This is a genomic window from Streptomyces sp. NPDC002564 (assembly GCF_042889645.1).
Taxonomy (GTDB): Bacteria; Actinomycetota; Actinomycetes; order Streptomycetales; family Streptomycetaceae; genus Streptomyces.
Genome location: NZ_JBIARE010000006.1, coordinates 316834 through 543399 on the forward strand (window position 1 = coordinate 316834; position 226566 = coordinate 543399).

A 226566-nucleotide genomic window follows, 5' to 3' on the forward strand; every position below is an offset into this window, starting at 1 on the left:
GGGGCGTGTCGGTTCTCCCTCGCCTCTCCGGTCGAGGGGACTGATGGGCTCACCCCCACCTCTCCGGTCGAGGGGGCGTGTCGGTTCTCCCTCGCCTCTCCGGTCGAGGGGACTGATGGGCTCACCCCCACCTCTCCGGTCGAGGGGGCGTGTCGGTTCTCCCTCGCCCTTTCGGTCGAGGGGGCTTGCGGGCTCACTCCCGCCTCTCCGGTCGAGGGGAACCTACGGACTCACCCTCACCCCTCCGGTCGAGGGGAACCTACGGACTCACCCTCACCCCTCCGGTCGAGGGGACTCACGGAACAAGCCCACCGGGCGGCACCCGCGACCGACGCACCACCGGGCCGCACCCGCCCAACCGGCCGGAGGGGACGTGGGGGTATGTGCGCACGGAGCACCGAGGAAACAATGGCGTCTTTGTTCGTGCAGCGGGGCGCAGGGATAGCGAGTACGCACATACCCCCGCGGCCCCGCCCCACCACGAAACCCGAGGCGCCCCGCCCGCAAAGGCGCCCCGCCAGACCCCTTGTCTGACACCCCGTCAGGTACGACCATAACCCCGTCACCCGAAGTGACGAACCGTCAGGTCTACCGAAGAGGTGGCGATACCCATGCTCGTCTACGGGATGCAGCTCCCGGTCCAGTCCCAGAGCGCCCTCTACGCCGAGCCCTGGGAAGCCGACGCGACCACCGAAGACCTCGCCGAGATCGCCCGCACCGCCGACCGCACCGGATTCTCGTACATCGCGAGCTGCGACCACGTCGCCATCCCCCACCGCCTCGCCGAAGGCATGAGCACCATCTGGTACGACCCCGTCGCCACCCTCTCCTACCTCGCCGCCGTCACCACCCGCGTCCGCCTGCTGAGCCACGTCGCCGTCGTCGGCCTGCGCCACCCCCTCCTCTCCGCCAAGCAGTACGCGACCCTCGACCGCCTCAGCGACGGCCGGCTGATCCTCGGGGTCGGCGCCGGTCACGTACAGGAGGAGTTCGAGGTGCTCGGCGTCGACTTCGACCGCCGCGGCCCCGTACTCGACGAGACGATCGACGCCCTGAAGGCGGCCCTCGGCCCGGACGAGTACCCCGAACACCACGGCGAGTTCTTCGACTTCGCCGGTCTCGGCCAGCGGCCCCGCCCGGTCCAGCAGCCCGTCCCCCTCTGGGTCGGCGGCTCGTCCCCCGCCGCCGTCCGCAGGGCGGCCACCCGCGCCGACGGCTGGCTCCCCCAGGGCGACCCGCGCGACAAGCTCCCCGCCCAGATCGCGAGGCTCAAGCGGCTGCGCGAGGAGGCGGGGATCGAGGCGCCCGTCACCGTGGGCGCGATCACCGAGGCGCTGTACGTGGGAGAGCCCGCCTGGTCCGTGGGCCGGCGCACACTCACCGGCAAGCCGGACGCCCTCGCCGAATCGCTGCGCGCCTACGCGGCGATGGGCGTGGACCAGATCCAGGTCCGCTTCCGCAGCCGCACCCGCACCGAACTCACCGACCAGATGGCCGCGTTCGCCTCGGACGTGGCCCCGCACCTGAACGACTGAAGCCCCGACAGCCGGCCGGGGACGCACCCGACAGGCCGGAGTCACCGACCAGGACCAGGGAGCACCGCATGGGCAAGCTGGACGGCCGCGTCGTCATCGTGACGGGCGCGGCCCGCGGACAGGGCGAACAGGAGGCGCGCCTCTTCGTGGAGGAGGGAGCCCGCGTCGTCCTGGCCGACGTCCTCGACGAACAGGGCGAGGCGCTCGCCAAGGAACTGGGGGAGGAGTCGGCGCGCTACGTCCACCTGGACGTGGGCCGGGAGGACGACTGGCAGGCGGCCGTGGCCACCACCAAGGACGCCTTCGGCAAGGTGGACGGCCTGGTGAACAACGCGGGCATCCTGCGCTTCAACGAACTCGTCAGCACCCCTCTCGCCGAGTTCCAGCAGATCATCCAGGTCAACCAGATCGGCTGCTTCCTGGGGATCCGCACGGCCGCCCCCGAGATCGCCGCCGCGGGCGGCGGCACGATCGTGAACACGGCGTCGTTCACGGCGCTCACGGGCATGGCCTACGTCGGCGCGTACGCGGCGACCAAGCACGCCATCGTGGGCCTGACCCGGGTGGCCGCGCTGGAGCTCGCGGGCCGCGGGATCCGGGTGAACGCGGTGTGCCCCGGGGCGATGGACACGCCCATGACCAACCCCGCGCAGCTCGACCCGGGCGCCGACCAGGAGGCGGTCGCCGAGCTGTACAAGAAACTCGTGCCGCTCGGCAGGATCGGGCAGCCGCGGGAGGTGGCGGCCCTCGCGCTGTTCCTGACCGGCGACGACTCGGCGTACATCACCGGGCAGCCGTTCGTCGTCGACGGCGGCTGGACGGCGGGGGTGAGCATCACATAGCGACCCGGCCCGAAGGCTCCCGTGGCAACCCGGCATAAAGGCGCCCCACCTCGATGGTCTGACGCAGCATCAGCTATTGACGGTCCGGCGGCCCGGTGGAACAGTCGACGCATCACGATCTGACGGTTCGTCAGAAACCGTCGGAACCTCACGAGGACGGTGAACCTCCCTTGGAATTCGGTCTCTTTGTACAGGGATACGTGCCCGCCCAGCGGGCCAAGGTCGACCCCGAAGCGGAGCACAAGGCGCTCATCGAGGAGACCGAGTACGTCATCCAGGCGGACAAGTCGGGCTTCAAGTACGCCTGGGCCTCCGAGCACCACTTCCTGGAGGAGTACTCGCACCTCTCCGCCAACGACGTCTACCTCGGCTACCTCGCCCACGCGACCGACCGCATCCACCTGGGCTCGGGCATCTTCAACCCGCTGGCGCCGGTCAACCACCCGGTGAAGGTCGCGGAGAAGGTCGCCATGCTCGACCATCTCTCCGAGGGGCGCTTCGAGTTCGGCACGGGACGCGGTGCCGGTTCGCACGAGATCCTCGGCTTCATGCCGGGCATCACCGACATGAACCACACCAAGGAGATCTGGGAAGAGACCATCGCCGAGTTCCCCAAGATGTGGCTCCAGGACGAGTACGTCGGCTTCCAGGGCAAGCACTGGTCGCTGCCGCCGCGCAAGATCCTGCCCAAGCCGTACGGGAAGTCGCACCCGGCCATGTGGTACGCCGCCGGGTCGCCCTCCTCGTACGCGATGGCCGGCAAGAAGGGGCTCGGGGTCCTCGGCTTCAGCGTGCAGAAGGTCTCCGACATGGAGTGGGTCGTCGAGTCGTACAAGACGGCCGTCAAGGAGGCGCAGCCGATCGGCGACTTCGTCAACGACAACGTGATGGTGACGTCGACGGCGATCTGCGCGGAGACGCACAAGAAGGCGGTCGAGATCGCGGTCGGCGGCGGGCTCAACTACCTGCAGTCGCTGCTCTTCCGCTACCACGACACGTTCCCGCGGCCCGAGGGCATTCCCCAGTGGCCGGAACTGCTGCCGGAGTACACCGAGGAGATCATCGAGCTGCTCATCGCCGAGGAGCTGATGATCTGCGGTGACCCGGACGAGGTGCTCACGCAGTGCAAGCGGTGGGAGCAGGCGGGGGCGGACCAGCTCAGCTTCGGGCTGCCGATCGGGATCTCGCCCGAGGACACGAAGAACACGATCAAGCTGATCGGTGAGCACGTGATTCCGAAGATCGACACGGATCCGGTGCATCGGACCTCGCGGTTCCGCCAGGCGAAGGCGTGACCCGCCGGGTCTGAACGGTGAAGCTCCCCGGCCTCCTCTCCCGGACGGAGGCCGGGGTCCTGGCGGACGGCTGCGGGGTACGGGGTTGCCGTCGCGGGGGCGCGCCCCCGGGCCCCCGTCGTCGCCCTGCGGGCTCGTCCTCAAACGCCGGACGGGCTGAAATCCCCCCGGGGCGCCCCGCATCCAAAACGCACCCTGTCGTCGCCCCGCGGGCTCGTCCTCAAACGCCGGACGGGCTGAAATACCCCCGGGGCGCCCCGCATCCAAACCGCACCCTGTCGTCGCCCCGCGGGCTCGTCCTCAAACGCCGGACGGGCTGAAGTAGCCCCCCACACCCACACTCAGCGCATCCCGTGATATCTGCCTTCGGAAGGGGACGTCTCCGTCATGCTGGACCACCTCATCAAGGGCGCGACCGTCGTCGACGGGACCGGTGCCGACGCCTTCGTCGCCGATGTCGGGCTGCGGGACGGGCGGATCGCCGTCATCGCGGAGCCGGGCACCGTGTCCGAGGAGGCGCGGACCAGTGAGGACGCCCGGGGGCGAGTCCTCGCGCCCGGGTTCGTCGATCCGCACACGCACTACGACGCCCAGCTGTTCTGGGACCCGTACGCGACGCCGTCGCTGAACCACGGCGTGACCACCGTCGCCGGCGGCAACTGCGGGTTCACGCTGGCGCCGCTGAACCCGGACCGGCCCGGCGACGCCGACTACACGCGGCGGATGATGTCGAAGGTCGAGGGCATGTCGCTGGTCGCCCTGGAGGAGGGCGCGCCCTGGTCGTGGAGCTCGTTCGGGGAGTACCTGGACGCGCTGGAGGGCCGCGTCGCCGTCAACGCGGGGTTCATGGTGGGGCACTGCGCGCTGCGGCGGTACGTGATGGGCGAGGACGCCGTCGGCGGGCAGCCGAGCCCCGAGCAGCTCGACGAGATGCTGCGGCTGTTCCACGACGCGATGGACGCCGGCGCCTGGGGGCTTTCCACCACGCAGTCCTCGACGCACTCGGACGGCGACGGGCAGCCCGTGGCGTCCCGGCACGCCGGGCCCGAGGAGCTGCTCGCGCTCAGCCGGGCCGTCGCCGAGCACGAGGGCACCCAGCTGGAGGCGATCGTCGCGGGCTGCCTCGACCAGTTCAGCGACGACGAGGTCGACCTGTTCGTGGAGATGAGCGCGGCGGCGGGCAGGCCGCTGAACTGGAACGTCCTGACCATCGACGCCGCCGTCCCCGAACGCGTCCCGCGCCAGCTCGTGCCGAGCGAGCGGGCCCGCAGGGCGGGCGGCCGCATCGTCGCCCTGACCATGCCGATCCTGACGCCCATGAACATGTCGCTCGGCACGTTCTGCGCCCTCAACCTCATCCCCGGCTGGGGCGACATCCTGGGCCTGCCGGTGCCCGAGCGGATCGAGCGGCTGCGAGACCCGGACGTGCGCGAGGAGATGCTGCGGCGCGCGGGCAGCAAGGAGGCGGGCGTCTTCCGGCGCCTGGCCCGCTTCGACCGGTACGTCATCGGGGACACGTACTGCGAGGCCAACGACGGGCTGACCGGGCGGGTGGTCGGGGACATCGCGGCCGAGCGAGGACTCGAACCGTTCCACTGCCTGGTGGAGATCTGCGCCAACGACGGGCTGCGGACCGTGCTGTGGCCGATGCCCACCGACAACGACCCGGACTCCTGGGCGCTGCGCGCCGAGACCTGGCGGCACGAGGACGTCATGCTGGGCGGCTCGGACGCGGGCGCGCACCTGGACCGCATGTGCGGGGCCCCGTACACGACGCGGTTCATCGGCGACTGCCTGCGCGGGCGCAAGCTGCTCGGTCTGGAGCAGGCGGTGAAGATGCTCACCGACGACCCGGCCCAGCTCTTCGGGCTGCGCGAGCGCGGCCGGATCACCGAGGGCTTCCACGCGGACCTGGTGCTCTTCGACCCGGAGCGGATCGACGCGGGCAAGGCGACCCTCGTGCACGACCTGCCCGGCGACAGCCCGCGCCTGGACTCCAAGGCGATCGGCGTCGACGCGGTGTGGGTCAACGGCGTCGAGGCGATCCGGGGGGACGTGGTGACCGGCGCGGTGCCGGGCAGGATCCTGCGCTCGGGGCGCGACACGAGGACGGTGAGCACCAAGTGAGCAGGGCGCGCAGGCTGTTCATCGACGGCGAGTGGGTCGAGCCCGACGGCGGGCACTACGAGGTGGTGAACCCGGCCACCGAGGAGGTCGTGGGCCTCGCGCCCGAGGCGAGCGGGGAGCAGGTGCACGCGGCGGCGGCAGCAGCCCGCCGGGCGCTGCCGGGCTGGTCGCGCACCGCGCCCGAGGAGCGGGCGGCGATCCTCGACCGGGCGGCCGCGGTGATCCGGCGCGACTTCGACGCGTACGCGGACCTCGCGCGCGCCGAGAGCGGCGCGACGACCGGCACGGCGCGCGGCATGCAGGTCGCCGTCGCGGTGGCGCGCTTCCAGCGGTACGCGAAGGGGGCGCTGGAACCGGTCGAGCAGGGGCTCGCGCCGCAGATCAACGAGGCGGGGCCGATGGGCAGGGCGGGCGTCATGGGGGCGCTGGCGGTGCGCAGGCCCGTGGGCGTGGTCACCTGCATCACCTCGTACAACAACCCGTGGGCGAACCCCGCGGGCAAGGTGGCGCCCGCGCTGGCGATGGGCAACACGGTCGTCGTGAAGCCCGCCCCGCAGGATCCGCTGTCGGTGTTCGGGATGGCGGCGGCGCTGGCGGAGGCGGGGGTGCCGCCCGGTGTGGTGAACGTGGTCTCCGGCACGGACGTGGCCGTCGGCGAGGCGGCCGTCGCCTCCCGCGACGTCGACATGGTCAGCTTCACCGGCTCGACGGCCGTGGGGCAGCGCATCGGCGAGGTGTGCGGGCGCGACATGAAGCGGCAGCTGATGGAGCTGGGCGGCAAGGGTGCGGCCATCGTCTTCGACGACGCGGACCTGGACGCGGCGGTGGCGGGCATCGGCACGACGTTCTCCTTCTACAGCGGGCAGATCTGCACGGCGCCGACCCGCGTCATCGTGCAACGGGGCGTGTACGAGGCGCTGCTGGAGAAGCTGGCCGCCTACATCGGGTATCTCGGGGTGGGCGATCCGGCCGCGCGGGGCACGGTGGTGGGCCCGGTGATCTCGGCGGCGCACCGGGACCGCGTCGAGGCGTACGTGGAGGAGGGCCGCAAGGAGGGCGCGCGGGTCGTCGCGGGCGGTGAACGGCCGGCCCTGGACAAGGGGTTCTATGTCGCGCCGACGCTCCTCGCGGACTGCACGAGCGACATGCGGGTGGTCCGCGAGGAGATCTTCGGACCGGTGGTGGTCGTCGTCCCCTTCGACGCGGCCGGGCCCGAGGAGGCCGAGGAGACGGCGGTCGCGCTCGCCGACGACAGCGACTACGGCCTCATCGACTACGTGTGGTCGGGCGACGTCGCCCGCGCCTTCCGGGTGGCGCGGCGGCTGCGCGCGGGCGGCGTCGGCGTCAACACGATCGGCCGGAACATGGAGGCGCCGTTCGGCGGCTTCAAGAAGAGCGGGGTGGGCCGCGACGTCGGCTCGTACGCCCTGCATGCCTACAGCGAGCTGCAGTCGATCGTCTGGCCGGGGTGAGGCGGACCGCCGGGCCCGGGCCCGCGTCCCGGCCGCCGGGGCGTCGCGGGCACGGGCCCGGCGTGCGGCTAGCGGCCCAGGAAGACCGGGTTGGTGAACGCGCGCAGCGCCCCGGGCAGTCCGGCCACCGCCGGGTCGTGCCGCACCTCGGCCCGTACGTACGCGGCGTACGCGGCCGTCGTGCGCCACTCGACGGTGCCCGTGCCCGATTCCGGCAGCTTCGTGCCGGTGAACAGGACGCCCTGGTCGGTGACGATGCGCGGTGTGCAGCCGGGGGCGCCCTTGATGTCCAGGCGGACGGTGACCGGGTCGTCGGGGGCGACGTCGAGCCGGCCGCCGATGCCCGCGTGCCGGCCCCGGCCGCCCGCCGCGGAGAAGGCGAGCTCGACGTCCCGGGACTCGGCGACGTAGGAACGGCCCCTGCGCAGGCCCTCCTGGATGGCCTCGCGCGTCAGGTCGTCGGCGAGGACGACGGTCTGCGGGCCGCCGATGCGGTCGGGGTCGCGGTGCGCGTCGCTGTCGCCCATCGCCGGGATCCACGGCCTGCCGCCGCGCACGGACGCCACCAGCATGCTGTCCCAGTCGGCGAGGGAGACCTCGTCGTCGGGGGTGTAGGCGCCGTTCCACACCTCGATGACGTCGGCCTCGCCGAAGCCGAACTTCCAGTTGCAGCCCACGCAGGTGGCGTGCGGGTGGGCGGGGACGACCAGGCCGCCCGCGTCGCGGATCCTGCGCGCGTACCGGCCGAAGCGGTTGTCCCGCGCGCGGTAGCGCCAGTCGACGAACGTGCCGGGGTCCGTGCCGAGGGCGAGGACGTGGCCGTTGCGGGTGGTCACCTCCTCGCCGAGCATGATCAGCAGGTCGTCGCCCGCGTGCTCGGCCCAGTGCGGGTGCGCGGAGTGCGTGTTGTGCTCCGAGCTGTTGATGAAGTCCAGGCCCGCCGCGCGGGCGAGCGCGGCGATCTCGCCGGGGGTGCGCCGCCCGTCGGAGTGCACCGAGTGCAGGTGGCAGTCGCCGCGGTACCAGGCGCGGCCGCGGCCCCTGGCCCGCTCCGGCGGGTGGACGGGCTTCGGGGTGCGGCCCGGCGACCCGTAGGTGAGGGTGATCGTCACCTCGTAGGGCAGGCCGTCGGGGGCGACCGTGTAGGGGCCGAGCGCGATGTGCCAGGTGCCCGCGCGGATCGGGCCCGGGATGTATCCGGGCGTCGCCTCGTCGGCGCGCAGGAAGAACTCGGTGCGGGCGCCGCCGGACCAGCCGCGGAAGCCCTTGCCGCCGAGCTCGGTGCCGCGCTCGTCGAAGATGCCGATGTCCAGCGCGTTGCCCTGGGTGCCGGGCGGCACGGCGGGCTTCTCGTAGCTGTAGACGACGTGCAACTCCCGTACCCCGTGCGGGACGTCGACCGGCAGGTACACGAAGTCGGGGGAGCCGGTGGGCAGCGTGCCGCGCACCGTCCTGGTCTCCTTGCTGCCCGGCGTCCTGTCCCGCCCGGGAGCGCGCCGCTCGGCGCCGCTGGCGAAGCTCACGCCGCCCAACGTAAGCGCGGCGGCGGCTCCCGTCACGAACAGGGCGCGCCGGTTCGGCCCGTTCGGGTGGCGCGTGTCCTGCCCGTGCGCGTCCTGCCCGTGCGCGTCCTGCCCGTGTGCGACCTGCTCGTGTGTGTGCTGCTCGTGTGCGTCGCGCTGGTGTCCGTCCTCGCACATGGTGCGGCTCCCCAGGGTTCGACGGTGACGTGGGTGGTGGGTGCAACCCTGGTATTGAGCCGTGAACTGTGCGGCAAGGGAAGGCCATTGCCGGACTTACGGGCCGTGTCGGTGCGGTGCCCCGGGTTCGTGCGCGCACGGCCATGGACCAACCGGCCGTCCGGGGATAGGAAGAGGTCCCCGCACCGACACTCCCGGAGGGACCGCTGCCCGTGCGCATCTCGGCGACGCTCTACATGACCGACCGGACGATCACCCCGGTACGCCTGGCCGGGGAACTGGAGCGGCGCGGCTTCGCCGGGCTCTACCTCCCCGAGCACACCCACATCCCGGTGCCCCGCGAGACCCCCTATCCGGGCGGTGAACTGCCGCCGGAGTGCGCCCGGATGCTCAGCCCGTTCGTGGCGCTCGCCCAGGCCGCCGCCGTCACCGGCCGCATCACCCTGGGCACGAACATCGTGCTCGTCGCCCAGCACGACCCGATCGACCTCGCCAAGCAGATCGCGACCCTGGACCACCTCAGCGGCGGCCGGGTCACCCTCGGCATCGGCTACGGCTGGAACCGCGAGGAGGCCGAGGACCACGGCGTGGTCTGGCCCCGGCGCCGGGCGGTGGTGCGCGACCGGATGGCGGTCATGCGGGCGCTGTGGGCGGACCATCCCAAGGCGTACGAGGGGGAGTTCGGCGGCGTGCGGGCCAGCGAGGTGCATCCCAAGCCGCGCCGGGCGCCGCGCGAGCGGCCGGCGAAGGGGGCGCTGTTCGGGCCGCGCACGCTGATCGGCGGGGCCGCGGGGCCGGGGCTCTTCGCGCACATCGCGGAATACGCGGACGGCTGGATGCCCGTCGGCGGCAGCGGTCTGCGCGAGGCGCTGCCGGTGCTGCGGCAGGCGTGGGCGGACGCGGGGCGCGCGGCGGCCGACCTGTACGTGGCGGTGACGGCCGTCGCGCCCGAGCCGGGCAAGCTCGCGCACTACGCGGACCTCGGCGTCGACGAGGTGATCGTGCAGCTGCCGCCCGCCGGGGAGAAGGAGGTGTGCGCGGTGCTCGACGGCCTCGGCCGGTACGTGGGGCCGTGAAGCGGTGCGCGGGTCCGCCCAGGTCCGGGCGGGCGGAAGTATCTGTAGGAGGCAGGTGTTCTCGCTCGTATGCTCGGAGACATGACCAACAGCGCGCAGCCCCCGGAGGCCGGACGACCCACCGCGAACGCCATGCGGCGCGCGCTCAAAAGGGCCAGGGACGGTGTCGCGCTCGACGTGACGGAGGCCGCGGTCCTGCTGCGGGCGCGGGGTGCGGACCTCGACGACCTGACGGCGTCCGCGTCCCGGGTGCGCGACGCGGGCCTCGCGGCGGCGGGCCGGCCCGGCGTCATCACGTACTCGAAGAGCGTGTTCATCCCGCTCACCCGGCTCTGCCGTGACAAGTGCCACTACTGCACCTTCGCGACCGTGCCCGGCAAGCTGCGGCGCGCCGGCCACGGCATGTTCATGTCCCCGGACGAGGTCCTCGACATCGCCCGCCGCGGCGCGGCGGCGGGCTGCAAGGAAGCCCTGATCACCCTCGGCGACAAGCCGGAGGACCGCTGGCCCGAGGCGCGCGAGTGGCTGGAGGCCGAGGGGTACGACGACACCCTCGCCTACGTCCGCGCCATCTCCATCCGCATCCTGGAGGAGACGGGCCTGCTCCCGCACCTCAACCCGGGCGTCATGACGTGGACGGACTTCCAGCGGCTCAAGCCGGTCGCGCCCAGCATGGGGATGATGCTGGAGACCACCTCCGAGCGGCTGTGGTCCGAGCCGGGACAGCCGCACCACGGCTCGCCCGACAAGGAACCGGCCGTGCGGCTGCGGGTCCTTCAGGACGCGGGCCGCTCCTCGGTGCCGTTCACCAGCGGGCTGCTCATCGGCATCGGCGAGACGTACGAGGAGCGCGCCGAATCGCTGTTCGCGCTGCGCCGGGTGGCCCGCTCCTACCACGGCATCCAGGAACTGATCATCCAGAACTTCCGCGCCAAGCCGGACACGGCGATGCGCGGCATGCCCGACGCCGAGATCGACGACCTGGTCGCCACCATCGCCGTCGCCCGGCACGTGATGGGCCCGGCGGGCAACCTCCAGGCGCCGCCCAACCTGATCGCCGGGGAGTACGCGCGGCTGATCGGCGCGGGCATCGACGACTGGGGCGGGGTGTCCCCGGTGACCATCGACCACGTCAACCCCGAGAAGCCCTGGCCGCAGCTGGACGAGCTCGCCGCGCGGTCCGCGGAGGCGGGCTTCACGCTCGCCGAACGGCTCTGCGTCTACCCCGAGTTCGTATTGCGCGGCGAGCCCTGGCTCGACCCCCGGCTGCTCCCGCACCTGCGTGCCCTCGCCGACCCGGACACGGGCCTGGCCAGGCCCGACGCGGTGGTCGAAGGCCACCCGTGGCAGGAGCCCGACGAGGGGTACGTCGCCGCGTCGGGCCGCACCGACCTGCACCGCACCATCGACACCACCGGCCGCACCACGGACCGCCGCGACGACTTCGACGAGGTGTACGGCGACTGGGAGGCGCTGCGCGAGCAGGCCGCGCCCGGCATGGTGCCCTCCCGCATCGACGGGGACGTCCGTGCCGCCCTGAAGCAGGCCGCGGACGACCCGACGCGCCTCACCGACGACGAGGCGCTGGCGCTGCTGCACGCCGACGGGCCCGCCCTCGACGCGCTCTGCTCGGTGGCGGACGACATCCGCAAGTCGGTCAACGGCGAGGACGTCACGTACATCGTCACGCGCAACATCAACTTCACCAACGTCTGTTACACCGGCTGCCGCTTCTGCGCCTTCGCGCAGCGCAGGACCGACGCGGACGCCTACACCCTCTCCCTGGACCAGGTCGCCGACCGGGCCGCGCAGGCCTGGGACGTCGGCGCCGTCGAGGTGTGCATGCAGGGCGGCATCCACCCCGACCTGCCGGGCAGCGCCTACTTCGACATCGCGCGGGCGGTGAAGGAGCGGGTGCCGGGCATGCACGTGCACGCCTTCTCGCCGATGGAGGTCGTCAACGGCGCGACCCGCACGGGCCTGTCGATCCGCGAGTGGCTGACCGCCGCCAAGGAGGCCGGGCTCGACTCGATCCCCGGGACGGCCGCCGAGATCCTCGACGACGAGGTGCGCTGGATCCTCACCAAGGGCAAGCTGCCGACCGCCACCTGGATCGAGGTCATCGGCACCGCCCACGAGCTGGGCATCCGTTCCAGCTCCACGATGATGTACGGGCACGTGGACCAGCCCCGGCACTGGCTGGGCCACTTCCGCACGCTTGCCGCGCTGCAGCGGCAGGCCCTGGACAAGGGCGTCGAGGGCTTCACGGAGTTCGTGACGCTGCCGTTCATCCACACCAACGCGCCGGTGTACCTGGCGGGCATCGCCCGCCCCGGTCCCACCACGCGCGACAACCGCGCGGTGACGGCCATGGCCCGCGTGCTGCTGCACCCGCTCATCCCCAACATCCAGACCAGCTGGGTGAAGCTGGGCCAGGAGGGCGCGGCGGAGATGCTCAGGTCCGGGGCGAACGACCTCGGCGGCACCCTGATGGAGGAGACCATCTCCCGTATGGCGGGCTCCAGTTACGGCTCGTACCGCTCGATCGAGGACCTGGTCGCCATCGCGGACGCGGCGGGCCGCCCCGCCAGGCCGCGCACGACGCTCTACGGCGAGGTGCCCGCGGAGCGGCAGCGGGCGGCACGGGAGTCGGACGGCCACCTGCCGGAGCTGCTTCCGGTGCTGGAGCCGTAGCCGGAGGGGCGGCCACCCGTAGCCGGAGGGGCGGCCACCGTGGTGCGGGGTGGCCGCCCCGGAGTCGGCGGGTGTCAGCCGGCCAGGACGTCGCCGAAGCGGACGCCCGCGGTGGCGGGGGCGCCGATGGCGGCCGGGCCGAAGGAGTCGATGCCCGTGGTGGTCAGGCCGCTCGCGGAGCCGCGCAGGTGCCAGACCGCACCGGTGTCGGCGACGTCGCCGTCCTCGTCGGCCGCGGCGACCGTCAGGTCGGCCTTGCCGTCCTTGTTCGGGTCCGAGAGCAGGACCTGGCCGCCGAACTTGTCGCCCTTCTCGGAGACGCCGGGCACGCCGGCCTTGGACTGGTCGAAGGCCTGCGAGCCGGTGCCGGTCAGGCCGGTGCGGGAGCCCTTGAGGAGGACGACGCTGCCGGCGTCGGCGGTCGACTCGATGTCCTCGCCGGGGACGCCGACGGCCACGTCCGCGTAGCCGTCGCCGTTCACGTCGCCCGCGCTGATGGCGGCGCCGAACTCGTCGCCCTCCTCACCGACGCCGGGGACGCCCGCGGTGTCCTGGGTGATCTTCGTGGAGCGGTCCGAGAGGCCGGACGCCGAGCCGTAGCGGACGAGGACCGTGCCCTTCTGGTACGGCATGTCCTCGAAGTTGGTGCCGATGTCGCGGGTGACGAAGTCGCCGTAGCCGTCGCCGTCGATGTCCGCGACCGCGCCGCCGAGGGAGGGCGCGAGCTTCTGCGAGGTGGTGGCCACCCCGTTCTTGCCGCCCTTCCAGAGCTGGCTCTTGTACGCCGTCTCCTCGAAGCCGTGGCTGGTGACGATGTCGTCGGCGCCGTCGCCGGTCACGTCGCCCACGACGAAGTCGCCGGGGCCGAAGGTCTGGCTGGTGGCGATCTGCTGGGTGCTCGCGGCCTTGCCGTCCCGCTTGAACGGCCCGTACGTGAGGGTCATGCCCCGGTCGTCGTTCTCCATCGGGTCCTCGGGCTCGGGGTACTCGGCGGTGACCAGGTCCCGCTTGCCGTCGCCGTTGAAGTCGCCCGCGGTCACCAGCGCGCCGTTCGACTCCAGTTCGGTGCTGCCCGCGCCGGTGAGGCCCTGGGCGGAGCCCCACAGGACGACGGGCTTCTTGCCGCCCGTGACGACGAGGTCGGTGTAGCCGTCGCCGTCGAGGTCGGCGGCGGACGTCCGGCTGCCGAAGTGCCCGCCGTCGGAGGCCGATCCGGGTACGCCGGCCGTGGCGCGGCTGATGGTGACGGCGTGGGCCTTGTCCGGGCCGTTCGCCGAGCCGTAGACGACCGAGACGCTGCCGGGCAGGTCGTTGTCGTAGTGGCCCGGGGCGGAGATGGCGAGGTCCGCGTAACCGTCGTGGTTGAAGTCGGTGACCGGGGCCTTCGGCGGGGTGGGCGCGGCCGCCGCCGAACCTGCGGTGGCCAGGGCGATCGGTGCCGCGAGCGAGGCGACTGCCACGGCGGTGATGAGACTGCGGCGCACTGTTCCTCCAGTGGGGGAATTTGTGTGGTCGTGTAGGAAGACGATCGTTCCGCGGAGAAGGTTGTACACCGCAGAGACTTCTGTGGTGCACACGCACGTATGTCCGAACTCGGTTCCCGTTCACCGGATATCGGCCCCGTGCTGTCTCATTCGGTGCGCCGGGCCCGGGGGTTGCGGGGTGGGGTCCGCGAGGTGTTCGCGAGGTGTCCGCGAGGTGGGGAGGGGCCGCGACCGCACGCGGGGCGGGCCGACGGGAGGGGGATTTCGTAGCAGGTGCGAAGCTCCCGTGAACGTGCGTCCAAAAGCCGCCTCAGGGGCGACTCTTCGCATACCACTTGGCGCCTGAACCGATCGTTCCCGGTCGATTACAGTGCTGCAAAGTCGCAACCGGGCGAGCCAGGACGAGGCACGGAAGGGGGTCCCGGTGGGTACTGCAGCAGCCACCGGTGTCTGGGGCCGCGCCGAGCAGCAGGACTTCCGCAGCCGGGTGCGCGGCACCCTCCTCGGGGCCGCCGTGGGCGATGCCCTGGGGGCGCCCGTCGACGGTCTCGGGCTCGACGGGATCCGTGCGGCGCACGGCGCCGAGGGCCTCACCGAGCCCGCCCCGGCCTACGGCCGCCGCGGCGCCGTCACGTCGGCCACCCAGCTCACCCTCTTCACCGTGGACGGACTGATACGCGCCCAGGTGCGACGGGACACCGGCGCCTGGCACCCGCCCACCGACCTGCACCGCGCCTACCGCCGCTGGGCCGCGACGCAGAGCGACTGGGGCCCCGACGAGCGGCGCAAGGAGGACGGCTGGCTGGCCCGCGAGGAGTGGCTGTACGCGCGGCGCGACCCCGCCCGGGCCTGCCTGCTGGGTCTCGGCAACGACGTCATGGGCACCCTCGACGTGCCGAAGAACCCCGACGAGAAGGGCCCCGGAGCCGCCGTCAGGTCGGCGCCCTTCGGGCTGCTCGTGGGCTGGGAGCCGCAGTTGGTGCTGCAGCTCGCCGTCGAGTGCGCCGTGCAGACGCACGGCCACCCCACCGCCCACCTCGCCGCGGGCGCGCACGCCGTCGTCGTGCACGGCCTGGCCCGCGGGGAGTCCCTGGACGGCGCGCTCCAGCGGTGCCTGGCGCTGCTCGCCGCCCGCCCCGGCCACCAGCCCGTCACGGACGCGCTCAAGCATGCGCTGGGCGCCGTGCGGCAGGGCATGCCCACGCCCGCGCGGGTCGGCGAACTCGCGGGGGACGGGACGGCGGAGGGCGTGCTGGCCGCGGCGGTGTACTGCGCGCTGGTCGGCGAGGACATCCGGCACGGGCTGCGGCTCGCGGTGAACCACGACGGCCCCTCGGCCGCCTGCGGGGCGCTGTGCGGGGCGCTGCTCGGCGCGCTGCACGGGGAGACCGCGCTGCCGCCGGGATGGCTCACCGAGCTGGAGGGGCGGCCGACCGTCCTCGAACTCGCGGACGACTTCGCGATGGAGATGACGCAGGGGCCCGCACTGCACGGCCCGGCGCTCTCGTCGCCGGGGTGGCTGGCCCGCTACCCGCGGGCGTGAGCGCGCGCTAGCCCGCGGCGGCCGCGGGGCCGGTCTCGAAGGTGCGGCTCAGCAGGTCGTGGAGGGTGGCCCGCTCGGCGTCGTCCAGCGCGGCCAGGCCGGCCTGGGTGGCGTGCATGTTGGCGCGGATCGCGTCGACGGCCCGCTCGCCCTCGGGGGTCAGCAGGACGTTCTTGACGCGGCGGTCGGTGGGGCTGGGCTCCCGGTGCACCAGACCGCGCTTCTCCAGGCGGTCGATGATCCCCGTCATGTTCGACGCGTCGCAGGACAGCGTCCTGGCGAGCACCCGCATCGCGGCGGGGCCCCGGCGCAGCACGCTCAGCGTCTTGCCCTGGCTCGCGGTGAGGTTCTCCCGCGCCGCCGCCTCCGTGAAGTCTCCGTAGTACGCACCGAGGGACACCGCGAGCAGCTCCATGAGCCGGTCCGTGTCGACGCGGGGGGTTCCAGACATGTGAGCCACCTTACGCCATGAAACTTGACGTTCTCAAATATTGAGGCTTACCTTCTTGGTCATTGCTTGATGTTCTCAAGTATCGATGTCCTCAAGTAGTTGAGCAGCTGGAGAAGAAGTCACCGTGTCCCACACGCAGCACGCGGCCCCGCCCAGAGCCACCGGACAGACCGCCCTCGTCCTGGTGCTCGGGCTCGCCGCCATGGTCGTCTCGATGATGCAGACCCTGGTCGTCCCGATCCTGTCGATCATCCAGAACGACCTGGACGCCACCACCGCGGGCGTCAGCTGGGTGACCACCGCCACCCTGCTCTCCGCCGCCGTCTTCACCCCGCTGCTCGGCCGCTTCGGCGACCAGCACGGCAAGAAGCCCACCCTGATCGGGGTGCTCCTGGTGATGATCGCGGGCTCCGTGCTCGCCGCCACCACGTCCTCCCTGACCTTGCTGATCGTCGGCCGGATCATGCAGGGCGCGGCCACCGCGATCTTCCCGCTCGCGCTCTCCGTGCTCCGCGAGGAGATCAGGCCCGCCAAGCTGCACGGCGCCATGGCGCTGGTCAGCGGCACGCTGGCGTTCGGCAGCGGCCTCGCCCTGGTGGGCGCCGGCCTGCTGACCCGGGGTGCCGACCCCGACTACCACCGGGTGTTCTGGCTCGCGGTCGTGCTCGCCGTCCTCGCCCTGGTGGGCGTCGTCCTCGCCGTCCCCGCCTCCCGCTCGAAGACCGGCGGCCGCACCGACTGGCTGGGCGCGGGCACGCTGGCGCTGCTGCTCGTCCTGCTGCTCCTGCCGATCTCGCAGGGCCACGCGTGGGGCTGGACCTCGGGCCGCACCCTCGGCTCCTTCGCGGGCGCCGTCGTCATGGCGGTCGTGTGGGTCCTGACCGAGCTCCGGGTCGAGGAGCCGATGGTGGACATGAAGATGTTCGCCCACCGCCCGGTGCTCTTCACCAACCTGGCCGGACTCCTGCTCGGCTTCGCGATGTTCGCCCAGTTCATCGGCGTCTCGTACCTGGTGCAGATGCCCGAGGACGTCGCCGGGTACGGCTTCGGCGCCTCGGTGCTCGGCGCCTCCGTCGTCTACCTCCTGCCGACCACGATCGTCTCGCTGCTCGGCGCGCAGTTCGGCGGCGTCCTGGTCCGCCGGATCGGCGCCCGCGGCACGCTGGCCGCCGGTGCCTCCTTCGGTGTCGTCGGCTTCGCCTGGCTGACCCTGGCGCACGGCACCAGCGCCTCCGTCATCGGCGCGGGCATGGTCATCGGCCTCGCGATCAGCTTCGGCTACGCCTCGATGCCCGCGCTCATCGTCGCCAGCGTCCCGGCCCACCAGACCGGCATCGCCAACGGCATCAACTCGATCTCCCGCTCGGTCGGCAGTGCCGTGGCCAGCGCGATGATCACCTCACTGCTCGCGTCGAAGACCATCCCGCTGCCCGCCGGCCTGCCCGCGCTGCCGCAGGAGAGCCAGTTCACGCTGAGCTTCGCCATCGCCGGCGCGGCGTTCGTCCTGGTCGTGGCGGTCGCCCTGGTCGGCCTCACGGCCCGGCACGCCCCGCGCAGCACGCCGCGGCAGGTCCCGGTGACCCCGGCCGCACCGGAGCGCGCCGGCGTCTGACCGGGCCCGGTGCCCCTAGGAGGCGCCGCCCCCGTCCTGCGACGGCGAGGACACCGCACCGTCCCGCGGCCGCGACGGCGGGGGCACGACGGCCCCGGCGGAGCCGTCGTCGTCCGTGTTGATCTTCTCGATGAGCGCGTCCCGCTCCGGGGTGTCCTCCGGCTTCACGAAGCCGATGGTGATGTAGAGGACCAGCGAGACGGCGAGCGGGATCGACACCTGGTACTGCAGCGCGACACCGCCCTCGATCGCGTCGTCGATCGGGTAGTTGACGAGGTAGAAGGCGAAGAGCCCGGCCGCCCAGCTGGTCAGCGCCGCGGTCGGCCCGGACTTGCGGAAGGTGCGCAGCAGACCCAGCATCATCGGGATCGCGATCGGGCCCATCAGTCCGGCGACCCACTTGATGACGACGGTGATGATGTCCTTGAACGTGGGCGAGTTCACCTGGGTGGCGACGGCCATGGACAGGCCGAGGAAGACCACCGTGGTCAGCCGGGCCGCGATCAGCCCCTTGCGCTCGCTCCAGGCGCGGGCCCGGGCGGAGAAGGCGGGCGCCACGTCCCGGGTGAAGACGGCGGCGATGGCGTTGGCGTCGGAGGAGCACATCGCCATGGTGTGCGAGAAGAAGCCGACGATGACCAGGCCCAGCAGGCCGTGCGGCAGCAGCTGTTCGGTCATCAGGGCGTACGCGTCCGAACCGTCCGGCTTCCTAGCGTCGACCAGCAGCGGCGACATCCACATGGGGAAGAAGAGGACGACCGGCCAGACCAGCCACAGGATCGCGGAGAGCTTCGCGGAGCGCGCGGCCTCCTTGGCGTTGGCGGTCGCCATGTAGCGCTGCGCCTGGTTGAGCATGCCGCCGTTGTACTCGAAGAGCTTGATGAAGAGGAACGCGAGGAGGAAGACCGTGCCGTAGGGGCCGACCAGCGGCTTGCCGTGGCCCGCGAGCTCCGGCTCGTCCCAGACGCCGAAGAAGCCGCCGTGCGGGCCGAGCTTGGCGACGACCGCCACGAACATGGCGACGCCGGCGAGCAGCTGGATGATGAACTGGCCGAGCTCGGTGAGCGCGTCGGCCCACAGTCCGCCGATGGTGCAGTAGATCGCCGTGATCACGCCGGTGATGAGGATGCCCTGGTTGAGGGAGACCCCGGTGAACACGGACAACAGGGTGGCGATCGCCGCCCACTTGGCGCCCACGTCCACGATCTTGAGCAGCATGCCGGACCAGGCGAGCGCCTGCTGGGTGGGCAGGTTGTAGCGGTTCTTCAGGTATTCGAGGGGCGAGGCCACGTGCAGCCGGGAGCGCAGCCGGTTGATGCGCGGGGCGAACAGGCGGGCGCCGATGGCGATGCCGAGCGCGATGGGGAAGGACCAGGTGACGAAGGACGTCACGCCGTAGGTGTACGCGATGCCGGCGTAGCCGGTGAACATCACCGCGCTGTAGCCGGACATGTGGTGCGAGATGCCCGACAGCCACCAGGGCATCTTTCCGCCGGCCGTGAAGAAGTCGCTGACGTTGTCGACCCGCTTGTGGGACCACACGCCGATCGCGACCATCACGCCGAAGTAGCCGATGAGCACGGCCCAGTCGAGACTGTTCATATGGCCCTCCAGGGGTCCGCCTGGTGAACTGCGCATAACTGGCTCGCACTTCGCCAGTACCGGCCGACGGGCCCGAGAGGGCCCGGAAGTGCCCGCTCATCGTGGGTTCGCGCGCGCACCCCGGACAACCGCCCGTGAGGTCAAGAGCAAGTAAAATCGTTCTGTTTGCTGACCTGTGTTCACGTATCTGATTAACGAAGGGTGGTTCCCGGGCACGCAAAAGCCGCACGGGAGTCGATTCCCGTGCGGCTCGGCGGGGTGTCCCGCGCGGCTTCCTGGTGTGCGGGTCCGGGGTGCGTCAGCGCATGATCTCCCCCGCGTTGACCAGCAGGGACTGCCCGGTGATGGCGCGGGCCCGGTCCGAGGCGAGGAAGGCGGCCGCGTCCGCCACGTCGCCGTCCGTGGCCAGGTCGGGCAGCGCCATCCGGGACGCGAGACGCTCGCGCACCTCCGCCTCCGGCACGCCCTCGGTGTGCGCGGTGAACTGGACGTACGCCTCGACCGGCGGGCCCCACATCCAGCCCGGCAGCACCGTGTTGACCCGGATCCGGTCCGGGCCGAGCTCGTGCGCCAGCGCGTACATGGCCGACGTCAGCGCGCCCTTGGACGCCGCGTACGCCGCCTGGCGCACCTGCGACGGCGAGGCGATCGCCGACTGGGTGCCGATGAAGACCACCGAGCCGCCCCGCCGCTCCCTGAGCGCGGGCAGGCAGGCGCGCGTCATGCGCAGCGTGCCGAGCAGATTGACGTCGATGACCTGCTGCCAGGTGTCGAAGTCGGCGTCCTCGACCCCGCCGAAGTAGCTGTCCCAGGCGGCGACGTGGACCACCGCGTCGATGCCGCCGAACCGCTCGCGCGCCAGCTCGGCCAGCGCCCGGCACTGCCGCTCGTCGGTGATGTCGGTGGCCAGGTGGGCGGTGCGGGTGCCCTCGGGGTCGATCTCGGCGGCCGACTTGGCGAGGTTCGCCGCCGTGCGCGCCCCGAGCACGGCGCGGCCCCCGTCGCGCACGACGGCCGCGGCGACCTGGTGGCCGAGCCCGGCGCCGACGCCCGAGACGACGACGGTCTTTCCCTCGAGGAGCGACGACGGCATGGAGCGCCTCCCGGCTCTGGCAGTTTTGCTGACGGGGCGTCAGAGTATGGGCGTCCACCGGAGGAAGGAAGAGGGAGGCAGGGGAGAAGCATGAGCGAGGACACCCGCAGCGACGTCTACGCCGAGCTGGCCGCCGTCGGGCCCTACGGCGTCCACCCGGGGCACGCCCTGATCACCATGGTCGAGCCGCACCCGGGGCACGAGTACGCGTACAACCGCTGGTACGAGGACGACCACTACTACGCGGGCGCGATGGCCATGCCCTGGATGTACGCGGGGCGCCGCTGGGTGGCCCCGCGCGAGCTCCAACTGCTGCGCTACCCCGACAAGTCCGCGATCGCCGAGCCGGTCACCGCCGGGTGCTACCTGTCCACGTACTGGGTGACGGAAGGGCGCTACGACGACCACATGAAGTGGACCGTCGGCATCAACAAGCGGCTCAACCGCGACGCCCGCGTCTACCAGGACCGCACGCACGTCTTCACCTCCTTCCAGGACCACGAGGCGACCGTCTACCGGGACGGCGCGGCCGGCCCGCGCGACTTCCACGCCCTCGACCACCCCTACCGGGGCCTGGTCCTCGAAGTCGTCGACGCCGAAGGTTCCGAGCAGCGCGCCGAGTTGCTGGAGTGGCTGCGCGCCCGGCACCTGCCGAGGGCGCTGGCCGGCTCGCCCGCCGCGATGGTCACGCTGTTCCGCCCGACACCGCTGCCGGGGGACCGGATGACGTACGTGAAGCAGGTCGAGGGCGTGGACACCCGGCTGACGCTGCTGTGGTTCCTCCAGGAGGACCCGCGCGCCTGCTGGGAGGCGCACTTCACCGGGCGGGACGAGGCGGTCGCGGAGTCGGGCCTCGGACGGGTGGAGCTGGTGGCGCCGTTCGTCCCGACGGTGCCGGGCACGGACACGTACGTCGACGCGCTGCGCTGAGCGGGGCCCGGCGGGCCGGGAGGGGCGGGGAGGCGCCCGTGGGACAGGACCGAGCCCCCTCGGCCGGGACGGCGGGCCAGTCGAGAGGGCTCATGCGGTGGTGCTGTGCGGTTGTCGCTCGGCGGTGTCGTGACGTCCTGTCAGTCTCACGCGAGAGTCTCACGCGAGATCGGCAGCCCCCCGGCTCACCTCGCCGACGAAGGCGTTCCACGATGCGGCGGGGAAGGCGAGGACCGGACCCTCGGCGACCTTCGAGTCACGGACGGAGATCCCGTGCCGCACCGGCGACTTGACCTCCACGCACGCGCCGTTCCCGGTGGAATAGGAGGACTTGACCCACGTGTGCGAGGCACCCTGCTGAATTGCCATGTTTTGCTCCGGTCTTTCCAGTCGTCGAGTAACGGTGACCGCACAGGTGCGGCCCGCGCCAACGCTCGTGCTCGATGGCGTGAATGACGCTACTCGCCAACATCGTGGCGTGAAGGGATCGTTCACTCGACCGGATGGCATATTCCAGTGGGGACTTCCGCGCCGACGCGGCGAGGGTGTACCGTGCGGCGCTTTCGCGCGGCAGGGCACGCGCGGTCCGGCGGATCAGCGGGCGTAGTCCTTCGCGATGTCCGCGATGAGCTGCCGTGACTGCTCGACGTTCAACGCCTGGGCGCGCAGGTGCTCGTACATGACGCTGTACTGCTGGACGTCGTTCGCCTTCTCCAGGTACAGGTCGCTCGTGACGCCCTCGATGTAGACCACGCTGGAGTCGGCCGCGTCGGGGAACTCCAGGATCGCGTACTGCCCGTTGAGGCCCGGGTGCGCGCCCATCTCGAAGGGGATCACCTGGACGGTCACGTGCGGCAGCTGGGACTGCTCGACGAGGTGCTCCAGCTGGTCGCGCATCAGGTGCCGGGAGCCGACGACACGGCGCAGCGCCGACTCGTCGAGCACGGTCCACAGGCGCAGCGGGTTCTCCGGCGCCGAGATGCGCTCCTGCCGGCGCATGCGCACCTGGACGCGCTTCTCGATGTCGGTCGGCGGGGTCTCCGGGAGCGCGCCGGTGATCAGCGCCTCCGCGTACGCGCGGGTCTGCAGCAGGCCGGGGACGACCTGCGGGTCGTACACGCGCAGGGACGCCGCGTCCGTCTCCAGACCGATGTACACGCTGTAGGGGATGTCGCCGAAGGAGTGCCACCAGCCCTGCTGGCGCGAGTCCTTGGCCATCTGCATGAGCGAGTCGACGACCCGGTGGTCCTCGACCTCGTACACACCGCACAGGTCACGGACGTCGCGCTGGCTGATCGACCGGCGCCCGTTCTCCAGGCGGCTGATCTTCGACTGCGAGACGAGCAGGCGCTCGGCGACCTCCTCGGCCGTCATGCCCTTGAGCTCGCGGAGCCTGCGGAGCTCCTGGCCCAACCGGCGCCGCCTGACGGTGGGATTGACATTGGACGCCACGGGACGTGCACCTCCGGCTTGCATGCCTCTACTTTGCGTATCTACTGCTCAGCAGAGTGCCACCAACGAGGTCGGCACCGCTGGGAAACAGCGGATATGCGGACGTGAGAGCGGGTGCGCGGGGTGCGCGGCCCCGCCCTGCGGCGACCGGAGGCTGTCGCGGCCGCGCGGGGCGGTGGCACCGGGATGTCGTCGTCCGGACGGTCCGGTGCCCCGCCCCGCGCGGCCCAGCGGCTCCCGAACCGGGTCTGGGGGACTGCGGCGCGGCGCTGTGCAGTGGTGCGTGGTGCGGGTGGTGCTGAGCGGTTACGTGGTGCTGTCGCGCGGTGCCGCGGCTCCGCCGCGTGCCGGCGCGATGGCGTCGGCCGCGCTCAGTGAGCGACGGCGCGTGCCATGGAGCCGCGCCGCGGCTGCATCGGCACTCCGCCGGGGTCCGCCGCCGTCCTGGCCGGCTGCCGTCCGCCCGGTCCCGCGGGACCCGTCGGTGCGGCGCTGCGACGCGGCTGGGCCGCGACGCCGTTCTGGACGTCCATCACGGCGTGTGCCACGAGGCCGCCCATGGGGTCGTGCCTGATCAGATCCCGGAGCCTGGAGCGCGATGAACGCCCCTCGTTCCCGGGGTAGAGATGCTTGCCGAGGCCGACCGCGTGGGCCAGTGCGGCGAGCGCGGCGGTCCGCGGGTCCGGCGGTACGCCGGTACGGATCGCCGAGTCCAGTCGGGACCTGATGTCCCGGCTGATTGCCGTGTCCGTCGCCTGGTAGCGAGTCGTCGGCAGCACTCCGCACATCTGGCCCGCCACGGCATGAACCATGCCGCACCGCTCCAGGTGCGCGAGGTAAATCTGGCGCAGCCCCAGTCGGGGCCCGCCGATCCAGTGGACCGCCCGGACCGGGCTGCCGCGCCTGCGCAGCAGTTCCAGTGCGGAGTCCAGAGTCGGATCTCCGGTCGGCCGTGGCATCACCACGGCGATACGATCCCCGTCAGGGGCTATCCGTCCGGCCAGCGCCAGCTCTACTAGCTGTGCTCCGGCCAGACCGAGGTCGAGCGACTGCGGCTGCGCAGTGGTACCCGTGGCCGGGTCCAAAGCGAGCAGCAGAAGCTCCTCCGGAATTGTTCTGCGGCTCCTGCCCATCCATGCCTCCCCGCGTGGATGAATGACAGGGTGACCCCTCTCACATTCATCTGTCGAGAGCGCCTGACCGGTAAGTACGGGAACCAGTAGGTATGTCGTTCTCGTCTACCACGGGGGTTAAGCCCTCACACAGGACACTGGTACACGGTTCGGACAGTGAGGTCCGGCCCGATTTGGCGCACGGTCGGCACTCGGCAAGCATTCAGCATCGGCATACGGCATGGCGTACGAGGAGGCATCGGTGGCGGGCGAGACCCCCGACAGGTCGAAGCAGCGGAAGTCGTCGGGGAACCCGACTGCGGCGGAGTCTTCCGATCCGGCGCCGGAGGAACGTGATCCGCGTCTCGCGATGACCCGCGAGACGCCGCAGGCGAGCGAGGACAGGGCGACCGCCGTCTTCTCGACGAAGGACGTCGTCGAGCGGGCGGCCGGTTCCGACGCGTCCGCGCGCGGCGCCGCCGCCTCCGGGGAGGCGGGCCCGGACGATTCGACCGAGCCCGAGCCCGACACCGAGCCCGGCGCCGAGTCCGATGCCGAGCCGGACGCCGAGCACGAGGCCGCCCCGAAGCCGGCGGCGAACGGCGACGCGCGGCTGCGGGACGCGGTGGCGGCCTGGGTCGCGACCACGGACGACGAGCCGGGCGCGGGCGACGCGGCGAAGGCGAAGGGGGCCGCGGGCGAGGGTGCCCGCGGTGACGCTCCCGCGGAGGGTGACGGCTCGTCTGCGGAGCCGGAGCCGGAGCCGGAGCCGAAGCCGGGGTCGGAGTCGGGGTCGGAGTCGGGGAAGTCGGACTCGGTCGCGGGGCCGGACTCCGAGGCGAAGACGGACGCGAAGACGGATGCGAAGACGGATGCGAAGAAGTCCGCCCCCGCCGAGTCCGCCCCCGCCGAGTCCGGGACCGGCGCGGTCCCGGCCGGGAGTGGAGCCACGGACACGGCGGACACCGCCGACGCCGCGGACACCGCCCACGCCGCGGACACCGGGGCCGACGACGAGCCCGTCGACGAAGCCCCCAAGTCCACCGGCGTCGACCAGGCGACCGCCGTCTTCAAGGCGCTCCCCCCGGAGGCGGCCGACAAGAAGCCCGGTGACAAGCCCGGTGACAAGCCCGCCGAGAAGTCCGCCGAGAAGCCCGCTGCGGAGACGGCCGCCGACAAGAAGCCCGGCAAGGCCACCGGCAAGCCCGTCGACCAGCCCACCACCATGCTCAAGCTGGGCGACCGCACCGCCCCGAAGGCCGCCCCGAAGGACCCGGACGCGCCCAAGGCGGACACCGGAGCAAAGGGCACTGCAAAGCCCGAGGGCGACGCCGAGCGGACCAGCAAGTTCGTCGCGCTGAAGCCCCTCGACGAGCCGTCCGGCAAGACGGCCCCGAAGGCATCCCCCAAGGCGTCTCCCAAGGCATCCCCGAAGGCCGCCCCCGAGCCCGGCGCCACCCCGGCCGCCAAGCCGGGCGCCAAGGCCGGACCCAAGGCGGGCGCAGCCGCCGCCGCTGCCTCCGCTGCCGCACCGGCCGGCCCCGAGGTGCCGCCGCCGGTGGAGCGCACCACCCAGCAGCCGCTGCCGCCCAAGCCGCCCATCGACCTGCTCGCCGAGCTGACCAACACCCCGCCGCCGCCGGAGACTCCGGTCCGCACCGCCGTGCGCCGGGTCAAGATCTGGACGCCGCTGGTCCTGCTCCTGGTGGTCGTCTTTGCAGTCGTGCAGGCCGTGCGGCCGCTGCCGACGCCGACCCTGCAGCTCACCGCCGAGGAGTCCGTCTCCTTCGACGGCGGCAAGCCGTCCGTGCCGTGGCCCGGCGACGGCCAGGCCGCGATGGACGTCAACGGCATCGGCACGTTCGGCACGTCCGGCGAGCAGAAGCCCGTGCCGATCGCGAGCATCGCCAAGGTCATGACGGTCTACCTGATCCTGCGCGACCACCCGCTGAAGAAGGGCGAGGACGGCCCGAAGATCACCGTCGACGCCGCCGCCCAGAAGCACTACGAGACCGGCAAGCCGGCGAACGAGTCGGTCGTCAAGGTCACCGAGGGCCAGAAGCTCCCCCAGTACGAGGCGCTGCAGGCCGTCATGCTGCCCTCGGCGAACAACGTCGCCAAGCTGCTGGCCCGTTGGGACACCAAGAGCAACTCCGAGGACGAGTTCGTCGCCAAGATGAACAAGACGGCCAAGGAGCTGGGCATGAAGAACACCCACTACACGGACCCCAGCGGCCTGGACAAGACGACCGTCTCGACCGCCGAGGACCTCGTGAAGCTCGGCCGCGCGGCGATGGAGAACCCGGTCTTCAACGAGATCTCCCGCCAGCCCAGCTACAAGGACCTCAACGGCGACAAGCAGAACAACTTCTTCGGCCTCGTGCCGACCGTCGCCATCGGCATCAAGACGGGCACGACCACCGCGGCCGGCGGCAACATCCTCTTCGCCGCGGAGAAGAAGGTCGACGGCAAGACGCAGACGATCATCGGCGCGGCCCTCGGGCAGTACGGCAAGAACGGCGTCGCCAACATCGACGCCGTCACCGACGCGACGAAGAAGCTCATCGTGGCCGGGCAGGACGCGCTCACGTCGAAGACCATCGTCAAGAAGGGCGACGTCGTCGGGCGGGTCGACGACGGTCTGGGCGGCACGACCCCGGTCGTCGCCACCAAGGACGTCTCCGCGGTGGGCTGGTCCGGCCTCACGGTCGAGCTGCACCTGACCGACCGGAAGGGCAAGACCGTCCCGCACACGGCGAAGGCGGGCACCCAGGTCGGCGTGCTGAGCGTCGGCGACGGCAAGCACGACGCCGTCGAGGTGCCGGTCGCGCTCCAGAAGGACCTGAGCGAGCCGGGCCTCGGCGCCAAGCTGACCCGCGTCGGCTGACGCACCCCGCGGACCGCAGTACTCCGCAGGACCCCGCAGGACCCTGCGAGGGGAGGCCCCGCCCCCGGGCCTCCCCTCGCGTCTGCGTGCTAGCGTCTCAAACTCGGGGGGTAGTACGCCGGGGCGGAGGACGAGAGGTTCCGGGACGGACCCTCGTCGACTCGAACCGGCGTACCGGAACACGGACAACACGGGGAGAGCCTCCAGTGGCCACAGCGGAGCCGACGCGCGCCGACGACGACGCCGCCGCGCCTGAGACGGGCGACGGCCGTCGCACCGCTGCGCGAATAAAGCTGCCGGCCCAGCGCCGCACGCCCGGGCCGGGGCCCCTCGCGCCGTGGCCGAAGCGCTTCCTGCGCCACCCGGTGACGATCACCACCGCGGTCGCCGCGGTGCTGCACGTCATCTGGTTCTTCATCTTCGCCAACAGCGGCGGCGACCTCGCCGCGCAGGACGCCTGGGCCGAGTTCGTCGGACGGCACCCCGCCTCCGCGTACAACCTCGCCTGGTACGGCGGCATGCACCCGGTGTCGTACAGCGTCATCTCGCCGTACCTGATGTCGGTGCTCGGCGTGCGCACCACGATGATGATCGCGGGCACCGTCTCCGCCGCTCTGCTCATGCTGATCGTGCTGCGCAGCCGCGCGGTGAAGAACCCGCTGTGGCCCGTCGCCATCGGTGTCTTCGCGCTGTTCTCCAACGCCGTCTCGGGCCGCGTCACCTACGGCCTCGGCCAGATGTTCGCGCTGTCGGCGGTCGCCGCGGTCTTCTGCTGGCCGTACCGCTGGCGCTACAAGCGGTGGGCGAAGGCGCTGGTCGCCGCGCCGTTCGCGGCGCTCGCCACGATGGGCAGCCCGGTGGCCGGGCTCTTCGTCGGGTTCGTCGCCGTCGCGCTGTTCCTGAGCAAGCGCTACCCCGGCGCGTACGCGCTCGGCATCGCGCCCTCCATCGTGGTGGGCCTGTCCGCCTGGCTGTTCCCGTTCTCCGGCACGCAGCCGATGGGCATCGGCTCGGCGTCGCTGCCGCTGATCTACTCGGCGTTCGTCTTCTTCCTGGTGCCCAAGCAGTGGAAGACCGTGCGGATCACCACCGTCGTGTACGCGGCGTTCGTGCTCGGCGTCTGGATCGTCAACTCGCAGATCGGCTCCAACATCACGCGCCTGGCGATGTCCTTCGCGGGCGTCGTGCTGGTCGCCGCGCTGCCGTACGCGGTGCCGAAGACCCGCAGGTGGTACGCGCTGGTCGTGGCGATCGTCGGCTTCGTCGGCTGGGTCGGCTACAAGGGCGTGGACGACGCGATCCACACCACGCCCAACGCCTCCTGGTCGCGTGAGCTGGCCCCGCTGCTCAACGAACTGCAGGAGGTCGGCGCGGCGAAGGGCCGCGTCGAGGTGGTCCCGGCGCGCAGCCACCGGGAGGCGTCCGCGCTGCCGCAGAACGTCCAGCTGGCCCGCGGCTGGAACCGCCAGGCCGACATGGAGCGCAATCCGCTCTTCTACGACGACACGCTCAACTCGGCGAACTACCACGAGTGGCTGCAGCGCTGGTCCGTGCATTACGTCGTGCTGCCCAAGGGCGAGCCCGACGGCGACGGCGGCAAGCGCGAGGCCCAGCTCATCGAGAAGGGCCTGCCCTACCTGAAGCAGGTCTGGGTCGACGAGAACTGGCAGCTGTACGAGGTCACCGACCCCAACCCGCTCGCCGGGCCGCACGCCGTCGTGCAGAGCGCCGAGCAGGGCGAGATGAAGCTCCGCGTGGACAAGCCGGGCCGCGTCCTGATCCGCATCCCGTACTCGCCGTGGCTGGGGGTCGTCGACGCCGAGGGCAAGGGCCTGGAGCGGCCGAAGGAGACCGAGGAGTCCAAGCGGATGCGCGAGACGGACGACAAGCGGCCCCGCGAGTACACCAACGTCAACGGCTGCCTGCTGGAGGCCGCGGAGAACCAGGACGGCGACAAGTGGGTCGAGCTGCTCGCCCCGCGGGCCGGCACCTACCGGCTCGGCTCGCCCTACCAGTTCCCGCGCGGCACCCCCTGCCCGGAGGAAATGCGCCGCTGACCCGTCCCACCGCCGGACGCCCCGCTCCCGTGCCCCGGGGCGCCGGCCGGCCCGTGTGCGGCGGTCAACGGCCCGTGTACTGGCGCCAGATCCGCGGCGGCAGTTCGTTTCCGCGCCGGGACGCGGGGCCGCCCACGCCCGACATCGGCAGCAGCCGCGGCTCGCCGGGTCGCACCCGGAACAGCGTCACCGCCGTCGACAGGTCCTTCGTGAAGCCCGCGAACCACGCCGACCTGAGGCGGTCCTGGTCGCCCGTGCGGCCCGCCGCGACGTCCGTGCCCTGCCGTCTGCCGCCCGCCCGCAGCGCGTCGGCGACCTCGCGCGCCACCTGGGGGTCCAGGGCGCGCTGGGCGACGGGCCTGGTGAGCCCCGGCAGCCGCTCGCCGTCCTTGATCACCTCGGTCACCGAGTACGGGTCGTGCCGCACGCCGTCGCTCGCGAACGTGGCGTACGCGGTGGCCATCCGGATCGCGCTGGGCGTCGACGTGCCGATGGAGAACGTCGGCTCCAGGCGGGCCATGCTCTGGCGCAGCAGTCCGGCGGCGACGGCGGTGCGGCGCACGGTGTCCCGGCCGACGTCCTTGCCCAGGCGCACATAGGTGGCGTTGCCGCCGGACAGCAGGGCCTCGCCGAGCGTGGGGTGGTCGGGGTCGGGTCCGCCCGGCAGCACGCCGAGGAAGCCGCCGGAGGTGTACGCGCTGTCGGCGGTGATCGCGAGATGCAGGTCGGGCACGGCCCCGAAGCCCGGGTCGGGGGCCGCCCCGGCGCGGTGGGGCACGCCGTGCTGGAGCGCGGCCGCCAGCACGAACGGCTTGAACGCGGATCCGGCGGGGACGCCCGAGGTGTCGGCGTTGTTGGTGAAGTGCTCGGTGGCGTCGGGCCCGCCGTACAGCGCGACGATCGCCCCGTCGGACGGCCGCACGGACGCGGCGCCGGCCTGCAGGTGGCGGTCGGCCGCGCGTCTCTTCGGATCGGTGTCCCCGTCCAGGACGTGCCGCACGGCCCGCTCCAGACGGTTCACCTTGTCCTTCTCGAAGGTGGTGTGGATCCGGTGGCCGCCGCGGGCGAGCGTCTCGTCGGTGAGGTCGGTGTGCTGCTTCAGGTACCGGTTCGCGATGTCGACGAGGTAGCCGGTCTGGCCGCCGAGGCTGGTGGAGCGCGACTGGCTGCGCGGCTCGGGGAAGGTGCGGTACCGGGCCCGTTCCTTCTTCGTCATCAGGCCCACCCGCACCTGCCGGTCCAGGATCCACGCCCAGCGCTGCCGGGCCCGCTCGTGGTTGCCGGGGCTGATCGACGGGTCGTACTGCTCGGCGCCCTTCAGCGTGGCCGCGAGCAGCGCGCCCTGGCCGGCGTCCAGCTTCTTGGCGGGGATGCCGTAGTAGGCGTGGGCGGCGGCCTCGATGCCGTTGGCGCCGCGCCCGAACCAGCTGGTGTTGAGGTATCCCTTGAGGATCTCGGCCTTGCTCTTCTTGCGGTCCAGTTTCAGCGCGATGACGAACTCCTTGACCTTCCGGGTGACCGTCTGGTCCTGGGAGAGGTAGGTGTTCTTCACGTACTGCTGGGTGATGGTCGAGCCGCCCTGCGTCTCCTGGCCGCGGACCATGTTCACGGCCGCGCGGGCCAGGCCCTTGGGGGAGACCCCGGAGTCCTCGTAGAAGGTCTCGTTCTCGGCGGCGATCACCGCGTTCACCGCGGCCGGGGCGATCTGGTCCAGCTCGACGTTCTGCCGGTCGACCTCGCCGGTGCTGACCATCTGGCTGCCGTCCGCCCAGTAGTAGACGTTCGCCTCGCGGCGGGCCGCCTCGTTCTCGTCGGGGATGTCCACGGCGACGTACACGCAGACGAAGAGCACGGCGACGGCGGTGGCCGACAGGCCGCAGGCGCCGAGGAGTTGGCGCCACGAGGGGAGCCAGCGCCGGAGTCCGCCCCGCCCGGCCCGCGGATAGTCCACCAGCCGTCGCCGGCCGCGCCGGCGCGACCTCTTCCCCTGAGTGTGAGTACCCATGTCGGAGGAGAGCGCGCCGTACGCGGCCGGGTTGGCCGGGAGGCTGTTTGCGGTACGTAACAGTCCGCGCGCAGCCGTGCCGAGGGGTCAGCGGACCTTCGTCAGCGCACCCTTGTCCTGCAGCGCGGAGATCCCGGCGGCCCACAGGCTGTTGACCCGCGACCGCTCCTGCGCGTTCGGGTAGGCGTTGGTGCAGGACGTGCCGGGGCCGCCGCCGGACATCAGCTCGCTGCACGGGCCCGAGTAGTGGTCGGGCAGACCGAGCACGTGACCCGTCTCGTGGGCCGTCACCCGCGTGGAGTTGTACTGCTGGTTCTGCCGGTAGTCCAGGAAGATGTAGCCGTGGCCGCGCCCGTCGGTCGAGGCGTACGAGCCGCGCGAGTCGTTGCCCTCGCGGTACTCGAAGTCGGCGGTGGAGCTGGTCTCCTGGAGCTTGACGTTGGCGACCGAGGAGTTCCAGATCTGCGTGCTCTGCGCTATCTGGCTGCGGAAGCTCGGCGCCCGGGACGTGCGGTAGCGGACGGTGACGGCCTGGATGCCCGGCTTCGCCGCCTGCTTCTTCAGCGCCGACTTCATGACGGCGTCGAAGAACTGGCGGTTCGCGGCCTCCTCCGCGGCGGAGCCCGTGTACGACGACGTGGTGTACGTCGACGCGGGCTTGACCGTGTCGGGCGCGGGCGCCGCGAATGCCGTGGGGGCGGCGGCGAGCGAGCCGACGAGGGCGGCGGCGCCCAGGGTGGCGAGGAGGCTGGTGCGGGATCTGTTCATGGGGGTGTGGGTCCCTTCCGGATGGCCGGTGGCCGGTTGGCCGGTGGCCTGGATGGCCGGGGCGGCCGGGAGGTCCGGGGCACGGGGGTGCCCGGATTCCCGGGACCGGGGGCCTGCGGGTGCGGCCTCCGGTCGGGACGAGTATCGGGAGGGCGGGGCTCGTTCGTACCGATGCCATTCGGCGATAGCGGCAGAGCATCAACGAGTTTGCGCGGTAAGGAACGTGAGGTGTCGGATGCCCGGTTCTGCGCCCAGTTCTGCGGCTATCGGAGAGGGGTGCGGGGGGCGCCCGCCGGGGGTGTCCGGGGCAGGCGCCGGATCCGGTGGATGTCGCGCACGCAGAGGTTCAGCAGCGTGGCGGCGACGATGATCCCGGTGCAGACCAGGAGCACGGACCGGGCGGCGAACACCGGCGAGACGAGCGCGACGACGAGGTACGACAGCGGGATCGCGAGCCGCTCCCCGACCTGGTTGAAGGAGCTCATGCGGCCCAACTCCGCGTCGGGCACCTGCTGTTGGAAGGCCGTCACCCAGGTGACGCCCGCGATGTCGAGGGTGATGCCCGCGAGGACCGCGCCGAGCAGCAGCCAGGGCAGCGGCAGCGCGCACGCGAGGGCCGCCAGCGGCAGCGCGAGCCCCGAGCTCGCGACGACGGCGACGACGAGCAGCCGCTGAGGTTTCCACCGCAGGCACACGACGGTCCCCGCGAGCAGCCCCAGCGCGAACGCTCCCTGCACGAGCCCCCAGGTGCGGGCGCCCGCGTACTCCCGCTCGGCGACGATCGGCCCGAGCAACTGGTAGCCCGCGAGCCAGGCGGCGACGAGGACGGTGCCCGCCGCGGTGTACGTCCACAGCCAGGTCCGCGCCCGGAACCCCGACCAGCCCGCCCGCAGGTCGGCCAGGGCGCCGCCCCTGCCGACCGGGGCGCCCAGCCGCAGGCCGAGCAGCAGCAGGGCCGCCGCGGCGAAGGTGACCGCGTCCAGGCCGAGCGCCCACGCGGGCCCGGCGAACGCGACGATCAGCCCGCCGACGACCGGCCCGACGACCTTGACGGCGTTGGTCGGCAACCGCAGGAGGGCGTTGGCCTGTTGCAGCCGGTCCGGCTCGACGAGCCGGGCGAGGACGCCCTGCGCGGCGGGCGTGGTGAAGGCGACCGCGACGCCCGAGACGAAGCCGCAGCCGGCGATCGCGCCGGTGCTCGCGGCGCCCGTCCCCACCACCAGGGCCAGGGCGCCCTGCGCGGCCGCCGCGAGCAGATTGCCGAGGAAGAGCAGCCTGCTGCGCGAGACGCGGTCCGCGAGGACGCCGCCGACCAGCAGGAAGAGCACGGTCGGCACGGTGCTGGTGGCGAGCACCAGACCGAGCGCCCCGGCCCCGCCGCCCGCACCGATCACCGCGTACGCGAGGGCGAGCGGCGCCATGGCCGAGCCGATGGCCGAAATGAGCTGCGCGAGAAGGAAGCGACGGAAGGCGGGGACGCGGAGGGGGGAGCGGGGCGGGGCGGGGGAGCGGGGGTTTCCGGGGCCGGGTCCCGTGGGGGCGGGGGCCGGGGCTGTGGTGCCGTCGGTCGTCCCGTTCTCGCTGGTGCTCATGATCCCCCTGCTGTCGGCCCGGCCCGGAAGCATAGGTGGCCGCGCGGGGCGGGAATTCCTCGGGGGCGCGGGGGATTGCTGAGGGTGCGGCACTTGTGCCCGGCCCGACCGAACTTCCGTACGTACGCCCGTAGGAGGCCCGTCCATGAGCGAGACCGACACCGGAACCGAGTCCGCGAACCCCGCCGCCCCGGCGTACGATCCGCGCGCGCTGCTCGCGAAGGCCCGGCTCGGCGTCCTCGCCACGATCAAGGCGGACGGCCGCCCGCAGCTCTCGCCCGTCATGCCGTACTACGACCGGGAGGCGGGCGTCCTGCACGTCTCGATGACCGAGGGCCGGGCCAAGACGGCGAATCTGCGCCGGGATCCGCGGGCCACGCTGGAGGTCACCGGCCCCGACGGCCGCTCCTGGGCCACCGCGGAGGGCACGGCGACCCTGACGGGGCCGGGCACCGACCCGCACGGCCCCGAGGTGGAGGCCCTCGTGCGCTACTACCGCACGGCGGCCGGGGAGCACCCGGACTGGGACGAGTACCGCGCGGTGATGGTCGCCGACCGCCGCGTGCTGATGACGATGACGGTCGACCGCGTGTACGGCGAGCGGGTGGGCTGAGCCCGCCCGCGCTAGCCCCGGCCCGCCTCCCGGGGTTCGGCGACCACGCGGATGTCGTCGGCCGCCCGCAGCACGAACCGTTCGACGGTCGTGACCTCGTGCCCCGGCACCGGCCGGAACCGGAACCGTTTGAGCAGGACGGCCAGGACGAGCTGGGCCTCGACCACGGCGAGCGCGGCCCCTTCGCAGCTGCGCGGCCCGATCCCGAAGGGGATGTGGGCCAGCCGGGCCCGCCCGGCCACGGCCCGCGGGGTGAACCGCTCGGGGTCGAACCGCTCCGGCTCCGGCCAGTGCGCGGGGTTCATGTGCACGGCCCAGAAGGGGTAGAAGACGGTCGAGCCGGCCGGGATCTCGTACGGGCCGAGGGTGATCGCCTCGTCGGTCCTGCGCGCCCCGTAGGGCCCGGGCGGGTAGAGGCGCATGGCCTCCTTGAGGACCATGTCGAGGTACGTGAGGCGGCGCAGGTCGGCGTGGTCGGGGGCGGCGCGTTCCCCGAGGACCGCGTCCAGCTCCGCGGCCACGCGGTCGGCGGCGCCGGGGTGCCGGGACAGCAGGTGCAGGGTCCAGGAGACCGCGACCCCGGTGGTGTGGTGGGCGGCCAGCAGCGTGACCATGACGGTGTCGCGGATCCGGGCGGGCGTCATGCCGGCGTCGTGGAGGGCGCCGACGAGGTCGCTCCGGTCGCCGCGCGCCCGGCTGCCCCGGCGGGCGTCGAGCACGCGGTCGACGGTGCCGCGCAGGTACCGCAGCGCGTCCTCGACCCGCCGGGCACGGGCCTCCTCGTCGGCGCCGGGCGGCCGGTACATCTGCCCGATGGACTCGGTGAGGACGACCTCGAAGGCGTGCACGACCCGGCCGGTGTCGACCAGCGCGGGGTCCGTCCCGCCCAGCGCGTACGCGCAGATCATGCGCAGGGAGAGGGCGGTCAGGTCCTCCTGGAGGGCGACGCCCCGTGCGCCGTCGTCGGCGGCCCAGCGGTCCGCGAGGTCGTGGGCCAGGGCGACGAACTCCCCGAAGTGCCGTTCGTGCGAGGGCCGTCCGGCGAGCACGTCGAGCAGCACCCGGCGCCAGGGCGTGTGTTCCTCGGCGCCGATGACCTGGAGGTTCCCCGCCTCGCACAGGGGGGACAGGAACGCGAAGAGCGCCTCGGGCCGTTCGTCGAGCCGGGCGGTGCGCTCCAGCAGGACGGGGTCGGCGACGGACACGGCCGTCCCCACCCCCGGCAACGGGAACTGCACGACGTCCCCGTACCGGTCGTGCAGTTGGCGCTGGTAGAGGTGCAGCCCGCCGGCCGCGCCGATCGCCGCCGCTCCGTCGTCGTCCCGCGTCGCGGGCCCGGGAATGCGCACACCGACTCCTTCCGCCGGAGGTCCACCGGGTCGCGTCGGCCCCGTGGTCCCGCCTCGATCGTCCGCCCGGCTCCTACCCGCTCCGCGCGCCTCTTTTCGGCCAGTAAACTGCGCGCACTCGACAGCGACGCGAGAGGGCGAGGAGCACCGTGGCACACGGGGGACACCAGGGCTGGGGACCGGCCAACAGCCCACCGCAGGGCGGCGGCCCGCATCCGAACGTCCCGCCGCAGGGCCCGGGGCCCTACGTCCCGCCCCCGGGCGGACCCGTGCCGCAGCCCGCTCCGTACCCGCCGCGGCCGGTGCGCAGGCGGCGCACGGGCTGGGGCTTCCTGTTCGTCTCGCCGCTGGTCCCGGTGGTCCGGTCCGCCCGCCGCCGCGCCGAGGCGATCTTCAACCGGCCGGGCGGCGGCCGCATCGTGGACCCGCTGGTGAGCCGGGTGCAGGCGTGGCGCGCGGCCGTCGGCGCATGCGCCAGCTTCTTCCTGGTCTACACGTACGGCGCGGACGACGGCTGGAGCGGCGTGGCCAACGACGGCGTCGTGAAGATGCTGTTCGCGCCGGTGCTGCTCATCCTCACCGGGCCGCTGGTCGTGCTGGCGTTCATCCGCTGCGCGCCGGCCGGCCGACGGAGCCTGCTGCGCTCCCGGTTGCGGCAGCCGCTGAAGACGATCGCCTGGTGGGTCGGCATCCTGGCCGGCGTGGTGCTCGTGCTGGCGGGCAGCGCGCTGATCCTGAAGCAGGACCACGGGACGCTCGTGAACGGCCTGATCGCGCTGGCCCTGCTCATCGGCCTGATCTGGCTGCTGCCCTTCCTGCTCTTCTCCTGCGCCTACGCGGCCCGTTACGCCTTCAACACGTCGTCGGTGCACGCGGCGCTCCCGGCCGCGCTGACCGTCGTCCTCGTGTGGGAACTGACGCTGTTCAGCGTCGCCCTGGACGGCGGCCTGCCGCACGGGCCGCCGGCCGCGCAGTGGAGCGCGGTGCTCGGCGGGCCGGTGTCGGTGACCCTGGTCGCGCTCTGGGAGCTGCGCCGGATGCGCACGCGGCACGGCGTACGCATCCGGCACTGAGGCGGGGGCCGGGGCGCCGGTCCTGGTGGACGACGGTGTGTTGGGGGCGCCGGTCCTGGTGGACGACGGTGTGTCCGGGGCGTCAGTCCTGGTGGACGATGTTGTGTCCGGGGCCGCCGGAGAGGGTGTCCGTGCCGGTCCCGCCCCACAGCACGTCGTCGCCGCTGTTGCCGTAGACCGTGTCGTCGCCCGCCTCCCCGTACAGGGTGTCGTCGCCCTTCCCGCCGTAGAGGAAGTCGTTGCCGGTGCCGCCGTGGACCTTGTCGTCGCCGTCGCCGCCGGACAGGTTCTGGCGTCCGGCGCCGCCGCGGATCACGTCGTCGCCCGCGCCGCCGTCGACGGCGGCCTCGGCGCCCTTGGAGGAGATCGTGTCGTTGCCGTCGTTGCCCTGCGCGATGCTGCCCGCGGCGGCGTGGAGGGTGTCCTTGCCGGTGCCGCCGCTGACGACGGCGCCCTCGCCGACGGTCAGGTCGTCGTCACCGGCGCCGCCCCGGACGCTGTTGCCGTCGGTGCTCCCGCTGTGCGTCGTCCTGTCCTTGCCGTCGCCCAGGTCGATCGAGGCGAAGTAGTACGCGTCCCCGGTGGAGTTGCGGTAGGCGACGGAGTCGTCGCCGTCACCGAGGCCGAGCCGCAGGGTGGCGTACGGGTCCTGGCTGTCCAGCGTGGCCACCTTGCAGGAGACCTTGGTGCGGTCCGCGCCGTCCGGGTAGGAGCAGCCCTCGCCCGCGGTGAGCTTCACGACGTCGTCGATGACGTACGTGAGGGTGTCCAGGGACCCGTCGGTCTTCGACGCGGTGACGGTCAGCTTGTTGGCCTGCCCGGGGGCGGCCGCGTAGACGATGGAGTGACCGCTGTCGTCGGCCCCGACGGTGGCGGTGGCGGTGGCGGAGGCGGCGACGGCCCCGGCGGACCCGGCGAGCACGAGCGGCCCGACGACCCCCGCCCCGACGGCGAGCACGACCGCGGAGGCGGCCCGCGCACGGGTCCGCGCATTCAGGCGGCTGACGAGGTCAAAGGAAATCGGCATTTCGTGTCCTTCGCGAGACGGGTGGCGTGCTTTCGCATCTGTGTGACGCCGGGGAATTGGCGTTGGTTGCATTTGATTCCGCGCCGTCCCGGTGCGTGAAAATAAACGAAGGCCGCACGTGATGGCCGCGCTGAGCTGCGGTGTTGGGCAGTGAATTGCCGGGCCGACCATGCGCCGCCATTCCGAATTCAGCGTGGATTCACAAAGGCGGAAGGGTAATTCTTGATGCCCGAAGTGCTGCCCTCGGGGCCCTGTCCGGAGTCGCGAACGCACCCCGTGTGAACGGAGTGCATGCGTGAGGCGCCTGCACACGCTCCCGTTCCCGTGCCGTGTGGAGTGAGATGACACGCACCCCACACCGGTGCGGAGTCAGCCCCCGCACCCACCGATCCCGCCGCCGCCCCCGACCGCCTCCCGGGAGCGACGGCGGGCTTCCCTTTCCTCGGGGGTCGACGAGCTGTCCGGAATGCATCGGTCCGCTCGGGCGCCAAACCGCGCCGAAGTCCCCTTTATCGGTCATCAGGCCCAAGTTCCACCCGTACGATTCCAGCCAACACGGTGTTTCCCCCGGGCAGTTCCGCGGAAGCCGCCCCCGTCGTCGCGGAACGTCGATCATCAGCGGGAAAGGACGGCCGGGGCCCGCATATTCCGCTGGTATGTCCAGAAAGATCAACTGGAAAGGATCAAGCCAGGTTCCTCGACGGATCACCCATAGATGCGGGTGGAACATACATTTCCCTCGGCGCTGATCAGCCAGGAGCCACCTGGCCGAGCGCCGTCCATCTGTCGGGAAACACCTCACCTGAGGAGGCACCATGCCGACCAACCAGATCATCGAGCAGGACGCCGAGACCGTCGTCGAGCTGCCTGAGCTGGAGGACAGCCAGCTCGTGTTCGAGCACAGCACCCAGGCGTCGCCGGCCGTCTGCACCTCCGCGGGCGACCGCGCCAGCTGACGGTCTTTCCTCACGGAGTAATTGAGGGGCCCGGCCTCCGGGCCCCTTTCTCTGTCCTCGCTCAGGAGGTTGTGTCATGAGTTCGGGAATCGCGGGGCAACCCATACCCCTGACGCCGGCCCCGAAGGTGTCGGCCTGGCGCCCGTACAGCAATCCCAAGAACATCGTGCGGCTGGAGTCCCGCCCCGAGGGCCGGGCCGCCTTCATCATCGATCCCTGGACCCAGCGGTGGGCCATCCTCGGTGCGGGGAGCGAGATGGTCCTTGCGATGGCGGACGGCACCCGCACGCGGGAGGAGATCGTCGAGAAGGTCGTGGCCACGGCCGCCAACGACCATCTGCGCAGCCCGCGTACGGTCAACGCCCTGCTCGACGAGCTGCGCGCCGCCGGACTGCTGTTCGTCTCGAAGACACAGCACCAGAGCCTCGGCCTGCCGCCGGTCGTCGCGACGGAGCCGCTGGGCCTGCATCTGGAGATCACCAATGCCTGCAACCTCAGTTGCGCCCACTGCTACGTCTCGTCGGGGGAGAAGCTCCCGGACGAACTGACCGACGCCGAACTCCGTGCGGTCGTCGACCAGCTCCCGCCCTTCAGCGACAAACTGGTGGCCATCACCGGCGGCGAGGCGGCCGTGCGCCGCAACGCACTCGACCTCGTCGAGTACTGCTCGGTGGAACGCGGCCACAAGGTCGACCTGTACACGAACGCGTACAAGTTCCCGCGCAAGTTCGCCGAACGGGTCCTCGAGATCAACGCCATCGGTGCCGGGCGGGTCAATCTCCAGGTGAGCCTCGAAGGGGCGACGGCCGCCACCAACGACGCCGTGCGCGGCAAGGGCGTCTTCGACCAAGTCCTCCGGTCGCTCGCCATGTTCCAGGAACTGGGGCTCAACCGCAGCACCCAGCTGTTCATCTGCATCACCAAGAACAACATCCATGAGCTCGACGCGATGATCGAGATCGCCGAACGCTTCGACCTGGCCAAGCTCGCCTTCTCCCAGTGGGAGGCCCAGGGGAACGCGGCCGACACCCCTTGGGAGTCGATCGCGCCCTCCCTGGAGGAGTGGACCGGGGCCGGCGAGAAGATCCTGGCCTACGAGAACCCGCGGCTGCAGCTCCTCGGGAACTTCTTCGGGGACCTCAACAACACCAAGGGCGGGCGCTACACGCTGGAGCGCAGCCTGTTCCCCAAGCACCTGTTCGGCTACAACGTCTTTCCCCGGGTCTCCCCGGACGGCTGGATCTTCGCGAGCCAGTTGTGGGTCGACCAGGAATGGGCTCTCGGCAACGTGCGGGACATGACGCTGGACGAGGCCTTCGCGGGCGAGAAGTTCCAGGAACACCTGCGGCTGTTCCGCCGGCGCGCCGAGGTCGTGGAGGAGTGCCGGTCGTGCCAGTGGGTCGATCTGTGCGGCGGCGGCCACCCCGGCCACACGCTCTCCGAGTACGGGCAGCTCGACCACAAGGATGCCTTCTGCGACACCCGTAAGTTCTGGTTCGAACGCTACGTGGACCGTCACCTGGAAGGCGCCCTGAGCCGTGGCTGAACGGAACGACTCCGCAGGGCCCGACTGGGGCGACGTCTTCCCGAGCGTCGTCGACGGCTGGCTCTTCTCCGACGTGCCGCACCAACTGCCCCCGACCGCCGTCCTCCCCCTGGAGAATCCCGACCTGTACGACAGTGCGGTGTGGGAGGAGAAGACCGAGGTCGAGGAGCGGTACCGGTCCGCCACCATCGTCCGGTACCGCGGCACGCGCCTGTGCGTGCTCAGTCCGAAGCTCGGCGCGCCCGCCGCCGCCATGGCCCTGGAGGCGGCGGCGGCGCGCGGCGTGCGCACCGTGCTGGGCCTCGGCTACTGCGGCGCCATCAGCCCCGAGCTGACCTGCGGCGATCTGCTGGTGCCCACCGGCGCCGTGTCCCGGGACGGCACGACGGCGGCGTACTGCCCGGACGGGTACCCCGCGGTCGCCGACCACGGGCTCGTCACCGCCTTGCACCGTGCCGCCACCGACCCGCTGCACGACGGCCTGGTCTGCTCCGTGGACGCCGTCTACACGCAGGACTCGGCACTGGTCGAGCAGTGCCGCCGACGCCGGGTCGCGGGGCTGGACATGGAGACCTCCGCGGTGCTGACGGTGGCCCGCCTGCGCGGGGTACGGGCCGCCACCGTCCTGGTGGCCAGCGACCACCCGGGCAGCGGGGCACTGACCGAGGGCGCCGCGCTGGCCCGCGGGACCCGGCGCGCGCTGGACCTGGCGCTCGAGGTGGTGACCGGCGATCTTTCGTAACTGGACCGAGCTGAACCGCGACACGCGGTTCTTCCTCGGCGCGTCCGCCGTATCGTTCGTCGGCGACGGTGTGCGCTACGCCGCGCTTCCGCTCCTGGCCGCGCAGGCCGGCGCGGGAGCGGTGGGGCTCGGCGTCCTCCTCGGCTTCGCCACGCTCCCCTTCCTGGTCCTCGGGATCTTCGGTGGAGTGCTCGCGGACCGCATGCGCCGCCGCTCGCTGCTCATCGCGTGCGACGCCCTGCGATTCGGGATCACGGCGTCCTTCACCGTCCTGGTCCTGCTCGACGTGACCCACCTGCCGGTGCTGTGCGCCGTGGCCTTCCTCATGGGGCTCCTCGAATCCGTCGCCACGTCGGCCACCTTCGCCTTCCTGCCCTCCCTGGTCCGGGACAAGCACCTGGAACGGACCAACGGCATGTCCTCCACCGCCCTCATGGTCGGCCGCCAGTTCCTCGGCCCCCTGCTCGGAGCGGCCCTCGTCGGCATCGCCCCGGCGGCCCCGTTCCTGGTGGACGCGGCGACCTTCCTGATCTCGCTGCTCCTGGTCCGGGCCGTCCCGGCGTCGGTCGAAGCGGGCCCCGAAGCCGTGGAGCACCGGCGGGGGCCCCGCGCCGTGCTGGCCGACGTGCGCGTCAGCACCCGGTGGATGCGCAGGACACCGCACGTGCTCACCATCGCCTGCACCGCCGGTGCGATCAACCTCTTCAACATGGGCGCCCTGGCCATCCAGCCGCTGTTCGCCACGGAGGTACTCGGCGGCCCCGCCATCGTCTACGGCCTCATGATGGCGGCCGCCGCTCTGGGCGGGGTGGCCGGCGCCCAGGCCGCGGGGCGCCTGGCCCAGAGTCTCACCAGCAGCCGCATGGTGTGCCTGGCCCTGCTCTGCATCGGCGTGGGCTCCCTGGTGGTATCGGCCGCACCGCACCAGGCAGTTGCCTACGTCGGCCTGATGCTGAGCGGTTTCGGCTTCTCCACGTGGGGCGTCGCCACGACCTCCTGGCGCCAGCGCCTGACCCCCGACAACCTGCGCGGCCGGGCCGACGCCCTGCACCGCATGATCGCCTGGGGCGTCAATCCCGCGGGCAGCGCACTCGGAGGACTCCTGGCCTCCGGCGGCGGCGCACGCCTGCCCTACTTGCTGGTCGGCATCGCCCCCTTGCTGCTCCTCCCGCTCTACGCCCGCCGGAACGACACGGCCACGGCCGCCGGCCCCGAGGACGCCGACCACACGACTCAGCAGGACGAGCCACTGGAGGAGGCCGAGCGGCCGGGGGCGTGAGGGGGGCCGGGGCACGGGCTCCGGGGCGGGCGGGAACCCATCGCTGAGGGGTGTCTCGTCAGACCTTCTCTACGCGCACGGAGTGTCCCGCGAGGAGTTGGTTCATGCCGTCGGTGTCGCAGGTGAAGACGGTCGCCTCGGCTCCCTGCGCGGCTTCCCGCCCGGCCACGGCCGCCAGAACCGCGTCGATGGCGTACTTGTGCCCGTGCAGGCCCGCTGTCTTCAGCATGTCGCGTGCCAGGGCGATCACCTGGTCGTCCGTGTGCACGACGCGGATCCGGGACAACGTCCAGTTCCACAGTGCCTGCCTCGACGTATCGCGGGGGTCCCATGCTTCCAGGGTCGTGAGCGCCGAGGTGACGATCGGGATGTCGAGCCGCGGCGTCGCCTTGATCAGCGCAGTCACCTCCCGATCGCCCTGGACAGCCTTGGAGAGAGCCTCGGAGTCGAATACGAAGACGCGCTGTCGCGGGCGGTGCAGCTTCGCCCGGGGGGTGCGGCTCACGCGGCCTCGTCCGAAGGCGGACGCTGCTCGTCATGCCAGCCGTCAATGGCGGCGATGCGGTCCAGTGCTGCCTGCTGCTCGTCGTCCGTCACGGCGCCGTGTTCTTCCTCGAGTCGCCCGGCCAGTTCGCGCAGTCGGTCCATGGCGTCCTGATGAGCGGCAGCGGCCGCGATGTAGCCGGACACGCCGCGGGAGTCGACACGCTCCTTGATCGATTCCACCAGCTCTTCCGGCACGGTGATGGTGATCTTCCGGGTTGCCATACATCAAGTATGTCACGCCGGGCGGGTCTGGGGTCCGCGCACGCACGACGGCCGTGCTCGACGCTGTTGTCCGGCGCTGTTTTCCCTGGTCAGTGTCATAGCTGCCGAGTGCTCGATCCTGCTCGTGGCGGCCCGTTGGGCGGGGTGGTTCCTGAGCCCGATCCGGCGTGACGCACATCTGATCGACCGCTGAACTTCGAGTCTGGGCGCTGCTGCCTTCGGGGGGCCTTTCGTCATGCCCGGGCGTCGGGCAGAGCGGCGAGCGCCCGGCGCCACGGGAAACTCTGCGGGTCCCCGTTCTTCGGCGGATGTGACTCGTAGCCGTCCGCCCCATCCAGGTACCGGACGCCCTGCTCGCGCAGAGCTTCGATGCTTCGCCTCACCGCGGGCTGGGCACCTTGCGCCTGGTTGAAGTAGGGCATCACCACCACGGGGACACCCATGTTCACGCACTCCGAGACGAGCCCGATGGCCAGGGTGTCCCCGATTCCGGCGCCCCACTTGTTCAGACTCGTGCTGGTGATCGGCGCCACGAGCATCGCGTCGGCCTTCGGCAGGGCATCGGTCTCGCCGGGGAGCTTGTACTCCGAGCGCACGGGATGCCCCGTCAGCTGCTCCAGATCCGGAAGACGCCTCGCCCACCAGCGGGCAGCGGATGGAGTCAGGATCAAGCAGGTGTCCCAGCCCTCAGCCTGCGCCTCTCGGATGCCGTGGTCGATGTACTGGGTCGGGCCTGCTGCACAGGCAATCAGGTACAGAACTCCTCGGGTCATGCGGGGAGTCCACACCGCCGCGCCAGAGCACGCAACCGCCCGCTCGGCACGGGCGTCGCTCCGAGTAGATCTTGCACAAGGCTGATGACGCTCTGGCGCCCGCGGACCTCCTCCTCGGCGAGTCGCTCTGCCTCGATGAGCTCGCGCTCGGCATCTTCCTTGCGGCGAGTCAAGAGCGCGGCGCGTGCCTTCGTGATGTGGTGCTGTGCGCGCCGTTCCTTCGTCATCTCGCTGAGCTCCGCAGGCCCGACGCTGCTCGCGGTCTCCAGCGCTGACCAGCCGTCCTCGAAGCGTACGAGGACGTCAACGCGGTACAGGGAGACGTTGGTTGGCCCGAACATCGTCCAGTCCTCGTTCAGGTCGCGGCCCTGCTGATCTGCTACGTCACCGGCTTCATCGACGTAGCCGGTGGCGGTGTTCACCGCGGCGCTTGATCGCGGCTGCGACGAGGCGGCCACGGCCGCGTTGAGATAGAGCATGCCCAGGGTCGACAGTCCGAGCGGCCCCGAGGCAGTGAGATCTTGGGCCAGGCGTCGTGCAGCCGACGCCGCGAAGTCGACGGCCGCCTGTGGCCGGCCCTGGTAGATGAGGCTCTTGGACACCCTGCGGGCCGCGGCGCCGATCTGCACGGGGTCGCCTGATCTCTCGGCGGCGGTGAGCGCACGGTCTGCGACGACGGCGGCTTGCACGGCGGCGTCCTCGCCGTACTTGTGGAGGAACGAGGCGGTGAGCTGGAAGACGCGTGAGAGCAGGGCGTGTGCCTCGCACTCGCGGTCTGCTGTCGCGCTGGCTGCGGCTCGCTGCGTGTGCACGATCAGGTCCGGGAGCTGCTTCCCCAGGGCTCCGTAGTGGCAGGCCTGGAACGCTTCGCAGCAGTAGGTGAGACGTTGCTGGAGTTGCTCTGCTGGCGGGGGGTCTCCCTCGGGCGCCGTGATGCCTGCGAGGGCGTCGTGTTGGTACATGGCGTCGATGACGGCGAGGACTTCGACTGGTGCGTCCCTGCCCACGGGGGCATCTGGTGGGCCGATGGTCAAGAGCTGCTCCAGGGAGATGTGCAACGCGGAAGCCGCTCTCATCAGGACCGATAGCTGAGGGTCTGCTTGGCGCTTGCCACCTTCGAAGTCCTGCACCCAGCGCCTCGATTGCCCCATGAGTCGGCCGAGGTCCGCTTGGGTGTAGCCGCGCCGTTCCCGCCAGTAGGCGACGTGTCGGCCGATGGGTCCAGTCTCCATGGCGTGCTCCTGGAACAGGGCACGCACTTTGCGTGCCCACCTCTGTTCTACCTCGCCCTACGGTGCGTTCACCGGTGATCACCGATTCCCGCGGAGGCATTCGGATGAACGAGGCAGCAGGCAAAGTCGCAGCGACAGCTGCATTCGACTGGCTGGCCCGCGCGCAGGCAGCACCGCAGCAGGCCCACCGGGAGTGGGCGGAGGCCGGGTTCGCGCTGTTGCCGCTCGGCTCGCGCTTCAACTGCGTACTCCTGCCGGGACGGCTGGTCCGCGAGGCCGCCGGGACGACAGACCACGAGGCCGTGACCGCGATGCTCGCCGAGCTCCTCGACGGACCGGTGATCTACAACTCCGCGCAGCACGCCTACTACGCGCTCGTCGAGCCCGTGGACCGGTGGGAGTACCGAAGCGTCGCCGCGATGCTCGGGGACGGCGCTTACCTGACCGTGCCCGCGAGCGACATGCGTGGCCCCGTCGGCCTGCACTGGGCGGTGCCACCTCGCGAGCCCGGCGATCTGTGTGGGATCGAGGGCGTGGCCGCGCTGCTGGAGTCCGCGCGGCGGCCGGGGCGGCTGCGGTGAGCGTCGGGGAGATGACCGAGCAGGAGCGGCGAGCGCAGGAGGCGTACGTCCTGCAGTTGAACCACATCGACGCCTGCCCTCCCTGCCAGGCGCTGGAGGACTGCCCGGAGGGGGCCCGGGTCCGGCGGGCGCTACGGGCCGCCCGCCTCGCCACCCGGCCAGGAGTACAGGCCGGGACCGGAAGTGCTCCATGACGGACAAGGCGGTCGATCAGCCACACGAGTGCGGCACGATGCCGCTGACTGTCGACCAGGGGCGCTCGACCGTGGCCCAGGGTCGGCTGTTTCTGCGCGTGCGCCTGTCGAAAGCCGCCGCCCGAGAGTAGTGAGGAGTTGCGGGCGCGCACGCCGCAGGCACGGTCGTGTGGCGGGATCACCGAAGGCGCCGCGCTTCTGTCGGTGCCCGCTCATAGACTTGCCGGGCCGCCACGAGAGGATTGATCACATATGCGCCCCGCCGCTTTTCAGGACTATGCCGTCGACTTGTTCAAGAACGCCGCCGACGTGCAGCGCGTGCAGACACTCGCCGAGGCGGGCGACACCCAGCACCCTTACGGCCTGGCGCTGACCGTGGCGGGCCGCGACACCCGGTGGCAGGTCATCGGCCAGCTCGCCGAGGGCGCCAAGCACGATGCGGTCACCGCACCGGTCGAGGGCACGCCCGCGTCCTTCGAGGCGGCCCCGGTGACCGGGGCGCCGGATGCGTGGCTGGCAAGCGTGATCGGTGCCGCGGAGTCCCCCGAGATCGCCTCGCTCGACGTCTGGTCGGCGCGCGAGGGCAGCGACGGGCACGGCGTCACCATCGGATGGCACAACGGCGAGAGGACGTTCGTCCGCAAGATCTGACCCTCCCCGCAGGCCCTCGGTCGAGCGGCGGAGTGCACCACGGCAGTCAGTACCAACCCACCGTGCAAGGGAGAACTGCTCATGTGTGATCACGGCCACCGATTCGACCCGGGCCAGTGCTCGGGCGTCTGCCAGCACTGCGGCGCCTACTCCGGGGTCGAGCCCGGCGAAGCGATGCCTCCTCACCAGCCGAACGGGGGCGGCCGCGAGATGTGTCCGGGCTCAGGCACCCCTGCCGGATGACGACCAGGGCCCGGCTCCCGAGCCGGGTCCACCTGTCACACCAGGTCGCACAGGGGAACGCGCCGAGCGCGGCGGCTATGTGGCATCGATGTGGCATCCAGACATGACGAAGGCCCCTCGTTCAGACGAACGAGGGGCCTTCGCGACGCTCTGACCTGTTGTGAAAGGTGTGCCCCCGGCAGGATTCGAACCTGCGACACCCGCTTTAGGAGAGCGGTGCTCTATCCCCTGAGCTACGAAGGCGTGGTGGCGGCCGTCGGGTGGACGGTGTCACCGCCGTCAGTGTAGCGGGTGGTCAATTCGGGGGTGGGGGGTTGGGGGCCGGGGCCGGGCGGGGGTCCGGGGTGGCCGTGGTTACTCGATGACCAGGTCCACCGGGATGTTGCCGCGGGTCGCCTTGGAGTAGGGGCAGAACGCGTGCGTCTTCTTCAGGAGTTCCTCGCCCGCGGGGCCCTGGAGGTGGTCCGGGAGCTCGGCCCGCATGACCACGGACAGGCCGAAGCCGCCGTCCGTGTCCTTGCCGATGCTGACCTCGGCCGTGACCGAGACCTCCGACACGTCGATCTTCTCCTGGCGCGCGATGTTGCCCATCGCGCTGGCGAAGCACGCGGCGTAGCCGGCGGCGAAGAGCTGCTCGGGGTTGGTGCCCTTGCCGTTGCCGCCGAGGGCCTCGGGGAAGCCCAGCTGCAGGTCGATCTGGCCGTCGGAGCTGACGGCACGGCCCTCGCGGCCGTTGGCGGTGGCTACGGCGGTGTACAGCGCGTCCATGGTGAGCCTCGATCCTCGTCCTCGGTTTCAGGTGCAACAAGAGTGAAGCACACGATTAAGTTGTGCACAACTTAATCGTGTATGGGGAGTGGCGTTGTAGCCTTGCGGCATGGAGATGGAGACGGAGGCGCAGATGGGGGCGGACTCGGTGCTGGGGGATCGGGGGGATCAAGAGGCAGAGGACTATCTCCGGCTCGACGATCAGATCTGCTTCTCGCTGCACGCCGCCGCCCGCGCCTTCAACGGCGTCTACCGCACCGCCCTGAAGGACCTGGGGCTCACCTATCCCCAGTACCTCGTGATGCTCGTGCTCTGGGAGCACGACGAGCTGCCCGTCAAGAAGATCGGCGCGCGCCTTCGGTTGGAGTCCGGCACGCTGTCCCCGCTGCTCAAGCGGCTGGAGGCGGCCGGGCACGTCGAGCGGCGGCGCAGCGTCGAGGACGAGCGGTCCGTCGCCGTCCGGCTCACCGGACAGGGCCGCGCGCTGCGCGAGCGGGCCCGGGCCGTGCCCCGCGCCATCGCCGAGTCCACCGGCCTCTCGCTCGACGAGGTGCGCGACCTGCGGGCCCGGCTCGACCGCCTCACCGCCTCCCTGGACGGCGCGGGCGGCCGGGGCGAGGGGCCCGTGGCGGGCGGCGACTGCGCGAGGTGAGGGAGGCGGGCCCCGGCGTGGGGCCCGCACGACTCACTTCTCCCCGAACACCGCCTCCGCCGTCGTGACCACCGCGCACTTGCCCGCCGCCCAGCGCAGCGCCATCGCGTGGTCGTCGGCCGAGAAGTCCGCCACCGCGTCGGCCACCAGGAACGCCCGGATGTCCTGCATCCACGCGTCGCACGCCGTCATCAGCACGCCGATGTGGGCGTAGATGCCGGTGATCACCAGCTGGTCGCGGCCCTGTTCGCGCATCCGCTCCAGGAGGTCGGTGCGCACGAAGCCGCTGTACTTCCACTTGGTGAGGACCGTCTCGGCGGGTGCCGGGCCGATCTCCGCGGCGATCGCCGCCGCGTGTGCGTCGTCCGGCAGGCCGGGCCCCCAGAAGTCCTGCTGGAGGCCCCGCTCGGCGGGCGTCTGGCCGCCGGGCTGGGCGGTGTGCACGACGGGGACGCCCAGGCGGTCCGCCGTGCGCTTCAACTCCGCGACGTTGGCGAGGAGTTCGGGAACCGGCGGTGCCGTGCGGTCGTACGCCGACAGGAAGTAGTTCTGCAGATCGTGGACGAGGAGTACGGCGCGGGACGGGTCGACCTTCCAGTCGACGCGGTTGGCCGGCAGCTCGGCCGCCGTCGGCATGGGATAGGGGGTGATGGCGGGGAGGGCCATGGTGGTGGGGACTTCCGTTCCGGGAGGTGCGGGAGGTGCGGGAGGTGCGGGAGGTGCGGGAGGTGCGGGAGGTGCGGGAGGTGCGGGAGGTGCGGGAGGTGCGGGAGGTGCGGGAGGTGCGGGGGTGCGGAGGGCGCGGGGAGCGCGGGGAGGAGTGGAGAAGGGGCGGAAGGGGAGTGGCGCGGGTCAGGGGGCCGGGGGCGTGGGCGGGGTGGTCGGTTCGGATGCCGTCGACGCCGCCCGCAGGTCCTTCTTCGAGATCTTGCCGACCCCCGTCTGCGGGAACACCTCCACGAACTCGACCCGGTCCGGCACCTTGTACGCCGCGAGCCCCCGCTGCCGTACGAACTTCTTGACGGCCAGCGGCTTCAGCGGCTCCGCGCCCGCGCGCAGGATCACGTACGCGCAGGTCCGTTCGCCCAGGTACGGGTCGGGCTCGGCGACCACGTTCGCGTCGTGCACGGCGGGGTGCGCGAGGATGTGGTTCTCCACCTCCTCCGCCGCGATCTTCTCGCCGCCCCGGTTGATCTGGTCCTTGGCCCGGCCCTCGACGACGATGTGGCCGCTCCCGGTCACCCGCACCACGTCGCCCGTGCGGTAGAAGCCGTCCTCGGTGAAGGAACGCGCGTTGTGCTCGGGCGCCTTCCAGTAGCCGCGGATCGTGTACGGGCCGCGCGTCAGCAGGTGGCCCGTCGCGCCGGCCGGCAGGTCGTTGTCCTCGTCGTCGACCACCCGGATCTCGTCGTCCGGCGAGATCGGGCGGCCCTGCGTGGTGACGATCGTCTCCGTGTCGTCGTCCAGGCGCGTGTAGTTGACCAGCCCCTCCGCCATGCCGAAGACCTGCTGCAGCGTGCAGTCCAGCGCCGGCCGCACCCGCCGGGCCGCCTCCTCGCTGAACTTCGCGCCGCCCACCAGGAGCACCTCCAGGCTGCTCAGGTCGTACGGGGACGCCGGCGCCGCCTCCGTCCAGAGCAGGGCGAGCGGCGGGACCAGGCCCGTGAGGGTGACGCCCTCCGCCTCGATGAGCGGGAAGGCGGCCTCGGGGCCCGGCTGCGGGCAGAGCACCACCCGGGCGCCCGCGTACAGCGCGCCGAGCGAACCCGGCGACGACAGCGGGAAGTTGTGCGCGGCGGGCAGCGCCACGAGGTAGACGCTGTCCTCGTCGACCGCGCAGATCTCGTTCGAGCCGCGCAGCGAGTAGATGTAGTCGTCGTGAGTGCGCGGGATCAGCTTCGGCACGCCCGTGCTGCCGCCGGAGAGCTGCAGGAACGCCAGGTCGGCGGGGCCGGGCGGGGCCGGGATCGCGGTCGGCTCGGCGGGCACGGCCGACAGCGCCTCGAAGGGCCCCGGGTCGCCGCCCGCCACGAACACGTGCCGCAGCGTGGGGACGTCCTCGACGACCTTCGCCGCGAGCCCGCGGAAGTCGAAGCCGCCCAGCTCGGCCGGGATGACGTACGCGGCGGCCCCGGTGAACTCGCAGAAGTAGCGGATCTCCGTCAGGCGGTGCGCGGGCAGCGCGAAGACCGGCAGCGCGCCGATGCGGAACAGCGCGAAGACCGTCTCGAAGAACTCGGCGACGTTCGGCAGCTGCACGACCACCTTGTCGCCCTTGCCGATGCCGCGGGCGAGCAGCCCCGCGGCCAAGTGGTCGGCGCGGCGGTCCAGTTCGCCGTACGTCCAGCGGCGGCCCGGGCTCGAACCCGGGTCCACGATCGCCACCCGGTCAGGGTGCGCGGCCGCCCGCTCGCGGAGCATCTGCCCGAACGTCTCGCCCCGCCACCAGCCCGCGGCGCGGTATCGGGCCGCGAACTCCTTCGGCCAGGTGGGGTGTTCGGCCGTGGGGGTCGTCGTGTTCACAGCTGTGCTCCCACCGCGTTCAGGAACGTACGGAACTTCGCGCCGGTCTCCGCGGTCTCCGCCGCCGGGTCGGACGCGGCGACCACGCCGGCGCCCGCGTACAGCCGCAACGTGCGCTCCTCGGCCTCGGCGCAGCGGATCGTCACGACCCACTCGCCGTCGCCGTTCGCGTCGCCCCAGCCGACCACGCCGGTGAAGAAGCCCCGGTCGAAGGGTTCCGTCTCGCGGATCACCTCGCGCGCGGTCGCCGTCGGCGTGCCGCACACCGCCGGGGTGGGGTGCAGCGCGACGGCCAGTTCGAGGGCGGACGCGTCCGGGTCGGTGAGCGTGCCGGTCACCGTGGTGGACAGGTGCCACATCGTCGCGGTGCGCACCAGGGTGGGGCGGGCCGGGACGGTCAGGCCGGTGCAGAACGAGGCGAGCGCTTGGTGCACGCCGTCCACCACGACGGAGTGCTCGTGCAGGTCCTTGGCGGACTCCAGGAGGGTGGCGGCGCGGCGCACGTCCTCGGCGAGGTCGTCGCTGCGGGGCGTCGAGCCCGCGAGGGGGTTCGCGACGACCTGGTCGCCCCGGCGCGACACCAGCAGTTCGGGGCTCGCGCCGATGAGGGTGCGGCCCGGCGCGGTCGGCAGCGCGAACGTGTAGCCGGAGGGGTCGCGGCGGGCCAGGCGCTGGAGCATCACGGGGAGGTCCAGCGGTCCCGGCGCGGTGAGTTCGAGGGTGCGGGCCAGGACGACCTTGCTGAAGTCGCCGCGCCACATGCGGTCCACGGCGGCGGCCACGCCCGCGCCGTACTCCTCGGGGGCGGGCACCGGGCGGATCCGCCAGCCGGTGGCGTCCGGCGTCTCCACGGGCAGCGCGATCAGCGGGTCCGCGGCCAGCGGGGGAGCGGTGCGCAGGGCTGCGGGGACGGTGAGGGCTGCCGGTGCGGTGCGGTCGAAGGGGACCGCGCCGATCACGTGCGGCTCGGACACGCCCGCGCGGCGGGCGGCGGCCAGGGCGGCGGCCACGCGCTGCGGCAACGGTCTGTCGTCGTGCGGTACTTCGGCGTGCGCGCCGTCGGTGAGCAGGGTGCGGGTCGGTGTCGCCAGGAAGCGCTCGCCCGGGGTGTAGGCGGCGAGGAGCGCGGTGGCCGCTCCTACGACGGGATGGGCCTGCTCGGCCGTCGTGACGTGCGGGGCGACCTCGGGTGCCGTCGACACAGGAGCTCCAATTCTTGGGTGGGGCGCTGGTGTGGGTGCGTGTGTGGGTGTGGGTGCGTGTGTGGGTGCGGTTGCGGGTGCGTGTGCGGTTGCGGCTCGGGCTCGGGTTTCGGGCTCGGGCTCGGTGGTGCTGTGGTGCGGTGGTGTCGTGGTGCTGGGGTGGGCTGTCGTGCGCCTCGGGGTTCGTCGGGGGGCGGGGCCGCGGGGGTATGTGCGTACTCGCTATCCCTGCGCCCCGCTGCACGAACAAAGACGGCATTGTGGGCTCGGTGCTCCGTGCGCACATACCCCCACGTCCCCTCCGGCCGGTTCGCGGGTGCGGGCCGGTGGGGCGTCCGTCGCGGGTGCCGCCCGGTGCGCTCAGCGCAGAGTCGCGCCGCCGTCTACGTACAGCTCCTGGAGCGTGATGTGGCGGGCGCGGTCCGAGGCGAGGAAGACGACCGCTTCGGCGATGTCCCCGGGGGTCGCGATGCGGCCCAGGGGGATGCCCGTGCGGTACGTCTCCAGGTTGCCGTCGAGGACCCCGGCGGGGGCCTCGGGGGCGGCGTCGTCCGGCCACAGGGCGCGCTGCATCGCGGTGTCCGTGGTGCCGGGCGCCACGACGTTGCAGCGCACGCCGCTGCGCGCGATCTCCAGGCCGAGGCATTTGGTGAAGGCGGCGGCGGCCGCTTTGGACGCGGCGTACGCGGCCATGCCGGTGCGCGGGATGCCCGCGGCGTTGGAGCCGACGGTCACGATGCAGCCGGCGCCCCGCGCCGTCATGTGGGAGGCGGCGGCACGGGAGGTGTGCAGGACGCCCGTGGCGTTCACCGCGAACGTCTCGGCCCAGTCGGCGTCGGTGAGTTCGGCCACGGAGGAGGAGCGCAGGATGCCCGCCACGTTCACGAGGAGGTCCAGGGCGCCGTGGTCCCGGACGATGCCGGTGATCACCGAGGCCACCGCGGCGGCGTCGGTGACGTCCATGACGCGGGGCGTGACCGTGCCGCTCGCGCCTCTCGACGCGGCGGCCAGTTCGTCGATGCCGTGGGCGTCGCGGTCCGTGGCGACCACGTGCGCGCCCCGGGCGGCGAGCGCGGTGGCCACGGCCGCGCCGATGCCCTGGCCGGCGCCGGTCACCAGAGCCGTACGCCCGGCGAACTCGCCGTCGGCCTCCGACTCGTTCCGTATGTGCTCTGGCATGCGTGAGCGACCTCCCCCAGTTCGTTAGGTAAGGCTAACCTAACGTATGGCGGGAGGGTGAGGCTTGCTGGGGGCGAGGGGGGTGAGTGGGGGGGGATGGGGGTGGGCCTGTCTTGTGCCGGGGGGGGCAATGGGTCTTCCCCGTCGGTGTGTTGGGGGGTGGGGGACTTTCGGCCCGTGGCGTTCGGTGGGGTGTGTGCTACCTTGCAAGCAGTACGAGTGTTCGCCCTCCTCTCGTGGGGGTGCGCCCCTTCTTCTCGTGGGGCGGCTGAACGCCCCCTTGGTCGGGGCGCCCGTACTGCCACTCCTTCTTCCCGGTTCTCCGGGTTCCGCAGGCCGTTCCGGCCTTCTTGTCGCTGCTCGTCAGCGTTCCGCCCGGGGGCGTGTCATGTCCGCCCCGCCGGGCCTCTCCCGCGTACATCGCGAAAGGACCCACTGCCATGACTGCCACACTCACCGAAACCCCTGTGACCTCATCCACTTCCCGTACCGGCTCAACGGCCCACGCGTGCGCCGGAGTTCTCGACATCGGCCGCGACGGCCGCGGGTTCCTGCGCGGGCCCGGGTGCCTGCCGGCCTCCCACGACGTGCAGGTGCCCGCCGCCGTCGTCCGCCAACTCGGCCTGCGCTCCGGCGACTTCGTCGAGGGCGTCTGCGGCAGGCCCCGCGTGCTCGCCGGGGCCGAGCGGGTCAACGGCCACGCCGTCGGCACCCTGCGCGGCCGGCCGCGGTTCGCCGACCTCACCCCGCTGCACCCCCGCGAGCGGCTCCGCCTGGAGACCGAGGGCGGGCCCCTCTCCGGGCGCCTCGTCGACCTCGTCGCCCCCGTCGGCAAGGGGCAGCGCGGCCTGATCGTCGCGCCGCCGCGCACCGGCAAGACCGTGCTGCTCCAGCAGATCGCCGCGGCGGTCGCCCGCAACCACCCCGAGTGCCACCTCATGGTCGTCCTGCTCGACGAACGGCCCGAGGAGGTCACCGACATGCGGCGCTCGGTCCACGGCGAGGTGCTCGCCTCGACCTTCGACCGGCCCGCCAAGGACCACATCGCCCTGGCCGAACTGGCCGTCGAGCGCGCCAAGCGCATGGTCGAGCAGGGGCGTGACGTCGTCATGCTCTTCGACTCGCTGACGCGGCTGTGCCGGGCGTACAACAATGCCGCGACCGGCAGCGGGCGCACGCTCAGCGGCGGGGTCGACGCGGCCGCCGTGCAGGGGCCCAAGCGGCTCTTCGGGGCCGCGCGCCTGGCCGAGGAGGGCGGCTCCCTGACCATGCTCTCCACCGTGCTCGTGGAGACGGGATCGCGCGCCGACGACTACTACTTCGAGGAGCTCAAGAGCACCGGCAACATGGAGCTGCGGCTCGACCGCACCCTCGCCGACCGGCGCGTCTTCCCCGCCGTCGACATCACGCCCTCCGGCACCCGCCGCGAGGAACTGCTCGTCGGCGAGGGCGAGTTGACCGCCGTGCGCGGGCTGCGGCGCGCGCTGGGCGGCCGGGACGGGCAGAGCTCCCTGGAGGCGCTGCTCGACCGGCTGAAGAAGACCCCGGACAACGCCGCGTTCCTGCGGCAGGTGCGCCGGACCGTGCCCGGCGCGGCTACGGCCGCGTGACGTGCACGCGGTAGTCGCCCTGGTCGGTCACTCCCGCCACCGTCACCCGGACCCCCGTCTTGCGGTCGGTGAAGGTCTCGCCCACGCCGTAGGGCGCGTCGGAGAGTTCCGCGTGCACATTGGGGCGGCGGGTGCAGCCCCCGCTGTCGGGCGACGCGTCGGAGACCGTGACCGGGCCGTGGCCGGTGTCGATGTCCGCGTCCACCCGGTAGACCAGGACACCCGGCTTGCACACCGCCTCGTCGTTGCCGCCCGCGGTGCGCACCTCCACCGCGTACCCCGTCTTCTCGGTCAGCGGGGCGAAGGCCAGCTTGGTGCCGCCGGTGCGGGACAGCGGCGACAGGACGTGCTCGCTGGTGCCGGAGCCCGACGCGCAGCTGATCTGGTCGTCGTCGAGCCAGCCCAGCTTCCACTTGTGCCAGGCCAGCAGGTCGTTGTTGGCGCCCCAGTCCTCGCTCATGATGTCCCAGTGGCCCACCGCGCCGCCGCCGTCCTGCGTGTACAGGTCGGGCAGGCCGAAGACGTGGCCGTTCTCGTGCGGGAGCACCCGGTAGCCCGTCTCGCGGTAGCTGCCGGAGCCGTCGTCCTGACGGCTGTAGACGAACGAGGCGTTGGAGACCGGGACGCCGTCCGCGACCGGCGCCTCGTGGTTGCCGGCGAAGGTCACCGACAGGACGGTGTCCAGGGCGGAGGGGCCCGCGTTCGGGGTGATCAGGATGTTCACGAGGTCGTACGTACGGAAGTCCACGTCGGGGTCGGCGGCCGCCACGATGTCCTCGACCAGCTCGCGATAGCCGGGGTCGAACGGCGCGCCGCGCTCTATCCCGTACGCGGCGAAGGGCTTGGGCATCCGCAGCCAGTCCGGCACCGGTGACTCGGGGCGGTAGTCCAGGCGCCCGTAGGAACTGGTGCGGAACCACTGCGAGGTCTGCGGGAAGAACTCCGCGAGCCGGTCCATCGCGCTGCCCTGCCCGGGGGCGTCGGAGAAGTCGACCATCAGGTTCAGGGCCCGGACGGTGCCGGTGGAGCGTGCGTAGCCGGGCGGTGTGGGCACGCCCTCCGACATCTGGACGCCCATCGTGCCGCTGATCATGCAGGGGCCGAGCGCGGTGCTGCGGGCCACGGACACCGGGCCGGCGGTGGCCGGCGACTCCTCCATCAGCCGTCCGGTGCTCGCCGACGTGGTGACGGCGAGCGCGAGCGCGGTGACGGAGGCCAGGGCGACACCGCGACGTGCTGGGCGTATCTGCCGCCAGATCGGCTGCTGCATGCATGGCCCTCCGGTCCGCGGCAGCCGCCCGTCCCGGCTGCACCCTGTCCGATCACCCTGTGCCGGGGGGTGCGCGGGCGCTCGCTGGGTGGACCGATCGTGGGTTTCTCGCCCGGCGGCCTGTGACTCAGGTCACAGGAATGAGATGCGGGAGCGGGAAATATCCGGGGACTGTCTCCCCGTTTAGACCTGTGTCCGCGCGAAACGGGGAGTGGCTCCCCGCATCGCCCGTCCCACGCACCGAGGAGCAGCCGTGGACACCGCCACCGCCCCGCAGCGCCGCGCACCCCGCCCGCGGGCCGACGCCCAGCGCAACAGGGAGCGGATCGTCGTCGCCGCACGCGAGATGTTCGTGGAGTACGGCTCGGACGTACCCCTCGACGAGGTCGCGCGCCGGGCCGGCGTCGGCAACGCCACGGTCTACCGGCACTTCGCCGACCGGGCCGAGCTGGTGCGCCAGGTCGTCCTGCACGTCACCGACCGCGTCGCGGACCTCGCCGAGCGGGGCATCGCGACGGCGGACGCCGACGAGGGCGCCGCGTTCACGGCGCTGCGCACCTTCGTGCACGCCGCGGTCGACGAGCGGATCGGCGCCATGTGCCCGATGCTCGCGGCCGACTTCGACCCCTTCCACCCCGACCTGCTCGACGCCCGCGAGCGCCTGGAACAGTCCATCGAAGGCCTCATGGAGCGGGCCCGCGCGGCCGGGCAGCTGCGCACCGACATCGCCGTCGGAGACCTGATGGTCGCCCTCTCCCAGCTCACCCGCCCGCTGCCGGGCACGGCCTGCGTGAACATGGACAGTTTCATCCACCGCCATCTGCAGCTGTTCCTCGACGGCCTGATGGCACCCGCCCGGTCCGAGCTCCCGGGGGAGGCGGCGACCTTGGAGGACCTCCGACAGGACTGACCCGCCGCTCCCCGCCGCACCGGCACCCCGCACTGCCGGCGCCCGGACGTCACGTCTGTGCGTGCGTCCCCTTTTTCAGCTTTTTCCGTACGTTTCACCACTCCATACCGCTAGGTGGCCACACCCATGTCCGAAACAGCTCTCAAGCCCGACGCGGGGCCAGACGCCAACCGCTGGAAAGCGCTCGTCTTCATCGCCCTCGCGCAGCTCATGGTCGTGCTCGACGCGACCATCGTGAACATCGCGCTGCCCTCCGCCCAGCAGGACCTCGGCATATCCGACGGCAACCGCCAGTGGGTCATCACGGCCTACGCGCTCGCCTTCGGCGGCCTGCTGCTCTTCGGCGGCCGCATCGCCGACCTGTGGGGCCGCAAGCGCACCTTCGTGACCGGCCTGATCGGCTTCGCCGCGGCCTCCGCGCTCGGCGGCGCCGCGACCGGCGAGGCCATGATGCTGGGCGCCCGCGCCCTGCAGGGCGTCTTCGGCGCGCTGCTCGCGCCCGCCGCCCTGTCGCTGCTCGCGGTGATGTTCACCGACGCCAAGGAGCGCGCCAAGGCCTTCGGCATCTACGGCGCGATCGCCGGTGGCGGCGGCGCCGTCGGCCTGATCCTCGGCGGCTTCCTCACCGAGTACCTGAACTGGCGCTGGACCTTCTTCGTGAACATCCCGTTCGCGGTGATCGCCGCCCTCGGCGCGTACTTCGTCATCCGTGAGCCGGCCGGCGGCCGCAACCGCTCGCCGCTCGACATCCCCGGCGTCGTCCTGTCCACGCTCGGCCTGGTCGCGCTGGTCTACGGCTTCACCCGCGCCGAGTCCGAGGGCTGGTCGGACAGCGTGACCATCACGATGTTCGTCGCGTCCGTCGTGCTGCTCGCCGCGTTCGTCCTCACCGAGGCCAAGGTCAAGTCGCCGCTGCTGCCGCTGCGCGTGCTGACCGAGCGCAACCGCGGCGGTGTCTACCTGTCGCTCGGCCTCGCGGTCATCGCGATGTTCGGCCTGTTCCTGTTCCTCACGTACTACCTGCAGATCGTCAAGGGCTACTCGCCGGTCAAGACCGGCTTCGCCTTCCTGCCGATGATCGTCGGCATGATCACGGGCTCCACGCAGATCGGCGCCCGCCTGATGACCCGCGTCCCGCCGCGGCTGCTGATGGCCCCGGGCTTCCTGCTCGCCGGCCTCGGCATGCTGCTCCTGACGCAGCTGGAGATCGGCACCTCGTACGCCGGTCTGATCCTGCCCGCGCAGCTGATGCTGGGCCTGGGCATGGGTACGGCGTTCATGCCCGCGATGTCGCTGGCCACGCACGGCGTCGAGGCCCGTGACGCGGGTGTCGCCTCCGCGATGGTCAACACCTCGCAGCAGGTCGGCGGCGCCATCGGCACCGCCCTCCTGAACACCATCGCCGCCTCGGCGACCACCGCGTACCTCACGGACCACGCGGCCGGTGCCACCAACCCCAAGCTGCTCCAGGCGCAGGCCATGGTCGAGGGCTACACCAGCGCCATCTGGTGGGCGGTCGGCATCCTGGTGGTCTCCGCGCTGATCGCGGCGACCTTCATCACCACGGGCCACCAGGGCGGCCCGGCGGCCTCCGGCGGCTCGGCGGACGGCGCCGAGGACGAGCTGAAGGTCCCGGTGATGGCCCACTGACCCGGCCACCGACCCGGCCGCGGGCGCGGCCGGGACCACCGGCCGGCCGCACGGCCGCCTAGCGGAGCCAGGGGAGGTCCGCCCCGGCCTCCTTGGGCTGAAGTCCCTCGGCGACGATCGTCATGATCTCGCCGAGGGACTTCTGCTGTTCCGGGGTGAGCCGGTCGAAGAGGGCCTGGCGGACGGCGGTGACGTGGCCGGGCGCGGTCCTGCGCAGCACCTCGAAACCCTCGTCGGTCAGGATCGCCAGCTGGCCGCGCTTGTCGGAGGGGCAGTCCTCGCGGCGCACCCAGCCGCTCTTCTCCAGGCGCGCGACCGCGTGCGAGAGCCGGGACCGGGTGATCTTCATCGTCTTGGCCAGCTCGGTCATCCGCAGGCGTCGCCGGGGGGCGTCGGACAACTGGACCAATATGCCGTAGTACATGTGCGGCATGCCCGCGTCGCGCTGCAGCTGCCGGTCGAGGAAGTCGTCGAGAAGGGTGGTCGCCTGGAGGTAGCTGCGCCAGACGCGCTGCTCGTCGCCGTCCAGCCAGCGCGGCTCGTCGGCCGGGGGAGGGGTCGCTGCCGTATCCATGCACCCCACTCTACGAGGCCCTTCCTTGAATCTTGAACAAACCACGCGTAGGGTTGTCCCATAAAGCTTGAGACTTCAAGCAATACGACCTCCGTGCGACGTCCCGCGCCGCGCGGGGCCGACCGCCCGGAGGTGCGCGATGACCCGCATGCCCGCCCTGTATCTCAGCCACGGCGCCCCGCCGCTCGCCGACGACCCGGTCTGGCCCGGCGAGCTCGCCGCCTGGTCGGCGGACCTGCCGCGCCCCACGGCGATCCTGATGGTCTCCGCCCACTGGGAAGAGGCCCCGCTCGCGCTCTCCGCCACCGGCACGCTGCCGCTCGTGTACGACTTCTGGGGCTTCCCCGAGCACTACTACCAGGTCACCTACGCCGCGCCGGGCGCCCCGGAACTCGCCGCGTCCGTACGGAAGTTGCTGCACGCCCCCGGCACCCCCGTGCAGGACGTGCCGGACCGCGGGCTCGACCACGGCGCGTACGTGCCGCTGGTGGAGATGTACCCGGACGCGGACATCCCCGTCCTGCAGATATCCCTGCCGACCCTCGACCCGCGCCGCCTCATGGACATCGGCCGCAAGCTCGCCCCGCTGCGCGACGAGGGCGTCCTGATCGTCGGCAGCGGCTTCTTCACGCACAACCTGGCGGCGCTGCGCCAGGGCGGCATCCCCTCCTGGTCGGCGGAGTTCGACGCCTGGGGCCACGAGGCCCTGGAGGCGGGCGACGTGGACGCGCTGCTCGACTTCACGCGGAAGTCCCCGGCGGGCACCCTGGCCCACCCCCGCACGGAACACTTCGCCCCCCTCTTCGTCACCCTCGGCGCCTCGGACGCGGCGTCCGACCTGAGCACCCAGCGCACGGTGATCGACGGCTTCTGGATGGGTTTGGCGAAGAGGTCGGTGCAGTTCGGCTGAGGGGGGAGGGGAAAGAGGGGGCAGGCTCGTGGGTGCTGGGCAAGGGGCTAAGGGGTGGCCGCACCCTCAGGCGGCCGGGTCGCTCAGCTCCACCGCCCGCAGCGCGGCTACGAACGCCCGCCCGTCCCCGACGTCCAGCGCCGTGTCCGCGAACTTGGTTGCCGCACCCTCAGGCGGCCGGGTCGCTCAGCTCCACCGCCCGCAGCGCGGCTACGGCCGCCCGCCCGTCCCCGACGTCCAGCGCCGTGTCCGCGAACTTGATGACGTGCTCGTCCCCGTGCGCGAGCGCCCGCTCGAAGACCTCCTCGCGCTCCGGTGCCGGCACCGCCCCCGGTGACGACACCGTCCCGTACGGCACCGCCTCGTCCGGCGCGTACATCGCGGTGACCGCGGCCGACGCGGTCCACGCGGCCCGCAGGCTCGGCACCCACAGCGCCCGCGGCAGCGCGGGCAGCGCCCGCAGCAGGGCGTTCGGCGCGGTCGCCGCGTGCACCAGCATCGTCGGCTCGCCGTGCCCGTGCGTGGCGTACCGGTGCGTGGCCGCCCGCACCAGCTCGGTGAGCCGGCGCCGCGCCTCCTCGGGTCCGGTCACCGACGCGGCCCACACCGGGAGCGCCTCGACCCGCCCGAGCCGCGCGGGGAAGCCGCCCGTCGCCCGGTCCGCGATCGGCGGCACCGCGTCCAGCGCGTCCGCCGCCCCCACCGCCCCGGTCAGCGGCGCGAGACCGGTGACGGGATGGTGCCGGGCGGCCCAGTAGCCGAGGCCGTGCGCGAGCTCGGCGAGGCGCGGCTCGGTCGCACCGCCCGCCGCCAGCGTCCGCACGGCGTGGCCCACCCGGATCACCGGGTGCGTCGAACCGCCGTACAGGCCGGGCAGCAGCCGCGGCCACCACTCGGCGAGGACGTCGCGCCAGGGCCGGGCCTCCCCGGCGGCCCCGGTGATCCGGCGTTCGAAGTAGGTGATCCAGTCCGCCGCCCGGCGATGATCACCGAGGGCCTCGCGCCAGTTGCCGTCGGTCACGGGCTCGACCGGGGAGGGGAACTCCTCCAACTTGGGAGCGTAAAGATCCAGCCACCGGTGGACCGCATCGGGCCGCCCGCGCGCGGCGAGCGCCTCGACGGCCATCGGGGCGTGGTTGGTGAGCCGCCCCAGCCGCTCGGGGCCGGAGGCGTGCAGGCGCTGCAGGGCTTCGTCGAGGGTTCCCGTGGAATCGGACATGCGAGGACGGTAGGCGGCCCGGCTGCCGGTACGGATCGGGCGCGGGCCCTAGGTCGCAGGGCGGGGTCGGGAGCGGGGTCAGGAAGGCGAGAAGGCGAGAGGGCGAGAAGGCAAGAAGTGGGGAAGGGGCGGGAGTAAGCGGGCCGGGGCCGGATAGGCGCTACTGGTAGCGCACCCGCGCAGCCGGCCGGGGGCGCGGGCCGGAATGTGGCGCGCGGGCAACCATCGGGCGACGCGGGCCGTCTTCCGAGTGGGAGGGCGGCCGGGAGTGGCGCCCCTCCGGTCGGAGGGCGGTGGTGTCAAAGGTGACGGCCGTCTCACGTACGAAGCGGTTGCAGGGGTCCGCCAGGGCCGTCGGAGCGGCCTCGATTTCGGGCCTGACCTGCACCTCTGTACGTTCCGACGGCATCCCGCCTCCCCCTGCGCCGCGACAGGGTACTGCACCGTCCGGAAAAAAGATGGGCGGCTTGGGAATTCTGTCCGGATTCCAGTCGTTGTTTCCATCGGATGCAGGGCACCCGAGGGTGTGCCATCCACCACAGAGGCCCCAGAAATGGGCCGACCAGGAACCCCATAGATCGCAAGGGAGCACGCATGGCAACCCGTGCCGTCGCCCGTCGTAAGTCCGCCGCCTCCGGCGAGACCGACGCGGCACGCAGTGTTCGCGCCGTAGGCGGGGAGATCGCCGACCGCGACCTGGTCGGCATGTACCTCGACGAGATCGCCCGCACACCGCTGCTCGACGCCGCCAAGGAAGTGGAGCTCTCGCAGATCATCGAAGCGGGGGTCTACGCCAGGAAGATCCTGGACGGCGAGGTCGAGGACAGCAAGGTCACCGCGGACCGCGACGAGCTCGACGCCCTCGTGGCCGACGGTGAGCGCGCCAAGGACGTCTTCATCCGCTCGAACCTCCGCCTGGTCGTCGCGGTCGCCCGCCGGTACCCGCGCAGCGGCCTCCCCCTCCTCGACCTCATCCAGGAGGGGAACGCGGGCCTGGTGCGCGCCGTCGAGAAGTTCGACTACGCCAAGGGCTTCAAGTTCTCCACGTACGCCACGTGGTGGATCCGCCAGGCCATCACCCGGTCCATAGCCGACCAGTCCCGCACCATCCGCCTCCCCGTCCACCTGGTCGAGGAGCTCGGCCGCATCCGCCGCGTCCAGCGCGAGTTCAACCGGGAGAACGGCCGCGAGCCGGAGCCCGCGGAGATCGCCAAGGAGCTGTCCTCGACGCCCGAGCGCGTCACGGACGTCCTGGACTGGGCCCGCGACCCCGTCTCGCTGAACATGGGCGTGGACGACGACGGCGACACGCAGTTCGGTGACCTCCTGGAGGACACCTCCGCGGTCTCGCCCGAGCAGTCCGTCCTGTCGCTGCTGCGCAGCGAGGAGCTCGACGGCCTGATCGGCCGCCTCGACCAGCGCACGGCGTCCATCATCAAGATGCGGTACGGCATCGAGGACGGCCGGGAGCGGACGCTGACGGAGGTCGGCAAGGAGCACGGGCTGACCCGTGAGCGGATCCGGCAGATCGAGAAGCACGCGCTCCTCGAGCTGAAGAAGCTGGCGCGGGATACGGGGTTCGACGCGGCGGCCTAGGCGGCCGGCCTTGGACGGTCCCCCCTGGCTCGGCGCCCCGGTGTCCCCCCCGCCCGGCACCGGGGTTCCTCTTGCGCGAACGCGACGCGCCCCCCAACACGCGCTTCGCGCGATCCTTTCCCACCCACCCGCCCTTTGTCCCCACGGGCCGACCTCGTTCGGCAGCGCGCCCCGGTGGGGGCGCACCGCTACCGACCGCGGTGGGCGAGCTCTGTCCAGGGGCGCGAGGAACTGCGCGCCCAGCCACACCCAACCCGCACCCAACGACCGGGGCAAGCGAGTCCTTCCCAGGGGCGCGGGGAACTGCGCGAACGGCCACAGCGGACCCGCACTCGACGTCCGGGGCAAGCGGGCTCTTTTCAGGGGCGCGGGGAACTGCGCGATCAGCCACACCCAACCCGCACCCGTCGGCCGGGGGAGGCGAGTCCTTCCCAGGGGCGCGGGGAACTGCGCAGACGGCGCCGGCGGACCCGCGCCCGGGAACCCTCAGGGGCCGGGCGCAGCCCGGGTCAGTCTCTCGCCCAAGTCCCGCACGCACTGGACCAGTTCCTCAGGCCCATGGGCCACGAAATCGCAGTCGAGGACCGCGAGCCGGATCGCCAGCCACTCGACGGAGTCGGACGCCACGCAACGCAGCCGACAGGAGTCCTCGCCCAGAGGCTCCAGCGGCCCCAGCGCCGCAGGCAACCGCGCCGCGACGAACGCCGCGGGTGCCGCGAACGAGACGTCCACGTCGTACGAGGGCCGCCCGCTGTAGACCTTCTCGCGCAGGAACTCCGCCGCGTCCCCCTTCGGCAGCTCCCGCTCCACGAACCGCGCCCCCGTCGCGAACGGCTCGCTCACCCGGTCCACCCGGAACGTGCGCCAGTCCTCACGGTCGATGTCGTACGCCACCAGGTACCAGCGGCGCCCCGTCGAGACCAGGCGGTACGGCTCGGTGAGGCGACGCGTCCGCGTCCCGTCCCCCGCGCGGTAGGCGAACCGCAGGCGCTCGTGCCCCGCCGCGGCCGACGCCATCACCGTCAGCGTCTCCGGCGCGATGCTCGCCCCGTCCCCGCCGGTCAACGGCATCGTGGCGATCTGCAGCGCGGAGACCCGGTGCCGCAGGCGGGCGGGCAGGACCTGTTCCAGCTTGGCGAGCGCCCGTACCGACGCCTCCTCCACGCCCTCCACCGCGTGCCCCGCCCCGGCCCGCAGGCCCACCGCGATGGCCACCGCCTCCTCGTCGTCCAGGACCAGCGGGGGCATCGCCTTGCCCGCGACCAGGCGGTAGCCGCCCGCCGCGCCCTGGCTGGCCCGCACCGGATAGCCCAGGTCCCGCAGCCGGTCGATGTCGCGCCGTACCGTGCGCCTGCTCACGCCGAGCCGCTCGGAGAGCTCGGCGCCCGGCCACTCGCGGGGCGTCTGGAGCAGGGAGAGGAGCTGGAAGAGGCGGGCCGGGGTGTCGGTGCCGGCCGAGGTCGTGCCGTCCGTCGTCATGCCGCACAGGATGCCGGACAACTAGGTCACACCCTGGCCTATATGGCCTCTAGCCTTGCGCCATGACTTCACCCAGCACCACTTCCGCCCCCGGGGCACCGGCGGCCGCCGGTGACCGGCGGCGCTGGTTCGCCCTCGCCATCGTGATGACCGCGGCCTTCATGGACCTCGTCGACGTCACGATCGTCAACATCGCGATCCCGTCCATCCAGCGGGACGAGGGCGCCACGTTCAGCCAGATCCAGTGGATCACCGCGGGGTACGCCCTAGCGTTCGCCGCCGGCCTCATCACCGGCGGGCGCCTCGGCGACATCCACGGGCGCAAGCGGCTGTTCCTCATAGGCATCACCGGATTCACCGTCGCCTCCGCGCTCTGCGGCTTCGCGGTGAACCCGGAGATGCTGGTCGCCTCGCGGATCCTGCAGGGCGCCATGGCCGCGATGATGGTGCCGCAGGTGCTCTCGATCGTGCACGCGACCTTCCCGGCGCACGAGCGCGGCAAGGTCTTCGGCCTGTTCGGCATGGTCGTCGGCCTCGGCGCGGTCTCCGGGCCGCTGCTGGGCGCGCTGCTGACCGAGTGGAACATCTTCGGCCTCGAATGGCGGCCGATCTTCCTCATCAACCTGCCGGTGGGCATCGCGGGCATCATCCTCGGCCGGAAGTTCATCACCGAGTCCAGGGCGCCCCGGGCGCTCAAGCTCGACCTCGTCGGCGTCGTCCTGGTCACGCTCGGCCTGCTGATGATGCTCTACCCGCTCACCCGCGGGCGCGAGCTGCACTGGCCGGTGTGGGGTCACGTCATGATGGCCGGCTCGCTGGTCGTCTTCGCCGCGCTCGTCGCGTACGAGCGGCGCAAGACCGCGAAGGACGGTTCGCCGCTCGTGGAGCTGTCGCTGTTCAAGGTGAAGAGCTTCGCCGCGGGCATCGCGGTGCAGACCGTCTTCGGTGTCGCGCTCGGCATCTTCTTCCTGGTCTGGACGCTGTACATGCAGGTCGGTCTCGGCTGGAGCGCGCTGCGCGCCGGTCTGACCGGGGTGCCGTTCTCCATCGCCGTCTCGGCGGCGGCCGCCGTCTCCGTGCAGCAGCTCGTGCCCCGCTTCGGCCGCAAGGTGCTGCAGACGGGCGCCCTGACGATGGCCGCGGGCGTGCTGATCTACATCTGGGAGGCGGGCCGGTACGGGGCGGGCATCGCCTCGTGGCAGATGGCGCTGCCGCTGGTCGTCATGGGGATCGGCATGGGCCTGATCGTGGCCCCGATCACGGACGCGGTCCTCTCGAACGTGCCGCGGGAGCACGCCGGTTCGGCGTCCGGCCTGATCAACACCGTGCAGCAGATGGGCAACGCGCTCGGCCTCGGCCTGGTGTCGGTGGTCTTCTTCGGGGTGATCGACGAGCAGGTCGCGCCGCAGCGCATCCCGCTGGAGTTCGTGGACGGCTTCCAGAACGCGCTGTGGTGGGTGGCGGGCGTCCTCGGCGTCATCTTCTTCCTGATGTTCGCCCTCCCGTCCAAGCCCCGCCAGAACGTGGAAGCGACCCCCCAGGACCTCCCCACCCAGGAGCCCGCCCTCACCCCTTGACCCGCACCCCCCTGAAGGGGGCCCGCAGACCCCTCAAGGGGGGCCCGCAGGCTCCTTAAGGGGGGCCCGCAGGGCCCTCTCAGGGGCGCGGGGAACTGCGCGCCCAGCCACGAACAAACCCGCACCCGAAGACAGAGCCCCCCCGCCCAACCCAGCGGAGCGCTAAAGCTCGGCCCGCACCGCCACCGCGTCCAGCGACTCCAGCACCGCCTTGGGCCTCGCGCCCTCGGCCACCGCCTCGCCGATGTGCGCCCGCACCGCGCTCCTGACCTTCGGCCACGAGCCGAGGTTCGTCGGCTGGAACTGCGCCACCGGCATCTGGTCGATGAAGTCCCACAGGGGCCGCTGACGGGGGCTCTCGCGCAGCGCCTTGGCCGCCGAGCTCGTCACCGGCAGCGCGGACTGCCCGCCGCCGTACGCCAGCGCGGACTTGCGCCCGTACAGGTAGCCGAGGAACGTGCCGCACTGCTCGCGCCGCCCGTTCTGCCGGAACGCCATCAGCCAGTCGTTGAGCCCCACGGGCGGCGCGGCGCCGCCCAGCTTCTTGGGGAAGGGGGCGTGCGCGTAGGGGAACTCGGCCCGGTCCGCCGCGCCCATCAGGACCGGGTGGGCGATCATCATGCCGATCTTCCCGCGCAGGAACTGCGCGTACGCGTCCGTCCGCGTCAGCGACTTCGGGTCGCGGCCCGCGAGGCCCGGCGTGACGAGGTTGTCGCGCAGCCAGGTCAGGGTGTCGACGTTGCTCGGGTTGGCGAAGTCGTAGCCGGTCAGGCCCGCGTAACCGCCGCCGTCCGCGAGCAGCCAGGCGAGCGCCTCGTCCTCGGCGGCCTCCGGGCCGAGCTGGAGGCCGTAGGGGGTGGGCACGCCGATCCCCTTCAAGGCCTTGGCCGCGTCGCGCAGTTCGGCCCAGGAGCCCGGGGCCCGCACACCGGCCTTCTTGAAGAGCGCCGTGTTGTAGAAGAGGCGCGGGGTGCTGGCCAGGAAGGGCAGCCCGTACTGGACGCGGTCGATCATCCCCGCCTCCGCGTACGAGCGGATGAAGTCGCCCTCGGTGCGGATGTCGAAGATGTCGGAGGCCTTGTAGAGCTTGCCGTCCTGCGCGTACGGCGCGAAGAAGTTGGACTGCGCGATGTCCGGGGCGTGGCCGTCCCGCACGCGCCGGGCCAGGGTCCGGTCGAGCTGGGCGAACGGGACGCGTTCGAGGTCGACCTCGATGTCCGGGTGGGCCTTCCTGAAGGCGCCGATGAGGCTGCCCCACTGGTCGCCGATCGAGGAGCCCACGCTCTTGTCGTAGCTGGCCACGAGGAGCTTGAGCGGGGTGTTCGTGTCCGCGGAGCAGGCGCTGAGGCCGGCCGTGCCGAGCGCGGTGGCGCCGGTGAGACCGGCCGTGTGGAGTAGGAACTGCCGACGACGCACCGCTGTTTGCCACCTCTTGCTCGCACCGGGTGCGCGCTGCGCGCTGCCCGCACCGCGCTCTTTCGGTGGCAGATTCTGCCACACAGGCAGTACGTGCCTTCCGGTCCCGGTCCGGAGGCTGGCATAACCTGCCTGGCATGCACGCAAGTTCGCTGACCGAGCGCCGCAAGCACGAGACCCGCCTGGACATCGCCCGCACCGCGGCGGCGCTCTTCGTCGCGGACGGGCTGCGGGCCACCCGCGCCGAGGACATCGCCCGGGCGGCGGGCGTCGCGCCGCGCACCTTCTACCGCTACTTCGCGACCAAGGAGGAGTCGGTGGCGCCGCTCTTCGCCGCGGGCGCCCAGCAGTGGGCGGAGGCGGTGCGCGCGGCCCCGGCGGACCTCCCGGTCGCGGCCGCGCTGCGGCATGCGGTCACGCATGCGCTCGCGGCGGACGGCCCGGTGGCGGCCGGGTCCCTGGACTGGGTGCGCTCGCTGCTGCGCATGTCCGCGGAGAGCGCGGCGCTGCGCTCGGTGTGGGCGGACGCGTGCCACACCTCGGAGCAGACGCTCCTGACGATCCTCGCCGAGCGCGCGGGACGGGACCCGGCCGCCGAGGGGTGCCCCCTGGAGCTGCGCCTCGCGGCGGGCATCGCCAGTGCGGCCGTGCGGGTCGCGGTGGAGACGTGGGCCGCGGGCCCGGCCCCGGCGGACGGCGCCGCGGGTCCGGCCGCGCTGGCGGAGCGGTGCCTCGACGCGCTGGACGCGTTCCCCTGGCCCTAGGGGGCGTCTCTCCGATCTTCGCGGGTCCGCGACGCCTGGCACGGCACCTCGCCGCACGGCCGGGCCGCCCTCGTACCACCAGTACGAGGGCGGCCCGGCCGCACGGCGATGCACCGCACCAGACGCCGCGGCCTGTTCACGAAGATCGGAGAGACGCCCCCTAGCGGTCCAGCCCGCGCAGGTACGCGCCGAACTTCTCCAGGCCGTCGATGGTGCGCGGCCCGCTGATGCCCTCGTTGTAGTCGAGGACGAAGAAGCGGTTCTTCTTCACGGCGGGCAGCTCCTTCGTGTGCGGCGACTTCTTCAGGAACTCGATCTTCTCGCGCGCGGGCCGGTCCCCGTAGTCGAAGATGATGACCACCTCGGGCTCGGCCTTGGTCACGGCCTCCCAACTGGCCTGGGTCCAGCGCTCGTCGAGCCCGTGGAAGATGTTGCGGCCGCCCGCCGTCTCGATGATGTCGTCGGGCGGGACCTGGCTGCCGGCCGTGAACGGCTGGTCGGTGCCGGAGTCGTAGAGGAAGACCGGCACCCGCTTGCCGCTCCGGGGTGCCCGCTCCGCCACGGCCGCCACCCGCTTCTTCAGGTCGCCGACGACCCGCTCCGCCCGCCGCTCGACGCGGAAGATCCTGCCGAGCCGCTCCAGGTCGCTGTAGAGCGCCTTGAACGGGGTCATCTTCTGCGGAAAGCCCGGGTAGTTGAAGCAGCTCTCGGTGTGCAGGAAGCTCTGGATGCCGAGCTTGTCCAGGATCTTCGGGGTGATTCCGCGCTGGTCGCTGAAGCCGGAGTTCCAGCCCGCCACGACGAAGTCGGACCTGGCCTCGACGACCTGCTCCTTGTTCAGCAGGTCGTCGCCGAGCATCTTCACCTTGGCGTACTCCGATGCCCAGGGCGATTCGCTCACCGGCGGGTTGGCGGGCGGCATGACGTAGCCGTACACGTGGCGGGTCAGGCCGAGGCTGAACAGCTTGTCGGCGCTGCCGCCCTCGTACGCCACCGCGCGCCGCGGGACCTTGTACGGGACGGGCTCACCGCAGCGGTCGACGGTGACCGTGCGCGCGGCCTTGCCGCCGGAGCCGGAGCCGTCGTCGGAGCCGATGTCGGCGCCGCAGCCGGTGAGCAGCGTCAGCGCGAGCGCGGAGCCTGCCGCGAGCCATCTGGTGGGGAGCATGAGGAGTCGTACCTTTCAAAGAGGGCCGGGGAATGCCGAGGGATGCTGAGGACGGCCGAGGGCGGGGGACTGGTGGTGGGGAGGCGGAGGAAAGGGGTTCAGCTCGTGGAGTGGGTCGGGTGGAGGGCGTAGAGCAGTTGCGGGTCGCCCGTCAGCGGGTGCGGGACGACGTGTGCCCGTACGCCGAACACCTCGGCCGCCAGCTCCTCGGTGAGCACGTCCGCGGGCGTCCCCGACGCCACGAGGCGCCCGCGGGACAGCACGCCGATCCGGTCGCAGACGGCCGCCGCGAGGTTGAGGTCGTGCAGCACGACCAGCACGGTGAGCCCGGCGCCGCGCAGGTGCGAGAGGATCTCTATCTGGTGGCGTACGTCGAGGTGGTTGGTCGGCTCGTCGAGGACGAGGACCCGTGGTTCCTGGACAAGGGCGCGCGCGAGGAGCACGCGCTGGCGTTCGCCGCCGGACAGGGTGAGGACACCGCGGGTGGCCAGGTGAGCGATGTCCAGGCGCTCCATCGCCCGTGCGCACAGGGCGCGTTCGCGCCCGTCCAGGGCCTGGTTGCCGCGCAGGTGCGGGGTCCGGCCCAGCGCCACGACCTCCTCGACCGTGAAGTCCAGGCCGATCGTGCCGTCCTGCGTCATCGCGGCGACGAGCTGCGCGCTGCGGCGCACGGTGAGCCCGGCGATGTCGTCGCCGCCGACCCGCACCGTGCCCGTCGTCGGCCGCAGCGCCCGGTACACGCAGCGCAGCGCGGTCGACTTCCCGCTGCCGTTCGGCCCGACCAGGCCCACGACCTGGCCGTCGCCCACGGCGAGCGACAGTTCACGGACCAGGCTCCTGCCGTCGACGACGACACCCAGGTCGTCGAGGTGGAGGTCCATCTCAACGCCCCCCGAACACATGGTTCCTGCGCCGCATCAGCGCGATGAACACCGGCACCCCGACGAGCGCGGTGAGGACGCCCAGCGGGAGTTCGCGCGGCGCGACCACGGTCCGGGACAGCAGGTCGACCCAGACCATGAACACCGCCCCGGCCAGGGGCGCGACGGCCAGCACCCGGGCGTGCGCCGCGCCGACGACCATCCGCACCAGATGCGGCATGACCAGGCCGACGAAGCTGATGGCGCCGCTCACCGCGACCATCACGCCGGTGACCAGCGAGACGAGCACCAGCAGGTTCCTGCGGTGCCGGTCCGGACTCACCCCCAGGCCGGTGGCCGCCTCGTCGCCGAGGGCCAGGACGTCCAGCGCCCTGCCGTGCCGGTGCAGCACGACCAGGCTCGGCAGCACGACCGCGGCGACGACGGGCAGCGCGCCCCAGTCGGCCGCGCCGAAGCTGCCCATGGTCCAGTACAGGACCATGGCGGTCGCCTCGCCGTCCGGCGCGAAGTAGATGATCACGCTCATCACGGCCTGGAAGCCGAGCGACATCGCCACACCCGTCAGGACGAGGCGCAGCGGCGAGAGCGCGCCCCGCTCGCTGGACGCCGCGTAGACGAGGAAGGACGCGACGAGCGCCCCGGCGAACGCGCCCGCCGACACGGCGTACACCCCGAGCGCCGCGAGGCCCCCGGTCACCGTCACGCCGACCGCGCCCACCGACGCGCCCGAGGAGACGCCGAGGACGAAGGGGTCGGCCAGCGCGTTGCGCACCATCGCCTGGACGGCTACACCGACCGCGCTGAGCCCGGCGCCGACCAGCGCGGCGAGCAGCACGCGCGGCGTCCTGATCTGCCAGACGATCTGGTACGTCGTCACCTCGTCGGCGGCGACCCGGCCGCCGGTGAGCGCCGCCCACAGGTGGCGGGCGGTCTCGGCGGGCGGCACGGCGGCCCCGCCGAGCCCGATCGCCACGACGACGGAGGCGGCCAGCAGCAGGAACAGCGCGACGCACGTCAGAGTCAGGGCCGTGGGGGAGGCCAGGCGCTCCCGGACCGGGGCGCGGGGGGTCCGGGCGCCGTCGGGCGGCGCCTGCGCGAGGGCGCTCACGCGGTGTCCGTCCCGGTCGGTGCCCCGGCGGACCGTCCCGCCCGCAGCACCGGCACGGTGGCGCCGAGCGCGACCAGGACCAGGGTGCCGAAGACGACGGCGACGCCGGGGTAGCCGGCCAGGCCGAGACCCGCGCCGCCGAGCGCCGCGCCGGCGAACACGCCGAGGCTCATCCCGGCCGCATTGACGCTCAGCGCCGAGCCGCGCAGGGCGGTCCCGCAGCGCCGTACGAGCAGGCTGACCACGCAGGCGGCGACGATCGCGTGGCTCGCCGCGTGCAGCGCGGTCAGGGCCAGGGCCAGCGGCAGCCAGTGCGTGAAGTAGAAGCCGACGACGGAGACGAGGGCGGCGACGAGTCCGACGGCGAGCATCCGCTCCGTCCCGACGCGCGGCCGGTCGGAGTTGGTGAGCCGCCCGGTGAGGAGGTTGCTGACGAAGAACGACGCGCCGCTCAGCGTCCACACGAACGCGAAGAGCCCGGCGTCGAGGTCGAACCGCTGCTCGTAGAAGGCGGCGAGGTAGGACAGGTACCCCATGAAGACGGCGGTCCGCAGCAGCGCGACGAGCAGCAGCGGCAGCACGCCGCGCACCGCGCCGAGCGCCCGGAAGGAGGCGAGGTAGCCCAGGCGCGGCTCGCGGTCGGCCGCGTCGGCGCCGTCGGGTTCCTGGGCGCGCCGCTTCCTGTGCCGGGCCACGAAGACCGCCGCGAGCAGCAGCGAGACCACGCTCACGCCGAGCAGGTCGCCCTGCCACCCCCAGAACAGCGCGGGCAGGGCGATGACGGGCGCGGCGAGCATGGCGGTCATGGACTGGGTGGCCGTGACCAGCGTCGCCGCGCGCCCGGCCGCCCTGCCGGTGCCGAAGCGGTCGGCGGCCGCCGCGGTCAGCGCCGGGTTCAGGACGGCCGTGCTCGCGCCGATCAGCAGGCAGAACACGGCGAGCAGCGCGAAGTCCCCGGCGGCGCCGAGGGCCGCCGACGCGCCGAGGGCGACGAGTGCCCCGGCCGCCGCCCACTCCTTGGGGACGCGGTCGATGAGCGGGGCGAGCGCGGTGCCGACCAGGAGCGCGGCGAGGCCGCCGAGGCCGCGCAGGCCGCCCATCGCGGCGACGCCGCTGCCCGCCTCGTCGGCGATCGGCACGAGGTACGTGCTGAAGACGGTGAAGGGCAGCAGGCCCACCGCCGAGGCGAGCAGCACGGGCCACAGGGCGCGGGCCATCCGCAGGTCGCCGGGCAGCGCGTCCTGCCCGGCCCTGCCGGTGCCGGTCTCGACGCTCACGCGGCGGCTCCTTCGGTGAGGGTGGCCCGGTAGCGGTACATGGGGGTGGCGTCGGCGCTGAACTGGGAAAAGGTGAACGGCTCCGCGTTCAGGCCGGTGACGCCCGCGCCGAGGAAGGCGCGGGCGACCGCGCTGCCGCTCTGCGCGTACACGACCAGCGGCACGCGGTGCTCGACGCAGTGGCGCAGGATCAGGTCGAAGGTGCCGTTGCTGAGCGTCATGCCGGTGGCGACCACCGCGTCGGCACCGGCGAGGACTTCGGTCATGTCGTCGGTCACGGGATCGCCCCACGCGGTGGTGCGCAGGTTCAGGTCGCAGGGCAGGCAGACGCCGCCCCGCTCCCGTATCGCCGCGACGAGCGGGTTGACCACGCCGATCAGGGCGACGCGGGTGCCGGGCGCGAGGTCGAGGAGGTCGGCGATCGCCGCGTCGCGGGCCTCGGCGCGGACCTCGGGGGTGCCGGTGGGCAGCAGGACGCGCTCGGCGTCGTCGGCGCCGCGGTGCGGGCGCACCCGGGCGAGATACGCGTCGAGGGCGGCGGTGCGCACGGGCGCGGAGGCGTCCCGCAGCAGCTTGTCCAGGGAGTGGCCCGAGGCGTTCTCGCAGAAGCCGGGGGCGAGTTCGCCTGCCTCGAAGGAGCACGCGCCGAAGGAGTCGCCGACGCGCAGCAGCAGGTAGTGGTTGTGGTAGGTGACGTCGCCGCCGGCCAGCCGGGTGGTGTGGTAGAGCCAGAAGGCACTGGTGACGGTGAGGTCGGCCGGGTCGGGGCCGTGCGCGCCCGCGAGGACGGCCTCGGTGAGCTCGGCGACGGTGCGGGGCGGGGTGGGGTGCGGCATGGGGGTCTTCCTGGGTTGCCGGACGGCCGGCGGGTGCCGGAACGGCCGGGGTGAGGGGGCGGGTGGTTCAGCGGCCGGCGGGCGGCCAGGACGTCGTGGACCAGGGGTGCCGGAGCGCGTCGAGCGAGGTGATCTCGTGCGGCTTCAACGTGTCGATGTCGGCGGCCTGTCGATGCCGGGCGTAGGCGCTGTCGACGTAGCGGTGGCCGGTGTCGGCCGCGATGAAGACGGCGGTGCGTGAGGCGTCCCGCAGCCGTTCCCACCGCGCGGCCAGGTGGGCGGCGCCCGCCGAGAGTCCGGCGAAGATGCCGCTGGTGCGCAGCAGGGCGACGGCCCCGGACACGGCACTGTCGAAGTTCACCCAGTGCACGCGGTCGTACAGCTCGTGCCGGACGTTGCGGAAGGCGATGGCGCTGCCGATCCCGGCGATGATCATGTCCGGGTCGGCGACGTGTTCGGAGCCGAAGGTGACGCTGCCGAAGGGCTGCACGCCCACCAGCGACACGTCTCGGCCCGCCGCGCGCAGATAGGTGGCGAGGGCCCCGGTCGAGGCGCCCGACCCGACGCCGCCGACCAGCGTGAGCGGGCCCGCGGGCAGCTCCGCGTCGAGCTCGTCGGCCACCTCGCGGTAGCCGTGGTAGTGGATGTCGTCGTGGTACTGCCGCATCCAGTGGTACGAGGGGTGGGCGGCCAGGATCTCGGCGACGCGCCGCACCCTGGTCTCCTGGTCGAGGCGCAGGTCCCGGGAGGGCGCGACCTGTTCCAGCGTGGCGCCGAGGATCTCCAGCTGCACCCGGGTCGAGCGGTCCACGGTGGTCGAGCCCACGATGTGGCACTTCATCCCGTACCGGTGGCAGGCGAGCGCGAGGGCCTGGGCGTAGATGCCGCTGGAGCTGTCGACGAGGGTGTCGCCGGGCCGGACGGTGCCGGATTCAAGCAGGTGCCGGACGGCCCCGAGGGCCGAGTAGACCTTCATGGTCTCGAACCGGAGGCAGGCCAGATCCGGTGCGAGGGATATGAGGTCGGGTTTCTTCACCGCTTCCGCGATGTGTGCGTGCATGGCTGTGATCCCCCGTGGGGCGGTGCGGGCAGGGCGGGCCCGGGGCGGCTGCGGGCGCTCCCCGGGAACGCCGAGAGCATCACACCAGATGAAAATGATTGTCAAGAGCGGTTAGGCTCGGCGCACTGCTGTCCGCGGGCTGCCGCCGCGTGTGCCGCGTGCCCCGTGCCGCGCACCCGCGGCGGTCGCACCGCGCTGTCGAGAGGAGTCGCGTGAAGCTGATCCAGGAGACCGGGGCCGGGTCCCGCCCGGCGCGTCCGGGGATGCCGCCGGGGGCGGGGGTGGGCACCGCCTTCGGCACCTTCGGCGAGCTGCTCCAGGGCGCGCTGCCGGAGGAGGACGGCGACTTCCTCGTGACGCTGCCCGTCGCCCGCTGGACGATGGCCACCTTCCGGCCCGGCTCGGCGTCGGGCGAGCTGGAGGTCCGGCCCCCGCACAAGACGAAGGCGCTCCGACTGGCCCGGATGATCGCGGACTTGGCGCCCCGGGACGCCGCCGCGCGCGGCGGCGTGCTCACCGTCAGCAGCGTCATTCCCGAGGGCAAGGGGCTCGCCAGCTCGTCCGCCGACCTGGTCGCCACCGCGCGGGCCGTCGGCAGCGCCCTCGGCGTCGCGATGCCGCCCGCCGTGATCGAACACCTGCTGTCCCGCATCGAACCCACCGACGGCGTGCTCTACCCCGCCATCGTCGCCTTCCACCACCGCAGCGTCCGGCTCCGCTCGGTCCTCGGCTCGCTGCCCGCCATGGCGGTCGTCGGCATCGACGAGGGCGGCTCGGTGGACACCGTGGACTTCAACCGCGTCCCGAAACCGTTCACGCCCGCCGACCGGCGCACCTACGCCGACCTGCTCGCCCGCCTCACCCGCGCCGTGCGCCACCGCGACCTCGCGGAGGTCGGCCGGGTCGCCACCCGCAGCGCCCTCATGAACCAACCCCTGCGCCACAAGCGGGCGTTGGAGCCCCTGCGGGCGGTCTGCCGCGAGGTCGGCGGCCTCGGTGTCGCCGTCGGGCACAGCGGGACCACCCTGGGCGTGCTGCTCGACGCCACCGACCCCGCGTACACGCGCCGCGCCACCGACGCGGCGCAGGCGTGCGCGGAGCTCGGGGGCGGGGTCGCGGTGTACCGGACGCTGAGCTTCGGTGCCACCGGGTGTCCGACGGGCGGTCGGCCGCCCTCGGCCGGGGCGCGGGCGCGGTGACTACGGCGGGCCCCCGCCCCGGCCGCCGCTCAGGCCCCCGGCTCAGGCCGCCCGGTGGACGCCGAGGCCGGAGCGGCCGGGCGCGACGTCGGGGCGCAGCACCAACTCCTCGTCGTAGGCGGCGCCCTGCTCGTGGTGGAAGGGCAGCGGCGCCTCGTCGTCCAGGGTGCGCAGCCGCTCCCCGAGCGCCGCCGCGTTCCGCGCGTAGTCCGCGTCCGTGAGGCGGTCCGCGCCGTAGACCACGAACGGCGCGAGCGCGGACATGCCGGTGTACCAGAACGTGCCGTGCAGCAGCGGGAACAGCACCTCGTCCAACTGGCCGTGGATCCCGCGCGGCCCGAAGCCGGACTCGCGCGCGCCGACCGACGTGACGATCAGGGCCCGCTTCCCGGCGAGCCCGCCGTCCCCGTACCGCAGGGTCCGGCCGTCGGGCCCCTTGACGCCGAAACCGAAGCCCTGGACGAGGACACGGTCGAACCAGCCCTTGAGGATCGCGGGCGGCCCGAACCACCACAGGGGGAACTGGAGGACGAGCGTGTCCGCCCAGGCGATCTTCTCCTGCTCACGGCGGATGTCGGGGCTCAACGTCCGCTCCCGGTACGCCCGTTCCTGCTCGGGCCCCACGAAGAGGCGCTCCCGGCCCGGCGCGCCGCCGGTCCCGAAGTCCTCGGCGTCCACCACGGCCTTCCAGCCCATGCGGTACAGGTCCGACGTGCGGTGCTCGTGCCCGTGCGCCGCCAGCGTGCGCAGCCCCTCGGTCATCAGGGAGCCGGCCAGCGAGCGGTGCTCGGGATGTGCGCTGATCCAGAGAATCTTCATGCTCCGATCGTGGGCCGCCGCCCCCGCACGGATCGAGTGGCCAGATGGCCAGGAGGTGCAAGGATCTGGCCACCCGGGAACTCGGTGCCGCCCCGATCCGACTCCTGGAGCGGCGCGGCCCGACCGGTCCGTGCCTCGCACGAGCCGGGAACGGAGCGGTGATGACCGAGGAGACCGGGCACAGGGCCGAGGGCACCGTGCGGAGGTTCGCGCCGCCGCCCGCGCTCTGCGGCTTCCTCCTGCTGCTGGCACTGCTCTTCGCCGTGTCGTACGCCGTGGGCGGCGCCGCGGGGCCGGTCGCCCCCGGCATGCACGAATCGGGGACCGGCCCCGGGCCGGACCCCGGACCCGGCGGCGGGGACGGCGGCGGCATGGGCGGCATGCACGGGAGCGGGCACTGATGGGCACCGGAGCGGCGGACGCCGTCGTCACCACCGACCTCGCCGTCGGCGGCATGACCTGCGCCGCCTGCGTGAACCGGGTCGAGAAGCGGCTCGGCAGGCTCGACGGCGTGAGCGCCACGGTGAACCTCGCGACCGGCCTGGCCCGCGTCAGCCACCCCCCGCACATCACCCCCGACGACCTCGTCGCCTCCGTCGAGCGGGCCGGCTACACGGCCGAACTGCCCGCGCCCCCCGAGGACGAACACCCCGAGGAGGCGACGGAACCGGCGGCGCCCGGCGACCCGGAGGAGCGGCGCCGCGAGTGGCAGCAACTCCTGGTCACCGCGCTGCTCGCGGTGCCCGTCCTGGTCCTGTCCATGGTGCCCGCCCTGCAGTTCCGCAACTGGCAGTGGCTGTGCTTCGCGCTCGCCGCACCGGTCGCCACCTGGGGCTCCTGGCCGTTCCACGTGCGCGCGCTGCGCGGCCTGCGGCACTCCGCGGCGACCATGGACACCCTGGTCTCGCTCGGCGTCGCGGCCTCCTTCGGCTGGTCGGCGTACGCCCTCTTCCTCGGCGGCGCGGGTGTCCCCGGCATGACGATGCCGTTCACCCTGCTGCCCTCCGCGGGCGACGGCACCGCGCACGTCTACCTGGAGGCGGCCGTCGGCGTGCCGCTGTTCGTGCTCACCGGACGGTTCCTGGAGGCGCGCGCCCGGCACGGCACCGGAGCGGCGCTGCGTTCCCTGGCCGGACTCACGGTCAAGGACGTCGCCGTACGCGAGGGCGGCACCGAACGCCTGGTGCCGCTCGGCCGGCTGAGGGCGGATCAGGTCTTCGTCGTGCGGCCCGGCGAACGGGTCGCCACCGACGGCGCCGTGGTGGAGGGCAGCTCCGCCCTGGACCTCTCGCTGGTCACCGGCGAGAGTGAACCCGTCGAGGTCGGGCCGGGCTCCGAGGCCACCGGCGGCGCGGTCAACGCGGGCGGTCTGCTCCTCGTCCGCGCCACCGCCGTCGGCGCGGACACCCGGCTCGCCCGCATCACCCGCATGGTGACGGAGGCCCAGGCGGGCAAGGCGCGGGCCCAGCGGCTCGCCGACGCGGTGGCGGGGGTGTTCGTGCCCGTGGTGCTCTCGCTCGCCGTCACCGTGCTCGGCTTCTGGCTCGGCGCCGGAGCCGACCCGCAGGCCGCCGTCACCGCCTGTGTGGCCGTCCTCGTCGTCGCCTGCCCGTGCGCGCTCGGCCTCGCCACCCCCACGGCCCTGATGGCCGCCACCGGCCGGGGCGCCCAGCTCGGTGTCCTGGTCCGCGGCCCGCAGGCCCTTGAAGCGCTGCGGCACATCGACACCGTCGTCCTGGACAAGACCGGCACCCTCACCACCGGACACATGAGCGTCACCGCGGTCACGGCGGCGCCCGACGGCATCGGCGAGACGGCGGCCCTGCGGCTCGCCGCGGCCGTCGAACGGGGCTCGGAACACCCGCTCGGCCGGGCGATCACCGCGTACGCCCGGCGCACCCGGCCCGGGGAGACGCCCCCGGCCGTACGGGAGTTCCGCGCCCTGCCCGGCCAGGGCGTCCGCGGCGAGGTGGAGGGGCACCTCGTGGAGGTCCGCGAGCCGGGCGACACGCCGACCGGCCCGCTCGGCGACGCCCTCGCGGCGGCCGAGACCGCCGCGCACACCCCCGTCCTGGTCCGGGTCGACGGCGTGCCCCAGGCGGTCATCGCGGTCGGCGACCCGGTGCGGCCCGGCAGCTACCGCGCCGTGGACCGGCTGCGCCGCCTGGGCGTCCGCCCGGTCCTCGCCACCGGAGACCGCACGGCCACCGCCCGCGCCGTCGCCGCGGCCCTCGGCATCGACGACGTGCACGCCCGCTGCACCCCCGAGGACAAGGCCGCGCTGGTCCGGGAGGAGAAGGCGCGCGGCCGCCGGGTCGCGGTCATCGGCGACGGCGTGAACGACGCGGCGGCGCTGGCCGGCGCCGACCTCGGCATCGCCATGGGCGGCGGCACCGACGTGGCGATCGGCGCCGCCGACGTGACGCTGGTGCGCGGTGACATCGAGGCCGTCGCGGACGCGGTCCGCCTGGCCCGGCGCACCCTCGCCACGATCCGCACCAACCTCGCCTGGGCCTTCGGCTACAACGCCGTGACCGTGCCGCTCGCCGCGGTGGGCCTGCTCAATCCGATGGTCGCCGCCGCGGCGATGTCGGCCAGCTCGCTGCTGGTCGTCGGCAACAGCCTGCGGCTGCGCACCTGGCGGCCGGCCCGCGGCCCCGCACCGGGCGGCCCACGGCGCGGCGCGGCGCGCGGCACGCGGGGAGGCACCCGATGACCGACGCCACCGACCGGACGTACGAAGCACACCCCTGGCGCCCCTCCCGGCGCCGGATCCGGGACGCCCTCGACGCCGCCCTCATGCCCGTCGCGGCCTGCGCCGTCGCCCTCGGCGTGCTGACCACGTGGACGGCGTCCGGCGCCGCGGGCAGCCCCGCACGCGTCGAGGTCGTGGGCGGCACGGTCTTCCTGCCGTACGGCGACACCGAGGACACCGCCGCGTTCTTCCGCATCACCAACACCGGAGGCTCCGACGACCGGTTGACCAAGGTGACGTCGCCGGCCTTCGACGACGTGATGCTGGGACGGCACACGACCACCGGCCGCGCGGCCGCCTCGATGCGCATGGTGGACTCCGCCGCGGTCCCGGCGGGCGAGGGCCTCACCATGTCCCCGTACGGCCTGGACGTCATGGCGACCCTGCGCGCGCCGCTGCGCCTGGGCGAGCGGGTCCCGTTCGTCCTGACCTTCCGGCACGGCGGGAGCGTGCGCACCCAGGCGGTCGTGATCCGACCGGCCGTCCCGCCCGGCACGCCCGCCCGCTAGATTCCCGGACCGGCCGGTCGGGATGCTTCCTGGTCGCCTCGTTCATTCGCGCGTAACGTGGCGCGGCATGAAGATCCTCATCAGCGCCGACATGGAGGGCGCGACGGGAGTGACCTGGCCCGCCGACGTGCTGCCCGGGACCGCCCAGTGGGAGCGGTGCCGGGCGATGTTCACCTCGGACGTCAACGCCGCCGTGCGCGGCTTCTTCGACGGCGGCGCCGACGAGGTCCTCATCAACGAGGCGCACTGGACCATGCGCAATCTGCTGCTGGAGCAGCTGGACGAGCGGGCCGAGATGCTCACCGGACGGCACAAGTCCCTCTCCATGGTGGAGGGCGTGCAGCACGGCGACGTGGACGGCATCGCGTTCCTCGGCTACCACGCGGGCGCCGGGATGGAGGGCGTCCTCGCCCACACCTACCTCGCCAACCAGATCACCGGCGTCTGGGTGAACGGCGTACGGGCCAGCGAGGGCCTGCTCAACGCGCACGTCGTCGCCGAGTACGGCGTCCCCGTGGTCCTCGTCACCGGCGACGACCTGGCCTGCGAGGACGCCCTCGGGTACGCGCCGGGCGCGCTGAAGGTCGCGGTCAAGGACCACGTGTCGCGCTACGCGGCGGTCTGCCGCCCCCCGGCCCGCACCGCCTCCGACATCCGGGCCGCCGCCAAGGACGCCGCCGGGCTGGCCGTGCGGCACGCGCCGGTGGACGCCGGTCCGTTCACCGTCGAGGCCGAGTTCGACGCCGCGCACCTGTCGATGGCCGCCACCGTGGTGCCGGGCGTGCGCCGTACGGGGGAGCGGACGGTCGCCTACGACAGCGCGACCATGTACGAGGGGATCCGTACCTTCAAGGCGGTTACGACGATCGCCTCTGCCGCCGTGGAGGAGCAGTATGGCTAGCCAGCAGCAGGAACAGGAGCCCGCGGGCCAGGTGGACGCGCGGGCGCTCGACGAGGTCGTGACGTTCACCTCCGAGCTGATCCGCATCGACACCACCAACCGGGGCGGCGGCGACTGCCGCGAGCGGCCCGCCGCCGAGTACGCCGCCGAACGCCTCGCCGGGGCCGGTCTGGAGCCGACGCTCCTGGAGCGCACCCCGGGCCGCACGAACGTCGTCGCCCGCATCGAGGGCACCGACCCCTCGGCCGACGCCCTGCTGGTCCACGGCCACGTGGACGTCGTGCCCGCCGAGGCCGCCGACTGGAGCGTGCACCCCTTCTCCGGCGAGGTGCGCGACGGCGTCGTGTGGGGCCGCGGCGCCATCGACATGAAGAACATGGACGCGATGATCCTGTCGGTCGTACGCCACTGGGCGCGCACCGGCACGCGTCCCCGGCGCGACCTCGTGATCGCCTTCACCGCCGACGAGGAGGCCAGCGCCGTCGACGGCTCCGGATTCCTCGCCGACCGGCACGCGGCGCTCTTCGAGGGCTGCACGGAAGGCATCAGCGAGTCGGGCGCCTTCACCTTCCACGACGGGCGCGGCAATCAGATCTACCCGATCGCGGCGGGGGAGCGCGGCACCGGCTGGCTCAAGCTGACCGCGCGCGGCAAGGCGGGCCACGGCTCCAAGGTCAACCACGCCAACGCCGTGAGCCGCCTGGCCGGCGCCATCGCCCGCATCGGCGAGCACCGCTGGCCGGTCCGGCTCACCCCGACCGTGCGCGCCTCCCTCGTCGAACTGGCCACGCTCTACGGCCTGGAGACCGATCCGGAGGCCCCCGGGTTCGACGTGGACGCCCTCCTGGAGAAGCTCGGCACGACCGCCGACCTCGTCGCGCCGACCGTCCGCAACAGCGCCAACCCGACGATGCTGCAGTCGGGTTACAAGGTGAACGTGATCCCCGGCGAGGCCGTCGCCTACGTCGACGGACGCTTCCTGCCCGGCGGCGAGGACGAATTCCGTCGCACGCTTGACCGACTCACCGGCCCTGACGTCGACTGGGAGTTCCACCACCGCGAGGTGGCGCTGCAGGCGCCGGTCGGCTCGCCCACCTACCGCCGGATGCGGGCGGCCGTCGAGGAGTTCGCACCGGAGGGACACGTCGTGCCGTACTGCATGTCGGGGGGAACCGACGCCAAGCAGTTCTCGCGGCTCGGCATCACCGGCTACGGCTTCTCGCCGCTGCGGACCCCGGAGGGCTTCGACTACCAGGCGCTCTTCCACGGCGTGGACGAGTGCGTCCCCGTCGACGCGCTGCACTTCGGCGTCCGCGTCCTCGACCGCTTTCTGCGTACGGCCTAGCAAAAATGGGGGAAGAGAAGGACATGATGCAGACCCGGCCCTACGGCTCCTGGCCGTCGCCGATCGACGCCGCACTCGCCGCCGCCCACGACGGCGCCCCGGGGTACGTGGGCTTCGTCGGCGACGAGACCTGGTGGACCGAGCCACGGCCCACCGAGGCGGGCCGGCGCGCGCTGGTCCGGCGGCTGCCCGACGGCACGGAGCACACGGTGCTGCCCGCGCCGTGGAACGCCCGCACCCGCGTCGTGGAGTACGGCGGCCGCCCCTGGGCGGGCACCGCACGCCCCGAGGGCCCGCTGGTGGTCTTCGCCGACTTCGCCGACCAGCGCCTGTACGCCTACGAGCCGGACGCCCCCGACGCCGCGCCGAGACCCCTGACCCCGGTCTCCGGCGTGGGCGGCGGGCTGCGCTGGGCCGACCCGGTGCTGCGCCCGGACCGCGGCGAGGTCTGGTGCGTCCTGGAGGAGTTCACCGGGGACGCGCCCACCGACGTGCGGCGCGTCATCGCCGCGGTGCCGCTCGACGGCTCGGCGGCCGGGGACCGCGGCGCCGTGCGCGAACTGTCCGAGGACCGGCACCGGTTCGTCACCGGCCCGCGCCTGTCGCCCGACGGCACCCGCGCCGCCTGGGTCGCCTGGGACCACCCCCGCATGCCGTGGGACGGCACCGAGCTGATGCTCGCCGACGTGCGCGCGGACGGCACCTTCGGCGCGGCCCGCACCTTCGCGGGCGGCCCCGAGGAGTCGATCGTGCAGGTCGAGTGGGCCCACGACGGACGGCTGCTGTTCTCCAGCGACCGCACCGGCTGGTGGAACCTCTACCGCGCCGACCCGGACGACCCGGCCGGGGTCCGGCCGCTCTGCCCCCGCCAGGAGGAGTTCGCCGGGCCGCTGTGGCAGGTCGGCCTGAACTGGTTCGCGCCGCTGGACAGCGGCCTGGTCGCCGTCGTGCACGGCAAGGGCGCCACCGCGCTCGGGATACTCGACCCCGAGACGGGCGAGGTCGTGGACGCGGCGGGGCCCTGGACGGAGTGGGCCGCCACCGTCGCCGCGCACGGATCGCGCGTGGTCGGCGTCGCCGCGAGCCCGCGCAGTGCCTACGAAGTCGTGGAACTGGACACGTGCACCGGCCGCGCCCGCGTCGTCGGCGCCGCCCACGACGACCCGGTGGACCCCACGTACTACCCGGAACCGCAGATCCGCACCTTCTACGGACCGGCCGGCCGCGAGGTCCACGCGCACATCTACCCGCCGCACCACCCCGACCACATCGCCTCCGACCAGGAGCTCCCGCCGTACGTGGTGTGGGCGCACGGCGGCCCCACCGGCCGCTCGCCGCTCGTCCTGGACCTGGCCATCGCCTACTTCACCTCGCGCGGCATCGGCGTCGCCGAGGTCAACTACGGCGGCTCCACCGGGTACGGACGCGCCTACCGCAACCGGCTGCGCGAACAGTGGGGCATCGGCGACGTCGAGGACTGCGCCGCCGTCGCGCTCGCCCTCGCCGACGAGGGCACCGCGGACCGCGCCCGGCTCGCCGTGCGCGGCGGCAGCGCCGGGGGATGGACCACCGCCGTCTCCCTGACCAGCACCGACGTCTACGCCTGCGGCACGGTCGTCTACCCCGTGCTCGACCTCGCCGCGTTCGCCTCGGGGGAGACCCACGACCTCGAATCGCGCTACCTGGACTCGCTCGTCGGCCCGCTCGACGAGGTCCCCGGGCGGTACGCGGAGCGCTCGCCGGTGCACCACGCCGAGCTGATCACCGTGCCGTTCCTGCTGCTCCAGGGCCTCGACGACGTCGTCTGCCCGCCCGCGCAGGCCGAACGCCTCCTCGCCAGGATGGAGGGCCGCGGCATCCCGCACGCGTACATCGCCTTCGAGGGCGAGGGGCACGGATTCCGCCGCGCCGAGACGATGGTCCGCGCCCTGGAGGCGGAACTGTCCCTGTACGCCCAGGTGTTCCGGATCGACCTCGCCGGCCCCCCGCCGGTCCTGGAGCTCGGCAAGTGAGACCGCTCGTACGGCCCGCGCGCCTGAGACCCGGCGCGCGGGTGGCCGTCGTCGCCCCGAGCGGCCCGGTCCCCGACACCGGCCTGGAGGCGGGCCTCGACGTCCTGCGCGGCTGGGACCTCGACCCTGTCGTCCTGCCCCATGTGCGCGACCGCCACCGGGAGTTCGACTACCTCGCGGGCGCCGACGCCGACCGCGCCCGCGACCTGGAGCAGGCCTGGTGCGACCCGACGGTGGCCGCCGTGTTCTGCGCCCGGGGCGGATACGGCGCCCAGCGGATGGTGGACCTCGTCGACTGGGCGGCCCTGCGGGCGGCCACCCGGGCGCACGGCCCCAAGGTGTTCGTCGGCTACAGCGACATCACCGCACTGCACGAGGCCTTCGCCACCCGCGTGGGCGTCGCCACCCTGCACGGCCCGATGGCGGCCGTGTCCGGTTTCCTGAAGAACGCCCCGGCCCAGGAGCACCTGCGGACCACGCTCTTCACGCCCGAGGACGCCCGGGTGGTGCGGGCCGTGTCCCCGCACGCGGCACCGCTGGTCGGCGGCCGGGCCAGAGGGGTCACGTTCGGCGGCTGCGTGTCGCTGCTCGCCGCGGAGCTCGGCACGCCGGGGGCGCGGGCCTCCGCGCGCGGCGGGCTGCTCTTCGTGGAGGACATCGGCGAGGAGGCGTACCGCCTGGACCGGATCCTCACCCAGCTCCTGCGCGCCGGATGGCTCGACGGCGTCGCGGGGATCGCGCTCGGCTCGTGGGAGGAGTGCGGGACCCGCGAGGAGCTGCGGGCGCTGTTCGCGGACCGGCTGGGCGGTCTCGGTGTGCCCGTCGCCGAGGAGTTCGGGTTCGGGCACTGCGAGGGGGCACTGACGGTGCCGTTCGGCGCGGCGGGCGAACTGGACGCGGACGCCGGGACGTTGACGCTGGACGAGCCCGCGCTCGGCTAGCGCCGTCGGCCGCCCCGGCCGCGTCCGGCCTTCACGGAATCTTCCGGCGGAAACCGCTGTCACGGTCGTTGACCTTCGTATGACACGTGTCACAACATGACCTCGGCCAGTACTTACCGGTCGGTAGTCGCCTGGCGCCCGCACCAGCCGTCGGCAGTCCTCAGCGTGGAGGTCCCCTTGTCCCGTCGCCGTGCCCTGACCCTCGCCACCGCGGCGGCGCTCGCCGCGCCGCTCGCGCTCGCCGCCCCCGCCCCGGCGGGCGCGGCGGCCCCGTACACCGTCACCGCACTGAAGTTCACCGTCCAGGCGGGCGGCAGGAACTGCACCGTCGACGCCGACCTGTACCGGCCCGCCGGGGTCGACGCCGCGCACCCCGCGCCCGCCGTGCTCTCCACCAACGGCTTCGGCGGCAGCAAGTCCGACGGGTCGACCGCCGCGGTCGGCAAGGCGTTCGCCGAGCGCGGCTACGTCTCGCTGGTCTACTCGGGGCTCGGCTTCGGCACGTCGGGCTGCCTGATCTCCCTGGACGACCCGGAGATCGACGGCCGGGCCGCCGGCGGCCTGATCGACTTCCTCGGCGGCAAGCGGGCCGCCGACGACGGCACCCGCGCCGACTACGTCACCGCCGACGCCGAGGGCGACCCGCGCGTCGGGATGATCGGCGGCTCGTACGGCGGGGCCGTCCAGCTGGCGACGGCCGCCGTGGACCACCGCGTCGACGCCCTCGTCCCGATGATCACCTGGAACGACCTGGCGTACTCGCTCGACCCCAACAACGCCGACGACCGCGCCGTCCCCGGCGCCGCCAAATGGCAGTGGATGAACGGTTTCTACCTCATCGGCGAGGGCCAGCCGCTGCTCGTGCCGAGCCTGGACCCCTCGCGCATCAACGCCCTGGGCTGCCTGCACTTCGTCACCCGCGCCTGCGACACCATCCGCACCCTGAACTCGGGGCGCTACCCGGCGGACCGGACCGAGGCCCTGCAGCGGTTCGCGCGCGGCGTGTCCCCGGTCTCCTACCTGAGCAAGGTCAAGGCGCCCACGCTCCTGGTGCAGGGCCAGGCCGACAGCCTCTTCAACCTGAACGAGGCCGAGGCGACCTACCGGACCCTGACCGCGCAGGGCACCACCGCCAGGATGATCTGGCAGTCCTGGGGCCACAGCGGCGGCATGGACGACCCGGCGAGCGGCGAACTGAACCTCGGTGCGGGAAACCTGGAGACGTCGTACGTGGGCCGGCGCATCCTCGCCTGGTTCGACCGCTATCTGCACCACGACGGGAGCGCCGACACCGGACCCGCCTTCGCCTACTACCGCGACTGGATCGGCGACCCGGACGGCACCTACGCCACCGCCGACCGGGTCCCCGCCCCCGACCACAGGCTGTACCTGTCCGGCGACGGCAAACTCGTCGACAACCGCGCCAAGGTGGCGCGCGGCAGCCGTGAGTACCGCAACCTGCTCATCCCCACCAGCCACTCGGAGTCCTCGCTCGCCGGGATGATCGGCCTGCCCGACCCGGCGCCGCACGACACCAAGGGCACCTACCTCGACTGGACGACCGAGCCCCTGGCCGACGCCCTGGACGTCGTCGGCGTGCCCCGCGCCACCCTCAGGGTGGTCTCGCCGCGGACCGAGCGCGTCCAGCACTCCGGCGACGCGGCCGACAAGCTCGTCCTCTTCGCCAAGCTGTACGACGTCGCGCCCGACGGCAAGAAGACGCTCGTGCACCGGCTCGTCGCGCCGGTCCGGGTGCCGGACGTGACCAAGCCCTTCACGCTCTCCCTGCCCGGCATCGTGCACCGCTACGAGAAGGGGCACCGGCTGCGGTTCGTGGTCGCCGCGAGCGACGGCGCGTACGGCGGCAACCGGGGCGTCAAGCCCGTCACGGTGACCAGCGCGCCCGAGGACACCGGCGTCCTCGACCTGCCGGTCGTCCGCCCCTGACCCACGCCCCTGCGTCACCCGTACGGCCCACCGACCCGACCCGGAGGCACCCCTACCGCGCGCGCTCCGCTCCCCGGCTGCCCATGCTGGGGAGCGGGGGGAGGCCGGCATACCACCGACGGAAGGGTCCACAGCATGAGCCCCAACACCTCCACGGGCGGTTCCAGGAGCGGCGGCTCGGGCGGCGGGCTGATGACACCCGGCAGGGTGGCCGTCGCCGCGGTCGTCATCCTCACCCTGGTCTTCATCTTCGAGAACACCCGCAGCACCAAGATCCGACTGCTGATCCCCGAAGTGACCATGCCCCTGTGGATGGCCCTGCTCGGCACGGGAGTGATCGGTGCCCTGTGCGGGGCCTACTTCATGCGGAGGCGCAAGTGAACGAGCGGGCGACGGCACCGGTGAAGGTGCGGCTGGCACGGGTGGGCGTGGTGGTGGGCGGCGCCGCCGCGGCCACCGTCCTGACGGTCACCGCGGCCGCTGCGGCCGGACCCCCGCTGCCGGACTTCCGGGGCAGGGGGCTGATCCACGTCTTCAACACCGTCGACGCCCGCACCCCCGTGCACGTCCAGGACATCGGCGGACGCCGGCACGTCCTGTGGCCCTTCAACTGGAAGGTGTGCACCCAGTCCCCGGCGCCGGGCCAGCAGGTCGCCGGCGGCCCGGTCAGCATCGGGGTGGTCAAGAACGACGAGCGCTGCCCCGCGCGCTGAGGCAGGCCCCGGGAGTGCCGACGGCCTCCGCCGCTTGCGGCGGACCTCGGCGCCCGGCCTCCGCCGCCCGCGGGCGTCCCTGCCACCGCGCGGTGCGGATAGCGTGGGCGGATGCCTGATCACGCCGCCGCACCCGCTCCCCGCGCGGGCATCCGCCCCCTCGCCCTCACCGATGCCGCCGAGTTCACCGCACGCGCGAGGGAGAGCCGGGACCTGCACCACCCCTGGCTCTTCCCGCCCTGCGCGGACGACACCTTCCGCGCGTACGCGGGAGCACTCGTCGAGGACCCGGCCAGGGCCGGATTCCTGGTGTACGAGCGGCACGACGGCGCCGTCGGCGGGTTCATCAACATCAACAACATCGTCCGCGGCGGCTTCCGCTGCGGCGCGCTCGGATACGGCGCCTTCGCGCACGCGGCGGGCACCGGCCTGATGACCGAGGGCCTCCACCTCGTCCTCGACCACGCCTTCGGGCCCATGGGACTGCACCGCCTGGAGGCCAACATCCAGCCGGAGAACGCCGCTTCGATCGCCCTGGTCCGCCGCGCGGGTTTCCGCCACGAGGGCTTCTCGCCGGACTTCCTCTTCATCGACGGGGCCTGGCGCGACCACGAACGCTGGGCGATCACCGCGGACATGGACCGGGCGCCGGGAACAGGCGGGGCGACTTCCGGCCAAGGATGAGCGATCACCGCCCTCTACACCACGGCAGGGCCCGCGCACCCGACATCACCGGGAGTGTTGAAAGGGCCGGTGCGCGTCGCGGAGGATGGGCGGCATGCGGAATATCGTGGTCGTCGACGCCCCTTCCAACCTGGGCCTGCGCCCGCCCGCCCCCGGCACCGTGCCCGGCTGCTACAAGCTCGCCGGAGCGCTGCGGGAGCGGGGCATCCTGCGCCGACTCGGCGCCTTCGAGGGCGGCGTCGTGGTCCCGCCCCGCTACGACCGGGGGGACTGGCAGGAGGGCGACGGCGTCTTCCACGCCGCCGCCATCGCCGACTACACCCGCAAGCTCGCCGACCGCATCGAACACCACGTGCGCTCCGAGGACTTCGTCGTCGTGCTCGGCGGCGACTGCTCCATCCAGCTCGGCGCCGCCCTCGCGCTGCGCCGCGTCGGGCGGTACGGCATCGCGTCCCTGGACGGCTCCGCCGACTTCCGCCACCCCGGCAACTCCGACCGGATCGGCGCCGCGGGCGGCGAGGAACTCGCCCTCGCCACCGGCCGCGGCCAGGAGGACCTCACCGACATCGAAGGACTGCGCCCCTACGTGCGCGACGAGGACGTCTGTCTCTTCGGCCTGCGCGACGGCGACGAGGACCGCGCGGAGTTCACCGCCCTGAAGATCGCCAACGCGACCGTCGGCGAGCTCAGGAAGTGGGGCCCCGAGAACATCGGCCGCGCCGTCGTCCAGACCCTCGAAGTACCCGAACTCGACGGCTTCTGGGTGCACCTGGACGCGGACGTCCTCGACCCGTCGGTGATGCCCGCCGTCGACAGTCCCGACCCCGGCGGCCTGCTCCCCGACGAACTCCTCGACCTGCTGCGGCCGTTCGTCACCTCCCCCCGCTGCGCCGGGCTCAACGTCACCATCTACGACCCCGACCTCGACCCGGACGGCAAGGCGGGCGACGTCTTCACCGACGTGATCGTGGCCGCGCTCGGCGGGTCCTGAGCGCCCTCGGCACGGCCGCCGGGGCCCGCGCACGACGCCTTTGCGCAATCCTGACCTGGGCGGCCCCTGGTCGGCGCCCCGCCGACCGTGTTCCATGGTGATCGTGAAGACCACCGTGCGACGCGACGTACTGACCCTGCCCGCTGCCGAGCCCGGACCCGAGAACCCGCTGCCGCCCCTGCTGCCGCTGCGGAACGTGCACACCCTCGACGAGCGCGCCAAGGAGGGGCTGCCGCGCGACATGGCGCGCCAGCTCGGGTACGCGCCGCTCGGCTCGCCGCTGCCCACCCGGGTCCGCGACGCGTACGGCCGCACGCGCACCGAGACCCGGCTCGACGTGCTCGTCGTCGAGAACGCCCGGCTGCGCGCCACCGTCCTGCCCGGGTACGGCGGCCGCGTCCACTCCCTCCTGCACAAGCCCACCGGACGCGAACTCCTCTACCGCAACCCGGTGCTGCAGCCCGCCGCGTTCGCGCTCAACGGCGCCTGGTTCTCCGGCGGCATCGAGTGGAACATCGGCGCCACCGGACACACCACCCTGTCCTGCGCACCCGTGCACGCCGCCCGGGTGCGGGCGCCCGACGGCGGCGAGATGCTGCGCCTGTGGGAGTGGGAGCGGCTGCGCGACCTGCCCTTCCAGGTCGACCTGTGGCTGCCCGAGGACTCCGACTTCCTGCACGTCGGCGTCCGCGTCCGCAACCCGCACGAGCGGCCCGCGCCCGTCTACTGGTGGTCGAACATCGCCGTGCCCGACGAGCGCAGGGTGCTCGCCCCGGCCGACGAGGCCTGGCACTTCGCGTACACGGGCGCGCTGCGCAAGGTGCCCGTCCCGGACTTCGAGGGCGCCGACCGCACCTACCCGCGGCGCAGCGAGCACCCCGCCGACTACTTCTACGACGTGCCGGACGGCGAGCGGCGCTGGATCGCCGCGCTCGACGAGGACGGGCACGGCCTCGTCCAGACCTCCACGGACCTGCCGCGCGGCCGCAAGCTGTTCCTCTGGGGCACCGGGACCGGCGGGCGGCGCTGGCAGGAGTGGCTCACCGAACCGGGCACCGGGGGCTACGCGGAGATCCAGTCGGGCCTCGCCCGCACCCAGCTCGAACACGTACGCCTGGACGCCGAGGCCGAGTTCAGCTGGCTGGAGTCGTACGGGCCGCTGTCCGCGCCCCCCGAGCGCGTGCACGGAGACTGGGCTCCGGCGCGCGCAGAAGTGGCGGCACGCCTCGCCGACGCGCTGCCGCGGGACGCCGTCGACGCCGCCTACCGGGCGTGGCTGACCCGCGCCGACGACGAGCCCGGCGAGGTTCTCGCCACCGGCTCGGGCTGGGGTGCCCTCGAAGTCCTGCGCGCCGAGTACAAGCTGCCGGGGACGCCCTTCGACCCGTCGACGCTCGGCCCGGAGCAGGAGCCCTGGCTCGAACTGCTGCACTCGGGCGCCGTCCCCGAACCGCGCAAGGTCGCGCCGCCCGGCCCGACGCTGGTCGCCCCGCACTGGCGCGACATGCTGGAGACCGCGCCCGCGCGCCCGCTCGCCGAGTACCACCTGGGCATCGCCCAGTGGCACGCGGGCGATCGGGCGCAGGCCGTCCGCAGTTGGGAGCGCGGCCTGGAACTCGCGCCCTCGCGCTGGCCGTTGCTGCGCTGCCTGGCCGTCGCCGACCAGTCGGAGGGCACCACGGATCGGGCCGCCGACCGGTACGCGGAGGCGTTCGACGACCTCTGCCAGGAGCGGCGCGACGACGGGGCCGTCTGGACGGGGGCTACCGCGGCGCTCGGCCGCGAGACGGTCACCGCGCTGCTCGCCGCGGGGCGCACCGAAGCGGCCCGCGGTGTCTGGGACCGCCTCCACGAAGCCACCCGCGCCGAGGGCCGCTTCCGCCTCCTGGAGGCCCAACTTCTTTATGCGGAGGGGGACATGGCGGCCGTGCGGGCCGTCTTCGACGCCGGCTTCGAGGCGGCCGACCTGCGCGAGGGTGCCGAGACCCTGGGCGAGCTGTGGGCGGCGGCGACGGACGAGGAGATACCGGAGCGGTACGACTTCCGGATGCGGCCCGCGGAGGGCTGAGGGGCGCGGTGCGCGGAGGGGTGGAGGGCGCGGTCCGCGGAGGGGCGGAACGGGAAGGGGTGGGACGCGAAGGGCCGGGGACGGGAAGGGCCGGGGACGGGAAGGGCCGGGGACGGGAAGGGCCGGGGACGGGAAGGGGTGCGGCCCGTGCCGGGCCGCACCCTCTCACCGCACTGTCCGCTCAGACCAGTTCGCCGTCGCGGGCCACCACGCGGCCGCCGTGCACCACCAGGTCCCGCTGGGGCATGTCGACGATGGCCTGCGGCACGCCCTCGCCGCGGACGAGGATGAAGTCGGCCGGGGCGCCCGGGGTGAAGTCCGCGTGGCGCAGACCCATGACGTCCGCGCCGCCGTGCGCGCCGACGCGGTAGCAGTCCGTCAGCTCCTCGTCGAGCCGGACGTCGGTGACCCAGCCCAGGATGTGCGTGCGGTGCAGCATGTCCGCGTTGCCGAACGGGCTCCACGCGTCGCGCACCCCGTCCGAGCCGAGCCCGACGCGCACTCCGTGCTCGTTCAGCTTCGCGATCGGCAGCACCAGCGACTCGTTGGGCGCCACCGTCGTCAGGGAGATGTCCAGCTCGCCGAGGTCGGCCGCCATCGTGTGGAGCGCGCCGTCCGACAGGTGGGGCAGGCAGAAGACGTGACTGACCGTCACCTTGCCGCGCAGGGACAGCGCCCGGGTGCGCTCGATGATGGCGCGCAGCACCTCGGTGCCCTTCTCGTCCCGGTCGTGCAGATGGATGTCGACGCCCACGCCGTGCCGGTCCGCGAGGCCGAAGACCAGGTCGAGCTGCTCGTCCATCGCGTGGTCGAAGCTGATCGGGTCGATGCCGCCGATGAAGTCGGCGAGCCCGGAGCGGGCGGCCTCCTCCAGGAGTTCGGCGGTGCCCGGCGCGCGGACCACGCCGTGCTGGGGGAACGCCACGATCTGCACGTCCAGCGCGTGCCGCAGCCGGTCCCTGGCGTGCGCGACGCCTTCGAGGCCCGCCAGGTCGTAGGCGGGCGCCACGTCCGCGTGGGCCCGCATCGCCCGGGTGCCGCGGGTCACGGCGTGTGCCATCAGGCCGTGGGCGCGCTCGCCGACCGGGCGGGGCTGGCTCTTGAACAGCTCGACGTCCTGGGCGACGTAGTCGGCGATGCCGCTCGCCGGCTTCCGCTTCACCCAGGAGCCGCCCCAGGTCGTCTTGTCGGGGTGGATGTGGGCGTCCACGAGGGAGGGCAGGGCGATCCGGCCACCGCCCTCGACGACCTTGGCGCCCCGGGGCGCGGGCCGGTCCGTGATCCTGCCGTCGACCACGACGAGGTCGACGGACTTCTTCGCGCCGAGGGGGCGCACGTCCCGGAAGACGACGGCCCGGGGGTGGTGGCGGTCGCCGGACGCGCGGGCGTCGGACTCCCGGGCGGTGCCGGGGGCGGCGGACACCGGGGCGCCGGCGGACGCGGCGGCGGTCGGGGCACCGGCCGACAGGGTGGCTCCGGTGCCGGCCAGGGCGGCGGCGCCGGCGATCATGCCGCGGCGGGACAGGGGCGTCATGGGGGTCTCCTTCGGGTCGGGCGGGGCGGAACGGGTCGGCGGGGTGCAGGTATTCACAGCGCGATGCCCGAACGCACCACGCGGACCGGCTTCTTGAGGACGCTCACGTCGGCCAGCGGGTCGCCGTCCAGCAGCACCGCGTCGCCCGCGAAGCCGCGCGCCAGACGGCCCGCGCGGCCCTGCAGCCCCAGCAGGCGCGCGGCCCCCGTGGTGGCCGTGCGGATCGCGTCGAGGGCGGACAGGCCCGCCTCGCGCATCAGCTCCACCTCGCGGCCGATGGGCTTGACCTTGCCGCCGGAGGAGTCGGTGCCCGCGGCCAGCGGCACGCCCAGCTCGTGGGCGGCGAGCACGGCCCGCTTGAGCGCGGGCAGGTACGTGCGGCCGCGCTCGGCGAGCACCGGGTCGGAGGACTCCACGAGTCCGGCGATGGCGGTCAGCGTCGGCGTGAAGTAGGTGCCCCTGCGGCGCATCTCGCGCAGGGTGTGCTCGCCGACGAACGCCCCGTGCTCCAGCGAGCGGATGCCCGCCGTCACCGCGTCGTGACAGCCCTTCTCGCTGTAGCTGTGGCAGAGCACGCCCTTGCCGCCCCGCTTGGCGGCCGCGACGACCTCGGACAGCTGCTCGCGGTCGTAGACCTGGGCCAGCGGGTCCTGTTCGGGCAGCCCGGCGCGCTCGTTGACGCGCGTCTTGATGACGTCGGCGCCCCGGGCGAGGTTGACCTCGACGACGCGGCGCAGCGTCTCGGGGGAGCGCACGCCGTCGCGGAGCCGGGCCAGCGGGGTCAGGTCGGGGTCGGCGAGGACGGTGTCGCCCAGGTCGGGCGTGACGAAGATGCCGGCGGCGCGCAGCCGGGGCGCGAGCCGCGGCGCCTGGCGCGCCAACTCCCGTACGGCGATGTCCTGGTAGAAGTTGGTCGACCCGCTGCGTGCGGAGGTCGCGCCCTGGCGCACGGCGTCGTGGGCCTCGGCGGCGGTGTTGAGGTGGATGTGCGCCTCGACGAGCCCGGGCAGGATCCAGCGGCCGTGTGCGTCGAGCACCTCGGCGCCCTCCGGGACCCGGGTGCGCCCCCGGCGGCCCGCCGCGCGCACGATGCCGTCGGCGATGACGACGACGGCGTCCTCGGTGACCTCGCCGGTCGCGGGGTCGAGCAGGGTGCCGCCCTCGATGACGAGGTCCCCGGTCGTGGCGCTGCCGCTGCCGCTGCCGGTGCGGGTCCGCCGCTGTCCGGCCGCCGCTGCCTGCGGCGCGGCGGCGGAGAGCGCCGCCGTGGTGCCCGCGAGCGCCGCCGCGCCCGCGAGGATGCCGCGTCGGGTGAGCCGGGAGGCGGGCGGCGGGGTGTTCTCAACGCACATCGGGCGACTCCAGAGGGGGGAGTGGGGGAGGGGGCCGTGGGGAGCGGAGGGGACGCGTCCGCCAGTTTGTATACCAACAGTGGATCCCCTGCAAGGGTGGCCGGAGCGGGAGCGACCTATTGCGCGGTAAATGCCGGAAAGGCCGAGGGGGATCAAGGGTCTGGTATACAGAATGCCGCCGTGCTCGGCCCGCACCTCTCGCCGACCGTGCCGCCGCCGCGTGCCCGCGTACCCGCGTCGGGCGTCAGACCCGCCCGCTCTCCTCGAAGAGCGACTTCAGCGCCACCGCCTGGCTGTCGCGGACATGGAGCAGGGTGCTCGCCGCCGCCGTGTCCTCGTCGCCCGCCGCGATCTGCCGGTAGATGAGCCGGTGCTGGGCCCGCATGTGATCCGGCTCGGCGCGCATCCCGAACAGGAGCTGGAGCTGCCAGCTCAGCTGCTCCATCGTGCGGGCCAGCAGCGGATTGCCGGAGAGGGCGACGATGCCCTCGTGGAACGCGGTGTGGGCGGCGACCTCGCGCGCCCCGTCGTCCGCGTCCGAGGCCCGCTCGGCGTGGCCGAGGGTGGCCCGGAGCGCGGCGAGGCCCGGCGGCTCCCCGGGCGCACAGCGCGCCACCCGGCGCGCCGAGAGCCGGGACGCCTGGACGGCGAGGGGCTCCCACACCTCGTACAGGTGCCGTACGTCGTCGCGTTCCAGGCGGCGGACCCGCACGCCGCTGTGCGGCAGGAGTTCCAGCAGGCCCTCGGCGACCAGTGAGCGCAGGGCCTCGCGGACCGGGACGCGGGACATCCGCAGCTCCTCGGCGACCTCCCGCTCCACCAGGCGCGCGCCCAGCGCGTAGCGGCGGTCGACGATGCGCTGCCGGACGGCCTCGCGGGCCTGGGCGCTCAGCGACGTCCGCTCGGCGCCGCCCGTGCCGCCGTTCGCCGCGTCACCCGTCGTCCTGCCCGCCACGTGCACCGTCCTCCGTTCGACAGGCCCTCGTGGCCCGCAGGCCCTGGCCCCGTCGTGGAGGATAGCCGTGGAGGCTGCGGGTCAGCTCTGCGGGACGCGGCGGTCGACGTACTCGAAGACGGAGCCGTCCGGGTGCATCGCGATGAGGTTGCGGCCTGCGGGGGTGGGGACCGGGCCCGCGATGACCCGGGCGCCGGAGGCGTTGAGGACCATGTACGCCTCGTCGACGTCCTTGACCGCGATCGTCGCCGAGACCTTGCGGAGCACCTCCAGCTCCTGCTCGGGGCCGCTCATCAGCAGGAAGCAGCCGATCGCCGCGACGGAGACGCCGCCGCGCTCGAAGCGCATGGCCGTGCCGCCCGCGAGCCGCTCGTAGAACGCGACCGAGGACTCCAGGTCCTCGACGCAGATCCGCAGCGTGGTTCCCAGGATCTCCATGGTTGGAACGCCCTCACCTCTTGGACCGGTCACCGGCCCCGCAACGATTTCATGATTGCCCGCTCGCCCGCCACCGCCTCCGGCGAGAAGATCCGCCAACTCCCTTGCCCCGCACGCACGTCGGAGGGCGGCACCGTCCGGTGCCGCCCTCCGATCCGTCGTGCCCGCCGTCAGGACTGGGGACGGCTGCCGTGGTTCGCGCCGTTCTTGCGGCGGGCCTTCTTCTTGCGGCGTCGCTTCGAGGACATGGATACCTCCGTGGTTCCGATGGTGCTTCCCGGGTGCGAATCCGGGCGATCATGCGCCGCCTACCCGGGGGACAACCCGGTCATGGCGTGGCCTGCGTCACGTACCGGCCAGGTGTGCGGGAGGGCTCCGTTACGCCCCTGGGCCCGCGGGTACCCGGGCGCCATGACTGGCCCAGAGAAGACCCCGACCGGCCTCGACGCAGGCCTGACCGACGAACTGGTCCGGACGCTCCGCGCCGAACTGCGCGAGGAGCTGCGCGAGCAGACCAGGAAGCAGCGGCGCACGGCCACGCTCTACGCCGCGTCCGGGACCGCCGCCCTCTACGCGGGCGCCGCGCTGGCACTCGGCCTCGGCCTCGTCATCGCCCTCGGTCTGCCCGGCTGGGCCGCGGCCCTCATCATGGCCGCCGTGCTCGGCGTGACGGCCTTCCTGCTGCGCAACGCGGCCCGGCCGAAGCCGGCCCGGGACGCCGGGGACACGACCGTGCCCGGAGCCGGCGCCCTGCCGGAGCCCGGCGGCGCCGTCCCCGCGCCTCCCGTCGCACCGCCGGGCGGGCTCGACGCGCCCGCGCCCCCGCCGATGCCGCCCACCGTGCCCGCCCCGAAGTCCCCGCGCGCCGAACGCTGAGGCGTCCCGCGCGGCGCCCGCCGCGGGCGCGCGGCCCCCGGGATCGGGCGACGGGGATCAGGCGACGCGGAACTCCTGCACCTCCTCCGTGCGCAGCCGCAGCCCGTGCCCGATGCCCCCGCCCGGGCGGACCGTGCCGCCGGTCGGGTCGAGCGCGCCGTCGAAGAACATCGACTCGATCCGCACGTGGTCGTGGAACCACTCGACGTGCCGCAGGTTCGGCACGCACGCGGCGACGGCCGCGTGCGCGTGCGGCGCGCGGTGCGCCGAGACCTCCAGGCCGTGCGCCTGCGCGAGCGCCGCCGCGCGCAGCCACTCCGTGAGGCCGCCGCAGCGCGTCGCGTCCACCTGGAGGCAGTCGACGGAGGGGATCATGCGGGCGAAGTACGGCAGGTCGTAGCCGTACGCGCCGGCCGCCACGTCGCACACCACCGCGTCCCTGACCAGCGCGAGCCCCCGCAGGTCGTCCGAGGACACCGGTTCCTGGAACCAGCCCACGCCGTACTCCGCGAGCACCCTGCCCACGCGGACCGCCTGCTTGCGCGTGTAGCCGCCGTTCGCGTCGACGTACAGCTCGGCCTGCGGGCCGATGACGTCGCGCGCGGTGCGGACCCGGGACAGGTCGCGGGCGGCGGCCCGGCCCCAGCCCTCGCCCACCTTGATCTTGACGCGCGGGATCTGCTGCCCGTGCACCCAGCCGTTCAGCTGCGCCGCCAGATGCGTGTCGTGGTACGTGGTGAAACCGCCGCTCCCGTAGACGGGGACGGCGTCCCGGGCCGCCCCGAGCAGCCGCACCAGCGGCAGTTCGAGGAGGCGGGCCTTGAGGTCCCACAGGGCGATGTCGACCGCCGAGATCGCGCACGCGGCGGCGCCCTGGCGGCCGGTGTCGCGGACCGCCTTCGTCATCGCGTCGTGCGCCGCCGGGATGTCCAGGGCGTCACGTCCCCTGATCACGGGGGTGAGCTGCTCGTCGACGAGGGCGGCCACGGCCGCCGGGGCGTAGGTCCAGCCGGTGCCGGTCGCGTCGCCCGCCGTGACCTCCGCGACGACGACCGTCGTGGTGTCCCAGGCGAAGGTGGCGTCGGCCTCGGGCGCGTCCGCGGGCACGGTGTACGCGGAGACGACGGGCCGCTCGATGGGGACTGCGTGCTTCATCGGACGGTCTCCCTCAGCCGGTGCCCTGCGGGGAGGCGGGCGGGGCGCCCTGCACCTGCGGGAGCACCTTCGTGCGGTAGAAGTCGAAGAAGCTCCGCTGGTCGGGCCCGATCTGGCTCACGTACACCCGGTCGAATCCCGCGTCGGTGAACGCCGTGAGCGTCCGCACGTGCTCGTCGACGTCGTCGCCGCACGTGAAGTGTGCGGCGGCCGCCCCGTCGGTGACCAGCGGGTCCAGCTGCTCGAAGTGGCGCGGCGTCGGCAGGATCTGGCCCACCTCGCCCGGCAGCAGCTGGTGGCCCCACAGCGCGCGGGCCCGGCGGGCCGCCGCGTTGCGGTCCGGCCCGTAGGACACCCGGACCCCGCCGCTGACCGGCTTGCCGCCCCCGCCGCCCTTGCGGTAGTGGGAGACCAGCGTCTCGTCGGGCGTCATCGTGGCGAAACCGTCGCCGATGCGCGCCGCGAGCGCCGTCGCCTTGGGCCCGAAGCCCGACACGTCGATGGGCACCGGCTCGTCCGGCACCGTGTAGAGGCGGGCCTTCTCGACGGTGTAGTGCGTGCCCTGGTGGCTGACCTCCGCGCCGGTGAAGAGGTTCCGCATGATCTGCACGGCCTCCTCCAGCATCTCCAGGCGGATGTGCACCGGCGGCCAGGCGCCGCCCAGGATGTGCTCGTTGAGCGCCTCGCCCGTGCCGACGCCGAGGCGGAACCGGCCGCCCGTCAGCACCGCGCTGGTCGCCGCGGCCTGCGCCACGACCGCCGGGTGCATGCGGACGGTGGGACAGGTCACCGCCGTCTGCAGGGGCAGCGACACCGCCTCGGCGAGCGCGCCGATCACCGACCAGACGAACGGGCTCTGTCCCTGCGCCGCGTTCCACGGGTGGTAGTGGTCGGAGATCCACAGCGCCTCGAACCCGGCCTGCTCGGCCATCCGAGCCTGTTCGACGAGCTCGGCGGGCCCGAACTCCTCGGTGGCCAGGAAGTATCCGTACTCGGGCATGGGCGTGCACCTCCGGAAACGGCGGAGCGGGAGTCGGACGGACACGACTGCGGGTAACCCCGGCGGGGCCGGGCAAACGGCGGCCGCACGGGTCCGCCGGACGGTCCTTCCCGGGACCGCTCCGGGCGCCGTCCCCGGGGCGCGGCGGACCGGGGCGCCGCGCCCCCGGACCCGGAGTTTGGTGGCCGCCGGGCAGGGGCACGCGGGGGGTCCCGTCCGCCGGACCCGGGGCCACCGCGCCCGGGGCGCCGCCCCGCGTGGTGCGGCCCGCCGGGCGCGTACCGGCACCCACGCACCCGAGGAGAACCGGAGAACCCACATGACCAGCAGTGACGACCAACTGGGCGCACTCGCCCGGCAGTTGCGCGTCGACTCCGTCCGGGCCGCGGCCGCCGCGGGCTCGGGGCACCCCACCTCGTCGATGTCCGCCGCCGACCTGATGGCGGTGCTCGTCGGCCGCCACCTCCACTACGACTTCGAGCGGCCCGACCACCCCGGCAACGACCGGTTCATCCTCTCCAAGGGGCACGCCTCACCGCTCCTCTACGCCGCGTACAAGGCGGCCGGGGTGCTCACCGACGACGAACTGCTCACCTTCCGCGAGCAGGGCAGCCGCCTCGAAGGCCACCCCACGCCCCGCGCCCTGCCCTGGGTCGAGGTCGCCACCGGCTCGCTCGGGCAGGGGCTGCCCGTGGGCGTCGGCATGGCCCTGTCCGGCAAGCGGCTCGACCGCATCCCGTTCCGCGTCTGGGTGCTGTGCGGCGACAGCGAACTCGCCGAGGGCTCCGTCTGGGAGGCCGCCGAGCACGCCGGGTACGAGCACCTCGACAACCTCACCGCGATCGTCGACGTCAACCGCCTCGGCCAGCGCGGGCCGACCCGCCACGAGTGGCAGCTGAGCGCCTACGCCGACCGGTTCAGGGCGTTCGGCTGGCACGTCGTCGAGACCGACGGGCACGACATCGACGCCGTCGACCGCGCCTGCCGGGAGGCGGGCTCGACCGTCGGGCAGCCCACCGTGATCCTCGCCCGTACCGTCAAGGGCAAGGGCGTCGCCTCCGTGGAGAACCGGGAGGGCCTGCACGGCAAGCCGCTGCCGGACGTCGACGCGGCCGTCGAGGAACTGGGCGGCGTCCACGACGTCCACGTGGAGGTGCGCAGGCCGGCCGCCGCACGGGCCCTGCACGCGGTCCGCAGCGGCCACCTCGAACTGCCCCGCCACGCGCTGGGCGACGCCGTGGCGACCCGTACCGCCTACGGACAGGCGCTCGCCGCGCTCGGCACCGCGCGCGGCGACGTGGTGGCCCTGGACGGCGAGGTCGGCGACTCCACGCGCACGGAGTACTTCGCCAAGGAGCACCCCGACCGGTTCTTCGAGTGCTACATCGCCGAGCAGCAGCTCGTCGCCGCCGCCGTCGGCCTTGCGGCGCGCGGCTGGGTGCCGTACGCCTCCACGTTCGCCGCGTTCCTCACCCGCGCCCACGACTTCGTGCGGATGGCGGCGGTGAGCGGCGCCGACATCAACCTCGTCGGCTCGCACGCGGGCGTCGCCATCGGCCAGGACGGGCCGTCCCAGATGGGCCTGGAGGACCTCGCGCTGTTCCGCGCGGTGCACGGCTCCACGGTCCTGTACCCGTGCGACGCCCACCAGACGGGACACCTCGTCGCGCAGATGGCCGGGCTCGACGGGATCAGCTACCTGCGCACCTCGCGGGGGGACGCGCCCGTCATCTACGGGCCCGACGAGGAGTTCCCGGTCGGCGGCTCCAAGGTGCTGCGCTCCGGCCCGGACGACCGGCTGACCGTGGTGGCCGCCGGGGTGACCGTCCACGAGGCGCTGGCCGCCGCGGACGCGCTCGACCGCGAGGGCATCCAGGTGCGGGTCGTCGACCTGTACTCCGTCAAGCCGGTGGACCGGGAGACGCTGCGCGAGGCGGCCGGGCAGACCGGCTGCCTGCTCACCGTGGAGGACCACCGGGAGCAGGGCGGCCTCGGCGACGCGGTCCTCGACGCCTTCACCGACGGCAGGCCGGTGCCGCGCCTGGTGCGGCTCGCCGTCCGCACCATGCCGGGTTCCGCGTCCCCCGCGGAGCAGCTGCGCGCCGCGGGCATCGACGCGGAGTCGATCGCCGTCGCGGTCCGGCTCCTCGTCGAACAGGGCGTCGTCGGGTGAACGGCACCGGCGGCCGTTCGGATACCGAGCGATCACGTTTGGCCAAGGCTCTGCGTGGTACCCGGTGCGAGAGGTGAACATGGCCAATACGACGCGTAAGACGACAGACAGCAAGACATCCGGCGAAGAGGATGAGAAGCCGGAGGCCGAGGTGTCGGAGACCGAGGCGTCGGGCGGCGGCAAGAGCGCGCTGCCGGGCCCCATGGTGGTCCTTCGGCACGGCCGGGAGCAGCTCGCCGAGCTGACCGGCATGACGCCCGAATCGGTGTCCTCCTTCGAGCGCACCGAGGACGGCTGGCTTCTGCAGATCGAGGTCCTGGAACTGGCCCGGGTCCCCGACACGATGAGCCTCATCGCGAGCTACGAGGTCCAGCTCGACCCGCAGGGCGAGCTCACCGGCTACCGGCGGACGCGGCGCTACGAGCGGGGCCGTTCGGAAGCGCGCGGCTAGCCGTCCCGGTACCCCGGTGCGCGGCCCGTGGAGGAGTGGCCCCGCACCACGAGAAAGAGCCGCCAGGAGCAGCACAGAGCAGACAGACATCTAGGAGGCGCAGACCGCATGACAGTAGTCCCGGCACAACAGTCCGGCGGCGGCGGAGGTGGCACCAGTGGCCTGTACGACGTCGTGGAACTCATCCTCGACCGAGGACTCGTCATCGACGCCTTCGTCCGTGTATCGCTCGTCGGCATCGAGATCCTGAAGATCGACGTCCGTGTCGTCGTCGCGAGCGTCGACACCTACCTGCGGTTCGCCGAGGCGTGCAACCGCCTCGACCTGGAGACCGGCCAGAAGAAGGACCCCGGCCTGCCCGGCCTCGTCGGCCAGATGACGGAGTCCGGCGCCAAGGGCAAGTCCAAGGGAGCGCTGTCCGGCGCGGCCGAGACCATATCGGACGCCTTCAAGCAGTCCCGTGAGGAAGGCCAGCGCCAGAGCGAGGAGCGGCCGCGTGCGCGGCGTTCGACCTCCCGCCGGAAGGAGGAGAGCGAGTGACCACCTACGTCTACGGCATCGCGAGCAGCGACCACCCGGCGCTGCCGGACGGCATGGAGGGCATCGGCCGGCCGGCCTGCCCCGTGCGCATCCTCAAGAGCGGTGAGCTCGCCGCCATCGTGAGCGACGCCCCCGAGGACCTCAAGCCCAAGCGCCGCGACCTGCTCGCGCACCAGAACGTCCTCTCGGAGGCCGGCGCCGCCGGCTCGGTGCTCCCGATGCGCTTCGGCAGCCTCGCGCCGGACGACGAGACCGTCGTCTCCGTCCTCGGCGAGCGCTCCGGCCACTACGAGGAGCGCCTGCGCACCCTCGACGGCAAGGTCGAGTACAACGTGAAGGCCACCCACGACGAGCAGGCCGTGCTGCACCAGATCCTCGCGGAGAACCCGGACCTGCGCTCCATGGTCGAGGCCCAGCAGCAGCAGGGCGGCGGCAGCCACGAGCAGAAGCTGCAGCTCGGCGAGATGATCACCTCTCAGGTGCAGGCTCGTGAGTCGCACGACGCCGTCCAGGTGCGGCGCGCGCTGGAACCGGCCGCCGAGGCGGTCGGCGATGGTCCCGAGAGCAGCGGCTGGCTGGCGAACGTCTCGTTCCTGGTGGACCGCAAGTCCGCCGAGGGCTTCCTCGCCGCCGTCGAGGAGCTGAAGTCCACCCAGCCGCACCTCGACCTGCGCGTGCACGGTCCGCTGCCCCCGTACAGCTTCGTGGACCCGGGGCCTGCCCAACCCGCGCAGTGACCTTAGGGGACTGATCGCATGGGACTGATCGGTGAGCTGCTGCTCCTGCCCCTGGCCCCCGCCCGAGGCTCCCTCTGGGTGCTCCGGCAGGTGGTCGACGAGGCCGAGCGGCAGTACTACGACCCCTCGGCGATCCGCCGTGAACTCTCCCGCCTGGAGGAACTCCTGGAGGCGGGGGAGATCGACGAAGCCGAGTTCGAACGGTGCGAGGACCAGCTCCTCGACCGAATGCAGCACAGCACAGGACAGGACTTCTGAGAATGAACCGACTGGCAGTAGGCCTCGCCGTGGGCGCGGGATACGTCCTCGGCAGGACGAAGAAGGCGAAGTTCGCGTTCGCCGTCGGCTCGATGGTGGCCGGCAAGCGACTCAATCTGAGTCCCAAGGCGCTGGGGGCGATGGTGACCCAGCAGCTGGAGAACAACCCGCAGTTCAAGGAGATAGGCGACCAGCTGCGCCAGGATCTGCGGGGCGTGGGCAAGGCTGCCACCGGCAACCTCCTCAACCGGCAGCTCGAAGGGCTCGCCGACCGCCTGCACGACCGCACGCTCGGCGTGCAGGACCGCATCGCGGGCGTGGCGCCGGACGACGTCAAGAAGACCGTCAAGGGCACCGTCGTGAAGGACGACGACGAGGCCGACGAGGCCGACGAGTACGACGACGTCGAGGCCGAGAAGGCGGACGACGACGCGGAGGACGCCGACGAGGACAGGGGCCGGGACTCCGGCCGGGACGAGGAGTCCGGGCCGCGCAAGAAGGCCCCGTCCAAGCGGACGGCGTCCAAGCCCGCGGCGAAGACCGCCGCCGCCAAGACGGCGAAGAAGGCCCCGGCCAAGAAGACCGCGCAGAAGACGGCCCGCAAGACCGCCCAGAAGAAGTCCACCGCGGCGGCGCGCGGCACCGCCCGCAGGACCTCTTCGGCCCGCACCTCGGGCGGCCGTACGAAGGGAGACAGCGATCATGGCTGACTCGCCCTTGAAGAACATCACGCAGAGCCCGGCCGTGGACCGTCTGAAGGACGAGGCGCAGGCCTACCTCATGGCGCAGGTCGAGCGCGCGCTCGTCGGCGTGGGCCACAAGCTCGGCGGCGCCACCACCAAGCTGAACGACATCGCCGAGGGCAACAGTCCCGGCTTCGGCAAGCTGGCCATGCAGGCCGGCAAGAAGGTCGCCGAGGGAAAGGGCCCGGTGCGCAGCGCGCTGGAGATCGGCGGCACGCACTTGAAGGACAAGGTCAAGGACACCTTCAAGGGGCTGGGCGGCAAGCGGAAGAAGGGTGGGGGTGGGCAGAAGCCCACGGTGATCCTGGAGTCCATCGATGTGGGTGTGCCGTTGCGGGACGCCTATGACCAGTGGACGCAGTACCAGGAGTTCTCGACGTTCGCCAAGGGTGTCAAGAGCGCCTCGGTGGCCAGTGACACGGACTCGGACTGGCAGCTGAAGGTGTTCTGGTCCAGCCGGAGCTGGAAGGCGCACACCACCGAGCAGGTGCCCGACCAGCGGATCACCTGGACCTCGGAGGGCGCCAAGGGCACCACCAAGGGCGTGGTGACCTTCCACGCGCTGGGCGACAACATCACCCGGGTCCTGCTGATCATCGAGTACTACCCCAAGGGACTCTTCGAGAAGACCGGCAACATCTGGCGCGCCCAGGGCCGCCGGGCCCGCCTGGACCTCAAGAACTACGCCCGGCACATCTCGATGCGCGGTGAGGCGAGCGACGGCTGGCGCGGCGAGATCCGCGACGGCGAGGTCGTGCGCACCCACGAGGACGCCGTGGCCGAGGAAGAGGAACAGCGCGAGCAGGACGAACTCGACGGCCAGGACGAACACGAGGACGCCGACGAGGCCACCGCCGAGACGGACGAGGACGCCGAGGAGTACGACGACGCGGAGTCCGAGTACGACGAGGACGGCGAACCGGTCGAGGAGTACGAGGACGAAGAGGAGCCCGAGGAGGAGCCCGAGGCGGAGTACGAGGAGGACCTCGAGGACGAGGACCTGCCCGAGGGCGAGCCCGAGGACGAGTACGAGGACGCCGAGGACGCCGAAGACGCCGAGGACGACAAGCGGCGTGAGTACGCCGAGTCCGGCAGCGGCGGCGGGCGGAGCCGCCGATGACCACGGCTGCGGGCCGACTGCCCGACCCCTACGGACACGACGGGGGCGGTGCCAACCTGGCCGACATCCTCGAACGCGTCCTGGACAAGGGCATCGTCATCGCCGGTGACATCAAGATCAACCTGCTCGACATCGAACTGCTCACCATCAAGCTCCGCCTCATCGTCGCCTCGGTCGACAAGGCCAAGGAGATGGGCATCGACTGGTGGGAGAACGATCCGGCCCTGTCCACGGGTGCGCGCAGCGGTGAACTCGCCAGGGAGAACGAAGAGTTGAAGCAGCGCCTGGCCGAGCTCGAGGACCGGATGGCCCTGGAGCCGGCCGAGAAGAAGAAGGAGACCCGTGAACGCCGTGAACGATGAACGGCAGGGCGACGGGCCGCGCGAGGACGTTCTGACCTACGTCTATGCGGTCTGCCGCCCGCTCACCGCACCGCTCGCCGCCGACCTCACCGGGGTCGGCGGCGTGCCGCCGCACCAGATCGCCCACGCGGGCCTGGTGGCGCTGGTCGGCCCGGTGCCGGAGCGCGACTTCGCGGAGGCGGCGCTGCGCGCGCACCTGGAGGACCTGGACTGGCTCTCCGACACGGCCCGCGCGCACCAGCGGGCGATCGACGCGCTGACCGCCGTCACCTGCCCGCTGCCGCTGCGCCTGGCGACCGTCTTCCGGGACGACGACGGCGTCCGCGCGATGCTGGAGGAGGGCGCGGAGCGCTTCCACCGCGTCCTGGAGCGGATCGACGGCCGGGTGGAGTGGGGCGTCAAGGTCCACATGGACCCGGTGACGTCCGACGAGCCGTCGGCCGCCGCGCCGGCCAAGCCCGCCAGCGGGCGCGACTACCTGCGCAGCCGCCGCACGCAGCGCACGGCCCAGGACGAGCGCTGGCAGGTGGCCGAGGGCTTCGCCCGGCGCCTGCACGACGCGCTGGCGCGCCAGGCCGACGACAGCCGGCTGCACGCGCCGCAGAACCAGTCCCTCTCCCGCGCGCCGGGCCGCAACATCCTCAACGCGGCCTATCTGGTGCCCCGCGCGGACTCGGAGGAATTCGTCGAGCTGGTGGACCGCACCAAGGACGACGAGGACGAGGTGCACGGTCTGCGGGTGGAACTGACGGGCCCGTGGGCGGCGTATTCCTTCACCGGCGACGACGGTGCGGACACGGGGAGCGCCGGGACCGCCGACGGGAAGAGCCGCGCATGACCGTCGTCGAGCGCCGGGAAATCGCCCTGGTCGACCTGCTGGACCGGCTCCTCGCGGGCGGTGTCGTCATCGCGGGCGACGTCACCCTGCGGATCGCGGACGTCGATCTCGTACGCATCGACCTCAAGGCCCTGATCAGCTCGGTGAACGAACAGGTGCCGTCACCGTGGCCGGAGTTGGAGTGACCATGGAGCAGGACCAGCAGGACCAGCAGGACCAGCAGGACCAGCAGGACCAGCAGGACCAGCAGGGCCGGCAGGACGGCCGCAAACGGATGGACCTCGACCCCGACACCGTGGAGCGGGACCTGGTGAAGCTCGTCCTGACGGTCGTCGAACTGCTCCGTCAGCTGATGGAGCGGCAGGCGGTACGCCGCTTCGACACCGGTGAGCTGAGCGAGGACCAGGAGGAGCGGATCGGCCTGACGCTGATGCTCCTGGAGGACCGGATGGCCGAACTCCGCAACCGGTACGGGCTGCGGCCCGAGGACCTGAACCTGGACCTCGGGCCGCTGGGCCCGCTGCTTCCCCGGGAGTGAGACGGGGCGGCGGGAGCCGGCCGGACTACTTCCGGCAGAGGACCTCGCCGTTCAGCACGGCGAACCACGCGTCCTTCCGCGCGCCCCATTCCCGCCACGCCGCCGAGACGGTGCGCAGCCCCGCCGCGTCGGTGTGACCACCGCCCACCGCGCGCCCGGCGTACGCGGAGGCGACCGTGCGGTCCGCCCACAGCTCGCTCCACCAGGCGCGCTCCTCCTCGGTGCTGTAGCACCAGGTGTCCGCGGTCGCGGTGATGTCCGTGAAACCGGCCGCCAGCGCCCAGGACTTCAGGCGCCGCCCCGCATCGGGCTCGCCGCCGTTGGCGCGGGCCACCCGCCGGTACAGGTCCAGCCAGTCGTCCATGGCGGGCACCTCCGGATACCAGGTCATCGCCCGGTAGTCCGCGTCGCGCACCGCGACGAGACCGCCCGGCCTGCAGACCCGCCGCATCTCGCGCAGCGCCTGCACCGGGTCGCCCACGTGCTGCAGCACCTGATGGGCGTGCACGACGTCGAAGCTGTCGTCGGGGAAGTCGAGGTCGTGCACGTCCGCGACGGCGAACCCGACGTTCTCCAGGCCGCGTTCGGCGGCGGTGGCGCGGGCCCGGTCCAGGATGTCGGGGGCCTGGTCCACGCCCGTGACCCGGCCCTCGGGGACCAGCGCCGCCAGGTCGGCGGTGATGGTGCCGGGGCCGCAGCCGATGTCGAGGACCGTCATGTGCGGGCGCAGCGAACCGAGCAGGTACGCGGCCGAGTTGGCGGCGGTGCGCCAGGTGTGGGAACGCAGCACGGACTCGTGGTGCCCGTGCGTGTAGACGGCGGTCTCCTTCGGCATGGCGATGCTCCCCTTCGTGGGCGTGCTGGGAGTGGACGTGGTGGGAGCACCGTACGTCGCCATGCCGAATGGTGAGACCTGCGTATCAGTATGTGGGCACCGGAGTGCTGGTCAGCGGGCAGCCGGGAGCGGACGGTAGACGGTCAGCGCCTCCGGACCCGAGGCGGCCGCGCCGCCGGACGCGGTGCCGGTCCCGGCCGTCTCCCCGGCCGTGAAGTGCCCGGCGTCCACGGTGACCGCGTCCCCCGCCTCCAGCGCGGCGGACAGGTCTCGCGCGTCCTGGACCCCGAGGTCCGCCGTGAGGCCGCCCGCCGTACCGCCGGGCAGCACCGCGAGCGGCACGTCGTGGCGCAGCGCCACCCTGGCCGCCGCGTGCACGGAGCCTTCGCCGCCGCACACGCCGAGGACCCTGGCGCGGGCCGCCGCCTTCTCCAGCTCGGCCCCCACGTCGGCGGGCTCGGCCACCACGACCTCCGCCTCGGGCAGCGCGTCGCTCAGCGCCCGCACGCGCCGCGCGGTACGCGCCCCCGCGTTCGCCACCAGGACCAGGCCCGCGCCGCCCGGCAGCGCGGGCGCCGCCACCGGGCTCCCCGGCGCGGCGGCACGGTCCCCCGTCGGCACCAGGCCGCGCACCGCGAACGCCGCGCCCACCCCGAGGGTCGCGCCCACCAGGACATCGCTCGGGAAGTGCGCCCCGGTGTAGATCCGGGACACCGCGACGGCGGCCGCCAGCGGCGCGACGGCCACGCCCCAGCCCCGCGACTCCAGCGCCACGCCCGTGGCGAACGCGGCGGCGGACGCCGAGTGGCCCGAGGGGAAGGACGTGGTGATCGGCTGCCGCTTCAGCTGCCGGATCAGCGGCACCGTGTCCAGGACCGGCCGCGGGCGGCGCACCGAACGCTTGCCCAGCGTGTTGATGGTCGCCGAGGCCAGCGCCAGCGAGGCCACCCCGCGCACGGCGGCGCGCCGCGCCCGCGGCGAGCCGGTCGCGGCGATCCCCGCGGCCGCCGCGAACCAGAGCACACCGTGGTTGGCGCCACGGCTGAGCCGGGGCAGCACGCGGTCGGCGCCCGGCCAGTGCCGGGTGGCGACCGCGTCGAAGAGCCTGCTGTCGAGGGCGATCAGCCGGGTCATGAAGGGGCGGCGCCCGGCGGCGGGGCGGGACAGGTCGATGCCGGAGACGTCCGGGGAGTCAGCGCACATGGCCCCCGCGTACCCACCGTGCCCCGCTTCAGGCGCCGGACCCGCGACGCCGCGGACCGGCTCCCGGCGGCCCGGGCACGCAAACGGTTTGCCCGCGCACCCCCCGGCCACGGACAATCCCGCTCATGGGACATCTGGAAGCCGCACACCTCGAGTACTACTTGCCGGACGGGCGGGCGCTGCTCGGCGACGTCTCCTTCCGGGTCGGCGAGGGAGCGGTCGTGGCCCTGGTCGGGGCGAACGGCGCGGGCAAGACGACCCTGCTCCGCCTGATCTCCGGCGAGCTCCAGCCGCACGGCGGCACCGTCACCGTGAGCGGCGGCCTCGGCGTGATGCCGCAGTTCGTCGGCTCCGTACGCGACGAGAGCACCGTGCGCGACCTGCTCGTCTCCGTCTCCCAGCCGCGGATCCGGGAGGCCGCCGCGGCCGTGGACGCCGCGGAGCACCTGATCATGACGGTCGACGACGAGGCCGCCCAGATGCGGTACGCGCAGGCCCTCTCCGACTGGGCCGAGGTCCAGGGGTACGAGGCGGAGACGCTCTGGGACATCTGCACCACGGCCGCCCTCGGCGTCCCGTACGACAAGGCGCAGTTCCGCGAGGTCCGCACGCTCTCCGGCGGCGAGCAGAAGCGCCTGGTCCTGGAGGCCCTGCTGCGCGGCACCGACGAGGTGCTGCTGCTCGACGAGCCGGACAACTACCTCGACGTGCCCGGCAAGCGCTGGCTGGAGGGGCAGCTCAAGGAGACCCGCAAGACCGTCCTGTTCGTCTCCCACGACCGGGAGCTGCTCGCCCGCGCCGCCGAGAAGATCGTCAGCGTCGAGCGGAGCCCCGAGGGCGCCGACGCCTGGGTGCACGGCGGCGGCTTCGAGACCTTCCACGAGGCCCGCAAGGAGCGCTTCGCGCGCTTCGAGGAGCTGCGCCGCCGCTGGGACGAGAAGCACGAGCAGCTCAAGAAGCTCGTGCGCACCCTGCGCCAGGCCGCCGACGTCAGCCACGAGATGGCCTCCCGCTACCACGCGGCCCAGACCCGGCTGCGCAAGTTCGAGGAGGCGGGCCCGCCGCCCGAGCCGCCGCGCGAGCAGGACATCACCATGCGCCTGCACGGCGGGCGCACCGGCGTGCGCGCGGTGACCTGCGAGGCGCTCGAACTGACCGGCCTGATGCAGCCCTTCGACCTGGAGGTCTTCTACGGCGAGCGGGTCGCCGTCCTCGGGTCGAACGGCTCGGGCAAGTCGCACTTCCTGCGCCTGCTCGCCGGCGACCCGGACCGGCCGGTCGAGCACACCGGCTTCTGGAAGCTCGGCGCGCGCGTCGTGGCGGGCCACTTCGCGCAGACCCACTCCCACCCGGAGCTGATGGGCCGCCCGCTCCTGGACATCCTGTGGCGCGAGCACGCGCAGGACCGCGGCGCCGCCATGTCCCGGCTGCGGCGCTACGAACTGACCCAGCAGGCCGAGCAGAACTTCGACCGGCTCTCCGGCGGCCAGCAGGCCCGCTTCCAGATCCTGCTGCTCGAACTGCAGGGCTGCACGGCGCTGCTCCTGGACGAGCCCACCGACAACCTCGACCTGGAGTCCGCGGAGGCCCTGCAGGAAGGCCTTGAGGCCTTCCAGGGCACGGTCCTCGCCGTCACCCACGACCGCTGGTTCGCCCGCTCCTTCGACCGCTACCTGGTGTTCGGCAGCGACGGCCGGGTCCGTGAGACGCCGGAGCCGGTGTGGGACGAGCGGCGGGTCGACCGCGTGCGGTAGACCCGCCGCCCCCGCGCCCCGCGCGGGCGTCGGACGGTCAGCCGAAGACCGGGTGCGCCGCCTCGCCGCGCCCGGTTCCCGGGGTCGCCCGGCACGTCACGTCCTTGCCCGGCAGCCGGCCGGTGACCAGGTAGGACGTGGCGGTGTCCTGCGCGCACCGGTTCGCGGGACCCGCCGCCATGCCGTACGCGACGCCGTGCCCCTCGCCCTCGTCGACGGTCACCATCCGGGAGCCCTTGAGGGCGCGGTGCATGCCCCGCGCCGCGGACAGCGGGGTCTGCGAGTCCCACTCGTTCTGCAGGATCAGCGTGCCGACCTCGTTGTCCACCCTGGTCAGGGGCTCGACCGGGGCGTCCCAGAAGGCGCACGGCGTGATGTTCGACGCGAAGTCGCCGAACAGCGGATAGCGGGCGGCGTCGCGGACCGAGTCGCGCAGGTACCTCCCCGGATCGCGCGGCGACGCGGCGTCCCCGCACACCACGGCCCACAGCGCCGACACGCCGTTGTCCGGGATCTCCGGCGGGGTCGGGAACTCGGGCACCGGCTTGCCCGCGGCGGCGTCCCTGAGGACCCCGACGAGCTCGGCGGCCCCGCGGACGGTGAAGAACTCGCGCCGCAGCACGGCGCGCACGTCGGCGCCCGTCAGCTTCGCGTCGCCCACCACGATCGGGTCCCGGTCGGCCCGCTCCACCAGACCCCAGAACGTCGCGCGCACCTCGGCCGGGGTCCTGCCCAGGTCGTACCGCCCGGCATGCGCCGCGGTCCACCGCGCCCACCGCCGGAACGCCGGCTCGACCTCCGGGGCCCACACCCGGAACATGTCGCGCCACATCAGCTTCGGGTCGACGGCGCTGTCCAGGACGAACCGGTCGGCGCGCCCGGGGAACAGCTGGGCGTAGACGGCCCCGAGGGCCGTCCCGTACGAGACGCCGAAGTACGAGATCTTCTTCTCGCCCAGGACGGCCCGCAGGATGTCCATGTCCCGGGCGGTGTTGCGGGTGGTGAGGTGTGCCAGCGTGGCGCCCGCCTTCTCGCGGCACTTGTCCGCCACGGTCCTGGCCCAGGCGACGTTCCGGTCGAACGGCCGGTAGTTGCGCGGCCATTGCCGCTCGGACTCGGTCAGGCCGCAGTTCACGGGGGAGCTCGCGCCGACGCCGCGGGGGTCGAAGCCGATCAGGTCGTAGCGGTCGGTGACCGCCTCGGGCATCTGCTCGGCGAAGTACAGCGGGAGGTCGAGCCCGACGCCGCCCGGCCCGCCCGGGTTGGACAGCAGCACACCGCGCCGCCGCTCCGGGTCGCCCGCCTCGATCCGGGATATCGCGAGGTCGAGGGTGGCGCCGCCGGGGGCGCGGTGGTCGAGGGGCACCTTCAGGGTGGCGCACTGGTAGGCGGCGGGGGTGTCCGCGCCGCATCTGTGCCAGTCCGGCGTCTGCCGGGTGAAGCGGTCCGGCGGGGCCGGGGCGGTCCCGGCGGTCCCCGGCCGGTCCGTGGCCGGGGCGGTGTGCGGCCGGGGTGCGGCCGAGGCCGTGGCGCCGACCAGGCCGGGGGTCAGCGCGACGGTCGCGCCGAGGGCGAGAAGCGGTAGGAGACGGCGTCGCGGTGCGCGGTGAGACACGTGGGCGGGTCCTTCCGTTCGGAATAGCTCTGCCGCATCTGTGGACGCCGGAACAGCGCCCCCTGCCTCCCCTCCAGGACCTGTCGTTTCCGGCCAACCCCGGGCCCGCGCGCCCACGGGTGCGCCCGCGCGGGGCGCGCGCGGACCCAGTGCGGTGCATGCTGGAGAGGACGGGCCGGGCGGCCACCCGGGGCGAGGAGCGACGCGACACGGCGATCGGAGCGGTCCATGGACGGAGTCGATCCGGGCAGGCTGGACGACCAACAGCTCATCAAGGAGCTGGAGACGATCCACCGCACCCGCCACACCACGCTGCTGCACGGCTCGAACGACGCCCTGCGCGCCCACGACGAGCGCATGGCGGCGCTGGAGGGCGAGTACCTGCGGCGCCATCCGCGCAGGTCGGTGGCGAGCGGCCGGACCCGCGCGGGCGCGCGGGAGAGGGGAACCGCGGACTCATGAGCGACGCGAAGGACACCGGGGCAAGCACGAGCGCCGAGGACACCGAGGGGACGGACGGCCGAGGCACCGCGGACGGGGCGGATCGCAGGTCCCTGCTCGCCCGGCACGCCGAGGCGCTCGACCTGTTCACCGACCGGGTGCACGCCGTCGGCGCGGGCCAGTGGGACGACGCCACCCCCTGCACCGACTGGACCGTGCGCGACCTGGTCGCCCACCTCACGTCCGAACAGCTCTGGGTGCCGCCGCTGGTGCGCGACGGCGCCACCACGGAGTCCGTCGGCGACGCCTTCGACGGCGACGTGCTCGGCCCCGACCCGGTCACGTCCTGGGACACCGCGGCCGCCGCCTCCCGTGCCGCCTTCCGCGCGGCGGGCGCCCTGGACCGCACGGTGCGGCTCTCCTTCGGCGAGACCTCCGCCGCCTTCTACTGCGGCCAGATGACCACCGACCTCGTGGTGCACGCCTGGGACCTGTCCCGCGCGATCGGTGCCGACGAGGCGCTGCCCGCCGGTCTCGTGGACTTCGCGCTGGGTGAAGTCAGCCCGTACGCCGCCGAGTTGGAGAAGAGCGGTCTCTTCGCCCCCGCGGTCCAGCCGCCGCCCGACGCGGATGCGCAGACCGAGCTCCTGAACCTCCTGGGGCGCAGGATGTGACACCGGCCTCGCACCGCCCCGGCGCCGGTCCACCTGCCGGTGATCCCTTTTCGCCGCCCGCCGGGCCGCGCGACGAGGGACCCTGGTGCGCATGAGAGTCGGAGTGGTGGATGTGGGCTCGAACACGGTGCGCCTGGTCGTCGCGGATGCCGACGGGCAAGTGCCGCTGCCGGTCCACACGATGAAGAGACGCCTGAGACTGGCCGAACACGTGGACGGCGACGGGCACCTCGCCGAGGAGTCGGTCCGCGCGCTGGCCGCCGCCGTACGGGACGTGCAGGAGGAGGCCCACCGGTGGGGCGTGGCGGAGCCGTTCGCCTTCGCCACCTCGATCGTGCGGGACGCCCCGAACCGGGACGGGGTGCTCGCCGCGGTCGAGGCGGACACCGGGATCCGCCTGCGCACCCTGTCCGGCGAGGCCGAGGCGGAGCTGACGTTCCTGGCCGCCCGGCGCTGGATGGGCTGGCGCGCCGGGCCGCTGGTGCTGTTCGACATCGGGGGCGGCTCCCTCGAAGTGGCCTTCGGCCGCAGCCGGTTGCCGGACTACGCGGCGTCGCTTCCGCTGGGCGCACGACGGCTGACCCGGGAGCTCTTCGACGGCCAGGACCCGCCCCGCGAGGAGCACCTCAAGGCGGTCCGGCGCCAGGTGCGCCACCAACTGCGGGACGTCGCCGCGCGGATCCGCTGGGAGATGCCGCACACCGCCGTCGCCACCTCCCGTACGTTCCAGCAGCTCGCCCGGCTGTGCGGGGCGGCGCCCGGCCGCTACGGGCCTTTCGTGGAAAGGCAGTTGGGCCGGGCCGAGCTGGGCGACGCGCTGCGGGAGCTGGCCCGGCTGCCCGCCGAGGAGCGGGCGCACCTGCCGGGGATCTCGGCGGCCCGCGCCGAGCAGTGCGTGGCCGGTGCCGTCGTCGCCCACACGGCGATGAAGCTGACCGGCATCGAGGCGGTCACCGTCTGCCCCTGGGCGCTGCGCGAGGGGATCCTGCTGCGCTACATCGAGGACGGCGACGCCGACTGGTGGGACCGGGAGCACGTGCACCCCGGCGGCGCCGGCCGGGGCGGCGCGGTCTCCCTGCGCCTGGCCGCCGCCGCCCGCAGGCCCTGACCGGCGCGGGCCGCACCCCGTCGGGCGTTCACCGCACCGCGACGACCAAGGTCAGCGTGAGGGCGGCGAGCCCGGCCGCCAGCCAGCTGATGTAGTCGCCGACCCGCCCCGAGTGCAGGCGCAGCAGCGGGCGGACCAGGCGGTGCGGGACGAGACTGGGGCGGTGGACGGCGGCGAGCGCGAGTGCGCCGGCGAGCGCGGCGGACAGCACCCCGTACAGCAGGCCCTCCTTCGTCCACCCGGTGTGCGGCAAGGCGCCGGCCGGCGGTGCGGGCACGCCCCGTACCGCCGCCACATACCCGGCGCGGTCGGCGAAGAGCCGGGCCCCGTCCGCCAGCGCGTGCGCCACACCCGGCAGCACGCCGACCGCGAGCGCGGCGGCGAGCAGCAGCCGGGGCGCGGCCAGCATCGGGCGCGGCACGCTGCGGGCCGCCGCCCCGGTGACCTCGGGCTCCTCGCGCGCCCCGGTCATCTCCTCGGCGGGCCCCGGCTCCACGCGGACGCCCGTGCCGAAGAAGATCCGCAGTCCGGCGCGCAGCACGGCGGCCCCGGTGACCGCGGAGACCAGCACGAACACGGCGGGCAGCCAGCCGTAACCGCGGGCCGCCGCATGCTCGGTGAGGGACTTGCCGAGCGCCGTGCCGAACGGCGGGAGACCGGCCAGCGCGAGCCCGCCGACGAGGAACAGCGCACCGGTGACGGCCAGTTCGCGCCCCTGGCCGTGCAGCTCGCGCTCGTCCACCGAGCCGTACCGGGCGAGCAGGATCCCGGTGAACGCGAACAGCGCCGCGGTCACCCCGGCGTGCCCCGCGGCGTACACGGCCGTGCCCGCGAGCCCGTCGGCGGCGAGCGGGGCGATGCCGATGAGGAGCAGGCCCGCGTGCGCCACCGTGGTGAAGGCGAGCAGCCGCTTGAGGTTGCGCTGCTGCCAGCACATCACCGCGCCGAGCAGCGCCGTCACCGTTCCCGCGGCGGTCAGCAGCGGTCCGTGCACGGACGCCGGCAGGCCGCCGGGGCCGCCGAAGGTCACCGAGGACACCCGCGCGACGCCGTACACGCCGAGCGGCACCATCACCGCGGCGAGCAGCATGTTCACCGGGGTCGGCGCGACCGTGTGGGCGTCCGCGTGCCAGAAGTGGAAGGGCGCGGCGGCGGACTTGACCAGCAGGCCCGTCAGGACCAGGGCGGCGGCACAGCCCACCAGCGCGTCCGGTGTGCCCGCGGCGAGCCGCGTGCCGATCTGCGCGAAGCCGAGCTCGCCGGTGCGCGCGTACAGCAGACCGATGCCGAGCAGCATGCAGCAGCCCGCGAGGGCGTTGACGATGCCGAACGTCAGGGCGCCCTGGAGCGGCCGGGCGTCCTCGATGCGGTAGCCGGTCAGGGCGACCGCGGCCACCCCCATCAGCTCCACGAAGACGAAGGAGTTGAACAGGTCGCCGGTGAGCGAGAAGCCGCACGCGCCCGCCTCGAAGAGCAGCACCAGCGCCGGGAAGATCCCCGGGTGGCCGCGCGGCAGCTCCTCGAAGTACCGCCAGGAGTAGGCGATCACCGAGAGCACGAGCAGCGCGGCGAGCAGGGCGACGCCCACCCCGATCCGGTCGCCGGCCAGCACGATGCCCACGCCGTGCCCCTCGCGCGGGCGCCAGCCGCCCGCCCACTCCACGACCCGCGTCCCGTGGGTACGCCCCCACAGCACCGTCAGGTCGATGATCACCGCGACCGCGAAGGCGGCGGCGAGGACGTCGGTGGCGAGCCGCGGCAGCCCGCGCCCGGCGAGCACCAGCAGGACCGCGCCGAGCAGCGGCAGCACGACCGCCAGGGGCAGGGCGGCGCCCGCGCTCATCCGCGCAGCTCGCCGAGGTGGTCCGGGTCGATGGTGCCGTGCCGCTTGCGGATCTGCAGGACCAGCGCGAGCAGCAGCGCGGTGACGGTCGCCCCGACGACGACGTCGGTCAGCGCCATCGCCTGCACCACCGGGTCCACCACGGGCGTGTGCACCGGGACGTCGGCGAACACCGGTGCGGAGGCGTCGTCCCGGTAGCCGACGCCGAGCAGCAGCACGTACGTGCTGGCCTGGGTGACCGACAGGCAGCCGACGGTGTGGATCAGGTCGCGGCTGGTCACCAGGCCGTAAAGACCGACCAGGAAGATCCAGCCGGCCACCAGAAAGGGCAGCGTGCTCAACGCGCTTCTCCCGTCTCCTTCTCGTGTGCGTCGTCCGGCGTGCCCGGTGAGGCCTGCCGCGACTCCATCTCGTGCGCCTGCTGCAGGAAGTGCGCGAGGAGCACGACGATCCCCGAGCCCACCTCCACGCCGACGGCGGCGTTCAGGAGGGGCACGAGCCCGCCCGACGCGAGGTCCCCGAAGGTGCCGAGCGGCAGCACGTTCTCCAGGTAGGCGGCGCCCGCGAGGAGGCCGGTGAAGCCGAGCGCCACGAACGCGCCCGCGGCGATCGCGTCGGCGGCGTGCAGCGCGGCGAGCGGCCGCACCCGCTTCAGGACCCGGTAGTCGGCGGCGAGGTAGGCCAGGTGCAGGCCGGTCGCCAGCACGATGCCGCCCTGGAATCCGCCGCCGGGCGTCAGCTGCCCGTGCGCCACCACGTAGCCGCCGGCCAGCAGCGTCACCGGCAGGGACAGCGCGCCGAACAGACCGATGGCGGGCTGCACGTCCACCGGCTCGGGGTCGTGGGTGTGTTCGTCGCGGGCCCGCCGCAGCAGCACCACGGCGCCGAGCACGGCGGCGAAGAGCAGTGCCTCTTCGCCGAGCGTGTCCAGGCCGCGCTGGTCGAAGGTGACCGAGGCGATGACGTTCGCGGTGTGCCGGTCGAGGGAGGCGGCCACCGCCCGGGCGCCGTAGGGGTGCTCGGCGGTGCCGAAGGGTGGCAGCCGCAGGCAGGCCAGGGCGAAGCAGCCGGCGAACACCGCGGCGGAGACGAGGAAGAGCAGGGTTCTGGTCCGGCGGGTCATGCCTCTCCCTCGCCGGACCGGGACGCGTCACCGGGCGCGGAGCCGTCGGGGGAGCCCGCCGGTGCGGGCCGGCCTGCGCCGCGGTCCCGCGCGGGCCCGTCGCCGCGCTTCCCGTCGCGGACGGCCGCCCTGCGCAGCGACCGTGCCGTCAGCAGGATCAGGAGCGGTGTCACGGCCGCGCCCACCGCCAGTTGCGAGAGCGCCACGTCGGGCGCGTGCAGCAGCAGGAACAGCAGGGCGAGCAGCAGCCCCAGCACGGCGAGGACCACGGCCTGACGCACCGGGTCACGGGTCAGCACGGCGACGGTCGCGGCGACCGCCACCAGCAGCAGCGCCGCGACGAGCGGCAGGTCCGACGGGGTCACGGCGCGGCCTCCTCGCGCGGCGGGACGGGCCCGCGCGCCTGGGCCCGGGCCACCGCGATCGTCGTGGCGGGGCCACCGGCCGCGGACACCAGGGCCAGGACGAGCAGCTTGACCGCCGCGCGCCCCGGCCCGGTCTCCACCGCCGCCGCGAGCGCCACGAGCGGCACACCGATCGAGGCCGCGGGCGCCAGCGCGTGCAGCCGCCCGTACGGACGGTCGAGGACGAGCAGCGCGAGGGCCGACAGCAGCAGTACGGCGACTCCGGCCGTCAGCAGCGCCAGCGCACAGACATGCCGCACGGTCAGTCCTCCTCGGGCAGGCAGCGGGCGAACACCAGCACCCCGACGGGGCCCAGCACGACGGCGACCAGGGCGACATCCGCGTACGAGGGGCGGCCGTAGCCCTCGGCCAGGGCGAGGAACACGGCGGGTGCGCAGGTGGAGGCGAAGGCGAGCCCCACCAGGCGCTCGGCCGCCGGGCCCCGGCAGGCGACCCACAGGGCCGGTCCGAGACCGCACACGAGCAGCACGAGAGCCGCGCACAGCCAGCCGTTCACGAGGAACCGCCCGCCGCACGCGGACCGTCGGCGCCGGGTTGCCCGTCGTCGGTTCCTGGCTGCCCGTCGGCGCCGGGTCGCCCATCGTCGGTTCCTGGCCGCTCGTCGGCGCCGGGTTGCCCGCCGTCGGTCCCGGGCGGCCCCTCGGCGCCGGTGCACCCATCGCTCCCGACCCGGTCGCCCGAGGCGTCCCCGCCACCCCCCGTGCGCTCCGTGCCCTCCGCCGGGCACAGCGCCCGCTCCAACCGCGACGTACCGGGCGTCAGCGACCGCAGCGTCAGGTCCCGGTCCGCCGAGTCCACCACGTACGCCCCCGGCGTCGACGACAGCAGTGTGGCCGCCCACGCGGGGCCGACGTCCGGGCGCAGCCGCACCGTCCGCCACCGCCCGTCCGCCGGACGCCCGCGCAGCGCACGGGCCACCGCACCGCAGAGCCCGGCCAGCTCCGTCGCACAGGCGACCGGCCAGACCCGCAGCGCGGCGAGACACCGGCCGAGGCCGCCGACCCGCACGCCGGAGGCCCGCCGCACGGCGCGCCCCGCCAGCGCGCCGAGCACGGCGAGGCCCGCGCCGACGCCGAGTTCGAGCACGGAGAGCGGGCCGACGAACACCACGTACAGGGCGAACAGCAGGACCGTCCAGACCAGTACGTCACGGACGGCCGGCCTGTCACGCCCCTTCATCCGATGGCCTAGGACCACCGCAACAGCGCCCCGAGCCCGCCCTCGGGCGTCCGTTCGGAGCGCACCGCCAGGGCGGCGGCACCGGTCGCGGCCGCCGCGCGCAGCAACGCGTCGTCGGCGCGGGCCGGCGCCGGCTCGGGCTCGCCGAGGAAACGGGTGTCCGTGCGCCGCGTAGCGAGCTGGTCCGGCGCGCGGCCGATCCACACCGTGCGGTGCGCGTCGGGGCCCGCGGGACGCACGAGCAGTTCGGCGATGCGGTGTTCGCGGGCGGCCTCGACCAGCGCGGGGACGCCCTCGGCGGCCCCGGCCCGCTCGCCGTCGGTGGCGCGGGCCGCGGCGAACCGCTCCAGCTCGCCCTCGGTGCGCCCGCGCACGTGCGCCTGCCTGGCCCGCTCCACGTCGTCGTCGAGCAGCCGGGTCGCGGAGCCCGCCGAGCGCCCGCCGTGGCCGGACTCGACGGTGCGGGGGAGCAGGTGCCGGGGCAGCCGGTCGTGCACCGCGCGCCGCACGCGCTCGTCGCCCACGAGGACCACCAGCTCGGCGCCGGACCGCTCCTGACGGGCGGTGACGGCCTCGGCGATCAGCTCGGCGTTCTGCTCCCAGCTGTACTCGGCGGAGACCGGCGCGGGCGGCTCGGAGTCCTCGGACGCGGTGTCCGTGCCGGGCACCGCGGGCTGCCGCGTGGTCACCCGCCCGGCGGGTTCGGTGCCGCGGGAGCCGCGCAGTTCGAGGTCGGCGCCGCGCCGGTCGACGGCGGCGACCAGGCAGACCGGGTCGTCGTCGGCGAGTTCGAGCAGCGGGGCGACGTGGGGGAGCGTCCCCCACAGCGCCCGCGTGCCGCCCGGCGGCACGGTCAGCGGTCGGTCCAGGACGATCTCCCCTTGGGCGGCGAACAGGGCGCGCCCCACCGGCTCCCGGGAGTCGCGCAGCTCCCGCAGCGCGCCGTCCACGGCCCGGACGGTCGGCTCGTCCGCCTCCTGCGCGACGAGACTCTTGAGGACGGCGTCGGCTTCCAGGGACCGCCGGGCGGGCGTCGAACCGGGACGTGACAGGTCGACATAGACCGAGGCCCAGGGGCCCGGGTGCTCGAACAGCGGGTTGAGGAAGGCCAGTTGCATGTTTCCTCCGTGCGACGTTACGGGTGATCTCCGCGCCGGGTACCCGCGCGGAACGGGACGACACGGGAAGATCGCTCCGCACCCGGACCGGGTCCCCGATCCCGCCGGGCGCGGTCGCCGTACGGGCCTCGGGCGGTGCACGGTTGCCTTTCTACGGTCCCCGCGCGCGGGGACCGCGCAACGACACGGCACGCCGGGCACCCCGCGGCTGGGGCGTGTTTCGAAAGTCCCGTCTGCTCGGCGGGCGGACGACGCCACTTCCGAAACACGCCCTAGCGCGGTCCCGGCCCGCCCTCCGGCGCCGCCCTGCTGATGTCGGCCATCGCCGACGACGGGTCCTGCGCCCGCGCGAGGTCGCCGAGGGTCACCATGCCCACGGGCAGGCCGTCCTCGACGACGGGCAGCCTGCGCACCGCGTGGTCGCGCATCAGGCCGTCCGCCCGTGACACCGCGTCGTCCGGCGCCACGACCACCGGGTCGGGCGTGCAGACGGCCTGCGCGCTGACCGTCAGCGGGTCGGCGCCGTCGGCCACCGCGCGCAGCGCGATGTCCCGGTCGGTGAGCACACCGAGCACCCGGCCGTCCAGGGCGACGAGCACCCCGCCGACGTCCTGGGCGCGCATCAGCTGCGCCGCTTCGACGAGCGAGGCCTCGGGGCGTACCGCCACGACGCCCGGCGTCATGACGTCCCTCACCAAAGCGGCCATGGGCGTGCCCTCCCTGCCTGGGTCCGTGGTGCGTACGCGTCCGTGGTGCGTACGAAGCGTGGAATCCGTGGTGCGTACGAAGCGGTGAACCTGACGGCAAGTACCCCTGGACCGCCCGCTCATGCCCGGTCCGTACCCGGCGGTGTTTGTCGCAGGAAGCCCGGGGCAGGCGGAAAGAACAGTGCTTCGGACCGGAGGCACGTCCGTGGGAGCGACCGCGTCGCTCACCCCCCGGGTGTGCTCCGTCGACATCCGACCGCACGCATCTCCCACGGTGACCGCCCACCCAGGCACGCCTCCACAAGGGAGTTGCGACGCACCATGCGATCCCACACCAGCACCATCACGCCCACCCGGACCAAGCGTCACCCGCACGACGACGCCCCCGACACGGCGGACGCCTTCGCCCGCCTCGTCGAGATGCCCGCCGGGCCCGACCGGGACGCGCTGCGCCAGGAGATCGTCCAGGCATGGCTGCCGATGGCCGAGCGGCTCGCGGGGCGGTTCCGCAACCGGGGCGAGTCCCTCGACGACCTGCGCCAGGTCGCGGCCCTCGGCCTGGTGAAGGCCGTCGACCGCTACGACCCGCGGCGCGGCACCGCCTTCGAGAGCTACGCGGTGCCGACCGTCACCGGTGAGATCAAGCGGCACTTCCGCGACCACATGTGGACGCTGCACGTGCCGCGTCGCGTCCAGGACCTGCGCAACCGCGTACGGTTCGCCCGCCAGGACCTCGCCCAGCAGGTCTCGGGCCGCTCGCCCACCCTCGCCGAGATCGCCGCGCACGCGCAGATGAGCGAGGAGGACGCGAAGGCGGGGCTCGAGGCGCTCGACAGTTTCACGGCGCTCTCCCTGGACGCCGAACTCCCGGGCAGCGAGGACGGCTACTCGCTCAGCGACGCCCTGGGCGGCCCCGACCCCGCGCTCGACATCGTCGTCGACCGCGAGGCCGTCAAGCCGCGCATCGCGCAACTGCCCGAGCGCGAGCGGACCATCCTCTACATGCGGTTCTTCGGGGACATGACGCAGAGCCGCATCGCCGACGAGATGGGCATCTCGCAGATGCACGTCTCCCGGCTGATCAGCCGCTGCTGCGACCGCCTGCGCGACCAGGTCCTGCGCGACGCGGCCTGACGCGCCGCCGGCCACCGGCGCGGCCGCCCGCGCTCCCCACCGGGCGGCCACGCCACGCCGGGCGGCGAGCGCCATGTGCCGGGACAGCACGTCGGCCGCCCGCCCCTCGGCCATCGAGAAGACCGGCCGCGCACCGCAGCGGAACAGGGTGAGGACGCCGTCCGCCGGGCCCTCCCGCCCGGTGGCCGGCGGGACGCAGAGCAGTGACATGACCTCGGCGCGACCGGCCACGTGCGCGACCGGCACCACCGCGCCGCGCCGACGGAGCTCGACCACCTCGGCGCGGTCCCTGCGCACGCGGCCCGTCGTGGACCAGGCGTCCGGCATCGTCATGCACGTCCTGGGGTGCGACGCGCGGGCCGCGTTCGGCGTGCCGCGGCCCCTCTCCCAGACCGGCAACCGCAAGCTCGCGGCCGTCGCCGCCGCGCCGGTCGAGACACAGGGGCGCGGCCTCGCCCGCGACCTGGTCCCGCCGCCCCGCTGAGCACCCGGCCCCGCCCCGCCGCACGGCCCGCCCGCCGCCGTACGCCCGCGCGCGATCTCACCCGGGCGGAGGCCAGCGCGGGCGCCGGGCGGTGGCCCGCGTTGTCATGGGACGAAGAGGTACGGCGATGTCCCGGCCCGCCCGGATATGCGACGGCGCTGTGGGGCATGACCAGGACAGAGTGACGCGAGCGCACGGAGGTACGGATGCGGCGGACGGACACGGAGGGCCGCGGACCCGTCCGGTACGGGCCGCCCCCGCCCGAGCCGGGCCTTCCCGTCCTGCCCGAGCTCGCGGCCGCCGCCGCCGCGGCCGCGGGCCGGTCCCCGGGCGAGCCGCCCGGCGCGGGTCCCGCACTTCTGGACGCGGCGAGCGGCTACTGGGACCGCCGCGGCCTGCCCGCCGAGCGCGGCCAGGTCGCCGCCGCCCCCGGCGCCCCGACCCTGCTGCTCGCCCTCACCGCGGCCCTCGGCGGCGACGTCCTGCTGCCCCGCCCCTGCCCGGCCTGGTGGGCGCCCCAGGCGCGGCTCCTCGGCCGCGGCGTCTACCACGTGCCGACGCCCGCCGAGTGCGGTGGCGTCCCCGACCCCTACGCCCTCCTGGAGACCGTCCGCCGGGTCCGCGACGAGGGCGGCAGACCCCGCCTCCTCGTCCTCGGCGTCGCCGACGACCCGACCGCCACCGTGCCGCCCCCGGACGTGCTGCACGCGGCCGTGGAGGCCGCCGCCGACGAGGGCCTGCACGTGGTCAGCGACGAGACCTGGCGCGACACCCTGCACCACCCCCGCGAGACCGTCCTGATCGGCCCCGCCGAGATGGACCACGAGCGGGTCACCGTCCTCAGCGACCTCGCCGGGTCCTTCCTGCCGCCCGCGCTGCCCGCCGCCGTCGCCCGCTTCCCCGCCACCGCCGAGGGCGCGACGCTGCGCGCCCGCACCCTCGACGTCCTCACCGCGCTCGGCGCGACCCTCGCCGCCCCGGCCGCGGCCGCCGCCGCGTACGCGCTCGGGGAACCGGACGAGATCACCGAGCGGCTCACCGCCACGGTCCGGCTGCACGCGCGCGTGGCCGCCGCCGCCCGCACCGCCCTGCTCGCCGCGGGCGCCTTCGCCAGGCCCCCGCAGGCGGGCCGCCACCTCTACGCCGACCTGGACCCCCTGCGCGCCGCGCTCGCCGCCCGCGGCGTCGGCGACGCGCAGGACCTGGAGGACTTCCTCACGGCCCGGCTCGGCATGCCCGCGCCGGGCGGCCACCGCTTCGGCGACGGCATCGACACCCTGCGCGTACGGCTGTCCACCGGACCGCTGCTCGGCACGACCCAGGCCGAACGCCTGGCGTCGCTCGCCGCACCCGACCCGCTGGAACTGCCGCACGTGCACCGGGCGTTGACCGCCTTCGGGGCGGCCTTCGACGACCTCCGCGCAGCGGCCCAGCGAATGGAGCCTCCCCGATGACCCAGCAGGCACGGCCGGCGCAGGACCGGGCGCACGAAAGACCCCGGCGGCCGGGCACCGGGCAGCCCGCGCCGGGACCGCACGTCCTCGCCCCGCCCCGGCCGCCCGGCGGCACCCGGCGGTGGCCGAAGTCCTTCGCCGACCGCCTCACCGCCCCGCTGCCCGGCCTGCGCGGCCTGGCCCGGTTCGCCCGCGAAGGCGCCCTGCGCCCGCGCGCCGAGGGCCGCGCCGACATCCGGCGGCTGCCCTTCGCGCCCGGCCCGCTGCCGGCCGTCGACGCCCGTACCGTCGCCGTCACCTGGGCCGGGCACGCCAGCTGGATCGTCCGCGTCGGCGGCCTCACCGTGCTCACCGACCCCGTCTGGTCCCGCAGGATCCTCGGCACGCCCGCCCGCGTCACCCCCGTCGGCGTCGCCTGGAGCGCGCTGCCGCGCGTCGACGCGGTCGTCATCAGCCACAACCACTACGACCACCTGGACTGGCCGACGCTGCGCCGACTGCCCAGGGACACCCCCGTCTTCGTCCCCGCCGGTCTCGGCCGCTGGTTCACCCGGCGCCGCTTCGCGCGCGTCACCGAACTCGACTGGTGGGAGGGAACCGAACTGGCCGGGGTGCGCCTGGACTTCGTGCCCGCCCACCACTGGTCCAAGCGCGGCCTGCTCGACACCTGCCGCTCGCTGTGGGGCGGCTGGGTGCTCACGGACGCGCGGGGGCAGCGGGTCTACTTCGCCGGCGACACCGGTTACGGCCACTGGTTCGAGCGGATCGGGGCCCGCTACCCCGGCATCGACCTCGCGCTCCTGCCGATCGGCGCGTACGAGCCGCGCTGGTGGCTGCGCGACGTGCACTGCGACCCGGAGGAGGCGGTCCGTGCGGCGGCCGACCTCGGCGCGCGCCGGATGGCGCCCATGCACTGGGGCACCTTCCTGCTCTCCGCCGAACCCGTCCTGGAACCGCTCACCCGGGTGCGGGCCGCCTGGGAGGAGGCGGGCCTGGCCCGCGACGACCTGTGGGACCTGCCGGTGGGCGCGTCGCGCGTCCTGGCCCGGGAAGCCGACGGCGACCCCCGCCCTGCGGGCGGACGACGCCACTCTCGCGACACGCCCTAGGGGGCGTCTCTCCGATCTTCGCGGGTCCGCGACGCCTGGCACGGCACCTCGCCGCACGGCCGGACCGCCCTCGTACCACCAGTACGAGGGCGGCCCGGCCGCACGGCGATGCACCGCACCAGACGCCGCGGCCTGTCCACGAAGATCGGAGAGACGCCCCCTAGGCCACGGCCCGCCTGACCTTGCGCCACACCGCGGGCGCCACGCTGATCAGCACCGTCAGCGCGACCGCCACCGCGACGCCCTCCCACGGCTCCTTGAACAGCGAGCCGCCGAGGATGCCGATGAGCTGGTACGTCACCGCCCAGGCCAGGCACGCCGGGATGTCGCCGCGGGCGAACCGGCGCAGCGGCATCTTCGCCATCAGGCACGCCAGCATCACCGGGATCCGCCCCGCGGGCACGAGACGGGACAGCACGAGCACCATCACGCCGTGGTCCGCCAGCTTCTGCTGCGCCTGCGCGAGCCGCTCCTCCGGCGCCCGGTCCCGGATCGCCTCCAGCCAGCGCGACCCGTTCTTGGAGCGCATGCCGCGCCGCCCGAGCCAGTACAGGGCGACGTCACCGAGGAACGCCGCGAACGACGCGACGAGGAAGACGACGAGCAGCGCGAACGGCGCCGTCTGGTGGAAGGCGACCACCGCCGCCGAACTGACCAGGGCGCCCGTCGGCACCACCGGCACCAGCGCGCCGATCACCACCAGGAGGAACAGCGACGGATAGCCGAGCGCCTGCTGCGTGCCCTCCGGCGGCACCACCTGCACCGCCGCGGCGAGCATCACCTGGCCACCTCCGGCAGCACGCTCTCGCCGTGCGCGAGCCGGTGCACCGTCACGTCGGGGGCGGCCGCGGCGGCCTTGCGGACGAACTCCTGACCCGGCGTGTGGAACTCGTGCGGGCGCACCGCGTCCATGCCGATCGGCCAGTACGTGCCGTAGTGCACCGGGACCGCGCTGCGCGGCGCGATCCGGGCCAGCGCCTCCGCGGCCCGGCCCGCGTCCAGGTGGCCGTGGCCCAGGTAGGGCCCCCAGCCGCCGACCGGCAACAGCGCCACGTCGACCTCGCCGACCTCGTCGGCCATCGTGTCGAAGAGCCCGGTGTCCCCGGCGAAGTACGTCCGCGCCTCACCCGCCACGACGAACCCGAGGGCGGGCGACACCTGCGGGCCGACGGGCAGCCGGCGCCCGTCGTGCAGCGCGGACACCACCCGCACGACGACCTCGCCGATCCGCACCTCGTCGCCCGGCACCACCTCGGTGAAGCGCAGCTGGGGCAGACGGCGGGTCAGACCGGGCACCGACCGCGCGGCCCCGCGCGGGACCAGCGCACGGGTGCCCGGCGTGAGCCGGGCGAGCGACGGCACGTGCAGATGGTCGGCGTGCAGGTGGGAAAGGAGCACGACGTCGGCATGCGCGGCATCCGGTGGCGGCAGCGCGCCCCTGCGCCGCCGCAGATGTGCGAGACGGCGTGCGAACAGGGGATCGGTCAGCACACGGACACCCGAGTCCTCGACCGTGCAAGTGGCATGACCCCACCATGTGACCTCGACGGGCACCCGGTTCCTCCTTCGTGCGACTGTCTGAGAGCCTACGGCCAGGAGTAGGGTCAACGGCTGACGCCGAGGGACGCCGAGGGGCAGGGGGACGCCGTGGGAGATGCCGTGGGCACCGCCGTCGTACGCGTCGCGGCGATCGCCAGCCTGACGCCCCTGGAGGAACTGGACGCCGACCCCTTCCTGGTCGACTCCCGCAGCCAGCACGCGATGTGCGCCCGATGGGCGGCCGAGCGGGGCTACGTGATCACCCGGGAGCTCGTCGTACGAGGACTGCGCGCCGACCACGCGATGCTGTGGGGCGACATCGAGGCGGGCCTGGTCGACCTCTTCGTCGCGCCGAGCCGCCGGGTCCTGGAGCGGGCCCTGCGCTCCGCGGACGAGTTCACCGCGGAATGCGCCCGGCGCGGTGTGCGGATCGAGACGGCGGGCCTGGCCGAACCGGCGTACGACTCGCAGATGAAGGCGCTGGTGCACCGGCGGCTCTCCATGCCGACCGCCGGGTACGACGGCCGCTGACCGCCCCGGCCGCCCCCGCCCCGAGCGCGGCGGCGGCCCCGCGCGGGCGGTGTGGCACATTGGTGTCCCATTCGGGGTGAAACGTGAAGGGGCGAGGCGTGGGGCACGGGCGATGGCGAAGAGTCGGCAGCGCGCTGTGGCGCGTGGTCGCCGTGTGGGCCGTCAGCACGCTGACGATGCTGGTGCTCGCCGGCCTCCTGCCCGACTTCAAGCTGCAGTCCGCCGACGGCGACAGCGCCACCCGGATCGCGAGCACCGCCGCCCTCGGCGCCGGCGCCTTCGGCCTGCTCTCGGCGCTGGTGTGGCCGCTGCTCGTCCGTGCCCTGCTGCTGGTGCCCGCGCTCGTGCTCGGCCTGCTCGCCTTCTTCCTCAACGGCTCGCTGCTGCTGCTCGCCCTGAGCCTGATCCCGGAGGGCCGCGGCGAGGCCGGCGCGGAGACCGCCGTCGTCGTCGCCGCGGTGATGTCCGCCGTCGCCTCGGCCACCGGCGGCGCCCTGGCCGTACGCGATGACGACGCCTACCGGCGCAGGCTGTACCGGCTCGCCGACCGGCGCAGGCGCCGCGGCCCCGACGGCACCCCGGGCCCCACCACGCCCGGCACGGTCTTCATCCAGCTCGACGGCGTCGGCCACGACGTCCTGAACGCCGCCGTGGCCAAGGGCCTCATGCCCACGATCGCCCGCTGGATGGGGGAGCGGGCGACGGCGGACGGGACCCGCGCCGCCGCCACCCACCGCCTCACCCCCTGGCGCACCGACTGGTCCAGCCAGACCGGCGCCAGCCAGCTCGGCATCCTGCACGGCTCCAACCACGACGTGCCCGCCTTCCGCTGGTACGAGAAGGACACCGGCGAGGTCATGGTCAGCAACCGGCCCGCCTCCGCCGTGGAGCTGCAGCGCCGGGCCGTCGCCCACACCGGCGACGGCGGCCTGCTGACCGTCGACGGCGCGAGCCGCGGCAACCTCTTCAGCGGCGGCGCCGAGCAGCTCGCCCTCGTCCTGTCGGTCGCCGCCCGGCGCGGCAAGGACAACCGGTCCAGGGCCGGATACTTCGCGTACTTCTGCGATCCCGCCAACGCCGTGCGCACCGCCCTGTCCTTCGTCGCCGAGGTCTGCCGGGAGGTCGTCGAGTCCACCCGCGCCCGTCTGGAGCGGCGCCGCCCGCGGGTGGGCCGCGGCGGCCTCTACCCCTTCATCCGGGCCTTCGCGACCGTCGTCGAGCGCGACGTCGTGGTCGCCGCCGTCATCGGGGACATGCTCGCCGGGCGCAGCGCGGTCTACGCCGACCTCGTCGCGTACGACGAGGTGGCTCACCACTCCGGGCCGTTCGGCAGGGACGTCGAGAAGGTCCTGCGGCGCCTGGACCGCTCGCTCGCGCTGCTCGACCAGGTCGCCGAGCACGCGCCGCGCGCCTACCGGATCGTGGTGCTCTCCGACCACGGCCAGAGCCCCGGCGAGACGTTCCGCACCCGTTACGGCCTGACCCTCGGCGATCTGGTCCGGGCCGGCTGCGGGCTGCCCGTGCCACGCAAGGCACAGCGCACGCACAGCGGCGCGGAGGCCCGTTCGGCGGTCCGGGCCGCGCTGCGCAGGCCCGTCGAGGAGCGCACCGACGAGCGCAGGCCGCCCCGCGGCGCCGAGCCGATCGTGCTCGCCTCCGGCAACCTCGGCCTGGTCTCGTTCCCCGACGTGCCGCACCGCATGACCCGCGAGGAGATCGACCGCCGCCACCCGGCGCTGCTCGCCACCCTCGCCAACCACCCGGGCATCGGCTTCCTCCTCGTGCGCACCCTGGACCGCGGTCCGCTGGTGCTCGGCGCGCGCGGCGCCGAGGTGTACCTGGACGAGGCGCCGGACGACCTCGGGCCGCTCGCCGACTTCGGGTCCGGGGCCGCGGACGCCGTGCGGCGCACCGACGGCTTCCCGCACACCGCCGACATCATGGTCAACTCCTGGTACGACCCGGCCGAGGGCGAGGTGCTCGCCTTCGAGGAGCAGATCGGCTCGCACGGCGGCCTGGGCGGCGCGCAGTCCCGGCCCTTCCTGCTGTCGCCGCTCGTCCTGCCGGACCCGGCGGCGGACGGCACCGAACTCGTCGGCGCCGAGCGGATCCACCAGATCCTGCGCGGCTGGCTGGGCGCCGACCTGGGCCCGGAGGTCCCGGTGCCCGTCCCGGCGAACGATTCCCCGTTCGGCGCCCCGGACGAGACAGCTTTTGCGGCTCCCGACCGCGCCGCGCCGGACAATACGCGCTGATTTGGCACCAGGTCCGGCGTATCCGACCATGGGCTCCGCCCGGCGATCCCGGGCGCCGGGCACGACGAGAGGCGCACCACCCCATGCACGACACCGGATCCGTGGCAGAGCCGGCTCCGGCGCCCGGCCAGGGAGAACCGGCGCGGGACCCGAGCAGGCACGCCCGGCGCTTCGGACTGCCGATCGCCACCTGCCTGGTGATGGGGAACATCATCGGCGGCGGCATCTTCCTGCTGCCGGCCTCCGTCGCCCCCTTCGGCACCATCAGCCTCGTCGCCTTCGCCGTGCTCACCGCGGGGGCCATCGCCCTCGCGCTCGTCTTCGGGCGCCTGGCCGAACGCGACCCGCGCACCGGTGGCCCCTACGTCTATGCCCGCGCGGCCTTCGGCGACTTCGCGGGCTTCCTCGCGGCCTGGTCGTACTGGATCACCACCTGGGTGTCCAACGCGGCCCTCGCCGTCGCCGCCGTCGGGTACCTCGACGTGCTGATCCCGGTCGGCGACCACCGGTGGACCGCCTGCCTGGCCGCGCTGGTGCTGCAGCTGCTGCCCGCGCTCGCCAACTTCGCGGGCACGCGGTACGTGGGTGCCGTCCAGCTGGTCGCCACCGTCCTGAAGTTCCTGCCGCTGCTGCTCGTCGCGGTCGGCGGCCTCTTCTTCTTCGACAGTGCCAACCTCGGGCCGTTCCGGGCGAGCGACGACAGTCCGCTGGGCGCCGTCACGGCCGCCGCCGCGATCCTGCTCTTCTCCTACCTGGGCGTCGAGTCCGCCGCCGTCAGCGCGGGCGAGGTGCGCGACCCCCGGCGCAACGTCGGGCGCGCGACCATCCTCGGCACCCTCGGCGCCGCCGTCGTCTACCTGCTGGGCACGCTCGCCGTCTTCGGCACGGTCGCGCACGACGACCTGGTCTCCTCCACCGCGCCCTTCTCGGACGCCGTCGACGTGATGTTCGGCGGCTCCTGGGGCGGCACGGCGGTCGCCTGCGCCGCGCTGGTCTCGATGGTCGGCGCCCTCAACGGCTGGACGCTGCTCAGCGCGCAGACGCCGTACGCGGCCGCCAGGGACGGGCTCTTCCCGAGCGCGTTCGGGCGCAAGAAGCGCGGCGTGCCGACCGTCGGCGTCCTGGTCACCGTCGTCCTCGCCTCGCTGCTCACCGTCTACAACTACACGGCGGGCTCCGGCGGCGTCTTCGAGTCCCTCGTCCTGATCACGACGTTCACGGCGACCGTGCCCTACCTCCTGGCCACCGCCGCCCAGATCTACTTCCTGGTCTCCGGGCAGCGCGAGCGCGTGCACCGCGGCCGACTGGTGCGGGACGGGATCCTGGCGGGCACCGCCTTCGCGTTCTCCATGTGGCTGGTCGCCGGGTCCGGGTACGCGGCCGTCTACCAGGGCGTGCTGTTCCTCTTCGTCGGCGTGCTCGTCTACGCGTGGATGGCGGCCCGCAAGCAGCGGGCCGCCACCGTCCGCGACTGACCGGTCCGGTACGGGGCCGGCCGACGCCCGCGGCTACCTCGCCAGGGGCGCGACGACCCAGCGCCGCGTCTTGAACATGCCGTCCTGCGCGCCGATCTCGATCAGCTTGCGGGCCGCGGGGTAGGCCTCGTTCCCCTCCAGTTCATAGCCGACCTCGAAGCTGCCGGGGACATCCCTGACCTCGGGGATCCCGCGGTCTGCCGCGGTCTGCTCCGGCTCGTCCGCGCTCTCCGCGGCGAGGTGCGCGAGCAGCTTCCTCTGCGCCGCGTCGAGCGCCTTGCGCGGGTCCTGCTCCAGCGGCGCCGCCGCCGTCTTGCCGCCCTTGGGCGCCGGCGGGGCGATCTCGGTGCTCGGCTCGCGGGTGGCGCCGGTGGCCTGACGGGTGGCGATCTGCGCCTGCACGGGTGTGCCGTCGTTGTCGAGGCCGACGCGGATCAGGCCGCGGCCCGGCGTGATGACGGGGGCGCCGTCGAAGACCTGCCGGAACGTCACGTGCGTCTGGATCGACACCGGGCGCCCGACCTCCGAGCCGTCCTTCGTCCCGGAGTTCTGCATCAGGTCGTGCACGCCGTCCACGACGAGCTCGGCGCCCTCGGCGTACCGCTCGGCGAACGAGCGGGCCGCCTCGACGGCACGGTCGGTGGGCAGCTGCTGGGTGTTGCGGTGGTTCGGTTCGGCGAGCCTGACCCAGCGCACGCCGTCGGGCGCGGCGGAGACGATGCGGTCGCCGGAGGACGCGTTGAGCACGCCGAGCCGGTCCGCCTGCACCTCCTGCAGCGCCGCCGACGGGAAGTCGGCGAGCCGGCCGAGGGCGCCGAGCTGCGTGCCCGGGTCGTCCGGCGCGAGCTGGATGATCTGCCGGCCGCCGGGGAGCCGGGTGAGCGGCTCGCGGATGCTGTCGCGCGCGTAGTACCAGCGCCAGGCGTACCAGTTGTCCGGCACGTGCTCGCGGTAGAAGTTCCGCTCGGTGTTGAGGCGGTTGGTGGCCTCGGCCTGGGTGGACCCCACGGCGCACACCGAGGGCGCCTGGCCGTGGTAGATGTCCCAGCTGGCGTTGAGCCAGGCGTCGCAGTACGTCTGCCCGGACCGCCACTTCTCCCAGAACTTCTTGCCGTAGTCGCCGCTGTCGATGCTGACGGTCTCGAAGCCGAAGATCATCCGGAAGCCGATGTTGGGCCCGGCCCAGGTGCGGATCGGCGAGTGGCCGCCGGTGACCTTCAGCGAGTCGCAGGTCGACCAGAAGACGTAGTTCGCCCGCTCGTTGCCGAGCGCCATCCGGTTGGAGACGGCGTCGCTGCGGCCGTCCCAGGCCGCGCCGAGTGGCGCGAAGAAGACGCCGTTGCCGTCCATGCCGCCGTGGCCCGAGTGGTAGACGGCGACGACGGCGTCCATGCCGTAGCGGTCCTGCCAGTTGTCGTACGTCTCCTCGTACGCCCACACCTGCGCGCCGCCGTCGGCGAACCAGAAGTTCCGGTCGTAGAACTGCTGGAGGTACGCCAGCCAACCGGTGGCGTCCTCGTGCGTGTGGTACAGCGTCGCCTGGTTGACGAACTTCTGGATGCTGAAGGCACCCCACCAGCCGAAGGTCGAGTCCCGGTCGCCCGCCGCACCGGGCTTCTCCGGTTCGATCGGGGACGGACCGTGGTCCGAGTAGTTGATGCGCATGGCCTTACCCCCTGAGATGATCTCCTCGTTCCGTGCGCGAGGGGGCCTCAAAGTGTCACCGGGAACGGGCCTTGCCCAGTTGCCATTCCGGCCATAGAGACCGTGCCACGGGCCCGTTCCCGCACCTCAGCGGCCTCTGTGGCACGGCGGTGCACACACTGTGTTCGGATCGGGCGACGTGCACCTGCGGGCCCCGCTCGAACACCTCCTGCGGCCCGGTCCGCCCCGCGCGGCCCGTTTTCATCCGGAGTGTGATCGGATGGTGGCGACGCACCTTCCGATCACTCAACCGCACTGAAGGGAACTGCATCGTGGCAACCACGCGCTCCGCGCACACGGTCTGGGAAGGCTCTCTGACGGAGGGCACGGGGACCGTCACCTTCGACTCCTCCGGCATCGGGGAGCAGGCGGTGTCCTGGCCGTCGCGCGCCGAGGAGGCGAACGGCAAGACCAGCCCGGAGGAGCTCATCGCCGCCGCGCACTCCAGCTGCTTCTCGATGGCGCTGTCGCACACCCTGACCGGCGCGGGCACCCCGCCCACCCGTCTGGTGAGCTCCGCCGACGTGACCCTGCAGCCCGGCACCGGCATCACCGGCATCCACCTCACCGTCGAGGGCACCGTGCCCGGCATCGACGAGGCCGCCTTCGTGGAGGCGGCCGAGAGCGCGAAGGCCGGCTGCCCGGTGAGCCAGGCCCTGTCGGGGACCACCATCACCCTTTCGGCCAAGCTGGCCTGACCCGGCGCCTGTTGACGATGCCGCCGCCCCTGTCGGGGTGGCGGCATTGTCACGCGCGGCATTGACAAGAGCCCGCTCAAGTTTTGTGATGGAGAACGGAGTAGACCTGGATACGGGGGACGTGGGCTCGCGGCGGAAGGGACTGGACCATGGCACGTGCGGTCGGGATCGACCTCGGTACGACGAACTCGGTGGTGGCCGTGCTGGAGGGCGGTGAGCCCACCGTCGTCGCCAACGCGGAGGGCGCGCGCACCACGCCCTCGGTCGTCGCCTTCGCGAAGAACGGCGACGTCCTGGTGGGCGAGGTCGCCAAGCGGCAGGCCGTCACCAACGTGGAGCGCACCGCGCGCTCCGTCAAACGGCACATGGGCGAGGGGAGTTGGCGCTTCCCGGAGAGCGGGTCGGTGGACGGCACCCGCTACACCGCGCAGGAGCTGTCCGCCCGCGTCCTGCAGAAGCTCAAGCGCGACGCCGAGTCCTACCTGGGCGAGGACGTCACCGACGCGGTGGTCACCGTGCCCGCGTACTTCGACGACACCCAGCGCCAGGCCACCAAGGAGGCCGGCGAGATCGCCGGCCTGAACGTGCTGCGCATCGTCAACGAACCCACCGCCGCCGCCCTCGCCTACGGTCTCGACAAGGGCGACGACCAGACCGTCCTCGTCTTCGACCTCGGCGGCGGCACCTTCGACGTCTCCCTCCTGGAGATGGGCGAGGGCGTCATCGAGGTGAAGGCCACCAACGGCGACACCCGGCTCGGCGGCGACGACTGGGACCAGCGCGTCGTCGAGCACCTGGTGCGGCAGTTCAAGAACGCCCACGGGGTGGACCTCGGCAAGGACAAGATGGCGCTCCAGCGCCTGCGCGAGGGCGCCGAGAAGGCGAAGATCGAGCTGTCCTCGTCGAGCGAGACGGACATCAACCTCCCGTACATCACCGCGTCCGCGGACGGCCCGCTGCACCTGGCCGAGAAGCTGACCCGCGCCCGGTTCCAGGAGCTGACCGCCGACCTCCTCGACCGCTGCAAGGCGCCCTTCCACCAGGCCGTCAAGGACGCGGGCATCGAACTGTCCGCCGTCGACCACGTGATCCTGGTGGGCGGCTCCACCCGGATGCCCGCGGTGACCGAGCTGGTGCGCGAACTCACCGGCAAGGACCCGCACAAGGGCGTCAACCCCGACGAGGTGGTGGCGCTCGGCGCGGCCCTGCAGGCCGGCGTGATCCGCGGCGACGTCAAGGACGTCCTGCTCCTGGACGTGACCCCGCTCTCCCTCGGCATCGAGACCAAGGGAGGGATCATGACCAAGCTCATCGAGCGCAACACCACGATTCCCACCAAGCGTTCGGAGACGTTCTCCACCGCCGAGGACAACCAGCCCTCCGTCGGCATCCAGGTCTTCCAGGGCGAGCGGGAGATCGCCGCGTACAACAAGAAGCTCGGCGTCTTCGACCTGACCGGGCTGCCGCCCGCCCCGCGCGGCGTCCCCAAGATCGAGGTCACCTTCGACATCGACGCCAACGGCATCATGCACGTCTCGGCGAAGGACGAGGCCACCGGGCGCGAGCAGCGCATGACGGTGACCGGCGGCTCCGCGCTGCCCAAGGACGACATCAGCCGCATGGTGCGCGAGGCCGAGGAGCACGCCGAGGAGGACCGCAGGCGCCGCGAGGCGGCGGAGACCCGCAACCAGGCCGAGCAGCTCGTCTACCAGACCGAGCGGTTCCTGCAGGAGAACGGGGAACGCGTCCCGGCGGACACGAAGGCCGAGGTGGAGACGGCCGCGGCCGAGCTGAAGGACCTCCTCAAGAACCGCGCCGAGGACACGAACGCCCTGCGCACCGGCGCCGAGAAGCTCGCCACGGTGAGCCAGCAGATGGGCCGCGCGATGTACGAGAACTCCGGCGGCGCCACCGCCCAGGAGCAGCCGTCACCGGGCGCGGGACCGGAGGAGGGCGTGGTGGACGCGGAGATCGTGGACGAGGACGACCCGGGCAAGGAGAAGGGCGGGACGGGCGGGCCCGGAGGCGCCGCCTAGCGGGCGCCGCCGCGGCGGGCGGGGCGGCGGGGCATCAGGACCCCGTCCGCTCCCAGCCGCGCCGCTCCGGCCGTGCCCCCACGCGCTTGGGGTCCCGGCCGCGGTAGACGACGTAGGGCCGGAACAGGTACTGCACCGGGGCGCTGAACATGTGGATGAGCCGGGTGAAGGGCACCAGCGCGATCAGCACCATCCCGATCACCGCATGGATCTCGTACAGCACCGGGACGCCCGCCATCCGGTCGATGTCCGGCTGGAGCGTGAAGAGGCTGCGGGCCCACGGGGCGATGGACTCGCGGTAGTTGTAGCCGTCGCCGGAGGCGTGCGTCAGCTTGGCCACCATGCCGAGCACGATCGCGCCGAACAGCACCAGGTACATCAGCTTGTCGTTGGCGGTCGTGGCGCGGAAGACCGGCGTGTTCGTCCGCCGCCGGTAGAGCAGCAGCAGGATGCCGAGGACCAGCAGCACCCCGGCCGCCGTGCCCCCGTACAGCGAGAACAAGTGGTACGTGTGCTCGCTCAGACCCACCTTGTCCGTCCACGACTCCGGCAGGAACAGGCCGACCAGGTGGCCCACGAGCACGAACAGGATGCCGTAGTGGAACATCGGCGAGGCGATGTTCAGGAGCTTGGACTCGTAGACCTGCGAGGAGCGGGTCGTCCAGCCGAACTTGTCGTAGCGGTAGCGCCAGACGATGCCCGCGACCAGCAGCACGAAGGCGACGTAGGGGAGCACGCCCCACAGCAGCGTTTTCATGAGTCCCGCTCCCCGATGAGTGCGAAGGGCTGAAGTCCGACGTCCTCGCGCGGCGGCCCGGACCGGGCCAGGGCCAACGCCTCCGCGCGGTCCTTGGGCGAGGGACCCGGCAGCGTCGAGCACACCGCCTCGATCACCGCCGCGTAGGGCGTGCCGAAGTCGGTGAGGGCGATCCGCAGCAGCTCCAGGCCGCTGCGGTGTTCCGTCAACAGCTCCGGGCCCGCCTGCGCCGAGAACTCCAGGACCGCGGGCAGGAAGTCCGGCAGCTCCTCGCCGGTGAACTCCAGGCCGTGCTCCCGGTAGACCTCCTTGAAGCGCACCAGGGCCATGCCGCGCCGCCGGGTGTCGCCGTCCCGCCACCAGCTCAGGTACAGGCTGTGCCGGTTCTTGAAGTCGAAGACCTGCACGTAGTGCGCGGCCAGCTCGCGCGCGTCGGTCCGCTCGGCGTGGTCGAGGAAGCCGTCGAGACCCGCCGGGGCGGCCGCCCTGATCAGCGGCAGCCGCGCGCGGAACTCGTCGTCCGGATAGGCCAGGCAGAGCGCCGCCGCCTGGTAGAGCACCGCGTGCCGCGTCACTTGTCGTTCTCCCTCGCGTGGGCCTCTTCGGTCGCGCTGGGCTGTTCGTCGGCGGTCTGCCGGGCCCGCAGCGCGTGGAAGTTCTCGATGGTCACCAGCGGCAGCTGCTTGCGTCCCGAGTCCTGGCCGAACGGGCCGTCGCCGCCCATCCCCGGGCCGTCCTCGTAGTCGAGGCTGCACGAGTCGGGCAGCGCCGACTCCTCCAGGCGCTGCGCGTCGGCGACCGCCGCGGTCGGGATGACGTACCGGTCCTCGTACTTCGCGATGGCGAGCAGCCGGTACATCGCCTCGATCTCGGACGCCGCCATGCCGACCGACTCCGCGGCCGAACCGTCCGGCCGGTCGCCGAGGTTGATGGCCCGCATGTGGGCGCGCATCGCGGCGAGCTTCTCCAGGGAGGCGCGCACGGGGCCGACGTCACCGGCCGTGAAGATCTCCGCGAGGTACTCCAGCGGGATCCGGAGCGTGTCGATCGCGCCGAACAGATTGCCCAGGTCCTCGCCGTCGTGGCCGGTCTCCGACAGCGCGTCCACCACCGGGGAGAGCGGCGGGATGTACCAGACCATCGGCATCGTGCGGTACTCCGGGTGCAGCGGCAGCGCCACCTTGTACCGGCTGATCAGCGCGTGCACGGGGGAGCGGCGGGCGGCCTCGATCCAGTCGTGGGAGATGCCGTCCCGCTCCGCCGCGCGCCGCACCTCGGGGTCCTCGGGGTCGAGGAAGACGCCCAACTGCGCCTGGTACAGCTTGTGCTCGTCGGGCTCGGAGGCCGCCTCGGTCACCTTGTCGGCGTCGTACAGGATCACCCCGAGATAGCGCAGCCGTCCCACGCACGTCTCGGAGCACACGGTCGGCAGGCCCACCTCGACGCGCGGGTAGCACATCGTGCACTTCTCGGCCTTGCCGGTGCGGTGGTTGAAGTAGACCTTCTTGTACGGGCAGCCGGTCACGCACTTGCGCCAGCCCCTGCAGTGGTCCTGGTCGACCAGGACGATGCCGTCCTCGGCGCGCTTGTACATCGCGCCGGACGGACAGGACGCCACGCACGCCGGGTTCAGGCAGTGCTCGCAGATGCGCGGCAGATAGAACATGAACGTCTGCTCGAAGGCGAACTTCACCTTGTCCGCGGCCTGTTCGCGGGTCTTGGCGACCATCGGGTCGAGGTCGCCGTACTCGGTGGCGCCGCCCAGGTTGTCGTCCCAGTTCGACGACCACTCGATCTTCATCGGCTTGCCGGAGATCAGCGAGCGGGGCTCGGCCACCGGATAGTCGTCGCCGAGCGGCGCGTCGGTGAGGTTCTTGTACTCGTAGGTCCAGGGCTCGTAGTAGTCCTTGATCTCCGGCAGCTTGGGGTTGGAGAAGATCTCAAGGAGCGACTTGATGCGGCCGCCGTTCTTCAGCTTGAGCGCGCCGCGCTTGTTCAGCTCCCAGCCGCCGCGCCACTTCTCCTGGTCCTCGTAGCGGCGCGGATAGCCCTGTCCGGGGCGGGTCTCGACGTTGTTGAACCAGACGTACTCCATGCCGTCCCGGTTCGTCCACGCCTGCTTGCAAGTGACGGAGCAGGTGTGGCACCCGATGCACTTGTCGAGGTTCATCACCATCGCGATCTGTGCCATGACGCGCATGTCAGTACTCCACCTTCTGCGACCTGCGGCGGATGACCGTCACCTCGTCGCGCTGGTTGCCCGTCGGACCGAGATAGTTGAACGCCCACGACAACTGCGCGTAACCGCCGATGAGATGGGACGGCTTGAGGATCAGCCGGGTCAGCGAGTTGTGGATGCCGCCGCGCCGGCCGGTGGTCTCCGTCTTGGGGACGTTCACCGTGCGTTCCTGCGCGTGGTGCATGAAGACCGTGCCGGCCGGCATGCGGTGCGAGACGATGGCGCGCGCCACCACCACGCCGTTGCGGTTGACCGCCTCGATCCAGTCGTTGTCCCGCACGCCGATGGCCTCCGCGTCCTGCGGCGCCATCCAGATGCACTGACCGCCGCGGGAGAGCGACAGCATGAAGAGGTTGTCCTGGTACTCGGAGTGGATGGACCACTTGTTGTGCGGCGTGAGGTAACGGACCGTCACCTCCCGCTCGCCGTCCGGGCCGAGCCGCGGTTCACCGAAGAGCCGGTTCATGTCGAGCGGCGGCCGGTAGACCGGCATCGCCTCGCCCAGCTCGTGCATCCAGTCGTGGTCGATGAAGAAGTGCTGGCGCCCGGTGAGCGTGTGCCACGGCTTGAGGTGCTCGGTGTTGAGCGTGAACGCCGTGTACCGGCGCCCGCCGGACTCGCTGCCGCTCCACTCCGGCGAGGTGATCACCGGGACGGGCGCGGCCTGCGTGTCCGCGTACGTGATGCGCTTGCCCTCGTGCTCGGCGGCCAGGTGCGCCATCTCCTGGCCGGTGCGGGCCTCCAGGGTGTGGAAGCCCTGGGTGGCCAGGCGCCCGTTCGTCGTGCCGGACAGCGCGAGGATGGTGTTGGCCGCCTTCACCGCGGTGTCCAGGGCCGGGCGGCCGTCCGCGGGCCCGCCCCGCACGACGCCGTTGCGCTCGCGCAGCTCCTCGACCTCCTGGTCGGGGTTGAAGGAGATGCCCTTCACCGGCAGGCCCAGCTTCTCCACCAGCGGGCCCAGCGAGGCGAACTTCGCGCCGATCGCGGTGTAGTCGCGCTCCACCACGGTCAGCCCCGGCATCGTCCTGCCGGGCACCGCCTCGCACTCGCCCTTGCGCCAGTCCAGGACGACGCCGCCGGGCTGCGCGGTCTCGCCCGGGGTGTCGTGCTGCAGCGCGGTGGCCACGACGTCCTTGCGCACGCCCAGGTGGTCCACCGACAGCTCGCTCAGCCGGTCCGCGATCGCGCGGAACGTGTCGAAGTCGGTGCGGGCCTGCCACGGCGGGTCGACGGCCGGGGTGAAGGAGTGCACGTAGGGGTGCATGTCCGTGGTCGACAGGTCGTGCTTCTCGTACCAGGTCGCCGCGGGCAGCACGACGTCGGACAGCAGCGTCGAGGACGTCTGGCGGAAGTCGAGGGAGACGAGCAGGTCGAGCTTGCCCTCCGGGGCCTGCTCCCGCCACGTCACCGTCGTCGGGCGCTCCTCGGGCGTCGCCTCCTCGGCACGCAGCGAGGAGTGCGTGCCCAGCAGGTGCTTGGTGAAGTACTCCGCGCCCTTGGCGGACGAGCCGAGCAGATTGGCCCGCCACAGCGTCAGGACGCGCGGCCAGTTCTCCGGGGCGTCCGGGTCCTCGCAGGCGAACTTGAGCGTGCCCGCCTTGAGTTCGTCGACGACGTTGCCCACCGGGTCGCCCGTGGTCTCGCCCAGGTCCAGGGAGTTGCGGTCGAACGTGGGGTACGACGGCATCCAGCCGGCCCGCGCCGAGAGCGCCAGACAGTCCGCGCCGGTCATGCCCGCGAAGCGGCCCTCGCCCAGCGGTGAGGAGAGCACGTCGGCGGCGAACTTGTCGTAACGCCACTGGTCGGTGTTGAGGAACCAGTACGCGGCACCGATCATCTGGCGCGGCGGCCTGCTCCAGTCGTTGGCGCTCGCGAGCGTCGCCCAGCCGGTCGCCGGGCGGCACTTCTCCTGGCCGACGTAGTGCGCCCAGCCGCCGCCGTTGCGGCCCTGGCAGCCGGTGAGCTGGAGCAGCGCGAGGAAGGAGCGGTAGATCGTCTCGGAGTGGAACCAGTGGTTGGTGCCCGCGCCCATCAGGATCATGCAGCGGCCGCGCGACTTCTCGGCGGTGGCCGCGAACTCCCGGGCGATCTTCACGCACTTGGCGGCGGGCACCGAGGTGTGCGCCTCCTGCCAGGCGGGCGTGCCGGGCGCCCCGGCGTCCTCGTAGGAGGCGGGCCAGGTGCCCGGCAGGCCCGCGCGGCCCACACCGTACTGCGCGAGCAGCAGGTCGAAGACCGTGGTCACCAGCGGCCCGTCCTGGCCGCCGAGCCGGGTGGCGGGCACCCCGCGCCGCACGACCTCGCCGCGGCCCTGACCGTGCGTGCCGCCCTCGGTGTCGAAGCGGGGCAGCAGCACCTCGACGCCCGCGGCGACGTCGGAGCCGTGCAGCGTCAGGGCCGGCTCGATGCCGCCGAGCTCCAGGTTCCACTTGCCCTTGCCGGACTCGGTCCAGCGGAAGCCCAGCGAGCCGTTCGGCACGGCGGGCCGCCCGGTCCGCTCGTCGAGCACCGCCGTCTTCCACTCGCCGCCCTCGCCGTCCTCGCCCAGATCGCTGGCGCGCAGGAACTTCGACGGGACGTACGCGCCGTCGCGCTCGGTCAGCGTCACCAGGAAGGGCAGGTCGGTGAACTTGCGGACGTAGTCGGTGAAGAACTCCGTCCGCCGGTCGACGAAGAACTCCTTGAGGATCACGTGGCCCATCGCGATGGCCAGCGCCCCGTCCGTGCCCGGGTGCGGGTGCAGCCACTCGTCGGCGAACTTCGCGTTGTCCGCGTAGTCGGGCGCCACGACCACGACCTTCTGGCCCCGGTAGCGGGCCTCGGCCATCCAGTGCGCGTCCGGCGTCCGCGTCACCGGCACGTTGGAGCCCCACATCATCAGGTACGCGGCGTCCCACCAGTCGCCCGACTCGGGGACGTCGGTCTGGTCGCCGAAGACCTGCGGAGAGGCCACCGGGAGGTCCGCGTACCAGTCGTAGAAGGAGAGCATCGGCGCGCCGATGAGGCTCATGAAGCGGGCCCCGGCCGCGTGCGACACCATCGACATCGCGGGGATGGGGGAGAAGCCGGCGACGCGGTCGGGACCGTACGTCTTGATGGTGTGGACGTGCGCGGCGGCGATGATCTCGACGGCCTCGTCCCAGGTCGCGCGCACCAACCCGCCCTTGCCGCGCGCCTGTTGGTAGGTCCTGCGCCGCTCCGGATCGCCCTGGATGTCCGCCCAGGCGAGCACCGGGTCCTTCAGCCGCGCCTTCGCCTCCCGGTACATCTCCAGGAGGACGCCCCGCAGGTACGGGTAGCGCACGCGCGTGGGGGAGTACGTGTACCAGGAGAACGCGGCGCCGCGCGGGCACCCGCGCGGCTCGTACTCGGGGCGGTCCGGGCCGACGCTCGGATAGTCCGTCGCCTGCGTCTCCCAGGTGATGATGCCGTCCTTGACGTACACCTTCCAGCGGCACGAGCCGGTGCAGTTCACCCCGTGCGTGGAGTGCACGACCTTGTCGTGGCTCCACCGGTCCCGGTAGAAGGCGTCCGCGTCCCGCCCGCCGGTCAGCCGGACGCTGTGCAGGTCGGGGGCGGCGGTGCCGCGCCGGAAGAACTTCCCCGCCCGCAACAGGGCGGCGGCGGGCTCGGTCGTCTCTGTCACCGTGGAGCTCCCTAGGTCTGCCTCCTTCCGAACCTAGGTGCGGGTGCCCCGGGGCACCTTCCGACAGGGGCCGTACGGGTTGTGGTGGCCGCGTCACCCCGGGGCGAGCGGCCCCTCAGCACTGCGTATCGAGTGACGTCCACGTCTCCGGGTCGACCTGCCGGAACGCGCCGCCGCCGCAGGTGTTGAGCACGCCCCCCACGTATGCGCTCCGATAGCCGGAGACCTCGATGTCCTCGTCCTGACTGACGTGTGCGGAGAGCTGGAAGGGCTTGCCGTCGTCCTTGACGACCTGCGTGACGGTCTCGTCCCCCACGGTCATCCGCAGGACGAGCGTGTAGGCGCAGTAGTGCTTCGCCGTCGCGGCATCGACGAGGATCTTCTGCCGCTCGCCGCGCTCCAGGGAGATCGTGTGCCGGGAGAAATAGCTCGGGGACGAGGTGCCGTCCTTCTCGACGCTCTTTGCGGTGGGCAACTGCTCGTCCAGGTCGAGAGTGAGACGAACGTTGCTGTCCTGGCCCGCGTTCGGGCTCTCGAACAGCGTGCCCGACAGCGGTGCGCGGCACTCCTTGTCCACCTGCAGGTCGTTGATCTCGACCGGCTGCGAGGTGTTGCCCTGGAGCGTGATGAGGTCGAGGCGCCTGTCGACGGGGACGGCACCCCTGCTCGTGAACCACCGGTGCGTCTCGTCCGTGAGGCTGCTCGCATTGACCGACTTCAGTTCGCTCGGGCCGAAGGAGCGGGCGTCCTGGAACGCCCAGCTGTTCGCACCGGTGTCCTGGGGGCTGACCGACACCACCTTGACGGGTGCCGTCGTGGTCGCCTTGACCTCTTCACCGCGGCCCTTGCTCGTGACCCGGTCACCGGCGCCGGGCGGCTCCTCGTCCGTCCAGGGCTGCCACTTCGCCAGCCCGCCGCCGACAGCGGCCAGGACGGCGATGCCCAGGACGACGGCACCGCGTGCCCTGCGCCTTCCCGACCCGGAGGCCGGCGCGGGCGACGACGACTCCGGCTCCACCGCGGCCGTCGTGGCCCGCGAGGGCTCGGCCGGACGACGCGAGGGCGCCTCGCCGGCGGGGGCCGCCCGCTCCCAGAGCCGGTGCAGTTCCGTGATCTCGTCGGCGCCGAGTCGCAGCGCCCTCGCGATCGTGGCGACGGTGTTCCACGAGGGCCGGCCGTTCCCGTCATTGAGGGCGTTGCTGACCGTCGTCCGCCCCAGACCCACCTTCCGGCTCAGCCTGGTCGTCGTCAGCCCTTCCGTGCCCTGGCGTTCGCGCAACCGCCGCCGTAAGCGCGCCAGCGCCTCGGTCGCCTCGGCATCCTCCATGCCTCGCCCCCCAACGGAGTGCTGTTCAGGACTGTTCATCTTCGTACGCCCGTCACCTGCCGCACAGACGAATGGAGAACGTCGCAGCACCGTGTTCGTCCAGGAGCAGAGGAGCCTGCCGTGGTGTCGTCCCAGACCGTTGTTCTCACCGTCCTGGCGGTCGCCGTAGCGGTGACCGTCTCGCTGCTGGCCGCCCTGACGGCGGGGCTGCTCGCCCGCGCCGAAGGGGCCGGCGCGGCGGCGGCCGTGAGCCGCGGCTGCGCGGTCTTCGCGGCCACGCTCACGCTGCTCGCGCTCATGGCCGCCACACTCGGCGATCTCCTCGGCTGACCGGTTGACCGGTTGACCGGTTGACCGCCTGACCGGCTGACCGGCGACGGGTGCGGGACCGGGGCCGGGCGCCTCATTACCCGGCACGTAATCGACCCCGCCCCGCGTCGCCGACACAGTGGTGGCAACGGGTCCGGTCCGGCGCACTCCGGACCGGACCCGGGGACCCACACCACTTCCCGCCTGGAGGCAGCCATGTCCGCGTACCCGCTCACCGCGCTGGCCGGTACCACCGACCCGACCACCATGCTGCGCCGCTTCCTCGGCCTCGACGCCGTCGTGACCGCGGGCAACGGGCTCGCGTACGCCGTCGCGTCGGGGCCCCTGGGCCGCCTCCTGGGGGTCGACGCCGGGCTGCTGCTGGGGCTGGGGGTCGGGCTCGTGCTGTACGGCGCGGGCGTCGGGTTCCTCGCCACGCGCACGAGTCCGCCGGGGCGCGCCGTGCAGGCGGTCGTCGAGGTGAACGCCGTCTGGGCGGGGCTCAGCGTCGTCGCGGTCTTCGTCTGGTTGTCGCCGAGCACCGCCGGGGCGGTGTGGATCCCGCTGCAGGCCGCGGTCGTGGCCGGTTTCGCCGCGCTGCAGTACGCGGCGCTGCGCGCCGGACGCTAGCCAGGTCGCGCCGCACGGTCCGGCTGCCGTGCGGACGACGGGGCCGTGCGGCAGAGCCTTGTGCGGAACAGCCTCAGGACAGCCGCGCCCGCAGGTACGCGGCGGTCGCCGGATCGGCCGGGAGCAGAGTCTCGATGGCCAGCTCGGCGACCGTCACGTCCATCGGCGTGTTGAACGTCGAGATCGAGGAGATGAAGGACAGCAGCCGTCCGTCGTGCTCGATCCGCAGCGGCAGCGCGAAGTAGGGCACGTCCGTCCCCGCCGCGAAGGCGTCGACACCGGGGTCCGCCACCGGATACGCCGCCACCTCCTCGTACACCTCCCGCAGCGCGTCGGACCGCTGCAGCGCGATCTGGCGCTCCATCTGGTGCAGCAGGTGCCCGCGCCACTCCCGCAGGTTGCGGATCCGCGGGGCGAGGCCCTCCGGATGCAGCGTCAGCCGCATCGCGTTGAGCGGCGGGGCGAGCAGGTGCCCGGGGATGCCGTCCAGGATCATCGCGATGCCGCGGTTCGCCGCGACCACGGAGTACGTCGCGTCGACGACCAGCGCCGGATACGGCTCGTACCCGGCCAGGAGCTGTTCCAGCCCCTCGCGCAGCGTGCCCATGGACGGGTCGTCCAGTGGCGTCTCCCGGAACCGGGGCGCGTAACCGGCCGCCAGGAGCAGCGAGTTGCGCTCCCGGACCGGCACGTCGAGGTGGTCGGCGAGGCGCAGCAGGAACTCCTCGCTCGGCCGCGACCGGCCCGTCTCGACGAAACTGATGTGCCGGGCCGAGGAGTCGGCGCGCAGGGCGAGCTCCAACTGGCTCACCCTGCGCCGCTCGCGCCAGCCGCGCAGCAGCGGCCCCGCGCCGGGGGCGTGCGGGGCCGCCTTCTCCTTGGCCTTGCCTCTGACGTTCCCCTGGGCGGGCGCGGCGGTTGTCATACGTAGAAGGTAATCGAAAGGATTTGTGGCAAGGTGAGCCGCAGACCCACGACCCGGAAGGAGCACGGCCCATGCCCCCTGAACCGCTGTCGCAGAAAGAGGTCGAGGACCGTCTCACGGAGCTGCCCGGCTGGTCCGTGGACGACGGCCTGCTCACCCGCTCCTACCGGCTCGCCTCGCACTTCGCGGCGACCGGCCTGGTCGTGCACGTCGCGCAGATCCAGGAGGAGCTCGGCCACCACTCCGACCTGACGCTCGGCTACGACACCGTGACGCTGGCCGTGCGGACGCACAGCGCGGACGGCGCCCTCACCGACCTCGACTTCGAACTGGCCCGCAGGGTCCAGGAGTCGGCGCCCGCGCACGGCGCCGAGTGAGCCGTCGTGCTCGACTACGGGAAGGAAGCCGACCGCTACGACGCCTCGCGCGGCGGTGAGCCCCGCGCCGCCGCCGCGGCCGCCGCGGTGCTCGGCCTGGTGCCCGCCGGGGCCGGCACCCTGCTCGACGTCGCCTGCGGGACCGGCCTCGTCACCCGGCGCCTGGCCGGACGGCCGGGGCTCCGGGTGACCGGGGTCGACGCCGCGTACCGCATGGCCCGGATGGCGGCGGACCGGCTGCCGGGCGCCGTCGTCCTCGGCGACAGCCGCCGACTGCCCTTTCCCGACGGGTCCTTCGACGCGGTGAGCACCGTGTGGCTGCTGCACCTGCTGTCCGGCCCCGAGGAGACCTCCGAGGTCGTCGCCGAGTGCGCGCGGGTGCTGCGGCCCGGCGGGGTCTACGTCACGACCGTGGACAAGGCCGCCGCGCACGACGTGCGCAGCGACATCGACGCCGTGCTCGCACCGCGCCCGGTGGGGCTCGCGGTCGACCGCGCCGAGGCCGTCGACGCGTACGCCGCCGAGCACGGCCTCGCGGCGGCGGGCCGGGCCCGGTTCCGCGGCCACGGCCAGGGCCGTTCGCCCCGCTCGACGGTCGATGACCTGCGGCGCGGCTGGTTCACGCGGATCCCGCCCGAGGGGCCGATGGCGGAGCGCTTCGCGGCCGGGCTCGCGGCCCTGCCGGACCAGGACGTGCCGCGCCCCGATCCGCGGTTCGGCGTCCGCGCGTACCGGAAGCGCCCCTGACTCCGCACTCCGCGCGGGCGTCGGGGCTCCGACCCGCGGCCCAATTTTTTGCGGGACCGGCAATACCGTTGGGCCAGGTCCGGGAACGGGGCGCAGGCTGTCCCTGTCCGCACGCGAGGGTCAGCGGGGTCCGCGCGGCGGCGGAACGGAAGGCGGCACAGGACGATGGGTCACGACCACGGGCACAGCGACGGACACGGGCACACGCAGGGTCACGGCCACGGTCACGGCGACGACATGGACTGGTCCGCGATGGGCGCCATGCTGGAGCGCTACGCGCGCGTCGCCGCGCCCCAGTACGGCGAGGTGACCGAGTGGCTCACCCGCTGGGTCCCGGAACCGGGCGTCGTCGTCGACGTCGGCAGCGGGCCCGGCGCCCTCTCCTTCCTCCTCGCCGACGCCTTCCCCCAGGCGCGGATCGTCGCGGCCGACCCGGAGGAGGCCCTCCTGGAGCGCGCCCGCACGCGCGCGGCCGACGAGGGCCTGAGCGGACGGTTCGGCACGGTGCGCGCGGCGCTGCCCGACGACATCGACGACGTGCCGACGGCCGACCTGCTGTGGCTGTGCAAGTCCCTGCACCACGTCGGTGACCAGGGCGGCGCGCTGAAGGCGCTCGCCGGACACCTCGCCCCCGGCGGCGCCCTCGCCCTCCTGGAAGGCGGGCTGAGCCAGCGTTACCTGCCCCGCGACATCGGGTTCGGCCGTCCCGGACTGCTCTCCCGTCTGGAGGCGGCCGACGAGGAGTGGTTCACCGAGATGCGCGCGGGGCTCACCGGGTCGCAGGGTGCGACCGAGCACTGGCCTGCGCTGCTCGCCGACGCGGGCCTGCGCCACGAGGCGTCCCGCAGCTTCCTGCTCGACCTGCCCGCCCCCCTCTCCGAGGACGCGCGCGCCCACGTGGTCCAGGAGCTCACCCGCCGTCGCGAGATGCACGAGGAGCGACTCGCCCCCGAGGACCTCGCCACGATCGACCGTCTCCTGGACGCGGAGGACCCGCAGGGCCTGCACCGGCGCCCCGACCTGTTCCTGCTGTCGGCCCAGACCGTGCACGTGGCGGTCAAGGAGGCGTAGCGCCGGGGGTCCGTACGTACGACTCCATGCGTACGACTCCGTACCAACGACGTCGGGCCCGTCGGCACGCCCCGCAGGGCGGTGCCGACGGGCCCGACGGGCCGCCGCGCGGGCGGCCCGGGGTCACGCGGGTGTCAGGCGACGTCGAACGTGGCCGGGTCGGGACCGATCCGCCGGTCCTCGTTCAGCGCGGAGATCGCCGCCATGTCCTCGGGGTCGAGCTCGAAGCCGAAGACGTCGATGTTCTCCTTGATCCGCGACGGGGTCACGGACTTGGGGATCACCACGTTGCCCAGCTGGAGGTGCCAGCGCAGCACGACCTGGGCGGGGGAGCGCCCGTGCTTCTGCGCGATGGCGACGATGGCCGGGACCTCCAGGAGGCCCTTGCCCGAGCCGAGCGGCGACCACGCCTCGGTGGTGATGCCCTGCTCGGCGTGGACCTCGCGGGAGGCGCGCTGCTGCAGGTGCGGGTGCAGCTCGATCTGGTTGACGGCGGGGACGACCGACGTCTCGGCGGTCAGCCGCTCCAGGTGCTCGGGCAGGAAGTTCGAGACGCCGATGGCCTTGGCGCGGCCGTCGGCCTGGATCTTCTCGAAGGCCTTGTACGTGTCGACGTACAGGTCCTTGGAGGGCAGCGGCCAGTGGATCAGGTACAGGTCCACGTAGTCCAGGCCGAGCTTGTCCAGCGAGGTGTCGAAGGCGCGGAGCGTCGCGTCGTAGCCCTGATCGCTGTTCCAGAGCTTCGTCGTGACGAACAGGTCGTCGCGGGCCACGCCGGACGCGGCGATCGCCTTGCCGGTGCCTTCCTCGTTGCCGTAGATGGCGGCCGTGTCGATGCTGCGGTACCCGGCCTCCAGGGCCAGCGCGACCGCCTTCTCCGCCTCGTCGTCCGGCACCTGCCAGACGCCGAAGCCGAGCTGGGGCATCTCGACGCCGTTGTTCAGGATGATCGGGGGAACCTTGCTCACGAGCTCTCGATCCTTAAGTCGTCGGGTGTATCTGTCCATGGTCAACGATCAGCGGCCGTGCTGCATTCCTGGCCCCGGATTTCGTACCCGCCGCGGCCCGGGTCCGCACGGAATCGGTCCGGACCATTGACGGTGTCCCGTCATGCCGCGACTCTATTGCACGTCGCTGAACGCGGGACACCCATGTGAACGCATGGGTGCGCTCTCGTCCGCGGGCCGCCGTGCCCTGCGACACGTACCCGTTCCACCTCTTTTTTTGCGCCCCATGACTGTCAGGAAAGTTTCCTGACACCGCAGACGCAGGACCGCAGAGAGGAACCCCCATGCCCTTCCGTGCCTCCCGCAGAGCGACCGCAGCCCTGGCCGCCGCCGGCGCGCTGACCGGCGCCGCCGCCCTGACCCTGGCCACCGAGCCGTCCGCGCAGGCCGCCCCGACGCCCGCCGCGCAGGCGTCCGGCACCCTCCACGCCGCCCCCTACGAGTACCTCGGCTGGGGCAACCCGCAGAAGCCCACCGACGTGATGGCCGCGACCGGCGTCAAGTGGTTCACGCTCGCCTTCATCCTCTCCGACGGCGGCTGCAATCCCGCCTGGGACGGCAACCGGCCCCTCAAGGGCGGCTCCGACGAGGCGGCCATCAAGTCCATCCGGGGCGCGGGCGGCGACATCGTCGTCTCGGTCGGCGGCTGGAGCGGGGCCAAGCTCGGCGAGAAGTGCGGCAGCGCCGCCGCGCTCGCCGGCGCCTACCAGAAGGTCATCGACGCCTACCAGCTCAAGGCCTTCGACATCGACATCGAGAACACCGAGTTCACCAACCCCACGGTGCGCCAGCGGGTCGTCGACGCCCTGAAGATCGTCGAGGCGAAGAACCCGGGCATCGTCACCTACGTGACCCTGGGCACCACCCCGAGCGGCCCCGACGCCACCGGCAAGGACCTGATCAAGCGCGGCGCGGCCGCCGGGCTGGCCGCCGACGCCTGGGTGATCATGCCGTTCGACTTCGGCGGGCACAGCGGCACCATGGGCGACGCCTCCGTCAGCGCCATGGAGGGCCTCAAGAACACGGTCAAGAGCGCCTACGGATACAGCGACGCCGACGCGTACAAGCACTCCGGCATCTCCTCCATGAACGGCAAGACGGACGTGGCGGGCGAGACGGTGACCACGGCCGACTTCCGGAAGATCCTGGCGTACGCGCAGCAGCACCACATCGCCCGCTTCGCCTACTGGGCCGTCAACCGCGACCGCGACTGCGGTTCCGGCGGCAGCGCGGGCGACTCCTGCAGCGGCATCGCGCAGCAGCCGTACGAATTCACCAGGATCGTGGCCCAGTACGGGGGTTAGTCAGACGGCGTCGGCGGTCCCGAGGTAGGCGTCCCGCACCCGCGGGTCCGCCCGGACCTCGGCCGCCGTGCCGTGCGCCAGGACCCGGCCCAGGTCGAGGACGACGACCCGGGCGCAGAGCTCCATCACGAAGGCCACGTTGTGCTCGACGAGCAGCACCGCGCAGCCCTCCTCGTCCGCGAGGTGCCGCACGACCGCCGACAGCTGGGCCCGCTCGTCGGCGGTCATCCCGGAGGCGGGCTCGTCCAGGAGCAGCACCCGGGGCGGGTCCGCGACCGCGCGCGCCAGCTCGACCATGCGGGCCTGCCCGACCGGCAGCGCGCCCGCGTACTGCCCGGCGAGCGCGTCGAGGCCGCAGGCGCGCAGCACCTCGGCCGCCCGCTCGCGCCGCCGGACCGCGGGCCCGCGGCGGGTCGGCGCGGCCAGCAGGTCCGCGGCGAACCCGCCGCCACCGCCCCGCCACTCCTGCGCGACCAGCAGGTTGTCGGCGACCGTCAGCTGCCCGAAGAGCTGCTGGCGCTGGAAGGTCCGGCGCATCCCGTGCCGCGCGCGCCACACGGGGGAGCGCCGCGTGACGTCGCCGCCGTCAAGCAGCACCCGCCCCCGGTCGGGCCTGCGGATGCCGGACAGCACGTCGAACAGCGTGGTCTTTCCGGCGCCGTTGGGGCCGATGAGCCCGCAGACCTCGCCCCGGCGCACGGCGAGCCCCACCCCGTCCAGGGCGCGGACCCCGCCGAAGCGGACCCCCACCCCGGCGGCCTCCAGGACGTGCTCCCGCTCCCTCATGGCCGTGTCACGCCCTTCGTCGCCGGCCGGTTGCCGTCCGCGGCCATGCCGAGGTAGGCCTCCGTGAGCCGGTCCGCGCGCACCTCGGAGCGGGGGCCGCACCAGGAGACGCGGCCCTGCGCCAGGTACGCCACGGTGTCCGCGACCCCGAGGGCCTCCGCGGCCTTCTCCTCCACGAGCAGCAGTCCGGCGCCCGTGTCCCGCACCTCCACCAGCAGCCGGAACACGTCGTCGACCACCCGCGGGGCGAGCCCGAGCGACGGCTCGTCCGCGATCAGCACCTTCGGCGGGCGCTGCAACAGCGGCGCGAGCGCGAGCAGTTGCTGCTCGCCGCCGGACAACGACCCCGCGGGCACCCCGCGCCGGGCGGCGAGCCCCTTGAACCGTTCGTACACGGCGTCCCGTTCGTCCCGGTCCCGCAGGTACAGGGCGAGGTTCTCGTCGATGGTGAGCGAGGGGAAGACGCCGCGGCCCTCGGGGGCGAGGACGACCCCGGCGCGGGAGCGGCGGACGGCGCCGTCGCGGGTGGCGTCGCGCCCGGCGACATGGATCCGCCCCGCGGTGGGCGGGAGCAGGCCCGCGGCGGCGAGGCAGGTGGTGGACTTGCCCGCGCCGTTGGGTCCGAGCAGGGCGACGATCTCACCGGGGCGGACGGTGAGGTCGACGCCGTGCAGCACGGCGGCGCCGTCGTACCCGGCGTGCAGGCCGCGCAGGCACAGGGCGCCGTCCGGCTCCGGGGCGTGTGCCCCGCCGTGGGCGGCGCGGGGGGCCGGAGCCGGGTCGGCGAAGGCGCCGGGCCGGTCCGCAGGCCCACCGGGAGCATCCGCCCCGGCAGCGGCACGTGGTCCGGTCCCCGCGCCTGTCCCGGCTCCCGCCGCCCGTACGCGCCTGCGGTGCATCCGCACCGACACCGCCGCGCAGTACCCGTCCGGGTCGTTCGCCAGCGCGAGGCCCGCCAGGCCGAACAGCACGACCGGCAGGTGCACGGACTCCGTCACGTAGTCCGACACCAGGTGCGGAACGATCGCGAAGACCAGCCCCGCGACCACCGCGAACTGCGGCCTGCGCACCCCCGCCGCGACCGCCACCGCCAGCCAGACCAGCCCGGTCATCGCGGTGAAGTCGGTCGCGGTGATCCGGGTGTTGAAGGACGCGTACATCACGCCCCCGAACCCCGCGAGCCCGGCCGACAGGGTGAACAGGAGCAGCTTGGTGCGCACCACGGACACCCCGGACGCCATCGCCGCGGCGGGCGCGGACCGCACCGCCAGCATCGCCCGCCCCGACGGCGAGTTCCGCAGCGCGCCGAGCGCGGCGACGGCGGCCGTGACGAGGACGACCATGGCGACGCCCATCGCCCGGTCGTCGGACAGGTCGACCGGGCCGAGGACCGGCCGGGGGATCTCCCAGCCGGTGTCGCCGTTGCGCAGCCACCCCAGCTGGAAGAGGACCTGGTCGGCGAGGAAGGCCAGCGCGAGGGTGGCGAGGGCGAGCGAGCGCCCGCCGAGCCGCAGCGCGGGCAGCGCCACGAGCGCGCCGAGCGCCGCCGCCGCGCAGGTGCCGACGAGGGCCGCCGCGAAGAACGGCCAGCCGTGGCTCATCAGCAGCCCGGCGACGAGCGCGGCCCCCGTCACGAAGGTGGCCTGCGCCAGCGACACCATCGCGCCGAGCCCCGTCACCACGGTGAACGAGACGAAGACCAGCGAGATCGCGAGCCCCTGGGCGAGGAGGCCGCTCCAGAAGGGGGTGGTGACGGTGTAGAAGGACAGCGCGAGCAGGCCGGCGGCGACCGCCCACGGCCCCCAGGTGCGGGCCCAGGAGCGGCCCGCGAGGTAGTCGACGGGCGGCGCGTCGACGGCGGCGGTGCCCGCCGTGCGCCGGCGCCGGGTGAGCAGCAGCAGCCCGGCGAAGAGGATGAGGAAGGGTACCGCCGTACGGAATCCGGTGATCCGCTCGGCGAAGTCGGCGTAGCCCGCGACGAGGTTCTGCAGCACCCCGAGCCCGAGCCCGCCCGCGAAGGCGAGCGGGATCGACAGGAAGCGCCCGAGCACGGCGGCCGTCGCGGAGACGAACAGGAACAGGGTGAAGTCGTGCGAGGAGAGGCCGAGCAGCGGTGTCGCGAGCACGCCGGCCAGGCCCGCGAGGCCGGACGACAGCATCCAGGCGAGGGAGGAGAGGCGGTCCGCGCTCGTGCCGCGCAGCTCGACGAGCGGGCGGTTGTCGACGGCGGCGCGCAGCCGCAGGCCCAGCGGGGTGTGGCGCATCAGGATCCACAGGCCGACGGCGACGACGGCCGTCGCCACCCAGGTGATCAGCTGGTCGGAGTCGATGCCGACGCCGTCCGTCAGCTGCCAGCTCGTGGCGGGGCTCGGCCCGACGCCCGGCAGGCCGAACTGGTTCTCGGCCGGTTTGACCGGGGCCCCGGCGTCGGACAGGAGTTCCACAGCCCACAGGCCGAGCGCGGGCAGCGCGACGAGCAGCCCGATCGTCGCGACGATCTGCGCGGTCTCGCCGACCCGCGCCAGCTTGCGGAACATCAGCCGGTCCAGGCCCCAGCCCAGGGCCGGGGCGGCGACGAGGACGAGCAGCAGCGCGGTCGGCACGGCGGGCCAGCCGAAGCCGGAGTGCAGCTCGTGGAAGGCGAGGGCGCAGAGGTAGGCGGTGGCGCCGTGCGCGAAGTTGAAGAGGCCGGACGCCGAGTAGGACAGGACGAGTCCGGTGGCCAGCAGCGCGTACAGGGCGCCCGAGACGAGACCGCTCAGCACGAATCCCAGCAGGTCCGACATGGCGGCCCGCCCCTACTTGAAGGGGATCGGTTCGTAGCACGTGAACGGTGACGACACCCGGTACGTGCCGCCCTTGAGCTGGACGAGGGCGCCGCAGCCGAAGGACTCCTTGTGCCCCTTGGGCAGGCTGCGGTCGCCGACCATGGTGCCGCGGTCGGAGAAGCCGTCGGCCGCCCGCTGGAAGGAGTCGACGGTGAGGTCCTTGCCCGCCTTGCCCGCGACGGCGAGGAACAGGTCGGCGGACATGTAGCCGGTCATCATGTGCATGTTGAGCGGCACACTCTTGCCCGCCGTCTTCCTGATGTCCGCCTTGAACTGCTTCATGTCCGCGCTGTCCTGCTCGAACGGCTGGAAGGAGAGCAGGACGTGCACGCCGTCCAGGGCCTTCTTCGTCGCGCTCTTGGCGAGCAGCCCGGGGTCGTAGTCGGTCGGATCGGTGAGGACGCCCCGGTAGCCGGCCCGCTTGACGGCCGTGAACAGGCCGATGTTGTACGGCGTCTGCATGACGGAGACCACCGCGTCCGGCGCCTTGCCGCCGTCGGAGCGCAGGATCTCCTTCGTGTACGCCGACCAGTCGCTGGGCACGGAGGTGGCGGGGACGGTCGACTTGGCGTAGGTCACCTCGTAACCCGCCGCCGCGAAGCTCTGCTTATAGGTGCGGATGGCGAAGGTGCCCGCGTCGTTGTCGTTGGCGAGGATCGCCACCGAGCGGCCCTTGGCGCCGCCCATGACCTTCTTGAGGCCCTCGGGCCAGCTCTGGGTGATCGTGCCGCCGGGCATCGGCACCATGCAGCCGCCGAAGCCGTACATGTACGTCGGCCCGCAGAACGGCGGGACGGTGCCCCAGCCGAAGGTGGGCACCTTCTGTTCCTGCAGGAAGTCCGCGCCCGAGAAGGTGACCGAACTCATCGGGGAGATCGCGAACACCTTCTCCCGCTGGACGAGCTTGCGGGCCGCCGCGAGGTTCTTGCCGGGGTCCTGCCCGTCGTCCTCCGCGCCCAGGTAGTCGATCTTCCGCCCGTGCACCCCGCCCTCGGCGTTGGCCCGCTCGAAGCGGGCCCGGGCGCCGAGGTCGGTGTCCTTCTTGCTGTAGCCGCTCGCGGTCGTCATGGAGACGATCCCGCCGACCTTGATGGAGTCGGCGCTCACTCCGCGGACGGAACCGCCGCCCTTGCCGTCGCCTCCCGAACCCCCGCTCTCCGAGGCGGAGTTGCAGCCGGTGGCGAGCAGCAGGGCCGCCACGGCGGCGGTGATGGTGCGGATCGATCGCGACACGGTCGAGCCCCCTGAAGTCGAAGTGGGGCTGATTCTGTGCGTGACCTGATGAACCGTCAATAAGCGGCACATCGATATTTGATGCACCGTCAGAAAGGCTGGGACGCAGGCCGTGCGTGCCCCCGCGACCGCCGCCGGCCGCGGTACGGCGCCCCGACTAGCTGCGGTACAGCGCCTCGACCTCCGCCGAGTAGGCCGTCTCGATCGCCTTCCGCTTCAGCTTCAGCGACGGCGTCAGGAGGCCGTGCTCCTCGGAGAACTGGTGCGCCAGTATGCGGAAGGTACGGATCGACTCGGCCTGCGACACGAGCGTGTTCGCGGCGACGACGGCACGCCGCACCTCGGTCTCCAGGTCGGGGTCGCGCACCAGCTCGCCCGCGGCCAGCAGCGGCTTGCGGCGCATCGTCAGCCAGTGCTCGACGGCCTCCGAGTCCAGGGTGACGAGCGCCGCGATGTAGGGGCGGTCGTTGCCGACGACGATGCACTGGGCGACCAGCGGGTGATCGCGCACCCGCTCCTCCAGCTGGGCCGGCGAGACGCTCTTGCCGCCGGACGTCACCAGGATCTCCTTCTTGCGCCCGGTGATCGTCAGATAGCCGTCCTCGTCGAGCGAGCCCAGGTCGCCGGTGGCGAGCCAGCCGTCGTGCAGGGTCGCGTCGGTGGCCTTGGGATCGTTGAGGTAGCCCTGGAAGACGTTGGCGCCGTGCAGCCACACCTCGCCGTCCTCCGCGATGTGCACGGTCATGCCGGGGATGGCCTGCCCCACCGTGCCGTAGCGGGTGCGCTCGGGCGGGTTGGCGGTCGCGGCGGCCGTCGTCTCGGTCAGCCCGTACCCCTCGTACACCGTCACGCCCGCGCCCGCGAAGAACAGGCCGAGGCGGCGGTCCATGCCGGAGCCGCCCGACATCGCGTGCCGCACCCGGCCGCCCATCGCCTCGCGCACCTTGGCGTAGACGAGCTTGTCGAAGAGCTGGTGCTGCATGCGCAGGCCCGCCGAGGGGCCGGGGCCCGTGCCGAACGCCTTGGCCTCCAGCGCGTCCGCGTACCGCACGGCGCACTCGACCGCCTTGTCGAAGGGGCCCGCCTTGCCGTCCTTCTCCGCCTTGCGCCGCGCCGCGTTGAAGACCTTCTCGAAGATGTACGGCACGGCCAGGATGAACGAGGGCCGGAAGGCGGCCAGGTCGGGCAGCAGCGCCGCCGCGTTGAGGTTGGGCTGGTGCCCCATCTTGACCCGGCCGCGCACCGCCGCGACCTGCACCATCCGCCCGAACACATGGGCCAGCGGCAGGAACAGCAGCGTGGTGGCCTCGTCGCCCCGCTTGGAGTGGAAGACCGGCTCCCAGCGCCCGATCATCACGTCCGCCTCGAACATGAAGTTCGCGTGCGAGATCAGGCAGCCCTTGGGGCGGCCCGTGGTGCCCGACGTGTAGATGATCGTGGCGATCGAGTCGGGTGTGACGGCGCGCCGGTGGCGGTGCACGACCTGGTCGTCGATGTCCCGTCCCGCCTCGGTGAGTTCGCCCACCGCGTCGGCGTCCAGCTGCCACAGCCGCCGCAGTTGCGGCAGCCGGTCGATGACCGAGCCGATCGTCATCGCGTGGTCCTCGTGCTCGACCATCGCGGCCGACACCTGCGCGTCGTGCAGCATCCAGAAGACCTGGTCGGCCGAGGACGTCGGGTAGACCGGCACGACCTGGGCGCCGATGGTCCACAGGGCGAAGTCGAAGAGCGTCCACTCGTAGCGGGTGCGGGACATGATGGCGACGCGGTCACCGAACCGCACGCCCTGGGCGATCAGCCCCTTCGCCAGCGCGAGCACCTCGTCGCGGAACGCGCCGGAGGTGACATCGGTCCACCGCCCGTCGGTCTTGCGGCCGAACGCGATGCGCAGCGGGTCCTCGGCGGCATGGTCGAACACGGCGTCGGCAAGGCCGCCCACCAGCGGCGCCGACGCCATCGGAGGATTCGTGAACTCGCGCAATGATGCTCCTTGTGGCGCTCCGCACAGCGCCGTGACGGTACCCCACCCCGCGCGCCTTCGGGAGGGGGTCCAGATCCGGCCGGTACGGACCATCGGCACAGGTCAGCCGGTGGAAATACGGCCACATGGGGAAGGGCCGGACAACTTACTTACGCCCGAGTAAGTTTCGGTGGCGTAATCTCCACGGAATCTGTACGCGGTATACAGACGTGTTCGTCCCCGAATACGTCGCTGACCCGCGTCTGCCCCAAGATCACGGGGGTCTTCCCCGGGGTCCGCGCGTTCGCCGCGCTGGCGGCCCGCCGGGGTCGAGCGTGCCGGGAGTGGGCGTGCCGGGGGCGTGCGGTGACCGGCAGCGGCAACAATCGACGGGGGCGGCAACCGATCTGGCGCGCCCGGCCGACTGATGGGGAGCCGCTCATGACCACCGCACGGGACCTGGCGATCGTCGCCCACGACTTGTCCTCCGAGCGCTCCGTCGAGCAGGGCGACCTCTCGCTCGTCCTCGCGGGGGCCGAGGTGCTCGACCTCGCCGGGGCCGCGGCCCTGTCCCTGGACGGCGACCGGCTGTCGCCCCACCCCCGGGCGTCGACCGGTGACCCCCTCCTGGACGCGGCCGCCGCGGCGCTCGTCCGCCACCAGCCGTACGAGTCGGTCGAGGACTGGCTGTGGCGCCGGGGCCGTGGGCTCTCCGCGGCGTACGTCGACGACCTGGAGCGGGCGGGGCTCACCGCCCCCTCGCGGGGCCGTCGGATCCGGCGGTGGACCGGGCGGGGCGAGCGGCCCGTCGATCCGGCGGTCCGGCGCGGGGCCGAGGAGCGCTGGGCCGCGGGTGAACCCGTGCTCGTCGCCCTGGCGTTCGCGGCCGGGCTGCGCGACGAGCCCGGCGAGGAGGTGCCGGAGCTCGTGGCCGAGCCGGTCGCCGCGGTGCTGGCCGCCGTGGGGGACGCCGTGCAGGAGCTGCGGGCCGTGCGGCAGCGCAAGCTGATCGAAGACGCGGCGTTCGACAACGTGTGGCGCGGTTTCTGAGTCTCTCTCCCCGGGGCCTGTCGCCGCTTGCCGTTCCTGGGGGCGCTGAGCTGCGGTTCCACGGCCCTTCGCCCGTTGTGGCGCCATCGCTTTGCCGGGTGGTGCCATAAATGACTCCACGTGGTGCCACGGATGTGCCATGATGACGTCACGGGGGGCGTACTCCCGGGCCGCACCGGCCCGGGAGCACGCGCCCCACGGGGTGAATCATCAACGGGGGGCGGGAACATGGGGACAGCACAGAGCCAACAGAGACAGCAGAGTCAACAGAGACAGCAGGGGCAGCAGGGGCAACGGCAGGCGGGGCCCGGCGCGTTCGCCGCCTTCGCCCGCTTCGTGCTCTGCGGCGGCGGTGTGGGGGTCGCCTCCAGCTTCGCCGTCGCCGCCCTCGCCACCCGGCTTCCCTGGGCCGTGTCCAATGCCCTGGTGACCGTGGTCTCCACGCTCCTCGCCACCGAGCTGCACGCCCGATTCACCTTCGGCGCGGGCGGCCGCGCGACCTGGCGCCAGCACACCCAGTCCGCCGGGTCGGCGGCAGCGGCGTACGCGGTGACCTGCGCGGCGATGCTCGTCCTGCAGCAACTGGTGGCGGCGCCCGGCGCGATGCTCGAACAGGCCGTCTACCTGTCCGCCTCCGCACTCGCCGGCGTCGCGCGGTTCGCGGTGCTGCGCCTCGTCGTCTTCGCACGGAGCCGCGCGCAGGGGGCGGCCGTCGCGAGGCCCGAGGTGCTCGCGGGGTCGGAGATGCTCGCGGCGCCCGAGGTGCTCGCGGTGCCCGAGGTGCTGCCCTGCCGCCTGGCCCGGGCTCAAGAGGCCGACGGCGGCGGGCCGGTGGGCGAGTCCGTGGCGGCGGCCGGGGCGCGGTGGTCGGCGGCCAGGGCGGCGGGGCCCGTGCCCCTGCCGGGCGAAGGGGTCGCCGCGGCGGTGCTCCGCGCGCGGCGCGCACGGTCCACCGCGGCCGTCCCCCGCCCACGGATGCGGACCGGGCGGGCCTGCACGGCGAGGTCCCGCACGGTCAAGTCCCGCACGGTCAGGCCTCGCACGGTCAGGTCCCGCACCGCCCGCGCCGAGGTCGCGCGGGAGCGCCTGTCGGCGGATCGCACGGACATGTCGGGCCGTCAGGCCGCTGAGCAGCCGGTCCTCCCGCGCCGGTCGCCGGCCCGCGAGGTGAGGACCATGGAGGTCTGTTCCGCATGGGGCCGCACGAGTACAGTCGTAGGACATTCCGTGAAATAAGCGCTCGCCGTCAGCGCGGTGACACCTTTCCGGCGACCACACGGGCCTGGAGCGGGCCCCTCACGCCAGCGGTTGTGTTCAGCGGGACCCTGGGCCCGCCTCACCTGCACCGCCGCGAGCGCATGTGTGCGGTGCCCTGCCCCCAGGACGCCGTGATGCGCGGGTACTTCATCGATGAACTCCTCCTGATCGCTCCGCTGCGCGATGCCGCGGGCGTACGCCTCTTCGGCGAGGTCATGGGCGTGCACAAGGCCCCCCTGGCCGTCGCCGTCACCGAACACGGCAAGGACACCGACGAGGTCACGGTCGACCTCGCCCGGGTCGACTACCTCGCCAACAGCGCGCTGCAGACGCTCGTCGCGCTGGCCCTCAGCCTCAATCCGCCCCAGCGCCTGCGCATCCTGGCGAAGCCCGAGCTCGGCCTGGAGGAGCGGCTCGCCGCCCACGGGTGGGACACGATCGACTCACTGCGCCTGAGCGCGCCTCCGGAGCGGGGGGACGCGAGGCGGAGGGGCGCGGGGCGGGAGGACGCGAGGCGGAGGGGCGCGGGGCGGGAGGACGCGAGGCGGGAGGGCGCGGGCTGATCCGGCGCCCCGGAGGCGTCCGGCGGGCGCCCTGCGGCCGGTTCGCCCAGGAAATCGAACATGTGCTCTACTGGCGGCATGGTGCACGCCGACCCCTCCCACGACCCCGTACAGACCCAGCGCGACTGGAACCGCACCTACCAGGCCCTCGCCCACGCCCCGGCGAGCCGCTGCACCGCCCTGCGGCGGCGGCTGATCGGGCTCTCCCGCCGCCTGGCCCTCGACGTGCCGCGCACCGAGCGGGCCGACCTGCGCAGGCGGGTGCGAGAACCCTCGTGAGCCGCCGTTCCTGGCATGTCACCGACCGCCAGCGCGCGGTCCTCACCTGCATCCGCGATCACATCGCCGAGCACGGCGAGGCGCCGAGCGTCCGCGAGATCGCCGCGGCGGTCGGCCTCTCCAGCCCGTCCTCCGCCCTGTACCAGCTGCGCCGCCTCGAAGAGGCCGGGGCCGTCGCACGCATCCCCGGCGCCGGCCCCCGGAGCTACCGCCCCACCGGCTGAACGAGCGGGACCGAGCTGCCGACCGCCGGTCACCCCGCCAGTACCTACCCCGCGACCAGGCCCCCCGCTCGGCCCGCCGCCTAGGCGCCCCGCTTCTTCGCCGTCGTCTTGCGGGCGGCGGAGGTCTTCTTGGTCGTGGCCTTCTTGGCCGTGGCCCTCTTCGCCGTGGCCCTCTTCGCCGTGGTCTTCTTCGCGGCCGCCTTCTTCGCACCGCGCTTCTTCGGCAGGTCGTGCACGGTCGCGTCCTCGCCGGACCCGCCGCGCGCCGCCTCGGCCTTGCGGACGCTCTGTTCCAGTGCCGACATCAGGTCCACGAGCTTGCCGCCCGACGCCTCCTCGGCCGGTGCCTCAGGGGGTTCCTTGCCCTCCGCCTTCGCGGCGATGAGGTCCTCCAGGGCCGCGGTGTAGCGGTCGGTGGCCCACTCCTGGCCCGCGATGGAGTCCGTCGCCATGGACTCGATGAGGTGGACCGCCTCGTCGATCTCGGAGTCGTCCAGGTCGACCTGCCGGGGTGCCAGGCTCTCGGGGCTGCGGACCTCGTCGTCCCACTTCATGGCGTGCAGCAGGATCACGTCGTCCTGCACGCGGAGCAGGCCGAGCCGCTCCCGCCCGTGCCACGCGAACTTCGCGACGGCGGCCTTCGACGAGCGCTCCAGCGCCTTGCGGAGCAGGACGTAGGGCTTCGCGGCCACCTGCCCGTCGCCCTGGAGGTAGTAGCCCTCGCCGATACGGATGGGGTCGATCGACTCGTAGGGGACGAAGGCCGAGATCTCGATCGCCTTCGCCGTCGGCAGCGGCAGCGCGGCGAGCTCCTGATCGGTGATCTCGACGATCGTGTCCTTGCTGACCTCGTACCCCTTGCCGATCTCCGCATTGGACACCTCACGGTCCTCGATCTCGCACATCTTCTTCGTGCGGACCCGGGCCATGTCCTCCAGGTGGTACTGGTGGAAGCGGATGCTGTGGTTCTCCGTGGCGGGCAGCACCTTGATCGGGATGGTGACCAGGCCGAAGCTGATCGCGCCGGACCAGACGGGGCGGGGCATGGCAGACCTCCGTAGCGGCCCCGAGACCTCTGGATGAGGTCCAGGATTTCGCGGGACGGGCCCGGCCGCAATGCCAGGAGGCCGCCGACACTGCCGGGGTCGCTCAGCGGCGGCGCAGTGTCGGCTCGGAGGCTCGGAGGCGGCTCAGACCGGTTCGGGCTGCGGCTCCGCCTTCAGCGCCGGCGCGGTCTCCGGGTCCCACTGCCGCGTGGTCCGGATGTAGCCCTGGATCACCGAGGCCATGGCCAGCACGAGCAGCGGTCCGAAGGCCCACGGGTAGTCGGCCATCTGCGTCGGCAGATAGCGGTACGACACCAGGAGCGCGGCGAACACCACCGTGCCGTAGGCGACGAACCGGATGCCCGACCGGTCCCAGCCCCGGTCGTAGGCGCGCAGGCCCGCCTCGATGGTGAGGGCGAACACCACGCCGGCGATCAGGTCGGCGCCGTAGTGGTAGCCGAAGCCGAGCGTCGCACCGAGCGTCGCGACCAGCCAGAACGTGCCCGCGAAACGCAGCGCGCGCGGCGCCTTGCGGGAGTGGATGAAGATCGTGGTGGCCCAGGCCGTGTGCAGGCTGGGCATGCAGTTGCGCGGGGTGATCTCGTCGTACGTCATGGCCTGCGGGGAGCCGATCGGCGGCGCGATGTCCGGCCACAGGTCGGCCACCGCCCAGTGCGCGCCGCCGGTCCCGAAGGCGCCCGTGCCGTAGGTGAAGACCGGGCCGACCACCGGGAAGATCATGTAGATGGCGGGGCCGAGCAGTCCGATCACCAGGAAGGTGCGCACCAGGTGGTGCCCGGGGAAGCGGCGCTCGGCCGCCACGTTGCGCAGCTGGTAGAGGGCGACGACGACGGCGGCCACGGCGAGCTGGATGTAGACCCAGTCGAGCAGGTGGGAGCCGACCGGGCCGGTGGCCTCCACGAGCCGGCCCACCACCCACGACGGGTTGCCCAGCGCGTGGTCCGCGGTCGCCACGTACTGGTCGAGGACCGTGGGCCGGGTCTTCGACGTGATCAGCAGCCAGGCGTCGCCGGTCTTGCGTCCCGCCACCAGGAGCAGGCCGAGCCCGACGCCCTTCAGGAGCAGGACGCGGTCCTGGCCGGTACGGCGGGTGAGGGCGATGACCCCGCAGCCGATGATCACCCACAACGCGCCGTTGCCGAACATCATCTCGGCGTCGACGATCCACCGCACCAGGGCGAAGACGATGTCGATGCCGATCGCGACACCGGCCGCGACGAACCGCTCGCGCCAGGTGAGCACCACCATCATCAGCGCCATGCTCGCGTACAGGAGCGGACCCGACTTGGGGGCGAAGATCACTTCCTGCGCCTGGTTGGTGATCGGTCCCGGCAGGCCGTAGTGGCGCGAGGCGATCTCCAGTGCGACGAGGAACCCGAGGGCCACCACGCTCACCGCGACCCACAGCAGCACGCGGGGGCGGCGCAGCGCGGGCGCGATGCGGCTGCTTATTCGCGAGGACGCGGACACGCGCGAGGACTGAGGTATCAACTGTCTGACCGATTTGTTAGGCGTTGGGTAATTACTTCTTGCTCTGTGCCGAAGTGCCCTATTTTCTGGTGAAGTAAGAGTGTTGAGGGCGATCGTCGTGAGTTAGATCATGCTAGCGGAGCGGTTCGCGTGGGTTTTGCCGGTCGTGGAAGAAGCCCCCGGCGCCCAGGGCGCCGGGGGCTTCGCACGGTAGGACGCGGGGGACGCGGCCGGGGTTCTCGCGGGCGGTCAGGATGTGCCGCGCGACGAGTAGGCGCGCACGTCCGCGTCGGTGTCCGTGGCCGCGGCGGCCAGGGCCGCGCGGGCACCCGGGTCCGTGCGGTGGACCAGCAGGGACAGGACGGCGGCCTTGCGGACGTCCGCGTTGGCGTCGGCCGACGCCTCGGCGAGGGCGGGCACGGCGGGACCGGGCGGCGCGGCGCGCAGCGCGGTCGCGGCACCGGCCCTGACCTGCCAGGCCGGGTCGGCGAGCGCGGCCACCGCCCGTCCGGCCTGCGGGGGCGGGCAGCCGGTGGCGGCGAGCGCGGTGAGGGCCGCCGCCCTGACCAGCGGATCGGGATCGCCGAGCAGCGGGTCGAGCGGGGCGGGCGCCGGGTCGCGCACCGCCGCGAGGCCGCGCGCCACCGCGACCCTGACCTCGCGCGCCGGGTCGGCGGCGGCCGCCGCGAGATCGGTGCTCGCGTCCACCGAGACCAGGGCCCGGACGGCCTGGATCCGCACGTCGATGTCGGCGTCGTCGAGCGCGGCGGCGTACACCGGGGCGTCCCCGAGCCGCAGCGCCCGCAGCACCTCCAGCGCGGCGCCCCGCACCGCCGGATCCGCCACACCGAGCCCCGCGCGCAGCCCGGCCCCCAGCTCGTCCTGCGCGGGAAGCACCTCGACGAGTTCCCGCAGCGCGCCCGCCGCGGCCGCCCGGACCTGCGGCGCCGGGTCCCGCAGCGCCCCGGCGAGCGCCGGACCCGCCCCGGCGGGCACCGTCTCCGCGAGGACCGCCACGGCCGCCGCGCGCACCGCCGCGTCGCCGTCCGCCAGGTAGGGCGACAGGGCGTCGAGGCCGGGGGACTCCTCGGCCAGGGCGAGCAACCCGAGCAGGGCCGGGCTCGGCGCCGCAGGACCGAAGGCCGTCGACCGGGCGGCGGACGGCGTGGCCGACGCCGCACGGGCGGCAGGGGCCGCCTCCCGCGGGCCCGCCGTCGCCACCTGCACCAGCGCCGCCTCGCCGAGCACCCGCTCCGCCCCGGCCACCGGATCGAACTCCGGCACCGGCACCACGTACGGCTCGACCGGACGCGCCCTGAACTCCATCGTCCCCGCGGCCGACTTGTACAGGTCGAGGTGGTGCAGCCAGCCCGAGTCGTCCCGCTCGGGGTGGTCGAGCCGCTCGTGGTAGAGGCCCCAGCGCGACTCCGTCCTGGCCAGCGAGGCGCGCGCCGCCATCTCCGCGCAGTCCCGGATGAACGACACCTCCGCGCACCGCATCAGCTCGTGCGCGGTGCGCGCCCCCATCCCCGCGATCTCGCCCCGCATCCGCTCGAACGCCGCCACCGCGAGCGACAGCTTCGCCCCGGTCTTCGGCGGCGCCACGTAGTCGTTCACGAACCGGCGCAGCTTGTACTCGACCTGGGGCTGCGGCGGCCCGTCGGGGTGCCGCAGCGGCCGGTAGATCAACTCGTGCGCGGCCGCCACCTGGTCGCCGGGCAACTCGCCCCCGTAGGCGTGGAAACGGGACGCGTCCGCGCCCGCCAGGTCCCCGAAGACGAACGCGCCGATCATGTAGTTGTGCGGGACGCACGCCAGGTCGCCGGCCGCGTAGAGGCGCGGGACGGTGGTGCGGGCCTGCGCGTCGACGCGGACGCCCGACGCCGAGTGGCCGCCGCACAGGCCGATCTCCGAGATGTGCATCTCGACGTCGTGCGTGCGGTAGTCGTGTCCGCGGCCCTCGTGGAAGGTGGCGCGGGTGGGCCGCTCCGTGGTGTGCAGGATCGACTCGACGGCGCTGATGGTCTCCTCCGGCAGATGGCTGAGCTTCAGGTACACCGGGGCCCGGTCGGAGGCGAGTTCGGCCGCGAACTCGGCCATCATCTGCCCCGACCAGTAGTCCGACTCCACGAACCGCTCGCCGTGCCGGTTCACCTGGTAGCCGCCGAACGGATTCGCGACGTACGCGCACGCCGGGCCGTTGTAGTCCTTGATGAGCGGGTTGATCTGGAAGCACTCGATGCCGGTGAGCGCGGCGCCCGCGTGGTACGCCATCGCATAGCCGTCGCCCGCGTTCGTCGGGTTCTCGTACGTCCCGTACAGATAGCCGGACGCGGGCAGGCCCAGGCGTCCGCAGGCGCCCGTCGCCAGGATCACCGCGCCCGCCCGCACGGTGACGAACCCGCCGGTGCGGGTGTCGAAGCCGACCGCGCCGACGGCCCGTCCGTCCTCGGGGTGGGTGAGGACCCGGACCGGCATCACCCGGTTCTCGATCCGGATCCGCTCGCGCATCTCGCGGCGGCGCAACTGCCGGTAGAGGACCTTCTTGACGTCCTTGCCCTCCGGCATCGGCAGCACGTACGAGCCGGAGCGGTGCACCTGGCGGACCGCGTACTCGCCGTGCTCGTCCTTCTCGAACTTCACGCCGTACGACTCCAGGCGCTGGACCATCGCGAAGCCGCGGGTCGCGGTCTGCCGGACGGTGGACTGGTCGACGACGCCGTCGTTGGCGCGGGTGATCTCCGCGACGTAGTCGTCCGGTTCGGCGCGGCCCGGGATGACCGCGTTGTTGACGCCGTCCATGCCCATGGCGAGCGCACCGGAGTGCCGCACGTGCGCCTTCTCCAGGAGCAGGACGTCGGCGCCGTGCTCGGCGGCGGTCAGGGCGGCCATGGTGCCTGCGGTGCCGCCGCCGACGACGAGGACGTCGCAGGACAGCTCGGTCGCGTCGGACAGGGCGGGAACGGCCAGGGGGGTGTTCACGGGCGGCCTTTCAGCTGTGCGTCCCGGGGGACGCCGGGGTCAGAGCGAAGTGAGGACGCGGCGGCGCAGGGCGGTGGTGGCCGGCGCGTCACGGGCGTCCCGCTGCCGGGGGTGCGGGACGTCGAGGACCTCTCCGCAGGAGAGCAGCGCGATCCGGTCGCCCAGGTACAGCGCCTCGTCCACGTCGTGGGTGACGAAGACGACGGTCGCGCCGGTGCCGCGCAGGATGTCCACGAGCAGGTCCTGCATCCCGGCGCGGGTGTGCGGGTCGAGCGCGCCGAACGGCTCGTCCATGAGGACCGCCCGGGGCCGGCCCGCGAGCGCGCGGGCCAGCTGGACGCGCTGGCGCTGGCCGCCGGAGAGCCGGTGCGGCAGCTTGCGGGCGTGCCCGTCCAGGCCCACCCGGGCCAGCCACGCGTCGGCGGTGCGCCGCCGCTCGGCCCCGGCCGTCCCGCGGATGGCCAGGGGGAGTTCGACGTTGGCACGGACGGTGCGCCAGGGCAGCAGGGCGTCCTCCTGGAAGACCAGCGCCCGGTCGGCGGCCGGTCCGCCGATCGGCTCGCCGTCCTGGGTGACCCGCCCGCCGAGCGGGGGCAGCAGCCCGGCGAGGGTGCGCAGCAGCGTGGACTTGCCGCAGCCGGACGGGCCGAGCACGGCGACGAGTTCGCCGGGCGCGACGCGCAGCCGGACGGTGCCGGGCAGCGCCTGGCCCTCGCGGTGGCCGAGCCGTACGTCGTCCAGGGCGAGTTCGGCGCCCGGCCGCGCCGCGGGGGGACTCCCGGAGGCTCCGGGGGGCGCCGGTGCCGCCGGACCGACGGATTCTGCGGGGCTCATGGCACGGGCTCCTTGTCGGGGGCGGGCGCGGGGGTGGCCGCCGGGGCGGGGGAGACGGCGGCCGGGCGCGCGGTGCGGGCGGCGCGGCGGGCCGCGCGGGACGGGGCCCGCTCGGGCGGCCGGGGCAGCCAGGCGGTGGCGCGCCGGCCGAGGAACTCCACCGCGGTGGAGGTGAGCCAGCCGAGGGCGCCGATGGTGGCCATGCCGACGAAGACTCCCGGGTAGTCGACGACCGTGTAGTCCTGCCAGGTGCGGTAGCCCACCCCGTACTCGCCGGAGATCATCTCCGCGGAGATCACGCAGATCCAGCCGACGCCGATGCCCACCGAGAGACCGCCGAAGATGCCGGGCAGCGCGCCGGGCAGCACCACCGAGAACAGCACGCGCAGCCGCCCGCCGCCCATCGTGAGCACGGCTTCCTCCCAGACCGGCGCGACGGCGCGCACCGCGTGCCGCGTCGAGACCAGGACGGGGAAGAACGCGGCGGTGAAGGTGATGAAGACGATGCCCTGTTCGTTGGTGGGCAGCAGCAGGATCGCGACCGGGACCAGCGCGATCGCCGGGACCGGCCTGGCCACCTCGACCAAGGGGCCGAGCAGGTCGGCGGCCCAGCGCGAGCGGGCGACGGCCGTGCCCGCCGCCACCCCGATGACCGCGGCGAGCAGGAAGCCGATCACGATGCGGCGCAGGCTGTGGGCGAGGTCCTGCCAGTACGGCGCGGTGCCGAGCCGGTCGCCGAAGGCGGACGCGACCTCGCCCACCGTGGGGAACTGCCCGAAACGCAGCCACAGTTCGACGTCCCACGAGGTCAACAGCTGCCACAGGCCGAGGGCCGCGGCGAGCGAGGCCACCCGCACCAGCCGCCGGGCCGCGCTCATGACGCGAGCTCCACGGCGTCCGCGTGGCTCACGACCCGGGCGCCGGCATGCCGCCCGACGTACGTCTCGGCGTGCCCCGGTGTGACGAAGGCGCGCAGGTCGGCGCCGTCCGCGACCCACACCGCGCGGTCGGCGAACCACAGGGTGCCGGTCAGCGCGTCCGGTACGTAGGCGGCCCGCACGTCGGCGCCCTCGGCCGCCTTCAGGAGGGCCTTGGGGCTGTCGAAGGTGCGGGTGGAGTCGTGCCCCTCGAGCCACAGCTCGGACTTCGCCGCGGCCGGATCCGCCGGCGCCTTCGGGTACGGGCGGCTGCCCCGGGTGGCCCGCCGCAGCGGCTCCGGGTCGACGAAGGCGTCCACGTCGACGGCGCCGACCAGCTTGGCCGACGTGAGGAGGGGGACGTCCCGCTTCAGCGCGGCGACGAGCTCCGGGCGCAGCGCCGGGTCGAAGGTGGCGATGCCGTGGGCGCCGTTGTAGAGGTAGACCGCCTCGGCGGGCAGACCGGTCTCCTCGGCCACCGACTCGGCGGCGGCCACCGGCTTCTCGCGCACGTAGTCGGTCGCCCGCCGCTGTGCGGTGAGGAAGGCGTCGAGCACTCCGGCGTGCTCCCCGGCGAACTTCTCCCGGACGGTGACGCCGTGGAAGGTCGGCAGGTTCAGGTCGGCCCCGTCGTACAGGGCCTTCGCCTTGCCCTCGAACGCCAACTGGCCCGGCCAGGCGACGAACTGCGACAGGGCGTCGACGCTGCCGGCCGCCAGTGCGGACGCGCCCACGCTGGGCTGCTGGTTGAGCTTCCTGATGTCCTCGTCCGGGTCGAGCCCGGCCTGTTTCAGGGCCCGGACCAGGGTGCCGTCGGCGGCCGAGCCGATGCTGGTGGACACCTTCCTGCCGCGCAGCCCGGACAGCGAGCGCAGGTCCGAACCGGGCGCGGTGACCACGGTGTTCAGGCCGCCGCGGAGGTTGTACCCGGTCACCGAGACGAGCCGCGTCGGCTGGCCGAGCTGACGGCCGCGGGCCGCGTTGATGAGCAGCGGGAAGTCGCCCATCGAACCGATGTCGATCTTGCCCGCGGTCATCTGGGCGGTGATCGGGGCGCCCGTCGCGTAGTCCTGCCACGTGACCTTGTAGGTCTTGCCGTCCTTTTTGCCGCGTGCCGCGAGCTCCTCCTCGAAGTAGCCGAGGGAGCGCAGCAGGGTGCCCGCGGTGACGGTGTTGATGGTCTTCGACTGGTAGCCGACGGTCACCGTGACGGTGTCGGAGTCCTGGGCGCCCGCGGAGCCGCCGCAGGCGGTGGCGAGCGGCGCGAGCACGGCGAGCGGCAGCAGCCGGGCGAGGAACCGCGGCCGGAAGGGAAACCGCGGCCCGGAGCGGGAGGTGCGGGGCGTGCCTGTCATGGGAACGGTGCCTTTCACCGAGGGCTTCACCGGAGCAGGTAGGGCATGTTGACGGTGACCGCGCCGGTGGGACACCGGGCCGCGCACGGGCCGCAGTACCAGCACTCGTCGACGTGCATGTACGCCTTGCCGTCCTCCGCGCGGATCGCGAGCGAGTCGAGCGGACACATGTCGACGCAGAGCGTGCAGCCGTCGATACACCGGGACTCGTCGATGGTCACGGGCACGTCGGAGCGCTGCGGGACAACAGGCATGGCTGTCTCCAGGGAAGAGCGGTGAGTGAAGAAGGAGGGGAAAGAAGAGGGGAAAGTAGAGAGGAAAGAGGGAAAAAGAGGGGGAGATCAGACGGTGCGGCGCAGGATGCCGCTCATGGTGATGCGGTCGCCGCGGAAGCGGATGAACTCCAGGTCCACGGGCCGCCCGTCGGGCAGGTGCGTGAGCCGCTCCAGCATCAGCACCGCGCTGCCGCGCGGCGCCTCCAGTACCGCCGCGGAGTGCGCGTCGGCGTTGACGGCCTCCAGGGTCATCTCGGCATGGCCCAACGGGCCGCCGGTGAGCGTCTCCAGGAGGCGGAACACGTCCGTGTTCTCCAGGTCGCAGCCCAGCAGCTCACCGCCCACGTCCAGGGGCAGGTACGAGAGGTCCAGGGACAGCGGCAGTCCGCCCAGGCGGCGCAGCCGCTCGATACAGAGCACGTCGGTGTGGTCCGGCACACCGAGCCGGTGCGCCACCGGGGCCGGTGCGCTGACCGGTCCGACGGTGCGGACCTCGTTGGTGACCCGGCCGTGCTCGTGCAGGGTCTCGGCCAGGCCCTGCAGCCGGTCCAGGCCGTGCGGGTACTTCTCGCCGACCACCACGGTGCCGACGCCGGCCCGCCGGTCCACGAGCTGCTCGCCGCGCAGCAGGTCGAGGGCCTGGCGCACGGTGTTGCGGCTGGCCCGGTAGTCGGCGGCGATGACGTCCTCCAGGGGGAGGACACCGGTCGGGAAACCGCCCGCGAGGATCTGGTGACGCAGCAGGTCGGCGAGTTGCCGCGCCTGGTCAGCACGCAGTCGCCGACGTCGCGCGGCGGCGACCGGGAGCGAGGCGGAGCTGTGTTCGGCTGGCATGGCAGGAACGTACCGGCGGGGTGGCCGCCGTGGTGTTGCGGCAGCATTGCGCCACCTGGCGAGACCCGGCGCACCGCCCTGACCTGCCGGTACGCCGTTCATCGCCGCAGACCCGCCACCCGGGTGCCCAGAACGTGGACGTTCGGCGGGCACGGGTGGCGGCCGATACCGACCGGCGGGGGGACCGGAACTCCGGCGTACGGACGGACCTCCCGCGTACACACGGAACCCCTGCGTACACACGGACCTCCCGTGTACACACCGACCTCCCGTGTACACACGGAACCCCTGCGCACACACGGAACCCCTGCCCCCACACGGCGCGCAGGACTCCCGCGTGCGCACGGTCCGCGCACGCGGGAGTCCCCGCACAAGGGCCGCCCGAGGCCTACTCGCCCCGGGCGGACACCGCCCCCGCCGCCGCCGGGCTGTCCTGCCCGGGAGCGCCCCCGCTCGCCACCCGCGCCGACCGCCGTCCGGGCGCCCGCACCATCACCAGGACCAGGACACCGGCGACCAGCCCGGTCACGCCCGCCGCCAGCGACGCCGCGTTCAGACCGGCGGCGAAGGCCGCACGGACGGTGTGCTCGGAGAGCGTGCCGCGCAGCGCCTCCGCGCCGCCGCCCGCCACCGTGTGCGCCGCCTCGCGGCCCAGCGTGTCCCGCATGCCCGCGGTGAGGACCGTGCCGAACAGGGCCACTCCGAGCGCGTACCCGAGCTGGCGGAACGTGTTGAGGGCGCCGCCCGCCATGCCCGCGTTCCCGGCCGGCACCGCGGCGAGCGCCGCCCCCGCGAGGCCCGGCGCGACCAGACCGGAGCCGACACCGGTCAGCGCGAGTCCGGGCACGAGCGCCGCCCAGGACGACCCGGCGTCCAGGACCGCCATGCCCAGCACGCCCCCGCCGATCAGGAGCAGCCCGACGCCGATCAGCAGGCGCGGTGCCACCCCGTGCAGCACCCGTCCGGCGACCAGGGCCACCACGAACGACATCGCGCCGAGCGGCAGCAGCACCAGGCTGCCGGTCATCGCGCTCATCCCCAGCACGGTCTGCAGCCAGATGGACAGGTAGGGGATGACGCCGAACGCCGCCGCGTTGTAGCCGACCCCGCCCAGCAGCACCCCGGTGAAGGCGGGCTTGCGCAGCAGCCGCAGGTCCAGGAGCGGCTGTGCCACGCGCCGTTCGACCAGGACGAAGCAGACGAGCGCGAGTGCCGAGACCGCGAAGGCCCCGCCCGTGGCCGCCGACGTCCAGCCCTCGGCGCCGCCGCGCAGCACCCCGTACGTCCCCGCGCCCGCGAAGGACGCGAACGCCGCCGTGCCCGCCCAGTCGACGCGGCGCCCCGCGGGACCCTTCGACTCCGGCACCGCGCGCAGCGTCAGCCAGATCGACGCCATGCTCACCGGCAGGTTCACGAAGAAGATCCAGCGCCAGCCGGGCCCCTCGGTGAGCAGTCCGCCCACGACCGGGCCGAGCGCGGCCGACGCGCCGCTCACCGCACCCCACACGCCGAGCGCGGTGGAGCGCTCGCGGCCCTGGTAGGCGGCGCCGAGCAGCGGCAGCGTCGTCGCCAGCATCGCCGCGCCGCCGAGTCCCTGCACGGCGCGGGCCGCCACCAGCAGGTCCGCGTCCGTCGCGAGCCCGCAGCCCAGCGAGGCCAGCGCGAAGAGGACGGTGCCGATGACGCTCAGCCGCCGCCTGCCGAGCACGTCGGCGGCGGCGCCGACGCCGAGCAGCAGCGCGGCCAGCGCGAGCGCGTAGCCGTCGATGACCCACTGCAGATCGCTCAGCGAGGCGTCCAGCGCCCGCGCCATGTCGGGCAGCGCCACGATCACGATCGTCACGTCCAGCAACAGCATGAACGTCCCCAGCGACACCGCCGTGAGCGGCCCCCATGTGCGCACCTTGTTCCTCCGACTCCTGGTGATTCCCCGCCCGCCGGACCGGGGCCCGGCGGCTGTGTCCTCGTACGATGAACCGGCGGCGGACGATCCCGGTGCCAGGGGGCCGCCGGTCGCCGTAATCCGACATGCAGGGGGTCTTCGGTGGAGGAATCCGATGTCTTCGACGCGCTGGACCTGAAGCTGCTGCACGCCCTGGAGATCGACGGGAGAGTGCCCTTCAGCCGGGTCGCCGCCGTCGTCGGCGTGTCCGACCAGACCGTCGCGCGCCGCTACCGCCGCCTGCGCGCCGGGGCGGGCCTGCGTGTCGTCGGGGTCCGCGACACCGGGCGGCTCGGCCGCGACGCGTGGATGCTCCGGCTGCGCTGCGCGCCCGACGGCGCCGAGGCCATCGCGACCGGTCTGGCCCGGCGGCCCGACACGGCGTGGGTGCACCTCATGTCGGCGGGCACCGAAGTGGTCTGCATGACGCTGCCCCGCACCCCCGGCGACCACGACGACCTGCTCTTCGGCAAGCTGCTGCGCAGCCGGAGCCTCGTCGAGATCACCGCGCACCAGCTCGTGCACCGCTTCTACGGCGGCCGTACCGGCTGGATCGGCAAGCACCGCCCGCTGACCGCCGAGCAGACCGCCGCCCTCGCCCCCGACCTGCCGCCGGCCGCCCCGGGACCGGCCCGCATCGCGCCCGACGACGAGCCGCTGGTCGCCGCGCTGAAGGCCGACGGCCGCGCCACCCACCCCGAACTGCAGCGGCTCACCGGGCGTTCCGAGTCCTCCGTCAAGCGCCGTATCGCCGCGCTGCGCGGCTCGGGCGCGCTGTACTTCGACGCCGAGTACGACTCGGCGCGCTTCGGTTTCACCTCGTCCGCGATGCTCTGGATCACCGTCGCCCCGGGCGAGCTGGACGCGGTGGGCCGTGCGATGGCCGAGCACCCCGAAACCGCCCACGTCTCCGCGATCACCGGGTCCGCCAACCTCATGGCGAGCATCCTGACCCGCGACACCGCGAGCCTCTACGCCTACCTCAGCGGCCCGCTCGGCTCGCTCGCCGGGGTGCGGCACGTCGAGTCGGCGCCCTATCTGCGGCGTTTCAAGGAGCTCACCTACCCACGGCCGCTGCGCTAGACGGGGCGGGCCGCGCGCGGCCGGGCGTCAGCGCCCGCCCCGGTGCAGCCGGTCGCCGCCCGCCAGGATCGCCGCCGCCAGCGCGTCCGCGGCCTCCTGGGCCGGCGCGCGCCGCTCGCCGTGCAGCAGCACGAAGTCGACCGAGCCGAGCTCCGGAAGGCCCGCCCGGTCGGGCACCCGGACCAGGCCCGGGGGGATCAGGCCCCGCGAGTGGGCCATCACGCCGAGACCCGCGCGGGCGGCGGCCACCAGGCCGTTGAGGCTGCCGCTCGTGCAGGCCACCCGCCAGGCGCGGCCCCGCCGCTCCAGCGCCTCGAAGGCGAGGGCACGGGTGATGCCCGGCGGCGGATAGACGATCAGCGGCACCGGGCGCTCCGGGTCCAGGCGCAGCCGCTCGGCGCCGATCCAGACCAGGTCGTCGTGCCACACCAGCTCGCCGCGCGGATCCTCCGGGCGCCGCTTGGCCAGGACCAGGTCGAGCCGGCCCGCGTCCAGGTGCCGGTGCAGCGTGCCGGACAGCTCGACCGTCAGCTCCAGGTCGACGTCGGGGTGGTCGTGCCGGAACGACTCCAGGATGTCGGTGAGCCGGGTCAGGACGAAGTCCTCCGACGCCCCGAACCGCAGCCGGCCGCCCAGGCGCCGACCGGTGAAGAACGCCGCGGCCTGCTCGTGCGCGGCGAGGATCCGGCGGGCGAAGCCGAGCATGGCCTCGCCGTCCTCGGTCAGCTCCACGCTGTGGGTGTCACGGGTGAAGAGCTGCCGGCCGGCGGCGTCCTCCAGGCGGCGCACGTGCTGGCTGACCGTCGACTGGCGCAGGCTCAGCCGCCGGGCGGCCCGGGTGAAGCTCAGCGTCTGGGCGACCGCGAGGAACGTGCGCAACTGCGTGGGGTCGTACACACCGCCCAGCCTAGCCCGGTCATCGCGGAACGTGATGGCAGTCAGAGCGGTGTACGGGATTCCCGATCACCCGGAGCAGGAGGATCATGGGAGGGCACATCCCCGCACGAGAGCTGGAGCACCGTGAAACGCCTGAAGTGGCCGTCCTGGATGCCGGTCGACCCGTACATCGTGGCGTTGCTCGCGACCGTGGGTCTGGCCGCCCTGCTGCCCGCCCGCGGCACGAGCGCCGACGTCGCCTCCGGCGCCTCCACCGCGGCCGTCGCGCTGCTCTTCTTCCTCTACGGCGCCCGGCTCTCCACCCGCGAGGCGCTCGACGGGCTCAAGCACTGGCGGCTCCACCTCACGGTCCTGGCCTGCACGTTCCTCGTCTTCCCGCTGCTCGGGCTCGCGGCGAAGGGGCTCGTCCCGTACGTCCTGACGCCCGCGCTGTACAGCGGCTTCCTCTTCCTCACGCTGGTGCCCTCCACGATCCAGTCGTCCATCGCCTTCACGTCGATGGCGCGCGGCAACGTGCCCGCGGCGATCTGCGCGGGCTCCTTCTCCTCGCTGGCCGGCATCGTGATCACGCCGCTGCTCGCGGCCGCCCTGCTCGGCGGCAGCGGCGGCGGCTTCTCGGCGGACTCACTGCTCAAGATCGTCCTGCAGCTGCTCGTGCCGTTCCTCGCCGGGCAGGTCCTGCGCCGCTGGGTGGGCGGCTTCATCACCCGGCACAAGAAGATCCTCGGATACGTCGACCGCGGGTCGATCCTGCTCGTCGTCTACACCGCGTTCAGCGAGGGCATGGTGCAGGGCATCTGGGGCCAGGTGCACCCGCTGCGGCTGCTCGCGCTGCTCGGCGTCGAGGCGGTGCTGCTCGCGATCATGCTGGCGCTGACCTGGTACGGCGCGAAGCGGCTCGGCTTCGACCGGGCCGACCGGATCGCCGTCCAGTTCGCCGGGTCCAAGAAGTCGCTGGCCGCCGGACTGCCCATGGCGAGCGTCCTGTTCGGCGCCGACGCCTCGCTCGCGGTGCTGCCGCTGATGCTCTTCCACCAGATGCAGCTGATGGTCTGCGCGGTGATCGCCAAGCGCCGTTCCCGGGATCCGCAGGAGCCGGTCAGCGAGCCGCGCCGAGCCGCAGCGACACGAACCGCGGCCGGTACAGCGACACGTTCCGGGTGACGTTCGCCTGAGCGGTCGCCGGGGTCGCGTCCAGCCAGTTGACGTCGTAGCTGAGCACGAAGCGGCCGCCACCGCCGAGCGCCGGATGGGCCTGCGGGTTGTAGGCGGCGGCGTCCTTGCGCACCGCGCCGTCCTCGGGCAGCGGCGCCTCGAAGGCCTTGGCGGGGCCGTGCCAGGGGCCGGTGGGCGAGCAGGACCAGTACGAGGAGACGGTCGTCAGTCCCTCGGTGCCCGCGGCCATCGTGAACAGCACGTACGTCCCGTCGTCCCGCACCACCGTGAACGCGCTGCCCACCCCTCTGCGCCTCCCGTCCCCGAGGACCGGCCGCGGCGTCACCTCGTGCCCCCACTCCTCGCCGTCCCAGTACTCCCACGCCGAGGCGTCGGCGAGACCGCCGTGCGGCACCCGCGCGACATAGGCGTCCGAGGAGGGCCGCGAGGTCGCCTGGGCGTCCGTGCCGCCGAAGACGTACGTCCAGCCGTCGTCGTCGACCGTCGTCGTGCCGTACAGCACCCGCTTCTCGGGGTCGCCGACCGACTGCTGGTCGGAGGTCCGCACGATGCCCTCCAGGCGCAGGTCGGGCAGCGACAGGGTGGCGACCTCCGTGGCGACGGGGACGCCGTAGATCCACGGGCCCTGGCTTGCCATCCGGGTCCACAGCAGGACGCGCACCACCCGCTGGTCCGAGCCGGGGGAGCGGGGCTCGACGCGGGCCGCCACCGGCCAGCGCCACTGCTGGGGCGCCGGATCGGTGAAGAGCGGTGCGGGGAGGGTGCGCTCCAGGTCGCCGGAACGGGACATCACCACCGCGGAGTTGCGGACCATCTGCGCGTTGCCGTCGCGCCAGGCGTGCGGCTGGCCCATCTGGTTGGGGGGCGCGTGGACCTGGCCGAGGAAGGTGTCGGAGAACAGCCACAGCAGGCGCCCGTCCGGGAGGCGGACCGAGTGGGTGCCGTCGCCGCCGGTCCAGTCGTCGGTGCGCGCCGCGTCGTTCCCGTAGCGCGCGAACTCCCCGGTGGTCCGCTCGTCGGCGCGCCACGAGCTCACGGTGCGCGGCCGGCAGGCCGCATCGCCCTCCCGGTCTTCCTCCGGGAGGACGATGAGCAGGACGGCCGCGCAGGCCAGGGCGAGCAGCAGGATCAGCAGGACCCCGCACCGCCCCGCGGCGGGTCGTTCACGGGCGGACACGCCGGGGACGTTAGTTGCTGTCGCGCACGTGGTCCATGGGGAGCCGGAGGACGGTGTCCCGCGTCACAGGGGCGTCGGCCTTGCGCAGACCGCCCACCTCGGTGTCGCTCAAGGCCCGGTCGTACACGCGCACTTCGTCGATCGCTCCGGTGAAGTGGGCGCGGCTGTCCAGGCGTTGACCGATGTGCACGCCGAACGGCGAGGTGCGGCTGACCGATCCCGGCACGTCGGCGCCGTCGACCCGGCTCCCGTCGAGGAAGAGCGTCAGGGCCCCGCCCGCGCGCCGCAGCGCGATGTGGTGCCACTGCCCGTCGTTGTACGCGCCCGTCGTGCGCACGGAGGCGGAGCGCGGGGGTGCGGCGCCCTGCCGGGTGGTGATCAGGGCGGTGACGCGGTCGCCCGCGGGCTCGCCGCGCAGCCAGACCTGCGGCTGTCCGGTGCCGATGCCGCCCATCCACAGCAGTGGCTGCTCACCGGTCGTCGCGGAGTAGCGGAACCACAGCGATGCGGTGAATTCCTTCGCATGGAGCGGGAGCCGGTCACGGAAGGGCAGGCGCACCGCGTCGTCGGTGCCGTCGAAGGAGAGCGCGCCGCCGAACCGCCCGTCGGTCGCGGCCGCCCCGCCCAGCACGGCGGCGGGCCGGGCGCCCGGCGCGGCGTCGCGGGTGGTCGGGTCCGGGCCCCTGCGCGGCGCGAGATGGTCCTCGGTGAAGCGGGCGAAGCGGATCTCGTCGCGGGCGTCGACCGCGCCGCCCTCGTACAGCAGTCCCGCGTGCGTGCGGTCGGCCCGCACCAGGTCGGAGTAGCCGGACCAGTCCGTGGTGACGGTCGTGCCGCGGTCGACGCTGTCCCACGTGCGCCCGCCGTCGTAGGACGAGCGGAGCTGCATCGTGCGGCGGCGGTCCGGATCGCCGGGGCAGGCGAGCAGCAGCCGTCCGCCGAACCACAGTGTGGAGCCCTGCACTTGCGGTGTGTAGAGGTCGGGGAGCGCGCGGAAGGGGGCGGCGAAGGAGTCGCCGCCGTCGCGGCTGACCGTCTGCGTGCGGTGCCCCAGGTCCGTGCCGTCCTGCTCGCGCCCGCTGACGTGGATCGCCCCGTCGGGCCGCTCGGTGAGCGTCATCTCGGACGGCTTCTGGCGGAACGTGCCGTCGTCGGCGATCGGGTACGAGTCGGTCGCGCCGATCTTCCAGTGGTCGCCGCCGTCGTCGCTGACGACGAGCGCCGCGTGGTTGGCGGTGACCCGGGTGCCGTTCCACGTCTCGGCGTTCACGGCGAAGGCGAGCCGTCCCGCGTGCCGGCCGCGGCTCAGCTGGATGCCGTGCACGGGTCCGGTCGCGTACCAGGAGTTCCAGTCCGCGGGCAGGATCTCGGCGCTCAGGTCGCGCGGCGCGGACCAGGTGCGCCCGTCGTCGTCGCTGTACTGCAGGTGCGGGGTGCGGTCGCACGGCACGTCGCAGTTCCTGCCGTCCGTGCGGCCGGTGTTGTACGTCTCCGCCAGCAGGACGCGGCCACTCTCGCGGTCGACGACCGGCGCCGGGTTCCCGTGCGTGTCGCCCCCGCCCTCGTTGATCACCTGGAGCGGTCCCCAGGTCCGGCCGCCGTCGTGCGAGCGCTTGAGCACCAGGTCGATGTCGCCCGCGTCGCTGCAGTCGTCGACCCGGCCCTCCGCGAAGGCGAGCAGCGTGCCCCGCGTGGTGCGGACCACGGCCGGAATGCGGAAGCAGGCGTACCCGGGGTCCTGGGACGCCTTGAACAGCACCTGCTGCTCGAACGGCGGCGCCGGCGCGCCCCGCACGGCCTGCGCGGCGGGCACGGGGAGCAGGGCGCCGACGACGACGGCGGCCAGGGCGGCGGTGGCGGTGCGAAGTGGTCTGAGGCGTGCGCGGAGGCTCGGAGGCATGGTGCGGTCCGCCTTTCGGGGCGACGGCGACTCATGGCGGTGAACGGCCGACCGGTGACGGCCGGCCGACGAAGGCCGACCGGTGACGGCCGACCGGTGGGTGTGCTGCGATCCCGACATCCGGTGGGCGTGCGGCAATCCTGACATCCTGACATCCCACGTCCGATGTCCGTGCCACAGACGCTACGTGGGGGTCTCGGCACCCCACAAGGAGTGCGCGTCGGGGGATCGGGGCGACCGTGCCCGGGTCAGCCCCGGACGGCCCCGGCACCCAGGGCGACGCGGTGCTCGCCCGCGTACACGTTCATGGAGGAGCCGCGCAGGAAGCCGATCAGCGTGAGGCCCGTCTCCGCGGCCAGGTCGACGGCGAGCGAGGACGGCGCGGAGACCGCGGCGAGCACCGGGATGCCCGCCATCACGGCCTTCTGCGCCAGCTCGAAGGAGGCACGGCCCGAGACGAGCAGGACCGTCCGCGCCAGCGGCAGGCCGCCGTTCTGCAGGGCCCGGCCGATCAGCTTGTCGACGGCGTTGTGCCGCCCCACGTCCTCCCGCACGTCGAGGAGTTCGCCCGCTTCGGAGAAGAGCGCCGCGCCGTGCAGGCCCCCGGTCCTGTCGAACACCCGCTGCGCCGCGCGCAGCCGGTCGGGCAGGCCCGCGAGCAGTCCGGTGGCGAGCAGGACCGGGGGAGCGGTGCCGCCCGCCGTGTCGTCGATGGGCCAGCGGGCCGTGGTGCGGACCGCGTCCAGGCTCGCCTTGCCGCACAGGCCGCACGACGAGGTGGTGTAGACGTTGCGTTCCAGGGTGATGTTGGGCAGGACGACGCCCGGCGCGGTCCTCACGTCGACGACGTTGTACGTGTTGGACCCTTCAGCGGTGGCCCCCGCGCAGTACACGATCGACTGCAGCTCGTCCGCCGCGCCGAGCACTCCCTCGCTCACCAGGAACCCGGCCGCCAGCGCGAAGTCGTCGCCGGGGGTGCGCATAGTGATGGCGAGCGGCTTGCCGTTGAGGCGGATCTCCAGGGGTTCCTCGGCGACCAGGGTGTCGGGGCGCTCCGAGACCTGCCCGTCCCGCACCCGTATGACCTTGCGTCGCTCCGTGACTCGTCCCATGTCTTGATCAGTCCCGGTTCTGTACGTGTGCGGGTGGCCGGAGCGGCCGTGCTGCGCGGGCCGCCGTGGGTCACCGGATCGTCGTGCGCGAGGTGACCTTCACGCTGTCATTGTCCTGCACGCGCCGTGATCGTCGTCCCGGCCCCCGCACCGCGGCGGCGGATTCCGCCCGCCCTCTTCCCAACCCCTCTTCCGCTTCCTACCGTTCGGGATCATGAGGCCCCCCGTCGCACCCCCCGGCTGGAGCCGCTGGCTCGTACCGCCCGCCGCCCTGTCGGTGCACCTGTCCATCGGCCAGGCCTACGCCTGGAGCGTCTTCAAACCGCCCCTCGAATCCGCGCTGCACCTCAGCGGCACCCAGAGCGCGCTGCCGTTCCAGGTCGCCATCGTCATGCTCGGCCTGTCCGCCGCGTTCGGCGGCACGTTCGTCGAGCGCAACGGCCCGCGCTGGGCCATGGCCGTGGCGCTCATCTGCTTCTCGTCCGGTTTCCTGATCGCCGCCCTCGGCGCCGCGACCCGCCAGTACTGGCTCATCGTGTTCGGCTACGGCTTCGTCGGCGGGATCGGCCTCGGCATCGGGTACATCTCACCCGTCTCCACCCTCATCAAGTGGTTCCCGGACCGGCCCGGCATGGCCACCGGCATCGCGATCATGGGCTTCGGCGGCGGCGCGCTCATCGCCTCGCCCTGGAGCGCGCAGATGCTGGACTCCTTCGGCGCCGACTCCGGCGGCATCGCGCTCGCGTTCCTCGTGCACGGGCTCACGTACGCCGTCTTCATGACGCTCGGGGTGCTCCTGGTGCGCGTACCGCGCTCGGAGGGTGCCCGCGGGCCCGGCGGTCCCGGACCGCTCGACGGACCGCAGGTCTCGGCCCGGCAGGCCGTGCGCACCCCGCAGTTCTGGTGCCTGTGGGTCGTCCTGTGCATGAACGTGACCGCGGGGATCGGCATCCTGGAGAAGGCCGCCCCGATGATCACCGACTTCTTCGCCGACACCGCCGCCCCGGTGTCGGTCTCCGCGGCGGCCGGCTTCGTCGCGCTGCTCTCGGCCGCCAACATGGCGGGCCGCATCGGCTGGTCGTCGGCCTCCGACCTGATCGGACGCAAGAACGTCTACCGCGTCTACCTCGGCGCGGGCGCGCTCATGTACCTTCTGATCGCGCTCTTCGGCGACACCTCCAAGCCGCTGTTCATCTGCTGTGCGCTGGTGATCCTCTCCTTCTACGGAGGGGGCTTCGCGACGATCCCCGCGTACCTGAAGGACCTCTTCGGCACCTATCAGGTCGGCGCCATCCACGGCAGGCTGCTCACCGCCTGGTCCACGGCGGGCGTCCTCGGGCCGCTGATCGTGAACCGGGTCGCCGACCACCAGGAGGAGGCGGGCAAGGCCGGCGCCGACCTCTACGGCCTGTCCTTCGCGATCATGATCGGGCTGCTGGTCGTCGGTCTCGTCGCGAACGAGCTCGTACGCCCGGTCCATCCTCGCCACCACGTACCCACCCCGAAGGAGGCAGCCGATGACCACGCCGCCGAGCACACCCCCACGTGAGCGCCGCTCACTGATCGTGTTCGCCTGGCTCTGGGTGGGGCTCCCGCTGGGGTACGGCCTGTACGAACTCGTACACAAGGTCACCCAGCTCTTCAGAGGGTGACCGGATCATGAGAAGTGTCCAAACCCTGCGCTCCTTTCCTGTCACATCACGTGCACCGTTACTGGTGAGTCGCTGACCAGACTGGGCGGTCCCGCATCTTCGGCAACAAGGGGGACCCGTACATGCTCGGCTCGCGCATCGCCGCCGTCGGCCACTACCAGCCCGCCACGATCCTCACCAACGAGGAGCTGGCGGGCATGGTCGACACCAGCGACGAGTGGATCCGGTCCCGGGTCGGCATCCGCACCCGGCACGTCGCGGGCCCCGAGGAGCCGGTCGACGAGCTGGCCGCGCACGCCGGCGGGAAGGCCCTCGCGGCCGCGGGCCTCACCCCCGACGCGATCGACCTGGTCCTGGTCGCCACCTCCACGGCCATCGACCGCTCGCCGAACATGGCCGCCCGGGTCGCCGCCCGCCTGAACATCCCGGGCGCCGCCGTCCTGGACCTCAACGTCGTCTGTGCGGGCTTCACGCACGCCCTCGCCACCGCCGACCACACGGTGCGGGCCGGGGCCGCGACCCGCGCCCTGGTCATCGGCGCGGACAAGATGTCCGAGGTCACCGACTGGACGGACCGCACCACCTGCGTGCTCACCGGCGACGGCGCGGGCGCGGTCGTCGTCGAGGCCTGCGGGCCCGGCGAGGAGCCGGGCATCGGGCCCGTGCTGTGGGGCTCGGTGCCCTCCATGGGCAACGCCGTCCGCATCGAGGGCACGCCGCCGCGCTTCGCCCAGGAGGGCCAGAGCGTCTACCGCTGGGCGACGACCCAGCTGCCGCCGCTGGCCCGCGCGGCCTGCGAGCGCGCCGGACTCACCCCGGCCGACCTCGCCGGAGTCGTCCTGCACCAGGCCAACCTGCGCATCATCGAGCCGCTCGCCGAGCGCATCGGCGCCGTGAACGCGGTCGTCGCGCGTGACGTCGTCGACTCCGGCAACACCTCGGCCGGAAGCATCCCGATGGCGCTCTCCAAGCTGGTCGAGCGGGGCGAGCTCCGCTCCGGCGACCCGGTCCTGCTCTTCGGCTTCGGCGGGAACCTCTCGTACGCGGGACAGGTCGTCCGGTGCCCGTGACAGGTCGCCCGGTGGCAGTGAATGTGTCGCCTCCGGCCATGTGACCGGCTCAACTCCCCCTGGCGCTGGCCCCCGTGTCCCGTGGACTGTAGACAAAAGGCAGTCTTCGACGAGGGGGCGCGATGCTGTCCGCCGGACTGCCGCAGGGGGCCGTGCCCAGGATCGAGCGTCCCGGGCCGCTCAGGGAGCGGGTCTACGAGACCCTGCTCGAACTCATCACGACCCGTTCGCTGCGCCCGGGCCGGCACCTCGTGGAGAGCGAGCTCGCCGGACACCTCGGAGTGTCGCGCCAGCCCGTGCGCGAGGCGTTGCAGCGCCTCAGCACCGAGGGCTGGGTGGATCTGCGGCCCGCCCAGGGCGCGTTCGTGCACGAGCCGACGGAGGCGGAGGCCGACCAGCTCCGCACGGTCCGCACGCTCCTGGAGACCGAGGCCGCCCGGCTCGCCGCCGCCCGCACCGGCCCGGCGGGCATCAGCGCGCTGGAGGCGCTCTGCGCCGCGGGCGAACGGGCCGTGGCCGACGGCGACATGGACCGGTCGGTGGCCCTGAACACCGCCTTCCACGCCAAGGTCGTGGAGCTCGCGGGCAACACGGTCCTCGCCGCGCTCGCCGGACAGGTGGAACGCCGTGTGCGCTGGCACCACGCGCCGGAGACCGGCCGCCGCGGCCGGCAGGCCTGGGCGGAGCACCGCGACCTGATCGCGGCCCTCGCCGGGCGCGACGAACAGCGCGCGACGGACATCATGCGTGCCCACACGCAACACCCCCGCCGGACGTACCGCGAGCGGGAACGCGGCTGAGCGCGGCGGGCCCCGCACCGGGAGGCGAGAGATGAGCACGCCGTACCGCATACGCCCCGTGATCAGGGAGGACGTGCCGACGGCCGTCGACACCCTCGGCCGGGCCTTCGCGGACTACCCCTTCACCCGGCACGTCGTCGCGGCCGACGGACACGCGGCGCGGGTCCGCCGCTTCCAGGAGCTCTTCCTGACCCGCGTCGGGATGGTGTACGGGCGGGTCTGGGTCGCGGGCGCCGGACGCGCCGTCGCCGTCTGGACCACGCCGGACCGGGATCCGCAGCCCGGGTTCGCCGCGATCCGCCCGCTCGTCGACCTGCTCGCGGGCGACCGCGCGCCCTGGTTCGCGGCGGCCGAGCTCGCCCTGCGTCCGCACCGCCCCGCCTACCCCGTGTGGTGTCTGGCCACGGTCGGCGTCGACCCCGACGAGCAGGGCAGGGGCCTCGGCGCCGCGGTGATCGGGCCCGGCCTCGCGGCCGCCGACCGCGCGGGACACCCCTGCTTCCTGGAGACGTCGACCGAGCAGAACGTGACGTTCTACGAACGGCTCGGCTTCACCGTCACGGCGGACCTCGCGCTGCCCGACCGCGGACCCCGCACGTGGTGCATGATCCGGGAGCCGGCACGACGCCCTTGACCGGCGCGTGCGGCCCCGCATCGCGCGGCTCCGCAGTGGGCCGACTTCCCTTTGTCCTGTGACTGGAGAAAGTCATGGGTAAATCGCGCTCAACTTCTTCCCAGTCCCGACAGGCACTGCTACGTTCCCCTCGAAAGCTTGAAGGAAGCCCGAAGGGGACGGCGGCGGCAGCGACCGCGCGCCCGTCCCCAGGGCAACGGCATGGGAAGCCCGAAGAGGCGGGGAGGGGCGCGTGAGACGTATGACGGCTCGACCCGCCAACACGCACCAGGCACGACTGCTGCGCCTGTTGCGCGACGGAGGACCCAACTCCCGTGCCCAACTGGGTGATCAGGTCGACCTCTCGCGGTCCAAACTGGCCGTCGAGGTCGACCGGCTCCTGGAGACCGGTCTCGTGGTCGCCGACGGACTCGCCGCCTCGCGCGGCGGCCGGCGCTCCCACAACATCCGCCTGGCCCCGGCCCTCCGCTTCCTCGGCGTGGACATCGGTGCGACCTCGGTCGACGTCGCGGTGACCAACGCCGAGCTGGAGGTCCTCGGTCACATCAACCAGCCCATGGACGTGCGCGAGGGCCCGGTCGCGGTCTTCGAGCAAGTCCTCGCGATGGCGGCCAAGTTGAAGGCCTCCGGGCTCGCGGAAGGGTTCGACGGCGCCGGCATCGGCGTCCCGGGTCCCGTCCGCTTCCCCGAGGGCGTGCCGGTCGCGCCGCCGATCATGCCGGGCTGGGACGGCTTCCCCGTCCGCGAGGCCCTCAGCCAGGACCTCGGCTGTCCCGTCATGGTCGACAACGACGTGAACCTCATGGCGATGGGGGAGCAGCACGCGGGCGTGGCACGCTCGGTGGGCGACTTCCTCTGCGTCAAGATCGGCACGGGCATCGGCTGCGGCATCGTCGTCGGCGGTGAGGTCTACCGCGGTACGACGGGCAGCGCCGGCGACATCGGCCACATCCAGTCCGAACCGGACGGACGCCCCTGCGCCTGCGGCAACAAGGGCTGCCTGGAGGCCTACTTCAGCGGCGCGGCACTCGCCCGCGACGCCGAGGAGGCGGCCAGGGAGGGGCGTTCGGCGGAGCTCGCCACACGGCTCGACGAGGCGGGACGGCTCAGCGCCGTCGACGTCGCGGCGGCCGCCGCCGCGGGCGACGCCACCGCGCTCGACCTCATCCGGGACGGCGGCAACCGCACCGGCCAGGTCATCGCGGGCCTCGTCAGCTTCTTCAACCCCGGCCTCGTGGTGATCGGCGGCGGCGTGACCGGCCTCGGCCACACGCTGCTCGCCGCGATCCGCACCCAGGTCTACCGCCAGTCGCTGCCCCTGGCGACCGGCAACCTCCCGATCGTCCTGGGTGAGCTCGGTCCCACCGCCGGAGTCATCGGCGGCGCCCGGCTCATCAGCGACCACCTGTTCTCACCGGCCTGACCGGCCCGATCGCCCGACCGGCCCCGGCCGGCAGTACGCGTCGCCGCACCGGCAACTGACGCAGCGTCACCCAGCACAGCACAGCGCCCTGCTCCGCCCTGTCCTGCCCCGCACCGCCGCGCACTCCCGTACCGCCGCGTGCGGCTCCGCCCTGCCCCGAGCCCGTCCGTCCCGAACCCGCCCGCCCTGAGTCCGTCCTGCCCGGAATCCGTCCTGCCCTGCTGCGGCCGCCGCCGAGGGGAACCGTCATGGCATCCACACCACCCCTGCTCACCATGTCCGGCATCACCAAGTCGTTCCCCGGCGTACGGGCCCTCGACGGCGTCGACCTCCAGGTCCAGGCCGGGGAAGTGCACTGCCTCCTGGGCCAGAACGGCGCCGGGAAGTCCACCCTCATCAAGGTCCTCGCCGGGGCCCACCAGCCCGACGACGGCGAGATCACCTGGCGCGGCGAGCGCACCACGCTCCGCTCGCCCATCGCGGCCATGCGGCTCGGCATCGCCACCATCTACCAGGAACTCGACCTGGTGGAAGGGCTCTCCGTCGCCGAGAACGTCTACCTCGGACACGAACCGACCGCGGCCGGATTCATGGTGCGCGGCCGCGCGGCGAGGGCCGCGGCCGCCGGTCTGCTCAAGCGGCTCGGGCACCCCGAGATCGACCCCGGACGACTCGTCGGGGACCTGTCCGCCGCCCAGCAGCAGATCGTCTCGATGGCCCGCGCGCTCTCCCACGAGGTCCGCCTCATCGTGATGGACGAGCCGTCCGCCGCCCTCGACCCCGACGAGGTGGACAACCTCTTCCGGATCGTCGCCGACCTCACCGCGGACGGCGTGGCCGTCGTCTACATCTCGCACCGCCTGGAGGAGATCCGCCGCATCGGCGACCGCGTCACCGTCCTCAAGGACGGCCGCGCCGTCGCCGGCGGGCTCCCCGCGAAGTCCACCCCGACCCGGGACGTCGTGGCGCTGATGACCGGCCGCACCGTCGAGTACGTCTTCCCCGAGCGGCCCCCCGCGCCCCCGGCCGGAACCGCCGCGCGGGAGCCCGTGCTCACCGCGCGCGGCCTCTCCCGGCGCGGCGAGTTCGACCCCCTCGACCTCGACCTGCACCCCGGCGAGATCGTCGGCCTCGCCGGGCTCGTCGGCTCGGGCCGCTCCGAGATCCTGGAGACGATCTACGGCGCCCGCAAGCCGAGTTCGGGGCAAGTGACCGTGGAGGGGCGGGTGTTGCGCCCGGGAAGCGTGCGGGCCGCCGTCCGCGCGGGCCTCGGTCTCGCCCCCGAGGAACGCAAGGCCCAGGCCCTGCTCATGCTGGAGTCCGTCACCCGCAACGTCTCCGTCTCCACCATGTCCCGCTTCTCGTACGGCGGATGGCTCGACCGGGGCTCCGAACAGGCCGCCGCGCGCGCCGCGACGCGCGAACTGTCGCTGCGGCCCGACGACCCGTCCGTGCCCGTGCGCACCCTGTCCGGCGGCAACCAGCAGAAGGCCGTCCTGGCCCGCTGGCTGCTGCGCGGCTGCCGCGTCCTGCTGCTCGACGAACCGACCCGCGGCGTCGACGTCGGCGCCCGCGCCGAGCTGTACGCGGTGATCCGCCGCCTCGCCGACGAGGGGCTCGCCGTCCTGCTCGTCTCCAGCGAAGTGCCCGAGGTGCTGGGCCTCGCCGACCGCGTCCTGGTGCTCCGCGAGGGCCGCGTCGTCCACACCGCACCCGCCCGTGACCTCGATGAACACCGCGTACTCGACCTCGTCCTAGAAGGGAGCCCGGCGGCATGACCCAGCCAGCCCCGGCGGCCGAGGCCGCCACCCGCAAGAGCCCGCCCGCCGAAGGCGGCAGCTCGTGGCGCGCCACCGTGGGCCGCGCCGACGTGCGCACACTCTCACTGCTCGGCGTCCTCGCCGCGCTGATCGTGATCGGCGGCATCACCCAGCCGGACTCGTTCCTCGACACCGACAACATCCAACTGGTGCTGACCCAGGCCTCCGTGATCGGCGTGGTCACGGTCGGCATGACGTTCGTGATCATCTCCGGTGGCATCGACCTGTCGGTCGGCGCGATCGTCGCCCTCGCCTCGGTGTGGGCGACGACGGTCGCCACCCAGGAGTTCGGCTTCGCGGGCATCCTCTTCACCGCCGTCCTCGTCGGCATGGGATGCGGCCTGGTCAACGGCGTGCTCATCGCGTACGGCAAGATGGTGCCGTTCATCGCCACCCTCGCCATGCTCGCGTCCGGCCGCGGCCTCGCCCTGCAGATCACCGACGGCAAGACGCAGATGGTCACCGTGGACGGCGTGCTGAAGCTCGGTGAGCGCGAGTCCTACATCCTCGGCATCCCGCCGCTGGTCATGGTCTTCGCCGCCGTCACCGTCGTCGGCTGGCTGCTCCTGAACCGCACGACCTTCGGCCGGCGCTCGCTCGCCGTCGGCGGCAACGCGGAGGCGGCCCGCCTCGCGGGCATCGACGTCCGCAGGCAGCGGCTCTACCTGTACCTGCTGTCCGGGCTGTGCTGCGGCATCGCGGCCTTCCTGCTGATCATCCTCTCCGGCTCGGGACAGAACACCAACGGCAACCTCTACGAGCTCGACGCCATCGCCGCGGCGATCATCGGCGGCACCCTGCTGAGCGGCGGCCGCGGCACCATCGTCGGCTCCGTGCTCGGCGTGCTGATCTTCACCACGATCCAGAACATCTTCGCGCTGAACAACCTGGAGACCGCGACCCAGCAGATCGCCAAGGGCGCGATCATCGTCGCCGCGGTCCTCGTCCAACGTCGCACGGCCCACACATCCTGAGCTGAGGGGTTCACCCATGCCAACCCACACGAGCCGCAGAGGCCTCCTCTTCGGAGCCGCCGCCCTCTCCACCGGCGCCCTGATCACCGGCTGCACCAGCAACGAGCCCGACGACGAGGGCTCCGACGACAAGTCGCAGCAGGTCGCCGACGACAAGCCCGGCAAGAAGGTCACCATCGGCTTCGCCGGACCGCAGGCCGACCACGGCTGGCTCAACGCCATCAACGACAACGCCAAGAAGCGCGCGGAGAAGTACTCCGACGTCACCCTGGAGTCCACCGAGGGCTCCAACGACACCGCCGCGCAGATCGGCCAGGTCGAGACGCTCATCAACAAGAAGGTCGACGTCCTCGTCGTCCTGCCCGCCGACGGCAAGGCGCTCACCCAGGTCGGCCTCAAGGCGATGAAGGCGGGCATCCCCGTCGTCAACCTCGACCGCGTCTTCGCGACCCCGCAGGCCTACCGCTGCTGGATCGGCGGCGACAACTACGGCATGGGCCTGAGCGCCGGCCACTACATCGGCGAGAAGCTCAAGGACAAGAAGAACGCCCGCGTGGTCGAGCTCGCCGGGCTCGACAACCTGGAGCTCACCAAGCAGCGCAGCAAGGGCTTCGACGACGCCCTCAAGAACTACCCGAACATCAGGAAGGTCGCCCGCCAGGCCGCCGACTTCACCGTCGAGTCGGGACAGTCCAAGATGTCCCAGCTGCTGCAGGCCCAGAAGAACTTCGACGCCCTGTGGAACCACGACGACGACCAGGGCGTGGGCGCCCTGCGCGCCATCAAGCAGGCGGGCCGCGACGACTTCCTGATGGTCGGCGGCGCGGGCGCGCTCTCCGCCTTCCAGGCCATCGAGGCCGACAACAGCGTCCTGAAGGCCACCGTCCTCTACCCGCCCACCATGGCCGCGTCCGCGATCGACCTCGCACGCGCCCTCGGACAGAGCAAGGGCGTCAGCGGCATGGCGGAGTTCGAGATCCCGTCCTTCGTCACCTGCTACTCGGCCGTGGTCGACAAGGACAACGTCGGCCAGTACATGTCCACCGGCTTCAAGTGATGCGCGCGTCCGCACCCCCCCACCGAGCGTCGACGAGGAGGAGTACCGCATGCGTGAGACGGAATCCGAGGCAGGGGCCGATACCGGAGCGGCGGGGAAGAGGCCGCTGGGAGTGGGCATGGTCGGCTACGCCTTCATGGGCGCCGCCCACTCCCAGGGCTGGCGCACCGTGGGGCGCGTCTTCGACCTGCCGGTCAGACCGGTCCTCTCGGCCGTCTGCGGCCGCGACGGCGGCGCCGTGCGCGCCGCCGCCGACCGTCTCGGCTGGGCCGCGGCCGAGACCGACTGGCGCGCCCTGATCGCCCGGGACGACGTCGACATCGTCGACATCTGCACGCCCGGCGACAGCCACGCGGAGATCGCCCTCGCCGCCCTGGCGGCGGGCAAGCACGTCCTGTGCGAGAAGCCCCTCGCGAACACCGTCGAGGAGGCGGAGGCGATGGCCGAGGCCGCCGAACGGGCCCGCGCCCGGGGCCAGGTGGCCATGGTCGGCTTCAACTACCGCCGGGTGCCCGCCCTCGCGCTCGGGCGGCGCATGGTCGCGGAGGGCCGGCTCGGCACCCTGCGGCACGTGCGCCTGACGTACCTTCAGGACTGGCTGGTGGACGCGGACTTCCCGCTCACCTGGCGGCTGCGCAAGGAGCGCGCGGGCTCCGGGGCGCTGGGCGACCTCGGCGCGCACATCGTGGACCTCGCGCAGTACCTGGTGGGGGAGCCGGTGGCCGGGGTGTCGGCGCTCACCGAGACCTTCGTACGGGAACGGCCGCTGCTCGAAGGCGCCTCCAGCGGGCTCACCGCTGAGGGCGGCAGCCGGCTCGGCACGGTCACCGTCGACGACGCGGCGGTCTTCACCGGGCGCTTCCCGTCCGGTGCCCTCGCCTCCTTCGAGGCCACCCGCTTCGCCGCCGGGCGCAAGAACGCCCTGCGCGTCGAACTCAACGGCTCGGACGGCTCGTTGGCCTTCGACCTGGAGCGGCTCAACGAACTCTCCTTCCACGACCACACCGAGCCCGCCGCCTCGTCCGGCTTCCGCCGCATCCTGGTGACCGAGCCCGACCACCCGTACCTGGACGCCTGGTGGCCGCCGGGCCACGGCCTGGGTTACGAGCACTCCTTCGTGCACCAGGCCCGCGATCTGCTGCACGCCGTCGCCACCGGGACACAGCCCGAGCCCTCCTTCGCCGACGGCCTGTCCGTGCAGCGGGTGCTCGCCGCCGTGGAGGAGAGCGCCGCGAAGAACTCCGTCTACACGCCGATCCCCGCCTGAGGAGGCGCCGGACATGCCACGCCAGTTCACGCTCTTCACCGGCCAGTGGGCCGACCTGCCGCTCGAAGAGGTCTGCGCCCTCGCCCGCGACTTCGGCTACGACGGACTCGAACTAGCCTGCTGGGGCGACCACTTCGAGGTCGACAAGGCGCTCGCCGACCCGGGCTATCTGGACGGGCGGCACGCGCTGCTCGACAAGTACGGGCTGAAGTGCTGGGCGATCTCCAACCACCTCGTCGGCCAGGCCGTCTGCGACGCGATCATCGACGAGCGCCACCGGGCGATCCTGCCCGCCCGCATCTGGGGCGACGGCGAGGCGGAGGGGGTGCGGCAGCGGGCCGCCGCCGAGATCAAGGACACCGCGCGGGCGGCCGCCGCCTTCGGCGTCGACACGGTCGTCGGCTTCACCGGCTCCTCGATCTGGCACCTGGTCGCGATGTTCCCGCCGGCCCCCGAGTCGATGATCGAGCGCGGCTACGAGGACTTCGCCGAGCGCTGGAACCCGATCCTGGACGTCTTCGACGCGCAGGGCGTGCGGTTCGCGCACGAGGTGCACCCCTCGGAGATCGCGTACGACTACTGGACCACGCACAAGGCGTTGGAGGCCGTCGGCCACCGCCCGGCCTTCGGGCTGAACTTCGACCCCTCCCACTTCGTGTGGCAGGACCTCGACCCGGTCGGCTTCCTCTACGACTTCCGCGACCGCATCTACCACGTCGACTGCAAGGAGGCCCGGCGCCGCCTGGACGGCCGCAACGGCCGCCTCGGCTCGCACCTGCCGTGGGGCGACCCGCGCCGCGGCTGGGACTTCGTGTCGGCGGGCCACGGTGAGGTCCCCTGGGAGGACGTCTTCCGGATGCTGCGTTCCATCGCGTACGAGGGGCCGATCTCCGTGGAGTGGGAGGACGCGGGCATGGACCGCCTCCAGGGCGCCCCCGAGGCGCTGACGCGCCTGAAGGCGTACGACTTCGAGGCGCCGACGGCGTCCTTCGACGCGGCGTTCGGCGGCTCCGACTAGTCCGGCCGCCCTGGTGTCACCGGCCGGCAGCTCTCGGTGCCACCGGTCCGGCCGCCCTCGGTGCCGGTGATTCCGGTACCGAGGAATCCGGTTGCTTGCCACGTTTGTCCATTGACAGGAAAAAGTTCAACTTCCACTCTGCACAAGGGCTTTCCGCCCGGGACAAACGTGGCTACCGTCCTTGAGGTGTACAGGACATGAAGATCCCCGGGGTGACGGCGCACCCCGGCGCACGGCGCACACACCCGCGTACGACCGTCCCCCATCCGGAGGAACCCCCGTGCACAGGAAACGCCCGAGACTCCGCACCACGCTCGCCCTGCTCACCGGCACCGTGCTCACCGGCGCCAGCCTGACCCTCGCCGTCCCGCACGCGGGCGCCGCCCCCGCCGCCCCACCCTCGGCGGCCGCCCCCGCCGCCGAGGACTTCCAGCAGGTCACCCTCGCCAAGGGCGAGGCGGAGACCGGCGAGCCGATGACGCTCGCCGTGCTCCCCGACCGCTCGGTCCTGCACACCTCCCGCGACGGCACGCTCCGCCTGACCGACGCGGCGGGCAACACCAAGATCGCCGGGAAGATACCCGTCTACTCGCACGACGAAGAGGGCCTCCAGGGCGTCGGCATCGACCCGAAGTTCAGCGAGAACCGTGCGATCTTCCTCTACTACGCGCCCCCGCTGGACACCCCGGCGGGCGATGCCCCGGAGAACGGCACCGCCGAGGACTTCAAGAAGTTCGACGGCGTGAACCGCCTCTCCCGCTTCGTCCTGAAGACCGACGGCACCCTGGACACCGCCAGCGAGAAGAAGGTCTTCGACGTCCCCGCGAGCCGCGGCACCTGCTGCCACGTCGGCGGCGACATCGACTTCGACAAGGACGGCAACCTCTACCTGTCGACCGGCGACGACTCCAACCCCTTCGCCTCGGACGGCTTCACGCCCATCGACGAGCGGGCGAACCGCAACCCCGCCTTCGACGCCCGGCGCAGCGCCGGCAACACCAACGACCTGCGCGGCAAGATCCTGCGCGTCAAGGTCGCCGACGACGGCAGCTACACCGTCCCGGACGGCAACCTGTTCGCCAAGGGCACCGAGAAGACCCGCCCCGAGATCTACGCGATGGGCTTCCGCAACCCCTTCCGGATGAGCGTCGACAAGCCCACCGGCATCGTCTACGTCGGTGACTACGGGCCCGACGCGGGCGCGGCCGACCCCAAGCGCGGCCCCGCGGGCCAGGTCGAGTTCGCCCGGGTGACCAAGGCAGGCAACTTCGGCTGGCCGTTCTGCACCGGCAAGAACGACGCCTACGTCGACTACGACTTCGCGACCGGCACCTCCGGCGCCGCCTTCGACTGCGCGGCCCCGAAGAACGACTCGCCGCACAACACCGGACTGACCGACCTGCCGCCCGCGCAGGAGGCCTGGATCCCCTACGACGGCGGTTCGGTCCCCGACTTCGGCAGCGGCTCCGAGTCCCCGATGGGCGGCCCGGTCTACCGCTACGACGCGGCCAGCACCTCCCCGGTGAAGTTCCCCGAGGCCTACGACGGCGACTTCTTCGCCGGCGAGTTCGGCCGGCGCTGGATCAAGCGCATCGAGCAGGGCACGGACGGCACCGTCTCGAAGATCAACCCGTTCCCGTGGACCGGCACCCAGGTCATGGACATGGAGTTCGGCCCCGACGGCGCCCTCTACGTCCTGGACTACGGCACCGCCTGGTTCGGCGGCGACGAGAACTCCGGGCTCTTCCGCATCGAGAACGCCACCTCCGGCCACTCGCCGGTCGCCGAGGCCACCGCCTCCAAGACCAGCGGCCAGGCGCCCCTGAAGACCAAGTTCACCGCCAAGGCCACGGACGCCGACGGCGGGACGCTCACCTACGCGTGGGACTTCGGCGACGGCGGCACGTCGACCCAGCAGAACCCCACGTACACGTACAAGAAGAACGGCGTCTACACCGCCACCGTCACCGTCAAGGACTCCACCGGACGCACCGGATCGGCCAGCGCGCACCTCACCGTCGGCAACACCGCGCCCAAGGTCACCCTGGAACTGCCCGGCGACGGCCAGCTGTTCACCTTCGGCGACAAGGTGCCCTTCAAGGTGAAGGTCACCGACCCCGAGGACGGCGCGATCGACTGCACCAAGGTCAAGGTCACCCACATCCTCGGCCATGACAGCCACGGCCACCCGGTCACCTCGGCCAACGGCTGCGAGGGCACCATCCAGACGTCGGCGGACGGCGAGCACGACCCGAACGCCAACATCTTCGGAGTCTTCGACGCCGAGTACACCGACAAGGGCGCGAACGGCCAGCCCGCGCTGACCGCCCATGACCAGAACGTCGTCCAGCCCAAGCACCGCCAGGGCGAGCACTTCAACGAGTCCAAGGGCGTCACCGTCACCAACCACACCCCGGCGCACGGCGGCAAGACCGTCGGCGACATCAACAACGGCGACTGGATCGCGTTCAAGCCGTACATCCTCGGCAACGCCACCAAGCTGACGGCGCGCGTCGCCTCGGCCGGGGCCGGCGGCACCCTGGAGGTGCGCAGCGGATCCGTCGGCGGCAGGCTCCTGGGCAAGGCCACGGTCGCACCGACCGGCGGCTGGGAGACCTACACCGACGTGAGCACCGCCCTCAGCAAGGCGCCCAGGACGACCACCACGCTCTACCTCGTCTTCAAGGGCAAGGGCACCGGAGCCCTGTACGACGTCGACGACTTCACCTTCACCACGAGCTGAGGAAGGGGTCACCATGCGCGCATCCGCACGGATCGCCACCGCGACCGCCGCCGCAGCCCTCCTCATCGGCTGCGTGTCGGGCCCGGCCGCCTCCACTCCGGAGGCCACGGGGCCGCGAGCGGGCGAGAAGGTCCTGGTCTTCTCCAAGACCGCGGGCTTCCGCCACGACTCGATCCCCGACGGCATCGCGGCCATCAAGGAGCTCGGCGCGGCAGGCGGCTTCACCGTCGACGCCACCGAGGACGCCAGGGCCTTCACCGCCAAGAACCTCGCGGCGTACGACGCCGTGATCTGGCTCTCCACCACCGGTGACGTCCTCGACGCCAAGCAGCAGGCGGCGTTCGAGGGCTACATCAAGAAGGGCGGCGGGTACGTGGGCGTGCACGCCGCCGCCGACACCGAGTACGACTGGCCCTTCTACGGCGGGCTCGCGGGCGCCTACTTCCAGTCGCACCCCGCGATCCAGCCCGCGAAGGTCCGCGTCGAGGACCACGGCCACCCCGCCACCGCCCACCTCCCGGGCGTCTGGGAGCGGACCGACGAGTGGTACAACTACCGCTCCAACCCCCGCGACCGCGCCCACGTCCTGGCCTCGCTCGACGAGTCCTCCTACACGGGCGGCTCGATGTCGGGCGACCACCCCATCGCCTGGTGCCAGGAGTACCAGGGCGGGCGCTCCTTCTACACCGGCAGCGGCCACACCAAGGAATCCTTCGCCGACCCCGCCTTCCGCCGGCACCTGCTGGGCGGCATCCGCTGGGCGGTCGGCGCCGCCCAGGCCGACTGCCGCCCGGAGAAGGGCTACACGCCGATCTTCGACGGCACGGCGGCCTCCCTGGAGGCCTGGAAGCAGGCGGGCCCCGGCTCGCTGCGGGTCAACGAGGACGACGGCACGCTCACGACCGTCGGCGGCATGGGCATGCTCTGGTACGACCGCCGCGAACTCGGCTCGTACTCGCTCAAGCTCGACTGGCGGATGCGGGGCGACGACAACTCCGGGATCTTCGTGGGCTTCCCGCCCTCCGACGACCCCTGGTCGGCCGTGAACAACGGCTACGAGATCCAGATCGACGCCACCGACGTCCCCGAGAAGACCACGGGCTCCGTCTACGGCTTCCGCTCCGCCGACCTGGCACAGCGCGACCGGGCGCTCAACCCGCCGGGGCAGTGGAACACCTACGAGATCCGCGTCGAGGGCGAACGCCTTCGCGTCTACCTCAACGGAGTCAAGATCAACGACTTCACCAACACCGACCCGGCGCGGAGCCTGCGCCAAGGGCACATCGGCATCCAGAACCACGGCGACGCCGACGAGGTCTCCTTCCGCAACATCCGGCTGAAGGACCTGCCGGCCCGCCACTCCGGGTCACCCGCACCCACCGGATCGGGCGCGGGCCGCTAGACGGCGGCGGGCGGAGGACGCCGGACCTCCGCCCGCCGTCTTGCACCGCACTCACGTTCCTCGAGCTCCGAAGGCGTGTCCCGGGCTCGTCAGTCATGGCAGGAGGCAGCCGTGTCCACATCCGCGACCCCCACATCCGCGTCCTCTCCCTCGCCCCTCGGGTCCTCGCCCAGCGGGACGTCGCCCGTCGGGGTCTGGCTGATCGGGGCACGCGGCTCTGTCGCGACCACGGCCGTCGCGGGCTGCGCGGCGGTCGCCGCCGGGCTGCACGCACCCACCGGCATGGTCACCGAGACGCGCCCCTTCCTGGACAGCGGTCTGCCAACGTTGTCCTCGCTCGTCTTCGGCGGCCACGACACCACCAACTGCCCGCTGCCCAAGCGCGCCGAGGAACTCGCCGCGGGCGGCGTCCTGCCGCACGGCCTGCCCTCCGCCCTGCGCGCCGAACTGGCCGCCGCCGACGCCGAGATACGCCCGGGCGGACCCCAGCCGGGGGACTCCCGCACCGACGAGGAACTGATCGAGGCCTTCGCCGCCGACCTGCGCGACTTCGTGCGCCGACGCGGCCTGGCCCGCGCGGTCGTGATCAACGTCGCCTCCACCGAGCCACGCCCCGGCGACGCCGACGAACGGCTGCCCGCCAGCTCCCTCTACGCCGCCGCCGCCCTGCGCGCCGGCTGCCCCTACGTCAACTTCACCCCCTCCACGGGCCTGCACCATCCCCGCCTCGCCGAACCGGCCCGCGCCAGCCGACTGCCCCACGCGGGCCGCGACGGCAAGACCGGCCAGACCCTCCTGCGCTCGGTGCTCGGCCCGATGTTCGCCCAGCGCGCCCTGGCCGTGCGGGCCTGGTCCGGCACGAACCTCCTGGGCGGCGGGGACGGCGCCGCCCTCGCCGACCCGGCAGCCGCCGCCGCGAAGAACGCGGGCAAGGAACGTGTCCTCGCCGAGACCCTCGGCGGCGCCCCCGAGGGAGAGGTCCACATCGACGACGTGCCCTCCCTCGGCGACTGGAAGACCGCGTGGGACCACATCGCCTTCGACGGCTTCCTCGGCACCCGCATGGTCCTGCAGACCACCTGGCAGGGCTGCGACTCGGCCCTCGCCGCCCCCCTGATCCTCGACCTCGCCCGTCTCCTGTCCCGCGCCCACGAACGCGGCCTCTCCGGCCCCCAGCCCGCCCTCGCCTTCTACTTCAAGGACCCGGACACGAACGCACCGGCCGCGCTGGGCGAACAGTTCGCACAGCTGGTGGAGTTCGCGGGACGACTCGGGGGAGACCGATGAGGGGGCAGGGAAGGCGGGGTGTCGGGGTGAGGCTCGCGGGTGCGGTGGGCTCGGTGGGGCTCGCGGGCTCGGTGAGGCTTGCGGGTGTGGCGGACGCGGCGGGCTCGGTGAGGCTTGCGGGTGCGGCAGGTGCGGCGGGTGCGGCGGGTGCGGCGGGTGCGGCAGGTGCGGCAGGTGCGGCAGGTGCGGCAGGTCCGGCAGGTGTGGTGAGGCTTGCGGGTGCGGCAGCTGCGTCGGATGCGGTGACCGTGCCGGAACGTCGGGGAGCGGCGGTGCCCGTGGGGCGGTGGGCGGCCGTATGAGCGCCTCCCGTGCCTGGGCCGAACTGCTGCGCCTGCCCGCCCTGTTCACCGTCCCCGGCGACGCGCTCGCCGGCGCCGCGGCGACCGGCCTGCGCCCCAACCGCCGCACGCTCCTCGCCATCGGCTCCTCCCTCTGCCTGTACGAGGCCGGCATGGCCCTCAACGACTGGGCCGACCGCGCCGAAGACGCCGTCGAACGCCCCGAACGCCCGCTCCCCTCCGGCCGCATCGCCCCACCCGCGGCCCTCGCCGCGGCCTCCGCACTCACGGCCACCGGGCTGGCCCTCGCCTCCCGGGCGGGACGCCCGTCCCTGGCCGCGGCGGGCGCCCTGGCCGGGACGGTGTGGGCCTACGACCTCGGCCTGAAACACACCCCCGCGGGACCGGCGGCCATGGCCGCCGCCCGAGGCCTCGACCTGCTCCTCGGCGCCACCGCGACCGCGGGCCCGCACCGCGGCCCCGGCGCCGGAGCCGCCGCACCGTCCGCCGGAGCCCTCGCCGCCCACACCCTCGCCGTCACCGTGGTCTCCCGCCGCGAGGCGCAGGGCGGCTCCTCCACCGCCCCCCTGGCCGCACTGGCGGTGACCGCGGCACTGACACGCGTCGTCGGGGGAGAACTCCGCGACACCCGCGTCACGGCCCGGCGCGGCCTCCGCGGCGCGCTCGCCCTCGCCTACGCCGCAACCGCGGCCAAGCCGCTGTTCCACGCCGCGCTCAACCCCTCGCCTCCCCTCACCCAGCGCGCCGTCGGCGGCGGGATCCGCGCCATGATCCCGCTGCAGGCCGCGCTCGCCGCCCGGGCCGGCGCGGCGGGCACCGCGCTCCTCACCGCCGCCCTCGCCCCCGCGGCCCGGAAGTTCGCACGGAAGGTGAGCGTCACATGAGCGGAACGCCCTCCCCCCACCCGACCGCGGCCGACGGGCTGCGCTTCGGATACGGCACCAACGGCCTCACCGACCTCCGTCTCGACGACGCCCTCGGTCTCCTCGCCGACCTCGGCTACGCGGGCGTCGGACTGACCCTCGACCACATGCACCTCGACCCCCTCGCCCCCGACCTGGCCGCCCGCACCCGCCAGGTCGCCCGCAGGCTCGACCACCTCGGCCTGACCGCCACCGTCGAGACGGGCGCCCGCTACGTCCTCGACCCGCGCCGCAAGCACGGCCCCTCCCTCCTCGACCCCGATCCGGAACGGCGCGCCGACCGTGTCCGCCTGCTGATCCGCGCCGTCCAGGTCGCCGCCGACCTGGGCGCCCACGCCGTGCACTGCTTCAGCGGCATCACCCCGGCGGGCACCCCGGACGACATCGCCTGGCAGCGCCTCGCCGACGCGCTGCTCCCCGTCCTCGACGCCGCGGCGGGCGCCGGCATCCCGCTCGCGGTCGAACCCGAACCGGGTCACCTCCTCGCCTCGCTCGCCGACTTCCACCGCCTGCGCCGCGAGCTCGGCGCCCCCGCCCCCGAGGTCCTCGGCCTCACCCTCGACCTCGGCCACTGCCAGTGCCTCGAACCGCTCCCTCCCGCCGACTGCGTACGCGCCGCCGCGCCCTGGCTGCACCACGTCCAGATCGAGGACATGCGCCGCGGCGTCCACGAACACCTGCCCTTCGGTGACGGGGAGATCGACTTCCCGCCCCTCCTCGAAGCCCTGGCGGCCACCGGCTACCAGGGGCTGACCGTCGTCGAGCTGCCCCGTCACTCCCACGCGGGCCCCGACCTCGCCGCCCGCTCGATCGACTTCCTGCGCCGCGCCGCGGGGCCCGCCCCCGCCCCCAGCCCCGCCCCCACCCCCGTACCGGCTCCTCTCGCCGCAGTTCCCACCGAAGGAGGCACCCCGTGAGCGACACCCCCGGGTCCGAGCCCTCCGGGATAGCCGCCCTCCGCATTCGCCTCGAAGCCGACCTCGGCGGCGCCGCCCGCGCCTGGCTCGACCAGGCCACCGCCGAGGCGGCGGCCCACGGCGCACGCCCCGAGGGACCGGACAGGGCGCCCGCCCCCACCTGGGAGCTCAGGTTCGCCGAGGCCGGGCGCCGCTGCGGTCCCGAGCACGCCGACGCCGCCCGCGTACTCCTCCTGCACGCGGCGAACGCCACCCCGACGACCCTCGCCCGCGTCTACGCCCAGGGCACCGCCGTCGAACGCCGCGCCGTCCTGCACGGCCTGCCCCACCTGGTGGCCGGACCCGAAGCCCTGCCCCTGGTCGAGGACGCGCTGCGCACCAACGACACCCGGCTGGTCGCCGCGGCCGTCGGCCCGTACGCAGCCGCGCACCTCGCCCCGCACGACTGGCGTCACGCCGTCCTCAAGTGCCTGTTCACCGGTGTCCCCGTGGAAGCGGTCGCCGACCTGCCCCGGCGCGCCGACGGAGACGCCGAACTCGCCCGGATGCTCGGCGACTACGCGAGCGAGCGGACCGCGGCGGGCCGCGCCGTCCCCGGCGACCTGCAGCGCGTCCTGTCTCTGACCGCCCCCGATTCCCCCTCGGGTCCGGCGGCTCCCCAGGCCCCCTCGGGCCCTCCCACCGGCGAGTAGCAGGAGTCCAGATGCGCATCTTCGATCCCCACATCCACATGACCTCCCGCACCACCGACGACTACCAGGCGATGTACGCCGCCGGGGTCCGCGCGGTCGTGGAACCCGCCTTCTGGCTCGGCCAGCCCCGCACCTCGCCGGCCTCCTTCTTCGACTACTTCGACTCCCTCCTCGGCTGGGAGCCCTTCCGCGCCGCCCAGTACGGCATCACCCACCACTGCACGATCGCCCTCAACCCCAAGGAGGCGAACGACCCCCGCTGCACGCCCGTCCTCGACGAACTGCCCCGCTATCTCGTCAAGGACAACGTCGTCGCCGTCGGGGAGATCGGCTACGACTCCATGACCCCGGCCGAGGACACCGCGCTCACCACCCAGCTGCAGCTCGCCGCCGACCACGAACTGCCCGCCCTGGTGCACACCCCGCACCGCGACAAGCTCGCCGGCCTGCGCCGCACCATCGACGTCGTCCGCGAGTCCGCGCTGCCCCTGGACCGCGTCCTGATCGACCACCTGAACGAGACCACCGTCAAGGAGGCCAAGGACAGCGGCTGCTGGCTCGGCTTCTCCGTCTATCCCGAGACCAAGATGGACGAGGGCCGGATGATCGAGATCCTGCGGGACGTCGGACCCGAACGGGTGCTGGTCAACTCGGCCGCCGACTGGGGCAAGAGCGACCCCCTCAAGACCCGCAAGGTCGCCGACGCCATGCTGGCCGCCGGGTACGACGAGGACGACGTCGACCTCGTCCTGTGGCGCAACCCCGTCGCCTTCTACGGGCTCAGCGGCCGCCTGGACCTCGACGTGCGGGAGCCGGACACCGCCACCCACGAGGGCAACTCCATCCTGCGCGGCGGGGCGTGACCCATGCGCTTCCGGCACCCCGACGGCTCCACCGTCCACCTCGCCTACTGCACCAACGTCCACCCCGCCGAAACCCTCGACGGCGTCCTCGCCCAGCTCCGCGACCACTGCGAGCCCGTGCGCAGACGGCTCGGCAGGGACCGCCTCGGCATCGGCCTGTGGCTCGCCAAGGACGCCGCCCACGCCCTGGTCACCGACCCGGCGGCGCTGCGCGGCCTGCGCACCGAACTCGACCGGCGCGGCCTCGAAGTCGTCACCCTCAACGGCTTCCCCTATGAGGGATTCGGCGCCGAAGAGGTCAAGTACCGCGTGTACAAGCCGGACTGGACCGACCCGGAGCGGCTGAGCCACACCACCGAACTGGCCAGGCTGCTCGCCGCCCTGCTGCCCGACGACGTCACCGAAGGCACCATCTCCACACTGCCCCTCGCCTGGCGGGACCCCTTCGACCCGGTCCGCGCCGAGACGGCCCGGACCAGCCTCACCGCGCTCGCCCAACGCCTCGACGCGCTGGCCGAACTCACCGGCCGCTCGATCCGCATCGGCCTCGAACCCGAACCCGGCTGCACCGTCGAGACGACCGCCGACGCCATCGCCCCGCTCACCGCGGTCGGCCACGACCGCATCGGTGTCTGCGTCGACACCTGCCACCTCGCCACCTCCTTCGAAGACCCCGGGACCGCACTCGACGCGCTCGGCGCCGCCGGCATCCCCGTCGTCAAGTCGCAGCTCTCCGCCGCGCTCCATGCCGAACACCCGCACCTCCCCGACGTGCGCGAGGCACTCGCCGCCTTCGACGAACCCCGCTTCCTGCACCAGACCCGCACCCTGACCGGCGCCGGTCTGCGCGGCACCGACGACCTGGGCGAGGCACTCACCGCGCACGCCCTCCCCGACACGGCACCCTGGCGCGCCCACTTCCACGTCCCCCTGCACGCGGCCCCCGCCGCCCCGCTCACCTCCACGCTCCCCGTGCTCCAGGACGTCCTGACCCGGCTCGTCGGCGGCCCCGTCCCCCTCACCCGCCACCTCGAGGTCGAGACCTACACCTGGCAGGCCCTGCCGCCCGCGCTGCGCCCCCGCGGCCGGCCCCAGCTCGCCGAAGGCATCGCCGCCGAACTCGCCCTCGCCCGCGACCTCCTGACCGACCTCGGCCTCAAGGAACTCCCATGACCCCGACCCCCTTGCTGGTCCTCGACGTCGTCGGCCTCACCCCGCGCCTCCTCGACCACATGCCGCACCTCAAAGCGCTCGGCCAGTCCGGGTCCCGCGCACCGCTCGGCACCGTCCTGCCCGCCGTCACCTGCGCCGCCCAGTCCACCTTCCTCACCGGCACCACCCCCGCCGAGCACGGCATCGTCGGCAACGGCTGGTACTTCCGCGAGCTCGGCGACGTCCTGCTGTGGCGCCAGCACAACGGCCTCGTCTCCGGCGACAAACTGTGGGACGCCGCCCGCCGCGTGCACCCCGGCTACACCGTCGCCAACATCTGCTGGTGGTACGCCATGGGAGCGGACACGGACTTCACCGTCACCCCACGGCCCGTCTACTACGCCGACGGCCGCAAGGAACCCGACTGCTACACCCGGCCCCCGGCACTCCACGACGAACTCACCGACAAACTCGGCACGTTCCCCCTCTTCCACTTCTGGGGACCCGGCGCCGACATCGTGTCCAGCCGCTGGATCGTGGACGCCACCCGGCACATCATCGACACCCGCCACCCCGACCTGGCCCTGTGCTACCTCCCTCACCTCGACTACGACCTGCAGCGCTTCGGCCCCGACGACCCGCGCTCCCTGCAGGCCGCCGCCGACCTGGACGCGACCCTCGCCCCGCTCCTGGCCGACGCGAGGACGGAGGGCCGTACCGTCGTCGCCCTGTCCGAGTACGGCATCACCCGGGTGAGCCGGTCCGTCGACATCAACCGGGTGCTGCGCCGCGCCGGCCTGCTGGAAGTACACACCCAGGACGGCATGGAGTACCTCGACCCGATGGCCTCCCGAGCCTTCGCCGTCGCCGACCACCAGATCGCCCACATCTACGTGCGCCGCCCGGAGGACCTGGAGGTCACCCGCGCCGCGCTCAAGGACGTCCCCGGCATCGAGCAACTCCTCGACGACGAGGGCAAGAAGGCCCACCACCTGGACCATCCGCGCTCCGGCGAACTCGTGGCGGTCGCGGAACCCGACGCCTGGTTCACGTACTACTACTGGCTCGACGACGACCGGGCGCCCGACTTCGCGCAGCTCGTCGAGATCCACCGCAAACCCGGCTACGACCCCGTCGAGCTCTTCATGGACCCCCAGGACCCCTACGTCCGCGTGAAAGCCGCGGGCGCGCTGGCCCGCAAGAAGCTCGGCATGCGCTACCGCATGGCCGTCGTGCCCCTGGACCCGTCACCTATTCGGGGCAGCCACGGCCGCCTCCCCACGAGCGAGGACGAAAGTCCGCTCATCCTGTGCTCCACCCCCCGCGCCGTCAGCGGCCGCGTCGCGGCCACCGACGTGAAATCGCTCCTGCTCGATCTCGCGGGCCTGCGCTGAGCCGCGCCTGCCCGCATCGCCGAATCTGCTTGATCTCCACTGAACCAGACGGATCGGGCCCTGCCATCAGGGCCCGACCCGCAGCGATCCCTGATCCGTTGTTCGAACCCATCCCTGATGCGCCCCTGAGGCAGCCGAGGAGACCCGCATGAGCCGCACGTCATCGTCCACCGACCCCGAGCTCGCCCGCAGACTCAGCCGACGCGGCATGCTCGGCGTCGCCGCGGGGGCCGGTGCCGCGGCCCTCATCGGTGCCGCCGCCCCCACTGCCGGCGCAGCGGCCGGTACGGCCCCCGCCGCTTCGGACAAGGGCCAAAAGAAGGGCAAGGGCAAGGGGCACCACCACCCCGTCCTGCCGCCAGGACGCCTCGGCATCCAGCTCTACAGCCTCCGCGACAAGATCTCCACCATCGGATTCGCCCCCGTGTTCGCCGAGTTGGAGAAGTACGGCTACGACGAGGTCGAGTTCGCCGGGTACACCCAGGGCTCGGCGGGCGCGATCAGCCTCGCCCAGCTCAAGGCGCTGGCCCGCGACCACGGCCTCAACCCCATCGGATCCCACGTCGGCTACTACGACGACAACAATCCGGGCGCGTACACGTTCGCCCAGAACCTCACCAAGGTCCTCGACGACGCCGAGGCGCTCGGCCTGAAGCACATCGGCACCGCCTCGGGGCCCTTCCGCTACGGCAGCACCGTCGACGGCTGGAAGCGGGCCGCGGAGGACTTCAACACGTACGGCGAAGCGGCCCGCAAGCGCGGCATGAAGTTCTACCAGCACAACCACGCCGAGGAGTTCTCCTTCGCCACCGACAAGCCGAAGGTGCGGCTCTACGACGTGCTGCTCGCCGAGACCGACCCCGACTTCGTGTTCCTGGAGATGGACATCTACTGGGCGTTCAGCGCCCAGTTCCGGTTCGGCAGGCGTCCCGACGGGAAGCCCGCCCCCTTCCAGCCGCTCGACTACGTGCTCAAGCAGCCCCACCGCTACCCGTTGTTCCACGTCAAGGACGGCATCCGGGACGACACCACCCGTGACGGGTACCGCATGACGGACGTCGGCGACGGCGACATCGACTACAAGAAGTTCCTCTCCAAGGTGACCGCGCGCACCCATCAGGGCCGCCGCTACCACCACTGGCAGACCGAGCACGACAACCCGGTCGAGTCCCTGGCGTTCGCCCGCAAGTCCAGCGAGCACCTGCACTCGCTGCGCGGCGGCCGCTGCGGCGACTGACGGACCGCCCCTTCACGCAGGTCACGCAGGCGTGCGGCTTTACGCGGCCGCACGCCCGCGTGGAGCCGCACGCCCGCGTGCAGGGGCGCCCTCCCGACGGCTCAGCCGATGCCCTGGCGGTCCGGCAGCAGGGCGAAGGCGCGGTCCGCCGCCTCCGGGACCGAGCGCTCCACGGCCTGCGTCAGGAGCCCCCGGTGCCGGAGCAGTGGTGCGCGCCGTTCCTCGGGGGCGAGGAGCAGCAGGTCGTCGAGGCCGGCCAGCATGCGCCGGATCACCTGGGGGTTGCCGAGCGCGCACCCCCTGATCTCGGCGAAGCCCAGATCGACGAGGGCGGTCCAGTCCGGCACCGACTGGACGAGCCGCAGCGCGCCGCGCCGGTCCCGGTGCCCGAGCGCCCCCAGCGGGTAGGGGGCGATCGACGCCAGGAACTGCACGATGCGGTCGAGGGCCTGCACGGCGGTCGTCGGATCGTTCACCGCGGGGGACAGGGCCCGCAGCGCGATGTCGGACAGCTGGCGCAGGCCGAAGCCGAGGTCCTGGTGGAAGGTGCGCTCCACGCCCACGGACACGGTGTAGCCGAGCGCGCGGCGGGACGGCGCGGCCCCGCCGTGCACCGTGAACACGGGCGTGCCCGGCACCACGAAGTCCCCGATCCGCGGGATCAGCCGCAGCACCACGCCCTGTCGGCGGGCGGCCCGCACGGCCCGCGCGATGTTCACGTCGCGCAGTACGCCCGCCCGGCCGTGGTGGGTGACCCGGGCGGTCTCCGGGCCGAGCCGTTCCGTGTCGACGGGGAGGTCCACCGGCTGCTTCGCGGCGGCCCGGAACGACTCGCGGGCGATCCGGTCGATCACGAAGCCGATCCGCATCATCCGGATCGTCCCGTTCACGTACGCCACGAAGAGCAGCAGGCTCAGCAGCACCATCAGCATCGCGAGCACCGCCTCGATCAGCGGCACGCTGGTCAGGAGCTTCGGGTCCCGCTCGCTGTCGAAGGACGTCAGCGTCATCAGGGAGAAGAGGAACGTCGCCATGAACACGGTCAGCGTGATCTTGGTGATGCGGGAGCGCACGTACAGCCGCACCACCCGGGGGCTGAACTGGCCGCTGGCCATCTGCACGGCGACGAGCGAGATGCTGAAGACGACGCCGATGAAGGTCATCATGGCGCTGCCGATGGTGCTGATCACCGCCTTCGCGTCGTCGGCGATGCCCATCAGGTTCTTGATCTCGTCGTAGTCACCCGCGTCCTGCAGCGCGGCGACGATCTGCGTGTCCAGCTCCGCCGCGACCGCCCACAGCACCAGGGACCCCACGAGCCCCGCGGTCGGCGCGAACCACATGGTGTCCCGCAGGTGCTCCCGCAGGGGAGACAGCACCTTGGGCCCCCGCCGTGCCTTCATGCCGCCGAGCGCCCCGGCGGCCTCGGTAATCAACCCGTCACTCATGGTGAGACTGTAGGCGGGGTGGCGCCGGCCGCCGTGCATCCCGCGGTCGGCGGTCGGATACGCAGGTGAAAGGCACTCCGAAACCTTGGTATTGTTGTCCATGTCGCCGCGGGGAACACCCACGACGGCAGACACCTGGTCCGGGTGGCGGAATGGCAGACGCGCTAGCTTGAGGTGCTAGTGCCCTTTATCGGGCGTGGGGGTTCAAGTCCCCCCTCGGACACCAGCAAGGCCCCAGTCGTCGAGACCGGGGCCTTTCGCGTTGCCCGGTCGGTCATCCGTGGCGGGCCGGGACGGGCTGTGCGGCGTTTTCCGCCCAGAGGGACCGGACGTGGCCGAGGTGGCGGGCCATGCATTCCTCGGCCCCCTCGGCGTCGCCCGCCAGCATCAGGTCGAGGAGCTCGATGTGCTCCTCCGCCGACGGGGTCAGCTGGTCGCGCTCGTCGAGGGCGGTGAGGCCGTAGAGGCGGGAGCGCTTGCGGAGGTCGCCGACCGTCTCGACCAGCCGGTCGTTGCCCGAGAGGGCCAGCAGGGAGAGGTGGAAGCGGCGGTCCGCCTCCAGGTAGGCGATCAGGTCGTGGTCGCGGGCGGCGCGCACGATCTCCTCCGCCACCGGACGCAGCACCTCCAGGTCCTCGCGGGCGGCCGTGCGGGTGATCCGGCCGATCATCGGGACCTCGATCAGGCCGCGGATCTCCGTGTACTGGTCGAGGTCGCGTTCATTGACCTCGGTGACCCGGAAGCCCTTGTTGCGCACGGGCTCCACGAGGCCCTCACGGGCCAGGTCGAGCATCGCCTCGCGCACCGGCGTCGCGGAGATGCCGAAGTCCTCGGCGAGGCCGGGTGCGGAGTAGATCTCGCCGGGGCGCAGCTCGCCGGAGATCAGGGCGGCCCGCAGGGCATGGCCGACCTGGTCGCGCAGCCGCTCCCTGGTGGTGATGAGGTTCTTCTGCTTCAGGTGCCCCATGGTGTCCCCTCCGGTGGTCCCCGCGCCCGCGCGGATCACCAAAGTACAATGTCACGTTGTCAGTTGGGGGCCGGGGCGGTTCCGGGGAGTTCCGGCGATGCGGCGGTCAGGGCGGGAAGCCTGCGGGCAGAGCGGGAAACCCTTGGGCACAGCGGGAACTCGCGGTCAGAGCAGGAAACCCGCGGGGAAGGGATCGTCGGGGTCCAGGAAGTACTGGGCCGTGCCCGTGATCCAGGCCCGCCCGGTGATCCGGGGGACGACGGCGGGGACGCCCGCCACCTCCGTCTCGGCCACCAGCCTGCCGGTGAACTCCGTGCCGATGAACGACTCGTTGACGAAATCGCGGTCCAGCGGCAGTTCGCCGCGGGCGTGCAGCTGGGCCATCCGCGCCGACGTGCCCGTCCCGCAGGGCGAGCGGTCGAACCAGCCCGGGTGGATCGCCATCGCGTGCCGGGAGCGGCGCGCGTCCGAGCCCGGAGCGGCCAGGTAGACGTGCTTGACCCCGGCGATCTCCGGTTGCGCGGGGTGCGTCGGGCGGTCCGGGGACGCGTTGATCGCGTCCATCACGGCCAGGCCCGCCGCCAGCAGGTCGTCCTTGCGCGCGCGGTCGAACGGCAGCCCCAGGGAGCCCAGCGGGACGAACGCGTAGAAGTTGCCGCCGTATGACAGGTCGTACGTCACCGTGCCGTGTCCCGGGACCTCGACCTTGCGGTCCAGGGCGACGCTGAACGCGGGGACGTTGGTGAGCGTGGCCGAGGTGGCGGCGCCGTCGGACACGCGTACGTCGACGGAGACCAGGCCCGCCGGTGTGTCCAGGCGGACCGTCGTGACCGGCTCGGTGACCTGCACCATGCCGGTCTCCACGAGGACGGTGGCCACGCCGATGGTGCCGTGGCCGCACATGGGCAGGAGCCCGGACACCTCCACGTAGAGCACCCCGAAGTCGGCGTCGGGGCGGGTCGGGGGCTGCAGGATCGCGCCGCTCATCGCGGAGTGGCCGCGCGGCTCGTACATCAGGAGGGTGCGCAGGTGGTCCAGGTGCTCGATGAAGTGCAGTCTGCGGTCGGCCATGGTGGCGCCGGGGATCACTCCGACGCCCCCGGTGATCACGCGGGTGGGCATGCCCTCGGTGTGCGAGTCGACTGCGTGGAAGACGTGACGGGTGCGCATGGGTGCCTTCCGGTTCCGGGTTTCCGGGATCGCTGGGCTCGGTGGGTGGGTGGGGGGGAGAGGCGGGTGGCTGCGGGGCTCGCGGGGCTCAGTGGTGGCCCGCGGCGGCGGCCTTCTCGGTGGCCGCTCGCACCAGCGCCTCCGTGGCGCCGGACAGCGGCGCGCGCGGTGGACGGGTGGGGCCGCCCCGGCGGCCGACGACGTCCATCGACAACTTGATGGCCTGGACGAACTCGGTCCTGGAGTCCTGGCGCAGGAGCGGGTGCAGGGAACGGTAGAGGGGCAGCGCCGTGTCCAGGTCCCGGGCGCAGGCGGCGGCGTAGAGCTCGGCACAGGTGGCGGGGAAGGCGTTCGGGTAGCCGGCGATCCAGCCGACCGCGCCCGCGAGGGCCAGTTCGAGCAGGACGTCGTCCGCGCCGATCAGCAGATCAAGGTCCGGGGCGAGTTCGGCGATCTCGTACGCCCTGCGCACGTCCCCGGTGAACTCCTTCACGGCCACGATGGTCCCGTCGCCGTGCAGCCGTGCCAGCACGTCCGGGGTCAGGTCGATCTTGGTGTCGAGGGGGTTGTTGTACGCCACCACGGGGACGCCGACCTCGGCGACCTCGGCGTAGTGGGCGCGGACGGACCGCTCGTCGGCGCGGTAGGTGTTCGGCGGCAGGAGCAGCACGGAGCCGCAGCCCGCTTCGGCGGCCTGCTCGGCCCAGCGGCGGGACTCGGCGCTGCCGTACGCGGAGACGCCGGGCATCACCCGCGCCCCGTCGCCCGCGGCTTCGACGGCGGTACGCACCACGCGGGCGCGCTCGTCGTCGGTGAGGGTCTGGTACTCGCCCAGGGAGCCGTTGGGGACGACTCCGTCGCAGCCGTTCGCGACGAGGTGGCGCACGTGCGCGGCGTAGGCGTCGTAGTCGACGGAGAGGTCGTCGCGCAGGGGCAGCGCGGTGGCGACCATGATGCCGCGCCAGGGTCGTTCGGCGGTCCAGGTGGTGGTGGCGGTCATGAGGGCTGCCCTTCAGTCGGGTGCGGAGGGTCGGAGGGGGGCGGAGGGAGCGGAGGACGGAGGGTCACAGAGGGTCGGAGGACTGGGGGTCCGGGGGCGGGTCTGGGGTGAGGGAGCCCGGGATCAGATGCCGGGGGGCGGGGAGTCGGGCTGCGGGGATTCCGGGGGCGGGGGCGCCGGGGAGTGCGTCGTCCGCGGGGGTGTTTCCGGCAGGGCGGCCAGGAGGCCGAGCGGGACGGGGGTGGCCAGCGGGCGGCGGTCCGGGGGAGCGGGGTCGGCCGCCGGGGTGGGGAGCGGGTGCGGCGGGGCGCAGTCGGAGCGGGCGGGGGTGACGAGGTGCTGGGCTTGGTCGTGCGGAGGGCCCGGCGGGGGTGCGGCGAGGCATGTCACCGCGGATCCGCACATGCGGCCCTGGCACCAGCCCATGCCCGCCCGGGTGAGGAGCTTGACGGTACGGGCGTCACGGGCGCCGTACTCCGCGACGGCCTCGCGGATCCGGCCCGCGGTGACCTCCTCGCAGCGGCACACGTCCGTGGCGTCGGTCAGCCACCGCGTCCAACCGGGACGAGGCGCGTGCACGGTGGCCATGACCCCGGCGAAGGCACGCATGCGGTCGAGTCGCCGCCGCAGAGCACGCAGGGACGAGGCCGGGGCGGGGTGTCGTCCGGTCAGCCGGGCCGTGACGGCGAGGGCGGCCAACACGCCCTCGGCAATGGCCTGTTGGGCGCCGCCGATCCCGGAGGTCTCGCCCGCCGCCCAGAGACCGCGCAGGGAAGTCTCCTGCAGCGGGCCCAGTGCCAAGGCGTGCGTGCCGTCGGCGGTGCGCCGGGTGGCGCAGCCCAGTGCGGTCGCCAGGTCTGTCTGCGGGACCAGGCCGTGGCCGACGGCCAGCGCGTCGCAGGCGATGCGGCGCCCGGTGCCAGGCACCGGCCGCCAGTCGCGGTCGATCCTGGAGACCGTCACCGCCTCCACCCGGTCCGTCCCGTGGGCCTCCGTCACCGCGTGCCGCAGGCGCGGGCGCACCCCGTGGCGGAACAGGGCCGCGCCGTGGACCGCCGCCTCCGCCAGCTTCTTCGGCTGGGCGGCGAGTACGCCCGGGTGGCGGACGTAGCCCAAGTACCCCGCGGCCTCCACCAGTTCGGGCACCTCGGCGCCCGCGGCGGTCAGCGAGGCGGCCACGGCGAGCAGGAGCGGTCCGCTGCCCGCGACGACCACACGCCGGCCGGGCAGGACGAGCCCGGACTTGAGCATGGCCTGGGCGCCGCCCGCGCCCACCACGCCCGGCAAGGTCCAGCCGGGGAAGGGGAGATGGCGTTCGTACGAGCCGGTCGCGAGGAGCACGGCGCGGGCCCGCAGGACCACCGGGTGACCTCCGGCTCCCTCCGTTCCCGCCCCGCCGGGGCCGGACCGCGCGACATCCGGACCGGCCTCGTGCGCCCCGGCCTCGTCCACGCCGGCCTCGTCCACACCGGTGACGCCTCCTCTGGCCGCGCTCCCTCCGGTCCCGCCGCCTCCGGTCCTGTCAGCCCCGGCCCAGTCCGCCCCGTCCTCGCCGGTGAGCGCGTGGACGGTCCAGTGATCCTCCGCCTCGCGCGTCACCGTCCAGACGTGGTGGCCGAAGAGGCGGGTGACGTCGCTCGCCGCCAAGCGGTCGCGCAGGTCGGTGAAGGTGGCCCAGTCGTGGTGCAGGGCCTCGGGGCGTGTGGCGCGGGTCGCGGGGGCGGGGTGCCGGTAGAACTGGCCGCCCGGCTGCTGCGCCGAGTCCAACAGGGCCACCGACAGGCCGTGTTCGGACGCCGTCACGGCTCCGGCGAGGCCCGCGGGACCGGCGCCGAGCACCACCAGGTCGTACCGCTGCGAGGGGTCCGCCGAACCCTGCGGGTCCGTCCCTGTCGCGCGCCCCGCCGACCGCTCGGGCATCCGCGCCGCGTCAGCCGTCGATGTCGAGCCCGGCATGGCCGTGTCCTTCCTGGGTGGTGACGTCGTCGCCGGGGCGGGCCGTGACCAGGCAGGCCCGGCGGTTGGGCCGGCCGTTGACGGTCGCCAGGCAGTCGTGGCACTGGCCGATGCCGCAGAACGCCCCGCGCGGCCGTCCGCCGACCCGGGTGGTCCGCCAGGCGAGGATTCCCGCGGACCAGAGCACCGCGGCGATCGACTGGCCCGGCAGCGCGTCGAGTCGGCGCCCGTCGAAGGTGATGGTGAAGGCGGATCCGGGGGTGACCCCCACGAGATCGGCCGGGGTGGATTCGTCACGGGCCATACGGGCGGCTCCTCTCGCGGGGCAGGCATGCGGGGGCGGGGTGGGAGGGGCGCGCGCTCATCGGGCGACGACGTCCGCGACCGCGAAGCGCTCGGGCGCGAACGGGGCTGCCGCGAGCGGCATCTCACGGCCCGTCAGCGCGGCGGCGATCAGCGCTCCGGTCGCCGGGGCGAGTCCGATCCCCGCGCCCTCGTGCCCGCAGGCGTGCAGCAGGCCGGGGACACGGGGGTCGGGGCCGATCGCCGGGAGGTGGTCGGGGAGGTAGGGGCGGAAGCCCGCGTACGTGCGGATCGCGCGCACCGTGGCCAGTACGGGGAACAGGCCGACGGCCTGGGCCGCGAGGCGCCGCAGGACCTCCACCGACAGGGTGCGGTCGAAGCCGACGCGCTCCCGGCTCGCCCCGATCAGGACCGGACCCGCCGGGGTGCCCTCCACGACGGCCGAGGTCTGCAGGGCCGCCGAACCGCTGGCCACGTCGGCCACGTACTCCGCGGAGTACACCTTGTGGCGCACCACGCGGGGCAGCGGTTCGGTGACGAGGACGAAGCCGCGGCGGGGGAGGACCGGCAGCTCCACGCCCGCCAGGCGGGCGAGTTGACCGCCCCACGTTCCCGCCGCGTTGAGCACGTGCGGGGCGCGCACCTCTCCCCGCTGCGTCCGCACTCCGCGCACCTCGCCCCCGCCGCCGGTGAGGACCGCGGTCACCTCCTCGCCTAGCCGCAGGGTCAGGCGCCCGGCGCCTGCGGCGGCCCGCAGCAGGTGCGCGGCGGCGAGGGCGGGCTGTACCTGGGCGTCCTGCGGGTAGTGGAAGCCGCCCGCCAGGCCCGGGGCCAGGTGCGGTTCGTGGTCGGTGAGGCGGTCCGGGGGGACCTCGGCGGCCTCGACGCCCGCGCCGGCCTGCGCCGCGGCGAAGGCGCGGAGCGCGGCGAGGCCCGGCTCGGTCGAGGCGACGACCAGGCCGCCCTTCTTCTCGTACTCGATGTGCGCGGGGAGTTCGGACGCGAGCTCCTGCCACAACCGGGCCGAGAACAGGGCGAGTTCGAGCTCGGGGCCCGGTGCCTTGTCGGAGACGAGGAGGTTGCCCTCACCCGCTCCGGTGGTGCCGCCCGCGACCGGGCCGCGGTCGATGACGGTGACGTGGAGGCCGGCGCGGACGGCGTAGTAGGCGCAGGCGGCGCCGACCACTCCCGCCCCCACGACGACGAGGTCCGAGAGGTCCGGGTGTCCGGACGGGTGTCTCGTGAGCACGGCAGTAATATTTCACATGGCACTGGCGCTGCCAAGACCTCGCGCAGCCACGGGAGTTGGTCAGTTCGCTCCGGGTGGCGGGCGGTGGTGGGTGCCGGGGGTGTAGCCGTAGGCGCGGCGGAACACGTCGATGAACGCGCTGGTGGACGACCAGCCGCAGCGGCGCGCGACCGCGGTGACGGGCAGGCCGTCGGCCAGCATGCGCAGCGCGTGGTACAGGCGCAGTTGGGTGCGCCACTGGGGGAACGTCATGCCCAGCTCGCGCCGGAAGAGACGGCTGAGAGTGCGTTCGCTCGCGCCCGCGTCGGCGGCGAGCGCGGCCAGGCCGCGCGGGTCCGCGGGGTCGGCGTGCAGCAGGTCGCAGACGGCGGCGAGGCGCGGCTCGGCGGGGGTGGGCAGCTGGACCGGTTCCCGCGGGGCGGCGCGCAGTTGGTCGAGGAGCACGGCCCGCAGGCGGCGGCGCTCCGGGGACTCGTCGTGGGGGGTCCTGGTGCAGGCGAGGATCAGTTCGCGCAGCAGCGGGCCGACGGTGAGGACGGTGGGGGCGTCGAGGCCGGGCGGGTTGGCCCCCGCGGGCAGGCCGAGCAGGTGCAGGGCGGTGTGGCCGTGGGCGCGGTGCGCGTGGACGCAGCCCGCCGGGACCCAGAGGGCGCGGGTGCCCGGTGCGAACCAGGTGCCCGCCTCCGTGGTGACGGCCACGACGCCGGAGCCCGCGTAGATGATCTGGTGGTTGTCGTGGCGGTGTGCGTCGATCTCCTCCCCGGGGGCGAGCTCGCGGATGTCGGTGGGCGCTTCGGGGGTGTGGCGGATTTTCGGCACAAGTTGGCACTTTATCGGAAGCGGGCCAGGGTGTGGCGCGGCAACGATGGGACGGTGCCGACGAACCAGCCTCCCCGCACCGGGAACCCCAGCTCACTCGGTCGTCCCGGGGACCTCAGCTCCCCCGACGGTCCCGAGGCCCCCAGCTCACCCGCTCACACCGGGCCCCCGGCCTCGCGCCCCCACCCCGGAACCCCCGTGGAGCACCGGCCCCCGCCAGGTCGGAAGCCCCGTACCCGCCGCCCCATCGCCCTGCTCGCCCTCGGCCACGCCTGTGTGGACGTCTATCAGGGGGCCGTCGCCGCGCTCGTGCCGTTCTTCGTCGCCGAGCGCGCCTACAGCTACGCCGCCGCGTCCGGCATCGTGCTCGCCGCCTCGCTGCTCTCCTCCGTGGTGCAGCCGCTGTTCGGCGCGCTCACCGACCGGTGGGCCCTGCCGTGGCTGCTGCCGGTGAGCACGGTGGTGGGCGGGGCGGGCGTCGCGCTCGCCGGGGTCGGCGGCCACTACGGGCTGACGCTCCTCGCCGTCGCCGTATCGGGCGTCGGTGTCGCCGCGTACCACCCGGAAGCGGCCCGGGTGGCCCGGCGGGCGAGCCGGGGCAGCCACACCGCGATGAGCTGGTTCTCGCTCGGCGGCAACGTCGGCTTCGCGACCGCCCCGCTGCTGGTCTCCGCCGTCGTCGCCACCGGCGGCCTGCGCGCGTCCCCGCTCCTGGTCGTCCCCGCCCTCGCCGGCGCCGCGCTCTGCGTGGCCGCGCTGCGGAGCGTCCGGGCGGGGGAGGGCGCCGACCCGAAGGGCCGCCCGGCGGACCCCGCCCCGGCCGCCGAGGACGACTGGCCCTCCTTCCTCAGGCTGTCCGGCGCGATCGTCTGCCGCTCGATCGTCTTCACCGGCCTGAGCACCTTCATCGCGCTGTACGTGCGGGAGCGCACCGGCGGCGGTGAAGTCGGCGGAACCGCCGCGCTGTTCGTGCTGTACCTCGGCGGCGCGGCCGGCACCGTCGCGGGCGGGCGGCTCGCCGCGCGCCACGGCCGCCTCCCGGTCGTCCGGTGGTCCTACGCCGCGTCGGTCCTCGCGGTGGCGGGCGTCGTCCTCGTCCCCGGGCCGCTCCTGTACGTCTTCGTCGCGCTGACCTCGGCGGGCCTCTACGTGCCGTTCTCCCTGCACATCACCCTCGGCCAGGACTATCTGCCCCGGCGCATGGGCACCGCGAGCGGCGTCACCCTGGGCCTGACCGTGAGCATCGGAGGCCTCGCGAGCCCGCTGATCGGAGCCGTCGCCGACGCCGCCTCCCTGCGTACGGCGCTCGCGCCGCTGGTCGCCCTGCCCGCCGTCGGCTGGCTGCTCCTGCGCACGCTGCGCGAACCGGGCACGGAGCCTGCCGCCGGCTCCTGAGCGCGGGCGCCCCGCCGCCCGGGAGTGGGTGGCGCGGCTCGTCGGGTTCCTGTGCCCTGAGGGGTTGTCAGTGCAATATCACATTACTACGTTACGCATCACATGGCGCGGCGACGGTCCAGCAAGTCGCCTGCCACGTACGTCAGTTGCTCCCGACAGCACCGCTCGCTTCCCGCGCGATCCCCCACCTCCCACAGGAGTCATCGGTGTCCCAGTTACGGCTACCAACCCTGCGCAGATCCGTGCTCGCCGGCGCGATAGCGGCGACCCTCTGCGTCTCGGCCGCCTCGTACGGGCAGGCGGCGGAGCCGTCGCCCACGACGGAGAAGGCGCCCGCCGCCGCGCGGCCCGCGCCCGCCGCCCCCGAGCCCCACGACGTCGTCGACCGCAGGGCGACCGCTCCCCGCCCCGGCACCCGCCCGCTCCCCGCCCCCGGCGGGCTCGTGGACGGCCGCATCCCCGGCGCCCGCACGGCGAAGCCCGCGCCCCGCCCGGCGCCCGGAGAACACCGCATTCCCGAGGCCGCCGGGGCCGTGCCCTGCACCCTCGACGGCGTCACCGGCCTGTCGCCCGAGCGGTTCGCGGACTTCCTCGCCGACCCGGCGGTCACCGCCGACGGCTGCCTGCGCACGCTCATCTGGACCTGGGACCGGCGGCTCGCCCCGGTCATGTCGGACGCGCACGTCCAGGCCGTGTCCGGCCGCATCACCCGCCTCGCCGCCGCGCACGACGGCAGGAACGGCAGCCACCTCCTGGAGATGTTCACCTATCTCCACGCCGTCGCCTACCAGGACTTCTCCCACGACGAGATCGACGTCACCGACGGTCCTACCGTCGACGCGATGCGCCGGGCCGTCGACGCCTTCGGCACGGCGCCCCGCACCTTCGACGTGACCCGCAGCAACGCCGAGTCGCTGCGCGAGGCGCTCTACGCGGGCAGCGCACCGGGCCTGCGCCAACATCAACTCCCGCTGATCAAGCGCGTGCTGGCCACCATGGACGCCGCCCACCCCGCCACGGCGAAGGACGCGGACTGGGCGGGCTCCGCGCTCGCCGCGCTCTCCCTCAGCTACCTCGGCGTGTATCCCGGCAACCAGGACGCCGCCTTCCACGCGGCGGTCAAGGCCGACCCCGCCTACCGCGCCGCCTTCAAGGCCTTCGGCGGGTACACCCACCTCAAGGGCACCGGCAACGCCTGGGTGGTGCGGGACGCGCTGAGCGAGTACGGCAGGTTCGGCCAGATCGACGGGCTCACCGCCGAGATCGTCCCCGGCCTCGGCGGACTCGTCGCCGTCACCGCCCGCAACTTCGGCGAGGGCAGCGCCCCGTGGGCCAAGGTCGCCACCTGGCTGAACGCGTACGACGCCTGCGCGCCGTACCAGGTGTGCAAGGCCGACATCGAGCGCCGCCTCTTCCCGCGGACCTACACGTACGACAAGGGCGGCATGACGGTGCGCACGGCGCTCGACCGGGGCGCCGTCGACCAGCTCTACTACGCGAGCAAGCAGGTCAAGGCGCACTTCCACCGCGTCGTCGGCACCGGGGAACCGCTCGCCGGAGACCCCAACACCGGGCTGACGACGGTCCTCTACGCCTCGCGCGCCGACTACGTGAACTACCACCCCCTGCTCACCGGGATGGGCACCGACAACGGCGGCGTCTACATCGAGCGCGGCGCAACCTTCTACACGTACCAGCGGCGCGTCCCGCAGGACTCCACGCTGACGCTGGAGGAGCTCTTCCGCCACGAGTACACGCACTACCTCAACGGCCGCTGGGCGGTGCCCGGCTTCTTCGGCGAGGGCGCCTGGTACGAGGGCGACCGGACCACCGCGATGGACGAGGGCACCGCCGAGTTCTTCGACGGCGCCACCCGCGACGAGGGCGTCAAGGTCCGCAAGTCGCTGGTGGAAGGGATCATCGCCGACACGGCGGGCGGCGGCCCCCGGATGACCGTGGACCAGCTCCTGCACGCCACGTACGACGGGGACGGCTTCCGGTTCTACGACTACGCCGGCACGTTCTTCGAGTTCCTGTGGACCGAACGCCCCGCGCTGCTGCAGGAGATGTACCGATACCTGCGGGCCGACGACCCGGCGGGCTTCGACGCCTGGCGCGACCGGCTCGGCGGGGACGCCGGGCTGCAGAGCCAGTACGACGCCTTCCTCGACAAGCAGATCGCCCGGGTCGACGACCTCTTCGTGCCGGACACCCGGTACGTGCCGGTCGACGGGCTGAAGGACTCCACGGCCGACCAGGTCCGCGCCTCCTTCGCGGCGACGACCGGCGTCACGCCCGTCTGCCGCGCGAACGGCGCGCCGGAGCGCCCGCGGTACACGTGCACCGGCCGGATCACCGCGAACCTCGGGGCCGCCGACGACCCCGACGCCGTCTTCCGGGACATGTCGGGGACGGTCGACTACTTCCTGCTGGAGCGCGCGGCGGCGGGGGACAACAACCTGACGGACATGAACTGTTCGTTCGGCGCGGTGGACATCTGGTCCGACGGCCGGGCGGGCAGCGCCGACTTCAGCTGCGAGGGCCCGCTGAAGGCGTGAGGCGGTGCACGTGAGGCGGTGAAACGGTGAGAGCCGCGGCCGCCGGGACGCCTGCCACAGGGACGGGGTTCCGGCGGCCGCGGACGGCCGTACGGGGGTGCCTCAGCGTCCCGCGCCCGCCAGCAGCTCCGCCGCCGCGATGCCCGACACGCGGGTCGCGCCGTGCGTGACCAGGTGGGCGGCGCCGAGCGTGGCGCCCGCGGGCACGCCCATCTCGACGACCAGCGCGTCGGGACGGCTGCGCAGGATGCGGGTCAGGGTCTCGGTCATCCAGCGGTGGCGGGCCGCGTCACGGACCACGACCACCAGGGCGCGACCCGTCGCCGGGGTCAGCACCGAGCGGTCCAACAGGTCGTCGGTGTGGGACAGTTCGGTCTCGGTGAGGCGGACCGACGTGGTGCCGGGGCGCAGGTCGCGCAGCGGCACCGCGACACCCCACGGGGTGTGGCCGTCGACGGCCAGGTTCATCGTGGGGGAGAGCTCCACGACGTGCGGGACCCCGGCGAGGGGCAGCGCCGCGTTCGCCGTGCCCGCCCGGTGGTGCACCCGCACCGCGCGGCGCGCCGCCACCAGGCCGATGTCGGAGGGCTCGGCGGCCCGCGCCACGGCCCGCGACCGCTCACCGGACCAGAGGGCGAAGTCCCGTACCCGCCTGCTCGCCTCGACCAGCCGGGCCTCGGGCAGCGTGCCGTCGAGCACCGCCTTCACCAGCGCGGTGGAGAGCAGGTCGAAGGTGGACTCGTCGGCGCTCTCGCCGCCCACGCACACCGCGTCCACGCCGCCGGCCACCGCCTTCACGGTCGCCCCGTCGATGCCGTAGCGGTCGGTGACCGCGCCCATCTCGATGCCGTCGGTGACCAGCAGGCCGTCGAAGTTCAGCTCACCGCGCAGCAGTTCCACCAGGATGCGGTGGCTGAGTGTCGCGGGCAGGTCCGGGTCGTAGGCGGGGGCGAGCAGGTGCGCCGTCATCACCGCGCGCACGCCCGCCTCCATCGCCGCGATGAACGGCGGCAGCGCGGTCAGCGCGATCTCCTCGGCGGAGCCCTGCACCTGCGGCAGGCCGTAGTGCGAGTCGACGACCGTGTCGCCGTGGCCCGGGAAGTGCTTGGCGCAGGCGGCGACGCCCGCCTCCTGGAGGCCGCGGATCCAGGCGGCCGTGTGCCGCGAGACGACATCGGTGCGCGAGCCGAAGGAACGGACGCCGATGACCGGGTTGAGCGGATTGGAGTTCACGTCCGCGCTCGGCGCGAAGTTGAGCGAGACGCCCGCCGCGTGCAGGTCGCGGCCGATGTCGTGGGCCACCCGCTCGGTCAGGTCGATGTCGTCCACGGCGCCGAGGGCGAGGTTGCCGGGCCGCGAGGAGCCGGTCCAGGCCTCCAGGCGCGTCACGTCGCCCGCCTCCTCGTCGATGGCGACGATCAGGTCCGGGTTCTCCGCGCGCAGGTCCGACGTGAGCCGCGCGACCTGCTCGGGCGTCTCGATGTTCCGCGCGAACAGCACGACGGAGCCCAGGCCCTCGCCGATCCGGCGGCGCAGCCAGTCGGGGGCCGTGGTGCCCTCGAACCCCGGCTGCAGCACGGAGTTGGCGAGGTGCTCCAGAGTCGGGTCACTGCTCGATGCCATGGCGCGACCTCCGAAGTTGCGGGTGCGGTGCGTGGGACGTGCGGGGAACGGGCTGTGCGGCGGGGCTCCTGCTGATTGGTCCAGGCCAATCGGATAGTGGATATTGGCTCGTACCAAACAGGGCTGTCAAGCAGTCGGAACCGGTCGAGGCGGGCGAATCCACCATGACGGAGACAGAGTTGGGGAATCCTTGGGACTTCCGCTGATCGCATCCGTTGATCGCATCCGCTGAGGGGAGAGGGCCTTGCGCAAGTACGAGCTCGTCGGCAGGCGTGACATCAGGCTGGTCACCGACGTGGCGGTGCCGGAGCCCGGGCCGTCGGAGGTCCTGGTCCGCGTCCGGTCCTGCACGGTCTGCAACCGCAGCGACCTCGCCTACTTCCACTACCACGGCCTGCGCGAGCACTGCTCGCAGGGCTGTTTCGGCCATGAGATCGCCGGCGTCGTCGAGGCCACCGGCGCCGGCGTGCGCCGTGTCGTCCCCGGCCAGCGGGTCTTCGTGCGCACCCCGCTCACCACCGGGTACGCCGAGTACGCGCTGGCCCGCGAGATAGCCGTGGGCGCGCTGCCCGACAGCGTGCCCTTCGAACAGGGCGCCATCCTCCAGCTCCTGCCGCTGGCCGTGCACGCCACCCGCGGCATCCGGCTCGGCGACCGCGTCGCGATCGTCGGACAGGGGCCCGTCGGCCAGATGGCGCTGCGCATGGCGGTGGCACGCGGCGCCGCCGAGGTCGTCGCCGTCGACCTCGACGACTGGCGCCTGGAGCGGTCCACCGCGGCAGGCGCCGACGCGGTGCGCCGCGTCGACGGAAGCCCGGAGCAACTGACCGCCGTGGGCGCCGACTTCGACGTCGCCGTCGACGCCGTCGGCACCCCCACCACCCTCAACGCCTGCGTGCGCCTCGTCCGCCAGAACGGCCTGGTGGTCCTCCTCGGCACGCACCACGTCGACACGCACGTCACCCTCGACCTGGTCACCTGGGAGCGCAAGGGCCTGCGGGTGCACAGCTCCGCGGAACCGCTGGACACCGCCCGCGCCGAGGCCCTCGCCGTCGCCGAACGCATCGCCCACCGCCGCACCGGCGCCCTGCGCCTGCCCGACCTGCTCACCCACATCTACCCCCTCGACGAGCTCCCCAAGGCCATGGAGCACCTCTCCGCGAGCCGCTCCCTCTACCCCGACGCCGAACAGGCACCCTACGCGGGGCCGCCGCCCCGGACCCTGAAGGTGGCGATCGTTCCCTGAGGGCGAGGACCACGTGAAATGGGCCATCGCCGGATACGGCGACATCGTGACGCGCCGGGTGCTGCCCGCCCTGCACGCCCTCGGCGAGGAACCCGTGGCCCTCTGGGGCCGCGACCCGGACCGCGCGGCGCGCACCGCCCGCCGGCACGCCGTCGCGGCGTCCGGCGACGACCCCGGCCTCCTGCTGTCGTCCGGCGCCGACGCCGTCTACGTCGCCACCCCCGTGGTGCACCACGTCCCCTTCGCCCGCGCCGTGCTGGCGGCCGGCCTGCCGGTGCTGGTCGAGAAGCCGCTCGCGGGCACCCTCGCGGACGGCGGCCCGGTCGACGGGGCCGGGCCCTGCGCGGGCGTCGCTTACTACCGGCGGCTCGCCCCCGCCGTACGCCGCCTGCGCCAGGAACTCGCCGGGTGGACGCCCGACCGCGTGGACGTGCGGTTCCGGTGCGCCTTCGCGCCCGCGCCCGGCGACCCGATGGCCTGGCGCACCGACCCCGCCCTGTCCGGCGGCGGCGTCCTCGCGGACGCCGGGAGCCACCGCGTGGACCTGCTGCTCCACCTCTTCGGGCGGCCCCGGGAGATGACGGCACGGCTCGGCCGGCGCTTTCCCCGGGGCGCCGAGCGACAGGCCGAACTCGTCCTGCGCTGGGCCTCGGGGCTGCGCGCGCACTGCCTCCTGGAGTGGGGCGAAGGGCCGCCCCTCGACCGGTTCCGGCTCAGCGGCGGTGGCCGGACCGTGCTGCTCGACCCGCTCGACTCGGGGCACGTGGAGGGCCTCGCGGGCACGCCGTACCCGCTCCGCATGCCTCCCGCCGACAACCCCCACCAGCCGCTGCTCGCCGACTTCGCGGTGGCCGTCGCGTCCGGCACCGCCCCGGTCTGCCCGGTGGCCGAGGCGGCGCTCGTCGACGACGTGATCGTCGCGGCCGTCCGCTCGGACGCGGCGGGCGGCCGCCCGGTCCGGCCCTGGGGCTGACGGGACCCCGGGGCCCGGCCGGCGGGCCAGGACCGCTGTCAGGCCCCGTCGTCCGCCGACCACGGCTTCAGCCAGCGCGGGTCGGGAGTGTCGTCCGACCGGATGAAGCGGGCGTCGACGGAGAGCCGCATGGCGTCCGTCGTCGTGTCCAGGGACGCGTGGATGGTGCGCGGCAGGTGCACCATCACGTCGCCCGCCGCGAAGTCCGCGCACAGCCAGCGGCGGCCGAGCGTGCGCGCGGTCAGCGCCAGGTCGTGGCAGATCTGGCGGCGGTCGCCGGGCCGGTCGGTGACGTCGCGCAGCGGCGCGTACTCCTCGGGCGCGAGACGGTGGGAACCCTCCAGGTACACCAGGGCGCCCGTCTGCGGCGGGCAGTCCCCGACCGGGATCCACAGCGTCACCACGCGCGGCGAACCCTCGTCCATGTAGTCGAGGTCGACATGGGCCCGCGAGGCGCGCAGCGTGCCCCGGTGGAAGTGGCGCAGTATCCGCCGGGGCAGCATCTCCGCCTTGAAGCCGAGGAGCTGGGCGGCGAGTTCGGCGAGGACGGGGTTGCCGACGAAGTCGTCGAAGGGCGCCGAGCGCACGAACGTGTACGCGGGATGCCCGGCCACCCCGTACTCCGGGACCTCCGCGGGCACCCTCCCGGAGAACACGCCGTCCTCGGGTCTGCTCCCCGCCGCGAGGAGGCCCGGCGGGAACAGCGAGAAGTACTCGCCGCGCAGCCGCAGCACTTCGGCACGGTCGAGCAGCCCCGGCAGGTACAGGTACCCGTCCGCGTCCAGCCGCTCCCGCAGCGCGTCGGGGTCCCTCGGCGCCAGCAGGTCCGCGCTGGGGCGCAGGCGGCCGAAGAGCTCGGGGGTGAAGGGGATCGGTACGCCGTTCGACGTCAAGTTCACGATCAGTGTCCTTAGGTCAGTAGACGCCTTCCACCGCCTCCTCGGCGTCCGCGGAGTCCAGGAAGGGCCGCACGGCGGCGACCCCGTCCCAGGGGAACCACGGGTGCGGCCCTGTCCTGACCGCGCTGTCCCGCTCCAGGAGGTTCGGCAGGAAGAGGTCTTCGAGGAGTGTCGTGGTCCGTACCCGGCCGCGCTGTCCGATCCCGACCTCGTGCCACGGGTCGGCCGGGTCGACGACCGTGAGCACCGCGAAGGGCGGGGGCAGGTGGTAGGAGTGGCCGGTGCCGCCGGGCACGGCGGGCGAGCCCGGCACCGCGTCGGCCTGCAGGGCGTGGCCGACGAGGGTGTTGCCGTACGTGTCGATCCACTGCACGCCCGGCAGGTGTTCCTCCCGCAGGAAGTCGGCCTCGGCGGCGGTGCAGGAGGTGCCGCCCGTGCAGACCGCCCGGATCCCGTACGTATGCAGGGGCCGCGGCAGCCGCATCGCGAGCTCCACGAGCAGCCGCGAGGTGGTGAAGAGCAGTGTCGGGCGTTCGGCGGCGAGCAGGGCGAGCGTCTGGTCGATCAGGTGCGCGGTGTACGTGTCGGCCCGGTCGCCGGTGCGCAGCGCGGCCTTCACCCAGCGCGGATCGAAGTCGATGGCGTGCACGGCGCCGCGCCAGCTGTCCGCGAGGCCCTCCACGAAGTGCCCGTAGGCGTGCGGGCCGCCCGGTGTCATCGCCAGGACGTCGCCGCCCGCGACCCCGCGTGCCTCCAGGACCGTGCGGTAGATCTCCACGTCGTACGCGAGGCGCGTGACGTTGACGATCCGGCAGGGCACGCCGGTGCTGCCGCCGGTCTCGAAGACCCGGAAGGGCCGGTCGCGGTAGCCGCGCGGGCGCAGGTCGCGGGCGTTCGCCGCGCGCAGCTCGGCCTTGTCGAAGAGGCCGAAGCGGTCCAGGTCGGCGAAGCCGGTGATGTCGCTGAGCGGGTCGAAGCCGAGCTTCTCGCGGCGGGTGACCCAGAAGGGGCTGCCCGTCTCCGGGGCGAAGTGCCAGCGCATCATGCGGCGTGTCCACGTGTCGAGGTCGACGCCCAGCTCCGGGACGCGCTCGCGCAGGGTGGCGGGCAGCGCGTCGAAGGCGGTGGTCATGGGTGCCTCACTTCGCTGGGCGGTACACGAACAGGGACTCGGCGGTGATGGCGCGCAGCGCGTCGGGGGAGGCGCTCAGGACGGCGCAGAAAGGGAAGGGGGCCTCGTGGCCGATGAGCGGGTGCGGGGCGGACGCGGCGGTGAAGTGCCCTTCCAGGAGGGCGAGTCGGGGGCTCGCGTGGGCGGCGCCGGCGGGGCCGTGGACGACGGCCGGGCGGCGGGTGAGGACGCGGTCGCCGGGGCGGAGCCGGTCGGTGACGCCGGCGGCCGCGCGCTCGGCGGCGCCCGGCTCGCGGAAGGCGGTCAGGGGGAGCGGACCGTCCGGGGCGAGCGCGTCGAGAGCCGCGGCCAGCGCGCGGGCCAGGGGCTCGGCGGCGCCGGGCCGTTCGACGACGACCGTACGGACGTTGCTGCAGAAGCGGCCCGAGTCCGCGGCGACCAGCGGCAGCAGCCAGGCCACGGCCTCGTCGACCGCCATCCGCGCGGGGACCCGGGCGCAGCCGCGGCCCGGGCCGTGCACGGTCAGCGCGGGGGAGTCCCGCACCGACGCGGCGAGCCCGGCGCCGCCGTAGACGATCTGCCGGTCGGTGAGGCGCACCAGGGCGCCGAGGAAGCGCTGTTCGGTGGGGTAGAGGCCGATCCGCTCCGCGGGCCAGCCCGCCGCGAGCAGCGCGGCGACGAACCGGGCGGCGGAGAACGGCTCGCGCCGGCTCGGCCGCAGCCACACCCCCGCCGAGCGTGCGGCCTGGTCGCAGGCGGACTCCAGGCAGGTGAAGGTGTTGCCGGGCAGCGCGACGAGCGCCAGCCGGTCGTCGGGGTCCGGCGTGTCCTCCCGCTTGAGCAGGCCGTCCCGCAGCATCGCGCACCACCGGTCGACCAGCGGTCCCGGCAGCCCCGCGCCCTCCCACAGCACGGCCCGGAAGTCCTCGGCGCTCTGCGGACCGAGGCCGTCGACGTGGACGGTCCCGCGGTCGAAGAGGTCGAGGGCCGCCAGGAGCAGGTCGCGGCGTCCGGTGAGCGGCGGCAGGCCGGGGCGTGCGCCGTCCCACCACCGCCGGTCCGCGTCGGCGACGATCTCCGGCACCAGCGCGAGTTCGCCCCGGGCCGGGCCGGGCAGCGGCGCCCGGTCGGACGAGGCGCGCCAGGCACCCCTGCGGAACGCCGGAAGGACGGCCGTCACGGCAGCTCGCTGCGGAGCGCGGCGACCACCCGTATCTGCTCGGCCTCCGTCAGGGACGGGTACAGCGGCAGCGCGACGTGGTGCCGGGCGAACCAGCGGGCCCGCTCGAACGCGCCGTCCGCCGCGTCCTGTTCGCGCCGTGCGGCGAAGAACGGGTGGTCGCAGAGCAGCTGGTCGTACACCTCACCGGCCAGGGACACCCCGTGCCGCTCGCGCAGCCGCTTCTTCAGGAGCGCGCGGTCCAGCGGCCCGTCGGGGTCCGGATAGGCGAGGTACTTGTAGTAGTTGCTGCCCGCCGTGGCCGGGACGGCGTGCGGTCGCAGTCCCGGCACGTCGGCGAGCAGCGCGTCGTAGCGGGCGGCGAGGGTGCGCCGGGCGGCCAGCGTGGCGGCGAAGCGCTCCAGGTCGACCGTGCCGACGGCGGCGTGCAGTTCGCTAAGCCGCCAGTTGCCGCCGGGCCGGTCGTGCAGGGTGGAGCCCTGCGCGCTCTTGCCGTGGTCGCGCCAGCGCCGCACCTGTTCCAGGTCGTCCGCGGAGCCCGCGGACAGCAGCCCGCCCTCGCCGCTGACGGCGACCTTGGTGGGGAAGAAGGAGAAGGCGCCGAACCGGCCGAAGCCACCGGCCGGGCGTCCCGCGAGCGTCGCGCCGAAGGCGTGGGCGGCGTCCTCGACCACGGGGACGTCCCGCTCCCGGCAGAGGGCGAGGACGGGGTCGAGGGCGGGCGAGACGATGCCGCCGATGTGCACGGGCAGGACGGCGGCGGTGTCCGGGTGCCGGTCGAGGGCGGCGGCCAGTGACCGCGGCGCCATGCCGAGGCCGTCGAGTTCGATGTCGACGAAGCGCACGGCGGCCCCGGCCCGCACGGCGGCGGCCGCCGTCGCGAAGAACGTGTTCACCGGTACGAGGACGGTGCGGCCCGTGACGCCGATGATGCGCAGCGCGATCTCCAGGGCCGCCGAGCCGGATGCCACCGCCGCCGTGCCCGTCCCGGTCCAGGGCCGGGCCAGCTCCTCGAAGCGGGCCACCTGCGGGCCCTGGGTGAGGATGCCGGAGGCGAGCGCGGCGTCGACCCGGTCGAGCACGGCGCGCCGCTCGGCGACCTCGAAGTGGATGCGCTGGGCGGGCACGTCGCCGCCGGGCGCGGCGGGGGCGGCCAGGGTGCGGGCGAAGAAGTCCGCGGCGTGGCCGACGTGGGTGCCGTGCCCCATGGCGAGTTCGTGGATCTCGGGGTCGGCGCCGGCGCTCGCGTAGGCGTCCCGCACCGTCTCGGCCGCCGCGCGCGCGTCGGCCGGTTCCAGGTAGGCGTCGGCGGTGCCGTACTGGAGCTGGAGCGGCGCCGGGGCGAGGGTGCCGTACAGGTCGGGCAGGTCGGCGTATTCCAGGATGCCGGGGAGCACGGCGCCCTCGTGGCCGGTCAGCAGCCTTTCGAACAGGGCCTGGTAGCTGCCCAGGTGGCTGGCCGCGCAGAGCGGGATGCCCCGGCGGCCGCAGAGCAGGGCGGTGTGCAGGGCGACGGCTGCGCCCAGGCTGTGGCCGAACAGGCCGACGCGCTCCGGGTCGACGAGCGGGTGCGCGGCGAGCAGGTCGAGGGCGCCCAGCGCGTCGCCGGTCAGGGCGCCGAGCAGGGAGCGGCCGGTGAGGGTGAACGCGTGCGCGAGCAGCGTCCCCTCGTCCCGTCCGGCCCTGCGTCCGGCGTCCAGGGAACCGCCGATGCCGTGGTCGAAGGAGAGGGTGACGAAGCCCGCCCTGGCCAGCTGCTCGGCGACGTTGCGGTCGGGGTGGTCCGGCGGCACGTCACCGGTGAGCTGGTCGAGGCGGGCGTTCTTGCCGCCGAGCACGAGGACCGCGGGGCCCGGCGCGGCGTCCGGCGGGGCGAGGAGGGTGCCGTGGAAGGAGCCGCGTACCGGGGAGGTGAGCAGGAGCCGCTCGTGGTGCAGTCCGTCGCGCAGGGAGGTGGTGGACCCGGTGGTGTCGAGCGGGGCCCGCTCGACGCGGGCCAGCCGCTCCACCAGGGCCCGCACCCGGCGGGCCCCGGCGGCGTGCTCGGTGCTCTTGCCGGGGCGCAGGGCCGGCTCGGCGGCCAGCAGCCTGCGCACGTGATGTAGCTGCATCGTGCCTCAGACGAAGTCGCCGTGCAGGGTGCTCGGCACTTCCAGCGCGTAGTCGTGCAGGGCCTCGTCGAGCTTGATCTGGCCGCGCTTGAGGAGTTCGAGGAGCTCGTTCTGCGGGCGGTAGAAGCACGACTTGCACAGGTCGGTCCTGCGCGGGTTGGACTCCTCCCACTCGGCGCGCGGGCCGCCGTCGAGGACCTCCGCGTAGCCCTGCTCGACGACGTTGCCGATCAGATAGCGGCTGTTGAGGTGGACCTGCGGGCAGGGGTAGAGGTTGCCGTCGGCGCCGACGGCCGTGACGAACCGGCTGTAGTGGCAGCGCTCGAAGTCGCCCTCGACCTCCTCGACCTGGTCCATCGGGCCGCGGTCGAGCTTCGGCACCGACACCTCGAAGGCGTCCGTGGAGAACTCGGCGGCGCGGGTGAGGGATTCGGAGATCTCCGACATCACCGATTCGATGGTCTCGTGGCCCATCGCGCTGTAGAACTCGGGCTCGAAGCGGACGTAATGCGCCCCGGACTCGCGGGCGATACGGGCCGCCTCGATGATCTCCCGGTAGTTCTGCAGGGTGATCACGTAGTTGAAGCCGATGCGGAAGTCCGGGTCGACGGCGTTCTCCCGCAGCTTGCCGACCGAGCCGATGAACTTCGAGAACGTCTGCTCGCGGTCGCGGGTGATGTCGTCGAACGTGGTCTCCGTGCCGGCGTTCAGACCGATACGGACCCAGGTGTGGGTCGCGGCGACGACCTCGGCGACCTTGGGCCTGCCGAGCCGCGAGCCGTTGGTGATCAGGCCGATGCGCAGTCCGGCCTCGTGACCGGCCCGGCAGATCTCGGCGTACCCGGGGTGGATGGTGCACTCGCCGCTGCCGCAGAAGGTCACGGCGCGACCGTCGTTGGCGGCGAACTCGCGCAGCAGGGTGACCGCCTTGTCGGTGGCGATCGAGTCCTTGAACGAGAACAGGTCGTAGAACTGCTCCTCGTTGGGGGAGTGGAAGTTGCAGAAATTGCAGCGCATGTTGCAGGCGCCCATGATGCCGATCCGCATGTGGACCGGTTTGATTTCCTGTCCCGCCACGAAACGGCGCAGCAATTCGCCGTGGGCGAGGACCTTCTGCGGTGAATGTGCCTGATCGAGGCTGACGATTGGCAGGCCTTCTCGGTTCTGGGGGGCTACCAATCCAATATCGCCGGCACCAGGTGTGATGTTCACGAACCCCCCACGCATGATCGATGTGCGGTGACTTGTCCGAGCGGTGTTGGGGACACTAGGCAGGCCGTGAAGGGCTGTCAATGGGTCTAGACAACACGGGAGTTGATGGCGGAATCAGGGCTCCCGGTCTGTTCGTGCCTACGCCATGCGTGGTACTCGGAGGCCCGTCGTCCGGCGGGGCGGCTCTGCGCGCCGCACCCCGCCGGGGCGGCGGTACGCACCTGGTCGGCGCGGCGGTGGACGGCCCGTGCCGAACATGCCCACTGCATAGTCCCGTGGGGTGTCAAGGGGCAAAAACGCGTCGAGTCCGGTACGAATCAGGGCGCTCGGTCCGCGATGCGAGGGCGTCCGTCGGCCGTGCGCCCGCCCCGCGGCGGGCGCACCGCGCGGCCGGGGGACACACGGTGGCCACCCACACCCCGCCGCCCCGCACTGTGGTGCCCGCGACCATGGGAGGACCCGCCCGCGCCTCCCTAGCGTTCCGGGCATGACGAGCGAACACTTCACCGGCCGCACCGCCCTGGTGACCGGCGGCGGGAGCGGCATCGGGCGGGCCTGCGCCGAGGCGTTCGCCGCCGCGGGCGCCCTGGTCCACGTCGTCGACGTCGACGCGGAGTCGGCCAAGGCGGTGGCCCGCGCGGTCGGCGGCGTCCCGCACGCCGTGGACCTCACCGACGCGGCCGCGATCCCCGCGCTGCCCGCCGCCGTCGACATCCTGGTCAACAGCGCGGGCACCCAGCACGTCGCGCCCATCGAGGAGTTCGACCCGGACCGC

At 73.2% G+C, this 226566-nt stretch carries 199 protein-coding genes, 2 tRNA genes and 2 pseudogenes (1 of these 203 only partly in view); 108 read left to right on the forward strand and 95 right to left on the reverse strand.

Going from position 1 to position 226566, the window contains the following annotated elements:
* The first annotated feature begins 611 nt into the window (after positions 1-611).
* The 5 genes from ACFYXE_RS23080 to ACFYXE_RS23100 all read left to right on the forward strand — a co-directional run bounded on the left by ACFYXE_RS23080 (position 612) and on the right by ACFYXE_RS23100 (position 7271).
* A complete protein-coding gene (locus tag ACFYXE_RS23080; RefSeq protein ID WP_389315127.1) occupies positions 612-1535 on the forward strand; it encodes an LLM class F420-dependent oxidoreductase in 924 nt (307 codons plus the stop codon).
* A 68-nt stretch (positions 1536-1603) separates the two neighbouring features.
* Entirely contained in the window at positions 1604-2377 is a 774-nt protein-coding gene (locus ACFYXE_RS23085) for a glucose 1-dehydrogenase (RefSeq protein WP_361167545.1), read from the forward strand.
* 170 nt (positions 2378-2547) lie between these two features.
* On the forward strand, positions 2548-3672 hold the full coding sequence (locus ACFYXE_RS23090) for an LLM class flavin-dependent oxidoreductase (RefSeq protein WP_389315130.1): 1125 nt from the start codon (positions 2548-2550) through the stop codon (positions 3670-3672).
* Positions 3673-4059: 387 nt separating this feature from the next.
* Positions 4060-5799 (forward strand): D-aminoacylase, encoded by a 1740-nt coding sequence (locus ACFYXE_RS23095; RefSeq protein WP_361167551.1) that lies wholly within the window; start codon positions 4060-4062, stop codon positions 5797-5799.
* A complete protein-coding gene (locus ACFYXE_RS23100; RefSeq protein WP_361167554.1) occupies positions 5796-7271 on the forward strand; it encodes an aldehyde dehydrogenase family protein in 1476 nt (491 codons plus the stop codon). Before ACFYXE_RS23095 ends, ACFYXE_RS23100 begins: the two co-directional genes overlap by 4 nt.
* A gap of 68 nt (positions 7272-7339) precedes the next feature.
* On the opposite strand, the gene ACFYXE_RS23105 is transcribed toward ACFYXE_RS23100, so the two are convergent.
* Entirely contained in the window at positions 7340-8971 is a 1632-nt protein-coding gene (locus ACFYXE_RS23105; RefSeq protein ID WP_389315134.1) for a CehA/McbA family metallohydrolase, read from the reverse strand.
* A 212-nt stretch (positions 8972-9183) separates the two neighbouring features.
* On the opposite strand from ACFYXE_RS23105, the gene ACFYXE_RS23110 reads away from it, so the two are divergent.
* The gene (locus ACFYXE_RS23110) at positions 9184-10047 is read left to right on the forward strand and encodes a TIGR03619 family F420-dependent LLM class oxidoreductase (protein WP_389315136.1); all 864 of its coding nucleotides are present in this window, start codon (positions 9184-9186) and stop codon (positions 10045-10047) included.
* A gap of 81 nt (positions 10048-10128) precedes the next feature.
* Complete coding sequence (locus ACFYXE_RS23115; protein WP_389315138.1) at positions 10129-12741, forward strand: bifunctional FO biosynthesis protein CofGH; 2613 nt, start codon at positions 10129-10131, stop codon at positions 12739-12741.
* 74 nt (positions 12742-12815) lie between these two features.
* On the opposite strand, the gene ACFYXE_RS23120 is transcribed toward ACFYXE_RS23115, so the two are convergent.
* Entirely contained in the window at positions 12816-14225 is a 1410-nt protein-coding gene (locus tag ACFYXE_RS23120; protein WP_389315140.1) for an FG-GAP-like repeat-containing protein, read from the reverse strand.
* A 424-nt stretch (positions 14226-14649) separates the two neighbouring features.
* Here ACFYXE_RS23120 and ACFYXE_RS23125 point away from each other — a divergent pair, with 424 nt between their 5' ends.
* Positions 14650-15768: an ADP-ribosylglycohydrolase family protein gene (locus tag ACFYXE_RS23125; protein ID WP_361167572.1), complete on the forward strand. Its 1119-nt coding sequence runs from the start codon at positions 14650-14652 to the stop codon at positions 15766-15768.
* A 7-nt stretch (positions 15769-15775) separates the two neighbouring features.
* On the opposite strand, the gene ACFYXE_RS23130 is transcribed toward ACFYXE_RS23125, so the two are convergent.
* Positions 15776-16219: a MarR family winged helix-turn-helix transcriptional regulator gene (locus ACFYXE_RS23130; RefSeq protein ID WP_389315143.1), complete on the reverse strand. Its 444-nt coding sequence runs from the start codon at positions 16217-16219 to the stop codon at positions 15776-15778.
* Positions 16220-16343: 124 nt separating this feature from the next.
* Between ACFYXE_RS23130 and ACFYXE_RS23135 the strand changes: the two genes are divergently transcribed.
* Positions 16344-17831 (forward strand): MFS transporter, encoded by a 1488-nt coding sequence (locus ACFYXE_RS23135; RefSeq protein ID WP_389315145.1) that lies wholly within the window; start codon positions 16344-16346, stop codon positions 17829-17831.
* A 15-nt stretch (positions 17832-17846) separates the two neighbouring features.
* Here ACFYXE_RS23135 and ACFYXE_RS23140 read toward each other — a convergent pair whose 3' ends face one another.
* Positions 17847-19433: a sodium:solute symporter family protein gene (locus ACFYXE_RS23140; protein ID WP_389315147.1), complete on the reverse strand. Its 1587-nt coding sequence runs from the start codon at positions 19431-19433 to the stop codon at positions 17847-17849.
* A gap of 298 nt (positions 19434-19731) precedes the next feature.
* Positions 19732-20526 carry an SDR family oxidoreductase gene (locus ACFYXE_RS23145; protein WP_389315149.1) on the reverse strand — a complete coding sequence of 265 codons (795 nt, stop codon included), beginning with the start codon at positions 20524-20526 and terminating at the stop codon, positions 19732-19734.
* Positions 20527-20616: 90 nt separating this feature from the next.
* Here ACFYXE_RS23145 and ACFYXE_RS23150 point away from each other — a divergent pair, with 90 nt between their 5' ends.
* Positions 20617-21456, forward strand: a complete 840-nt coding sequence (locus ACFYXE_RS23150; RefSeq protein WP_389315151.1) for a hypothetical protein — start codon at positions 20617-20619, stop codon at positions 21454-21456.
* A 159-nt stretch (positions 21457-21615) separates the two neighbouring features.
* Here ACFYXE_RS23150 and ACFYXE_RS23155 read toward each other — a convergent pair whose 3' ends face one another.
* The 3 genes from ACFYXE_RS23155 to ACFYXE_RS23165 form a co-directional block, all read right to left on the reverse strand.
* Positions 21616-21825, reverse strand: coding sequence for a DUF397 domain-containing protein (locus ACFYXE_RS23155; RefSeq protein ID WP_361167590.1), 210 nt, complete (start codon positions 21823-21825; stop codon positions 21616-21618).
* Positions 21826-22050: 225 nt separating this feature from the next.
* Positions 22051-22908: a helix-turn-helix domain-containing protein gene (locus ACFYXE_RS23160; protein WP_389315154.1), complete on the reverse strand. Its 858-nt coding sequence runs from the start codon at positions 22906-22908 to the stop codon at positions 22051-22053.
* Positions 22909-23279: 371 nt separating this feature from the next.
* A complete protein-coding gene (locus ACFYXE_RS23165) occupies positions 23280-24041 on the reverse strand; it encodes a GPP34 family phosphoprotein (RefSeq protein WP_361167596.1) in 762 nt (253 codons plus the stop codon).
* A 349-nt stretch (positions 24042-24390) separates the two neighbouring features.
* Between ACFYXE_RS23165 and ACFYXE_RS23170 the strand changes: the two genes are divergently transcribed.
* Positions 24391-26907, forward strand: a complete 2517-nt coding sequence (locus tag ACFYXE_RS23170) for a D-alanyl-D-alanine carboxypeptidase (RefSeq protein ID WP_389315156.1) — start codon at positions 24391-24393, stop codon at positions 26905-26907.
* Positions 26908-27113: 206 nt separating this feature from the next.
* Positions 27114-28964, forward strand: coding sequence for an MFS transporter (locus tag ACFYXE_RS23175; protein WP_389315158.1), 1851 nt, complete (start codon positions 27114-27116; stop codon positions 28962-28964).
* Positions 28965-29028: 64 nt separating this feature from the next.
* Here the strand turns inward: ACFYXE_RS23175 and ACFYXE_RS23180 are convergent, their stop codons facing one another.
* From ACFYXE_RS23180 to ACFYXE_RS23190, 3 genes are all read right to left on the reverse strand, one after another.
* Positions 29029-30915 carry a transglycosylase domain-containing protein gene (locus ACFYXE_RS23180; protein ID WP_389315160.1) on the reverse strand — a complete coding sequence of 629 codons (1887 nt, stop codon included), beginning with the start codon at positions 30913-30915 and terminating at the stop codon, positions 29029-29031.
* Positions 30916-31056: 141 nt separating this feature from the next.
* Positions 31057-31737 carry a snapalysin gene (gene snpA / locus ACFYXE_RS23185; protein WP_361167608.1) on the reverse strand — a complete coding sequence of 227 codons (681 nt, stop codon included), beginning with the start codon at positions 31735-31737 and terminating at the stop codon, positions 31057-31059.
* Positions 31738-32000: 263 nt separating this feature from the next.
* On the reverse strand, positions 32001-33329 hold the full coding sequence (locus ACFYXE_RS23190; RefSeq protein ID WP_389315163.1) for an MFS transporter: 1329 nt from the start codon (positions 33327-33329) through the stop codon (positions 32001-32003).
* Positions 33330-33474: 145 nt separating this feature from the next.
* On the opposite strand from ACFYXE_RS23190, the gene ACFYXE_RS23195 reads away from it, so the two are divergent.
* Positions 33475-33942, forward strand: a complete 468-nt coding sequence (locus tag ACFYXE_RS23195; RefSeq protein WP_389315165.1) for a PPOX class F420-dependent oxidoreductase — start codon at positions 33475-33477, stop codon at positions 33940-33942.
* Between the two features lie 11 nt (positions 33943-33953).
* On the opposite strand, the gene ACFYXE_RS23200 is transcribed toward ACFYXE_RS23195, so the two are convergent.
* Complete coding sequence (locus ACFYXE_RS23200; protein WP_389315167.1) at positions 33954-35291, reverse strand: cytochrome P450; 1338 nt, start codon at positions 35289-35291, stop codon at positions 33954-33956.
* 149 nt (positions 35292-35440) lie between these two features.
* Between ACFYXE_RS23200 and ACFYXE_RS23205 the strand changes: the two genes are divergently transcribed.
* Positions 35441-36364, forward strand: coding sequence for a hypothetical protein (locus tag ACFYXE_RS23205; RefSeq protein ID WP_389315169.1), 924 nt, complete (start codon positions 35441-35443; stop codon positions 36362-36364).
* An 82-nt stretch (positions 36365-36446) separates the two neighbouring features.
* Here the strand turns inward: ACFYXE_RS23205 and ACFYXE_RS23210 are convergent, their stop codons facing one another.
* Positions 36447-37391, reverse strand: a complete 945-nt coding sequence (locus tag ACFYXE_RS23210; protein ID WP_389315171.1) for a calcium-binding protein — start codon at positions 37389-37391, stop codon at positions 36447-36449.
* Positions 37392-38206: 815 nt separating this feature from the next.
* Here ACFYXE_RS23210 and ACFYXE_RS23215 point away from each other — a divergent pair.
* From ACFYXE_RS23215 to ACFYXE_RS23230, 4 genes are all read left to right on the forward strand, one after another.
* The gene (locus ACFYXE_RS23215) at positions 38207-38347 is read left to right on the forward strand and encodes a hypothetical protein (RefSeq protein WP_361167626.1); all 141 of its coding nucleotides are present in this window, start codon (positions 38207-38209) and stop codon (positions 38345-38347) included.
* A gap of 76 nt (positions 38348-38423) precedes the next feature.
* Positions 38424-39893: a radical SAM protein gene (locus tag ACFYXE_RS23220; RefSeq protein ID WP_389315173.1), complete on the forward strand. Its 1470-nt coding sequence runs from the start codon at positions 38424-38426 to the stop codon at positions 39891-39893.
* Positions 39886-40635, forward strand: a complete 750-nt coding sequence (locus tag ACFYXE_RS23225) for a hypothetical protein (protein WP_389315175.1) — start codon at positions 39886-39888, stop codon at positions 40633-40635. The genes ACFYXE_RS23220 and ACFYXE_RS23225 overlap by 8 nt, the downstream gene beginning before the upstream one ends.
* A gap of 10 nt (positions 40636-40645) precedes the next feature.
* Positions 40646-41914: an MFS transporter gene (locus ACFYXE_RS23230; RefSeq protein WP_389315545.1), complete on the forward strand. Its 1269-nt coding sequence runs from the start codon at positions 40646-40648 to the stop codon at positions 41912-41914.
* A 58-nt stretch (positions 41915-41972) separates the two neighbouring features.
* On the opposite strand, the gene ACFYXE_RS23235 is transcribed toward ACFYXE_RS23230, so the two are convergent.
* The 4 genes from ACFYXE_RS23235 to ACFYXE_RS23250 form a co-directional block, all read right to left on the reverse strand.
* Entirely contained in the window at positions 41973-42419 is a 447-nt protein-coding gene (locus ACFYXE_RS23235) for a hypothetical protein (RefSeq protein WP_389315177.1), read from the reverse strand.
* Entirely contained in the window at positions 42416-42682 is a 267-nt protein-coding gene (locus ACFYXE_RS23240; protein ID WP_389315179.1) for a hypothetical protein, read from the reverse strand. Before ACFYXE_RS23240 ends, ACFYXE_RS23235 begins: the two co-directional genes overlap by 4 nt.
* Before the next feature lie 233 nt (positions 42683-42915).
* Complete coding sequence (locus ACFYXE_RS23245; protein ID WP_389315181.1) at positions 42916-43455, reverse strand: flavoprotein; 540 nt, start codon at positions 43453-43455, stop codon at positions 42916-42918.
* Positions 43452-44687 (reverse strand): helix-turn-helix domain-containing protein, encoded by a 1236-nt coding sequence (locus ACFYXE_RS23250; protein ID WP_389315183.1) that lies wholly within the window; start codon positions 44685-44687, stop codon positions 43452-43454. Before ACFYXE_RS23250 ends, ACFYXE_RS23245 begins: the two co-directional genes overlap by 4 nt.
* A 104-nt stretch (positions 44688-44791) precedes the next feature.
* Here ACFYXE_RS23250 and ACFYXE_RS23255 point away from each other — a divergent pair, with 104 nt between their 5' ends.
* The 3 genes from ACFYXE_RS23255 (at position 44792) to ACFYXE_RS23265 (ending at position 46113) form a co-directional block, all read left to right on the forward strand.
* Positions 44792-45268, forward strand: a complete 477-nt coding sequence (locus tag ACFYXE_RS23255; RefSeq protein ID WP_389315185.1) for a hypothetical protein — start codon at positions 44792-44794, stop codon at positions 45266-45268.
* A gap of 190 nt (positions 45269-45458) precedes the next feature.
* Positions 45459-45593 (forward strand): hypothetical protein, encoded by a 135-nt coding sequence (locus tag ACFYXE_RS23260; RefSeq protein ID WP_389315187.1) that lies wholly within the window; start codon positions 45459-45461, stop codon positions 45591-45593.
* 157 nt (positions 45594-45750) lie between these two features.
* On the forward strand, positions 45751-46113 hold the full coding sequence (locus ACFYXE_RS23265) for a hypothetical protein (protein ID WP_389315189.1): 363 nt from the start codon (positions 45751-45753) through the stop codon (positions 46111-46113).
* Positions 46114-46526: 413 nt separating this feature from the next.
* Here the strand turns inward: ACFYXE_RS23265 and ACFYXE_RS23270 are convergent.
* Positions 46527-46599: transfer RNA gene (locus ACFYXE_RS23270), tRNA-Arg, on the reverse strand.
* A gap of 111 nt (positions 46600-46710) precedes the next feature.
* Complete coding sequence (locus ACFYXE_RS23275) at positions 46711-47124, reverse strand: organic hydroperoxide resistance protein (RefSeq protein WP_389315191.1); 414 nt, start codon at positions 47122-47124, stop codon at positions 46711-46713.
* Between the two features lie 133 nt (positions 47125-47257).
* Here ACFYXE_RS23275 and ACFYXE_RS23280 point away from each other — a divergent pair, with 133 nt between their 5' ends.
* Positions 47258-47776, forward strand: a complete 519-nt coding sequence (locus ACFYXE_RS23280; RefSeq protein WP_389315548.1) for a MarR family winged helix-turn-helix transcriptional regulator — start codon at positions 47258-47260, stop codon at positions 47774-47776.
* A gap of 33 nt (positions 47777-47809) precedes the next feature.
* Here ACFYXE_RS23280 and ACFYXE_RS23285 read toward each other — a convergent pair whose 3' ends face one another.
* The 4 genes from ACFYXE_RS23285 to ACFYXE_RS23300 all read right to left on the reverse strand — a co-directional run bounded on the left by ACFYXE_RS23285 (position 47810) and on the right by ACFYXE_RS23300 (position 52680).
* Complete coding sequence (locus ACFYXE_RS23285; protein ID WP_361167654.1) at positions 47810-48442, reverse strand: isochorismatase family protein; 633 nt, start codon at positions 48440-48442, stop codon at positions 47810-47812.
* Between the two features lie 186 nt (positions 48443-48628).
* Positions 48629-50299 (reverse strand): (2,3-dihydroxybenzoyl)adenylate synthase, encoded by a 1671-nt coding sequence (locus ACFYXE_RS23290; RefSeq protein WP_389315194.1) that lies wholly within the window; start codon positions 50297-50299, stop codon positions 48629-48631.
* Positions 50296-51501 (reverse strand): isochorismate synthase DhbC, encoded by a 1206-nt coding sequence (gene dhbC / locus ACFYXE_RS23295; protein WP_389315196.1) that lies wholly within the window; start codon positions 51499-51501, stop codon positions 50296-50298. Before dhbC ends, ACFYXE_RS23290 begins: the two co-directional genes overlap by 4 nt.
* Positions 51502-51861: 360 nt before the next feature.
* Complete coding sequence (locus ACFYXE_RS23300) at positions 51862-52680, reverse strand: 2,3-dihydro-2,3-dihydroxybenzoate dehydrogenase (RefSeq protein WP_361177518.1); 819 nt, start codon at positions 52678-52680, stop codon at positions 51862-51864.
* 440 nt (positions 52681-53120) lie between these two features.
* Between ACFYXE_RS23300 and rho the strand changes: the two genes are divergently transcribed.
* Entirely contained in the window at positions 53121-54290 is a 1170-nt protein-coding gene (gene rho, locus ACFYXE_RS23305) for a transcription termination factor Rho (RefSeq protein WP_389315198.1), read from the forward strand.
* Here the strand turns inward: rho and ACFYXE_RS23310 are convergent.
* A complete protein-coding gene (locus ACFYXE_RS23310; RefSeq protein ID WP_361177522.1) occupies positions 54277-55560 on the reverse strand; it encodes a M6 family metalloprotease domain-containing protein in 1284 nt (427 codons plus the stop codon). The genes rho and ACFYXE_RS23310 overlap by 14 nt on opposite strands.
* A 253-nt stretch (positions 55561-55813) precedes the next feature.
* Here ACFYXE_RS23310 and ACFYXE_RS23315 point away from each other — a divergent pair, with 253 nt between their 5' ends.
* Both ACFYXE_RS23315 and ACFYXE_RS23320 read left to right on the forward strand, forming a co-directional pair.
* Positions 55814-56470 (forward strand): TetR/AcrR family transcriptional regulator, encoded by a 657-nt coding sequence (locus tag ACFYXE_RS23315; protein WP_389315200.1) that lies wholly within the window; start codon positions 55814-55816, stop codon positions 56468-56470.
* A 126-nt stretch (positions 56471-56596) separates the two neighbouring features.
* Complete coding sequence (locus ACFYXE_RS23320) at positions 56597-58120, forward strand: MFS transporter (RefSeq protein WP_389315202.1); 1524 nt, start codon at positions 56597-56599, stop codon at positions 58118-58120.
* A 58-nt stretch (positions 58121-58178) separates the two neighbouring features.
* Here ACFYXE_RS23320 and ACFYXE_RS23325 read toward each other — a convergent pair whose 3' ends face one another.
* Positions 58179-58694: a MarR family winged helix-turn-helix transcriptional regulator gene (locus ACFYXE_RS23325; protein WP_389315204.1), complete on the reverse strand. Its 516-nt coding sequence runs from the start codon at positions 58692-58694 to the stop codon at positions 58179-58181.
* A gap of 139 nt (positions 58695-58833) precedes the next feature.
* On the opposite strand from ACFYXE_RS23325, the gene ACFYXE_RS23330 reads away from it, so the two are divergent.
* A complete protein-coding gene (locus tag ACFYXE_RS23330; protein ID WP_389315206.1) occupies positions 58834-59604 on the forward strand; it encodes a dioxygenase in 771 nt (256 codons plus the stop codon).
* A gap of 169 nt (positions 59605-59773) precedes the next feature.
* On the opposite strand, the gene ACFYXE_RS23335 is transcribed toward ACFYXE_RS23330, so the two are convergent.
* Positions 59774-60823: a questin oxidase family protein gene (locus ACFYXE_RS23335; RefSeq protein WP_389315208.1), complete on the reverse strand. Its 1050-nt coding sequence runs from the start codon at positions 60821-60823 to the stop codon at positions 59774-59776.
* Positions 60824-61417: 594 nt separating this feature from the next.
* Between ACFYXE_RS23335 and ACFYXE_RS23340 the strand changes: the two genes are divergently transcribed.
* Positions 61418-62419 carry a sigma-70 family RNA polymerase sigma factor gene (locus tag ACFYXE_RS23340; protein ID WP_361177534.1) on the forward strand — a complete coding sequence of 334 codons (1002 nt, stop codon included), beginning with the start codon at positions 61418-61420 and terminating at the stop codon, positions 62417-62419.
* 486 nt (positions 62420-62905) lie between these two features.
* On the opposite strand, the gene ACFYXE_RS23345 is transcribed toward ACFYXE_RS23340, so the two are convergent.
* Positions 62906-63898 carry a helix-turn-helix transcriptional regulator gene (locus ACFYXE_RS23345; RefSeq protein ID WP_389315211.1) on the reverse strand — a complete coding sequence of 331 codons (993 nt, stop codon included), beginning with the start codon at positions 63896-63898 and terminating at the stop codon, positions 62906-62908.
* A gap of 62 nt (positions 63899-63960) precedes the next feature.
* Here ACFYXE_RS23345 and ACFYXE_RS23350 point away from each other — a divergent pair, with 62 nt between their 5' ends.
* Positions 63961-65475 (forward strand): MFS transporter, encoded by a 1515-nt coding sequence (locus ACFYXE_RS23350; protein ID WP_361177538.1) that lies wholly within the window; start codon positions 63961-63963, stop codon positions 65473-65475.
* A gap of 162 nt (positions 65476-65637) precedes the next feature.
* Here the strand turns inward: ACFYXE_RS23350 and ACFYXE_RS23355 are convergent, their stop codons facing one another.
* The gene (locus tag ACFYXE_RS23355) at positions 65638-66891 is read right to left on the reverse strand and encodes an extracellular solute-binding protein (protein WP_389315214.1); all 1254 of its coding nucleotides are present in this window, start codon (positions 66889-66891) and stop codon (positions 65638-65640) included.
* Positions 66892-67028: 137 nt separating this feature from the next.
* Between ACFYXE_RS23355 and ACFYXE_RS23360 the strand changes: the two genes are divergently transcribed.
* Positions 67029-67655 (forward strand): TetR family transcriptional regulator, encoded by a 627-nt coding sequence (locus ACFYXE_RS23360; RefSeq protein WP_389315216.1) that lies wholly within the window; start codon positions 67029-67031, stop codon positions 67653-67655.
* A gap of 160 nt (positions 67656-67815) precedes the next feature.
* On the opposite strand, the gene ACFYXE_RS23365 is transcribed toward ACFYXE_RS23360, so the two are convergent.
* The 6 genes from ACFYXE_RS23365 to ACFYXE_RS23390 form a co-directional block, all read right to left on the reverse strand.
* Entirely contained in the window at positions 67816-68823 is a 1008-nt protein-coding gene (locus tag ACFYXE_RS23365; RefSeq protein WP_389315218.1) for an ABC transporter substrate-binding protein, read from the reverse strand.
* A gap of 98 nt (positions 68824-68921) precedes the next feature.
* A complete protein-coding gene (locus ACFYXE_RS23370) occupies positions 68922-69704 on the reverse strand; it encodes an ABC transporter ATP-binding protein (protein WP_361175100.1) in 783 nt (260 codons plus the stop codon).
* 1 nt (position 69705) lies between these two features.
* Positions 69706-70746: a FecCD family ABC transporter permease gene (locus ACFYXE_RS23375; protein ID WP_389315550.1), complete on the reverse strand. Its 1041-nt coding sequence runs from the start codon at positions 70744-70746 to the stop codon at positions 69706-69708.
* Positions 70747-70808: 62 nt separating this feature from the next.
* A complete protein-coding gene (locus ACFYXE_RS23380; RefSeq protein WP_389315552.1) occupies positions 70809-72029 on the reverse strand; it encodes an MFS transporter in 1221 nt (406 codons plus the stop codon).
* Positions 72030-72085: 56 nt separating this feature from the next.
* Positions 72086-72925 carry a Rossmann-like domain-containing protein gene (locus tag ACFYXE_RS23385; RefSeq protein WP_389315221.1) on the reverse strand — a complete coding sequence of 280 codons (840 nt, stop codon included), beginning with the start codon at positions 72923-72925 and terminating at the stop codon, positions 72086-72088.
* A 67-nt stretch (positions 72926-72992) separates the two neighbouring features.
* Positions 72993-73985 (reverse strand): pyridoxal-phosphate dependent enzyme, encoded by a 993-nt coding sequence (locus ACFYXE_RS23390; RefSeq protein WP_389315223.1) that lies wholly within the window; start codon positions 73983-73985, stop codon positions 72993-72995.
* 263 nt (positions 73986-74248) lie between these two features.
* On the opposite strand from ACFYXE_RS23390, the gene ACFYXE_RS23395 reads away from it, so the two are divergent.
* On the forward strand, positions 74249-75184 hold the full coding sequence (locus tag ACFYXE_RS23395) for a kinase (RefSeq protein ID WP_389315554.1): 936 nt from the start codon (positions 74249-74251) through the stop codon (positions 75182-75184).
* Positions 75185-75226: 42 nt separating this feature from the next.
* Here the strand turns inward: ACFYXE_RS23395 and ACFYXE_RS23400 are convergent, their stop codons facing one another.
* Positions 75227-76003 (reverse strand): NAD(P)H-dependent oxidoreductase, encoded by a 777-nt coding sequence (locus ACFYXE_RS23400; RefSeq protein ID WP_389315225.1) that lies wholly within the window; start codon positions 76001-76003, stop codon positions 75227-75229.
* Between the two features lie 161 nt (positions 76004-76164).
* On the opposite strand from ACFYXE_RS23400, the gene ACFYXE_RS23405 reads away from it, so the two are divergent.
* The 13 genes from ACFYXE_RS23405 (at position 76165) to ACFYXE_RS23465 (ending at position 90869) form a co-directional block, all read left to right on the forward strand.
* Entirely contained in the window at positions 76165-76404 is a 240-nt protein-coding gene (locus tag ACFYXE_RS23405) for a hypothetical protein (RefSeq protein WP_389315227.1), read from the forward strand.
* Positions 76404-78719, forward strand: a complete 2316-nt coding sequence (locus ACFYXE_RS23410) for a heavy metal translocating P-type ATPase (RefSeq protein ID WP_389315229.1) — start codon at positions 76404-76406, stop codon at positions 78717-78719. The genes ACFYXE_RS23405 and ACFYXE_RS23410 overlap by 1 nt, the downstream gene beginning before the upstream one ends.
* Positions 78716-79267, forward strand: a complete 552-nt coding sequence (locus tag ACFYXE_RS23415) for a copper chaperone PCu(A)C (RefSeq protein WP_389315231.1) — start codon at positions 78716-78718, stop codon at positions 79265-79267. The genes ACFYXE_RS23410 and ACFYXE_RS23415 overlap by 4 nt, the downstream gene beginning before the upstream one ends.
* Positions 79268-79334: 67 nt before the next feature.
* The gene (locus ACFYXE_RS23420) at positions 79335-80168 is read left to right on the forward strand and encodes a M55 family metallopeptidase (protein WP_389315233.1); all 834 of its coding nucleotides are present in this window, start codon (positions 79335-79337) and stop codon (positions 80166-80168) included.
* The gene (locus ACFYXE_RS23425) at positions 80161-81513 is read left to right on the forward strand and encodes a M20/M25/M40 family metallo-hydrolase (RefSeq protein WP_389315235.1); all 1353 of its coding nucleotides are present in this window, start codon (positions 80161-80163) and stop codon (positions 81511-81513) included. The genes ACFYXE_RS23420 and ACFYXE_RS23425 overlap by 8 nt, the downstream gene beginning before the upstream one ends.
* A 26-nt stretch (positions 81514-81539) precedes the next feature.
* The gene (locus tag ACFYXE_RS23430; RefSeq protein ID WP_389315556.1) at positions 81540-83525 is read left to right on the forward strand and encodes an LpqB family beta-propeller domain-containing protein; all 1986 of its coding nucleotides are present in this window, start codon (positions 81540-81542) and stop codon (positions 83523-83525) included.
* Positions 83522-84466, forward strand: coding sequence for an LD-carboxypeptidase (locus tag ACFYXE_RS23435; protein WP_361175066.1), 945 nt, complete (start codon positions 83522-83524; stop codon positions 84464-84466). Before ACFYXE_RS23430 ends, ACFYXE_RS23435 begins: the two co-directional genes overlap by 4 nt.
* Positions 84467-84643: 177 nt before the next feature.
* Positions 84644-86413: a CocE/NonD family hydrolase gene (locus tag ACFYXE_RS23440; RefSeq protein ID WP_389315237.1), complete on the forward strand. Its 1770-nt coding sequence runs from the start codon at positions 84644-84646 to the stop codon at positions 86411-86413.
* Between the two features lie 135 nt (positions 86414-86548).
* Entirely contained in the window at positions 86549-86794 is a 246-nt protein-coding gene (locus ACFYXE_RS23445) for a DUF1049 domain-containing protein (protein ID WP_389315239.1), read from the forward strand.
* Positions 86791-87126: a hypothetical protein gene (locus ACFYXE_RS23450; protein ID WP_389315241.1), complete on the forward strand. Its 336-nt coding sequence runs from the start codon at positions 86791-86793 to the stop codon at positions 87124-87126. The genes ACFYXE_RS23445 and ACFYXE_RS23450 overlap by 4 nt, the downstream gene beginning before the upstream one ends.
* 111 nt (positions 87127-87237) lie before the next feature.
* Positions 87238-87810 carry a GNAT family N-acetyltransferase gene (locus ACFYXE_RS23455; RefSeq protein WP_389315243.1) on the forward strand — a complete coding sequence of 191 codons (573 nt, stop codon included), beginning with the start codon at positions 87238-87240 and terminating at the stop codon, positions 87808-87810.
* A gap of 94 nt (positions 87811-87904) precedes the next feature.
* Positions 87905-88801: an arginase family protein gene (locus ACFYXE_RS23460; protein ID WP_389315245.1), complete on the forward strand. Its 897-nt coding sequence runs from the start codon at positions 87905-87907 to the stop codon at positions 88799-88801.
* Positions 88802-88895: 94 nt separating this feature from the next.
* On the forward strand, positions 88896-90869 hold the full coding sequence (locus tag ACFYXE_RS23465) for a DUF5107 domain-containing protein (protein WP_389315247.1): 1974 nt from the start codon (positions 88896-88898) through the stop codon (positions 90867-90869).
* Between the two features lie 181 nt (positions 90870-91050).
* Here the strand turns inward: ACFYXE_RS23465 and ACFYXE_RS23470 are convergent, their stop codons facing one another.
* From ACFYXE_RS23470 to ACFYXE_RS23490, 5 genes are all read right to left on the reverse strand, one after another.
* Positions 91051-92403, reverse strand: a complete 1353-nt coding sequence (locus ACFYXE_RS23470) for an amidohydrolase (protein WP_361181612.1) — start codon at positions 92401-92403, stop codon at positions 91051-91053.
* A gap of 53 nt (positions 92404-92456) precedes the next feature.
* Entirely contained in the window at positions 92457-93755 is a 1299-nt protein-coding gene (locus ACFYXE_RS23475; protein WP_389315249.1) for an amidohydrolase family protein, read from the reverse strand.
* A gap of 244 nt (positions 93756-93999) precedes the next feature.
* The gene (locus ACFYXE_RS23480; protein ID WP_389315251.1) at positions 94000-94710 is read right to left on the reverse strand and encodes a GntR family transcriptional regulator; all 711 of its coding nucleotides are present in this window, start codon (positions 94708-94710) and stop codon (positions 94000-94002) included.
* 81 nt (positions 94711-94791) lie between these two features.
* A complete protein-coding gene (locus ACFYXE_RS23485; RefSeq protein WP_361181662.1) occupies positions 94792-95148 on the reverse strand; it encodes a VOC family protein in 357 nt (118 codons plus the stop codon).
* Positions 95149-95318: 170 nt separating this feature from the next.
* On the reverse strand, positions 95319-95396 hold the full coding sequence (locus tag ACFYXE_RS23490) for a 50S ribosomal protein bL37 (protein ID WP_370443954.1): 78 nt from the start codon (positions 95394-95396) through the stop codon (positions 95319-95321).
* Positions 95397-95559: 163 nt separating this feature from the next.
* On the opposite strand from ACFYXE_RS23490, the gene ACFYXE_RS23495 reads away from it, so the two are divergent.
* Positions 95560-96024, forward strand: coding sequence for a phage holin family protein (locus ACFYXE_RS23495; RefSeq protein WP_389315253.1), 465 nt, complete (start codon positions 95560-95562; stop codon positions 96022-96024).
* Between the two features lie 57 nt (positions 96025-96081).
* On the opposite strand, the gene ACFYXE_RS23500 is transcribed toward ACFYXE_RS23495, so the two are convergent.
* Entirely contained in the window at positions 96082-97179 is a 1098-nt protein-coding gene (locus ACFYXE_RS23500; RefSeq protein WP_389315255.1) for an enolase C-terminal domain-like protein, read from the reverse strand.
* 13 nt (positions 97180-97192) lie between these two features.
* On the reverse strand, positions 97193-98179 hold the full coding sequence (locus ACFYXE_RS23505) for a TIGR03557 family F420-dependent LLM class oxidoreductase (protein WP_389315257.1): 987 nt from the start codon (positions 98177-98179) through the stop codon (positions 97193-97195).
* Positions 98180-98498: 319 nt separating this feature from the next.
* Between ACFYXE_RS23505 and ACFYXE_RS23510 the strand changes: the two genes are divergently transcribed.
* From ACFYXE_RS23510 to ACFYXE_RS23560, 11 genes are all read left to right on the forward strand, one after another.
* Positions 98499-100352 (forward strand): transketolase, encoded by a 1854-nt coding sequence (locus ACFYXE_RS23510; RefSeq protein ID WP_389315259.1) that lies wholly within the window; start codon positions 98499-98501, stop codon positions 100350-100352.
* Positions 100353-100431: 79 nt separating this feature from the next.
* Entirely contained in the window at positions 100432-100803 is a 372-nt protein-coding gene (locus tag ACFYXE_RS23515) for a gas vesicle protein (RefSeq protein WP_361178367.1), read from the forward strand.
* 108 nt (positions 100804-100911) lie between these two features.
* A complete protein-coding gene (locus tag ACFYXE_RS23520) occupies positions 100912-101343 on the forward strand; it encodes a gas vesicle structural protein GvpA (protein ID WP_361178365.1) in 432 nt (143 codons plus the stop codon).
* Entirely contained in the window at positions 101340-102080 is a 741-nt protein-coding gene (locus ACFYXE_RS23525) for a GvpL/GvpF family gas vesicle protein (RefSeq protein ID WP_389315262.1), read from the forward strand. Before ACFYXE_RS23520 ends, ACFYXE_RS23525 begins: the two co-directional genes overlap by 4 nt.
* Before the next feature lie 18 nt (positions 102081-102098).
* On the forward strand, positions 102099-102338 hold the full coding sequence (locus ACFYXE_RS23530; RefSeq protein WP_361178360.1) for a gas vesicle protein GvpG: 240 nt from the start codon (positions 102099-102101) through the stop codon (positions 102336-102338).
* A 2-nt stretch (positions 102339-102340) separates the two neighbouring features.
* Complete coding sequence (locus ACFYXE_RS23535) at positions 102341-103048, forward strand: DNA primase (RefSeq protein WP_389315265.1); 708 nt, start codon at positions 102341-102343, stop codon at positions 103046-103048.
* Complete coding sequence (locus ACFYXE_RS23540; protein ID WP_389315267.1) at positions 103041-104201, forward strand: SRPBCC family protein; 1161 nt, start codon at positions 103041-103043, stop codon at positions 104199-104201. The genes ACFYXE_RS23535 and ACFYXE_RS23540 overlap by 8 nt, the downstream gene beginning before the upstream one ends.
* Entirely contained in the window at positions 104198-104563 is a 366-nt protein-coding gene (gene gvpJ, locus ACFYXE_RS23545) for a gas vesicle protein GvpJ (RefSeq protein WP_361178354.1), read from the forward strand. Before ACFYXE_RS23540 ends, gvpJ begins: the two co-directional genes overlap by 4 nt.
* Entirely contained in the window at positions 104553-105401 is an 849-nt protein-coding gene (locus tag ACFYXE_RS23550; protein ID WP_389315269.1) for a GvpL/GvpF family gas vesicle protein, read from the forward strand. Before gvpJ ends, ACFYXE_RS23550 begins: the two co-directional genes overlap by 11 nt.
* Positions 105398-105586: a gas vesicle protein gene (locus ACFYXE_RS23555; RefSeq protein ID WP_361178350.1), complete on the forward strand. Its 189-nt coding sequence runs from the start codon at positions 105398-105400 to the stop codon at positions 105584-105586. Before ACFYXE_RS23550 ends, ACFYXE_RS23555 begins: the two co-directional genes overlap by 4 nt.
* A gap of 89 nt (positions 105587-105675) precedes the next feature.
* Positions 105676-105939: a gas vesicle protein K gene (locus ACFYXE_RS23560; RefSeq protein ID WP_389315558.1), complete on the forward strand. Its 264-nt coding sequence runs from the start codon at positions 105676-105678 to the stop codon at positions 105937-105939.
* A 25-nt stretch (positions 105940-105964) separates the two neighbouring features.
* Here ACFYXE_RS23560 and ACFYXE_RS23565 read toward each other — a convergent pair whose 3' ends face one another.
* Together ACFYXE_RS23565 and ACFYXE_RS23570 are read right to left on the reverse strand one after the other, a co-directional pair.
* Positions 105965-106774, reverse strand: a complete 810-nt coding sequence (locus tag ACFYXE_RS23565; RefSeq protein WP_389315271.1) for a class I SAM-dependent methyltransferase — start codon at positions 106772-106774, stop codon at positions 105965-105967.
* 192 nt (positions 106775-106966) lie between these two features.
* Positions 106967-107977: pseudogene (locus ACFYXE_RS23570) on the reverse strand (bifunctional phosphatase PAP2/diacylglycerol kinase family protein); the annotation flags it as partial.
* A gap of 125 nt (positions 107978-108102) precedes the next feature.
* On the opposite strand from ACFYXE_RS23570, the gene ACFYXE_RS23575 reads away from it, so the two are divergent.
* Positions 108103-109731 (forward strand): ATP-binding cassette domain-containing protein, encoded by a 1629-nt coding sequence (locus ACFYXE_RS23575; protein ID WP_361178345.1) that lies wholly within the window; start codon positions 108103-108105, stop codon positions 109729-109731.
* A 37-nt stretch (positions 109732-109768) separates the two neighbouring features.
* Here ACFYXE_RS23575 and ACFYXE_RS23580 read toward each other — a convergent pair whose 3' ends face one another.
* Entirely contained in the window at positions 109769-111346 is a 1578-nt protein-coding gene (locus ACFYXE_RS23580) for an alpha/beta hydrolase (protein ID WP_389315273.1), read from the reverse strand.
* A gap of 228 nt (positions 111347-111574) precedes the next feature.
* Here ACFYXE_RS23580 and ACFYXE_RS23585 point away from each other — a divergent pair, with 228 nt between their 5' ends.
* The 3 genes from ACFYXE_RS23585 (at position 111575) to ACFYXE_RS23595 (ending at position 113569) form a co-directional block, all read left to right on the forward strand.
* Positions 111575-111808 carry a DUF6158 family protein gene (locus ACFYXE_RS23585; protein WP_389315275.1) on the forward strand — a complete coding sequence of 78 codons (234 nt, stop codon included), beginning with the start codon at positions 111575-111577 and terminating at the stop codon, positions 111806-111808.
* Positions 111805-112461 carry a TIGR03086 family metal-binding protein gene (locus tag ACFYXE_RS23590; protein ID WP_389315277.1) on the forward strand — a complete coding sequence of 219 codons (657 nt, stop codon included), beginning with the start codon at positions 111805-111807 and terminating at the stop codon, positions 112459-112461. The genes ACFYXE_RS23585 and ACFYXE_RS23590 overlap by 4 nt, the downstream gene beginning before the upstream one ends.
* Positions 112462-112552: 91 nt before the next feature.
* Positions 112553-113569, forward strand: a complete 1017-nt coding sequence (locus ACFYXE_RS23595; protein WP_389315279.1) for a Ppx/GppA phosphatase family protein — start codon at positions 112553-112555, stop codon at positions 113567-113569.
* A 28-nt stretch (positions 113570-113597) separates the two neighbouring features.
* On the opposite strand, the gene ACFYXE_RS23600 is transcribed toward ACFYXE_RS23595, so the two are convergent.
* The 9 genes from ACFYXE_RS23600 to ACFYXE_RS23640 form a co-directional block, all read right to left on the reverse strand.
* Positions 113598-115412 carry a complex I subunit 5 family protein gene (locus ACFYXE_RS23600; RefSeq protein ID WP_389315281.1) on the reverse strand — a complete coding sequence of 605 codons (1815 nt, stop codon included), beginning with the start codon at positions 115410-115412 and terminating at the stop codon, positions 113598-113600.
* Positions 115409-115753: a sodium:proton antiporter gene (locus tag ACFYXE_RS23605; RefSeq protein WP_389315283.1), complete on the reverse strand. Its 345-nt coding sequence runs from the start codon at positions 115751-115753 to the stop codon at positions 115409-115411. Before ACFYXE_RS23605 ends, ACFYXE_RS23600 begins: the two co-directional genes overlap by 4 nt.
* Positions 115750-116535, reverse strand: a complete 786-nt coding sequence (locus ACFYXE_RS23610; RefSeq protein ID WP_389315285.1) for an MnhB domain-containing protein — start codon at positions 116533-116535, stop codon at positions 115750-115752. Before ACFYXE_RS23610 ends, ACFYXE_RS23605 begins: the two co-directional genes overlap by 4 nt.
* Positions 116532-116900: a Na(+)/H(+) antiporter subunit B gene (locus ACFYXE_RS23615; protein ID WP_389315287.1), complete on the reverse strand. Its 369-nt coding sequence runs from the start codon at positions 116898-116900 to the stop codon at positions 116532-116534. Before ACFYXE_RS23615 ends, ACFYXE_RS23610 begins: the two co-directional genes overlap by 4 nt.
* The gene (locus ACFYXE_RS23620; protein WP_389315289.1) at positions 116897-117199 is read right to left on the reverse strand and encodes a monovalent cation/H(+) antiporter subunit G; all 303 of its coding nucleotides are present in this window, start codon (positions 117197-117199) and stop codon (positions 116897-116899) included. Before ACFYXE_RS23620 ends, ACFYXE_RS23615 begins: the two co-directional genes overlap by 4 nt.
* A 2-nt stretch (positions 117200-117201) precedes the next feature.
* Positions 117202-117456 (reverse strand): monovalent cation/H+ antiporter complex subunit F, encoded by a 255-nt coding sequence (locus ACFYXE_RS23625; protein WP_389315291.1) that lies wholly within the window; start codon positions 117454-117456, stop codon positions 117202-117204.
* Positions 117453-118139 carry a hypothetical protein gene (locus ACFYXE_RS23630; protein WP_389315293.1) on the reverse strand — a complete coding sequence of 229 codons (687 nt, stop codon included), beginning with the start codon at positions 118137-118139 and terminating at the stop codon, positions 117453-117455. The genes ACFYXE_RS23625 and ACFYXE_RS23630 overlap by 4 nt, the downstream gene beginning before the upstream one ends.
* Before the next feature lie 8 nt (positions 118140-118147).
* Positions 118148-119257, reverse strand: a complete 1110-nt coding sequence (locus ACFYXE_RS23635) for a hypothetical protein (RefSeq protein ID WP_389315295.1) — start codon at positions 119255-119257, stop codon at positions 118148-118150.
* A gap of 272 nt (positions 119258-119529) precedes the next feature.
* The gene (locus ACFYXE_RS23640; RefSeq protein WP_389315297.1) at positions 119530-119964 is read right to left on the reverse strand and encodes a CBS domain-containing protein; all 435 of its coding nucleotides are present in this window, start codon (positions 119962-119964) and stop codon (positions 119530-119532) included.
* 321 nt (positions 119965-120285) lie between these two features.
* Here ACFYXE_RS23640 and ACFYXE_RS23645 point away from each other — a divergent pair, with 321 nt between their 5' ends.
* From ACFYXE_RS23645 to ACFYXE_RS23660, 4 genes are all read left to right on the forward strand, one after another.
* Complete coding sequence (locus ACFYXE_RS23645; protein ID WP_361178332.1) at positions 120286-121098, forward strand: RNA polymerase sigma factor SigF; 813 nt, start codon at positions 120286-120288, stop codon at positions 121096-121098.
* A 208-nt stretch (positions 121099-121306) separates the two neighbouring features.
* Complete coding sequence (locus ACFYXE_RS23650; RefSeq protein WP_389315299.1) at positions 121307-121582, forward strand: ANTAR domain-containing protein; 276 nt, start codon at positions 121307-121309, stop codon at positions 121580-121582.
* A gap of 206 nt (positions 121583-121788) precedes the next feature.
* Entirely contained in the window at positions 121789-123036 is a 1248-nt protein-coding gene (locus ACFYXE_RS23655) for an aminotransferase class I/II-fold pyridoxal phosphate-dependent enzyme (RefSeq protein ID WP_389315301.1), read from the forward strand.
* Positions 123033-124145: an MBL fold metallo-hydrolase gene (locus tag ACFYXE_RS23660; RefSeq protein WP_389315303.1), complete on the forward strand. Its 1113-nt coding sequence runs from the start codon at positions 123033-123035 to the stop codon at positions 124143-124145. Before ACFYXE_RS23655 ends, ACFYXE_RS23660 begins: the two co-directional genes overlap by 4 nt.
* Before the next feature lie 160 nt (positions 124146-124305).
* Here the strand turns inward: ACFYXE_RS23660 and ACFYXE_RS23665 are convergent, their stop codons facing one another.
* Both ACFYXE_RS23665 and ACFYXE_RS23670 read right to left on the reverse strand, forming a co-directional pair.
* A complete protein-coding gene (locus ACFYXE_RS23665) occupies positions 124306-124923 on the reverse strand; it encodes a DedA family protein (protein ID WP_389315305.1) in 618 nt (205 codons plus the stop codon).
* Complete coding sequence (locus ACFYXE_RS23670) at positions 124923-125699, reverse strand: MBL fold metallo-hydrolase (RefSeq protein WP_389315307.1); 777 nt, start codon at positions 125697-125699, stop codon at positions 124923-124925. Before ACFYXE_RS23670 ends, ACFYXE_RS23665 begins: the two co-directional genes overlap by 1 nt.
* A gap of 93 nt (positions 125700-125792) precedes the next feature.
* Between ACFYXE_RS23670 and ACFYXE_RS23675 the strand changes: the two genes are divergently transcribed.
* From ACFYXE_RS23675 to ACFYXE_RS23685, 3 genes are all read left to right on the forward strand, one after another.
* The gene (locus tag ACFYXE_RS23675) at positions 125793-126215 is read left to right on the forward strand and encodes a hypothetical protein (protein ID WP_361178164.1); all 423 of its coding nucleotides are present in this window, start codon (positions 125793-125795) and stop codon (positions 126213-126215) included.
* 98 nt (positions 126216-126313) lie between these two features.
* The gene (locus ACFYXE_RS23680; RefSeq protein ID WP_389315309.1) at positions 126314-128470 is read left to right on the forward strand and encodes an alkaline phosphatase family protein; all 2157 of its coding nucleotides are present in this window, start codon (positions 126314-126316) and stop codon (positions 128468-128470) included.
* Positions 128471-128553: 83 nt separating this feature from the next.
* Positions 128554-129945, forward strand: coding sequence for an amino acid permease (locus ACFYXE_RS23685; protein WP_389315311.1), 1392 nt, complete (start codon positions 128554-128556; stop codon positions 129943-129945).
* Between the two features lie 33 nt (positions 129946-129978).
* Here ACFYXE_RS23685 and ACFYXE_RS23690 read toward each other — a convergent pair whose 3' ends face one another.
* A complete protein-coding gene (locus tag ACFYXE_RS23690; protein WP_389315313.1) occupies positions 129979-131610 on the reverse strand; it encodes a DUF6345 domain-containing protein in 1632 nt (543 codons plus the stop codon).
* A 311-nt stretch (positions 131611-131921) separates the two neighbouring features.
* Here ACFYXE_RS23690 and ACFYXE_RS23695 point away from each other — a divergent pair, with 311 nt between their 5' ends.
* Together ACFYXE_RS23695 and dnaK are read left to right on the forward strand one after the other, a co-directional pair.
* Positions 131922-132347 (forward strand): OsmC family protein, encoded by a 426-nt coding sequence (locus ACFYXE_RS23695; RefSeq protein ID WP_361178155.1) that lies wholly within the window; start codon positions 131922-131924, stop codon positions 132345-132347.
* A gap of 149 nt (positions 132348-132496) precedes the next feature.
* Positions 132497-134383, forward strand: a complete 1887-nt coding sequence (gene dnaK / locus ACFYXE_RS23700; RefSeq protein WP_389315316.1) for a molecular chaperone DnaK — start codon at positions 132497-132499, stop codon at positions 134381-134383.
* Between the two features lie 34 nt (positions 134384-134417).
* On the opposite strand, the gene narI is transcribed toward dnaK, so the two are convergent.
* The 5 genes from narI to ACFYXE_RS23725 all read right to left on the reverse strand — a co-directional run bounded on the left by narI (position 134418) and on the right by ACFYXE_RS23725 (position 142352).
* A complete protein-coding gene (gene narI / locus ACFYXE_RS23705; RefSeq protein ID WP_361178150.1) occupies positions 134418-135140 on the reverse strand; it encodes a respiratory nitrate reductase subunit gamma in 723 nt (240 codons plus the stop codon).
* Positions 135137-135715 (reverse strand): nitrate reductase molybdenum cofactor assembly chaperone, encoded by a 579-nt coding sequence (gene narJ / locus ACFYXE_RS23710; protein WP_389315319.1) that lies wholly within the window; start codon positions 135713-135715, stop codon positions 135137-135139. Before narJ ends, narI begins: the two co-directional genes overlap by 4 nt.
* Positions 135712-137340, reverse strand: coding sequence for a nitrate reductase subunit beta (gene narH, locus ACFYXE_RS23715; RefSeq protein ID WP_389315321.1), 1629 nt, complete (start codon positions 137338-137340; stop codon positions 135712-135714). The genes narJ and narH overlap by 4 nt, the downstream gene beginning before the upstream one ends.
* A gap of 1 nt (position 137341) precedes the next feature.
* Entirely contained in the window at positions 137342-141025 is a 3684-nt protein-coding gene (locus tag ACFYXE_RS23720) for a nitrate reductase subunit alpha (RefSeq protein WP_389315323.1), read from the reverse strand.
* A gap of 115 nt (positions 141026-141140) precedes the next feature.
* The gene (locus ACFYXE_RS23725) at positions 141141-142352 is read right to left on the reverse strand and encodes a helix-turn-helix domain-containing protein (RefSeq protein WP_389315325.1); all 1212 of its coding nucleotides are present in this window, start codon (positions 142350-142352) and stop codon (positions 141141-141143) included.
* Between the two features lie 120 nt (positions 142353-142472).
* On the opposite strand from ACFYXE_RS23725, the gene ACFYXE_RS23730 reads away from it, so the two are divergent.
* Entirely contained in the window at positions 142473-142682 is a 210-nt protein-coding gene (locus ACFYXE_RS23730) for a hypothetical protein (RefSeq protein ID WP_389315327.1), read from the forward strand.
* A 195-nt stretch (positions 142683-142877) separates the two neighbouring features.
* A complete protein-coding gene (locus tag ACFYXE_RS23735; RefSeq protein WP_389315329.1) occupies positions 142878-143291 on the forward strand; it encodes a hypothetical protein in 414 nt (137 codons plus the stop codon).
* A gap of 73 nt (positions 143292-143364) precedes the next feature.
* On the opposite strand, the gene ACFYXE_RS23740 is transcribed toward ACFYXE_RS23735, so the two are convergent.
* Complete coding sequence (locus ACFYXE_RS23740) at positions 143365-144216, reverse strand: helix-turn-helix domain-containing protein (protein ID WP_389315331.1); 852 nt, start codon at positions 144214-144216, stop codon at positions 143365-143367.
* Positions 144217-144287: 71 nt separating this feature from the next.
* Here ACFYXE_RS23740 and ACFYXE_RS23745 point away from each other — a divergent pair, with 71 nt between their 5' ends.
* From ACFYXE_RS23745 to ACFYXE_RS23755, 3 genes are all read left to right on the forward strand, one after another.
* Entirely contained in the window at positions 144288-144593 is a 306-nt protein-coding gene (locus tag ACFYXE_RS23745) for a 4a-hydroxytetrahydrobiopterin dehydratase (RefSeq protein WP_389315333.1), read from the forward strand.
* A 6-nt stretch (positions 144594-144599) separates the two neighbouring features.
* Positions 144600-145340 (forward strand): class I SAM-dependent methyltransferase, encoded by a 741-nt coding sequence (locus ACFYXE_RS23750; protein ID WP_389315338.1) that lies wholly within the window; start codon positions 144600-144602, stop codon positions 145338-145340.
* 165 nt (positions 145341-145505) lie between these two features.
* The gene (locus tag ACFYXE_RS23755; protein ID WP_389315340.1) at positions 145506-146411 is read left to right on the forward strand and encodes a class I SAM-dependent methyltransferase; all 906 of its coding nucleotides are present in this window, start codon (positions 145506-145508) and stop codon (positions 146409-146411) included.
* 134 nt (positions 146412-146545) lie between these two features.
* Here ACFYXE_RS23755 and ACFYXE_RS23760 read toward each other — a convergent pair whose 3' ends face one another.
* The gene (locus ACFYXE_RS23760) at positions 146546-147337 is read right to left on the reverse strand and encodes an aldo/keto reductase (RefSeq protein WP_389315560.1); all 792 of its coding nucleotides are present in this window, start codon (positions 147335-147337) and stop codon (positions 146546-146548) included.
* A 365-nt stretch (positions 147338-147702) separates the two neighbouring features.
* Between ACFYXE_RS23760 and ACFYXE_RS23765 the strand changes: the two genes are divergently transcribed.
* Positions 147703-148722 carry a chitinase gene (locus ACFYXE_RS23765; protein ID WP_389315342.1) on the forward strand — a complete coding sequence of 340 codons (1020 nt, stop codon included), beginning with the start codon at positions 147703-147705 and terminating at the stop codon, positions 148720-148722.
* Here the strand turns inward: ACFYXE_RS23765 and ACFYXE_RS23770 are convergent, their stop codons facing one another.
* From ACFYXE_RS23770 to ACFYXE_RS23785, 4 genes are all read right to left on the reverse strand, one after another.
* Positions 148723-149508, reverse strand: coding sequence for an ABC transporter ATP-binding protein (locus tag ACFYXE_RS23770; RefSeq protein WP_389315344.1), 786 nt, complete (start codon positions 149506-149508; stop codon positions 148723-148725).
* Positions 149505-152294, reverse strand: a complete 2790-nt coding sequence (locus ACFYXE_RS23775) for an ATP-binding cassette domain-containing protein (RefSeq protein ID WP_389315346.1) — start codon at positions 152292-152294, stop codon at positions 149505-149507. Before ACFYXE_RS23775 ends, ACFYXE_RS23770 begins: the two co-directional genes overlap by 4 nt.
* Before the next feature lie 12 nt (positions 152295-152306).
* On the reverse strand, positions 152307-153569 hold the full coding sequence (locus ACFYXE_RS23780) for an ABC transporter substrate-binding protein (protein ID WP_389315348.1): 1263 nt from the start codon (positions 153567-153569) through the stop codon (positions 152307-152309).
* 157 nt (positions 153570-153726) lie between these two features.
* A complete protein-coding gene (locus tag ACFYXE_RS23785) occupies positions 153727-155550 on the reverse strand; it encodes an AMP-dependent synthetase/ligase (protein WP_389315350.1) in 1824 nt (607 codons plus the stop codon).
* Between the two features lie 420 nt (positions 155551-155970).
* Between ACFYXE_RS23785 and ACFYXE_RS23790 the strand changes: the two genes are divergently transcribed.
* The 5 genes and pseudogenes from ACFYXE_RS23790 (at position 155971) to ACFYXE_RS23810 (ending at position 158902) form a co-directional block, all read left to right on the forward strand.
* Positions 155971-156579, forward strand: a complete 609-nt coding sequence (locus ACFYXE_RS23790) for a GPP34 family phosphoprotein (protein ID WP_389315352.1) — start codon at positions 155971-155973, stop codon at positions 156577-156579.
* Between the two features lie 228 nt (positions 156580-156807).
* A pseudogene (locus ACFYXE_RS23795) lies at positions 156808-157302 on the forward strand (GtrA family protein); the annotation flags it as partial.
* 668 nt (positions 157303-157970) lie between these two features.
* Positions 157971-158399, forward strand: a complete 429-nt coding sequence (locus ACFYXE_RS23800) for a hypothetical protein (protein ID WP_389315354.1) — start codon at positions 157971-157973, stop codon at positions 158397-158399.
* A 60-nt stretch (positions 158400-158459) separates the two neighbouring features.
* Positions 158460-158678: a hypothetical protein gene (locus ACFYXE_RS23805; protein WP_389315356.1), complete on the forward strand. Its 219-nt coding sequence runs from the start codon at positions 158460-158462 to the stop codon at positions 158676-158678.
* Positions 158675-158902 carry a hypothetical protein gene (locus ACFYXE_RS23810; protein ID WP_389315358.1) on the forward strand — a complete coding sequence of 76 codons (228 nt, stop codon included), beginning with the start codon at positions 158675-158677 and terminating at the stop codon, positions 158900-158902. The genes ACFYXE_RS23805 and ACFYXE_RS23810 overlap by 4 nt, the downstream gene beginning before the upstream one ends.
* 80 nt (positions 158903-158982) lie before the next feature.
* Here the strand turns inward: ACFYXE_RS23810 and ACFYXE_RS23815 are convergent, their stop codons facing one another.
* The 9 genes from ACFYXE_RS23815 to ACFYXE_RS23855 all read right to left on the reverse strand — a co-directional run bounded on the left by ACFYXE_RS23815 (position 158983) and on the right by ACFYXE_RS23855 (position 170539).
* Positions 158983-159948: a Ku protein gene (locus ACFYXE_RS23815; RefSeq protein ID WP_389315359.1), complete on the reverse strand. Its 966-nt coding sequence runs from the start codon at positions 159946-159948 to the stop codon at positions 158983-158985.
* A gap of 144 nt (positions 159949-160092) precedes the next feature.
* Positions 160093-161382 carry a phosphatase PAP2 family protein gene (locus tag ACFYXE_RS23820; protein WP_389315562.1) on the reverse strand — a complete coding sequence of 430 codons (1290 nt, stop codon included), beginning with the start codon at positions 161380-161382 and terminating at the stop codon, positions 160093-160095.
* A gap of 306 nt (positions 161383-161688) precedes the next feature.
* Positions 161689-164409, reverse strand: a complete 2721-nt coding sequence (locus tag ACFYXE_RS23825) for a fumarate reductase/succinate dehydrogenase flavoprotein subunit (RefSeq protein WP_389315564.1) — start codon at positions 164407-164409, stop codon at positions 161689-161691.
* Positions 164410-164460: 51 nt separating this feature from the next.
* Positions 164461-165255: an ABC transporter ATP-binding protein gene (locus ACFYXE_RS23830; protein ID WP_389315361.1), complete on the reverse strand. Its 795-nt coding sequence runs from the start codon at positions 165253-165255 to the stop codon at positions 164461-164463.
* The gene (locus ACFYXE_RS23835) at positions 165252-166133 is read right to left on the reverse strand and encodes an ABC transporter permease (protein ID WP_389315363.1); all 882 of its coding nucleotides are present in this window, start codon (positions 166131-166133) and stop codon (positions 165252-165254) included. Before ACFYXE_RS23835 ends, ACFYXE_RS23830 begins: the two co-directional genes overlap by 4 nt.
* Entirely contained in the window at positions 166130-167527 is a 1398-nt protein-coding gene (locus tag ACFYXE_RS23840) for an ABC transporter substrate-binding protein (protein WP_389315365.1), read from the reverse strand. Before ACFYXE_RS23840 ends, ACFYXE_RS23835 begins: the two co-directional genes overlap by 4 nt.
* A gap of 26 nt (positions 167528-167553) precedes the next feature.
* Positions 167554-167781: a ferredoxin family protein gene (locus ACFYXE_RS23845; protein WP_361174306.1), complete on the reverse strand. Its 228-nt coding sequence runs from the start codon at positions 167779-167781 to the stop codon at positions 167554-167556.
* A gap of 87 nt (positions 167782-167868) precedes the next feature.
* Positions 167869-168636, reverse strand: coding sequence for a GntR family transcriptional regulator (locus tag ACFYXE_RS23850; RefSeq protein ID WP_389315367.1), 768 nt, complete (start codon positions 168634-168636; stop codon positions 167869-167871).
* Between the two features lie 388 nt (positions 168637-169024).
* Complete coding sequence (locus ACFYXE_RS23855; protein WP_389315369.1) at positions 169025-170539, reverse strand: MFS transporter; 1515 nt, start codon at positions 170537-170539, stop codon at positions 169025-169027.
* A 141-nt stretch (positions 170540-170680) separates the two neighbouring features.
* On the opposite strand from ACFYXE_RS23855, the gene ACFYXE_RS23860 reads away from it, so the two are divergent.
* Positions 170681-171661 (forward strand): Lrp/AsnC family transcriptional regulator, encoded by a 981-nt coding sequence (locus tag ACFYXE_RS23860; RefSeq protein WP_389315371.1) that lies wholly within the window; start codon positions 170681-170683, stop codon positions 171659-171661.
* Positions 171662-171688: 27 nt separating this feature from the next.
* On the opposite strand, the gene ACFYXE_RS23865 is transcribed toward ACFYXE_RS23860, so the two are convergent.
* Positions 171689-172558 (reverse strand): LysR substrate-binding domain-containing protein, encoded by an 870-nt coding sequence (locus tag ACFYXE_RS23865; protein WP_389315373.1) that lies wholly within the window; start codon positions 172556-172558, stop codon positions 171689-171691.
* A gap of 150 nt (positions 172559-172708) precedes the next feature.
* On the opposite strand from ACFYXE_RS23865, the gene ACFYXE_RS23870 reads away from it, so the two are divergent.
* Positions 172709-173722 (forward strand): bile acid:sodium symporter family protein, encoded by a 1014-nt coding sequence (locus ACFYXE_RS23870; protein WP_389315566.1) that lies wholly within the window; start codon positions 172709-172711, stop codon positions 173720-173722.
* Here ACFYXE_RS23870 and ACFYXE_RS23875 read toward each other — a convergent pair.
* The 3 genes from ACFYXE_RS23875 to fdhD all read right to left on the reverse strand — a co-directional run bounded on the left by ACFYXE_RS23875 (position 173658) and on the right by fdhD (position 177923).
* Complete coding sequence (locus ACFYXE_RS23875) at positions 173658-174911, reverse strand: DUF4185 domain-containing protein (RefSeq protein ID WP_389315375.1); 1254 nt, start codon at positions 174909-174911, stop codon at positions 173658-173660. The two genes, ACFYXE_RS23870 and ACFYXE_RS23875, sit on opposite strands and share 65 nt — an antisense overlap.
* 10 nt (positions 174912-174921) lie before the next feature.
* Complete coding sequence (locus ACFYXE_RS23880) at positions 174922-176811, reverse strand: exo-alpha-sialidase (protein ID WP_389315377.1); 1890 nt, start codon at positions 176809-176811, stop codon at positions 174922-174924.
* A 248-nt stretch (positions 176812-177059) separates the two neighbouring features.
* The gene (gene fdhD / locus ACFYXE_RS23885) at positions 177060-177923 is read right to left on the reverse strand and encodes a formate dehydrogenase accessory sulfurtransferase FdhD (protein ID WP_389315379.1); all 864 of its coding nucleotides are present in this window, start codon (positions 177921-177923) and stop codon (positions 177060-177062) included.
* Between the two features lie 214 nt (positions 177924-178137).
* On the opposite strand from fdhD, the gene ACFYXE_RS23890 reads away from it, so the two are divergent.
* The 21 genes from ACFYXE_RS23890 (at position 178138) to ACFYXE_RS23990 (ending at position 202550) form a co-directional block, all read left to right on the forward strand.
* A complete protein-coding gene (locus ACFYXE_RS23890) occupies positions 178138-179472 on the forward strand; it encodes an OFA family MFS transporter (protein ID WP_361174329.1) in 1335 nt (444 codons plus the stop codon).
* Positions 179441-179575: a hypothetical protein gene (locus ACFYXE_RS23895; RefSeq protein ID WP_361174332.1), complete on the forward strand. Its 135-nt coding sequence runs from the start codon at positions 179441-179443 to the stop codon at positions 179573-179575. The genes ACFYXE_RS23890 and ACFYXE_RS23895 overlap by 32 nt, the downstream gene beginning before the upstream one ends.
* Positions 179576-179697: 122 nt before the next feature.
* Positions 179698-180645, forward strand: coding sequence for a beta-ketoacyl-ACP synthase III (locus tag ACFYXE_RS23900; protein WP_389315382.1), 948 nt, complete (start codon positions 179698-179700; stop codon positions 180643-180645).
* Between the two features lie 122 nt (positions 180646-180767).
* Complete coding sequence (locus tag ACFYXE_RS23905) at positions 180768-181445, forward strand: GntR family transcriptional regulator (protein ID WP_389315384.1); 678 nt, start codon at positions 180768-180770, stop codon at positions 181443-181445.
* Between the two features lie 31 nt (positions 181446-181476).
* Positions 181477-182079 carry a GNAT family N-acetyltransferase gene (locus ACFYXE_RS23910; protein ID WP_389315386.1) on the forward strand — a complete coding sequence of 201 codons (603 nt, stop codon included), beginning with the start codon at positions 181477-181479 and terminating at the stop codon, positions 182077-182079.
* Positions 182080-182320: 241 nt separating this feature from the next.
* Positions 182321-183502 (forward strand): ROK family protein, encoded by a 1182-nt coding sequence (locus ACFYXE_RS23915; protein WP_389315388.1) that lies wholly within the window; start codon positions 182321-182323, stop codon positions 183500-183502.
* A 248-nt stretch (positions 183503-183750) separates the two neighbouring features.
* Positions 183751-185280, forward strand: coding sequence for a sugar ABC transporter ATP-binding protein (locus ACFYXE_RS23920; protein WP_389315390.1), 1530 nt, complete (start codon positions 183751-183753; stop codon positions 185278-185280).
* Complete coding sequence (locus tag ACFYXE_RS23925; RefSeq protein ID WP_389315392.1) at positions 185277-186296, forward strand: ABC transporter permease; 1020 nt, start codon at positions 185277-185279, stop codon at positions 186294-186296. Before ACFYXE_RS23920 ends, ACFYXE_RS23925 begins: the two co-directional genes overlap by 4 nt.
* Before the next feature lie 16 nt (positions 186297-186312).
* A complete protein-coding gene (locus tag ACFYXE_RS23930) occupies positions 186313-187353 on the forward strand; it encodes a substrate-binding domain-containing protein (protein WP_361174352.1) in 1041 nt (346 codons plus the stop codon).
* Positions 187354-187402: 49 nt separating this feature from the next.
* Positions 187403-188620 (forward strand): Gfo/Idh/MocA family protein, encoded by a 1218-nt coding sequence (locus tag ACFYXE_RS23935; RefSeq protein ID WP_389315395.1) that lies wholly within the window; start codon positions 187403-187405, stop codon positions 188618-188620.
* A gap of 13 nt (positions 188621-188633) precedes the next feature.
* Positions 188634-189638: a sugar phosphate isomerase/epimerase family protein gene (locus ACFYXE_RS23940; RefSeq protein ID WP_361174358.1), complete on the forward strand. Its 1005-nt coding sequence runs from the start codon at positions 188634-188636 to the stop codon at positions 189636-189638.
* A 280-nt stretch (positions 189639-189918) separates the two neighbouring features.
* A complete protein-coding gene (locus ACFYXE_RS23945; RefSeq protein WP_389315397.1) occupies positions 189919-192381 on the forward strand; it encodes a PQQ-dependent sugar dehydrogenase in 2463 nt (820 codons plus the stop codon).
* A gap of 13 nt (positions 192382-192394) precedes the next feature.
* Positions 192395-193783, forward strand: a complete 1389-nt coding sequence (locus ACFYXE_RS23950) for a ThuA domain-containing protein (protein ID WP_389315399.1) — start codon at positions 192395-192397, stop codon at positions 193781-193783.
* A 111-nt stretch (positions 193784-193894) separates the two neighbouring features.
* Complete coding sequence (locus tag ACFYXE_RS23955; protein ID WP_389315401.1) at positions 193895-195070, forward strand: inositol-3-phosphate synthase; 1176 nt, start codon at positions 193895-193897, stop codon at positions 195068-195070.
* A gap of 298 nt (positions 195071-195368) precedes the next feature.
* Positions 195369-196256, forward strand: a complete 888-nt coding sequence (locus tag ACFYXE_RS23960) for an SCO3242 family prenyltransferase (RefSeq protein ID WP_389315403.1) — start codon at positions 195369-195371, stop codon at positions 196254-196256.
* On the forward strand, positions 196253-197212 hold the full coding sequence (locus tag ACFYXE_RS23965; protein WP_389315405.1) for a sugar phosphate isomerase/epimerase family protein: 960 nt from the start codon (positions 196253-196255) through the stop codon (positions 197210-197212). The genes ACFYXE_RS23960 and ACFYXE_RS23965 overlap by 4 nt, the downstream gene beginning before the upstream one ends.
* Positions 197209-197904 (forward strand): EboA domain-containing protein, encoded by a 696-nt coding sequence (locus ACFYXE_RS23970; RefSeq protein WP_389315407.1) that lies wholly within the window; start codon positions 197209-197211, stop codon positions 197902-197904. The genes ACFYXE_RS23965 and ACFYXE_RS23970 overlap by 4 nt, the downstream gene beginning before the upstream one ends.
* Positions 197905-197915: 11 nt before the next feature.
* Positions 197916-198767, forward strand: coding sequence for a TatD family hydrolase (locus ACFYXE_RS23975; protein WP_389315409.1), 852 nt, complete (start codon positions 197916-197918; stop codon positions 198765-198767).
* A 3-nt stretch (positions 198768-198770) separates the two neighbouring features.
* Positions 198771-199940 (forward strand): metabolite traffic protein EboE, encoded by a 1170-nt coding sequence (eboE, locus tag ACFYXE_RS23980; RefSeq protein ID WP_389315411.1) that lies wholly within the window; start codon positions 198771-198773, stop codon positions 199938-199940.
* Positions 199937-201313, forward strand: coding sequence for an alkaline phosphatase family protein (locus ACFYXE_RS23985; protein ID WP_389315413.1), 1377 nt, complete (start codon positions 199937-199939; stop codon positions 201311-201313). The genes eboE and ACFYXE_RS23985 overlap by 4 nt, the downstream gene beginning before the upstream one ends.
* 148 nt (positions 201314-201461) lie before the next feature.
* The gene (locus ACFYXE_RS23990; RefSeq protein ID WP_389315415.1) at positions 201462-202550 is read left to right on the forward strand and encodes a sugar phosphate isomerase/epimerase family protein; all 1089 of its coding nucleotides are present in this window, start codon (positions 201462-201464) and stop codon (positions 202548-202550) included.
* A gap of 101 nt (positions 202551-202651) precedes the next feature.
* Here ACFYXE_RS23990 and ACFYXE_RS23995 read toward each other — a convergent pair whose 3' ends face one another.
* The gene (locus ACFYXE_RS23995; protein ID WP_389315417.1) at positions 202652-203998 is read right to left on the reverse strand and encodes a DUF2254 domain-containing protein; all 1347 of its coding nucleotides are present in this window, start codon (positions 203996-203998) and stop codon (positions 202652-202654) included.
* Between the two features lie 138 nt (positions 203999-204136).
* Between ACFYXE_RS23995 and ACFYXE_RS24000 the strand changes: the two genes are divergently transcribed.
* Positions 204137-204224, forward strand: a tRNA-Leu gene (locus ACFYXE_RS24000).
* Positions 204225-204272: 48 nt separating this feature from the next.
* On the opposite strand, the gene ACFYXE_RS24005 is transcribed toward ACFYXE_RS24000, so the two are convergent.
* The 7 genes from ACFYXE_RS24005 to ACFYXE_RS24035 form a co-directional block, all read right to left on the reverse strand.
* Positions 204273-204965, reverse strand: coding sequence for a GntR family transcriptional regulator (locus ACFYXE_RS24005; RefSeq protein ID WP_361174280.1), 693 nt, complete (start codon positions 204963-204965; stop codon positions 204273-204275).
* A gap of 165 nt (positions 204966-205130) precedes the next feature.
* Positions 205131-206135, reverse strand: coding sequence for a proline racemase family protein (locus tag ACFYXE_RS24010; protein ID WP_389315420.1), 1005 nt, complete (start codon positions 206133-206135; stop codon positions 205131-205133).
* Between the two features lie 88 nt (positions 206136-206223).
* Complete coding sequence (locus ACFYXE_RS24015; protein WP_389315422.1) at positions 206224-207135, reverse strand: dihydrodipicolinate synthase family protein; 912 nt, start codon at positions 207133-207135, stop codon at positions 206224-206226.
* A gap of 123 nt (positions 207136-207258) precedes the next feature.
* A complete protein-coding gene (locus ACFYXE_RS24020) occupies positions 207259-209091 on the reverse strand; it encodes an NAD(P)/FAD-dependent oxidoreductase (RefSeq protein ID WP_389315424.1) in 1833 nt (610 codons plus the stop codon).
* On the reverse strand, positions 209066-209395 hold the full coding sequence (locus ACFYXE_RS24025; RefSeq protein WP_389315426.1) for a (2Fe-2S)-binding protein: 330 nt from the start codon (positions 209393-209395) through the stop codon (positions 209066-209068). The genes ACFYXE_RS24020 and ACFYXE_RS24025 overlap by 26 nt, the downstream gene beginning before the upstream one ends.
* Positions 209396-209452: 57 nt before the next feature.
* Positions 209453-210643 (reverse strand): NAD(P)/FAD-dependent oxidoreductase, encoded by a 1191-nt coding sequence (locus ACFYXE_RS24030; RefSeq protein ID WP_389315428.1) that lies wholly within the window; start codon positions 210641-210643, stop codon positions 209453-209455.
* Between the two features lie 60 nt (positions 210644-210703).
* The gene (locus ACFYXE_RS24035; RefSeq protein ID WP_389315430.1) at positions 210704-211462 is read right to left on the reverse strand and encodes an AraC family transcriptional regulator; all 759 of its coding nucleotides are present in this window, start codon (positions 211460-211462) and stop codon (positions 210704-210706) included.
* A 198-nt stretch (positions 211463-211660) separates the two neighbouring features.
* On the opposite strand from ACFYXE_RS24035, the gene ACFYXE_RS24040 reads away from it, so the two are divergent.
* Positions 211661-212857 carry an MFS transporter gene (locus tag ACFYXE_RS24040; protein WP_389315432.1) on the forward strand — a complete coding sequence of 399 codons (1197 nt, stop codon included), beginning with the start codon at positions 211661-211663 and terminating at the stop codon, positions 212855-212857.
* Positions 212858-213063: 206 nt separating this feature from the next.
* A complete protein-coding gene (locus ACFYXE_RS24045; RefSeq protein ID WP_389315434.1) occupies positions 213064-215415 on the forward strand; it encodes a collagenase in 2352 nt (783 codons plus the stop codon).
* Positions 215416-215517: 102 nt separating this feature from the next.
* Here ACFYXE_RS24045 and ACFYXE_RS24050 read toward each other — a convergent pair whose 3' ends face one another.
* The gene (locus ACFYXE_RS24050) at positions 215518-217038 is read right to left on the reverse strand and encodes a glycoside hydrolase family 3 protein (RefSeq protein ID WP_389315436.1); all 1521 of its coding nucleotides are present in this window, start codon (positions 217036-217038) and stop codon (positions 215518-215520) included.
* 244 nt (positions 217039-217282) lie between these two features.
* On the opposite strand from ACFYXE_RS24050, the gene ACFYXE_RS24055 reads away from it, so the two are divergent.
* Positions 217283-218284, forward strand: coding sequence for a zinc-binding dehydrogenase (locus tag ACFYXE_RS24055; RefSeq protein ID WP_389315438.1), 1002 nt, complete (start codon positions 217283-217285; stop codon positions 218282-218284).
* 13 nt (positions 218285-218297) lie between these two features.
* Complete coding sequence (locus ACFYXE_RS24060; RefSeq protein ID WP_389315440.1) at positions 218298-219257, forward strand: Gfo/Idh/MocA family protein; 960 nt, start codon at positions 218298-218300, stop codon at positions 219255-219257.
* A gap of 38 nt (positions 219258-219295) precedes the next feature.
* Here ACFYXE_RS24060 and ACFYXE_RS24065 read toward each other — a convergent pair whose 3' ends face one another.
* From ACFYXE_RS24065 to ACFYXE_RS24085, 5 genes are read right to left on the reverse strand one after another with little or no spacing between them, the layout of a single operon-like run.
* Positions 219296-220156 (reverse strand): phytanoyl-CoA dioxygenase family protein, encoded by an 861-nt coding sequence (locus ACFYXE_RS24065; RefSeq protein WP_389315442.1) that lies wholly within the window; start codon positions 220154-220156, stop codon positions 219296-219298.
* Between the two features lie 16 nt (positions 220157-220172).
* Positions 220173-221288, reverse strand: coding sequence for a hypothetical protein (locus ACFYXE_RS24070; RefSeq protein WP_389315444.1), 1116 nt, complete (start codon positions 221286-221288; stop codon positions 220173-220175).
* 7 nt (positions 221289-221295) lie between these two features.
* A complete protein-coding gene (locus ACFYXE_RS24075; RefSeq protein WP_389315446.1) occupies positions 221296-222468 on the reverse strand; it encodes a hypothetical protein in 1173 nt (390 codons plus the stop codon).
* A complete protein-coding gene (locus tag ACFYXE_RS24080; protein ID WP_389315448.1) occupies positions 222465-224579 on the reverse strand; it encodes a DegT/DnrJ/EryC1/StrS family aminotransferase in 2115 nt (704 codons plus the stop codon). Before ACFYXE_RS24080 ends, ACFYXE_RS24075 begins: the two co-directional genes overlap by 4 nt.
* Positions 224580-224585: 6 nt before the next feature.
* Complete coding sequence (locus tag ACFYXE_RS24085) at positions 224586-225626, reverse strand: radical SAM protein (RefSeq protein ID WP_361179839.1); 1041 nt, start codon at positions 225624-225626, stop codon at positions 224586-224588.
* A 652-nt stretch (positions 225627-226278) separates the two neighbouring features.
* Between ACFYXE_RS24085 and ACFYXE_RS24090 the strand changes: the two genes are divergently transcribed.
* On the forward strand, positions 226279-226566 hold the beginning of the coding sequence (locus tag ACFYXE_RS24090) for a 3-hydroxybutyrate dehydrogenase (RefSeq protein ID WP_389315451.1). It continues 465 nt past the right edge of the window; 288 of the gene's 753 nt are visible here — the first part of the coding sequence; the start codon lies at positions 226279-226281; its stop codon lies off the right edge, out of view.

What these genes read in the sequence shown, in the direction of transcription:
- ACFYXE_RS23080 (WP_389315127.1), top strand. Translation starts at nt 612, where the DNA reads ATGCTCGTCTACGGGATGCAGCTCCCGGTCCAGTCCCAGAGCGCCCTC.
- ACFYXE_RS23085 (WP_361167545.1), top strand. Translation starts at nt 1,604, where the DNA reads ATGGGCAAGCTGGACGGCCGCGTCGTCATCGTGACGGGCGCGGCCCGC.
- ACFYXE_RS23095 (WP_361167551.1), top strand. Translation starts at nt 4,060, where the DNA reads ATGCTGGACCACCTCATCAAGGGCGCGACCGTCGTCGACGGGACCGGT.
- ACFYXE_RS23105 (WP_389315134.1), bottom strand. Translation starts at nt 8,971, where the DNA reads ATGTGCGAGGACGGACACCAGCGCGACGCACACGAGCAGCACACACAC.
- ACFYXE_RS23115 (WP_389315138.1), top strand. Translation starts at nt 10,129, where the DNA reads ATGACCAACAGCGCGCAGCCCCCGGAGGCCGGACGACCCACCGCGAAC.
- ACFYXE_RS23130 (WP_389315143.1), bottom strand. Translation starts at nt 16,219, where the DNA reads ATGTCTGGAACCCCCCGCGTCGACACGGACCGGCTCATGGAGCTGCTC.
- ACFYXE_RS23140 (WP_389315147.1), bottom strand. Translation starts at nt 19,433, where the DNA reads ATGAACAGTCTCGACTGGGCCGTGCTCATCGGCTACTTCGGCGTGATG.
- ACFYXE_RS23145 (WP_389315149.1), bottom strand. Translation starts at nt 20,526, where the DNA reads ATGCCGTCGTCGCTCCTCGAGGGAAAGACCGTCGTCGTCTCGGGCGTC.
- ACFYXE_RS23150 (WP_389315151.1), top strand. Translation starts at nt 20,617, where the DNA reads ATGAGCGAGGACACCCGCAGCGACGTCTACGCCGAGCTGGCCGCCGTC.
- ACFYXE_RS23155 (WP_361167590.1), bottom strand. Translation starts at nt 21,825, where the DNA reads ATGGCAATTCAGCAGGGTGCCTCGCACACGTGGGTCAAGTCCTCCTAT.
- ACFYXE_RS23165 (WP_361167596.1), bottom strand. Translation starts at nt 24,041, where the DNA reads ATGGGCAGGAGCCGCAGAACAATTCCGGAGGAGCTTCTGCTGCTCGCT.
- ACFYXE_RS23170 (WP_389315156.1), top strand. Translation starts at nt 24,391, where the DNA reads ATGACCCGCGAGACGCCGCAGGCGAGCGAGGACAGGGCGACCGCCGTC.
- snpA (WP_361167608.1), bottom strand. Translation starts at nt 31,737, where the DNA reads ATGAACAGATCCCGCACCAGCCTCCTCGCCACCCTGGGCGCCGCCGCC.
- ACFYXE_RS23190 (WP_389315163.1), bottom strand. Translation starts at nt 33,329, where the DNA reads ATGAGCACCAGCGAGAACGGGACGACCGACGGCACCACAGCCCCGGCC.
- ACFYXE_RS23195 (WP_389315165.1), top strand. Translation starts at nt 33,475, where the DNA reads ATGAGCGAGACCGACACCGGAACCGAGTCCGCGAACCCCGCCGCCCCG.
- ACFYXE_RS23210 (WP_389315171.1), bottom strand. Translation starts at nt 37,391, where the DNA reads ATGCCGATTTCCTTTGACCTCGTCAGCCGCCTGAATGCGCGGACCCGT.
- ACFYXE_RS23215 (WP_361167626.1), top strand. Translation starts at nt 38,207, where the DNA reads ATGCCGACCAACCAGATCATCGAGCAGGACGCCGAGACCGTCGTCGAG.
- ACFYXE_RS23220 (WP_389315173.1), top strand. Translation starts at nt 38,424, where the DNA reads ATGAGTTCGGGAATCGCGGGGCAACCCATACCCCTGACGCCGGCCCCG.
- ACFYXE_RS23240 (WP_389315179.1), bottom strand. Translation starts at nt 42,682, where the DNA reads ATGGCAACCCGGAAGATCACCATCACCGTGCCGGAAGAGCTGGTGGAA.
- ACFYXE_RS23245 (WP_389315181.1), bottom strand. Translation starts at nt 43,455, where the DNA reads ATGACCCGAGGAGTTCTGTACCTGATTGCCTGTGCAGCAGGCCCGACC.
- ACFYXE_RS23250 (WP_389315183.1), bottom strand. Translation starts at nt 44,687, where the DNA reads ATGGAGACTGGACCCATCGGCCGACACGTCGCCTACTGGCGGGAACGG.
- ACFYXE_RS23255 (WP_389315185.1), top strand. Translation starts at nt 44,792, where the DNA reads ATGAACGAGGCAGCAGGCAAAGTCGCAGCGACAGCTGCATTCGACTGG.
- ACFYXE_RS23260 (WP_389315187.1), top strand. Translation starts at nt 45,459, where the DNA reads ATGACGGACAAGGCGGTCGATCAGCCACACGAGTGCGGCACGATGCCG.
- ACFYXE_RS23275 (WP_389315191.1), bottom strand. Translation starts at nt 47,124, where the DNA reads ATGGACGCGCTGTACACCGCCGTAGCCACCGCCAACGGCCGCGAGGGC.
- ACFYXE_RS23280 (WP_389315548.1), top strand. Translation starts at nt 47,258, where the DNA reads ATGGGGGCGGACTCGGTGCTGGGGGATCGGGGGGATCAAGAGGCAGAG.
- ACFYXE_RS23285 (WP_361167654.1), bottom strand. Translation starts at nt 48,442, where the DNA reads ATGGCCCTCCCCGCCATCACCCCCTATCCCATGCCGACGGCGGCCGAG.
- ACFYXE_RS23300 (WP_361177518.1), bottom strand. Translation starts at nt 52,680, where the DNA reads ATGCCAGAGCACATACGGAACGAGTCGGAGGCCGACGGCGAGTTCGCC.
- rho (WP_389315198.1), top strand. Translation starts at nt 53,121, where the DNA reads ATGACTGCCACACTCACCGAAACCCCTGTGACCTCATCCACTTCCCGT.
- ACFYXE_RS23310 (WP_361177522.1), bottom strand. Translation starts at nt 55,560, where the DNA reads ATGCAGCAGCCGATCTGGCGGCAGATACGCCCAGCACGTCGCGGTGTC.
- ACFYXE_RS23320 (WP_389315202.1), top strand. Translation starts at nt 56,597, where the DNA reads ATGTCCGAAACAGCTCTCAAGCCCGACGCGGGGCCAGACGCCAACCGC.
- ACFYXE_RS23325 (WP_389315204.1), bottom strand. Translation starts at nt 58,694, where the DNA reads ATGGATACGGCAGCGACCCCTCCCCCGGCCGACGAGCCGCGCTGGCTG.
- ACFYXE_RS23330 (WP_389315206.1), top strand. Translation starts at nt 58,834, where the DNA reads ATGACCCGCATGCCCGCCCTGTATCTCAGCCACGGCGCCCCGCCGCTC.
- ACFYXE_RS23335 (WP_389315208.1), bottom strand. Translation starts at nt 60,823, where the DNA reads ATGTCCGATTCCACGGGAACCCTCGACGAAGCCCTGCAGCGCCTGCAC.
- ACFYXE_RS23340 (WP_361177534.1), top strand. Translation starts at nt 61,418, where the DNA reads ATGGCAACCCGTGCCGTCGCCCGTCGTAAGTCCGCCGCCTCCGGCGAG.
- ACFYXE_RS23345 (WP_389315211.1), bottom strand. Translation starts at nt 63,898, where the DNA reads ATGACGACGGACGGCACGACCTCGGCCGGCACCGACACCCCGGCCCGC.
- ACFYXE_RS23350 (WP_361177538.1), top strand. Translation starts at nt 63,961, where the DNA reads ATGACTTCACCCAGCACCACTTCCGCCCCCGGGGCACCGGCGGCCGCC.
- ACFYXE_RS23360 (WP_389315216.1), top strand. Translation starts at nt 67,029, where the DNA reads ATGCACGCAAGTTCGCTGACCGAGCGCCGCAAGCACGAGACCCGCCTG.
- ACFYXE_RS23365 (WP_389315218.1), bottom strand. Translation starts at nt 68,823, where the DNA reads ATGCTCCCCACCAGATGGCTCGCGGCAGGCTCCGCGCTCGCGCTGACG.
- ACFYXE_RS23370 (WP_361175100.1), bottom strand. Translation starts at nt 69,704, where the DNA reads ATGGACCTCCACCTCGACGACCTGGGTGTCGTCGTCGACGGCAGGAGC.
- ACFYXE_RS23380 (WP_389315552.1), bottom strand. Translation starts at nt 72,029, where the DNA reads ATGGCCCGCGCCCTGTGGCCCGTGCTGCTCGCCTCGGCGGTGGGCCTG.
- ACFYXE_RS23385 (WP_389315221.1), bottom strand. Translation starts at nt 72,925, where the DNA reads ATGCCGCACCCCACCCCGCCCCGCACCGTCGCCGAGCTCACCGAGGCC.
- ACFYXE_RS23390 (WP_389315223.1), bottom strand. Translation starts at nt 73,985, where the DNA reads ATGCACGCACACATCGCGGAAGCGGTGAAGAAACCCGACCTCATATCC.
- ACFYXE_RS23395 (WP_389315554.1), top strand. Translation starts at nt 74,249, where the DNA reads ATGCCGCCGGGGGCGGGGGTGGGCACCGCCTTCGGCACCTTCGGCGAG.
- ACFYXE_RS23400 (WP_389315225.1), bottom strand. Translation starts at nt 76,003, where the DNA reads ATGAAGATTCTCTGGATCAGCGCACATCCCGAGCACCGCTCGCTGGCC.
- ACFYXE_RS23405 (WP_389315227.1), top strand. Translation starts at nt 76,165, where the DNA reads ATGACCGAGGAGACCGGGCACAGGGCCGAGGGCACCGTGCGGAGGTTC.
- ACFYXE_RS23410 (WP_389315229.1), top strand. Translation starts at nt 76,404, where the DNA reads ATGGGCACCGGAGCGGCGGACGCCGTCGTCACCACCGACCTCGCCGTC.
- ACFYXE_RS23415 (WP_389315231.1), top strand. Translation starts at nt 78,716, where the DNA reads ATGACCGACGCCACCGACCGGACGTACGAAGCACACCCCTGGCGCCCC.
- ACFYXE_RS23420 (WP_389315233.1), top strand. Translation starts at nt 79,335, where the DNA reads ATGAAGATCCTCATCAGCGCCGACATGGAGGGCGCGACGGGAGTGACC.
- ACFYXE_RS23425 (WP_389315235.1), top strand. Translation starts at nt 80,161, where the DNA reads ATGGCTAGCCAGCAGCAGGAACAGGAGCCCGCGGGCCAGGTGGACGCG.
- ACFYXE_RS23430 (WP_389315556.1), top strand. Translation starts at nt 81,540, where the DNA reads ATGCAGACCCGGCCCTACGGCTCCTGGCCGTCGCCGATCGACGCCGCA.
- ACFYXE_RS23445 (WP_389315239.1), top strand. Translation starts at nt 86,549, where the DNA reads ATGAGCCCCAACACCTCCACGGGCGGTTCCAGGAGCGGCGGCTCGGGC.
- ACFYXE_RS23455 (WP_389315243.1), top strand. Translation starts at nt 87,238, where the DNA reads ATGCCTGATCACGCCGCCGCACCCGCTCCCCGCGCGGGCATCCGCCCC.
- ACFYXE_RS23460 (WP_389315245.1), top strand. Translation starts at nt 87,905, where the DNA reads ATGCGGAATATCGTGGTCGTCGACGCCCCTTCCAACCTGGGCCTGCGC.
- ACFYXE_RS23465 (WP_389315247.1), top strand. Translation starts at nt 88,896, where the DNA reads ATGGTGATCGTGAAGACCACCGTGCGACGCGACGTACTGACCCTGCCC.
- ACFYXE_RS23470 (WP_361181612.1), bottom strand. Translation starts at nt 92,403, where the DNA reads ATGACGCCCCTGTCCCGCCGCGGCATGATCGCCGGCGCCGCCGCCCTG.
- ACFYXE_RS23475 (WP_389315249.1), bottom strand. Translation starts at nt 93,755, where the DNA reads ATGTGCGTTGAGAACACCCCGCCGCCCGCCTCCCGGCTCACCCGACGC.
- ACFYXE_RS23485 (WP_361181662.1), bottom strand. Translation starts at nt 95,148, where the DNA reads ATGGAGATCCTGGGAACCACGCTGCGGATCTGCGTCGAGGACCTGGAG.
- ACFYXE_RS23490 (WP_370443954.1), bottom strand. Translation starts at nt 95,396, where the DNA reads ATGTCCTCGAAGCGACGCCGCAAGAAGAAGGCCCGCCGCAAGAACGGC.
- ACFYXE_RS23495 (WP_389315253.1), top strand. Translation starts at nt 95,560, where the DNA reads ATGACTGGCCCAGAGAAGACCCCGACCGGCCTCGACGCAGGCCTGACC.
- ACFYXE_RS23500 (WP_389315255.1), bottom strand. Translation starts at nt 97,179, where the DNA reads ATGAAGCACGCAGTCCCCATCGAGCGGCCCGTCGTCTCCGCGTACACC.
- ACFYXE_RS23505 (WP_389315257.1), bottom strand. Translation starts at nt 98,179, where the DNA reads ATGCCCGAGTACGGATACTTCCTGGCCACCGAGGAGTTCGGGCCCGCC.
- ACFYXE_RS23510 (WP_389315259.1), top strand. Translation starts at nt 98,499, where the DNA reads ATGACCAGCAGTGACGACCAACTGGGCGCACTCGCCCGGCAGTTGCGC.
- ACFYXE_RS23515 (WP_361178367.1), top strand. Translation starts at nt 100,432, where the DNA reads ATGGCCAATACGACGCGTAAGACGACAGACAGCAAGACATCCGGCGAA.
- ACFYXE_RS23520 (WP_361178365.1), top strand. Translation starts at nt 100,912, where the DNA reads ATGACAGTAGTCCCGGCACAACAGTCCGGCGGCGGCGGAGGTGGCACC.
- ACFYXE_RS23530 (WP_361178360.1), top strand. Translation starts at nt 102,099, where the DNA reads ATGGGACTGATCGGTGAGCTGCTGCTCCTGCCCCTGGCCCCCGCCCGA.
- ACFYXE_RS23535 (WP_389315265.1), top strand. Translation starts at nt 102,341, where the DNA reads ATGAACCGACTGGCAGTAGGCCTCGCCGTGGGCGCGGGATACGTCCTC.
- ACFYXE_RS23540 (WP_389315267.1), top strand. Translation starts at nt 103,041, where the DNA reads ATGGCTGACTCGCCCTTGAAGAACATCACGCAGAGCCCGGCCGTGGAC.
- gvpJ (WP_361178354.1), top strand. Translation starts at nt 104,198, where the DNA reads ATGACCACGGCTGCGGGCCGACTGCCCGACCCCTACGGACACGACGGG.
- ACFYXE_RS23555 (WP_361178350.1), top strand. Translation starts at nt 105,398, where the DNA reads ATGACCGTCGTCGAGCGCCGGGAAATCGCCCTGGTCGACCTGCTGGAC.
- ACFYXE_RS23560 (WP_389315558.1), top strand. Translation starts at nt 105,676, where the DNA reads ATGGACCTCGACCCCGACACCGTGGAGCGGGACCTGGTGAAGCTCGTC.
- ACFYXE_RS23565 (WP_389315271.1), bottom strand. Translation starts at nt 106,774, where the DNA reads ATGCCGAAGGAGACCGCCGTCTACACGCACGGGCACCACGAGTCCGTG.
- ACFYXE_RS23575 (WP_361178345.1), top strand. Translation starts at nt 108,103, where the DNA reads ATGGGACATCTGGAAGCCGCACACCTCGAGTACTACTTGCCGGACGGG.
- ACFYXE_RS23585 (WP_389315275.1), top strand. Translation starts at nt 111,575, where the DNA reads ATGGACGGAGTCGATCCGGGCAGGCTGGACGACCAACAGCTCATCAAG.
- ACFYXE_RS23590 (WP_389315277.1), top strand. Translation starts at nt 111,805, where the DNA reads ATGAGCGACGCGAAGGACACCGGGGCAAGCACGAGCGCCGAGGACACC.
- ACFYXE_RS23595 (WP_389315279.1), top strand. Translation starts at nt 112,553, where the DNA reads ATGAGAGTCGGAGTGGTGGATGTGGGCTCGAACACGGTGCGCCTGGTC.
- ACFYXE_RS23600 (WP_389315281.1), bottom strand. Translation starts at nt 115,412, where the DNA reads ATGAGCGCGGGCGCCGCCCTGCCCCTGGCGGTCGTGCTGCCGCTGCTC.
- ACFYXE_RS23610 (WP_389315285.1), bottom strand. Translation starts at nt 116,535, where the DNA reads ATGACCCGCCGGACCAGAACCCTGCTCTTCCTCGTCTCCGCCGCGGTG.
- ACFYXE_RS23630 (WP_389315293.1), bottom strand. Translation starts at nt 118,139, where the DNA reads ATGAAGGGGCGTGACAGGCCGGCCGTCCGTGACGTACTGGTCTGGACG.
- ACFYXE_RS23635 (WP_389315295.1), bottom strand. Translation starts at nt 119,257, where the DNA reads ATGCAACTGGCCTTCCTCAACCCGCTGTTCGAGCACCCGGGCCCCTGG.
- ACFYXE_RS23640 (WP_389315297.1), bottom strand. Translation starts at nt 119,964, where the DNA reads ATGGCCGCTTTGGTGAGGGACGTCATGACGCCGGGCGTCGTGGCGGTA.
- ACFYXE_RS23645 (WP_361178332.1), top strand. Translation starts at nt 120,286, where the DNA reads ATGCGATCCCACACCAGCACCATCACGCCCACCCGGACCAAGCGTCAC.
- ACFYXE_RS23650 (WP_389315299.1), top strand. Translation starts at nt 121,307, where the DNA reads ATGACCTCGGCGCGACCGGCCACGTGCGCGACCGGCACCACCGCGCCG.
- ACFYXE_RS23655 (WP_389315301.1), top strand. Translation starts at nt 121,789, where the DNA reads ATGCGGCGGACGGACACGGAGGGCCGCGGACCCGTCCGGTACGGGCCG.
- ACFYXE_RS23660 (WP_389315303.1), top strand. Translation starts at nt 123,033, where the DNA reads ATGACCCAGCAGGCACGGCCGGCGCAGGACCGGGCGCACGAAAGACCC.
- ACFYXE_RS23665 (WP_389315305.1), bottom strand. Translation starts at nt 124,923, where the DNA reads ATGCTCGCCGCGGCGGTGCAGGTGGTGCCGCCGGAGGGCACGCAGCAG.
- ACFYXE_RS23685 (WP_389315311.1), top strand. Translation starts at nt 128,554, where the DNA reads ATGCACGACACCGGATCCGTGGCAGAGCCGGCTCCGGCGCCCGGCCAG.
- ACFYXE_RS23690 (WP_389315313.1), bottom strand. Translation starts at nt 131,610, where the DNA reads ATGCGCATCAACTACTCGGACCACGGTCCGTCCCCGATCGAACCGGAG.
- dnaK (WP_389315316.1), top strand. Translation starts at nt 132,497, where the DNA reads ATGGCACGTGCGGTCGGGATCGACCTCGGTACGACGAACTCGGTGGTG.
- narI (WP_361178150.1), bottom strand. Translation starts at nt 135,140, where the DNA reads ATGAAAACGCTGCTGTGGGGCGTGCTCCCCTACGTCGCCTTCGTGCTG.
- narH (WP_389315321.1), bottom strand. Translation starts at nt 137,340, where the DNA reads ATGCGCGTCATGGCACAGATCGCGATGGTGATGAACCTCGACAAGTGC.
- ACFYXE_RS23725 (WP_389315325.1), bottom strand. Translation starts at nt 142,352, where the DNA reads ATGGAGGATGCCGAGGCGACCGAGGCGCTGGCGCGCTTACGGCGGCGG.
- ACFYXE_RS23735 (WP_389315329.1), top strand. Translation starts at nt 142,878, where the DNA reads ATGTCCGCGTACCCGCTCACCGCGCTGGCCGGTACCACCGACCCGACC.
- ACFYXE_RS23740 (WP_389315331.1), bottom strand. Translation starts at nt 144,216, where the DNA reads ATGACAACCGCCGCGCCCGCCCAGGGGAACGTCAGAGGCAAGGCCAAG.
- ACFYXE_RS23745 (WP_389315333.1), top strand. Translation starts at nt 144,288, where the DNA reads ATGCCCCCTGAACCGCTGTCGCAGAAAGAGGTCGAGGACCGTCTCACG.
- ACFYXE_RS23755 (WP_389315340.1), top strand. Translation starts at nt 145,506, where the DNA reads ATGGGTCACGACCACGGGCACAGCGACGGACACGGGCACACGCAGGGT.
- ACFYXE_RS23760 (WP_389315560.1), bottom strand. Translation starts at nt 147,337, where the DNA reads ATGCCCCAGCTCGGCTTCGGCGTCTGGCAGGTGCCGGACGACGAGGCG.
- ACFYXE_RS23765 (WP_389315342.1), top strand. Translation starts at nt 147,703, where the DNA reads ATGCCCTTCCGTGCCTCCCGCAGAGCGACCGCAGCCCTGGCCGCCGCC.
- ACFYXE_RS23770 (WP_389315344.1), bottom strand. Translation starts at nt 149,508, where the DNA reads ATGAGGGAGCGGGAGCACGTCCTGGAGGCCGCCGGGGTGGGGGTCCGC.
- ACFYXE_RS23775 (WP_389315346.1), bottom strand. Translation starts at nt 152,294, where the DNA reads ATGTCGGACCTGCTGGGATTCGTGCTGAGCGGTCTCGTCTCGGGCGCC.
- ACFYXE_RS23790 (WP_389315352.1), top strand. Translation starts at nt 155,971, where the DNA reads ATGACCACCGCACGGGACCTGGCGATCGTCGCCCACGACTTGTCCTCC.
- ACFYXE_RS23800 (WP_389315354.1), top strand. Translation starts at nt 157,971, where the DNA reads ATGCGCGGGTACTTCATCGATGAACTCCTCCTGATCGCTCCGCTGCGC.
- ACFYXE_RS23805 (WP_389315356.1), top strand. Translation starts at nt 158,460, where the DNA reads ATGTGCTCTACTGGCGGCATGGTGCACGCCGACCCCTCCCACGACCCC.
- ACFYXE_RS23815 (WP_389315359.1), bottom strand. Translation starts at nt 159,948, where the DNA reads ATGCCCCGCCCCGTCTGGTCCGGCGCGATCAGCTTCGGCCTGGTCACC.
- ACFYXE_RS23830 (WP_389315361.1), bottom strand. Translation starts at nt 165,255, where the DNA reads ATGAGCCCCGCAGAATCCGTCGGTCCGGCGGCACCGGCGCCCCCCGGA.
- ACFYXE_RS23835 (WP_389315363.1), bottom strand. Translation starts at nt 166,133, where the DNA reads ATGAGCGCGGCCCGGCGGCTGGTGCGGGTGGCCTCGCTCGCCGCGGCC.
- ACFYXE_RS23840 (WP_389315365.1), bottom strand. Translation starts at nt 167,527, where the DNA reads ATGACAGGCACGCCCCGCACCTCCCGCTCCGGGCCGCGGTTTCCCTTC.
- ACFYXE_RS23845 (WP_361174306.1), bottom strand. Translation starts at nt 167,781, where the DNA reads ATGCCTGTTGTCCCGCAGCGCTCCGACGTGCCCGTGACCATCGACGAG.
- ACFYXE_RS23850 (WP_389315367.1), bottom strand. Translation starts at nt 168,636, where the DNA reads ATGCCAGCCGAACACAGCTCCGCCTCGCTCCCGGTCGCCGCCGCGCGA.
- ACFYXE_RS23870 (WP_389315566.1), top strand. Translation starts at nt 172,709, where the DNA reads ATGCCGGTCGACCCGTACATCGTGGCGTTGCTCGCGACCGTGGGTCTG.
- ACFYXE_RS23880 (WP_389315377.1), bottom strand. Translation starts at nt 176,811, where the DNA reads ATGCCTCCGAGCCTCCGCGCACGCCTCAGACCACTTCGCACCGCCACC.
- fdhD (WP_389315379.1), bottom strand. Translation starts at nt 177,923, where the DNA reads ATGGGACGAGTCACGGAGCGACGCAAGGTCATACGGGTGCGGGACGGG.
- ACFYXE_RS23890 (WP_361174329.1), top strand. Translation starts at nt 178,138, where the DNA reads ATGAGGCCCCCCGTCGCACCCCCCGGCTGGAGCCGCTGGCTCGTACCG.
- ACFYXE_RS23895 (WP_361174332.1), top strand. Translation starts at nt 179,441, where the DNA reads ATGACCACGCCGCCGAGCACACCCCCACGTGAGCGCCGCTCACTGATC.
- ACFYXE_RS23900 (WP_389315382.1), top strand. Translation starts at nt 179,698, where the DNA reads ATGCTCGGCTCGCGCATCGCCGCCGTCGGCCACTACCAGCCCGCCACG.
- ACFYXE_RS23905 (WP_389315384.1), top strand. Translation starts at nt 180,768, where the DNA reads ATGCTGTCCGCCGGACTGCCGCAGGGGGCCGTGCCCAGGATCGAGCGT.
- ACFYXE_RS23910 (WP_389315386.1), top strand. Translation starts at nt 181,477, where the DNA reads ATGAGCACGCCGTACCGCATACGCCCCGTGATCAGGGAGGACGTGCCG.
- ACFYXE_RS23915 (WP_389315388.1), top strand. Translation starts at nt 182,321, where the DNA reads ATGACGGCTCGACCCGCCAACACGCACCAGGCACGACTGCTGCGCCTG.
- ACFYXE_RS23920 (WP_389315390.1), top strand. Translation starts at nt 183,751, where the DNA reads ATGGCATCCACACCACCCCTGCTCACCATGTCCGGCATCACCAAGTCG.
- ACFYXE_RS23925 (WP_389315392.1), top strand. Translation starts at nt 185,277, where the DNA reads ATGACCCAGCCAGCCCCGGCGGCCGAGGCCGCCACCCGCAAGAGCCCG.
- ACFYXE_RS23930 (WP_361174352.1), top strand. Translation starts at nt 186,313, where the DNA reads ATGCCAACCCACACGAGCCGCAGAGGCCTCCTCTTCGGAGCCGCCGCC.
- ACFYXE_RS23935 (WP_389315395.1), top strand. Translation starts at nt 187,403, where the DNA reads ATGCGTGAGACGGAATCCGAGGCAGGGGCCGATACCGGAGCGGCGGGG.
- ACFYXE_RS23940 (WP_361174358.1), top strand. Translation starts at nt 188,634, where the DNA reads ATGCCACGCCAGTTCACGCTCTTCACCGGCCAGTGGGCCGACCTGCCG.
- ACFYXE_RS23950 (WP_389315399.1), top strand. Translation starts at nt 192,395, where the DNA reads ATGCGCGCATCCGCACGGATCGCCACCGCGACCGCCGCCGCAGCCCTC.
- ACFYXE_RS23960 (WP_389315403.1), top strand. Translation starts at nt 195,369, where the DNA reads ATGAGCGCCTCCCGTGCCTGGGCCGAACTGCTGCGCCTGCCCGCCCTG.
- ACFYXE_RS23965 (WP_389315405.1), top strand. Translation starts at nt 196,253, where the DNA reads ATGAGCGGAACGCCCTCCCCCCACCCGACCGCGGCCGACGGGCTGCGC.
- ACFYXE_RS23975 (WP_389315409.1), top strand. Translation starts at nt 197,916, where the DNA reads ATGCGCATCTTCGATCCCCACATCCACATGACCTCCCGCACCACCGAC.
- eboE (WP_389315411.1), top strand. Translation starts at nt 198,771, where the DNA reads ATGCGCTTCCGGCACCCCGACGGCTCCACCGTCCACCTCGCCTACTGC.
- ACFYXE_RS23985 (WP_389315413.1), top strand. Translation starts at nt 199,937, where the DNA reads ATGACCCCGACCCCCTTGCTGGTCCTCGACGTCGTCGGCCTCACCCCG.
- ACFYXE_RS23990 (WP_389315415.1), top strand. Translation starts at nt 201,462, where the DNA reads ATGAGCCGCACGTCATCGTCCACCGACCCCGAGCTCGCCCGCAGACTC.
- ACFYXE_RS23995 (WP_389315417.1), bottom strand. Translation starts at nt 203,998, where the DNA reads ATGAGTGACGGGTTGATTACCGAGGCCGCCGGGGCGCTCGGCGGCATG.
- ACFYXE_RS24005 (WP_361174280.1), bottom strand. Translation starts at nt 204,965, where the DNA reads ATGGGGCACCTGAAGCAGAAGAACCTCATCACCACCAGGGAGCGGCTG.
- ACFYXE_RS24010 (WP_389315420.1), bottom strand. Translation starts at nt 206,135, where the DNA reads ATGCGCACCCGTCACGTCTTCCACGCAGTCGACTCGCACACCGAGGGC.
- ACFYXE_RS24015 (WP_389315422.1), bottom strand. Translation starts at nt 207,135, where the DNA reads ATGACCGCCACCACCACCTGGACCGCCGAACGACCCTGGCGCGGCATC.
- ACFYXE_RS24020 (WP_389315424.1), bottom strand. Translation starts at nt 209,091, where the DNA reads ATGCCGGGCTCGACATCGACGGCTGACGCGGCGCGGATGCCCGAGCGG.
- ACFYXE_RS24025 (WP_389315426.1), bottom strand. Translation starts at nt 209,395, where the DNA reads ATGGCCCGTGACGAATCCACCCCGGCCGATCTCGTGGGGGTCACCCCC.
- ACFYXE_RS24050 (WP_389315436.1), bottom strand. Translation starts at nt 217,038, where the DNA reads ATGGCATCGAGCAGTGACCCGACTCTGGAGCACCTCGCCAACTCCGTG.
- ACFYXE_RS24070 (WP_389315444.1), bottom strand. Translation starts at nt 221,288, where the DNA reads ATGACCACCGCCTTCGACGCGCTGCCCGCCACCCTGCGCGAGCGCGTC.
- ACFYXE_RS24080 (WP_389315448.1), bottom strand. Translation starts at nt 224,579, where the DNA reads ATGCAGCTACATCACGTGCGCAGGCTGCTGGCCGCCGAGCCGGCCCTG.
- ACFYXE_RS24085 (WP_361179839.1), bottom strand. Translation starts at nt 225,626, where the DNA reads ATGCGGATCGGCATCATGGGCGCCTGCAACATGCGCTGCAATTTCTGC.